The sequence below is a fragment of the Acidovorax radicis N35 genome (assembly GCF_000204195.1).
Classification (GTDB): Bacteria; Pseudomonadota; Gammaproteobacteria; order Burkholderiales; family Burkholderiaceae_C; genus Acidovorax; species Acidovorax radicis.
Map to the genome: position 1 here is coordinate 56,291 of NZ_AFBG01000006.1, position 209,088 is coordinate 265,378.

Genomic DNA, 209,088 nt, shown 5'->3' on the forward strand with positions numbered 1-209,088 from the left:
CGGCCGCCTCGGGCTCTGCCGACCAGTGGGTGCGGCGCGACACGGTGAGCCCGGCGCGCAGGAGCAACTGCTGCACCTCGTCAAACCGCTGGGGGTGGCGCGGCACGATGAGCCACTGCACGCCGATTGCTTCACTATTGATAGCAATTGGCGCTTTTCCATCAAGCGCTAGAGCCTGTTTTTGCTTGAAATTCTCGATCCACATCGCCTCCTCGCCCTCGCGGCTGCTCGCCAGCAGGACCACGGGGCGCCCGGTGTGGGCGCGCCAGGCCCGGCCCTGGGCAATTTGGGTGGCATCGGGCACCACGTCGAACTTGAGGTTGCCAAACACGCCGCGCACCGGGGCACCGATGGCCCGCAGGCGGGTGGCGTCGTCCTCGGTCTGCGCCCAGACAGCGGCCAGGCCCCCATAGGCGGGCCGGGCCAGCGCGGCCAGCCGCTGGGCCTTGTGCAGCGACTTGGCGTTGAAACGCGCATTGGCCAGTACCAGCGGCACGCCACGCTGCTGGCAGCCTGCCACCAGGTTGGGCCAGACCTCGGTTTCCATGAGGATGCCGATGGCCGGGCGAAAGGTGCGTAGAAACCGCGCCACGGCGCCGGGCGTATCCCAGGGTTGCCACACCTGCACATCGCCGGGCATCAGCAGCTTTTCGCCCTCGGCCCGTCCGGTGGCCGTGCCATGGGTGAGCAGCAGGCGCATGCCCGGAAGCTGCTCCCGCAGCTGGGTCAGCAAGATCGCGGCGGCACGGGTTTCGCCCAGCGACACGGCATGGACCCAGACAAATTGCCCCAACGGGTCGACGCTGTGGTGCGAGACCATGCTGTCCATGGGCACCGGATACCGGCCAAACCTCTCGCCCACCGCATGGGCATAACCGGGCTCGGCCATGGCGCGGCGGCGCAGCTTGCGGCGCAGCAAGGGCTGCGCGCACCAGGTCACCAGCGAATACAGGGCGCGGGCAGCGTTCATTCGGAAAGGATCAGCCGATCAGCTCCACCACGCCGCCCGTCCAGCCACTGTCGCCCCGCGCAGCCCACACCAGGCAGGCGCTGTCATCGGGCGCGGCTGCCACGCAGTGGCCACCGGGCGCCCAGAAGGCGCTGCGGCCCGCGCTGACATAGCCGCCGGATGGCCCGCTGTAGTTGGCTGCCAGCACCGCCATGTCGTGGTCACTGGCATAGCCCTGCAGCAGGGCCGATTCGGCCCCATAGGCTTTTTCGGAAATCAGCACACCCGCCGCGTACAGCCCAGCGCCCGCATTGCTGGCGGCCAGGGCGTGCTCGGGGTGCGTGATGTCGGCACACACGGCCAGACCCGTGGGTTCACCGGCCAGCAGCAGCACCTGGACGTCGTCGGTGCCGGCACTGGCGAACTGCTCCTCACTGGCGTGCAGGTGGCGCTTGCGGTACAGCGCCACACTGCCGTCGGCCCCCAGCACCCAGGCGCCAATGGCAGGCAAGGCGCCCTCCACGACCGGAGCGGCGGGGGCGCCGACCACCAGGGTGATGCCGTGGTGCTGGGCCGCCTGCCGCAAAGGGGCCAGCGCGGGGTGGTCGGCCGACAGCACATTGGCCGCCAGCAGCTTCGGCTCATACCCCGTAAGCGACAGCTCGGGAAACACCAGCACCAACACACGTTCGTGCACCGCCGCCCGCACAAAGGCCAGGTGGGTCTGCACGTTGCGCGCCACATCACCCGGCGCCGAGGGCGACTGGGCAGCAGCGACACGCAAAGGGGTGGACAAGGTCGGCTTCATGCGGGGTGTTTTGATGAGGAGACAGAGGGTTGCGCGGCGGCGGGTTCGGGGATGCGCCGCGTCAGTGGCTGGCAGCGCCCACGTGGGCGTCGGGCTTGACCCGGTGCAGCAGGGCGAGCATGGCGGCTTCGATGCGGGCCAGGGCCTCGGTGGTATGGCCCTCAAAACGCAGCACCAGTACCGGCGTGGTGTTGCTGGCGCGGATCAGGCCAAAGCCATCGGGCCAGTCCACGCGCAGGCCGTCGATGGTGCTGATGGTGGCGGGCGCGGCGAAGGTATCGGCCGCCAGGGCCTGCAGCTCGGCGGTGAGGCGGTGCGGCTCGCCCTCGGCGCAGGCCACGTTCAGCTCGGGGGTGGAGAAACTGGTGGGCAGCGCGTTGAGCACGGCGCTCGGGTCGCTGCTCTTGCTCAGGATTTCCAGCAGGCGGCAGCCTGCATAGGTGCCGTCGTCAAAGCCATACCAGCGCTCCTTGAAGAAGATGTGGCCGCTCATCTCGCCGCCCAGCGGGGAGTTGGTCTCCTTCATGCGGGCCTTGATGAGTGAGTGGCCGGTCTTGAACATCACCGGCACGCCGCCTGCCGCCGCAATGGCGGGCGCCAGGCGCTGGGTGCATTTCACGTCGAAGATGATCTCGCCGCCGGGCACGCGCGAGAGCACGTCCTGCGCAAACAGCATCATCTGGCGGTCCGGGAAGATGTTGGTGCCGTCCTTGGTCACGATGCCCAGGCGGTCCCCGTCGCCGTCGAAGGCCAGGCCCAGTTCGGCGTCGCTGGTCTTCAGGGCGTCGATCAGGTCGCGCAGGTTCTCCGGCTTGCTGGGGTCGGGATGGTGGTTGGGGAAGTTGCCGTCGACCTCGGAGAACAGCTCGATCACCTCGCAGCCCAGTGCGCGGAAGATGTCCGGCGCCGACGCACCGGCAATGCCGTTGCCGCAGTCCACCACGATCTTGATCGGGCGGGCCAGCTTCACGTCGCCCACGATGCGCTCGCGGTAGGCAGGCAGCACGTCCACATGGCGCACCGAGCCGCCGGGCAGCAGCCGCCAGGTTTCCTGCTCCATGGTGCTGCGCAGGGTCTGGATCTCTTCGCCATAGATGGCACGGCCATTGAGCACCATCTTGAAGCCGTTGTAGTCCTTGGGGTTGTGGCTGCCCGTGACCTGGATACCGCTGTTGCACAGCGTGCTGGCCGCAAAGTACAAGAGCGGCGTGGTCACCAGGCCCACGTCAATCACCTCGATGCCCGCCTCCACCAAGCCCTGGATCAGCGCACCCGAGATGGCCGGGCCCGACAGACGCCCATCGCGGCCCACCGCCACGGTGGTCTGCCCTTCGGCGCGGGCTGCCGTACCAAAGGCCCGGCCCAGGCCCAGGGCCACTTCTTCATTCAGGGTGGACGGCACGATGCCGCGGATGTCGTAGGCTTTGAAAATGGCGGGTGTGGGCTGCACGCAGGGGGCCTTTCGCGAAGGGGTTGGACGGGTTTTGGAAGTCCGCTGCATTGTAGGCGCCCCCCCTGGGCCGCTTCGGGCATGCGTGCAGGCACATGTCCGAAAACGGCCAGTGAAAACACCCCCGGCTCCTATGATCCAGCCCATGAATCCGCCGACCCCGCCCGCCACTTTGGCCACCGACACCCCCCTGGACGAGGGCCGCTATCTGGCCGTGCTGGCGCGCGATGCGCGTTTTGACGGGCACTTTTTCACCGCCGTGACCTCCACCGGCATCTACTGCCGCCCGGTGTGCGCCGTGCGCACGCCACGGCGCGAGAACTGCCGCTTTTTTGTGCTGGCCGCCCAGGCCGAGAGCGCAGGCTTTCGCCCCTGCCTGCGCTGCCGGCCCGAACTGGCCCCGCAGGCGCTGGTGTGGTCGGTGCAGGACGCCAGCGGCATCCTGGTGCAGCAGGCCGTGCGCCTGCTGGATGCGCCCGACCTGTGGCCCGCACCGTCCGCGCGTGGTGAAGGCAGCGCCACGGTGGCCCGGCTGGCCGAGCGCCTGGGCGTGAGCGACCGGCACCTGCGCCGTATTTTTGAGGCGGCCCTGGGCGTTTCGCCCCTGCAATACCTGCAGACGCGCCGGCTCCTGACCGCCAAGCAGCTGCTCACCGACACCCGCATGCCCGTCACCCAGGTGGCCTTGGCTAGCGGTTTTGCGAGCGTGCGGCGATTCAATGCGGCGTTTTCGGGGCACTACGGTCTGAACCCCACACAGCTGCGGCGCAGCGGCGCCACCGCCGGGGAGCAGCCCACCAGCACCTTGCGACTGGCCTGGCGCCCCCCCTTTGACGTGCCCGCGCTGCTGGCCTTTTTTGAACGGCGGCAGTTCCACGGGGTGGAATGGGTGCTCCCGGAGGAGGCCACGCTGCGCCGCACGGTGCGCCTGCCCGCACCCGGCACCGGCCTGCCCGGCGAGACCACGGGCTGGTTCAGCGCGCGCTTTGATGTGACCCGCCACCAGGTGCTGCTGCAGACCAGCGACAGCCTGTACCCGGTGCTGCCGCTCGTGATCCGCCGCGTGCGTGCCATGCTCGACCTGGACGCCGACCCTGCCGCCATCAACGCCGTGCTGCACCCGTATTTCCCGGACGGGGACGGGCTGCGTGTGCCCGGTGCATTCGACGGCTTCGAGCTGGCCGTGCGTGCCGTGCTGGGCCAGCAGATCACCGTGGCCGCTGCGCGCACCCTGGGCCAGCGGCTGGTGGAACGGCTCGGTGAGCCCATCGCCACGCCCTGGCCCGGACTGAGCCGCTTGTTCCCCACTGCTGCCACGCTGGCTGCGGCCGACGGCGACACCCTGGGCCAGCTGGGCATCGTGCGCCAGCGCCAGGCCGCCATCGTGGCGCTGGCCCGCGCGGTGGACGGCGGGGGCCTCGCGCTTCATGCGGGCGCCGACGTGGCAGCCACCACGGCCGCCCTGTGCGCCCTGCCCGGCATTGGTGACTGGACCGCGCAGTACATCGCCATGCGCGTGCTGCGCTGGCCCGATGCGTTCCCGGCCGGGGACGTGGCGCTGCACAAGGCTTTGGGTGTGCAAGGGCACAAGAACCCGGCCCGCGCCGCTGCCGAGGCCTCGCAGGCATGGCGGCCCTGGCGCAGCTACGCGGTACTGCGCGCCTGGGCGGCAGGCACTCTGGTGGGGACAGTGCCACCAGCTTCATTACTATCAAAATAATAGCTATTGGCGCTTTCCCATCAAGCGCTGGTTGCCAATTTCATACAAAACCACTTCCTTCAGCCATGCAATTCCATCCCCATACCGTGCAGATGCGCACCTCCACCGCACTGGGGCCCGTGCGCCTGGCGGCGTCGCCCACCGGCCTGGCCGGTGTCTGGTTTGAAGGACAGCGCCACGAGCCCAGCCTGCAGCTTCATGGCCCCGCCGCCTGGGCTGATGCGGTAGGCCACCCGCTGCTGCAGGAAGCAGCACGCCAGCTTCAGCAGTACCTTCGCGCCGAACGCGCCGGGTTTGACCTGCCGCTGGACCTCTCAGGTGGCACGCCGTTCCAGCAGGAGGTGTGGCGCGCCTTGCTGGCCATCGGCCGTGGCGCCACCACCAGCTACGGAGCCTTGAGCCGCCAGCTGGGCCGTCCCCTGGCTGTGCGCGCGGTGGGCGCCGCCGTGGGGCGCAACCCGGTCAGCGTCATCGTGCCCTGCCACCGGGTGGTGGGCACGGACGGCAGCCTTACCGGCTACGCCGGTGGCCTCGACCGCAAAAGGGCCTTGCTGACCCTGGAGAATGCGTACGCCACCGCCACTGGCGCAAGCCACTCCAAAGGAAATGCATGAACAGCCCGGGAACCCAGCCTGTATCGACCTGGATCGGAGAATTCATCCTGCTGGCGGCTTTGTGGGGCGCATCGTTTCTTTTCATGCGAATGGGCGCTGCCGAGTTCAGCCCCCTGCCCATGGTTGGTTTGCGCGTGGCACTGGCCACCGTGTTCCTGTGGCCCATCATGCTGCGCCAGGGCCACTGGCCCGCGCTGCGCCAGCACTGGCGGCCGATCCTGTTTGCCGGGGTCATCAACTCTGCCATTCCGTTTGCGCTGTTTGCCTGGGCCGTGATGCACATCCAGACCGGGCTGGCCTCCATCCTGAATGCCACGGTGCCACTGTTTGGCGCGCTGGTGGCCTGGGTGTGGCTGGGTGACCGCATCAATCGCCTGCGCTGGGTGGGCCTGGCGCTGGGTTTTGTGGGCGTGGCATTGCTGGCCTGGCGCGCGCCGGCGGGCACCGGCTTCAAGAGCGACAGCGCCGGCTGGGCCATTGCGGCCTGCCTGCTGGCATCGTGCTTCTACGGCCTGTCGGCCAGCTTTGCGCGGCGCTACCTCACGGGCATTCCGCCACTGGCCACGGCCACCGGCAGCCAACTGGGCGCGGCGCTGGGCCTGGCCGTGCCCACGCTGTGGTTCTGGCCGGCGCAAATGCCCGGCCTGCACGCCTGGGGCGCCATCGCCGCCATCGCCGTGCTGTGCACGGGCATTGGCTACATCCTGTATTTTCGGCTCATCGAGAGCGCCGGGCCCAGCCGGGCGCTGGCCGTGACCTTCATCGCGCCGGTGTTTGCCGTGCTGTATGGCGCACTGTTCCTGGGGGAGCGCATCACGCCGTGGATGGTTGGCTGCGCCCTGGTGATCGTGTGCGGCACCCTGTTGTCAACGGGACTTATCAGGACACTCAGGCTGGCCCGGCCCGCTTCAGAACGGCCCTAAACTTGGCCCATGGGGTTTTCATCGGGCTTTTGCCATCTGACCAAGTCCGTCAACGGCACGCGGCGCTGTATTGCCACACACATTCCCGGCCGCGCGCCCTGTACTCCCGGGCCTCAAGCCACCCCACCGCAGGTGGGTGCACAGGCGCATTGCCATGGGTAACAACACCCTTCTGGCTGCCACAGCGCTCATGTCGCTGCTGCTGTTGCTGGCCTGGCTGCCGCCGCACGAGTCCTTGCACCCATCGCGCCGCACCTTGCTGCTGCTGGGGTTGGCAGGCGGCCTCGTGTCCTGGATTTCTTTTGAGGCACTGCGCTGGAACGCCCCTGAACTGCGGGTGGTGGCTTACCCCACTGCTGCTGCGTTCCTGGCACTTTTTTTCCGCGTCCCTGCGGCCATCGTCACGGCGCTGATCGCCCTGGTGGCGGCGCTGTCGGCCGATGTGTCCGATGTGGTGCCCGCCAGCGCCGTGCTGGCGGCGGCCGTGGCCACCGGGGTGCTGTGGCGCAAGGTGGGGCACCGCCTGCATGTGCCCAAATGGGCCGCGCTCATCGGGCTGACGCTGACCCTGCCCCTGGCGGTGGCCGGCAGCCTCTGGGCCGCCGGCAGCGCGCCCGACCTGACCCGCAACCTGCCATGGCACCATGGCGCCGGGGTGTTCATGCTGGGCGTTGGCCGGTTGCTGCTGGCCAGCAAGGCGCGCTCCGAGCTTTCGCGCAGCGACATCCAGCAGACACTCGCGCAGCAGGAGCAGCGATTGCGGCTGGTGCTGGACTCCATGGGGGGGGGGCACTGGGAATGGGATGTCGTCCGGCGCGAATTTCGCTGCCACGGCAGCTTCTACGAGACCTTCGGCATCACCGCCGCCGATCTGGCCGCACCGGACCTGTGGCAGCGCTGGTACGCCCGGCGCCACCCGCAGGATGCCGAACGCAATGCCCCCAAGCTGGCGCGGGCCATGGACGGGCTGGAAGACAACTACGAAGCCGAGTTCCGGGTGATGGACACCGAGGGCCAGTGGCGCTGGCTCATGTCGCGTGGCACGGTGGCGCGGCGCGACGCGCAGGGCCGCCCGGCGGCCCTCATCGGTATGGACGTGGACATCACCGCCCACCGGGCGGCCGAGGACGCGTTGCGCTCGTCCGAGGCCAAGTACACGACCTTCTACCAGACGCTGCCTGATCCTGCAGGCATCTCCCGCATCTCGGACGGCCGCTACATCGACGTGAACCCCGCGTTCTGCGAGGTGCTGGGGCGCCCGCGCGAAGAGGTGATCGGCCGTACCTCCACCGAGCTGAACATCTGGGCCTCCGAGCAGGAGCGCAAGCGGCTGGTGGAAACCTTCCGCCGCGATGGCAAGGTGGACCGGCTACCCCTGGTGGCGCAGCGCGCAGGTGGCCGCATCCCGGGGTTGATGTCGGCACGCTCCGTGCTTGTGGATGGCGAGAACTGTTTTGTTTTCGTTTTCCACGACATGACCGAAGCCCACCGCGCCAGCGACGAGCTGCGTGCCCTCAACGGCCTGCTGCAGCAGGCTGGCCGGCTGGCCCGGCTGGGGGCCTGGGAGGATGAGCGCGGCAAGGGCCTGGTCTACTGGTCGGACGTGTGTTTTGACATCCACGGCCTGCCCCCCGGATCGCCGCTGCCCAGCGACTACATCGACCGCCACGTGGCCCCCGCCTACCGCGAGCCACTGCGCGAGCGCTTCCGCCAGAGCATTCTGGAACGCTCCGAGTGGAGCATGGAGATGGAGGTGCAGCACACCGACGGCCGCCTGGTCTGGGTGCGTGCGCGCGGCGAGCCCGTGGTCGAAAACGGCAGGGTCACCCGGGTGCGCGGCGTGATGCAGGACATCGACGAGGCCAAACGCGCCGAACAGCGCCTGCGCCAGTCCGAAGAGCGCTTCTCGCGCATCTTCCACCTCATGCCCTACCCCATGGGCCTGTCGCACCGCAGTGACGGGCGCTATGTGGACATCAACCCAGCCTGGGTGGAGATGCTGGGCATCCCGCGCGAAGAGGCGATCGGCAACACCGCCATCGAGCTGGGCATCTTCACCGAGGTCGACCGCGCGCGCCTGCTGGAGGCCGAGGGTGGCACGGGGCACCTGAGCAGCTACGAAATCACCTTGAACGTGCGCGGCGGCCCACCCCGCACGGTGCTGCAATCCATGCGCGCCACCGAATTCGATGGTGAGCCGTGCTGGCTGTTCTCGGTGCACGACATCACCGACCGCAAACGCAACGAAGAGCAGGTGCGCGAGCGCGAGGAACTGCTCTCGCTCACCATCTCGGCCGCATCGCTGGGCCTGTGGGACTGGAACCTGCAGACCGGCACCGTCACCGGCGACAGCCGCTGGCGGGCCATGCGGGGCCTGGACACGCCGCGCACCCCGCTGGCACCCATGCAATGGACGGCAGGCATTGCGCCCGACGACATCGACCGCATCACCAGCGAACTGGCCCGCCACACCGCCCACCCGGGCACCCCGTTTGACGCCACCTTGCGCGTGAACCAGGCGGGCGACCCCGCGCGGTGGCTGCGCAATCTGGGCAAGATCGTGGGCTTTGACGAGGCGGGCCGTCCAGCCCGCATGCTGGGGGTGGCCATTGACGTGACGCCCCAGCGCGAGCAAGAGGTGCTGCTGCAGCGGCTGGCCCTGTTCGATGCGCTCACCGGCCTGCCCAACCGCGTGCTGCTGGCCCGCAAGCTGCAGGAATGCATGGACCAGGCCCGCCAGAGTGGCCGGCAGCTGGGCGTGGCCTACCTGGACCTGGATGGCTTCAAGCCCGTGAACGACCGCCTGGGCCACGGAGCGGGCGATCGCCTGCTGGTGGTGGTGGCGGGCCGCTTGACGCGTGCGCTACGCCCCATGGACACGGTGGCGCGCCTGGGCGGAGACGAGTTCGTGATCCTCATGCCCGAGCTGGAATCCGTGGACGGCTGCGAGCGCATGCTGCACCGGGTGATGGAAAGCATCTCGGCCCCTTACACGCTGGACACCGAGCGTGTGGTGGTCACTGCCAGCATCGGTTTTACGGTGTTCCCGCAGGACGAAGCCGACGCCGACGCCCTGCTGCGCCACGCCGACCAGGCCATGTATGCCGCCAAGCAGGCCGGGCGCAACCGTTTTCACCAGTTCGACGCTGCGCAGGAACGCGCTTTGCAGCTGCTGCGCGAGCAAGGCCGCCACCTGCGCGATGCACTGGCGGCTGCGCAGTTCACCCTGTACCTGCAACCCAAGGTGGACATGCGCAGCGGCGCCGTGGTGGGCGCCGAAGCGCTGACCCGCTGGCAGCACCCCGAGCGCGGCCTGGTGTCACCGGGCGAGTTCCTGCCGCTGCTGGAAGGCACCGAGCTGGAGATCGACTTTGGCGAATGGGTGATCGAGGCCGCCCTCACCGTCCTGGAGCAGTTGCAGGCGCATGGGTTACCCCTGCCGCTGAGCGTCAACATCGCTGCTCAGCACCTGCAGAACCCCGACTTTGCCGACTGGATGGCCCAGTGCATCGCGCGCCACCCCAGCGTGCCCGGCCACCTGGTGGAGATCGAGATCACCGAAAGCGCTGCGCTCTACGACCTGACTGCCGTGGCGCAAACCCTGACGGCGATGCGTGCGCTGGGGGTGGTGGTGTCGCTGGACGACTTTGGCACCGGCTACTCGTCGCTGACCTACCTGCGCCGCCTGCCCATGGACACGCTCAAGATCGACCAGAGTTTTGTGCACGGCATGATGGGCGACCCCGGCGACCTGGCCATCGTGCAGGGCGTGATCGGCCTGGCCCGCTCCTTCGGCTACCGCGTGATCGCCGAGGGGGTGGAGACCGTGGAGCAAGGGCAGATGCTGCTGCAGCTTGGCTGCATGCAGGCCCAGGGCTATTGCATTGCCCGGCCCATGCCGCTGGAAGAGTTCATTGGCTGGATACCAAGGTGGCAGCCGCCGGTGGGGTGGCAGCGGCAGCGGCCGGTGTAAGTTTTTGATTTAAAACAGGCTCTACCGCTTATCCATAAAGCGTTAGCAGCTATCTTTTTAATACCGCTCCAGATTTTCATGCACCGCTGAGGGACCCCCATGAGCATTCGCGAACTGCATGCCCACGAACTGACGCAGCTGCTCACCCTGTACCAGCATCTGCACGAACACGATGACCCGCTACCTCCGGTGCATGAAGTCGAAGCCGTGTGGGCGGAGGCGCTTGCGAATCCGCGTATTCAATACTTTGGGGCCTACGTGGACGGTGCGCTGGTTTCCACCTGCACTCTCACCGTCATTCCAAATCTCACACGCGCCTGCCGACCCTACGGTGTCATCGAAAACGTGGTCACGCATGCGTCACACCGTGGCCAAGGTTGGGGGCACGCGATCCTGACACATGCGCTCGGGCAGGCCTGGCAGCGGTGTTGCTACAAGGTGATGCTGATGACCGGCCGAAAAGACGAAAGCACGCTGCGGTTTTACGAAAAAGCCGGGTTTGACCGGCACGGCAAACAGGCTTTTGTCGCCAAACCGGCAACTTAGCCCGTCGCTGTTCCCGCTTCGCCCCGCAATCCGCAGGGCACTGGCAGGTCCTGCCCATGGGCTCCGGTTACCCCACCAGATCCTTCACCTGCTGTAGGGCCGCCGGGTCTTCCATCGTCGTCAGATCGCCGGGATCGCGCCGCTCGGCCACGGCCTGCAGCGCGCGGCGCAGCAGCTTTCCGCTGCGGGTCTTGGGCAGCACAGAGACAAAATACACGCGCGACGGACGGGCCACGGCGCCGAGCTGGCTGTCCACCTGCTTCATCACCTCGCCTTCGAGCTTGAGGCGTGCAGCCTCATGGGTCAGGCCCGAGGCATCGCGCGCCACCGCAAACGCCATCGCCACCTGGCCCTTGAGGCTGTCGGCCACGCCCACCACGGCCACTTCGGCGATGTTGGGGTGGGAGGCAATGCTCTCCTCGATCTCCCGCGTACCCAGGCGGTGGCCAGCCACGTTGATCACGTCGTCGGTGCGGCCCAGGATGAAGTGGTAGCCGTCGGCATCGCGGATGCCCCAGTCAAAGGTGCTGTAGATCAGGCGGCCGGGAATGCTCTTCCAGTACGTGTTCACAAACCGCGCATCGTCGCGCCACACGGTCTGCATGCAGCCGGGGGGCAGCGGGCCTTCGATGGCTACCACGCCTTTCTGGTTGGGCGCTGTCAGTTCCTCGCCGTTGCTCTCGTCGATGAGCTTGACGTGGTAGCCGTACATGGCCTTGCCGGGGCTGCCGAAGCGCGTGGTTTGCTGCTGCACACCATTGGCCAGGGTCAGGATGGGCCAGCCGGTTTCGGTCTGCCAGTAGTTGTCGATGATGGGCACCGAGAGAGCGTCGCTGATCCACTGCGCCGTGGGTTCGTCCAGCGGCTCGCCCGCCAGCCACAGGGCCTTGAGGCTTTTCACGTTGTACTTGGCAAGGTAGGCCGGGTCCTGCTTCTTGAGCACCCGCACCGCCGTGGGCGCCGAGAACATGTGGGTGACCTGGTACTTCTCGACAATGCTCCACCACACGCCCGCGTCGGGCCGCGTAGGCAGGCCCTCGTACATGATGGTGGTCATGCCCGCAATCAGAGGGCCGTAGACGATGTAGCTGTGCCCCACCACCCAGCCGATGTCGCTGGTAGCGAAATACACGTCGCCCGCTTTCGCATCAAAGATGTGCTTCATGCTGGCGGCCAGCGCCACGGTGTAGCCGCCCGTGTCGCGCTGCACGCCCTTGGGCTTGCCGGTGGTGCCGCTGGTGTACAGCGTGTAGCTGGGGTGGGTGGATTCAACCCATTCGCAGGGCACCACGGTGTTCAGGTGCTGCTCGCGCAGCGCCGCCCAGTCGTGGTCGCGGCGCGGTTGCAGGTGCATGGGCGCCAGGCCCCGGTTGATCATGAGCACGGCGGCGGGCTTGTGTTTGGAGAGCGCAATAGCCTCGTCCAAAAGCGGCTTGTAGGGCACCACCTTGCCGCCACGTGACCCGGCATCGGCGCTGACCACGGCCACCGGCTCGGCATCTTCAATGCGCGAGGCCAGCGAGCCCGAGGCAAAACCTCCAAACACCACCGAATGCAGCGCACCGATGCGCACGCAGGCCAGCATGGCAAAGGCGGCCTCGGCAATCATGGGCATGTAGATGAGCACACGGTCGCCCTTCTTCACGCCCAGGCCCTGCAGCACGGCTGCCATGCGCTGCACCTCGGCATGCAGCTCGGCAAAGCTGTAGCTGCGCTCGGTGTCGGTTTCGGTGGAGATCGCCACCAGCGCACTTTGGCCGGCGCGCGTTGCCAGGTGCCGGTCGACCGCGTTGTGGCACAGGTTGGTGGTGCCGCCGACAAACCATTTGGCAAACGGTGGGTTGCTGTAGTCGCACACCTGCTGGGGCGGGGTCTTCCATTCAATCAACCCGGCCTGCTCGCGCCAGAAAATGTCAGGCTGGTCGATGGACTGGCGGTAGAAGTCGGCGTATGCGGTCATTGTGGGTGTCTCCTCGGCATCTCTCTCGCGCCCTGCCACGGCAGCAGGTTTTGAATTCATAATTATTCATAACGGGCTTGCGGCAAACTGACGCTGGCCTTCGCACTTGCCATGAATCCACTGCGCTTAGCGGCTGGTGCCCGTTGCAGTAAAGCGCATGCATGCGGCATCGCTGCCGCTTCTTGCACGCGACCCGTCCCCTCCCATCGCTCTTTTGTATGCCCTGAAGCACTCGGCAGGCAAGGATTCTTTGGTGACAACGATATTAAAAATAGAAATAACTATTTCATTAAACAACGCATATACTTCAAATCATGTGGTCCACCCTCATCATGACGCTGCCCACGCAGCCCAACGCCGTGCGGCTGCGCATCTGGCGCAATCTCAAGGCACTGGGCTGCGCCGCCCTGCGCGACGGCGCCTACCTGTTGCCTGAAGAACACGCGGGCCTGCTGGCCCCCATTGCCACCGAGGTGCGAGAACACGGCGGGACGGCCATGCTGCTGACTCTTACTGCGCCGGACAGCGCACAGCGCCAGGAGATCGAAGCGTTGTTCGACCGCACAGAAGCCTTCACTCAGTGGCGCGACACGGCCACGGCCTTGCAGGCGGAGCTGGCACAGCTCACGGAAACCGAAGCGCGCCGCCGCTTGCGTGGCATTGCCGACGCCCTGCAGGCCTTGCACCGCACCGACTACTACCCCGGCGCCGCCGCCGCGCAGGCCGATGCCGACCTGGCCACACTGCGGCAGGCCCTGGACGCCTGCTTTTCACGCGGGGAGCCCGCCGCCCTGCCCGCCCATGGCATCGCGCGCCTTCACACCGTCCAGTTCCAGAACCAGCGCTGGGCCACGCGGGCGCGGCCTTGGGTGGACCGCCTAGCCTGCGCCTGGCTGATCCGCCGCTTCATCGACCCGGGCGCGCGGTTCGTATGGCTGGCCGATCCGGCATCGCCGCCTGCTGATGTCCTGGGCTTTGACTTTGACGGCGCCCGATTCACCCATGTGGGAGCCCTGGTGACCTTTGAGGTGCTCGTTGCCAGCTTTGGGCTCGAAGCCGACTCCCGCCTGCAGCGCCTGGCCCGCGCCGTGCACTACCTGGACACGGGCGGCATGCCCGTGCCCGAGGCCGCGGGGCTGGAGGCCGTGCTGGCCGGCCTGCGCGAAGTGCATGCCGATGACGACGCCCTCACCCAGGCCGCCGCACAGGTGTTCGACGCCTTGTACGCCGTGCCGTCCGCCCTCCCTTCCTCGCAGGCCCCGCTGCCCAGCACCGCACCATGACCACCCCGACTTCTGCGTCCACCACATCCTCCCTGGACCGCCCCGCCCCCGTGGGCTTTGGCGAGGCGTTCCTGTTCTGGCTCAAGCTCGGTTTCATCAGCTTTGGCGGCCCGGCCGGCCAGATCGCGATCATGCATGCCGAGCTGGTGGAGCGCCGCCGCTGGATCAGCGAAAAGCGCTTTCTGCACGCCCTCAACTACTGCATGCTGCTGCCCGGCCCCGAGGCGCAGCAGCTGGCCACCTACATCGGCTGGCTCATGCACCGTACCTGGGGTGGCATCGTGGCCGGGGCGCTGTTTGTGCTGCCCTCGCTGTTCATCCTGATCGCACTGTCGTGGGTGTACCTGCGGTTTGGCGACGTGCCGGTGGTGGCGGGCATCTTCTACGGCATCAAGCCCGCCGTGACCGCGCTGGTGCTGCACGCAGCGCACCGCATTGGCACGCGCGCGCTCAAGAACGGCTGGATGTGGGGCATTGCCGCTGCGTCTTTTGTGGCCATCTTTGCGTTCGACACGCCCTTCCCTGCCATCGTGCTTGTGGCAGGCCTCATTGGCTACTTTGGCGCACAGCACTGGCCGGCCGTGTTTGCCCTGGGGGGCGGCCATGCCAACGGCCACAAGGGCTACGGCCCGGCGTTGATCGACGACGACACTCCCACGCCCGCCCACGCGCGCTTCTCACGCAGCCACCTGGCCAAGGTGCTCGCAGCCGGGCTGGCGCTGTGGCTCGCAGCCATGGCCGCGCTGGTGGCCACGCAGGGCTGGCAAGGCACGCTCACGCAGATGGGCTGGTTCTTCACCAAGGCCGCGCTGCTCACTTTTGGCGGCGCCTATGCCGTGCTGCCCTATGTGTACCAGGGCGCGGTGGAGCAACACCAGTGGCTCAGCGGCCCGCAGATGATCGACGGCCTGGCGCTGGGCGAGACCACCCCCGGCCCGCTGATCATGGTGGTGGCGTTTGTGGGTTTTGTGGGCGGCTGGCTGCAGCAGGTGTGGGGGCCAGATGCGCTGTTTGCGGGCGCCGCTGCCGCAGCCGCCGTGGTGACCTTTGTGACCTTCCTGCCCTCGTTCATCTTCATCCTCGCGGGTGGCCCGGTGGTGGAGGCCACCCACGGCAAGCTCGGTTTCACCGCGCCACTGTCGGCCATCACCGCCGCCGTGGTAGGCGTAATCCTGAACCTGGCGCTGTTTTTTGCCTACCACCTGCTGTGGCCCAAGGGTTTTGGCGGGGCGTTTGATGCGATCTCCGCCGTGGTTGCACTGGGGGCGGGCGTGGCGTTGTTCCGCTTCAAGGTCGGCGTGCTGCCTTTGCTGGGCACGTGCGCAGCCGTCGGACTGGCGGTGACTTTTCTCAAACCGTGGCTTGCCTGAGCCGCCATTCACCCACCTTCGCAGGAGTCTCACCATGCAAGCACACCCTCAAGCCCTTCCCTTTGACCCGGCCACACTGCCCGGCCTGTCTGAAAAGCTGCTGCGCAGCCACCACCAGAACAACTATGGCGGCGCGGTAGCGCGGCTCAACGCCATCCGGTCACAGCTGGCGGGTGTGGACTTTGCTTCGGCCCCCGGCTTTGCACTCAACGGGCTCAAGCGCGAAGAGCTGATCGCCAGCAACTCCATGCTGCTGCACGAGCTGTACTTCGCCAGCCTGGGCGGCCAGGGCGCGGCACCGGCGCCCGGCATGGCACTGGCCCTGGCGGCCAGCTTTGGCAGCCCGGAGCGCTGGCGCGAGGAATTCGTCGCCATGGGCAAGGCCCTGGGCGGCGGTTCGGGCTGGGTGCTGCTGGTGTTCCAGCCGCGCGATGGCACGCTCGTCAACCAGTGGGCCGCCGACCACACCCAGGTGGCAGCGGGAGGTGTGCCCATCCTCGCACTGGACATGTACGAGCATGCCTACCACCTCGACCACGGCGCAGCAGCGGGTGCCTATGTGGATGCCTTCATGGCAAACATCCACTGGGCCGCCGTCTATGAGCGCTACCAGCATGCGGTACACGCCGCGAGCGAAGGGCTGCAAGCGTCCATCCAGGACGCGCAAGCGGCCGCGCAACTGATTGATGTGCGCCGCGCCGGTGTGTACGAGGCGGCCACCACGGCCATCCCCAACGCCCGCTGGCGCGACCCTACCGCCATCGACACATGGGCCCCCGAGCTGTCTGCCAGCGAAGGCGTGGTGGTGTATTGCGTCTATGGCCATGAAGTCGGCCGCTCGACCGCGTTGCGCTTGCGCGCAGCGGGCTTCAACGCGCGTTTTCTGCAAGGTGGCATGGACGGCTGGGTCGCGTCGGGCCAGCCCGTGCAGCCCAAAACGGCGGTGGCGCCGGCCGTTTAGTGCCCTGTCTGGGGCGCCATGCGCCGCTGCACTTCGGCCGACAGGTGGGCGAGTGCGGGCAGCGGCCGCACAAACACTTCCAGGGTGGTGATGCGGCCCTGCCCATCCAATTGCAGACGGTCCACACCCCGTACGGTGTGGGGCCCCATTTGGCCTTCAAAGGCCAGGGCCAGCTGCCGCCCGTCCTCGCTCCACAGGCAATCACCATAGGCAAACCGGTCGTACAGGCTGAAGGCCAGACCCAAGACCCCGCCCACGGCGCCTGCGCCGTGCAGTGGTTGGTCGTCCAGCGGCGAATGCAGCAGCACCTCGGGGTGAAGCAAGCTCCCCACTGCACTGAAGTCACCCGAGGCAAACATATGGCGCCATGCAGCCAGGGTGCGCACGGTGGCTGGGGCTGGAGAAGGAGAAATCCCCGGGTTCAGGGATGGCAGAGAGGTTGTCATGGCAGTGTCCTTGGGCTGGGGTGGAAAGAGCCGTGAATCCTCGCGGTGCCGGGTCATGCGCGCAATCACCTCCGAGGTCATAAAACCCATGGCACCTTGTGCCACCATCGGTGTCCATGTCACCCGTCGCCCCTGCAGCCTCCGACACCACCCCTGCGCGCATCGGCAGTCTGCTGCGGGCACTGCGCGTGCGGCGGCGCCAGAGCCAGTTGGCGCTGGCCATGGACACGGGTGTGTCCCAGCGCCACCTGAGTTGCCTGGAGACCGGCAAGGCCCAGCCCAGCCAGCCCATGCTGCTGGCGTTGCTGGATGCGCTGGGTGTGCCTTTGGCGGAACGCAACCAGGCACTGATGGCGGCAGGGTTTGCGCCCCGCTACCCCCGCAGCGACTGGTCCGCCCAAGGCCTGGCCCCGGTGCGCGAGGCCTTGCACCGCCTGCTGGTGGCCCACGAGCCCGCGCCCGCAATGCTGCTGGACGCGCAATGGAACCTTCTGGAAATCAACGCCGCCGTGCCTGCGCTGATGCGCCTCATCGGTTTTTCGCCCCCAGCCGCCGAAGGCGCGGAGCCCTTGAACTTGCTGGATCTTCTGCTCGGGCCGCAGGGGCTGAAGCCCTGGCTGGTCGACGCCCCGCGCATTGCCCAGGCGGTGCGTCGGCGTGCGGGCGCCGAGGCGCCATTCAACCCTGCCCTGGCCCACCGCCTTCAGGCGCTGCCCGAAGAAACCCGGCACCGCAGCGGCCAGCCCAGTGCCGAGCTATCACCACCGGACTCGCCCGTGCTCCTGCTGCAATTGCGTTCCCAGGCAGGCGTATTGAGCTTTATCTCCGCCACCACCACCCTCGGATCACCGCTGGACGTGACGTTGGACTCATTGCGCATCGACCACCTGCTGCCAGCGGACAGCGCCACCCGCACAGCGCTGGAGCATGCGCTCCCATAGCAGGGGATTCCGCTCATTTTTGCCCGTTTGCTATAATTTTTATAGCTATTTGCGCTTTACTGGAAAGCGCCAGCGGCCAAAAAAACCCAAGATCAGCTACTTGATCAGCCCAAGCACGTCCTTGAACGCCGGGTGCTCGCTGCTGCCCAGCCATTCAAACGCGACCATCTCGGTCGTCACCAGCTCGGCGCCCGCGCGAAGCAGGCACCAAAGCTCTAATTTTCCGCAAGCTGGCCTGGACGGCTGGGTCACGTCGGGACAGCCGGTGCTGCCAAAAGATTGCGGCGCCGCCTGTTTGAATTGGGTGCCGCGCCTGCGCGCGTGCATCGGCACCAGCCGCTAACATCCATGTCAAAAGCGAGGGACACTGGGACGATCCAGCGTCATCGACCGCCCCATGGAGGAGCGCAAACAACACATGGCGAAGAACCATCCAGATGCAGTTGCAGATACGGACGATGGAGCAATACACCCCGACACGCGTACGTCGCTATTCCTGCCTTCACCCTTGCTGGCAGATTGCGTGTGTGCTTATGTGGGGCGCGACACCCTGGGCGCCCAACTGAGTCCCAAACAGAGCTTCAGTCATTTGCCGGTGTCTCCCCTGGTCAGTATTGTTTGGTTGATTCAGGGCGGTAGATCATCAATGCACATTGAGGGCGATGAACTCCCCCCATCGTCAAGGCGGGTGGTCTTGCGCGGCCCTCGCGCACGACCCAGTGTTTGGCAGGACCGCGGCCCTGCCGCAGTATTTTCACTGACCCTATTCCCCGACGCATTTCATGCACTGACCAAGCTGAATGTAGCCAGTTTGCTGGACCAGGCGAAGAGCTTGCAATCTGTACTTGACAAAGAGTGGCAGAAGATGGCCGTCGCAGTTTTGAAGGCCAGCGATGACTTGGCACGCATTCAAATTGTCGAAGCATTTTTAATGCCGCGCTGGACACCGTTGCGTGTTCAGCAGCCCGAGACAATGCTGTCGGATGGATTGACGTTGTTCAATGACTGGGTTGATGCTGCAGCATTGCGTGCGTCTGCATCAATGCCCACACACAGCACGCGCCAGCGGGAGCGGCTGACAAAAGGAAAACTGGGACTTCCCCTGCGAGCACTCCACGGACTGGTGCGCATGGAGTCAACGTTGACCCGAGGACACACGTCCAACGCGTTTGGTGGCCAGTCTTTGGTGGATGTGGCCCACACAATGGGATTCTCTGACCAAGCGCATTTTTCCCGAGAAGTGAAGCGTTTTTCAGGTTTGAGCCCCACCGAATTGCAACGGGCCATCGAGACCCAGGAATCCTACTGGCCCTACCGCTTGAGGCAGGCGCTGAAGCTGCGTTGATAGCCCAGGGCCCTGCCCGCTGGCGTGTACGTGCGCCGCCAATGTCGTTTCGATTCAAGACCGCATTCCCGCAGCTCCGTAGCATCCGTGGCTTTTGTTTGACCAGCGAACAAAAGGTGTTCGGTCATGCGCCCATATTCGGCCGCGTTGGTTTTGAGAAATTGAAAATTGCATTGCTGCTATTCACCAACCAGACCATGGTCGGCGCCAGATCCGTCGGGGCCGCATATCCATTGCGCGTGCACGCTCGCAATCCCCCACCCATTTTCAAAAAATTCACATCAAAAGGGTACTGATGCAGCGCGCTTTCGTTAAACCGGCATGGACCATGGCTTTGGGAATCAGTGTCCTTCTGATGACAGGCTGCGGCGGCGGCAGCGGTCCTTCTGATACGGGCACTCCACCCCCGCCTACCGTTGTGGTGTCTCCCGACCCTTCCGCAGTGCCCGGCAGCCCGGCAGCACCAGATACGGCGGACACCACTGCACCGAGCGCTCCGGGAGCATTCACTGCAAGCAGCACCAGCGAAAGCATATCCATAGGCTGGCTGGCCAGCACCGACAACGTCGGAGTCATCGGCTACGAGATTTGGCGCAACGGTAGGCGCCTTCAGGCCACCCCAGGGGATCAGACCACCTTTCAGGACAACGGGTTGACAGCCGGCACCACCTACACCTACGCGGTGCGCGCCGTGGATGCCGCAGGCAATTTTTCTGCGTTTGGCGGGAATCTGAATGTGAGCACACTGGCCCCCGCCAGCCCTGTTGATACCGCCCCGCCCAGCGCACCTACTGCGCCCGCGGCAAGCCAAGTCACCGCGACAAGCCTGACTCTCAGTTGGGGGGCGAGCAGCGACAACACAGGCGTCGTTCGCTACGAGGTGTACCGCAATGGCACCACCTTGCTCGGCAGCACAGCCCAAACATTCCTTGTATTGACCGGCTTGACGGCCAACACGACATATTCTTTGACCGTCAAGGCCTTTGATGCTGCAGGCAATGCCTCGGTCGCCAGCATCACAGTCGTGGTCAGTACGGCAGCAGCACCAGCAAAACCCGTAACGCCTGTAACCCCGGTGCCTGACACCACGGCCCCGAGCGTACCGGCTGGTTTGGCGGCAAGCAATGTCGCCAGCACCAGCCTGACGGTCAGCTGGACGGCCAGTACGGACAATGTTGGTGTAGTGGCTTACAAGGTATACCGCGACGGCGCGCTGGTCGGATCAACCAATACCACCAGCTTCACGTTGACCGGTCTGACCGCCTCCACCAGCTATGCGATTGCAGTTAGAGCGGTCGATGCGGCGGCCAATGCGTCTGCGGCAAGTGCTGCGCTCAACGTCAGCACAGGCTCGGCCACACCCCCAACCGGCCCAACCGGCGGCTATCCCGTGTCGGTGATTGGTCCGGTGGAGATCATCAGCTGGGCACCGGCTACCGCCTACCCTGGCGTGCCCTACCGCTACCGCGTTGGGGTCATAGGGGGGCAGGCACCGTACACCTATTCGGTCGTCACCGCACCGTCAGGTGTGACCATCGCAGCAAGCACGGGAGATCTGTCGTGGACAGCACCCGCCAGTGCGGCAAGTCCTGTTTCCATCAAGCTGCGGGCCACCGATTCGCTGGGCGCGGCTGTCGACCAAACGTTCAGTGTGCAAGTCACCAGCAGCGGCTTCTACTTTGTATCGCCCACCGGCAATGACAGCACCGGCACCGGAACACTGGCCTCTCCCTGGAAGACCATCGCCCATGCCCTTACAAAAGGAGCGACTGGCGACACCTTGTATGTGCGTGGTGGCAGCTATACCGGCGGCTTTGACTTTGTGGCCGGCAAGATCACGCGCATCGTGGGCTACCCCGTCGATGCCATGCCAGCCATCGACTTGAACTTCACCAATATCAACCCGCGTTCCTCGCGCACCTGGGTGGAGGGGCTGGAGATTTTCAACTTCAGCCACCACGGCTTTCATGTCGACGGCAGCCAGAGCGACCTTGTCTTTCGGCGCAACCACATGCACCACCTGTACGACCCCAGCCAGTCCGAGAACCCGTCATTCATTTTCTTTGCGGACAACCAGTACTACGACCGCATCATCATCCAGGACAACATCTTCCACGACCTGTTTGACCGCGGATCGGGCCTTCACGGCGATACAACGGCCAACTACCACGGCGGCGCGTCCGTCATGTACAACGTACGCAGTGCACTGGTTGAAAACAACGAGGTCTGGGCAATTGACGGTCCCTGCTTCAAGGACAAGGACAACGGCCAGCGCAACACCTTCCGGGGCAACTACTTCCACGACTGTGCGTCGGGCGCGATCCATTTGGCCAGCCAATACACGCAGGACCGCATAGAGGTGTCCTGGAATGTGCTGATCGGCGGCGTGTCGATTGGACAGCAGCCCGGCTACATACGCGACATCGACATACGCCACAACACCCTGTTGGGAAGCATTGAATTCGGATGCGTGGTGGGCGATCCGAATAGCAAGAATTTCATCGTTCGAGACAATATTCTCGTTCCCGACAATTTCTTTGCCTACGCATCCATCAACTGCAAGTTCCCTGACAACACCCTGGATCTGTCGTCACAAAACAAGACGCTGAGCGCGGAAGGCAGCTTTGACTACAACCTTGTTGACTCGTCATATGCCCATGTATTTGGCTATGGCTGGTATGCCACCAATCTGGACTGGTCTACGTGGCGCACCACCTACGGCAAAGACGCGCACTCCAAAAAAACTACCGCGCAACTTACCAGTGTGAGCCTTAAAGACTATCGCCCCAAGGCCACTTCGGCCGCTTGCGGCGCCGCATCTGACGGACGCGCAATGGGAGCGTTGGCGTGCGCGCCTTGACGGGCCATGGTTTTGGGCATCAGTCTTCTGTTAACAGCCAGACTGAACGGCCCGCCCACATACCGAAAGACCGAAAGCAACCCCATGACACCAACCCTCACCTATTTGGCCTGGATGGCCGTCATCACCTGGCTTCTGCTGGTGGCGGCAAGCCTGATCCGTGCACGCATCTGGTCGGCCGGTGGTTTGCAAGTGGCCACCGGCAACCGTGAAGGTCTGTCTGAGCCTACGGGCCTAGCTGGCCGTGCCGAGCGCACCGCGCGCAACACGCTGGAGAACTTCGTCTTGTTTGCAGCCATTGCACTCGGTGCACATGTGGCCGGCCTCGTCAGCCCGCGCATCGAGGCCGGGGCCGCGCTGTTCTTCTGGGCCCGCGTTGTCTATGTGCCCGTGTACTACGCTGGTCTTCCTTATCTGCGCACGGGCGTGTGGCTGGTGAGCATCGCCGGGCTGGGCTTGATGCTGAGCGCGATGCTCTGAACGGGCTGCCAACGTGCGGCGCCAATCCCGGCGCCCTTGAGTTCTAGGTTTTGCGTTGAGCCCAAAAGAGCAGTGGCGCAGAGGGCGGATGGCTCCGGTCACCCTCACTCAGTCGCTACTATTTTTGTAGCTAATGGCGCTTGATAGATAAGCGCCCGTGGCCAAAAACACCAGAACTCCGGTTTACTTGACCAATCCCAGCACATCCTTGAAGGCCGGATGCTCACAGCTGCCCAGCCATTCAAACGCCACCATCTCGGTCGTCACCAGCTCGGCGCCCGCGCCGGCCAGGCGGTCGAATGCGGCATCGCGGTTGCGCTCAGTGCGCGAGCCGCAGGCGTCGGTCACCACCCACACTTCGAACTCGTCTTCCAGCAGGTCGAGCGCGGTTTGCAGCAGGCAGACATGGGCTTCGCAACCGGCGATCACGATGGTGCCGCGCTCGTCGCCCTGGGCTGCGGCAGGTTTTTGCAGGTGTTTGGGCAGGCTGCGCGCGTTGCCTCCCTGCTGGGGCTTTGCCGGCGGGCGCAGCCATTCGCCCAGGCCTTCCTCGGCGGCGCTGAAGTGCATCTTGGCCAGGGTTTTCTGGCACAGGGCACGCAGCGCGGCGTCGTTGGCCCCAAGGCGCGAAGGGTTCTGCTCGGTGCCCCACACGGGCACGTCCAGCATGCGGGCAATCTCGGCCAGGCGGCGGGCGTTGGCCAGCACGGCGGGGCCTTCATGGATGGCGGGCATCAGGCGCTCCTGGTAATCGACCAGGACGAGTTGGGATTCGGTGGCGTCAAGCAGCATGGTGGGACCGTTTCTGTGTTCGTTGAATCGCTGTGCGGGCGCAGCGTGGGAGGCAATGGTGCATTGTCGCAGCCCGTGCCCGGGGTTTTCAGGTGCGAAGGATCGACTGCAGCGCCTTGGCCAGCGGCCCGGCCATGGCCACGGCATTGCTCGGGTGCGGAATGCAGTCCGTGCTCCACACCTCCCCCACCTCGGCTTCATGCAGCACCTGCAGCGCATCGCCCGCAAACAGTGCATGCGTCACAGCCACATCCACCGAGGCGGCGCCAGCCTGCAGCAGCAGCCGGGCGGCCAGCGCCAGCGTGCGGCCCGTGCTGGCCATGTCGTCCAGCAGCACCACCGCCCGGTCCTGGGCGTTGAGCGCGGGCAGTTCGATGGCCACATGGCGGTCGCCATGGCGCACCTTGGTGCACACGGCATGGTCAAAGCCGTGGCGCGCGGCGGCCTGGGCGATCCACTGGGCGGATTCACCGTCCGGCCCCACCAGCATCGCGTTCGAGCGGCGTTCAGCAATCAGATCGGCCAGCGGCTCGGCACCGCTGAGCACCACCGCCCGTGACACGGGGATGGCCTGCTCCAGCCGGTCGATGCGGTGCAGGTGCGGGTCCACGGTGACCACCGCGTCGAACAGCCCGGCCAGAAACCCGCCCACCACCTGCTGGCTCACGGCCTCGCCAGACTGAAACGCAATGTCCTGCCGCATGTAGGCCAGATAAGGCGCGACCAGCGTGAGGTGTTGCACCCCCAGGCTGCGGGCCGTGTGGGCGGCCAGCAGCAACTCCACCAACTTTTCGTTGGGCTGGTGCAGGCTGCGCAGCAGCACGGCGCGCGGCGGCAGGTGCCCTGAGGCATCGACGGGCAGGCGCAGCTTGAGTTCGCCGTCCGGGAAACGATGGCGTTCGATGGCCTGGGCCACGAGACCCGCGGCCTGCGCCAGGCGCTGTGCGGGGGCCTCCTCGTCGGCAAAATACAGCAGACAGGCGTGGTCGGGTGCGAAGGTCACTGTCAAAACTCCACGAACACCCGGGGCACCTCGTCGGCCGTGCCCAGGCGGTAGCCGGTGTCGCGCGCGCAGGCGTGGCGCGCAAACTCCAGGTCGGCCGGGTAACTGGCATGCACCCGGTACAGCACGTCACCCGCCGCGACCGTGTCGCCCAGCTTGCGCAGCAGATCCACCCCCGCGCCCTGCACCTTGGGTGCGCCCGCAAGACGGGCCACGCGGGCGATGAGGTAGTTGTCGATGCCCGCCACCACACCAGAGCTTGGAGCGCGCACTTCCAGAGTGAGCGCGCCCAGCGCCGGGTGGTTGTGGTCAAACCCTGTGCTGCCCTGGGCGGCGATGATGGCGTTCATGCGCGCCAGCGCCCGGCCGGAATCAAGAATGTCGCGCGCAATCGCGTAGCCGTCGCCGCCGCGCACATCAGGGTCGCACTCGATCAGGCGCCCAGCCAGGCGCAGCGCCTTCTGCCGCAGGTCGTCGGGTGCGCGCGGATCGTTCTGCAGCACGCGCATCACGTCGCGCGCCTCCAGCACCGGGCCCACGCCGTTGCCCACGGGCTGGCGGCCATCGGTGATGACCACGTCCAGAGACAGGCCCATGCGCCGCGCCACATATTCAAACAGGCGGCGCAGACGCTGGGCGTCTGGCATGGAGCGCACCTTGGCCGTGGGGCCGATGGGAATGTCGAGCACCAGGTGCGTGGCACCGGCCGCCACCTTTTTGGACAGGATGGACGCCACCATCTGCCCGGCAGAGTCGATGGACAGCGGCCGCTCCACCGAGATCAGCACATCGTCGGCGGGCGACAGGTTGGCCGTGCCGCCCCAGGCCAGGCAGCCCCGGTAGTCGCGCACGATATCGGCCAGCTGCTCCAGCGGCAGCTCTACCTTGGCCAGCACCTCCATGGTGTCGGCCGTGCCTGCGGGGGATGTGATGGCGCGGGACGAGGTCTTGGGGCACAACATGCCTTGCGCCGCCACGATGGGCACGACCAGCATGGTGGTGCGGTTGCCGGGGATGCCGCCAATGCAATGCTTGTCCACCACCAGCGGTTCGTGCCAGTCCAGCCGTCGGCCGCTGGCCACCATGGCATCGGTCAGGAAGAACACCTCCTCCCGGTCCAGCTCGTTGCGGTGGCAGGCCACCACGAAGGCCGTGAGTTCGATCTTGGAATAGCGGTGGTCGGCAATGTCGCGCACGATGGCACCGAAGTCCTCGCGCGTGAGGCGCTCGCTGGCGATCTTGCGGAACAGCGCGCCCATCGATTCGGGAGGCTCGGCCTGGGCCACCGACACGGTGTGGCCGTTGTCCACGCCGAGCTGGGCAAACGCGTCTTCCGACAGGCCCAGCTCGTGGCAGCCCACGATGGCAGGGTCGTCCACCACGTTCACCGTGGCCAGGATGCGGCGGCCGTTGGCGCGAACCTCGATCTTGGACAGGGCCTGGAAGCCCTCGGCCCGGTATACGGCGCAGTCGCGGTGCAGGTAGGCGACGTTTTCTCGCCAGGTGTCGATCTCCACACGGCGCAGGGCCAATTGAGACCGGGGCGGCGCATCGGCAGTGGCGACGAACACGGGTGGCGGGGATGCAGGTGAAGAGGAAGACGGCTCGGCATGCATCACGCCAGCCTAACCCCAAAGCGCGCGCCCACGCCTCAGGAAGACCCCGCGCCACCGCGTTGACCGGGCGGAAATTTCAGGCGGCATGACCTGGGTCAAGTTTCCCGCCGTCCGTTGTCCGTCACCCCGGCTGCAAGCGCAGCAGCTGCCCCTGCGGGCTGTCGGTCACCATATAGAGCAAACCATCGGGGCCCTGGCGCACGTCGCGCAGGCGCTCACCATGGCCTTGCAGCAGTTTTTCCTCACGCTGCACCCTGCCGCCCGCCACTTCCAGCCGGTGCAGGGTTCCAAATTTGAGCGAACCCACAAACAGACTGCCCTGCCACGCTGGGCCATAGCGCGTGCTGGTCAGAAAAGCCATGCCCGATGGCGCAATGGACGGCACCCAGTAGTGCAGCGGCTGCTCCATCCCCGCCTTGGCGGTGCCCTCGCCCATCTTGCCGCCGCCGTAGTTCTCGCCATAAGTAATCACCGGCCACCCGTAGTTGCGGCCCGGCTGAGGCAGGTTGATCTCGTCGCCGCCTTGTGGGCCGTGTTCGTGCATCCACAACTTGCCGTCCGGCCCCAGCGTGGCGCCCTGGGGGTTGCGGTGGCCGTAGCTCCAGATCTCGGGCAAGGCGCCGGGCTGTTTGGCGAACGGGTTGTCGGGCGGCACGGCGCCGTCGGGGGTGATGCGGACGATCTTGCCGTGGTGGTTGTCGAGTTTTTGCGCGTCGTCCTTGCGCTGGTAGCGCTCGCCCAGCGCCAGGAACAGGTTGCCATCCGCCGCCTGCACAATGCGGCAGCCGAAATGTTGGGCGCTTTCCACCTTGGGCTGCTGGCTGAAGATCACCTTGACGTCCTGGAGGCTGCGCGTGTCTTCCGACAGCGTGGCCCGGGCCAGCGCCGTGCTGTTGCCGCGCGCGCCACCCGCCGCGGGTTCGGAAAAACAAAAGAAGATGCGGCGGTTGCGGGCAAAGCCCGTGTCCGTCACCAGGTCCAGCAGGCCCCCCTGGCCGCCGGCAGCCACTGCGGGCACGCCTGACAGCGCGGGGCCGACCTGCCCGCTGGCACTGACGACCCGCATCCTCCCCGGCCGCTCGGTGACAAGAAACTGCCCCTGCGGCAAAAAGGCCACCGCCCAAGGGTGGTCCAGCCCCTTGGCCACCGGCACCAGCGACACGGCCGGTGAAGTGTTTTGGGCACCACTGTTGCCGTGGACACCCAGCACTATCAAAAAGATAGCTATTTGCGCTTTACGAGCAAGCGACAGCGGCATTTTTCTCTTGAAATCCATCAACCTGTGCTCCTGAAAAGCAATAAAAATCGAACGTAACAGATGCCACCTGATGGACCCCATTTCAGGGGGCATGCGCGCCGCATCCAGGGCCTTCCAATGATCGGGTGGAGCCGGGGCATTTGATTTACTTCAACGAAATCAACAGCTTGCAAAAGTGATTATTTTCGATAAGTAAGCATTGCGTGTTACCCTTCGCCCCCATGTCCCGATGGCTTTGCATACTCCTCCTGGCCTGCGCCACCTCCGCCCAGGCTGCGCCGCAAGCGGCAAACCCTGACGATATGGACCGTTTCATCACGGACAAAGGCCTGCTGACGCGGCTGGAAGACGTGAGCCACAAGGTCGCTGACAAGGCCCACACGGTGGCTGACCGGGCATCCGGCTTGGTGGTCAACGCCATGGGGTTCCTGGGCGTGCCCTACAAGCGCGGTGGCAACAGCGCTGAAACCGGCTTTGACTGCAGCGGCTTCGTGCGCGCCATGTATGAGCAGACCGTGGGCCTCTTGCTGCCCCGCCGGGCTGACCAGCAGGCCGCCGCCACCCAGGTCATCGACAAAAAAGAACTCCAGCCCGGCGATCTGGTATTTTTCAACACCATGCGCCGCAACTTCAGCCATGTGGGTATTTACGTGGGGGACAACAAGTTCATCCACGCCCCCCGCAGTGGTGCCGAGATTCGCGTGGAAGACATGGGCGTGTCCTACTGGGCCCGCCGCTTCAACGGCGCACGCCGCGTGGCAGGATCTGCCAGCGACGATACGGCGCCATCCAAGTAGTACCGACCGACGGCCGCCCCACCGTCCAGCCCGCGGCAAGCTGCTCGATGCGCAGGTTGCTGCCCGGCCTATTTCTTGATTTCGTACACCGTTTCAGTGCTGCGGATGGGGCCACCCACCACATTCACCGGCCGGACAGACGGGTCGCGCAGCATGGCCTTGGCGGTGGCCATGTCCGCCTGATAGCGTGCCTGGGCCTGGGATTCGCAGCTCCTGCGCTCGGCCGAGCCCATGGCGCGGCATTCTTCCAGGCTGACCTTGAGGCCACCTCCGGCCTCACGAATGGCCGTCTGGTAGCGCTGCTGGGGCGTGGTGTCCGGCGCTGCCCCGCGCGCCAGCGACGCCTCGTCTCCATTTTGCGCAGCGGCTGTGGTGGGCACCACGGCGGCACCGCCCAGCGCCAGAGCGGCCACAAACACCAGGGAGAAAGAGCGGGTCTTGAGGGTTTTTGTCATCGGTCTTCCTTTCAGTGCAGACGCTCCAATGTAAGACCCCACCACGCGCTGGCGTGGCAAGCACCCGCCGCGCTACGATGTCGGACACCGCCCACATGCTGCTGCCATGACCGCCGTCCCACACACACCGCACGACAAGGCCAGCCTGCGCCGCCTGCTGTCGCAGCGCAACCAGGAGCCCGGCAACACAGCGGCCATTGATGCCGCCATCGAGCAGGCCTTTGTGCGCAATGTCGCGATTCTGGTGCTGGATATGTGTGGCTTCTCGCGCATCACGGCGCGCCATGGCGTCATCCATTTTTTGGCCATGGTGCACCAGATGGAACAAGCCGCGCGCCCCGCCATCAGTGGCAACGGCGGCGAGGTCATCAAGCAGGAGGCGGACAACCTCTTTGCAGTGTTCGCCACGGCCGAGCAGGCGCTGGAAGCAGCCCTGGACACGCTGCGCGCCCTGGAGGCCATGAATGCCGTACTACCGTCCGAGCGCGCGCTTTTGGTCAGCGCAGGTATTGGCTACGGCCCCACGCTCGTCATTGCCAGCGAAGACCTGTTTGGTCCAGAAATGAATTGCGCCTGCAAGCTGGGCGAGGACATCGCCGGCGCAGGCGACATCCTGCTCACCCATGCTGCCCATGCCAGCCTTCCAGCCAACCGCTACGCCTGCTCTGAGGAAGCCCACGAAATCTCGGGCCTGGTGCTGCAGTCCTACCGTTTTGGGCAGTGCCTGTTCGACCGCCCCTGGCGCAGCGCATGACCAAGGGGCTGACGGAGGGGACGCTTACAGGGCGCTTTGTCCGACAAGTCCACCGCTGCCCCGTCTTTAGAGTCAGCGCATCGCCGTCGTAGCAACAACACAGGGGAAAAAATCATGATGTCATTGATAGGAACGCTGGTGGTCGGTTTGGTGGTGGGTCTTCTGGCCCGCGCATTCAAGCCGGGGGATGACAAGCTGGGGTGGATCATGACCGCGCTGCTGGGGGTGGCGGGTTCATTTCTTGCCACCTACCTGGGGATGGCCATGGGCTGGTACCAGCAGGGCGAGGCAGCGGGATGGATTGCCTCGGTGGTGGGCGCCATGCTGCTGCTGGCGGTTTACAGCTTGGTAAAAGGCAAAAGCTGATGAAATGATGGCCCACAGCCACCGTGGGTTGCCGGCCCTGTTTCACCCCAATCTCATCCGATACACCTGATCCATGCCCACTTCCTTGCAGATGGCGGCCGGCAATCCGGCCTTGGCCGCAGCCGTGCAACGCAGCCGCAAACTGCTGCACCGGCGTGCCCTGGTGGCCGCTGCCGCCAGCGCCTTGCCCGTACCTGGCCTTGACTGGGCGGTGGATGCCGCCCTGCTCTCCCGCCTGCTGCCGCAGATCAATTCCGAGTTCGGCCTGTCGGCCGCACAAATTGACCAGCTCGACCCCAACAAGCGCGAACAGGTGCAAAAAGCCGTGGGGTTGGTGGGCTCGGTGCTCATTGGCAAGCTGATCACGCGCGAGCTGGTCATCCGGGCCACGCAGACCGTGGGCCTTCGCCTGACCACCAAGCAGGCAGCCAAATATGTCCCCATCGCGGGCCAGGCCGTGGCGGCCACCATTGGCTATGCCACGCTGCGCTACCTGGGCGAACAGCACCTGAAGGACTGCGTTCGCGTCGTGCAGGAGGCGCACCTGCAACTGCCCGCACCGAAGCGCTCCCGTTAAGAAGCGGCGAGGGGGCCACACCGGCAGCCATTTTCTGCCGCGGTGTGGCCCCTGGGTCGCGCCCGGCTACTCCGCTGCGCAAACGAAGCTGCTCGCCTCCTCCACACTGCCTGATCCCTTGTAGCGCGCAAACTTGGGATATGCACACAGCGGACGGGTGCGGTGGGGAAAATCGGCGCTCGTGGGGAGCGCCTTTGCGGTGATCGAATCGGGCGCAATGCCCTTCTCCACCCAATCCACCATGGCCTGCACCGAATCGAAATTGTCGGTCGCCGGCCCGCCTGAGCAATGGTTCATCCCCGGAACCATGAAGGCCCGCGCAAAACCCTGCGTGGCGGCCACGCCCCCATTGTTGGCAGCCAGGCGTTCGTAGTAGTCGATGGTGTCGAACGCCGAGAAGATCGGGTCGGACATGCCATGGATGAAGAGGAGCTTGCCACCTCGCTGTTGGTAGGCCGCCAGCTTGTCGTCGGCGTAGGTGTCGTAGATGGCTGAATACGCTGCCATGCGCGATGGGTCCGTGTCGAAATTGAACGTCAGCGGGTTGAACGTGAGGTCGGGCGGTGTGAAGAACTCATTGATCAGCGCATCGACCATCAGCGTGACGTAACGCGCATCGGGCGTCGCCGTGGACGAGTTGCCCAAGGTCCAGGAACGCCAGCCGGGCGCGCCCAGTCCGGCATCCCAGGGTTGGCCGGTGTACAGCACCGTGCCTGCCGAGTTGCGGGGGCCCGCAAACACCTTCTTGAGCGCCCCCACCTGTGCGGACGACAGACAACTGTCCGTCTTGTCGCCACTGCATTGCAACGCCGCCGGGTCGAACGCCTTGCAGGCACTGATGTTCTGGGCCAGGCCGTCCACCACCCCATCGGCCGCATCGCAGGTGGCGTTGACGGCGTTGGCCACCAGCTTGAGGTCGCTGTTGCTCAACGCCTTCGACAGGATGCGGTTGCCGCCCGCATCCTGTGGCGCAATGGCCGTGAACTGGATGGTGTTCCACATGGCCGCCACGGTGGCGCCGCTTGATACGCGCATCGCAGGCGCACCGGCCGTGATTCCGTCGAAATGGTCGGGGAACCGCTGCGAGAACATCATTGCCTGGCGCCCTCCGCCTGAGCAGCCCGAAAAGTACGAACGGTCCGGCTTGCGGCCATACAGCGCACTGATGAGCGACTTGGAGGCCACGGCCGTCTTGTCATAGGAGTTGTAGGCATGGTCGATGCGGGCCTGCGGGTCGGCCCCGAAGCTGGCCGAGGTGCCGGTGTGCCCCGCATCGGTGGAAACCACCGCGAAGCCCTGGCCCAGCGGCGACGGCGTGCCGCCCGAGATGCTGGAGCTGAGCGAGGTGTCGCGCAGGATGCCGTCATTGCCCCCACCCCCGATGAACAGGAACCGCCCGTTCCACTGGTCGGGCAGGCTCAGTTGAAAGCCGATGGCGTAGTTCTTGCCGTCCACCCCCAGGCGGGGATTGATGCTGCCGGTGACCACGCAGTGCCCGGGCAGGAAGGCCCCTGTGGCGGCACCGCCCGGGCGCTTGGTGCCCGGCTCTACGTAGCTCGTCACGAGCGTGGTGGCCGCCAGCCCCGCTTTGGAGGGCAGCGCGGCGCAGGCGGCTGCCGACGAGACCGGTTGGGCCTGTGCATCACCGTGGCCACCACCGCAGGCGGCCATCAGCAGGGGCATGGCGAGTGCGGCAGGGCCAATGTTGCGGCGCAGTCGGGCGATGGGGGCTGTTGCAGATGCAGGCGGCAGAGCCCGCCGGGCATGGTCAAAGGGCATGGTGGATGTCTCCTGAAGCTGTTGTGATTGCGAGGGGCGTTGCGAGCATTCGCCGGGCATGGCTGCGCCCGGGCACCTGCCGCCGGTGCGGGTGCTGTGGGAACGGCAGGTCGTGCTTGGGGCGGCGTCAGCCGCTCCATCGGCGGTCAGCCCATCAATCCGCCTTGAAACCCGTGGCCGCCACCGCTTTGCCCCAGGTCACGGTGTCGGCGGCGATGGTGCGGGCAAAGTCCTGCTGGCTGGTGCCCGTCACGCGAAAGCCGGCCTCTTCCATCTTGGCCTTGCCTTCGGGCGACTGCACCGCCTTGACGATGTCGGCATTGAGCTTGGCAATGATCTCCGGCGGCGTCTTGGCCGGCGCCACGATGCCGAACCACGACGAGAACTCCAGGTTGGCGTAGCCCTGCTCCTTGATGGTGGGCACGTCCGGCAGCGTGTTGGTGCGGGTGGCGCCCGTGGTGCCGAGCGCGGCCAGCTTGCCGGCCTTCACATTGGGTGCGGCCAGGCCCACGCTGGCGAATACCCCTTGCACATCGCCGCTGAACAGGCCGCCCAGCGCATCCGCCGTGTTCTTGTAGTGCACCGGCTCGGGCTTGAGCTTGACCGCATCGCCAAACATGAAGGCGCCGAAATGCCCGGGCGTGCCCGCTCCGAAGGTGGCCAGGAACAGGCCCTTTTGCTGCTTGGTCCAGTCCACGAACTCTTTTACGTTGCGCGCCGGCACCTTTTGCGGGTTGACCAGCAGCACAAAGTCGGAGGTAACCACCTGGCTCACGGCCGTGAAGTCCTTGGCCGGGTCGTAGGGCAGCTTGTTGTAGCTGCTGGGGGCAATGCTGAGCTGGCCCGTTTCGCCCAGCATCAGCGTGTAGCCGTCGGGCGCGGCACGCGCGGCTTCGCTGGCGGCAATCAGGCCACCGGCACCTGGCTTGTTGTCCACGATCACGCCCGCGTTGCCCCAGCCCTCGGAGAGCTTTTGCGCCAGCAGGCGCGCCACGATGTCCGGGCCTGTGCCCGCAGGAAAGCCGACGATGATGCGCACGGGCTTGTTGGGGTACGTCGCCGCCCCCTGCGCCTGGGCACCGGCCCAGGGCATCAGCCCGGCGAGCAGGGCGGCGGCCAGAAGGGCGCGGCGTGGCGTGGCGATGAAAGAGGTGGGCTTGGCAGTGGTCTTCATGGATGTCTCCAGGGTTCTTGTACGTTGGGAAGATTCAAAAATTCAGAAATTGCCCGGGGTGCCGGGCGCTAGCGCAGCTCGAAAAAGTGCATGGCCACCGCATCCGGGTAGCGCGCGCCGGTGCCGACAAACATGCGCTCGGCGATCCAGCCAAGCGCTCTAGACGCCGTCTCAAAGCTCGGGCTGCAGCGGAAATAGATCTGCGCCGGGTCCACCGGCTCGCCGCGCACCAGGCGGGCGATCAGTTCGGCCGGGCCGGAGCGCACCGCCCGGTTCTGCACATAGATGAGATCGCCGCCATCGGTTTCGAGCACGTAGCGGGCGTCCAGCTCCGACAGCCGGTCGTTCACGATGAGCTGGAAGTCCGCGCCACCGGGCAGCACCCGGGCACTCCAGCCATCGCCGGTGGCGGTGCCGCCCAGGATGGGGATCAATCGCCGCAACCCGTGCACGGTGTGGCCCACCTCCTGGGGGGGGGCCGACCTCCACGCGCAGGTCGGCAAAAAATCGGAATTGCGGTTCGGGCAGGGGGATGAGGTCAGACATGGGACTTAGCGTAAGTCCCGTTGCCACCCAAGCCTGTCATCCCAGAGGATGACGGGATAACCCGGGCTTTCGGCAACAGAATCGGGGGCGTTTTCAGCGCACACTCCACGCTTTCGGCAACGAACACTCCAATTTCCGACTTTTCCCATGCGGCAGTGGCTCCCCCCCTCCCTGCAGAAAGCACCCGGCCGACAGGTGCTGCAAAACCCCGCCAGCGAAACCCTGGCGAGCATGGTCCACCGCCTGGGCGGCAATGGCTTTGCAACCGGGCTGCTGCAGGACCTGGAGCCCGTGTTGCCTGCGGCATCGTGGTCGGTGTACCGCACAGGCCATCGCTGCAAGCCCACGCTGTTCATGTCGGCCAGCCGGGGCGTGCCCGACACCACGCAGGACTGTTGGTGGGCCTATCTGTCGGGCCCCTACCGCAGCGATAGCACCTGGGGCCGGGCTTTTGACGAAGCGCCGTTTGCCCAGCCCGAGACGCGGCTGTGCCACGTCACGGCCACCGAGGTGGAGGGCGAACACCGTGCCCGGGTGTATGAGGCCCACGGCGTGGCCGAGCGTGTGTCGGTGGTCGAATACGAAAGCGATGGCTCGGTGTTCGCCGTCAACTTCTACCGCCACCAGCACCAGCGGGCGTTCAGCGACCGGCAGATCGGCGCGTTCGAGTCCGTGGCGCCCGTGCTGCTGGCCCTCACGCGCAAACACATTGTTCTGTCGCACCCGTTTCCACCTGCTGCCACGGCTGCCTGGCGAACAGAGGACAGCCGCCCAGGCCCGGCAACGTTGACCGTGAATACATCGGGCGCCCCCGCACTCCTGCCAGCCGACGCCGCACTCGCCCCGCTGGCCGCCGATGGGCTGCCGGTGCTCCGCATGCGCCTGATGCGCCTGCAGTCCGAGCTGACCGACCGCGAACTGGACGTGTGCGCCCGGCTGCTGCAGGGCATGACGCACGAGGGCATTGCCAGCGACCTGGGCCTGAGCGTGCCCACCGTCAAGACCTACCGCAACCGCGCCTTTGCGCGCCTGGGCATCCACTTTCGCAACGAGCTGTTTGCGCGGGTGCTGGGCGGATAGAAAGGGCCTCCCCCGCTCTCACAATCTCAGACGCCCGGCGACCATGGCGGTGGTCGTCGCCGGATGGTCTGCGCCTTCACGATGGCCGTGCTCGTCTGCGCCTTGTCGGCAATGCGGTCCAGCACGCCGTCGAGCTGCTCGATGGAACGCACATACACCCGGGCGACAAAGCAGTCGTCGCCGGTGACCTTGTCGCACTCGCAGAACTCGGGCGTCTCCTGGATCAACTTCTCCACCGCCGCCAGCTGGCCCGGCAGCGGCTTGATACGCACGATGGCCTGCAGCTGATAGCCCAGAGCGCGCGGTTCGATGTCCACCGTGAACGCGCGGACCACCCCGCGCTCCTCGAGCCGCCGCAGTCGCTCGGACACGCTGGGCGACGACAGGCCCACACGTTCGCCCAGCACCTTGAGTGAAGTGCGGGAGTCCTGGTGCAGCACGGTCAGGATGGCCTGGTCGATGGAATCCATGGAAAGCAGCTCCTCAAAGTCAATGGTTGCCTCAGATTATGAGGTCGTATTGAATAAATGCCTTTCATCATCCATTCCACGCACAGGCCCGTTTTCCTATAGTCATTCCATCAACTCACGGATGGAGTGACCCCATGGACAAGAAAACGCAAGGCACGCTGGAGATGGGCACCGCCATGGCCATATCGGGCACCATCGGCTGGTTTGTCGTGGAATCCGGCCTGCCGGCGCTGAACGTGGTGTTCTGGCGCTGCGTGTTCGGCGCGGCCACGCTGGCGGCCGTGTGCGCCGCCATGGGCCTGCTGCGCGGCGTGTTGACCTGGCGCACGGCAGCGTGGGCGGCCCTGGGGGGCGTGGCCATCGTCACCAACTGGCTCCTGCTGTTTGGGGCGTATTCGCACGCTTCCATTTCGATTGCCACGGCGGTCTACAACACCCAGCCCTTCATGCTGGTGCTGTTTGGCGCCCTGCTCTTTGGCGAGCGCATCACTCCGACCAAGCTCAGCTGGCTGGCCCTGGCATTCGGCGGCATGCTGCTCATCGTGCAGGCCCGGCCCGGCGCGAGCCAGGGCGGCACACACTATGCGCTGGGCATCGCCATGGCGCTCGGTGCTGCCTTCTTCTGGGCCATAGCCTCGGTGATCGCCAAACGCCTCACCGGCACGCCGCCCCACCTCATTGCCCTGGTACAGGTCTGCGTGGGCGTGCTCCTGCTGGCGCCGTTTGCCAACCTGGGTGCCCCCCCGCAGGGTGCCCGCACCTGGCTGCTGCTGATCACGGTGGGCGTGGTGCACACGGGCCTCATGTACATCCTGCTGTACGGCGCCGTGCAGAAGCTGCCCACCTACCTGCAGGGCGCGCTGTCCTTCATCTATCCAGTGGTGGCGATTGGCGTGGACTTTGTCGCGTTTGGTCACCGGCTGCAGCCTGCCCAGTGGCTGGGAGCCGCCGCCATCCTGCTCGCTGCGGCCGCCATGCACCTGCAAGGTAGCCGGCCCCGGGCGACGACCGCCGCACAACCGGCGGCACAAGGGGCCAAATAGCGCCGCATCCCGCCAGGCCCAGCCCACGGGCACGGCACAATCACCGGCCAGTGACACACCCCGGTGACCTCCCTTCCCCCGCCGAGCCGCCCGCGCCGCCGCGATCCGACCGCCAGGCGGTGATCGCCGCCTGGGTGACCGCCCTGCGCCGCCAGGCCAATGCAGCAGCGCTGAAGGCCCTGCCCCCGCTGACGGACGCCGAGGCTGCACGCGTGATGGGGTTGATGCGGGGCGACGAGACCGACACAGAGACTGTCACGCCACGCACCCAGCGGACCGCGCCACCGCCCGGCATCGCCACCGGGCACTTCCGCCCGCGCATCACACTGATGACGCTGGGCCGTGGCGACGGCCTGCTGGGCCTCAAGCCCCAGGGCAAGATGGGGCCGCGTGGCGACAGCGTGACGCTGGCCCAGATCGACTGGACCTACCGCACCCAAGAAACGCCGCCGGGTGCCATCGCCTGGCAAACACCCGCCCCTACCTCCATCCTCAACTCGCGCCCCGCCCCGCTGCAGGACCTGTACGACACCGGCGGTCCCGTGGTGCGCATGCAGCGCGACGTGGCGGCCGAGTCGGACGCCATGGACCTGGTGTGGGACCTGGGCCTGCTGCCCGTGGACGCCCGCTCGCTGCAATGGCGCAACCGCGATGCTGCAGCCAGCCTGGGCCCGCTGTGGACGCTGGCACAGGAGGCCTTCTTTGGCGACTTCTGGGCCGAGCAGATCCCCAAACTCCGCGCCAGAGGCTGGAGCGTGGTGGTGCAACCGGGCTTCGCGCACGAAAGCGTGCCCGTGTTGCGCTGGAAGCTGCACATTGCCCCCGACACCGGCGAACTGCTGGGCAAGGAAGTGGATGGCCCACTCGGCCCACGCGAGCGCCCCGTGCAAAAACTGCAGCTGCCCGAGCGCGAAGGCCCCTGGTTGCTCAGCCTGGGTATCGAGATCGACGGCGAAACACTTGACCTGGCCCCCATGCTGGCCGACCTGCTGCGCCGCGACGCACGCTGGCTCAATGCCCGGCAGATGGCCGCCATTGACGACATCGCCATCATTTCGCTGCGCGCCCCGGGCGGCAAACGCATCGACGCGCCCGCCGGCCCGCTCAAGGCCATCGTGGGGGCCATGGTGGATCTGCTGACCGACCCGACCCGCAACCAGCGCAAGGACGGCGACCCGCTGCACCTGGGTGCGTGGGAGGCCCGCCGTATCGAGGCACTGCGTGCCGGGCTGGTGTTGGCCCACCGCGTGGGCACGGTCAATGGCTGGAACAACGATTGGCAGTTGCAGGGTGATCTGGGCCTGGCGCAGCTGGCCCGGCGCCTGCGCACCATCGGCACGCCCCAGCCCGTGGCCGCACCGCAGGGCTTGCAGGTGCAACTGCGCCCCTATCAACGGGAAGGCCTGGCCTGGCTGCAGTACCTGCGCGCCCAGGGGCTGGGCGGCATCCTGGCCGACGACATGGGCCTGGGCAAAACCGCGCAGGCGCTGGCCCACGTACTGCTCGAAAAGGAGGCCGGGCGCCTCACCCGCCCGGCCCTCGTGGTGCTGCCCACCTCGCTGCTCTTCAACTGGCAGGCCGAGGCCGCGCGCATGGCTCCTAGCCTGCGCGTGTTGGCGCTGCATGGCGCCGGCCGAGGCCAGCACTATCTGCAGATGGCCGACCACGATCTGGTGCTGACCACCTACCCGCTGCTCTGGCGCGACGTGGAGGCACTCGCCGCGCAGCCGTTCCACCTGCTGATCCTGGACGAAGCGCAGATGGTGAAAAACGCCGGCAGCCGCAGCGCCCGCGCCTTGCGCAGGCTGCAGGCTCCGCACCTGCTGTGCCTGACGGGCACGCCGCTCGAAAACCACCTGGGCGAGCTGTGGGCCCAGTTCGACTTTTTGATGCCCGGCTTTCTGGGCGATGTGCGCAGCTTCAACGCCCGCTGGCGCAAGCCCATCGAGGAAAACGGTGAAACCCTGCGCGCCCAGCTCCTGTCGCAGCGCGTGCGCCCCTTCATCCTGCGCCGCCGCAAGCAGGACGTGGCCACCGAACTGCCGCCGCGCACCGAGGTCATCCAGCGCGTGCAACTGCAGGGCAAGCAGCGCGAGCTGTACGAGGCCGTGCGCACCACCGCCGACAAGCAGGTGCGCCGCGCGCTGGAGCGCCAGAGTTTCGACGGCGCGCAGATCACCATCCTTGATGCCCTGCTCAAGCTGCGCCAGGTCTGCTGCGACCCACGCTTGGTGAAAGGCACCACGAAGACCGCGCAAACGATGGAACGCGCCAAGCTCGAACTGCTGGCCGACATGCTGCCCGCCCTGGTCGAGGAAGGGCGCCGCGTGCTGGTGTTCTCGCAGTTCACTGAAATGCTCGCGCTGGCGGCCGAGTTGCTCGACACCCTGGCCCTGCCCTACCTCACCCTCACGGGCCAGACACCGCCCCGCCAGCGCGGCGCTGTCGTCAAGAGTTTTCAGGCGCAGGACGACACCAGCGCGCCCATCCTGCTCGCCAGCCTCAAGGCCGGTGGTCTGGGCCTGAACCTCACCGCCGCAGACACAGTGATCCACCTCGACCCCTGGTGGAACCCCGCCGTGGAAGAACAAGCCACGGCCCGCGCCCACCGCATCGGGCAGGACCAGCCCGTGTTTGTCTACAAGCTGGTGGTGGAAGGCAGCATCGAAGAACGCATGCTGGAGCTGCAAGCCCGCAAGGCCGCGCTGGCCCAGGGCGTGCTGGGCCATGACGCCGAAGGCGCGGTCAAATTCAGCGAGGCCGACCTGCACGCCCTGCTGGCGCCACTCACCGAACCGGCCAACAACCCGCTGGGCATTCCGGGTGAAGACGCGCTGCGCTGGGGCGGCACGGGCAAACGGCGGCCCCGGCCATTGCAGCCGCCTGAAATTTGATTGTTTTTGGCCGCTAGCGCTTATTGATAAAGCGCAAATAGCTATCAAAATAGGAGCAAATCAGATCTGAGGCCCTTGGCCTCCGAAAAGCGCAGAATTCAAAAGCAAGCTTCGGAGTGCGCCCCGCCCACCCCGTCCCTAGAGTGCATGGCATCGCAATCTACCTTGTGAGCCATCCACCATGAACCTGAACACCCTCCACCGCAGCGCCAACGCCCTGGCCCAATCTTTCGTCGCCATGCCCAGCCGCGCTACCCCCTCCGCCAAGGCTGCACAGGCCGCCGCCACCCAGGCCGACCCGCGCTGGGCGGCGGTGGTGGCGCGCAGCGCGGCGGCGGACGGCCGCTTCTGGTATTCGGTGCAGACCACGGGCGTGTACTGCCGCCCCAGTTGCGCGGCGCGCGCCCCCCGGCCTGAGAACGTGCGGTTCCATGCCAGCTGCGCAGAGGCTGAAGCCGCCGGCTTTCGCCCCTGCCAGCGCTGCAGGCCCCAGCAGCCCACGGCGCTGTCGCACCATGCCGCGCTGGTCACCGAAGCCTGCCGCCTCATCGAAAGCGCTGCGGCGAACGGCGCGCCCACCCTCGGTGCGCTGGCCGCGCAAGTGGGCCTGAGCGCATCGCACCTGCACCGCATCTTCAAGCAGGCCACGGGACTCACGCCCAAGGCCTATGCAGCCGCCCAGCGCGCGCAGCGCCTGCGCAGCGCACTCGGCGAGCAGCCCACGGCCTCGGTGACGGACGCGATCTACGGCGCGGGTTACCAGTCCAGCAGCCGCTTTTATGAACAATCGGCCCAGGTACTGGGCATGACGCCCAGCCACTACCGTGCAGGCGGTGCGGCGCAGGACATCCGGTTTGCCATTGGCCAGTGCTCGCTGGGTGCCATCTTGGTGGCGCAAAGCGCCCGGGGCATCTGCGCGATCTTGCTGGGGGACGATGCCGACACCCTGGCGCGCGACCTGCAGGACCGGTTTGCGCACGCCAACCTGATCGGTGGCGATGCCGCGTTTGAAACGCTGGTGGCGCAGGTGGTGGCGTTTGTCGAGGCCCCGGGCCTGGGGCTGCACCTGCCGCTGGATGTGCGCGGCACGGCGTTTCAGCAGCGGGTGTGGCAGGCGCTGCAAACCATTCCTGCGGGGCAGACCGCCAGCTATGCCGAGGTGGCCCAGCGCATCGGCGCGCCCACTGCCGTGCGGGCCGTGGCGCAGGCCTGTGCGGCCAATGCGCTGGCGGTGGCCATTCCCTGCCACCGGGTGGTGAAAAGCGATGGCGCGCTGTCAGGCTACCGCTGGGGCGTAGAGCGCAAACGTGCATTGCTCACGCGCGAATCCGCCACGGAGCCCGCACAGCAGCGGGCGGAGAAGGTGGCATGAGCGCTATCCCACTGCCCACCTCACCTGCCTTGCAAAACAGCGAATGGGTACAACGCGCGGCCGCCATAGACTGGCATGCGGCCGCCGAGGCCCTGCACCAACAGGGCAACGCCGTGCTGCCCCAACTGCTGGGCGCCGCCGAATGTGCGGCCGTGGCCCGGCTGTACGGCAGCGCCGACGCCACCACCTTCCGCAGCCGCGTGGTGATGCAGCGCCACGGCTTCGGCCAGGGCGAATACCGGTATTTCAGCTACCCCCTGCCCCGCCTTGTCGCCGGGTTGCGCGAGGCGCTGTACCCACACCTGGCGCCCATCGCCAACCAGTGGAACACCGCCATGGGCATCGACGTACGCTACCCCGCCCGGCATGCCGACTTCATTGCCCGCTGCCACGCCGCAGGCCAGGTGCGCCCCACCCCGCTGCTGCTGCAGTACGGCCCTGGCGACTACAACTGCCTGCACCAGGACCTGTATGGCGAGCATGTGTTCCCGCTGCAGGTGGCGATTCTGCTGTCGGAGCCCGGGCGCGACTTCACCGGCGGCGAATTCGTGCTGACCGAGCAGCGCCCGCGCATGCAGTCGCGGGCCGAGGTGGTGCCTCTGCGCCAAGGCGACGCCGTGGTGTTTGCCGTGCACCACCGTCCCGTGCAAGGCACACGTGGGCCGTACCGCGTGCAGATGCGCCATGGCGTGAGCCGGTTGCGCAGCGGGCAGCGGCACACGCTGGGCGTGATCTTTCACGATGCTGAATGATGTTCCCCCTGTGCCGCTTCGCATTTTCCCCTCCGGGGGCGCCACCGGTGGCCCGGCGAAGCCGGTTCCACGGTGGCACTGGCATGGCGCGTGCCAGTGGCGACGGCTGCGGGCCACACTGCCGCCATGGATTGCCACCTCTATGAGCCTCAGTCTTTTCGACGATCCACCCCAACCCATTCAGCCGCCCGAGGTGCTGGAGCCCGGTGCCGTGGTGCTGCGCGGTTTTGCGCTGGCGCAGGCGGCCGACCTGCTTGCAGCGGTGCAGCAGGTCACGGCACAGGCGCCCTTCAGGCACCTCATCACGCCGGGCGGCCTGCGCATGTCGGTGGCGATGACCAACTGCGGGAAATTGGGCTGGGTCAGCGACCGCCGCGGCTACCGCTACGACCCCACCGACCCCGACAGCGGCCAGCCCTGGCCGGCCATGCCACCGCTGTTTCGCCAGTTGGCGCTCGATGCTGCTGCGGCAGCAGGCTTCCCTGGCTTTGCGCCCGATGCCTGCCTGGTCAACCGCTATGCACCCGGCACCCGGCTGTCGCTGCACCAGGACCGGGACGAGGGCAACTATGCGCACCCCATCGTGTCCGTGTCGCTGGGCATTCCGGCCGTGTTCCTGTGGGGCGGTGCCCAGCGGGCCGATAAGGCACGGCGCATTGCGCTGGTGCACGGCGATGTGGTGGTGTGGGGCGGCCCGGCACGGCTGCGGTTTCACGGCGTGCTGCCCTTGCCCGAAGGCGTGCACCCGCTGACAGGCGCGCACCGCATCAACCTCACGTTTCGCAAGGCGGGCTAAGAACCTGTTCAAAATCTTTTCGGGGATCGCATTGGAGTGCCATCGTGATGGACGTGGATGCTTCGGATGCGCCGCATGGGCTCGTGCCCATACAAGCAGCCGAGGCATCCAATCGCCCGATTTCACTCCAACCCTTCGGGCAAGTGCCTTGTCGGGCGGTCTGCTGTGTTGCGACGCTTGCCAATAGCACGGGCTATTGGCTGCACCCCGCGCCTTGCATCCCATCCCGGCAAGGCACTTGTGCGACCCTGAAAAGATCTGGAACAGGTTCTAAGGGCGGTGAACTTCAGCGGATGGGGTAGCCCGTCCAGCCGCCGATGGACGCCAGCATGCGGTCGGCCTCCGCGCGCCCTTGCAGGTCCTGGGCGATGGTGATCTTTTTGCCGCTTCGCAATGCAGCCTCGATGCGGAAATACACCTGGCGCCGGCCATTGGTCTCCACCGCATAGCTCTCCACCACGTTCAGCCGGGCAATGTCGTGTGCGGGCACCTGGTGCCACTGCAGCATCAGGCCCAGCAGGCGCCGCTCGGTGCGCAGGCCGTCGTGGTCCAGCCGCACCCGCAGGCTGTTGGCCAGCGCATAAAAGCTGCTGATCAGCACCGCCCCACCCATGCCACCAAAAAGCAGGCGGAACAGCCAGGGCGCCACATCCACCTGGGCCTCCTGTTCCCAGGGCACGAGCAGGCCCACGGCCAGAAACACACACCCGACCAACCCCAGGGCCAGCTTGAGCCCCCACCACCGCCCCGCCGGAAAATACATCTGAACGCCACCCGGAATGCGTTCCACCTTGCCGGGTGTGCCCCCAGCCACGGCGCGCTGCGCCGACGTTTTGCGTCCTGCCCGCGACGGTGCACGCAGCAGGTGCACCAGCATGCCCACGCCAAAACCACCAAACACCACCACAAACACCATCTGGAATGCCAGCAGGCCGGGCCGCAGGCTGCGGTCGATCACGGCCTCTGCGGGGTTGGAGGCACTCACCCAGATAGGCACCGGCTGCCCGTTCTGCAGCGCATGCTCCAGCCGCTCACCCAGCGCCTCCTGAAAATCCCCCAGGTTGTCCCCACCACTGCCGATGGCCACGCGGTCGCCCTCGTACTCGCGGCCCGCCACTTGGTACCGGTAGCGCGCCGTGACGTGGTACGTGGTGGACTTGCTGCTGCGGCTGGTGTTGAGCTGCGCAGAGACCAGAGTGGCCTCTGCCGGTTGCCAGAACTGCATGCGCGACCAGTCGTACAAGGTGGGCAACACGCCCAGCAGCAGCATGCCCACGCCCACGGCGGCAAAAGGCAGTGCAAACAGGCCGAACCACCACGAGCCCGCCCGCTTGCGGTCCGAGCCAGAGGCAACAGGGGTTTCGTTGCGGGTGCTTTTGGAGGTGTTTCTTGCCATCGTTTTAATGGGTGGGTGCCATTGCGCTGAACCCGGCTGAACGGCCAACTCGGGCCACCTTATCTTGGCGGACTGGCAGACAGACGAGGTTGCAGCCAGATTCTGCTGCGCACATTTCGCCTGTGCAATCCCTGGCACGATCCATGTTTTGAAGATAAATTTGGCCTCCAGCGCTTGCTGAATAAGCGCCATTAGCTACCAAAAATGTAGCATAACTCCACCATGTTGCACGCACCAGGTGGATGCCGGGCATTGCGGTGTTTGCCAAAATGTCGCCATGGCACAACCCCATCCCGCTGCAACACCGCCCTCGGCGCCCTCACCCCTGTCGGCCCGTCCCCCACGCTTTTGGCTCATGAAGTCGGAACCCGAGGAGTGCTCCATCGACGACGCCTTGTCTGCCCCGGGCGCCACCGTGCCCTGGACCGGTGTGCGCAACTACCAGGCCCGCAACTTCATGCGCGACGGCATGCAGGTGGGTGATGGCGTGCTGTTCTACCACTCCAGCTGCCCCGAACCAGGCATTGCCGGCATTGCGCGTGTGGCCAGCGGCACGCGGGCCGACCCCACGCAGTTTGACCCTGCGTCGCCTTACTACGACCCCAAATCCCCCGCCGACACACCCCGCTGGCTGCTGCTGGATGTGCAGGCGCAGCGCAAGACGCGGGTGGTCGGCCTGGCGGAGCTGCGGGAACACGCGGATCTGGCGCAGATGCGGGTGCTGCAGCGCGGAAACCGCCTGTCGATCACCCCGGTGGAGCCCATCGAATGGGCCGTGATCATGAAGATGCTGGGCTGAGGTCACCAGCTGGCTTGCCGTGCCTCGGGCCAGCCCTGGGCCACCCCGCTTCACTGCGGCCGTTGAACGGCCACCGCAGCGCGTGCCTGGGCGTGGAGCTTGGCCAGAAACTCTCGGTCCAGCAGCAGCCAGAGCATCACCGGGGCCAGCGCGGTAAAGATGAACAGGTTGAAGTGGTACAAGAACGCCACCACGTCGGCCACCCAGCCAGGCAACCCCGTCTGCACAAACACCTCGGGCCCCGCCCGGTTGAAGACATCGTTGCACCACTGCAGGGCCACGTTGAGTGCCTGGATCGGCAGCATGGCCAAGGAGCCTATGAGCAGCTTGCGCCCCCAGTGACGGGGAAACGATGCCAGCACCAGAGCCCAGAAGATCACGATGCCGTAGCCCAGCAAGCGGTAGTCCACCAAAGGAGCCAGCTTGCCCGACTTGAACTGGCCGTTTTGCACGGAGACCACCTTGAGCGTGGTGTTCAACAACGCCGTGGTCTCTTTCTGGGTGTAGCTCAATGCCCAGTGAAACAGGGTGGAAGCCGCCTCACCCGCCATGAAAAACACGGGCTTGGACAGCTGTGGCGACAGGTAGTACCAGAGCGGCATCAGGCACAGCAGGCTGACGATGGCAACCAGCAGGAAACGTCCGACCGAACTAAGCTGCATTTGGAATGGCGGGTTGGGGAGGTTGTTGTCGGGCGATCCAGCGAATCCAGAGCATCCAGACCACCAGCACATCCAGCATGATGAGTGCCTGCCAGAGGTACAGGTGGGCAAACTCGAACACGGTCATGTTCCACTTGCCCAGGTAATACAGGCTGATGATGCGCAGCAGGTTGACGACCTGCACCGCCGCAATGCCCATGGCGATGCCGGCGAGCTTGTGTTTCCAATTCGAGGGAAACGCGATCATGCCGGCGATGAGGATGATCGCCGCCTCCACCCCGTTGCAGCCCGCCTCGATGGACACCGCAAAGCCCGTGGCCTTGCTCATCAGGATGCGGCCATGGTGCGCCACATCCGAGTCGAGTGGGGTCATGAGCGCCGCACTGGCGGTTGCGAGCAGGCTGGTCCAGGGCTCGATGGCGACCCGTTGCACGTCATCGAGCATGTCGATGCGAAAGAGGACCGCCAATACGGCGATGAAAATCAGAAAAAATCGGACCATACGTCGATGAGAAGAACCTGGTGAAGCGCGCACCAAAGCGCCAGGAATGCGGCAGGCGGCAAGGCCGTGGGAATGCGGACCTGTTCGCACAGGCGCCGCAAAGAATATCAGAAGCCACCGGCAATCCACAAAGCCTAAATGGCACTGGCAAGCGGCCCTGAGAACCTGTTCAAAGATTCGGGGCGGCGTACACCAGCACCTTGAGGGCGCGTTCCGGGTCCACGTCCGCAAACGCGGCCGGGTTGGCCACCCGTTCCACAAATTGCAGCTCAGGCGCCAGCTCCTGCATCTGCTCTTGCAGGAAGCCCACGCCCAGCTCGGGCGCGTTCAGGCACAGCAGTGCGTGGCCACCGGGTGCCAGCAGGTCGGGCAGGCGGCGCATCAGCCGTGCGTAGTCCTTGGTGGCCACGAAGCTGCCCTTCTGGTAGCTGGGCGGGTCCACGATGACCAGGCCATACGGCCCGCTGCGGGTGATCTTGCCCCAGCTGCTGAAAATGTCATGCGCCAGAAAGCTGGCGCCGGTGGTGAGGCCGTTGAGCTGGTGGTTCTGCTGGCCCACGGCAATGGCGCCATGGCTCATGTCCACATTGACGACCTGCCTGGCCCCTGCCTGCAGCGCCACCACCGAGAACGCGCAGGTGTAGGCAAACAGGTTCAGCACCTTGAGGCCATAGCGGTCCGTGCTGCGTGCAGCGGCAAAGGCGTCCACCCAGCGGCGGCCTTCGGCCATGTCAAGGAACAGGCCATGGTTCTGGCCGCGCAGCACATGCACCTTGAATGTCAGGCCGTGCTCCGTCACCGCATGCGGCTCGGGCACGGCGCCCGCCATCAACCGTGTCTCGGTGCGGCCCTGGGTGCGCAGTTGTTCGTTGCGGCACTGGAACACCCAGTTCAGCGGCTGGCCGGGGGCAAGCTGCTCGCAGCGCGCGGCCAGCGCAGCGCCTACCGTTGCAAGCTGGGCTTCGGTGTCCTCGCCCGCAGGCAGGAAGCTGGTGAGCACGTAGACCGGCGGATAGGCGTCCAGCGTCCATTGCTCACAACCGGGGTGGCGCCCGCCCCGGCCGTGGAAGATGCGCTGTGCATCCGTGGGCAAAGGCATGTGGGCGATGGCGTCGAGCAGGGCTTGCATGGGGATCAAAGGCGTGTGTTGGGGCTGCGGCAGAGTGGCTTCGGCACATCGGCCGCCACGGGGCCGGCCAACGTGCGTTGCGAGGGTGCCGAGGTTACCCGCTTGTGGCGCCCCCTTGCAGCATCAGCGCCACATGCAACAGCAGCATCACCGTCTTGCCGTCCTGGATGGTGCCCGCATGGATTCCGGCGATGGCGTCGGCGAGGGGCATTTCAATGACCTCGATGTCCTCCCCTTCCTGGGCCAGGCCGCCGCCCTCGCGGATGCGGTCCTGCGGTTCGTACTCGGCCACAAAAAAATGCACTTTCTCGGTGACCGAGCCTGGGCTCATGTAGGCCTCGAACACCTTGCGCGGCTGGCGGATGCGGTAGCCCGTTTCTTCTTCCGCTTCACGGCGGATGCAGGTCTCGGGGTCGTCGCCATCCAGCAAGCCCGCGCAGGCCTCAATCAGATAGCCGTCGGCGCCTCCGTTGATGAACGCAGGCAGGCGGAACTGGCGCGTCAGCACCACGGTGTGGCGCTGCGGGTCGTACAGCAGCAGCGTGGCGCCGTTGCCCCGGTCGTAGGCCTCGCGGCTCTGGCGCTGCCACTGGCCGTCGCGGCGGCGCAGTTCAAACGTGATCTTGCGCAGCACATACCAGTCGTTGGAGAGCAGTTGCACATCCAGCAGCCGCACATGGTCTGCCTGCGCGGCGATGGGAGGTGGTGGTGGACGGCTCATGCGGCAGCCCCTTCGCCAGCGGCCAGCCGCATCGGAAGTTCATCCACGTGGTGGACCACGGGCAGGCCCCGCGCCCGGGCCCGCTCCACGTCCATGTCTGCGCCGCGCGATGCGCCGGGCAGCCGCAACACGGCGTCGCAGCGGGCCAGCAGCCGCTCGGCCACGGGGTATTGGTAGGCGTGGAACACCGCGTCGCCAGGCTCTTGCCCACCCGCCGCATGGATGATGGGCAGGGCCAGCCACTCTCCCAGCAGCGGCAAATGGCCACGTTCGTAGATGGGCAGCGCTGCGGCTTCAAGCCGTTCGCGGTTGGCGGCGATCCGGGCGGGGTCGCCGTCGGTGCCCGAGAGATAAGGACCGGCGATCAAAACGAGCCAAGGGGAGTCGGCCGGGGGCGCAATGGACATGGTTTCTCCGAAAAATTACAATCGTGCAGTATCATGCACTTTCAGGTAGTTTCGCGCAACCATTGACACCCATCCGCACCACAATACGGGCCCCTATGCTCACCACCCAACGCAAGCAACTCATCCTCCACCGGCTTCAGCAGGACGGCCAGATCGTGGCCCGTGCGCTCAGCGAAGAGCTGGGCATCTCCGAAGACACGGTGCGGCGCGACCTGCGTGAACTGGCGGCCGAAGGGCGGTTGCAACGGGTGCATGGCGGCGCCCTGCCCGCTTCTGCCGCCGTGGGCAGCCTGCAAGTGCGCGCGCAACTTGCCACCGACGAAAAGCGTGAGCTGGGCCGCGCCGGGGCCGCGCTGGTGCAGCCTGGGCAGGTGGTGATCATCGATGGCGGCACCACATCGCTGCAGGTAGTGCAGCACCTTCCGCTGGACCTGCGCGCCACCGTGGTCACCCACAGCCCCAGCGTGGCCGTGGCGTTGGCGGACCACCTGCAGGTGGAGGTGTTGATGCTGGGCGGCCGCCTGTTCCGCCACTCGATGGTGAACGTGGGCGCCAGCGTGACCGAAGCCGCCATGAGGCTGCGCGCAGACCTGTACCTGATGGGCGTGACGGGTGTGCATGCCGACGCTGGCTTGACCACCGGCGATTTCGAGGAGGCCGCCGTCAAGCGCACGCTGCATGCGCGCGCCGCAGAAACCGTGGTGCTGGCCTCCATCGACAAGCTCGGAGCCGCCTCCCCCTTCGGCATTGCGGCGCTCAAGGAGCTGGCGACGCTGGTCGTGCCAGCGGCCACACCGGGCAAGGTTGTCGCCAGCCTGCGGGCGGCGGGGGCCAAGGTCGTCAGCGCCCGGCCGTGATGGCCGCCTGCCGGTGCTTGCTGCCGCTTGCGCGCAAATAGTCGACCAACGTCTGGGCAAAGCCTGAGCGCTCGGCCCCCTTGCGCACGCAGACCTGCAAGTCGCGCTGTGCCCAGGGTTCGTCCATCTCCACCACCACCACGGGCGGCTCGCTCAGGCCGGCCACCTGCAAGGCCGCACCGCGTGGCACCATGCCAATCCCCACGCCCGCCCCCACCATGCGGCATACCGCTTCGAAGCTGCGTACCTGGATGCGCACGTCCAGGTGCCGGCCCAGTGCGGCGGCGGCATTCATCGTGAAGGTATGGATGGCCGAGCCCGCGTGCAGCATGACAAAGGCGTGGTCGAGTACCTCCGCAAATCCCACTTTCGCCCGCCCGGCCAGCGCATGGCCCGCCGGGACGATGAGCACCAGGCGGTCCTGCCGGTAGGGTGACAACTCCACACCCGCACCCGTGCCACTGTCGGCCAGTACACCCACCTCGATCTCGCCGCTGGCCACCGCGACCACGATCTCTGCGCTGGTGCGCTCCTCCAGGCTCACGCTGACCTGCGGATGCTGCTTCAGGAAACCCGCCAGGTCGTCGGGCAGAAAAGTGTGCGTGGCGTGGGTATTGGCCCACAGGCTCACATGGCCCCGGATGCCACTGGCAAAGGGCGAGAGGTTGGCATGCATCTGCTCGACGCTCGCCAGCACCTGGCGCGCATTGCGCAGCAGGGCCTCGCCCGCCCGGGTCAGCGCCACGCCCCGGGTCTGGCGCTCAAACAGGGAGGTGTTCAGCGCCTCTTCCAGCCGGCGCAAGGTAGGCGCGCGCGGCGCCGCGCGTGAGGTTGCGCTCTTCGGCAATGGCGACAAAAAGGCGCAGATCGATCAGGTCATAGGTCAATGGAGGCCCCTCTCACGTTCGTTTTTGACGAACGTATGGTTGCGGCAATGCCAATTGTGCCTGCCGTGCCTACAAGGCACTATCGCCGCATCCTTTCATATTGCCACTGCCCCATGTGCACTGCGTTCGTTGTCTTCGCATGGTCTGGCAGTTTCTACCCCACCCCACCCACCATACCCCCATGCCCTGGAAACACTGGTCCGCCGAACGCCTTGGCCTCCTCCTTGCCATCCTGGCCGCGCTGGGCTTCTCGTTCAAAGCCATCTTCGTGAAACTGGCCTATGCGGTGCCCCAGGCCACGCCCGTGGACTCCGTCACCCTGCTGTGCCTGCGCATGGCGTTTTCCGTGCCGGTGTTTGCCTGGGTCGGCTGGCGCGCCAGCCGCCACCTGGCACCACTTGCCCGGCGCGACTGGCTGCTCGTGATTGCGGTGGGCCTGCTGGGCTACTACGGCGCGAGCATCCTCGACTTCGTCGGCCTGCAGTACATCACCGCCAGCCTGGAGCGGCTGATCCTGTTCACCTACCCCACACTCACCATCCTGATCGGCGTGTTGTTCATGGGCAAACGTGCATCTCGGCGTGAGATGGGGGCGCTGCTGCTGTCCTACGCGGGCATCGGCCTGGCCTTCGCGCACGACCTGCACATTGCGGGCGACACGCGCGCCGTGCTCATCGGTGCGGGCTTTGTGTTGGGCTCGGCGGTGTCGTACGCTTTCTACCAGGCGGGCAGCGAGCCCGCCATCCGCAGGCTGGGCGCTGCACGCTTCACCGCCCTGGCCATGCTGGTCTCCACGGGCGCCACACTGCTGCATTTCATGGTGTCGCAACCCGTAGCCTCCTTGGTGCAACCCGCCCCGGTCTACCTGCACGCCTTGGGCATGGCCATCTTCTCCACGGTGCTGCCCGTGTTCATGACGTCAGCCGCCATCCGACGCATCGGTGCATCCAAAACTGCGCTCGTGGGCACGCTGGGCCCGGTGCTCACGATCTTTTTTGGCTGCTGGTTGCTGGACGAGCCCTTGTCCTGGCCGCAGATGGCGGGTGCCGCGCTGGTGCTGGCGGGGGTGTTGTTGATCAGCAAACGGGGCGCCCCGGCAGTGCGCCGCCCACCAGAGGGAGCGCCTTCGCCGTCATCCGTTGAACCCGGCGCTAGGTCGGCCTGACCCTGCGCGGCGGTGGGCCCCAAGGGGTTGGCGCAAACGTCTCTCCAGCCAATGCCTATGCCGCAAACATGGCGCCCACCTGCTGCAACCACGCTTGTCGTTTGGCATCGGTGGCGTGGCTGACGGGCGACAAGGCTACCCATTGCACCTTGCGCACGCCACATTTGCGCAGCGTGCCACGCACCAGGGCGCGCTGCACGGCGTCGCCATACAGCCAGCGATAGGCCCACTTGGGTGTGTTCATCGTGGTCACGATCACCGCGCGCTCGATATGGGTCAAGCGGCCCTCGACGCCGTGTTTTGAGGGCTTGTAGGCCCAGCCGTTGGTAAACACCTTGTCGATAAAGCCCTTGAGCAGCGCGGGCATCACCTCCCACCAGATCGGAAAGATAAAGACCAGTTGCTGGGCGGCATCGATGCGCGCCTGGTAGTGCGCGACGGCCGGGTCCGCGCTCTGCCCCCGTGCGTACCCGGCCAGGTCTGCGCCCCGCATCACCGGGTCAAAACCGTCTGCATCCAGGTGCAGGCGGTCCACGGTGTGGCCGGCGCCTTCCAGCTGCTGCACCACCCGCTGGTACAGCGCGTGGCAATAGCTTTTCGAATACGGGTGGGCCAGGATGACCATGGTCTGCATACGTGTGCTCCATCAAAGAATGTGATGGGGCGATGGTGCAAAAGGCCCGGCCCGCCGTCATTAACAAAGGTTCAGGTGTTCAGCCGCGCGGGTCGGCTTCCGGTGGGTTCTCTTTCAACTTGCGGCGGATTCGGCTCAGGTGCACCGCACTCACGCCCAGGTAGGCCGCCAGGATGTGCAGCGGAATGCGCTCCAGCTGGTGCTGGTGCGTGGCCTGCAGCGCCTGGTAGCGCTGGGTGGGCGAGTCGGCAATCGCGCTGGTGTAGAGGTTGGCGTAGTGAATGAGCCGCTGTTGCGTCAGCGCCTGGATGTCCGCTTGCAGGGACGGGTCGGTCTTGGCGCGGGCCTTAAGGGCTGCGCCCTCCACCACGCGCACGCGGCACGGCTCCATCGTGACGAGGTGCAGCGCACTGGGGCGGCCGGTCAAAAAGCTCTCCATTGAGCTGACCACGTCGCCCTCGAAGAAAAACTGGGTGCTGGTCTCGCGCCCCTGCGTGTCCACCAGGTACAGCCGTGCACAACCCTGCTCGATGAGGTACAGCCGCCGTGCGACTTCGCCCGCGCGCAGCAGCAGTTGCCGCGCGTCGACTTGGCGGACCGTGCCCAGTTCAAGGAGTGTGGTGTGAAGGGCGTTCATGGCGGGTGCTGTGGGCACGGTGATTCAGACAGGGCGGAAAACGCATGGCGGATGCGGCGGTCAGGGGCGCAACGGTAAAGCGCAGCGTGTATTCACGGTGAAATTTGAATCAAATGACTGCCTAGCGCTTGATGTATAAGGATTTTTCGCTATGCATTGCATAGCAATTCATCATTTGCTGCTTTGCGGCCCCGCCTCGCATCGGGCAGTGCCAACGGTGCAGATGGGGAATTCTTGCATCCGTCGTGGCCCTGGCCTTGGTCATGCTCGCGGGCTCACTTCAACCCCAGCCGCGTCAGCTTCTTGATCAACCCCACCCGCGAGATCCCCAGCCGCCGGGCCGCTTCTGATTGGTTCCCAGCCACTGCGGCCATGGTGTCGCGCACCATGCGCACTTCCAGCTCCATCAGCGCGGCGTCCAGGGGGCCGGTGCTGCCGGGCGGGGCCACTGCAGGAGTTTTTTGATCCGCTGCACTCTCGCTCATATCCCCGCTGGCCAGTTGCAGCAGCTCGGCATCCACCTCGCGCTGGTCGGGCATCAGCAGTGCCCCGGCGGACTCCACCACGGCTTTGAGCTCGCGCACATTGCCCGGCCACTCGCGCGCCATCAGCCACGCCAGGGCGCTGGCCGACAGGCTGGCGCGGTGTGCCACGCGGTGCAGAAAGCGCGTGGCCAGCAGCGGGATGTCGGCGGGCCGCTCGGCCAGCGACGGGGTGCGCAGCACCACGCCCTTGAGGCGGTAGAACAGATCCTCGCGGAACGTACCGTCGCGCACCATCGCTTCCAGGTCGCGGTGGGTGGCGGCCACCACACGGGTGTCGGCGCGCTTCGGCACACGCCCGCCCACGGGCACAAAAGTGCCCTCTTGTAAAAAGCGCAGCAGCTTGACCTGCATGGGTGGCGGCATTTCGCCCACCTCGTCCAGAAACAGCGTGCCGCCGTGTGCGGCCTCCACCAAACCGGGCTGGTCGCGGTAGGCGCCGGTGAAGCTGCCCTTCAGGTGCCCGAAGAGCTCGCTCTCCAGCAGCTCGGCCGACAAGGCGCCGCAGTGGATGGCGACAAAGGGCTCGCTGCGGCGGGCGCTGCAGGCGTGCAGGGCGCGGGCCACCAGTTCTTTGCCCGTGCCCGTGGGACCGAGCACCAGCACGCTGACGTGGGTGGGCGCTACGCGGCGCACCAGGGCGCGGAGTTGCACCGTGGCCGCCGCCTGCCCCAGCAGCCCCAAGTCGTCCAGCGACTGCCCTGCGCGCAGGGTTGCCAGTTCGGCATCCAGCCGCGCCTTGCGCAGCCCGCGTGCCACCACAAACCGCAGCATGTCGGGGTCGATGGGTTTGGTCAGAAAGTCCCAGGCTCCCAGCTCGGTGGCGCGCAGGGCCAGTGCGTGGTCGCCGTGGCCGGTCAACACCACCACCGGCACGCGCGCAAAACGCGGGATCAGCTCCAGGCCGATCTCCGGGTCCATGTGCGGCGGCATGGCCAGGTCCAGCAGCACCAGCTCGGGCTGCTGTTTGGCAAACGCCGCCAGGGCCTGCTCGCCATCGCCCGCCAGCGTGACGGTGTGGCCCAGGTTGCGCAAAAAGGCACCGCCCAGCCGCTGAAAAGCCGCCTCGTCATCGACCAGCAGCACATGGCCGTTGACATGGTCGCTTATCGGCTCTCCCGCTGGCGCGGCGTCTTGCCCTGCATCCGGCGGGGCTTCGGCTGCGTTGTCTGTGGTGTTGGCTGTCATGGCAGGCGTTGCGTCGTCGTCAAAGGAAAGCGCAGCGTGAAGCAGGTGCTCCAAGGTGGCCGCTCAGTCAGCGCCACCGAGCCACCGTGCGCGGCCATGATGCGGGCCACGATGGCCAGGCCCAGCCCGGTGCCACCGGGGCTGCGCGATGCAAAGGGCTCGAACAGGCGGCTGCGGATTTCGTCGGGCACGCCGGGGCCCGCGTCGCAGATATGCAGCAGCACGGCGTTGTCGGTGGTTTCTGCGTCGATGTGCACGGGGCTGTGTGTTGCTGCGGGTGTGGCGCCACCATCGGCATCACTGCCAGCGGCATCTGACGCCATGGCAATGCGCGCGTTCTCGAGCAAGTTGGTCAGCGCCTGGTCCAAGCGGCGCGGGTCGGCCTGCAGCACCAGCGGCCGGGCCAGGCCCGCGCCCAGGGTCACGTCGGGCAACCGCAAGGCCGCGTTGCGCACGTGGGTGGCCAGGTCCAGCTCGCGGGGCACCAGCTTCCAGGGCTTGGCAAAGTCCAGCAGGTCGTGCGTCAGGTTCGCAATGCGCGCCACTTGGTTGGCCACCTCGCGCCGCGTGTCACTGGGCGCAGCAGCCACGGCCATCGAGATGATGTTGAGCGGGTTGCGGATGTCGTGCGCCACGGTGGCGGCCAGCGCGCCCAGCTCCGCCAGCCGCGCCTGCAACTGGCGCTCGCGCTCGCGGGCGGCAAACTGTTGCGCCTGCTCAACCCGCGCCGCAGCCTCGGCCACCACAGTGCCAAACAGTTCGGCCACATGGCGCGGCCCGGGCGGTGCGGCGTCCCAGCCCTGCAGCGTGGTCTGCCAGCCTTGCTCGCCCGGGGTGCACACCAGCTGCGGGGTGCTGCCGGGGGGCGTTGATGGCGCTGATGACGTTGAGGGTGTTGTTGATGCGGACGGAGTGCCAATCTGCACCTCCACCTGCGTGCCAATGCGTGCACTTAGCAACGTTGCGGCCTGCTGCTCCAGCGCCTGGGGTGTTTCGGCCGACAGCAACGCGCTGCGCCAGGCGCCCAGGTCGGCAATCGACACCTCACCCCCCGGGTACACCAGCCGCTCGGCCACGCGGCGCACCGGGCCGTTGAGCGCCAGCACACTGGCCGCCACCGCCAGCCCACCCAGCCAGCGCGACTCAAACGGCAGCAACGGCGTGAGCGCCAGCACCACCGCCCCCAGCGCCAGCAGCAGCGCCCATACCAGCGCGCGTCGTGCCCAGGCGTTGGCCACAAACACGCCATAACGCAAGATGCCGTAGACCAGAATCAGCGAATACAGCGGCAGGCCCAGCAGCGGAAACGGGTAAATCGGAAAATCCAGCACCGCAATGCCGTAGCCCGCCAGGCACAGCAGGCCCCACAGGCACGACGCGGTGACGGCGGCAATCTGCCGAAACTTCTGCCCGTCGCCCGACCGGCGCGCACGCAGCAGGGCCAGCAGCAGCACCGCCACACCGCCAATGCCCAAAATGACCCAGGCCATGCTGGCGATGGTGCCCACCGGGTCGGCCACCGCAATGAAGCCGATGTCGCGGTGCTCGATCAGGTGCCCCGGCACCAGGATGATGGAAACCACCGACGCAGTTGCGCCCAGCGCATAGGCCACTGCAACGCCCCAGCGCCCCAGGTCGACACGGCAAAACACCGTGCAGAAATGAAAGAACAGCGCAGAGGTGAACGGCGCGGTAGCCAGCAAGCGCATCGCCACCGGTTCGGTCTCAGGCCCCAGCCAGTTGGGCAGCTCGTTGCCCACCATCCACAGCGAGATACCGATCAAGAACGCCGCCAACAGGCGGGCCCCCGCCACGCGATCAGCCCAGGCCAGCAGCAGGCCTGCCAGCACCAGCGTTTCAAGCACCGAAAACCCGAGGACGGCGTGGATCAGCATGGGCAGACGGTGGTGGTAATCATGGCGTGACCTGTTCCTGGCGTTAACGGTAGGGGCTGCGCGCACTGTAAACCAAGTATGCAGCCCACGACGCAATTTCCAATGAAATCAACCACTTGCAGCGGCCGCTGAGCCTGGCCCGGGTTTCGCAATAGAGAGTGCAACCGCCACTCTTGCAAAGCCCGCCATGTTTGCCCTTTTCACCCCTGCGCCCCGCCACTGCACCGCCAACCCAGCGCACCCCAGCCTCCTCGACCTGCCCGCCCTGGCCGGCGCCGCAGCCTGGGCACGCTTACCCGCCGCCGTGCAACGCCGCTTTGGCACCGCGCACGCCGACGTCAGCTACCACGGCCACATGGACCTGCGCTGCTCGCTGATCGGCCACGTCTACGCCGCACTGACCCGGGCCTGGGGCGGCCCGCTGACCCACATCAACACCACCGCCCTGCCCGCCACCGTCAACGTCAGCCACAACGGGCGCGGCGGTGTGGTGTGGGAGCGGCGCTTTCATACCGGCGCCGACACCGAAAACGGCACCAACAGCGGCACCCACCACGGCGCAGACCGCACCGTTCGATCCACCAAGGAGCTGGGCACCGACGGCACCCTGCTGGAGCGCACCGACGGCGGCCTGGCCATGTCGCTCGACGTGCTGGAAGAAGACGGCGCGCTGGTGTTCCGCAGCCGCCGCTTCTGGTGGGTGCTGGCAGGCCTGCGCATCCCTGTGCCGACCTTGCTGACCCCTGGCACCTGCCGCGTTGCCCACACCGACCTGGGTGCAGGCCAGTTCCGCTTCACGCTGAGCATGGTGCACCCGCTGTGGGGCGAAACCTTCCACCAGTCCGGCGTGTTCACCGATCCCGTCGTCGATCGCGTGACCGATGACTGCACCGACTCCGCTGACACCGACTCTTCTTCTCACTGAGGGCTTCACACCATGACCGCCATGAACACCATCTTTCTGCTGCTCTCCATCCAGGCCGCCCTGGGCGCGTTTGACAACCTGTGGCACCACGAGCTCGAAGCCCGGCTGCCGCACCGCACTTCCGCGCGGTACGAACTCTCGCTGCACGCCGCGCGCGAGGCCATCTACGGTGTCGTCTTTTTGGGCCTGGCCTGGTTTGAATGGCGCGGCGCCTTTGCCGCCGTGCTCGCGGCCCTGCTGCTGATCGAGCTGGGCATCACCCTGGCCGACTTTCTGGAAGAAGACCGCACCCGCCGCCTGCCGCCGTTCGAGCGCGTGCTGCACAGCGTGCTGACCATCAGCTACGGCCTCTTCCTGGGCCTCGTCGCCCCTGTGCTGTGGGCCTGGCTGCAGCAACCCACCGCCATGGTGCTGGCCCCGCACGGCTGGGTGTCGTGGCTGTTCACCGCCTACGCCATCGGCGTGTGGGCCTGGAGCGTGCGCAACACGCTGGCCGCCATCAAGCTCTACCGCACGGCTCCGCCTGCCCAGCCCAGCACCACCCTGCATGCCCGCAACCTCCAACCCCAGCCAGCCACCCTGGTCACCGGCGCCACCGGATTTGTGGGCAGCGCCCTGGTGGCCGACCTGGTGCGCGACGGCCAGCGGGTGATCGTGTTGACCCGCGACGCCCTGCAGGCCCGCGCCAGCTTTGGCCCCGGCGTGTGGGTAGTGGACACGCTGGACGCCATCCCGTCTGAAACGACCATCGACGCAGTCGTCAACCTGGCAGGCGCCCGCGTGCTGGGCATGCCGTGGACCCAGGCGCGCAGACGCCAACTGCTGGCCAGCCGGGTGGACACCACCGTGGCCGTCGTCAGCCTGATGCGCCGCCTGCACAAGGCCCCGCGCGTGCTGGTCAGCGCATCGGCCGTGGGCTTCTACGGCGCATCGCCCAATGCGTCGATGGAGCCATTGGACGAAACCGCCCCACCCCGCCCGGGCGAGTTCCAGTCTGACCTGTGCGCTGCCATTGAGCACGAGGCGCGGCGCGCCGAAGCCCTGGGCGTACGGGTGGTGCGCATGCGGTTTGGCGTGGTGCTGGGGCATGGGGGTGGCGCCTACCCGATGCAAGCGCTGGCCGCTCGCCTGGGCTTGGGCGCTGTGCTGGGGCATGGCCGCCAGCCTGCGCCCTGGATTCATCTGGCCGACGCGGTGGGACTGGTGCGGTTTGCGATGGCGCACCAAGATCTGCAAGGCCCCGTCAATGCAGTGGCGCCTGATGCAGTGACGCAGGCCACGTTTGCGCGGGCCCTGGCTGCATCGTTTGGTCGGCGCGCCTTCCTGCGCATGCCGGGGTTGCCGTTGCGAGCCATGTTGGGGGAAATGTCCTCCCTGTTGCTGGAGGGGCAAAACCCGGTGCCGAGTACCGCGCTGGATCGGGGCTACCGGTTTGCGCACCCGCGACTGGGCGGCGCGCTTGCTGATCTTGCAGGGACGTAAACCTACGCAGCAAGGTTCGGCGAAAAATACTGAAAAAGGTTCTAGCGCTTATAAGTAAAGCGCTAATAGCTATAAATACAGTAGCGGCTACGAGTCGCTATGCCCGCTGCGCAGCGATTGCGGTCGAAAGCCGATGGAAGCCTAATTCGCGGTTGGGCTCAATTGCGGTCACTGCGCCAAATGGACCTATAGAAGTGCGAGTGATGGCAATGGATCGGGAGCCGGCTTACAGCGTGAGCTTGGGAAGCCGAAGTGGAGCGGGGGACGTGAGTCGAATCAACGTATCGAGTTTGGGAAGCCAACGTTCTACCATCGAAACAACACCCGCCTAGCTGCTGGCTCCGCCAACGCTTCCCGTAGAGCCTAGAGCAAGTCATACTTGAGACAAACCAACAGTCATTTGCGATTTGCAGCGATGGCGTTCTATTGAGGGACAGGTAATGACCAAATCGACTTTTATTGCATATGCGAGCGGAATACCTATGGTTCGCGAAGCAGTAAATAATGCGATTGCACGACTTCGCGAGACCGCATCGGAAATTATCTCGCCCATGAGCTGGGAAGAGTTGGACATCCCAGGAAGATTCATAGCGACCGAAGTGCTCACCGGCATCGATTCTTCAGAATTCACGGTCGCAGATATCTCGCGATACAATTTTAATGTGGTGTATGAGATTGGCTATAGCATTGGGAGAGGGAAGCGCGTTCTTTTAGTCCGACATGCTTCCGTAGCCGAAGACGAGCTGCTGGCTCATGATCTTGGCCTTTTTGACACGCTCGGCTGGAAGTCCTATTCCAATGGTACGCAACTCGCGGACTACATTAGAAATTTTGACCACACTCGGAAGCTTCCACTGCACGAGAAAATCAACATTCAGTCGCCGATCTATATAGTTCAACCCAAGCGAAAATCCGACTATGACGGTTACATCGTCTCCGCCATTAAAAAAGCTCCACTGAAGTTCCGTAGTTTTGATCCTACGGAATCGCCGCGACTCTCCGCTCGCGATGCCATATCAAATGTGGCTCAGTCGATGGGGGTAATTTTACACCTCTTGTCGACGGATCATGCCGACGCGAGAATTCATAACCTGCGTTGCGCCTTCGTTGCAGGTTTGGCGGATGGTATGTCCAAAGCAAAGGTTTTTATTCAGAGCGGCGATACACCAGTTCCGCTTGACTACCGTGATTTTGTGCGGCATTGCGTAATACAAAAGGATTTTCAATCGGCGGTTACATCAGTATCAGAAAAGGTCTTTGAGCTTTTCCAAGAAGCTGCCCCCGCACCTGCAAATGGTGCGTCGAAATCTAGACTTGAGCAGGTCGATTTAGGCGCCTCAGCGGCGGAAAACGAGATGACTGCTCTTGGAGAATACTACGTCGAAATCCCAGCATTTCGACGAGCCCAACGGAGAGAGGTGCGCCTAGTGACTGGGCGTAAGGGGTCCGGAAAGACTGCAATATTTTTTCGCCTGCGAGACACGATGCGCACGAAGCGAAGCAACGTTGTCCTTGACCTCAAACCTGACGGATATCAACTCCTTAAGCTAAAGGACAGTGTTGTCCGCATGATGTCTGCCGGAACGGTGGAGCACACCATTACAGCATTGTGGGAATACATTCTGTGGATTGAAATCTGCTACAAGTTATTGGAAAAAGATCAGGATGCACATATCCGAGATGCACGCCTCTTTGATCCGTATCAGCGACTGAGGGCTGCCTATATCACAGATGAATACTCTAATGAGGGCGACTTTGCGGAAAGACTAAAGAGTCTTCTGCGTGATTTGACGCAAGAACTGGAATCCAAATACCCAGATGGCACAGAACTCGAACTCAGCGGGCCAGAGATTACGGAGCTGATCTACAAGCATGACTTCAATAAACTCAAAGCCGGCGTAAAGGAGTATCTCCAATTCAAGGAGGAGCTCTGGTTGCTATTTGACAACTTAGACAAAGGATGGACATCCAAAGGTGTCAATGCGAGCGACTTGGTAATCGTTCGTGCTTTGCTGGAGGCGACACGTAAGATCGAGCGCGAGTTAAATCGAAAGGAGACGATTGCCCACACAGTAGTTTTCTTGCGCAATGATATCTTTGAGAATTTAGTAGATACGACATCGGATCGCGGCAAAGAGACTCGGGCCAACGTTGATTGGGATGACTCAGAGTTATTGCGGGAAATGGTGTTTCGTAGAATTGCACGAAGTGACGCATTTGGGGATGATGAGGACTTTCGACAGGTCTGGAATTCGATTTGCGTGCCAATGATTGACGGAGAGGATACATCTCAGTATCTAATTGATAGATCTTTGATGAGGCCTCGCAGCTTGCTAGATCTAATCGGGCATTGCCGCGGATACGCCGTGAGTCTTGGACATGATCGCATTCAACAAGAAGACATCCAAAAAGGCATGGCCGCCTTTTCCGATGATCTCTTGTCGGAGATCAATTTAGAGATTCGGGATGTGTATCCAGATTCCGGAGACTTGCTATATGCATTCTTGGGAAGCCCTGCAAAATTCAATCGTGAAGCACTTGAAGGTCGATTTTCAAATTATGGTGTTCCAGCAGATGCGATAACCGGTCTTATAGAGATGCTGTTCTGGTTCGGATTTTTAGGCTTTGTCTGGACCAATGGTGAGCCCCGTTTCATATACTCGTTCCACTACAACATGAAAGTAATGAATGGCGCTCACGATCAGTTGGTTCGAAATGGGATAACCTATGTAATTAACCCGGCGTTCATCCCGGCGCTTGGTCTCACTTGAACGAACTCTGCGGTGGACTGCGCAGCTAGCCGGGTGTAGTTCAATGGCAGAACGTTAACTTCCCAAGCTCGATACGTGGGTTCGGTTCCCATCACCCGCTCCACACCGTCGATCGTCATTAGGGACCACGAAGGAAGTCGGCCCAACGACGTTGAGACGCTCGATGCTGCGCTGCATCACGAGCGCATATCGCGTCATATGTCAGCAGGACAAGACCACAGTTCGTAGCGTGACTTCCCAAGCTCGCGCTGTCCGGTATCGGCGACCGCCGTCATTCCCGCTGCAGAACGTGACCGGCTGCACTCAGCCTCGTGCGGTCAAAGAGCCAACTCAGCATAGGTTTCCCCATACAGAGCACGCCTTCGCGCGCCTGTTGGCCTGCCTCCAACGCGGCGCAGCACCACCCCTACGGCAAATTCTCCCGAAAAATCACCTGGCTCCGCGTCGTCTCCACCCCGCTCGTCGGCTCCCTTCCATCCCGCAGATTCGCAAATATCCGCACGCAGTTCATCACCGCGCCCTGCGGGTTCTGGGTGATCACCGCGTCCATCGTCCCGTCGATCAGCAGCGCACGCGTATCCGGCGTGAGGCCGTGGCCGATGAACACGATCTTGCGGTCTGCGCCCGCCTCTTTCAGCGCCCGGCCAATGCCTTCGGCCCCGCCGCCGATGTTGTAGATGCCTGCCAAATCGTCGTGCTGCTCCAGCAGCGCGCGGGCCTGGCGGTAGTTGCGTTCGGCGTCGTCCTGACCTTCGCGTACGCCCACCACCTGCACCAGGGGGAACTGCTCTTCAAACAGGTGCAAAAAGCCCGCTTCGCGCTCCTCGTGGGCGCGGTAGCGCAGTGACCCAACAATCATCGCCACATGCGCCTTGCGGCTGTGGGCCAGCGGCCCCATGAAGCGGGCGATCAGGTAGGCGGCGGTGCGGCCGGCGGCGCGGTTGTCCAGGCCCACGTAGGCCACGCGGCGCGAGTTGGATAAATCCGAGATCAGCGTGACGGTGGGCACGCCCTGCTCTGCCAGCTGGGCCACGGCCTCGCGCACCACGGGGTGCTCCAGCGCCATGAAGGCGATGCCGTCGCAGCGCTTGCCGTAGTGCAGCAGCGCTTTGGCCAGCGCGTCGGGGTTGAAGCTTTCGATGTACGCCGCCTGGCAGCGCACGTTGAACGGTGCCCAGTGGTCCTGCGCGTAGCCGATCACGTCGCCCAGCATTTGCAGAAAGCGGTTGCTGCCCTCGGGGATCAGCACCATCAGGCGCAGCGGCTGGGGTTGCAGCGCTGCGTGCAGCTCGGCCTGCGGCAGGTAGCCCAGGGTGGCTGCGGCCTGCAGCACCCGCTGCGCGGTGGCGTTGCGCACGCCCGAGCGCTGGTTCAGCACCCTATCGACCGTGGCGGTGGAGACGCCGGACAGCTGGGCGATGTCGGGGATGCGCGGGCTGCGGGGACTGCTGGGACTACTGGGGTTGGGCGGGGTTTGGGCCATATGCGATTCAATCAAAAACCATCATTTAGCTTGCTGGTATTTGATGGATTCTGCGGATACTATCACTCGGCGTTCGATGCTGAAAGGCATCAGAACCCATCAGTAAAAACCCTAGGTTGTGACGGCTGGCACGCTTGCCAGGCCGATCACGCAGGAGACAAAGACATGCCTGGTATTTCCGCTCACGCTCGCCTGCGCCCACAGGGCAAGCCGCCAGTTTTTGGCCGCCGCGCCAGCACTCGCTGATTGACGCGCACGGCTGCCCCACCCATGACGTACGAGTTCGACTTTGCCAGCGTGCTGGCCAACTGGCCCCAGTTTCTGGAAGGGGCTTGGATGACCATCCTGCTGTCCTTCCCGGCCACCGTGATCGGTTTTGTGGGCGGCACGCTGCTGGCCATTGGCCGGCGCAACGACCAGCGCTGGCTGGTGCGGGCCTGCGGTGCGTATGTGGAGGTGCTGCGCAACACGCCGCTGCTGGTGCAGGTGTTTCTGGTGTTCTTTGGCCTGGCCAGCCTGGGCTTCAAGGTGTCGGCGTTTGCTGCGGCGCTGTTGACGCTGGTGATCAACGTGGCGGCCTACACCTGCGAAATCATGCGGGCGGGCATGGATTCGATCCACAAGGGCCAGATCGAAGCGGCCGAGTGCCTGGGACTGACGCGCCGGCAGGTGTACTGGCACGTGGTGCTGCGCCCGGCGATGGAGAAGGTGTACCCCGCGCTCACCAGCCAGTTCGTGCTGTTGATGCTGGCGTCGTCCATCACCTCGCAGATCTCGGTGGAGGAACTCACTGCCGTGGCGGCGCGGGTGCAGTCCGAGACCTTCCGCCCGTTTGAGGCTTACATCCTGGTGGCGGTGGCGTACCTGGCGCTGTCGCTGCTGATGCGGCTGGGGCTGTGGGTGTTCGGGCAGATCGTGTTCACGCGCCAACGCAAACTGGGGAGCGCTAAATGATTGACGGTGGATTGAACTCATACCACCTGCAGTACCTGCTGTTCGGCGCGCTGTGGACCATCGGCCTGTCGCTGATTGCGTTTGTGGGCGGTGGCCTGGCCGGGGGCGTGATTGCGCTGTGCCGCGTCAGCCCGATCAAGGCGGTGCGCTGGGCGACGATTGCGTGGATTCAGATCATTCAGGGCACGCCGCTGCTGGTGGTGCTGTTCCTGTGCTACTTCGGCCTGTCCATCGCGGGGCTGGAGCTGCCCGCCATCGTGGCGGCCAGCATCGCGATGATTGTTTATGTCAGCGCGTATCTGGGTGAGATATGGCGCGGATGCATCGAGTCGGTGCCGCGCACGCAGTGGGAGGCGGCCGAGTGCCTGGCCCTGTCGCGCACCCAGCGCATGCGGCTGGTGGTGCTGCCGCAGGCAGTGCGCATTGCCACGCCGCCCACGGTGGGCTTCATGGTGCAGATCGTGAAGAACACCTCGCTGGCGTCCATCGTGGGGTTCATCGAGCTGGTGCGTGCCGGGCAGCTCATCAACAACTCGATCTTTCAGCCCTTCACTGTGTACCTGCTGATCGCCATCGCCTACTTTGCGATGTGCTACCCGCTGTCGGTGTGGAGCCGCAAGCTGGAGCAGCGCCAGCAGTTTGGAAACAACCGTGGCACAGCCACCCCCTCTGTGACCACCGCATGAAACGAGAAGACACCATGAACCTCGCCCGAGACGCTGCCGCGCAACCCTCCCAGCCAGCGGCCTCGCCTGCGCAGCCCGTCGTTGAACTAAAAGACGTGCACAAGAGCTTTGGCAGCAACCAGGTGCTCAAGGGCGTGTCGTTTGCTATTCCCCGGGGCCAGGTGGTGGCCATCATCGGCAAGAGCGGCTCGGGCAAGAGCACGGCGCTGCGCTGCATTGACCGGCTGGAGATCATCGACAGCGGCACCATCAATGTCTGCGGTCACGCGGTGCACGACCCGGCCATCGACCTGCGCCAGCTGCGCCAGGACGTGGGCATCGTGTTCCAGAGCTACAACCTCTTCCCGCACCTCACGGTGGAGCAGAACGTCACGCTGGCCCCCAAGGCCGTGAAGAACCTGCCCACAGCCAAGGCGCGCGAGATTGCCGCCCGCACGCTGCAGCAGGTGGGCCTGGCGGACAAGGCGCAGGCGTACCCCGAGCAGCTTTCGGGCGGGCAGCAGCAGCGCGTGGCGATTGCCCGGTCGCTGGCGATGGAGCCGCAGGTGATGCTGTTCGACGAAGTGACCTCTGCCCTCGACCCGCAACTGACCGGCGAGGTGCTGCGCGTGATCGAAGCCCTGGCCCAGGGCGGCATGACCATGGTGCTGGTCACGCACGAGATGGAGTTTGCCGCCCGGGTGGCCGACACCATCATCTATATGCACGAGGGCAAGGTGTGGGAGACGGGCCCGGGCGACATGCTCAAGAACCCACAGACCGCCGAACTGCGCAACTTCCTTTCTCACGGGCTTTGAGTTTCAGCTTCAGCCCTGCCCCTTTCGATTCCGTACTCAAAAACCACCAGGAGACAACCACCATGACCGTATCCCTTATCTTCCGCCGCACCTTACTGGCCGTGGGCGCCGCCGCCCTGTGTATGCCCGCCATGGCCGAGCTGACCGACATCAAGTCCGCCGGCAAGCTGCGCGTGGGCATTGACTTTGGCGCGCCGTTCTATGGGTTTGTGGACGACAAGATGAAGCCAGTGGGCTCGGACGTGGAAGCAGCTGAGCTGCTGGCCAAGGACCTGGGCCTGACGCTGGAGATCGTGAACACGACCAACTCCGCACGCATCCCCAACCTGCTGTCCAACAAGGTGGACCTGATCATCTCGTCGCTGTCGATCACGCCCGAGCGCCAGAAGGCGGTGGACTTCTCCATCCCCTACGGCGCCATCCAGGCCGCAGTGGGCGCGCCCAAGAGCTTGAAGCTGACCAGCATCGAAGACCTGGCCGGCAAGACCGTGGCCGTGACGCGCGGTGGCCCGCAGGACAAGATCGTGACCGAGCGCGCGCCGCAGGCCAAGGTGGTGCGCTTTGATGACGAATCTGCCTCCATCACCGCGGCGGCCACCGGCCAGGCCGACATCGTCGCCATCACGCCGCCCATCATCGCGGCCATCGCCAAGAAGAACCCGGCGCGCGACTTCGAGACCAAGTTCATCCTGCAGTCGTACCAGCTGGGCGTGGCCATGCGCAAAGGCCAGCCCGAGCTGATGGCCGCCGTCAATGGCTGGATCAAGACCAATCTGGCCAACGGCAAGTTGAACGACATCCATGTGAAGTACGCCGGCGTGCCGATCCCCAAAGAAATCATCGACGGCGCGAAGTAAGCGCTGCCACGTAGGCAGCGGCGGGTGGCGAGCGGTGGGTAATGCCCTCCGTTCAGCGCTGCCCTGCACTGCACTGGCCCCTCACCAACAAAGGAAATTCTTATGAGCCGTCATTTCGGCGCCATCCGCCAACTCGGCTATGTGGTCCACGACATCGAAGCCGCCATGGACTACTGGAGCAAGACCCTGGGCGTGGGACCGTGGTTCTACAACCCCAAGGTTCCGATCAAGAACTACGTCTACAAGGGCGAGCACTACGAGCCGCACAACTCGGTGGCGCTGGCCAACTCGGGCTATGTGCAGGTCGAGCTGATCCAGACGCGCAATGACGTGCCGTCGATGTACCGCGACTTTCTGCAGGCCGGACGCACCGGGCTGCAGCACGTGGCGTACTGGACGAGCGACTACGACGCCGACCTGGCGCGGCTGACGGCCCAGGGATTCAAGACGGTGATGAGTGGCGAGGTGGGCGAAAAGGGCCGGTTCGTTTACTTCGACACCGAGTACCACCCCGGCACGGTGATCGAGCTGTCGGAAGTGGCGGGCCCCAAGGGCCGCATGTTCGACCTGATCCGTTCGGAGTCGGAAACCTGGGATGGCACGACCGACCCGGTGCGGCCGTTTCCGGATCTGTCGAAGATCTGAAGACGCCCAGAATTTCAAGACAAATTGGCCTCTAGCGCTTATTCCATAAGCGCTAGCAGCTATCAAAAAAGTAGTTCACCCACCATGTCCCCAGACCGCTTTGAAGCCACCTACCTGATCGAAACCCCGCTGGACCCGGCCCACGTGGCCGAAGTGCTGGCGGGCGAACAATCGTGTGGCACCTTCACCCGGGTCGACGGCGAGACCGACGCGCTGCGCGAACGCGCCCGCGCCACGGTGGAGTCGGTCGAGCTGCTGGATGTGGCGCCTGTGCCATCGCTGCCCAACGGCTGGATGCAGCGGCGCGGCATGTTTGACACACCGCAGACCTGGCAGCGCGCCCGGCTGCGCGTGAGCTTTCCGTGCGACAACATCGGCCCCAACCTGCCCACGCTGGCTGCCACCGTGTCGGGCAACCTGTACGACCTGGGCGAAGTCACCGGCCTGCGGCTGGAGTCCATGAAGCTGCCCAGCGCCTACCGCGCGCAGTTCGATATGCCCCGCCACGGCATAACCGGCACCCGCGCGTTGACCGGCGTGCAGGGCCGCCCGCTGATCGGCACCATCATCAAGCCCAACGTGGGCCTGTCGGCCGAAGAAACCGGCGACCTGGCGGGCCGCCTGTGCGCTGCCGGGGTGGACTTCATCAAGGACGACGAGGTCTGCGCCAACCCGGTTCACGCGCCGCTGGCCGACCGCGTCAAAGCCGTGATGCGCCGGGTGCGCGCCCACCAGGACAAGACCGGCAAGCTGGTGATGGTGGCCTTCAACATCACCGACGAGACCGACGCCATGCGCCGCCACGCCGACCTGATTGCTGCCGAGGGTGGCAGCTGTGTGATGGTCAGCCTGAACTGGTGCGGCTACTCGGCCGTGCAAACCCTGCGCCGCCACAGCCCGCTGGCGCTGCACGGCCACCGTAATGGCTACGGCGCGCTGTCGCGCCACCCGCTGCTGGGCTTCTCGTTCAACGCCTGGCAGACGCTGTGGCGCCTGGCGGGCGTGGACCACATGCATGTGCACGGCCTGCAGGGCAAGTTCTCGCAGACCGACGAGGAAGTGATCGAGTCGGCCCAGGACACCCTGGCCCCGCTGTGCGAAGGCCTGGACGACCGCGTGCTGCCCGCCTTCTCCAACGGCCAGTGGGCCGGCACCGTGCCCGCCACCTGGGACAGCATCCGGTCCAACGACCTGCTGTTCATGTCTGGCGGCGGCATCCTGGCCCACCCCGATGGCCCCGCTGCGGGCGTGGCCAGCCTGCAGCAGGCCTGGGACGCGGTACAAAAGGGCGAGACCCTGGCCCAGCGCGCCACCCACGCATCCGAGCTGCGCCGTGCGATCGAATTCTTCGGCAAGAAATAAGCGATGACGACGAGTGCCCCCCTGTACGGCTGGTACGGCGACGATTTCACCGGCGCCACCGACACCCTGGCCGTGCTGGCCCAGGCCGGCCTGCGCTCGATGCTGTTCATGGGCGTGCCCAGCGCAGAGGCCCTGGCCGCCGCCGGGCCGCTCGATGCGGTGGGCATCGCGGGCGCTGCGCGCGCCATGCCGCCAGAGGCCATGCGGGCCGAGATGTCGGCTGTAGGCCGCTTCTTTGAAAAGCTTGCGCCGCCAGTGCTGCACTACAAGGTGTGCTCCACCTTCGACAGCGCCCCACATGTCGGCAACATTGCTTGCGGCATTCAGACCCTGCACCCGTTTGTGGACAACCGCTGGGTGCCCATCGTGGGAGGGCAACCCAGCCTGGGGCGCTACTGCGCGTTCAGCAACCTGTTTGCGGCTGCAGGCACCGGCGGGCTCGTGCACCGCATCGACCGCCACCCCACTATGCGGCAGCACCCCGTCACGCCCATGGGCGAGGCTGACCTGCGGCTCCATCTGGCGCTGCAAGGGCTGGACGGCATCACCGCCCTGCACTACCCGCTGTACGACATCAGCGCCGCCGCCAGCACCAGCGCCGGCACCAGCGCACTGGACGCTGCACTGCAGGCTCTGCTCGACCATGAGGCCACCCCGCATGCCATGGCACCCAGTTTGCTGGACTTGACCACGCCGGATCAGCTGGCCACCGTGGGCCGCTTGCTGTGGCAGCAGTCTCAACAGGCCCGGTTGCTGGCCGTGGGTTCCAGCGCCGTGGCCCAGGCGCTGGTCGCCCACTGGGGCAAGCCGGCGTTAACGGCCGCTGCACCGCTGGCGCCCGCCGACGGGCCGGTGTTGGCCTGGGCGGGCAGCTTGTCCCCCCTGACCGCCGCGCAGGTGCAGGCCGCCACCGCATACCACCGCATCGCAGTGGACGCCCAGCGGCTGTGCAGCGACATGGCCTACGCGCAGGGTCTGCAGGACGCCCTCTGCGAGGGTCTGCACAGCGGACAGAACGTACTGGCCTTCACCGGCCCCACGGACGGCGCGCCGCTGGCCGCTGCGGTTTCGTCCACCGACATCGCCCAGGCCAGTGCCGATCTGATCGCCCGCGTGGTGCAAGCCCGCGCAGAACGCGGCGCGCCACTGCGCCGCATCGGCATCGCCGGCGGTGACACGTCAAGCCACGCAGTCCAGGCGCTGCAGTTGTGGGGGCTGTCGTACAAGACCACGGTCTGCCCGGGCGTCACGCTGAGCAGCGCGCACAGTGCGGACCCGTCGCGCCAAGGGCTCGAGTTGATGCTCAAGGGCGGGCAGATGGGTGGAACGGATCTGTTCGAAAGGCTGCTCGGCACCGTCTGACGGAGACATCCAGGCGATAAAAAGCCCGCGCATGGCGGGCTCCTTATAGAAGGGCTTAGCGGCAGGCAAGCCTGCCGCTATTTCTTCAAACGCGTGGAACGGGAGTTCCTGAGTTCACGCACAGCGCCAGGTTCAGCGCCTTGATCGCGGTCTTGTAGTCCTCGCGCTCGATCACGAACTGCATGTTCACCTGCCGCAGGGTCTGGGACACGCAGTTGACGTTGACCCGCGCATCGGCCAGTGCCTGTGCGGCCTTGGCCAGCACGCCTGGGATGCCGATGTTGGAGCCGATGGTGCACACAATCGCGCTGGGCTTGATCGTCACGATCTGGTAGCCCTCCTGCAGCTCGGCCACCAGCTCGGGCGTGACCTGGTTGTCCCACACCAGATGGGCGATGGAGTTGGCGTTGGTTGCCTTCAGGATGTAGCTCACATCGTGCTTGCAGAACACGTTCATCAGGCCCGCATCAAAGCCCACCGTGCCCACCATGCTGGGGTCGTGGATCTCGATCAGCGTGACCTTGTCGGTGCCGGTCACGATCTCCACGCGCGCGCGCTCACCCACAAAATCCTTGGTAATGAGCGTGCCGGGATGGTCGGGCTCAAACGTGTTTTTCAGGCGGATGGGGATGCCCGCCAACTCCATGGGCTTGGCAGCCTTGGGGTGGATGGCTTCCATGCCCACGTCGGCCAGCTGGTCGGCCACGTCGTAGTTGGTGGCGCCCACAACGATGGCGTTTTCCAGGCCCACCAGGTTGGGGTCGGCAGACGACAGGTGGAATTCCTTGTGGATCACGGCCTCGGCGGGGCGCACTTCCACGGCGATCTTGCTGAAGGTGACCTCGGAATAACCGCGGTCAAACTCGCGCATGATGCCTTCGGTGCCCTTGGTGTAGCCGGTGGCCACCACCACCTTGTCGCTCAGGTCCAGGCCCTTGAAGCTCTGCGCAATGCGCTCGTCGATGGTCCACGCTTCGTTGTCATCAAAGCCGGCCAGGTCCATCAGGGTGGCGTTCACACCGTTGGCCTTGAGGATCTCGACCGAGTTGAACGCGCTGTGCGACTCGCCAATCGAGGCCAGCACTTCACGCGCAGCCAGCAGCACATCCTTGCGGCTCAAATAGCCGCTGGCCAGCACATGCTGCATGGCCCCCAGATACTCGCGCGCCTGGCCAATGCGCTGGTCGATAAAGGCATCGGCCACATCCAGCGGCAGGCCCAGCTCTGCATAGCCCGCATTGAGTTTTTTCAGGCTGACCGCCAAACCCGTCAAGGCATCCTGATAACCCTTGCCTTCCGCAAACAAGGCATAAATGCCGCGCTCACCCGTCTTTTTGTGCTCCAGCAGCTGGTTCGTCACGCCTGAATAGGCCGACACCACGTAGATGCGGCCGTAAATGCGTTTGGGGTCGTGCAGCACGATGTGGCGCAGCACATCGCCAAAAGCGGTCATGGAAGTGCCGCCGATTTTCTCGACAGAGATCTTGGAGGAGTTGACGTCTGACATGGGCAAGCTCAGAGGAGCAAAAAAGATTGGGAGGCCGGGCGGATGTTCTGCCCCATGGATAGCGGCAGAAAACCCTCTATTTTCCACGACTTTTGTCGGGGCACTTTGGCGCGGGCCTGAAGGACCGCGCCTCAACATGAACGGGTTCTAAGGCCCATGTGGTTTACCGGGCCATCGCGTCCGCCTCGGCCTCAGGCCATAGCCTGGGAAACAAAAAGCGCAGCGCATGTTGCGGCAGCCCAAACCGCACCTTCCCTTGCGGCGAATCGGACACAAGCAGCCCGCGCCGCACCAGCGCACCCAACGCATCGGTGGCGCCCCGGTCGCTCATGCCCAGCATGGACTTGAAGTCGCCGCGCGCCATCTCTTCGCCGCTTAAGAACAGGTAGTGCAACCCGCGCAGCGACTCTTGCCGCACGCCCGATTTTTCTACCGTGGCTTCGAACACCAGGCAGGCTTCGATGCGGGCCTTCAAGGTTTTGAAGTCCAGCATGTCGGACATGAAGCCCACCTGGTCCTGACACACATCCAGCACATAGTCGGCCCAGGCGACCAGAGCCTGTTCGCTCAAGTTGCCGCGCCCGTCCAGATCGCCACGGCGCGCGCTGTCGGCGTCGGCAAGCAGCGCGTAATACTGCTCGGTGCTGCGTGCAAAGCCTCGCAGGGGCGACCACAGCCCCCCGGTGTAGCCCAGCGCACTCAGCAAGGTATGCGTGTGCAGCCGCATGACACGCCCATTGCCATCCACAAATGGGTGCACCCAGCCCAGACGCTGGTGCGCGCACGCCATGGCCACCAGCGCGGCTTCGCCCCGGCGCACACCGCTGTAGCAGGCCGCCCATCGCTCAAGAAACTGCGGCACGCTAGCCCAGGCCGGAGCCACATGCTGACCCACCCACACTTCGCGCTGGCGCAAGGCACCGGGTGCGATGGGTTCGTTTTCCGCCGTTACCAGGTCGGAGGATGGCAGCCGACCAAACAGCTCGCGGTGGAGCACCTGCACCGCATCCACCGAATACAAGGCGCGCCCTCCCTCCACCCCGGCGTAACGTTGCTCCAAGGCGCTCTCCGCCTCTATGTGGGCCACGGCCAGGCGCTGCTTGGCGGCGAGCACTGCGTCTTGCGAAAAATCCTTGCGCAGCGCCTGCTCGATCTCGTGCGGACGCGTGTGCTGGCCCTCGATGCGGTTGGTGTAGTAGGAATTCATGCTGCGCAGCAGAGTGCGCAACTCGGGCGGCACCCGGGTGCCCGCCAACAATGTGGCGGCGCGGGACAGGTCGTGCGCCTTGGTCAGCAAAGGCTCCATCCGCGCATCGGATGGAAGCAAGGGCTCGAACTGATGGGGCGATGTGCACATGGCTGTATTTTGCCAACTTTATGACAATTGCAAATTATTGATTTAATTAAATATTTATCAATTTATGCCAAGAATTTTGCCAACTCTATTGCTAACCCAATGTACCGCTATGCACCCCGTCAACACAACACGATATAGCCAAAGAAAAGCCGCGCAGCCCTTTCGGAATCTGCGCGGCCAGCTACTGAATCAGTAGCAACCTCGAAGGAGGGTCAGCTCACTTCTTTTGCGGCGGCACGTCCGTGCAAGAGCCGTGCGCAATCTCCGCCGCCATGCCGATGCTTTCGCCCAGCGTGGGGTGCGGGTGGATGGTCTTGCCAATGTCCACCGCGTCTGCGCCCATCTCGATGGCCAGGGCGATCTCGCCAATCATGTCGCCCGCATGCGTGCCGACCATGCCGCCGCCCAGGATCTTGCCGTGGCCATGGGCTTCGGGCGAGTCGTCGAACAGCAGCTTGGTCACGCCTTCGTCGCGGCCGTTGGCAATGGCGCGGCCAGAAGCCGTCCAGGGGAACAGGCCCTTCTTGACCTTGATGCCTTGCGCCTTGGCCTGGTCTTCGGTGAGGCCCACCCAGGCCACTTCAGGGTCGGTGTAGGCCACTGATGGGATCACGCGGGCGTTGAAGGCGGCGGCGGCCAGCTCCTTGTTGCCCTGCAGTTCACCGGCGATGACTTCTGCCGCCACGTGCGCTTCATGCACCGCCTTGTGCGCCAGCATGGGCTGGCCCACAATGTCACCGATGGCGAAGATGTGCGGCACATTGGTGCGCATCTGGATGTCGACGTTGATGAAGCCACGGTCCGTCACGGCCACGCCAGCTTTTTCAGCAGCGATCTTCTTGCCGTTGGGCGTGCGGCCCACGGCCTGCAGGACCAGGTCGTAGACCTGGGGCGCGGGGGCGGTGCCGCCCTCTTCCGCTGCGGCAAACGTCACTTCAATGCCTTCGGGCGTGGCCTTGGCGCCCACCGTCTTGGTCTTGAGCATGATGTTGTCAAAACGCTTGGCGTTCATCTTCTGCCAGATCTTGACGAGGTCGCGGTCGGCGCCCTGCATCAGGCCGTCCATCATTTCCACCACATCCAGGCGCGCGCCCAGCGTGCTGTACACGGTGCCCATTTCGAGGCCGATGATGCCGCCGCCCAGAATGAGCATGCGCTTGGGCACTTCCTTCAGTGCCAGGGCGCCGGTGGAGTCGACCACGCGGGGATCGTTGGGCATGAAGGGCAGGCGCACGGCCTGGCTGCCGGCGGCGATGATGGCCTTCTTGAAGGCGATGACCTTCTTGGTGCCCGTCTTCTCCTGCGCGGTGCCGGTGGTTTCTTCCACTTCCAGGTGGTTGGCGCCGACAAAGGCACCGTAGCCGCGCACGGTGGTCACCTTGCGCATCTTGGCCATGGCGGCGAGGCCGCCGGTGAGCTTGCCGATGACCTTCTCCTTGTGGCCGCGCAGCTTGTCGATGTCGAGCGAGGGTGCGCCGAAGCTCACGCCCAGGTCCGCCATGTGGCTGACCTCGTCCATGACGGCCGCCACGTGCAGCAGCGCTTTGGAGGGAATGCAGCCCACGTTCAGGCACACGCCACCCAGGGTGGCGTAGCGCTCGACGATGACGACCTTGAGGCCCAGGTCGGCCGCGCGGAAGGCCGCCGAATAACCGCCAGGGCCGCCGCCCAGCACGAGCACGTCGCAGTCCAGGTCGGCCGTGCCAGCAAAGCTGGATGCTACTGGATTGATAGCTGCTTGGGATTGACTAGCGGGCGCTGGGGCCGATTTTGGCGCAGATGGTGCAGCCACGGGTGTCGCAGGGGCCGGTGCGGCTGCCGGGGCCGCCGCGCCAGCACCCTCCACTTCCAGCGTCAGCACCACCGAGCCTTCGGCGATCTTGTCGCCGAGCTTCACTTTGAGCTCCTTGACCACGCCAGCGTGGCTGGACGGGATCTCCATGGAGGCCTTGTCGGACTCCACGGTGATCAGGCTTTGTTCGGCCTTGATGGTGTCGCCGGGTTTGACCAGCACTTCGATGATGGCCACTTCGGCGAAGTCGCCGATGTCGGGCACCTTGATGTCGATGATTGCCATGGTGTGTCTTGCCCTTTCGTTACATCACGATGCGGCGGAAGTCCGCCAGCAGCGAGGCAAAGTACACGTTGAAGCGCGCGGCGGCAGCGCCGTCGATCACGCGGTGGTCCCAGCTGAGCGACAGGGGCAGCACCAGGCGCGGGGCGAACTGCTTGCCGTCCCACTTGGGTTCGATGCTGCTCTTGCACACGCCCATGATGGCGACTTCAGGCGCGTTGATGATGGGCGTGAAGTAGCGCCCGCCAATGCCGCCCAGCGAGCTGATGGAGAAGCAGCCGCCGGTCATGTCGGCCGGGCCGAGCTTGCCGTCGCGCGCCTTCTTGGCCAGGTCGCCCATCTCTTGCGAGATCTGGACGATGCCCTTCTTGTCGGCGTCGCGGATGACGGGCACAACGAGGCCGTTGGGCGTGTCGGCCGCAAAACCGATGTGAAAGTAGTTCTTGAGAACCAGTTGGTCGCCATCGAGCGAGCTGTTGAACTCGGGGAACTTCTTGAGCGCGGCCACGGCGGCCTTGATCATGAAGGCGAGCATGGTGACCTTGACGCCACTCTTCTCGTTCTCTTTGTTGAACTGCACGCGGAAGGCTTCGAGGTCGGTGATGTCCGCGTCGTCGTGGTTGGTGACGTGCGGGATAACGACCCAGTTGCGGTGCAGGTTGGCGCCGCTGATCTTCTTGATGCGCGAGAGGTCCTTGCGCTCCACGGGGCCGAACTTGGTGAAGTCCACCTTGGGCCAGGGCAGCAGATCGAGGCCGACGCCGGAGCCGCCAGCGCTGGCCACCGGAGCCTTGGCAGCCTGCGCCTTGGTCTGGGCGGCGCCGCTCATCACCTGCTTGGTGAAGGCCTGCACATCGTCTTGCGTGATGCGGCCCTTGTGGCCAGTGCCTTTGAGTTCTTCGAGCGGCACACCGAGTTCGCGGGCAAACTTGCGCACGGACGGGCTGGCGTGGGGCAAGCCGGCCGTGGGCGTACCGGGCTGGTGCGCGGGCACGGCGGCTGTGGCGGCCGCCGGGGCTGCGGCAGCAGCTACCGCAGGGGCCGGCGCAGAGGCGGCAACCGCAGGGCTTGCAGGAGCCACCGCTGCCGGGGCCGGAGCAGCTGCGGGGGCGCTGCCAGCCACGCCTTCCAGCATGGCCACCAGATCACCGATGTTGACGGTGTCGCCGATCTTGACCTTGAGCTCCTTGACCACGCCAGCGGCGGGCGAAGGGATCTCCATCGATGCCTTGTCGGACTCGACGGTGAAGAGCGATTGTTCGAGCTTGATGGTGTCACCCACCTTGACCAGCAGCTCGATGACGGCCACGTCCTTGAAGTCGCCGATGTCGGGCACACGCACTTCCACCGGGCCTGCTGCTGCAGCCGGGGCTGCCGCAGGTGCAGCAGCCACCGGGGCTGGGGCAGCCGCCGATACTGGGGCTGCGGCAGGTGCCGGCGCAGCCGATGCGGGGGCTGGCGCTGGCGCAGCGCCCTGCACTTCCAGCGTCAGCACGACCGAGCCTTGCTTGACCTTGTCACCAATCTGCACGCGCAGTTCCTTGACCACGCCTGCGTGGCTGGAGGGAATCTCCATCGACGCCTTGTCGGACTCCACCGTGATCAGAGATTGCTCAGCCTTGACGGTATCGCCGGGCTTCACGAGCAACTCGATCACGCCGACTTCGTCGAAGTCTCCGATGTCCGGGACCTGAATGTCTACCAATGCCATTGTTGTCTCCGGTTCGATTTATGCGTAAAGGGGGTTGATCTTGTCAGCCTGGATGCCGTATTTCTTGATGGCCTCGGCCACCTTGGTCGCAGGCACCACACCATCTTCGCTCAGCGCCTTGAGGGCCGCCACCACAATGTAGTGGCGGTTGATTTCAAAATGCTCGCGCAGCTTGCTGCGGAAGTCGCTGCGGCCAAAGCCGTCGGTGCCCAGCACCTTGTAGGTACGGCCCTTGGGGACGAATGGGCGAATCTGCTCGGCGTAAGCCTTCATGTAGTCGGTGGATGCCACCACGGGGCCGCTGCTGGCGCCCAGCTGCTGCGCCACAAATGGCACGCGCGGTGTCTCCAGCGGGTGCAGCAGGTTCCAGCGGTCGGCGTCCTGTCCGTCGCGGGTGAGCTCGTTGAAGCTCGGGCAGCTCCACACGTCGGCCTGCACCCCCCAGTCGGAGGCCAGCAGTTCTTGCGCAAAGAACGATTCGCGCAGGATGGTGCCCGAGCCCAGCAGTTGCACGCGGGGTGCGCTGGCGCTGTCCACACCGGGCTTGCACAGGTACATGCCCTTGATGATCTGCTCTTCGGTGCCGGGCGTGAGGCCAGGCATCGCGTAGTTTTCGTTCAGCAGCGTGAGGTAGTAGTACACGTTCTCCTGCAGCTCCACCATGCGCTTGAGGCCATGCTGCATGATCACCGCCACTTCGTGCGCGAAGGTGGGGTCGTAGCTCACGCAGTTCGGGATGGTGTTGGCCAGGATGTGGCTGTGGCCATCTTCGTGCTGCAGGCCTTCGCCGTTGAGCGTGGTGCGGCCCGAGGTGCCGCCCAGCAGGAAACCACGGGCCTGCATGTCGCCGGCCGCCCAGGCCAGGTCGCCGATGCGCTGGAAGCCGAACATCGAGTAGTACACGTAGAACGGGATCATGATCCGGTTGTTCGTGCTGTACGACGTGGCTGCGGCGATCCAGCTGCTCATGCCACCGGCTTCGTTGATACCTTCCTGCAGGATCTGGCCGGCCTTGTCTTCCTTGTAGTACATGACCTGGTCTTTATCGACCGGGGTGTACTGCTGGCCTGCGGGGTTGTAGATGCCAATCTGGCGGAACAGGCCTTCCATGCCGAAAGTGCGGGCTTCGTCCACGAGGATAGGCACCACACGGGGGCCCAGGGCCTGATCACGCAGCAGCTGCGTGAGGAAGCGCACGTAGGCTTGCGTGGTGGAGATTTCGCGGCCTTCGGGCGTGGGCTCCAGGATGGCCTTGAAGGTGTCCAGTGCGGGCACGGTGAAGCTCTCGTCGGCCTTAACGCGGCGGTGTGGCAGGTAGCCGCCCAAGGCCTTGCGGCGCTCGTGCAGGTACTTCATTTCCGGGGTGTCGTCGGCCGGCTTGTAGAACGGCAGCTCGGCGAGCTGGCTGTCCGGGACCGGGATGTTGAAGCGGTCGCGGAAGGCCTTGATGTCTTCGTCGCTGAGCTTCTTGGTCTGGTGGACGGTGTTCTTGGCCTCGCCAATCTTGCCCATGCCAAAACCCTTGACAGTCTTGATCAGCAGGACGGAAGGCTGGCCGCCATGGTTCTGCGCGGCATGGAAGGCCGCGTACACCTTTTGCGAATCATGGCCGCCACGCTGCAGGTTCCAGATCTCGTCGTCGGTCATGTGCTCGACCATCTTGAGCGTGCGTGGATCGCGGCCGAAGAAGTTCTTGCGGACGTAGGCACCGTCGTTGGCCTTCATGGCTTGGTAGTCGCCGTCGTTCGTGTCCATCATGAGCTTGCGCAGTGCGCCGTCGTGGTCCTTGGCCAGGAGCGCGTCCCAGCCCTTGCCCCAGATCAGCTTGATGACGTTCCAGCCAGAACCGCGGAACTCGCCTTCAAGCTCCTGGATGATCTTGCCGTTGCCACGCACGGGGCCGTCCAGCCGCTGCAGGTTGCAGTTGATGACGAACACCAGGTTGTCGAGCTTCTCGCGCGCGGCGAGGCCAATGGCGCCCAGGGATTCGACTTCGTCCATCTCACCGTCGCCGCAGAACACCCAGACCTTGCGGTTTTCGGTATTGGCGATGCCACGAGCGTGCAGGTACTTGAGGAAACGCGCCTGGTAGATGGCCATCAGCGGGCCCAGGCCCATGGACACGGTGGGGAACTGCCAGAACTCGGGCATGAGCTTGGGGTGCGGGTAGCTCGACAGGCCCTTGCCATCCACTTCCTGGCGGAAGTTGAGCAATTGGTCTTCGCTCAGACGGCCCTCGAGGTAGGCGCGGGCATAGATGCCGGGCGACACGTGGCCCTGGATGTAGAGCAGGTCACCGCCGTGGTTCTCGCTCTCGGCATGCCAGAAGTGGTTGAAGCCGGCGCCGAACATGCTGGCCAGCGAAGCAAAGGAGCCGATGTGGCCGCCCAGGTCACCGCCCTCGGGTGGATGGTGGCGGTTGGCCTTGACCACCATGGCCATGGCGTTCCAGCGCATGTAGGCGCGCAAACGCTGTTCGATTTCGAGGTTGCCGGGGCTGCGTGCCTCCATGCCGGGCTCGATGGTGTTGACGTAGCCGGTGTTGGCCGAGAACGGCAGGTCGACGCTGTTCTGGCGGGCATGTTCCAGCAACTGCTCCAGCAGGTAGTGGGCGCGCTCGGCCCCCTCTTTGTCGATGACGGCGGACAGCGCATCCATCCACTCACGGGTTTCCTGCTGGTCGGTGTCGGTGGCGGGCGCGTTACCGTTTCCGGCCTGGGGGTCGGGCTGAGCTGACATGCTTTGTCTCCTGTAGGTGTGGCAGCAATTTAGTACGTTGGCTCTAGTTTCGCATATTTTTCTGTAATTTCAAATGGTGCCCATGCATTTCATATTACAAGAAAATGCTGCAAACGCACATTACCAATGGCCGCGATGGCGGGCCACGGCTCCCCTACACTCGGAGGATGGATTCCCTGCCCCCCCACCCCTCCTCCACGGCCATGGTCGTGGCAGCGCCCGCCCGCTGGTGGCGCAAGTGGTGGCGCGGGTTGTCGCCCACCCGGCAGGACCGGTTCGCGGCGCTGGCGCCCCTGGCGGCCGTGCTGATGTTTCTGGCCGCCATCGTGGCGGCGTTCTGGTATTTGCGCGCCGAAGAGGCCGAGCGCGAACAAGAAGCCCTACGGCGTGACGTGGAATACGCGCAACAGCGCGTGCGCCTGCGGCTGCTGGAGCGGCAGGAACAGCTCATGCGCATTGCACGCGACCTGTCGAACCAGGAGCTGGAACGCGCGGAGTTTGTAAGCCGTGCCGAAAGCCTGATCAGCCAATACCCCGAACTGCAGGCGATCACCTGGATCGACGAGCGCCGCCGCATCCGTGCCAGCCATGCAGCGCCCACGCTGGCCAGCAGCGAGTTGCGCATTGCCGGCGAAGTGCTCAAACCCGGCGACACGGCCGACACCTTTGGCCTGGCCCGCGACCTGCAACAGCCGGTGTACGCCCAGCCGGCCGCAACCTCGGGCGATTCAACCCCGCTGCTCCAGCTGCAGGTGCCTTTGAACAACCAGGGCAAATTCAGCGGGGTGGTGCTGGGCGAATACTCCATCGACAGCCTGCTGCGCTATGGCACGCCCACCGAGGTGCTGGCGCGCTACGCCGTCACGCTGCTCGATGGCAAGAACCAGGTGCTGGCCGGAACCCCTCTGGGCCCACGCAACACGGCCACCCAGCTTCTGCCGTGGACGACCCGCGCCAACGAATACGAGGTGCCCGTCTCTCCGGTGGGCAACGGGCTGGTGCTCAAGGCACAGGCCTACCGCACCTCGCTGGGCGTGGTGGGCAGCGGGCTGTTCTGGCTGGTGGGCACGCTTTCGGCCATGACGGCCTGGATGCTGATCGCCACCTGGCGCCACACCCGCCGCCGCATGCAGGCCCAGCAGGCCCTGGTGGCCGAGACGAACTTCCGCCGCGCGATGGAGAACTCCATCCTGACAGGCATGCGCGCGCTGGACATGGAAGGCCGCATCACCTACGTGAACGCCGCTTTCTGTCAGATGACCGGCTGGAGCGAGGCCGAATTGGTGGGCCTGAAAGCGCCCTTCCCTTACTGGCCCGACTCCGACCACGAGGCCTTGCACGCCAAGCTGCGCGACGAACTGTCGGGCAAAACCATCGTCGGCGGTTTTCAGGTGCGGGTGCGGCGCAAAAGCGGCACCCTGTTCGATGCGAGGCTTTATGTGTCGCCCTTGATCGATGCGCACGGCCAGCAGACGGGCTGGATGACCTCGATGACCGACATCACCGAGCCCAACCGCATCCGCGAACAGCTTTCCGCATCGCACGAGCGCTTCACCATCGTGCTGGAGTCGCTGGACGCCTCGGTCTCCGTGGCACCGCTGGGCAGCGAAGAACTGCTGTTTGCCAATAAGCTCTACCGCCAATGGTTCGGCTCGCAAACGGGTGGGCACCTGCAGCTGGTGGCGCAGGCCGGCGTGGTGCCCGTGGCGGGCACGGAGCACACGGGCATGGACGACGAAGACGGGCTCATGGGCCTGCCGACCGACCCGCTCACCAGTGCCCGCACCGAGAACGCCGAGATCTACCTGCCCGACCTGGGAAAATGGCTCGAAGTGCGCTCGCGCTACCTCAACTGGGTGGATGGCCGCCTGGCCCAGATGGTGATTGCCACCGACATCACCCCCCGTCGCCAGGCCGAGGAACAGGCGGCGCGGCAGGCCGAGCGCGCCCAATCCGTCAGCCGCCTCATCACCATGGGCGAGATGGCCTCCAGCGTGGCGCACGAACTCAACCAGCCGCTCACGGCCATCAACAATTACTGCAGCGGCATGGTCTCGCGCATCCAGAGCGGCCAGCTGACCGAGGAAGCCCTGCTCACGGCGTTGCAGAAGACCGCCCACCAGGCCCAGCGCGCGGGTCAGATCATCCAGCGCATCCGGGCCTTTGTGAAAAAGAGCGAGCCCAACCGCACCCTGGCCGACGTGCATTCGATGGTCAACGAAGCCGTGGAGCTGGCCGACATCGAGCTTCGCCGACACAACGTGCGCCTGACGCACTATGTGGCAGCCCGCTTGCCGCCTGTGATGGTGGACACCATCCTGATCGAGCAGGTGCTGGTCAACCTCATGAAGAACGGCGCCGAAGCCATCCAGCACGCCAACCGCCCACCTTCGGGTCGCAGCGTGGAGCTGCGCGTGGTGCCCAAGCACATCGAAGACCGCGAAGTGGTGGAGTTCTCGGTGCAGGACACCGGCAAGGGCCTCGCCCCCGAGGTGCTGGAGCGCCTGTTCGAAGCCTTCTTCTCTACCAAGGAAGAAGGCATGGGCATGGGCCTCAATCTGTGCCGCAGCATCGTCGAGTCGCACCAGGGCAGGATGCTGGCGGAGAACCTCTACAATGGATCAGAGGTCACGGGCTGCAGGTTCTCCTTCTGGCTGCCGCTTGCCAAGCCTGCTGATGCCACTACAAATTCTGTAGCAAACAATCAAAAACCAAGGACAATTGCATGAGCTTGATTCCGAAAAAAGGCACTGTCTACGTTGTTGACGACGACGAGGCAGTTCGCGATTCCCTGCAGTGGCTGCTGGAAGGCAAGGACTATCGGGTGCGTTGCTTTGATTCGGCCGAGACGTTTCTCTCACGCTACGACCCGCGCGAAGTCGCCTGCCTGATTGTGGACATCCGCATGGGCGGCATGACGGGCCTGGAGCTGCAGGACCGCCTGATCGAGCGCAAGTCCCCCTTGCCCATCGTGTTCATCACCGGCCACGGCGACGTGCCCATGGCCGTGAACACCATGAAAAAAGGAGCTCTGGATTTCATCCAAAAGCCTTTTGACGAGGAAGAACTGGTGGGCCTCGTCGAGCGCATGCTCGACCACGCCCGCGAAGCCTTCGCCGGCTATCAGCAGGCCGCGAGCCGCGATGCCCTGCTGTCCAAGCTCACCAGCCGCGAAGCCCAGGTGCTCGAACGCATCGTGGCCGGTCGCCTGAACAAGCAGATCGCCGACGACCTGGGCATCAGCATCAAGACGGTGGAGGCGCACCGCGCCAACATCATGGAAAAGCTCAACGCCAACACCGTGGCCGATCTGCTCAAGATCGCTCTCGGCCAGAATGCCCCCAAGGGTTGAAACTCACATTTTGATAGCTGCTCGCGTTTGCTGATAAAGCGCTAGAGACCAATTTGACTCATATTCTCTGACATGACAGCCCAACTCATCGACGGCAACGCCCTTTCCCGCCAACTGCGCAGCGAGGTGGCGCAACGCGCTGCAGCGCTCACCGCCCGCGGCCACCAGCCCGGTTTGGCCGTGATCCTGGTGGGTGAAGACCCTGCTTCGGCCGTATACGTGCGCAACAAAGTCAAGGCTTGCGAAGACAGCGGCGTGCGCTCCATTTTTGAAAAATACGACGCCGATCTGAGCGAAGCCGCGCTGCTGGCCCGTATCGAGGCGCTCAATGCCGATCCCACGGTACACGGCATCCTGGTGCAAATGCCGTTGCCCAAGCACATCGACCCGCACAAGGTCATCGAGGCCATTGCGACATCCAAGGACGTCGATGGCTACTCGGTCCTCTCCGCGGGCGAGCTCATGGCCGGGCTGGAAGGTTTCCGGCCTTGCACGCCCTACGGCAGCATGAAGCTCATCGAATCCACCGGCCAGACCATCAAGGGCAAGCACGCCGTGGTCATTGGCCGCAGCAATACGGTGGGCAAGCCCATGGCCCTGCTGCTGCTGCAGGCCAACGCCACGGTTACCGTCACCCACAGCGGCACCCCCGACCTGGGCTACCACACCCGCCAGGCCGACATCGTGGTGGCAGCGGTCGGCCGCGCCAACACGCTCACAGCCGACATGGTCAAGCCTGGTGCCATCGTCATCGACGTAGGCATCAACCGCAAGGCGGACGGCAAGCTCTGCGGCGACGTGGACTTTGACGGCGTCAAGGAAGTGGCCGGCTGGATCACCCCCGTGCCTGGCGGGGTTGGCCCCATGACCATTACCATGCTGCTGGTGAACACCATCGAAGCCGCCGAGCGCACCGCAGCGCACTGACCTGGGTCAGTGCCGTCGATGCCGGCTGCTTTGCAACTTGAACCTGCGCCATCTGGCGCCATCTGATTTCGCATGAGCAACGCCCTTCTCGACTTCTCGGACCTCCCCCATTTCGACCGCATCACACCGCAGGACGTGGTGCCTGCGGTGGATGTACTGCTCGAGCGCGCCAACGCGGCGCTGGAGGCCGTTACCGCCCCCGACTTTCCGGCCCGCTGGGACGCGATTGCGAAAGTGCTGGATGTGGCCACCGAACGGCTGGGCACTGCCTGGGGCAGCATCAGCCACCTCAACAGCGTGGCCGACACCCCCGAACTGCGCGCCGCCTACAACGCCGCCTTGCCCCGGGTCACCGAGTTCTGGACGCGCCTGGGTGCCGATGAACGCCTGTACGCCAAATACAAGGCCATCGACCCCGCCACCTTGACGGCGGAACAGCGTCAGGCCCACCTGAACGCGGTGCGCAACTTTGTGTTGAGCGGCGCAGAACTGACCGGTGCCGCCAAGGAACGCTTTGCGCAGATCCAGGAGCGCCAGGCCGAGCTGAGCCAGAAATTCAGCGAAAACGCCCTCGATGCCACCGACGCCTACGCCTACTACGCCACGGCCGAAGAACTGGAAGGCATTCCAGACGATGTGCAACAGGCCGCGCTGGCCGCAGCACAGGCAGACGGCAAGGAAGGCTACAAGCTCACCCTGAAGATGCCTTGCTATCTGCCGGTCATGCAGTTTGCCACGCGCAGCGAACTGCGCGAGAAGCTCTACCGCGCCTATGTGACCCGTGCCTCCGATCAGGCTGAGGGCGACGCGCGCAAATTCGACAACACGGCACTGATCAGCGAAATCCTGGCACTGCGCCGCGAAGAGGCTCAACTGCTGGGCTACGCCAATTTTGGTGAAGTGTCCGTGGTGCCCAAGATGGCCCAGTCACCGGCGCAGGTGATCACCTTCCTGCGTGACCTGGCCCGCCGCGCCCGCCCCTACGCCGAGAAGGACATCGCCGACCTGCGCGCGTTTGCCGCCGAACACCTGGGTCTTGCCGATCCGCAGGCCTGGGACTGGCCCTACATTTCCGAAAAACTCAAGGAAGCGCGTTACGCCTTCAGCGAGCAGGAGGTCAAGAAGTACTTCACGGCGCCCAAGGTGCTGGCGGGCCTGTTCAAGATCATCGAAACCCTGTTCGAGGTGTCCATCCGACGCGACACAGCCGCCGTCTGGCACCCGGCCGTCGAGTTTTACCGCATCGAGCGCGCGCATCCGGAAGGTACCCACAAGGGCACCCAGCTGGTGGGCCAGTTCTACCTCGACCAGCCCGCACGCACCGGCAAACGCGGCGGCGCATGGATGGACGATGTGCGCACACGCTGGTTGCGCCCCGACACGGGCGTACTGCAGACCCCGGTGGCGCACCTGGTGTGCAACTTCGCCAGTGGTGTGGACGGCAAACCGCCACTGCTCACGCACGACGACGTGATCACCCTCTTCCACGAGTTTGGCCACGGCCTGCACCACATGCTGACCCAGGTGAACGAGCGTGACGTCTCGGGCATTGGCGGCGTGGAATGGGATGCGGTGGAGCTGCCCAGCCAGTTCATGGAGAACTTCTGCTGGGAATGGGATGTGCTCAAGCACATGACGGCCCATGTGGACACGGGAGAGCCCCTGCCCCGCGCGCTGTTCGACAAGATGATCGCCGCCAAGAACTACCAGAGCGGCATGCAGACGCTGCGCCAGATCGAGTTCTCGCTGTTCGACATGCTGCTGCACACCGAACACGACCCGGCCCAGGACATCATGCCTCTGCTGGACCAGGTGCGCCGCGAAGTGGCCGTGCTACAACCCCCAGCATTCAGCCGCACGGCACACACCTTCAGCCATATTTTTGCGGGCGGGTATGCCGCTGGCTACTACAGCTACAAGTGGGCCGAGGTACTGAGTGCAGACGCCTATGCTGCTTTCGAGGAAACCTCTGGGAGCGATGGCCTGCCCAGCATCGAAACGGGCCGCCGCTATCGCCAGGCCATCCTGGAAGCCGGCGGCAGCCGCCCTGCGATGGAATCGTTCAAGGCCTTCCGGGGCCGCGAGCCAAGCCTGGACGCCCTTCTGCGCCACCAGGGCATGGCCGAAGAGTCAACCGCCTGAACCGAACCATGGCCCTGGCGTGCACACCCTGCGCCCGGGGCCTGATGACCACGAAGGAGTGAGGAGAATGAACATGCACAAGCCGTTGACCGCCCCCCTGCTGGCGTCCTTGTTGATGACGCTGGCGTGTGCCAGTGTGCAGGCGCAAGGCGTTTACCGCATCGTCGGCCCGGATGGCAAGGTGACGTTTTCGGACCGAGCACCCGCCGACGCCAACGCGCAACCTGCCCGCGCGGCCACCGAGGTACCCGCTGCCGCGAACGGCGCGCTGCCCTACGAACTGCGCCAGATCGCCAACCGCTTTCCTGTCACGATCTACACCGGCAACGACTGCCCGCCTTGCACCTCCGCGCGCAACCTGCTCACTTCTCGGGGTGTTCCCTTCACCGAGCGCACCGTGTCCAGCAACGAGGACATCGCGGCGCTTCAACGGCTGAGCGGCGGTACCGGCCTGCCCTTTGGCACCATCGGCGGCCAGCAGCTCGCAGGCTTTTCCGAAGGGGAATGGGTCCAGTATCTGGACGCGGCAGGCTACCCCAAGCAATCGGCTCTGCCCAGAAACTACCGCCAACCTGCGCCCACGCCGCTGGTTGCCGTGAAAGCGACAGCAGAACCTGCAACGACTCCCGCATCGTCAGACCCAGCCACTCCCACCGCGCCTTCCAGAGCGCGTCCGCGTCCCCCCGCACCCGTCAACGATGGACCGACACCCAGCAATCCGGCGGGTATCCGGTTCTAAGCCACGCAATTCGCGGGAAACCTGCCAGCTCCAAACCGGGAACAAGCTGGCGTGGGCTGTCAAAACAAAGGGGCCTTTTCAGGCCCCTTTTCCTTTGCGCGCAAAATGTTTACTGAAGCCAGGAATCAGTATGTGAGCGTCTTGACGCCTTGCGCCGTGCCCAGCAGGCAGACCGACGCCTTCTGGTGGGCAAAAACTCCCACCGTCACCACCCCGGGCCATTGGTTGATATCGGACTCGAACGCCAGCGGATCTGTGATCGAGAGCCCGCGGACATCCAGGATGTATTGACCGTTGTCGGTCACCAGGGGCTGCCCGTCCCGCAGCCGCAACTGTGCCTGGCCGCCCATCGCCGCAAAACGCCGCGCAATGTGGTTGGCCGCCATTGGGATCACCTCAACCGGCAAAGGAAACTGCCCCAGCGCCTGAACCAGCTTGGATTCGTCGGCAATGCACACAAAGCGGCTCGCCAGTGCAGCGACGATTTTCTCGCGCGTCAGCGCAGCGCCACCGCCCTTGACCATATGGCCTTTGCCATCGATCTCGTCGGCACCGTCGATGTAGACCGCGAGCGAATCCACTTCGTTGGCATCGAACACCGGAATACCGAGCGCCTTGAGCCGCTCCGTGCTGGCCACCGAGCTGGATACAGCTCCCTTGATCTGGTCCTTGATGGTGGCGAGCGCATCGATGAACTTGTTGACGGTGGAGCCGGTGCCTACGCCCACAATCTCGCCAGGCACTACATATTGCAGCGCCGCTTGGCCTACCAGGGTCTTGAGTTCGTCTTGGGTCAGGGAAGGAGTGGTCGTCATGGGAGAAAATCAGGGGTAATCCTTGAATTATCCCTCCATGTCCCTGATCCCCTACGCCCTCACCCGCCCCTTTCTCTTTGGCCTGGATGCCGAGACCGCCCACGAACTCACCATGGACATGCTGGCGCGCGGGCAGCGCACACCGTTGCAGTGGGCCTGGTGCAATGAAACCGTGGACGATCCCGTGGAACTGGCGGGCTTGACCTTTCCCAACCGCGTCGGGATGGCAGCAGGCCTGGACAAGAACGCCCGCTGCATCGACGCCCTGGGCGCCATGGGCTTCGGCTTTGTGGAGGTGGGCACGGTGACACCCAAGGCGCAGCCGGGAAACCCCAAGCCGCGCATGTTCCGCCTGCCCGAAGCCCGGGCGCTGATCAACCGTCTGGGTTTCAACAACGAAGGCCTGGACGCCTTCTTGCACAACGTGCAGCAGGCGCGCTTTCGATCACAAAGTCGCAAACATCCCCTCCTGTTGGGCCTCAACATCGGAAAGAACGCCACCACCCCCATCGAGAATGCCACCAGCGACTACCTGGCCTGCCTGGAAGGCGTCTACCCCCACGCAGACTACGTGACGGTCAACATCAGCTCACCCAACACCCAGAACCTGCGCGCGCTGCAAAGCGACGCGGCCCTGGATGCCTTGCTGGGTGCCATCGCCGAGCGGCGTGAGGCCCTGGCCACGCAGCATGGCCGCCGCGTGCCGGTGTTTGTGAAGATTGCCCCCGACCTTGATGAAGCCCAGGTGTCCGTGATCGCCGCCACGCTGCAGCGCCATGGAATGGACGGCGTGATCGCCACCAACACCACCATCAGCCGCACTGCGGTGCAGGGCCTGCGCCATGCCGGGGAAACCGGCGGCCTCAGCGGAGCCCCGGTGCTGGAGGCAAGCAACCAGGTCATTCGTCAACTGCGCGCCGCGCTGGGCAGCCGCTTTCCCATCATCGGCGTGGGCGGCATCATGAGTGCCGAGGATGCGGTCAGCAAGGTCCGCGCGGGCGCCGACGTGGTGCAGATCTATACCGGACTGATCTATGAAGGCCCCGCATTGGTGGTGAAGGCAGCAAAGGCCATCAAGGCCCTGGGTTGAGTCCAGGCTGCCCCATTGACCCGGAAACAAAAAAGAGCCGCTGTGGCCAGCGGCTCTTTTCAATTTACGAGAAGCAGGCGCCTCTGAGCAGAGGCATGCAGCACCCGCCTAGCGTCGGAGCCGCATCAGCATGGGCAGCACCACGCCCGCCCATCGGATCAGGCGGCGCGGCCCTGCCACCAAGGCAACCCCTGCCATGGCCGCAACTGCCAGGGGATGCTCCCGCGCGAACCCTGCGGCGCGAAGCACCAAGGATTCGTCAATGCCGCCCGCCCCCGGTTCACGCTGCACCAAGGCCAGCGACTGTGCCCGCGCAGCCCTGCGGGCGCGCAGGCGGTCTCGCTGCATGGCAATGCGGTCAAGAAGCCTCTGCTGCTCGGCAGTAGGCGGGGGAACGACGGGCTGAGGCGCTACGGAGGGGGACGGATGGGATGTCGCCATTACAAACGCTCCTTGATGTCACGCCAGTCCTGCGCGAGCTCGCGGCGCGTGAGAGCAAAGCCGTTGCCCGCCTTCTGCGCGACGGAAATGAGCGACATCAGTGTGGCAGCCCAACCCACGGTCCAGACAGCCGCAACCAGCCAGGCCACCAGGGTGCGATGGGGCGTATCCCAAAAATGCACGAGCACCGCCAACGAGAGCATGATCAATGCCACCACCGTGAGCCCTGCCACCACAATGGTCAGCACCAGCATCTGCTGCAGCCGCTGTTTTTGATCCTGCCACTCCAGCCGGGCGAGGTCCATGCGGTCTTCGGCAGCGATGGCACCTTCGATCACATTGGCACGCCAACGGGCCACCAGTGACTCCAGCCCCAGAAGGGAAAGCCAGTTCATGCGCAGCCCCTGCGTTGTGCGACCGAGCCCTGCCAGCCAAGATCAGCGGCGCGCAAGCAGGAAGCCCACCAACGCACCCACGGCCAGCGCGGCACCTGCCACGCGCCATGGTTCATCGTGTGCATAGCGGTCGGCCGCAAGGGCAGCGTCCTTGGCCTGGCGGGCGGCATCTTGCGCCGCACGCACTGCCGACTCGCGCACGTTGTGCATGCCATCGTCAAGGCGCTGGCGCAGCAGCTTGATTTCCGGGACCGCATCAAGATCTTTGTTGGCCAGGAGCCCACGCAGATCAGAAACCAGCTTTTCCAGTTCGCCCTGGGTCGTGGTGGTGTCGGAAGCAGTCATACAAGCCTTTCTTTAAGCAAAAAAAAATCAGTCAGCGCTGTCGGCATGGCCTGGCAGAGCACCGGTTCATCTTAGCCATCCGCCCTGTTCCCCTTCGTAGGACGGGGTCTCAAGAGGTTACCGATTGCAAATGGCTTGCCACAGATCAAACGAGTGCGGCCACATGTTCGGCAATCGCCAGAGAGCTTGTCAACCCCGGGGACTCAATGCCAAACAGGTTGACCAAGCCAGGGATGCCGTGGATTGAAGGCCCCTGGATCACAAAGTCCGCTGCCGGCTCATCTGGGCCGTGAATCTTGGGACGTATGCCCGCATAGCCAGGTGCGAGCGCTCCATCGCGCAACGCGGGCCAGTACTTGCGGACTTCGGCGTAGAACGCATCCCCACGTGCGGGGTCTACCAGCAGGTCATCTGGCGAATCCACCCACTGTACGTCGGGGCCAAACTTGGCCTGTCCCCCCAGATCGAGTGTCAGATGCACGCCCAGGCCTGCGGCCTCGGGCACAGGGTAGATCAAACGGCTGAAAGGGGCGTTGCCAGACAGCGTGAAATAGCTGCCTTTGGCGTAGCGGGCAGGGGGCACCTGCTCGGCAGCCAACCCCACAAATCGGCGAGCCAGCCCAGGGGCATGCAGACCTGCTGCATTAACCACAGTGCGCGCTCGCAAGCGGGTGCCGTCCAATGCTTCCAAATTTATAGCATCTTGCGCGCATTCTGCTTGCGCCAGGGGCGAATTCAGCACCACAAGTCCCCCTGCGTGCTCCAGATCGCCCTGCAACGCGAGCATCAGGGCGTGGCTGTCCACAATGCCAGTACTGGGCGAAAACAACGCAGCAACACATTCCAGCGCGGGCTCCATGGCCTGGGCGTCATGGCGGCCCAGCCAACGCAGATCCGGCACGCCGTTGGCTTGGGCCCGCGCCTGGATGGACTCAAGGCTTGGTAACTGGCCCGACGAAGTTGCCACCAGGAGCTTGCCGCAGCGGCGATGGGGCACGCTGCGCTCCGCACAGTAGGCATACAACATGTCTCTTCCACGCACGCACAGCGTGGCCTTCAACGAGCCGGTGGGGTAGTACAGCCCGGCATGGATCACCTCACTGTTGCGCGAACTGATACCCGTCCCGATCGCGTCCGCAGACTCCAGCACTATCACTTCACGCCCCTGCAAAGCCAGCGCCCGCGCTACGGCCAGGCCCACCACGCCGGCGCCGACCACCACACAATCCACCTGATTTGTCATGGCCTTTCCTTTCAATGTGCTGTGCCCTCAGACCTGCTCGAACCCGTCAAGCACATTGACGGCGTTGGTGCCCAGTTCTGCGGCCGCATAGCCACCTTCCAGCACAAAGACGGTGGGCAGACCCAGCCGCGCGAGGCGCTCACCCAACCGGGTGAAATCGGCGGACGCCAGCGCAAACTTGGAGATGGGGTCGCCCTCAAAGGCGTCGAGCCCGAGGGAGATCACCAGGGCGTCAGCCCCCTGGCGGGCAATCCGCGCGCAGGCAATTTCCAGCGCATCGAACCAGGTGGTCGCACTGGTGCCCGCAGGCAGCGGCAGGTTCAGATTGAAGCCTGCGCCCTCGCCCACCCCGGTTTCGTCCGCATGGCCCAGATAAAACGGGTACTCGGTGCGTGGATCGCCATGAATGCTGATGAACAGCACATCGGCCCGGTCGTAGAAGATGCTTTGTGTTCCATTGCCATGGTGGTAATCCACATCGAGCAACGCCACACGCTGTGCCCCCTGGTTGCGCAGCACCTGTGCGGCCACGGCGGCATTGTTCAAAAAGCAATAGCCGCCCATGAAGTCCGGTCCGGCATGGTGGCCCGGCGGCCGTGTGCAGCAAAACGCCGCGCGGGCTCCTTGGGCCACCCGTGTCGCAGCGCTGGCGGCAGCATCGGCCCCCGCCTTGGCTGCAGCCCAGGTGCCAGACGCCATGGGGGTGCCGTTGTCCATGGAGTACAGACCCAGACGGGCCACAAAGTTCTCAGGCTCCAGATCGCTGCGCAGGGTACGAACGGGCCAGACCGACGGGAACGGCTGCACACCCGCATTGGCAGCGTCAAGTGCCAGCCATTGCTGCCAGGCCGTCTTCAGGAAGGCCAGATAACGCGGTGCATGCACCTGCGACAACACGGGACCGCTGTCCACGTCCGGGGTCATCAGGCCATGGCCCCGCGCCCGCAGCGCCTCTTCGACATAGTCCACGCGTGCCGGTTTCTCAAAACAGGGCACGCGTTCACCGCGAAAGAACTCATGGACGGGGGCATGCCCCTGGTGAAACGGGTTGTGGAAGGTGATCATGGGTCGGGGCGTATCGACAGCGGCAAAAAGGCCAGAGGACAAACAGCGCGGCGCCAGAAAACGCAGCCGCCGTGGCATATCAAGTCTGACACTGTAGCCGCCCTGCAAGGTGCAGCCGCGGAAACAGCTGCCTATGCCCGCGCCCATGAAAAAACCCCTGCAGACAAAAATCTGCAGGGGTTTTCAAATTGGTGGGTGATACATGGATCGAACATGTGACCCCTGCCGTGTGAAGGCAGTGCTCTACCGCTGAGCTAATCACCCGACGTTGGCACCCTGAAGCAGGGTGCTTTCGCAAGAAGTCAAAAGCGTGGTGGGTGATACATGGATCGAACATGTGACCCCTGCCGTGTGAAGGCAGTGCTCTACCGCTGAGCTAATCACCCGTGTCGCTGTGACAGCCTTCGATTATGGCACAGCTTTTCAGGCTGCCTGAACAGTTCGCCAAATTGTTTTGCCGCCACTGGCCTTGTCAATTTGCGCAAGGAGCTCCGCATGTGCCGTCTGTTCCTGCTCGCTGGCGCGCAGGACAGGGAGGTTCAGCGCTCGCAGGTCGATGGCTGCGACCTTCAGGCCATCGCCGCTATCCTGCGCGTCGTCGGCGATCAACAGGGCGTCCTGGCCGCGCGTGAGATTGATGTACACATCGGCCAGCAGCTCCGCATCCAGCAAGGCGCCGTGCAAGGTCCGGCCGGAGTTGTCCACGCCCAGGCGGTCGCACAGGGCATCGAGCGAATTGCGCTTGCCGGGGTACATCTCCTTGGCCATGGCCAGCGTGTCGGTGACGCTCTCCACATAGGTGCGGAACGCGGGGCGGCCCACCAGTTCCAGCTCCTTGTTCAGAAAGCCCACGTCGAACGCGGCGTTGTGGATGATGATCTCGGCGCCCTGCAGGTACTGCAGGATGTCGTCCACCACCTCGGCAAACTTGGGCTTGTCCTTCAGGAACTCGTTGCTGATGCCGTGCACCTTGAGCGCGTCTTCGTGGCTGTCGCGGCCCGGGTTGAAGTACAGGTGCAGGTTGTTGCCCGTGAGCTTGCGGTTGAGCAGCTCCACACAGCCCAGCTCGATGATGCGGTCCCCGCCCTCGGCCGACAGGCCGGTGGTTTCGGTGTCGAGAACGATCTGCCGTGTCATTTCAATGGTTTTCCTTGGCGTGGTTGATCGTGTACTTGGGAATTTCCACGGTCACATCGGTTTGCGCTAGGATGGCCTGGCACGAAAGTCGCGATTGTGGCTCCAGGCCCCAGGCGCGGTCCAGCAGGTCTTCTTCCTCTTCTTCCGCCTCGTTGAGCGAATTCAGCCCCTGGCGCACGATGACGTGGCAGGTGGTACAGGCGCAGCTCATGTCGCAGGCATGCTCGATGTTGATGTGGTTGTCGAGCAAGGCTTCGCAAATTGACGTGCCTGCGGGGGCCGTGATTTCGGTGCCTGCGGGGCAGTATTCGGGATGGGGAAGGATTTTGATGACGGGCATGGGGTGGCTTTTTGTTCGAAGAGATGCGTTCGGCGGGCTCAGAGGGCCTGCACGTTCTTGCCAGCCAGGGCCTGGTGAATGCCCCGGTTCATGCGCAAGGCGGCAAACGCTTCGGTACCCTTGGCCAGGGCATCGGTAGCGGCTTCGATGACGGCGGCATCGTCGGAATCGCGCTGGTGGCGCAGGGCCACCATCAGGGCATCGATGGCGGCGCGCTCCTGCGGGCTCAGCACATCGCCATCCGCATCGAGCGCGCTCTGGGTGGCGATGAGCATGCGGTCGGCGTCCACACGGGCTTCGACCACGGCGCGGGCTTTCATGTCCTGCGCGGCCGTTGCAAACCCGTCCTGCAGCATGCGCGCGATCTGGTCATCGGAGAGGCCATACGACGGCTTCACGTCAATGCGCGCCTCCACACCGCTGCCCTGCTCCTTCGCATTCACGCTCAGCAGGCCATCGGCATCGACGGTGAAGGTCACGCGGATGCGCGCTGCCCCTGCGGCCATGGGCGGAATGCCACGCAGCTCAAAACGCGCGAGGCTGCGGCAGTCTTGCACCAGATCGCGTTCGCCCTGCACCACATGGATCGCCAAGGCAGTCTGACCATCCTTGTAGGTGGTGAAGTCTTGCGCCTTGGCGGTGGGAATGGTCTCGTTGCGCGCCACGATGCGCTCCACCAGCCCGCCCATGGTTTCGATGCCCAGCGACAGTGGAATCACATCGAGCAGCAGCAGATCCCCCGCCGTGTTGTTGCCCGCCAGCTGGTTGGCCTGGATGGCAGCACCCAGGGCCACTACCTCATCGGGGTTGAGGTTGGTGAGCGGCGGTTTGGCGAAAAATTCCTCCACGGCGCGCTGCACCTGCGGCATGCGGGTGGAGCCTCCCACCATCACCACACCCTGGACCTCGTCGCGGGCCAGATGGGCGTCGCGCAAGGCACGGCGCACTGCGGCCATGGAGCGTGCCGTCAAGTCGGCCGTGATCGCCTCAAAATCCGAACGTTTGACATCAAATCGGGCTTCAGCGCTTGATAGTAAAACGCTGAATGCTACCGAATCAGTAGCAGTCAAGGCTTCCTTGCAGGCGCGGGCAGCCAAGCGCACGGCGGATTTGTCCGCTGCAGTGATCGCCTGAAGTCCCAGCTGTTGCAGCACCCAGTCGGCCAGCACGGCGTCGTAGTCATCCCCCCCCAAGGCCGAATCACCCCCCGTGGAAATGACTTCAAAAACGCCCTGCGTCAGACGCAGGATCGAGATGTCGAAAGTGCCCCCGCCCAGGTCATACACGGCGTAGACCCCCTCGCTGGCGTTGTCCAGTCCATAGGCAATCGCAGCCGCCGTAGGCTCGTTGATCAGGCGCAGCAGATGGATGCCCGCCAGCTTGGCCGCATCCTTGGTGGCCTGGCGCTGGGCGTCGTCGAAGTAGGCGGGCACGGTGATCACCGCGCCATACAGATCGTCATTGAAGGTGTCTTCTGCCCGGTAGCGCAGGGTGGCCAGAATCTCGGCGCTGACCTCGACGGGCGACTTGTTGCCATCCACCGTCGCAAGGCTGACCATACCCCCTGCGCCCTCGTCACTGGCGGGAACAAAGTCGTAGGGCAGCTTGCCCGCTTCCGCCACGTCTTTCAGGCCACGCCCCATAAAACGCTTGGCAGAGGCAATGGTGTTGCGAGCATCCTGGGCCTGCGCAGCCACGGCGTCGTATCCGATCTGGCGCCCGCCCTTTTCGAGGTAACGGACCACCGAGGGCAGCAATACCCTGCCCTGCGCGTCGGGCAGGCATTCGGACACACCATTGCGCACGGCGGCAACCAAAGAATGGGTGGTGCCCAGGTCGATGCCTACGGCGATGCGCCGCTGGTGCGGGTCGGGGGATTGGCCGGGTTCGGAAATCTGCAGAAGCGCCATGAAATTTCGGGTCTCAACGTGGTGGGGCACACCATCACATCAGCAAGCGACATGGGGGCCCCAAGGGGAAAGCAAATCCGCTCTATTGTCCCAGTTGCTCTCGGCGGCGTTCAATATCGTCCGCAAATCGCGCAATGAACATGAGGGCTCTGACCTGGCGGGCCGCGCCTGCGTAGTCCTGCTGCTGGTCGATGAGTTGCTCGCACTGTGCCAGCGCGGCGCGGCGGGCCTGGGCGACACCATCGTCCAGCGCATCGAGTTCGCTCTCGGTGCGGGCATCTTCCAGCGCCTCGCGCCACTCCATCTGCTGCATCAAAAACGCAGCGGGCATGGCCGTGTTGTCCTCGGCGCGGATGGGCGCACCATGCAGTTCACACAGGTAGGCGGCGCGGCGCATCGGGTCTTTCAGGCGCCGGTAGGCCTCGTTGATGCGCACGGACCACTGCATGGCCACGCGCTGCGCGGCCGCGCCCTGCGCCGCAAACTTGTCGGGGTGGGCTTCGCGCTGCAGCTCTTTCCAGCGCGCGTCGATGGCATTGCGTTCCTGTGCAAAGCGGCGCGAGATGCCAAACAGTTCAAAGTCGTCAGATTGCAGGTTCATGCGCGGAGCAACGGGGGGAGAAACATCCAAGAAAAAACCGCCAGCACGCAGCGCGATGGCGGTTTGACGGCACGAAGGCGGCAGGCGCTCAAACGCGGAAACTCTCCCCACAACCGCAGCGGTCACGCTCGTTGGGGTTGTTGAACTTGAAGCCCTCATTGAGGCCCTCGCGCACGAAGTCCAGCTCGGTGCCGTCGATGTAGGCCAGGCTCTTGGGATCGATCAGCACCTTGACGCCGTGGTTTTCAAACACGATGTCCTCGGGCTCGCTGTCGTCCACATATTCGAGCTTGTAGGCAAGCCCCGAGCACCCGGTCGTCTTGACCCCCAGGCGCACGCCCAGGCCCTTGCCTCGGCGGGACAAGTAGCGGTTGACGTGCCGGGCAGCGGCTTCTGTCAGCGTGATGGCCATATCTCTCTCGGTTGCTCAGGCAGCGGCTGTTGCAGTAGCTGCGTGCTTGGTCTTGTAGTCGAGCACGGCAGCCTTGATGGCGTCTTCGGCCAGGATGGAGCAGTGGATCTTGACGGGCGGCAGAGCCAGCTCTTCGGCGATCTCGCTGTTCTTGAGGGCCGCCGCCTGATCCAACGTCTTGCCCTTGACCCACTCGGTCACGAGCGACGACGAGGCGATGGCCGAGCCGCAGCCATAGGTCTTGAAACGCGCATCTTCGATCACGCCGGTTTCAGGGTTCACCTTGATCTGCAGCTTCATCACGTCGCCGCAGGCAGGCGCGCCGACCATACCGGTGCCCACCGAATCGTCACCCTTGTCGAACGAACCCACGTTGCGGGGGTTTTCGTAATGGTCAACCACTTTTTCTGAGTAAGCCATGATGTGTACCTCTTCAATTCTTTCAAAAATCTTCAGGGATTCAGTGCGCTGACCACTGGATGGTGCTGATGTCGATGCCGTCCTGGTACATCTCCCACAGCGGGCTGAGTTCACGCAGGCGGGCCACGTTCTCACGGATGGTGGAGATGGCGTAGTCGATCTCTTCCTCGGTTGTGAAACGGCCGATGGTCATGCGCAGGCTGCTATGGGCCAACTCGTCGCTGCGACCCAGGGCGCGCAGCACATAGCTGGGCTCCAGGCTGGCCGAGGTGCAGGCTGAACCCGACGACACCGCCAAACCCTTGATCCCCATGATGAGCGATTCGCCTTCGACGAAATTGAAGCTCATGTTCAGGTTCTGCGGCACGCGGCGCTCCATGCTGCCATTGATGTAGACCTGCTCGATGTCTTTCAGGCCGTCCAGCAGGCGTTGCTGCAGGGCCTGGGCTTTGGCATTGCTCTCGGCCATTTCTTCCTTGGCGATGCGAAAGGCTTCGCCCATGCCCACGATCTGGTGCGTGGGCAAGGTGCCCGAACGCATGCCACGCTCGTGGCCACCACCGTGCATCTGTGCTTCCAGCCGAACGCGCGGCTTGCGGCGCACATACAGGGCACCGATGCCCTTGGGGCCATAGGTCTTGTGGGCCGTCATGCTCATCAGATCGACGGGCAAGGTGGCCATGTCGATGGCAACCCGGCCCGTGGCCTGTGCGGCATCCACATGCAGCAGGATGCCCTTTTCACGGCACAGCGCGCCGATGGCAGGAATGTCCTGGATGACGCCGATTTCGTTGTTCACGAACAGGATGCTGATCAGCACGGTGTCCGGGCGAATGGCGGCCTTGAGCGCATCCATGTTGACCAGCCCGTCTTCCTGCACATCCAGGTAAGTGGCCTCAAAACCCTGGCGCTCCAGCTCGCGCATGGTGTCCAGCACCGCCTTGTGCTCGGTCTTGAGCGTGATGAGATGCTTGCCCTTGCCCTTGTAGAACTGCGCAGCCCCCTTGAGCGCCAGATTGATGGACTCGGTCGCACCGCTAGTCCAAACAATCTCGCGGGGGTCGGCTCCGATCAGGTCGGCCACCTGCACGCGCGCTTTCTCGACCGCTTCTTCAGCCTCCCAGCCCCAGGCGTGGCTGCGCGATGCCGGGTTGCCGAAATGTTCGCGCAACCAGGGAATCATGGCATCCACCACACGGGGATCCACGGGGGTGGTAGCACCATAGTCGAGATAGATGGGAAAGTGCGGGGTCATGTCCATGGCTGGCTCAGTGATGGTTGCTGGCTGGCAAACTCAGTAAGAAACAAAAACGAGGCTTGAAAACTGTTCAGGGCGGTGCCGACCCCAGGGCCGACACAAGCCCTTGGGCTATCAGGATTTGGCGAAAACGTTGCCCAATGCGAACACGGAGTTCGGAGCATTCACGCGGATGGGCTTGACCACCGGCGTCGTCGAGATGGCGCGGCGCACGACGGGCTTGTCTTCGATCTGCACGCCTTTGGCGATCTGCTCGTCCACGAGCTTTTGCAGGGTGACGGAATCCAGGAACTCCACCATGCGCTGGTTGAGCGATGCCCACAGCTCATGCGTCATGCAACGGCCGGCTTCGCCCAGGCAGTTTTCCTTGCCGCCGCACTGCGTGGCGTCAATGGGCTCGTCCACCGAGACAATGATGTCAGCCACCGTGATGTCACCGGCCTTGCGAGCAAGTGTGTAACCACCACCAGGACCACGGGTAGATTCCACCAGCTCATGGCGGCGAAGCTTGCCGAAAAGCTGCTCCAGGTACGACAGCGAAATCTGCTGACGCTGGCTGATGGCCGCAAGAGTAACGGGCCCATTGTTCTGGCGCAGGGCCAGGTCAATCATGGCGGTGACCGCAAAACGGCCTTTGGTTGTGAGACGCATCGCAAGCTCCTTGTGCTAAGGCTTGTTCGTTGTAGAAACCGCCTTCGCTGGCTGATGGCCAGCAAGGCACCGTCTCCGCCCCTTACTCCGAACAGTCGCCTGTACGGAGCCCTTCATCGCTGGGCTGTTTTCTTGAGTATTTTGTAGGAGTATAACACAAATCCCTATCGATTCTGTCGGGTTAAAAAACCAACTAGTTTTAAATCGACTTGATAGTTATTTCCAATTGTTCAATCGCCCATTACAAGGCCACCGAATCATTGCCGTGCGCACCAAATGCCTGGTCCTTGAGCCGCGTGAGCTGGTCCCGTACCCTTGCCGCCTGCTCGAATTCCAAGTTGCGCGCGTGTTCCAGCATGAGTTTTTCGAGCCGCTTGATCTCGCGCGCCACATCTTTTTCTGACATGTCCTCCACCTTGGCGCGCTGCAGGGCTTCCTGCTCCAGCCGCTGCGCATCCTTTCCGGCCTTCTCGCTGTAAACCCCGTCAATCAGGTCTCTTACCCGCTTGACAATGCTGCGCGGCGTGATTCCGTGTGCCTCGTTGTGTGCGATCTGCTTGATGCGCCGACGTTCCGTCTCGCCCATGGCTTTTTTCATGGACTCCGTGATGCGGTCCGCATAAAGGATGGCCCGGCCATTGAGATTGCGCGCCGCGCGGCCAATGGTCTGGATCAGGCTACGCTCGGCCCGCAGAAAGCCTTCCTTGTCGGCATCCAGGATCGCCACCAGGGACACCTCAGGGATGTCCAGTCCCTCCCGCAGCAGGTTGATACCCACCAGCACATCAAAAGCACCCAGGCGCAGGTCGCGAATGATCTCCACACGCTCCACCGTGTCCACATCGCTGTGCAGGTAGCGCACCTTCACGCCGTTATCCGTCAGGTAGTCGGTCAGCTGCTCCGCCATGCGCTTCGTCAGGGTAGTAATGAGTACACGTTCATGCTTTTCGACACGAATGCGTATTTCTTGCAGCACATCATCCACTTGATGCGTTGCGGGCCGCACTTCCACCTCAGGGTCCACCAGTCCGGTGGGGCGCACCACCTGGTCCACGATCTGGCCGGAGTGAGTGCGCTCGTAGTCCGCGGGCGTGGCGGTGACAAAGATCACCTGCCGCATGCGCTGTTCGAACTCCTCGAACTTGAGCGGCCGGTTGTCCAGCGCCGATGGCAGGCGAAAGCCATACTCCACCAGCGTGGTCTTGCGCGAACGGTCGCCGCTGTACATGGCATTGAGCTGGCCGATCATCTGGTGGCTTTCATCCAGGAACATCAGCGCGTTCTTGGGCATGTAGTCAGTCAGCGTGCTCGGCGGATCGCCCGGCGCGGCACCCGACAGGTGGCGCGTGTAGTTCTCGATGCCCTTGCAGTGCCCTACTTCGCTGAGCATCTCCAGGTCAAACCGAGTGCGCTGCTCCAGCCGCTGCGCTTCCACCAGCTTGCCGTCGGCAAGCAACTGCTTGAGGCGGTCGGCCAGTTCGATCTTGATGGTCTCCACGGCGGCCAGCACCTTGTCGCGCGGCGTCACGTAGTGGCTGCTGGGATACACGGTGAAACGCGGGATCTTCTGCTTGACGCGGCCCGTGAGCGGGTCGAACAGCTGCAGGCTCTCGATCTCGTCGTCGAACAGCTCGATGCGGATGGCCAGCTCCGAGTGCTCGGCCGGGAACACATCAATGGTGTCGCCCCGCACACGGAACTTGCCGCGCGAGAAGTCGGCCTCGTTGCGCTGGTACTGCATGCGGATCAGCTGGGCGATCACATCGCGCTGGCCCAGCTTATCGCCCGAGCGCAAGGTCATCACCATGCGGTGGTAGCTCTCGGGTTCGCCAATGCCGTAGATGGCCGACACCGTGGCCACGATGACCACATCCGTGCGTTCCATCAGGCTCTTGGTGCACGACAGCCGCATCTGCTCGATGTGCTCGTTGATCGCGCTGTCCTTCTCGATGAACAGGTCGCGCTGGGGCACATACGCCTCGGGCTGGTAGTAGTCGTAGTAGCTCACGAAATACTCCACGGCATTCTTGGGGAAGAACTCGCGGAACTCGCTGTACAGCTGCGCAGCCAGGGTCTTGTTGGGTGCGAAGATGATGGCCGGACGCCCCATGCGGGCGATCACGTTGGCCATGGTGAAGGTCTTGCCAGAGCCCGTCACACCCAGCAATGTCTGGAAGGTTTCTCCGTCGTTCAGGCCCTCCACCAGCTTGTTGATGGCCTCGGGCTGGTCGCCCGCCGGTGGATACGGCTGGAACAATTCAAAGGGGGAATTGGGGAAATGGACGAATTCGCCGTCTTGCTTTTCCGTTATGACTTCTGTGATATCCGGCATGGGTGCAGTCAACGATTGGGGGGTAGCGGCCGTTAAAATCGGCGGAACCCGGCACAGTACACCACGCCCGGATTCTTCGCTACTGACAACCTTTCAAGGATTTTCATGTCTCTTTTCACCGCCGTCGAAATGGCCCCCCGCGACCCCATCCTGGGCCTCAACGAGCAATTCAACGCAGACACCAACCCCAACAAGGTCAACCTGGGCGTCGGCGTTTATTTCGACGACAACGGCAAGCTGCCCTTGCTGCAATGTGTGCAGGCCGCAGAAAAGACCATGATGTCCACCCCCACTGCCCGTGGCTACCTGCCCATCGACGGCATCGTGGCCTATGACAACGCCGTCAAGGCTTTGGTATTCGGTGCGGACAGCGAACCCGTCACTTCTGGCCGCGTGGCCACCGTGCAAGCCGTGGGTGGTACGGGCGGCCTCAAGATCGGCGCTGACTTTCTCAAGAAACTCAGCCCCAACGCCAAGGTGCTGATCTCCGATCCCAGCTGGGAAAACCACCGCGCGCTGTTCACCAATGCCGGCTTCGAAGTCGATACCTACGCCTACTACGACGCCGAAAAGCGCGGCGTGAACTTTGAAGGCTTTCTCGCCAGCCTGAACGCTGCCGCCCCCGGCACCATCGTCGTGCTGCACGCCTGCTGCCACAACCCCACCGGCTACGACATCACGCCCGCCCAGTGGGACCAGGTGATTGCCGCCGTCAAGGCCAAGGGCCTGACGCCTTTCCTCGACATGGCTTACCAGGGCTTCGGCCACGGCATCGCCGAAGACGGCGCCGTGATCGGCAAGTTTGTGGCTGCAGGCCTGAACTTCTTTGTCTCCACATCTTTCAGCAAGAGCTTCAGTCTGTACGGCGAGCGCGTGGGTGGCTTGTCGGTGCTGTGCGCCGACAAGGAAGAAGCCGGCCGCGTGCTGAGCCAGCTCAAAATCGTCATCCGCACCAACTACTCCAACCCACCCATCCACGGTGGCGCGGTGGTGGCCGCCGTGCTGAACAATCCCGAGCTGCGCGCGATGTGGGAACAAGAACTGGCCGAAATGCGCGTGCGCATCAAGGCCATGCGCCAGAAGCTGGTCGATGGCCTCAAGGCCGCCGGTGTGAAGCAGGACATGAGCTTCATCACCACGCAGATCGGCATGTTCAGCTACTCGGGCCTGACCAAGGACCAGATGGTGCGTCTGCGCAATGAGTTCGGCGTGTACGGCACTGACACCGGCCGCATGTGCGTGGCCGCGCTCAACAGCAAGAACATCGACTACGTCTGCCAGTCCATTGCAAAGGTTGTCTGAGCACGATGAGGAAGTGGCGCTCGCGCGCCGCTTTGTGAGCGAAACGCTCCAGAACCCGCACAACGCGGCCCTTCTGGAGCGTTTGCCGTTTCTGGGCCTGCCGGATGTCTGGCTGGTGGCAGGTTGTCTGTTCCAGACGGTGTGGAACCTGCGTTCCGGACTGAATCCCACGGCGCACATCAAGGACTACGACCTGTTCTATTTCGATGCGTCGGACCTGTCCGAAGCCGCCGAACAGGCCGTGCAAGCCCGCGTCACCGCCCTCTTTTCCGACCTGCCGATCACCGTGGAAGCCAAGAACCAGGCCCGGGTACACCTCTGGTACGAACGCTGGTTTGGTTACCCCTATGCGCCGCTGCAGTCGGCCCGCAACGGCATCGAGCGTTTTCTGGTGCCCTGCACCTGCGTGGGCCTGCAGCCTGCCGCCGACCCGGGTGTTGAGGAGCCCCTGCTCTACGCGCCCTACGGGCTTGAAGAGCTGTATGCAGGACTGCTGCGCCCCAACCCTGCCTGTCCACATCTGCCGCTGTTCCAGGCCAAGGCGGAAAGCTATTGCGGACGCTGGCCGTGGCTGACGATCCGGGCGGGTGACATGCCTGCCTGATCGGTGACGCCGCTAGTTTTCAAGCATTTTTGGCCTCTAGCGCTTTATCCATAAGCGCTAAAAGCTATCAAAAAAGAAGCAATTCAAACAACCTGGCGCCGTACCCCATCACCCCCAAAGCACCGACCGCATCGAGATCGATGCCGACTGGTAGCCCGTGTTGAAGAAGCGCGGCATCTCGCTGGGCAACACGGCCCCCGCCGCGTACAACAACGGCAGATAGTGCTCGTGCGTGGGGTGCGCCTGTTTGGCCACGGCACCCAGTTTCTGGAAGTCCTGCAGGGCGCCGAGCTGGCCTTGCTTGATCTGCTCCTGTACCACGGTGTCGAACTCGGTGGCCCAGTCGTACGCCTCGTTGGCGGCCGTGCCACGGCGCGTGAGACGCAGGTTGTGCACCACATTGCCGCTGCCCACGATCAACACGCCCCGCTCACGCAGCGCCTTCAATTGCTGGCCCAGCGCGTAATGCTCGGCCGGGGCGCGGCTGTAGTCCATGCTCAGCTGCATCACCGGGATCTGTGCCTTTGGAAACATGGGCTTGAGCACCGACCAGGTGCCGTGGTCCAGGCCCCATTCGCCCTCATCCACGCCCAGGGCGCCTCCGGTGGCGGGCGATTTGAGCTCCCCCGCCAGGCTGCGCGCCACCTGCGGCGCACCAGGCGCGGGGTATTGCTGGTCGAACAGCGCCTGAGGAAAACCACCAAAGTCGTGGATCGTCTTGGGGTTGGCCATGCCGGTCAGCTGCCAGCCGCCGCGCGTGAGCCAGTGGGCCGACACACACAGGATGAGCTGCGGCTGAACGGCGCGGGCCGCCAACTCCGCCCCCAAGGCCTGCCAGCTGCGTCGCCAGGCGTTGTCTTCGATGGCGTTCATGGGGCTGCCATGGCCCACAAACAGCACGGGCATGCGGGGCGAGGGCTTGAGCGCCTGCAACGCGGGTACCGTGGCGGCACTGCTCAGGGACGTGGTCATGAAAGCTCCCGGAAAGGCGGCCAGGCCTGTGAGGGCGGCCAAAGAGGTTCTGCGTTGCATGGGTCAGGGAGCGTAACAAATTATGTATAACGCAGGGAGTGAGCCCGCGCGCCCTGCGAAGTTCCAGCGCCGCGCCTTCCATTCAAAACCACAACACCGAGACAACCCTGAGCCCATGACCACCGCCCTGCCCCAGCCCCTGCGCAACGTCCGCGTCCTGAGCCTTGCGCTCAACCTGCCCGGCCCCGCCGCCCTGATGCGCTGCGCGCGCATGGGTGCTGAATGCACCAAGCTCGAACCCCCGCCCGCCCCAGGCCATCCCAGCGCCGACCCCATGGGCATCTACAGCCCGGCGGCCTATGCCACGCTGCACCAGGGCGTGCGCGTGGTGCATGCCCACCTCAAGACCACAGAAGGCCAGGCGGCGCTGCATGAGGAGCTGGCCCGCACCGATGTGCTGATCACCTCGTTCCGCCCCTCGGCGCTCACCAAGCTGGGCCTCTCCTGGGAGGCGCTGCAGGCGAAGTACCCACGCCTGTCGCTGGTACGCATCGTCGGCGCGGCGGCCGAGCGCGCGGAAGAGCCTGGCCACGACCTCACTTACCTGGCCGATGCGGGCCTGGTGACCGGCACCGAGATGCCCCCTACCCTTTACGCCGACATGGGCGGCGCCCTGATGGCCAGCGAGGCCGTGCTGCAGGCCCTGCTGGAACGCGCGCACACCGGCAGCGGCGCGTGCATTGAAGTGGCGCTGGCCGATGCCGCCGCCTGGCTGGCCCAGCCGCGCGACTGGGGCCTGACCACACCCGAGGGCGACGTGGGCGGCAACCACGCTGGCTACCGCATCTACCCGTGCGCCGACGGCCGTGTGGCAGTGGCCGCGCTGGAACCCCACTTTGCCGCCAGCCTGTGCGCCGCCGCAGGCCTGCCCGCCACGGGCGACCCGCAGGTGCTGCGCGCCCCTGCCACCCACACGGCTGTGGCGGCGTTCCTGCGCACACAGACACGCGCACAGCTGGATGCGCTGGCGGTGGGCCAGGACATTCCCTTGCACACCCTGGCCTGAGAACCCCTTTCGCCGATGCAGAAACAGGGCACCGTCATCCGCTGGGACGCCACCCGCGCCTTCGGCTTTATCCGCAGCCCGGACACCTCGGCCGATGTGTTCTTTCACGTGCGGGACTACCGTGGCAGCGCTGCGCCCCGCGAAGGGCTGGCCGTGGTGTACGAAGAAATCCATGTGGGCGGCAAAGGGCCTCGGGCCATGGCGGTGCAGCCCATAGCCCAGCAAGGGGCCGCACCCCAGCCCCGCCCATCGGCTAAATCAGCCCCACAGCGGGCTCGACACGAACCGGCGCAGCGGGCTCCCAAACCGCGAACCCAACGCCATCGGCGCCCCGCAGACGCCAGCGGCCCGCCAACTCCCGCAGGCCCGGCGCTGGTGCTGATGCTGGGCTGGGTGGCGCTGCTGGCCTGGGGCTTCTGGGCCGGTCAGCTGCCATGGTGGGTGCTGGGAGCGGCCCTGGCCCTCAACCTCCTCACCTTTCTGGTCTACGCCATCGACAAAAGCGCCGCGCAAAACGGCCAGTGGCGCACCAAGGAAAGCCACCTGCACCTGCTGGGCCTGGCAGGCGGATGGCCTGGCGCATGGTTTGCCCAGCAATGGCTGCGGCACAAGTCCCGCAAGGTGGAGTTCCGCACGGTCTACTGGGCCACCGTGGTGCTGCACTGCGCGGCGCTCGGGGCCTGGGTGGGCGGGTGGCTTCGATAGATGCGCCGCAACTGGAAAATCGCATATCAATTTTGATAGCTGCTTGCGCTTGATGGATAAGCGCCAGAGGCTGTTTTAATCATATTTCTGGCACCTCCCCCTGCGCGGCAAGGGGCGCTGACGCGCAGATTGCCCGCTGGCCTACACCACGCGCCGGGGCCACGGGTTTCAATCGAAAAGGTCTGAAACACCTCGGGAGAAGCCCATGAAACCCCTCGTTCTTGATTCCACCATGACCAACATGGGCGGCGTTTTCTACCCCACAGGCCACGTGTTTGCGCTCTTCCCCGACGAAGACTGCGTGCGCCAGGCGGCCACGGCGCTGCAAGCCGCTGGCCACCAAGGCGAAACCGCCTACGCCAGCCCTGAAGTCATCCTGCAGGAGATCGTGCACACACTGGGCACGGCAGATGCGCCGCTTCCGTCGGTCGGTGCCGAAGGTGACATGGTGCGCCGCATTGCCGACCTGGCCGGCAAGGGCCACCACGGGCTGCTGATCGCCATGGCCGACAAGGACGACGCTGAGACCTTGGTCGCCGCCATCGCTCCCGAGGGCGCGGTCACCGCGTTTTACTACCGCACCTTCATCATCGAAGACCTGATCTCGCAGCCCCAAGACGACGGCCCGCAGTCCGTGCTGGTGGGCACCCACGCTGCGGCGCCGTAAACATCGGCGTCAGCCAGGCCCGGCAACACAAAGGCAGCGCCAGCGGTGGCCCGCCGTGCGCGGGTGTGCATCGGCATGGCGCCCATTCCCCGCAGACACAAGGGGTTGCCAAACTTTGCATACGCTGGCAAATTGATCGCTATATAGTGGGCCGGAAGCGCCGCACCGCAGAATCAGCCACTGATTCCAGGACAACACTGGACCGCAGGCATTGACACAGTGTGCGGACACACCGATGAGGGCGCGCCGGATGGGGCCACCAGGCATCACTGGCGCACGCAGCTTGGCACGAGGCGAGGGACCCATCCATGGATGTATTGCAGCCGGTCGAGCGAAGGCCTGTGCCGTTGACGTTGCGGGTGACTTGGCCTTTCATCACGATGGTGTTGCTGCTGGCGGTGTGCGCCACGGCCAGCCTGCATGTCTTGTCCACGGTGCGAGCCTTCGTCGCCGGCGAAAGCCTGTGGACCAAAGGCCAGAAAGACGCCATCTATTTCCTGAACCAGTACGCCATCAACGGCTCCCCCCAGGCCTTTGAAGGGTTCACCCGCGCCATGGAGATCCCGCTGGGCGACCGGGCAGCCCGGCTGGCCCTGGAGTCAAGCCAGGTGCAGATCGATGTGGCGCGCGACGGCTTTCTGCGCGGTGGCAACCACCCCGATGACATTGACGGCCTGATCTGGCTGTTGCGCTACTTCGACGACTTTGATCTGGTGAAGAAGCCGGTAGACCAATGGCTGGTGGGCGACGAGTACATCCGTGCACTGCGCGAGCTGTCGCACGAGATCCACCAGCGCAACACCGCCGGCACGGCGGATGCCCCGACGCGCGAACGGTGGCAGAACACCATCCGCGAGATCAACGCAGGCGTGACCCCGGCGGCCCGGAACTTCAGCGAGGCCCTGGGCGAAAGCTCGCGCCACATCGTGCTCCTGCTGATGTGGACCAACATGGGCATGGCCCTGGTGCTGATCCTGCTGACCCTGTGGCACACGCGCACGTTGCTGGCCCAGCGCCAGAATGCAGAGCGCGCCCTGGAGGCCGAACGGGAACAGGCGCGCACCACACTGGCCGCCATTGGCGATGCCGTGGTGACGACCAACATCCACGGCGAGGTCACCTACATGAACCCTGCCGCAGAAACCTTGCTGGCCCGCCCGGCCGCCCAGGCGACCGGGCAACCACTGGCGCAGTTGCTGGTCTTTGAGGATGACGCGCCGCCCCTGTCCGCCGACACCCTGGTGCAGACGCTGCTGCTCAGCGATGGTGCCGCCAAGGGCAATATCCACCGCACGCTGGTGCGCCCGGACCAGAGCATCGTTCCGGTGAGGCTGGTGGGCTCTCCCATCCGGCACCGGGGCGTGTTGACCGGGGCGGTGCTGGCGCTGCACGACGTCACACGCGAGCAGCATTATGTGGAGCAACTCTCGTGGCAGGCCAGCCATGATGCGCTGACGGGGCTGGTGAACCGGCGCGAATTCGAGCACCGGCTCGAAGCCCTGCTCAGCCACCCGCGCCAGCCGGGCCGCGAAGGCTCTCTGCTCTACGTGGACATGGACCAGTTCAAGCTCATCAACGACACCTGTGGCCACCAGGCCGGTGACGAAATGCTGCGCGAGGTCTGTCGCATGCTGCAAAGCCATCTGCGCGAAGGCGACACGCTGGCGCGGCTGGGCGGGGACGAATTCGGCATCCTGCTCAAGGACTGCCCCGCGGGCCCCTCTGCGCGCATTGCAGAACAATTGCGCCAGGCTGGCCAGGACCTGCGCCTGGCCTGGGAGGGCCAGCAGCTCACCACAGGCCTCAGCATCGGCATGGTGCAGCTCATCCCTGCGCTCACCTCCATCCAGGAAGCCATGCGCGTGGCCGACATGGCCTGCTACCGCGCCAAGGAAGGCGGGCGCAACCGGGTGTTCATCTACCAGCCCGAAGACATCGAGATGACCCGGCGCGAAGGCGACATGGACTGGGTGCGGCGGCTGCGGCTGGCCCTCGAGCACAACCGCTTCCAGCTGCATGCGCAAGCCATCCGTGCGCTGCAAGGCACCGGCGAAGAGGGCCTGCACATGGAGGTGCTGCTGCGGCTGCGTGAGGAGGAAGGGGGCCAGCTGGTGGCGCCCGGCACCTTCATTCCGGCCGCCGAGCACTACGGGATGATGCCGTCCATCGACCGCTGGGTGATCCGGCACACGCTGCTGGCGCTGGCGCAGCACCAGCGCACCCCCGGAGCCCTGCCGCTGCACACCTGCGCCATCAACCTGTCGGGCACCAGCCTGGGGGATGACAGCCTGCTCAAGTTCATCCGCACCGCACTCACGGAATCCGGGCTGGACCCCGCACTGCTGTGCTTCGAGATCACCGAAACCAGCGCCATCTCGCACCTGCCCAATGCGGTGCGCCTGATGAAAGAGCTGCAGCAACTGGGCTGCCGCTTCGCGCTCGACGACTTCGGCGCGGGCATGTCGTCCTTCACCTACCTCAAGCACCTGCCAGTGAACTACCTCAAGATCGATGGCGCCTTCGTCAAGGACATCTTGCTAGACCCCACCAACCATGCCATGGTGGAAATGATCCACCGCATTGGCCACGTGATGGGCAAGCAGACAATTGCCGAGTTTGCCGAGTCCGAAGCCATCGTGGACGCGTTGCGGATCATCGGTGTGAATTACGCCCAAGGCTATGCGGTGGCAAAGCCCGTGCCACTCTCGGAATGCCTGGCCGGGGGCTACACGACCGCCTGACCACCGCCCGGGCCTGGCGCGCGCCTGAGTCCGGCCACCCCGCCGATGCCGTTGGCGCGGCATCCCAGCCCGCCGTTTCAGCCTGCAGATGCAATGGGCAAATGGGCGCTTTGCCCGCCGCCACGCAGGCAGCGGACTATCGCGCTTTCTTGAACGGTTTGCCGCCAGCCGCCGGCTTGGCCGCGCCCCCGGTCACGCGCGGTGGCAGGCCCGTGTGTTGTGTCAGGATGCGGCCCTTGGTGGGCTGCTGCACCGTGCGCGACGCAGGCGCCACGGCGGGCTTGGCCCCGGTCGGGGTCGAGTTCTTGCGCCGCGCGCTCTGGTAGCCGCCGTCGGTCAGCGGCTGGAAGGTTGGAATCAGGTGGTGCTTGCCATTGCCGATGAGATCGGCACGGCCCATGGTCTTGAGAGCCTCGCGCAGCAGCGGCCAGTTGTTCGGGTCGTGGTAGCGCAGGAAGGCCTTGTGCAGGCGGCGGCGCTTTTCGCCACGCACAATGTCCACCGTCTCGCTCTCGCGCGTGATCTTGCGCAGCGGGTTCTTGTTGCTGTGGTACATGGCCGTGGCGGTGGCCATGGGGCTCGGATAGAAGGTCTGCACCTGGTCGGCGCGAAAGCCGTTCTTTTTCAACCAGACGGCGAGGTTCATCATGTCCTCGTCGCTCGTGCCCGGGTGGGCTGCGATGAAGTACGGAATCAGGAACTGCTTCTTGCCCGCCTCTTCGCTGAACTTCTCGAACATCTGCTTGAACTTGTCATAGCTGCCGATGCCCGGCTTCATCATCTTGGTCAGCGGCCCTTGCTCGGTGTGCTCGGGCGCGATCTTGAGATAGCCGCCCACGTGGTGCTGCACCAGCTCTTTCACGTATTCGGGCGACTTCACCGCCAGGTCGTAGCGCAGGCCGGAGCCGATCAGGATCTTCTTGATGCCCTTGAGCGCACGGCCACGGCGGTAGATCTTGATCAGCGGGCCGTGGTCGGTGGTGAGGTTCTGGCAGATGCCGGGGTACACGCAGCTCGGCTTGCGGCAGGCCGCCTCGATCTCGGGGCTGCGGCAACCCAAGCGGTACATGTTGGCCGTGGGGCCGCCCAGGTCGCTGATGGTGCCGGTGAAGCCCTTGACCTTGTCGCGGATGTCCTCGATCTCCTGGATGATCGAATCCTCGGACCGGCTCTGGATGATGCGGCCCTCGTGCTCGGTGATGGAGCAGAAGGTGCAGCCACCAAAGCAGCCGCGCATGATGTTGATCGAAAACCGGATCATCTCCCACGCGGGGATCTTGGTCACGCCGTCATGGCCGCCGTTCTCGTCGGCGTAGCTCGGGTGGGGGCCGCGGGCATAGTGCAGGTCGAACACGTAGTCCATCTCGGCCGTGGTCAGCGGAATGGGGGGCGGGTTGATCCACACGTCGCGCGCCGTCACGCCCTCCCCGTGCGCCTGCACCAGCGCACGAGCGTTGCCTGGGTTGGTCTCCAGGTGCAGCACGCGGTTGGCGTGGGCGTACAGCACCGGGTCGCTCTTGACCTGCTCGTAGCTGGGCAGGCGGATCACGCTCTTGTCGCGTGGGGGCACCTTGAGCTTGGCCTTGAGCGCCGGGTTGGCGACAAACAACATGGGCTGGATGGCGGGGTTGGGCTCGGCCGTTTTTGGGTCTTTTTGGTCCCCAGCGCTTGATCCACCTGCGCTACCAGCTACTGAATCAGGAGCATCATCCTTGCTGCAGGTGCTGCCCTGGGCGGCGGCCTGTTCGCTGGTAGTCATGTAGGGGTTGATGTGCGATTCCACGCGGCCCGGCTCGTCCACGCTGGTGGAGTCGATCTCGAACCAGCCCTTGCCGCTTTCGTCATGAGGCCGGCGCACAAAGGCCGTGCCGCGCACGTCGGTGATCTGCTCGACCGGCTCACGCGCTGCAATGCGATGCGCCACCTCGACCAGCGCGCGTTCGGCATTGCCATACAGCAGCAGGTCGCACTTGGCATCCACCACGATGGAGCGGCGCACCTTGTCGCTCCAGTAGTCGTAGTGGGCGATGCGGCGCAGGCTGCCTTCGATGCCGCCCAAGATGATGGGCACGTCCTTGAACGCCTCGCGACAGCGCTGGCTGTAGACGATAGCGGCGCGGTCGGGCCGCTTGCCGCCTACGTCGCCGGGCGTGTAGGCGTCGTCGCTGCGGATCTTCCGGTCGGCCGTGTACCGGTTGATCATCGAGTCCATGTTGCCCGCTGTCACGCCCCAGAACAGATTGGGCTTGCCCAGCACTTTGAAGGGCTCAGCGCTTTGCCAATCGGGCTGGGCGATGATGCCCACGCGAAAGCCCTGGGCTTCGAGCGTGCGGCCGATCACGGCCATGCCGAAGCTGGGGTGGTCCACATACGCGTCGCCCGTCACCAGGATGATGTCGCAGCTGTCCCAGCCCAGTTTTTCCATCTCCGCGCGGCTCATCGGTAAAAACGGGGCCGTGCCAAAGCGCTTGGCCCAGTACGGCCGGTAGCTGGTCAATGGCTTTGCGGCGCGCGCAAAAAAGGAGACGTCAACGGGGGCGTTCATGCAAAGGAGGGTCGCGGCCGGCCCAATGCGATGGGGCCTCGTGGGGCGCGGCTGTGGTGGTTAACCCGAGATTTTACGGCGGCATGCCCTTTTTGTCGCTGCTTGCGTGTTGCCCTTGCACGGTGGAGGTCTTGATAGGCATCAGGCATATACTTGCCAAAGTCAATTAATTGCATGACAGAGGCATTCATGACCACGATCCTCAATACCCCCCAGCCCACCCCCGCAACCGCGCTGCCCCCTGCCAGCGCCGTGAAGGCGGTGCGGCGCTTCAACCGCTTCTTGACCCGCCGCGTGGGTGTGCTGGACCCGTACCTGGGCAGCAACCTGTCGCTCACCGATGTGCGCGTGCTGTACGAGCTGGCCCACCGCGAGGCGCCCGTGGCCAGCGAACTGGCGCGCGACCTGGGCCTGGACGGCGGCTACCTGAGCCGCATCCTGCGCCGGTTTGAAACAGCCGGCTGGATCACCCGCAGTGCCAGCGCCAGGGATGCGCGCCAGAGCGTACTCGCCCTCACGTCGCTTGGGCGCGACGTGTTCGAGCCGCTGCAGCAGCGCTCACGCGACGAGGCCGCTGCTCTGCTGGCCCCCCTGCCCCCTGCACGCCAGCAGGAGCTGGTGGATGCCATGGAACGCATCGAAACCTTGCTCGACCCGACCTTGGCCAACCTATCGGGACCTCGCGTGGCCGTGCTGCGCGACCCGGTTCCCGGCGATATCGGCTGGGTGGTGCAGCAGCACGGCGAAATCTACTGGCGCGAGTACGGCTGGGACAGCCGATTTGAAGCCCTGGTGGCCGACATCGCCGCGCAGTTTGTGCGCAAGTTCCAGCCAGCGTGGGAGCGTTGCTGGGTGGCGGAGCTGGACGGCGAACGCGTGGGCGCCGTGTTCGTGGTGCGCAAATCAGCCACCACGGCCCAGCTGCGCATGCTGATCCTGTCGCCCAAAGCACGTGGACTGGGCCTGGGCGCACGCCTGACCGATGAGTGCATCGCGTTCGCCCGGGCCAAGGGCTACAAGAAGATGGTGCTGTGGACCAACAGTTGCCTGACTGCCGCACGTGGCATCTATGCCAAGCGAGGGTTCAAGCTGGCCAAGTCTGAACCGTATGAGGGATTTGGCCAGCAGCTGGTGGGGGAGACATGGGAGCTCAAGCTGTAAATCACTCCCAGCGGGCTGCATCACGCCACCCGGATGCCCAGCTCACTGATCAGCATTGCGGCCTGCTCGGCCGAGAGAATGGCCCCTTTGAACGACTGTGCCAATTGGGCAATCCGCAGCCCGCCGAGATCCACCGAGCGCAGGTCGGCCCCGTCAAAGCGCGCATTCTTGAGATGTGCATCTCGCAGGCTTCCGCCCTCGAAAACGGCATCGCGAAAATCGCACCCCGCCAGATCGGCGTCCGACAAGTCCAGCTGCTCCACCGCCTGCTTGCGAAACGAAATGCCGCGCAGGTCGGCCCCCACCAGCAACGAATCATGAAAACTCAGCCCCAGTGTTTCGGCCTCCCGAAAATGCGCGCCCGTGAGCTTGACCTCTGCAAAACATGCCGAAGCGAGGCTGGAACGGACCCACGACGTGTTGTTGAGATCGCAGCGATGAAAGCGCGCATCGGTCAGGTCCGCCAGGTGGAACTGGGTCTGCCCCGCACGGCAGTCGAGCCAGCGCGTGCCTGCGAGGCCCGCCCTCTCCAGCGACACCTCCCGCAGCGAACAGCCGATGAACTGCGCACCCTGGAGCGCTAACCCTGATAAATCCGCGCCATCGAAGACACAGTGTTCAAAGTGCAAAACAGGATGCCCGGCGGCGCAAAGCGCCTGCAACTCTGTCCTGGACAAAGTCTGGCCAGTGATGCATTGGGGCTCGGTGGATGAAGTAAGTCTGAGGTTCATGGCAGTTGCTGGCAACGAATTGGGCGGTCGGCGGGATGGATCGGAACTCGGAAGCAGGGAAAGCGACGCCGTTTTGGCGCGTGCACCGTCAATGGCTGACGCTTTTGGAACACAGGTTCACGACCAGTACGCCCGCCACGATCAACCCCAGCCCCAAGAGGGCGGGCAGATCCAGCCGCTGTCCGTAGTGCAGCCAGCCCACGGTGGATACCAGCACGATGCCCACCCCCGACCAGATCGCGTAGGCAATGCCCACCGGCAGGGTCTTGAGCGTGAGCGAGAGCAGGTAGAAGGACACGGCATATGCCACCACGGTGATCACGCCAGGCACCAGCCGCGTGAATCCATCGGAAGCTTTCAGCGCCGTGGTGCCCAGTACCTCCAGCACGATCGCAGTGCCCAGCAGCAGATAGGCGCTGGCGGATGCGCCCCCGCTCATGGCCGCCCCCCACCGCAAAGCTTCAGAAGAATGTCCAGGATGGCCGCCTTGCGCGGCCCATCCAGCGCATAGACATCGAGCATCTGTGCAAACCAGAACCCATCCCCCGCCAAGCGGCAGGCCATCAACACATTGGCTGCGTGCGGATCTTCCCCATCAGCCTTCAACGCCACCGCCATGGCCGCATGCCAACGCTCCCGGCACGGCGCTGATGTGAGAGCCAGCAAACCGATGGCCCGCTGGGTTTCCACCTGGTGGCTGTCCGAGCCACTGTCAAAACAGGTTCTGATGTAGGCCCGCGCGTGGCGCCCCGGCGTGTCGTCTTCCTGCTTCAGCGCTTTTTCGAAACTCTGCTCGAACTCCTCGAAAAGTTGGTCCGACAGGGCGTCGAGCAATGCCTGTTTGCTGCGGTAGTGATGCTGCAGCCCGCCTTTGGTCACGCCCGCCCGCTGGGCGACAGCATCGAGGGTGACGGCGTGGAGGCCTTCCCTTACCAACAGCTCACGGACCACGCCCAGCAATTGGCTGCGGATGAGTTCAGGTTGCTTCTGTCTACGATGTGCTTCAGTCATTTACAAACCATCTGGATGGATTGTTTATTGTAGCGATGAGCCCATCACAAGATGCACAGGAAGCCCTTGTGCCAACGTGTGGACTTTCCTCGCTTGCATGACCCGCGTGCACCTTAAAGCCGTGGCGTCTGAACAGGGGGGGTGGCATGGCCACCTGGCGCTGAATACATGGCCCACCCGTTCACGTGGGCCGCGGCTGGTAAGGGAGATGTGAGCTGAGGCTGTACGATCGCCAGTTGGCACCTTACGTCGGCAACTACACACAGAAGAACGCATGCACCGCGCAGCCTGGCCTCCATTGATGAACTGAACGCCCGCAGCGTGAGCTGCCGCTGCGCTTTGGGCGCACGCGGTCGCAACGTTGCCCTTGCTGGCCCCCTGCCCGGGCCAGTGCTTTGCTTTTCCCGTTGATTCGCAATGCCCAGGTTCAATGCCGGGGCGCGGAGGGCGGGAAGCAGCACGTTTTTCATTCTGGATACCGACATGCAACTTCTCGACACACTGGTGGCGCGCGCCATCCCTTGGGTGCCTCGCGCCCTGATCCACAAAATCTCTCGCCGCTACATCGCAGGCGACACCCTCGCCGAAGCCCTGGTGCGCGTGCAACAGCTCAACGCGCAAGGTTTCGCCGTGACGCTCGACGTACTGGGCGAAACCATCTCAACCCTGCCGGAGGCACAGGCCACGGCCGATGCCTACATCGAGGTGCTCCATGCCGTCCAGGCCCAGGGACTACAGGCCAACATTTCGATCAAGCCTTCTGCACTTGGGCTGCTGCTCGGTGCGCAGCAGTGCGAACAACTGATTCTGCGCATTCTTGAGATCGCGGAGCGCCATCAGAACTCCGTCTGCCTGGACATGGAGGACGCCAGTTGCACCCAAAAGGAAATCGAATTGTTCGGGCGCTTGAGGGCACGGTTTGGCAACGTCGGGCTGGCATTGCAGGCATATTTACTGCGCACCTACCAGGACCTTGAACCGCTGATGCAAAGGGCCCACACCTTGCGCATCTGCAAGGGCATCTATGTGGAGGATCGCTCGCACCTCGTGCACGATGCATGGAACGACCGCAGCGCCATCAATGAGCACTTCCTGAAGCATGTCGTGCGCTGTTTCGAAGCAGGCAGCTTCGTCGGCATCGCCACACACGACGCTGCATTGATCGCGCGCATCGTCGAGCGGGTGCGCCGCGATGGCATCGACCGGAGCCAGTTTGAATTTCAGATGCTGCTGGGCGTGTGTGAACCCTTGCGCGACAAGCTGCGGGGCATGGGCTTCAATGTGCGCATCTATGTACCCTTTGGCAAGGACTGGTACGGGTACAGCACACGAAGGCTGAACGAGAACCCCCGCATCGCAGGGCATATTGCCAAAGCGCTGATCGGACTCTGACGGTACCCCATAAAAAATGGTCCCTCTGGACCATTTTTTGTGAAACGGTGGTGCGGCCACCGCCGGCTGGCAGACGGGGCGGCTACCACTCCCCCACTTCGCGCACCCGCTGGGCCAGGTCCGGGATGGCATCGTCATCCGTGGCCGCCGTTGCCAGCACGGGCGCAACCACCACATCCGTCACACCTGGCTGCACGCGCTGCGGCATGAAGCGGCCAAATACATGGCTGACAAGGGTGGCGGGCAACGGGGCGGAGAAAGGCGTGGCAAACATGGTGTTCCTCTTTTAATGGCCTGGGTGCTTTCAAATTGGTAGCACGAGCGTAGGCCACATCAACAAGCCGCCAGTGTAGGAACACAAGCCAATGCCATGTGTGACAGAACGCACAAACAACAGCCTGCGCTGGATCAACATTGTTACAAGACGCAGCGGGCGTGAATTCCGTCACGTTTTGGCCCCGCGGGCCGCGCCTTAAACTCGGCGCCCCATGCCCTACACCCTGGCTGTGCCTGCGCACAGTGAACTCATCATCAAGAAGAGCCGCTTCATCGGCTGCGTGCAGCCCATGGCCGACCGCGCCAGTGCTCAGGCTGCCGTGGATGCACTGTGGAAGCAACACCCTGGCGCCGCACACATCTGCTGGGCCTTGCTGGCGGGCGGCCAGTCCGCCGCGGTGGACGACGGCGAACCCGGCGGCACAGCCGGTCGCCCCATGCTCGACGTGCTGCGCCACCAGGACCTGGAAGGCGTGCAAGCGACTGTGGTGCGCTACTTTGGCGGCGTCAAGCTGGGCGCGGGTGGACTGGTGCGCGCCTACACCGACACTATTGCCCAGGCACTGCTCACCGCCCCCAAGGTCACGCTGCAGCGCATGAAAACGCTGCAATGCCATGTGCCCTATGCGCTGGAGGGCCTGCTGCGCCGAGAGATCGAAACGGCTGCTGCCGAGCTGGTAGGCGTACAGCACGGCACGCTTGTCACGCTGCAGCTACGGCTGCCCGAGGCCCGGGCCACTGCCTTTGTGCTGCGCATCAACAACCAGGGCCAGGGCCGTGTGGGCTGGACCGAGCCCGAGGCCTGAACCCGCCAGCAAAGCCCGGGCAGACCCGGGGCAGCGTCCAGAACAAATGCCTTTGCGCCTACAAGCACTCCGCCGGCAGGCCGCCACACTCAGAGTTTTACCGGGCTTCCAAGGAGAACCCCCATGAGCCAACCGCTCGACACCATCATCATTGGCGCAGGCACTGCAGGCTTGGCCGCCCTGCGCGAAGTGCGCAAACGCACGGACCGCTACCTCATCGTCAACGAAGGCCCCTGGGGCACCACCTGCGCGCGCGTGGGCTGCATGCCCTCCAAGGCGCTGATCGAGGCGGCCAACGCCTTTCACCTGCGCCACGCCTTTGAAGAATTCGGACTGCGGGGCGCCAACGCCTTGACGGCCGACCTGCCCGCAGTGCTGCAGCGTGTGCGTGCCCTGCGCGATAACTTTGTGGCCGGCGCCATCAAGGCCACCGACGACCTGGGGAGCGCCCGCATTGCAGGCCGCGCAAGCCTCCTGGGGCCCAATTCCGTGGACATCGACGGCACCGCCTACCCCACCCGCAGCATCATCATCGCCACCGGGTCACGCCCCAGCGTGCCAGAAGAATGGCTGGCATTCGGCGACCGCATGCTCACCACCGACACCCTGTTCGAGCAACCCACCCTCGGCCCCCGCATTGCCGTGATCGGCATGGGCCCCATCGGCGTAGAGATCTCCCAGGCGCTGGCCCGGCTTGGATTGCAGGTGGCCGCCTTCACCACCAGCCACACCCTGGCGGGCCTGGGCAACCCCGTCCTCAACGCCGAATTGACGGCGCTGCTCAAGCAAGAAATGGTGCTGCACATGGGCGCCAAAGCACAACTGCGCGAAGTGCCCGGCGGCATCGAAGTGAGCAGCGGCCCCCACCGCGTGGTGGTGGACCAGGTCATCGCCGTCATGGGCCGGGTGCCCAATATCGAGCACCTGGGCCTGGACACTCTGGGCGTGCCACTGGACAAACGCGGCATGCCCTCCGTAGACCCACAAACCCAGCAGATCGGCAACCTGCCCGTGTTTCTGGCGGGAGACGCCACCACCCGCGCGCCCCTGCTGCACGAGGCTGCCGACGAGGGCCACATTGCAGGCATGAACGCCCTGGCCGCCTCCCCCACTCGCTTTCGGCGCCGCACCCCGCTGGGCATTGTGTTCTGCGACCCCAACATCGCCACCGTGGGCCAGCGCTTTGCCGACCTGGACCCCGCCCACACAGTCACTGGCACCACCAGCTTTGACAACCAGGGCCGCGCCCGCACATCGCAGCAGAACCACGGGCGCATCTGCATCCACGCAGACCAGGCCACCGGCCGCCTGCTCGGCGCCGAAATGTGCGCCCCGCAAGGTGAACACATGGCCCACCTGCTCGCGCTGGCCATCCAGCAAAAACTTACCGTGCACGACCTCCTGGGGATGCCGTTCTACCACCCCACGCTGGAAGAAGGCTTACGCACTGCGCTGCGGGATACAGCGCGGCAATTGCCCGAGGGGCACGAGTCTGATTTGGCTGCGTGTACAGCCATTGGTGTGGCGGCACTGGAGTAAGTGCTACTGCGACGGCCCCAAGATGTAACACCCCTCAAGCCCGCTACCCAAACTGCCGATACCAATCCACTACCCCAAGGAATCACCATGGACGTCGCCCTTGCCAACAGCATCGTCAACACCGCCACCGCGCTGGCCAGTGCCAAGACGTCGGATGCTCTGAACATGGTGGTGCTCAAAAAGGCGCTCGACATGCAGGCCGTATCTGCCGCCACCATGATCGACGCCATGCAGCAATCCATGCCCCAGCCCGGCCTGGCCACCAGCGGGACCCTGGGCACCAACGTCAACACTTTCGCCTGAGCGCCTTTTCCCCAAGGCCCCAAGCATCCTCCGTTTGCGCAGGTAGATCAACGCAAACGCGCAGGCGAGAGCCCTTCCAGCACCACACCCTCGCGCACCAGCTCCTCGGCCAACGGCTCGCGGCGCAATAGCTGGCGGGCCAGCAGCGAGGCACCCGCCGCGCTTTGAATCCCATACCCGCCCTGCCCGGCCAGCCAGAAGAAACCGTGCACGTGATTGTCCCAGCCGATCACCATGTCCCCGTCGGGCACAAACGAACGCAGGCCTGCCCAGGTATGGGAGGGGCGGCGGATCGGGAAGATCGTTTTTTCCTCAATGTGATAAATGCCCGTGGCCACGTCCAGCTCTTCCGGCACCACGTCGTGCGGATGTGTCGGGTCGGCGTTGGCGGGAGAGCCCAGCAGCTGGCCCGCATCGGGCTTGAAGTAAAAACTCTCGTCGATGCCGATCACGGCGGGCCAGTGGGTGGCGTCCATGCCCTCGGGCACGGCAAAGGTGAAGGCGGTGCGGCGGCGCGGCTCCAGGCCAATGGGCGGCACGCCTGCCAGACCCGCCACCACGTCGGCCCAGGCGCCTGCGGCGTTCACGATGGTTGTGGCTTGCAGCACCCGGCCATCGGCCAGCGTCACCAACCAGCCGTCGCCCTCACGCTGCAGGGCCGTGACCTCGGCATTCGTCAGCACCTGGCCGCCGCGCTGGCGCAGGCCACGCAGGTAGCCCTGGTGCAGCGCGTGCACGTCGATGTCGGAGGCTTCGGGCTCGCTCATGCCTGCGACCACGGCCTCGGGTTTCAGGCACGGTAGCTGGGCCAGCAATGCGCCCTGTTCCACCCATTCCACGTTGGGGGAGATGGCATGGGCTTCTGCATAGGCCTGTTTCAGCAGGTCGAGCTGGTCAGGCCCGGCCACATAGACCACGCCACGGGGCGAGAGGATGGGGTCGGCGCCAAATTCGGGCGGCGGTGCGTCGTAAAACGCACGGCTCGCCCGCGTCAGCGCCTGGATGTTCGGAGTACCGTAGGTGGCCATGTACAACGCTGCCGAACGGCCGGTGGTGTGGTAGCCGGGTTGCGATTCGCGCTCCAGCAACAGCACGCTGGAGGCCTCACCCCCAACGCTCTCTTGCACAAGCTGCCACGCCACCGAGGCCCCCGCAATGCCCGCGCCAATGACGATGGTGTCCACTGATTGCATGGTTTGTCTCCTGGCTCGATTTACACCGCTGACACTTGCACCGCCGACGCCGCCCGGTCATCGCGCGGCAGGCTGCGGGCATCACGTGGATCCGGAGCACCGGTGACGATGGAGGTCAGCGCGGGCTCGGCGTGTGTTTGCATCAATTTGGCCAGGTCGGGCCGTGGGCGGGCCAGCCCGGCAATGCCTTTGAAAGCTTGCTCCATCGCATGGCCCACGCCCAGCGTGTGGCGGTCGGCGCGAAAGCGCCCCACGATCTGGAGGCCAAACGGCACGCCCGCATCGTCCAGCCCACACGGCAGGCTCAGCGCCGGGTGGGTAGTGAGCGTGGTCACATAGGTCAGCGCCAGCCAGCGGTAGTAGTTGGCCTGCGGCTCGCCGTTGATGTGGCTGGCAAACAGCTGGGTCCACGCAAACGGCGACACGGGCGTGGTGGGTGCCAGGATCACGTCGTAGTCCTCATACAGCTTCTGGAACCGCGCCAGGATGCGCGTCTGCTCGGCCTGCGCCCAGGCGCTGTCCAGCAGGGTCATCGCAGCGCCCATTTCGTAGTTGGCGCGGGTGTTGGGGCCCAGACTGGCAGGGTCGCGCTCATAGGCTTCGCGCGTGCTGGCCACAAAGGCTTCGGCGCGCAGCACGTCAAAGCAGCGATGCACGTCGCCCAGGTCGATGTCGATGGCGTCGCAGCGGGCAAACAGGTGCTTCATGGCCTGCACCTTCTGGCGGAACACGGCGCGGATACCGTTGTCCACCGCGCAGGCGCCGAAGTCCTCGGTGTATGCCACGCGCAGGCGGCTCAGGTCTACCGTGTCGGGCAGCAAGAAGCTCATCGGATCCAGCGGGTAGCTCAGCGGGTCGCCCGCCGACATGCCCGCAGTGGCGGCCAGTTGCAGGCAGGCTTCTTCCACCGTGCGGCCCATGGGGCCCACCACCGAAATCGGGGTCCAGCCCAGCAGCTTGCGTGAGCTGGGCACCACGCCGGGCGATGGCCGGAAGCCCACCACCCCGCAAATGGATGCCGGGATGCGCAACGATCCGCCCGTGTCCGACCCCGTGCACACCGGCAGCATGTCGCACGCCAGCGCAGCGGCCGAGCCGCCCGACGAGCCTCCGGCATTCAGATTGGGGTTGAACGGGTTGCCCGTGGCGCCCCACACCGTGTTGCGCGAATTGGCGCCCGCCCCCATCTCGGGGATGTTGGTCTTGCCCGCCACGATGGCACCCGCCGCGCGCAGGCGTGCCACCAGCACGTTGTCCTCCGCCGGTATGTTGCTGCGGTAGATCTCCGAGCCATAGCTGGTCAGCAGCCCGGCCGTGGCTTCGAGGTCCTTCACGCCCAGCGGCAGGCCATGCAGCAAGCCCAGGGGCTCGCCGCGTTGCACCGCCTGCTCGGCCGCCTTGGCCTCGGTGCGGGCGCGGTCGTAGCAAGTGGCGGTGATGGCGTTCACATATGGGTTGACGGCCTCGATGCGTTCAATGCACGCATCCAGCAGTTCCACCGGAGAAATTTCGCGCGTAGCGATGCGGTGGCGCAGTTCGTTGGTAGTCAGCTCGACCAGGGTGCTAGGTGCAGTCGTCATGTCGAATTTGTCTCCTTTTTCTTGCTGGCCTTGTGGGAATCGATCAGTCTGCCGCGATGACCGCACGCTGCGCGACGGCGCGCATCAACGGCAGTTCCTTGTCGATCAGCTCGCTCACGGCTTTGGCGGAAGCATAGGTGGGTTCAAACCCCACGGCGATCAGTTTGTCGCGGGTTTCGGGGTCTGCCACCACCTGCGCCAGCGTCAGCTCCAGCCGCGCCTTCACCGCTGGCGGCAATCCGCGTGGCGCCATCATGGCCAGCCAGGTGTCCATCTCCACGCCGGGGTAGCCACTTTCGGCCAGGGTGGGCACCTTGGGCAGCAGGGCCGAACGCTTGCCCGCTGTCACGGCAATGGCCTTGATCTTGCCGTCCTTGAGCTGTGGCAGCGCGGCCGACACGGTGTCGACCGTGAACGGAATCTGCCCACCCATCAGGTCCACCATGGCGGGCGAGCTGCCCTTGTAGGGCACATGCTGGATCTTGAGACCCGCCGCGTGGAAGAACATCTCGCCCGCAAACTGCGACGTGGTGCCCGCGCCATACGAGCCGTACGAATACTTGTCGGGCGCGGCCTTCACCATGGCCACAAACTGCTTCACGTCGCTGACCGGCACATCCTTGTTGGCCAACAGGATCAGGCTGGTTCGCCCTGCAATGCCGATGGGCTCAAAACTCTTGACCGGGTCGTACGGCAGCTTGGCACGCACGGCGGGGTTCACGGTGAAGGTGGTGCCCGAACTCATCAGCAGCGTGTAGCCGTCCGGCGCCGCCTTGGCCACATAGGCTGCGCCGATGGTGGTGCCCGCCCCGGCGCGGTTGTCGATCACCACGCTCTGGCCCAGCTTGTCGCCGAGCTTCTTGCCAATGAGGCGGCCCAGCACATCCGTGGCGCCACCGGGCGGGAACGGAATCACCAGCGTGATGGGCTTGCTGGGGAAAACAGCCTCTTGCGCCACAGCTGGGCCCCACGCAGCGGCCCCCAAGGCACAGAGGATGGCGGACGACAAAAGCAGTTGCTTGCGGTTCATGGGGTTATCTCCAAAGGTGACAAAGGTTGGGGGATAGACAAATCGGGGAATGACAACAATCAGCCTTGCGCCGCGAGCACGGCCCGCCCGCGCTGCACAAAGCCCTGGTACTGCGCATCGGGCACCAGCAGGCCGCCCGTGGTCCACACCAGATGGGTGGCCTGATGCAACACGGCATCAATGCCCGTGCTGCGCAGCCAGGCCTGCCCGGCCGGGGTGCCCGTCAGCATGGCCGGGCCGCTGAAGCCTGCCGCAGCCGAGGGCTCGATGCGCTCGCCCAGGGCATCCAGCACCAGCACCAGCTGCGCAAACAAGGTGTCATCGCTCACGGTGAACACACCCGACAGCAGCGGCTGCATCAGCTCGGCCGCGAGCAGCGACGCACGCGGCACGGCCAGGCCATCCGCCTCGGTGCGGTTGGTCAGGCCCCAGTCGTACACCGACGGATGATCGCCCACCCCCTGCGTTGAATCGGCCAGCATCTGCACCAGAAAACACGGCGACTGCACTGGCTCTGCAAAAAAGCAATGCACATGCGGCCCCAGCAACTGCCGTAGGCCAAAAGTGATGCCCGCTGGCGCGCCGCCCACCCCGCAAGGCAGGTACACGATGAGCGGGTGCTCGGCATCCACCGCCACACCCTGCGCCGCCAGCTGCTTTTGCAGGTGCAGCGCGGCTGCGCTGTAGCCCAGCAGCAGCGAGAACGATTGCTCGTCGTCCACAAAGTGGCACAGCGGGTTGCTGGCCGCCTCGGCACGGCCTGCGGCCACGGCGCGTTCGTAGTCGCCCGTGTGTTCCACCACCTGCACACCACGCTGGCGCAGACGGTCTTTCTTCCACTCCTTGGCATCGGCCGACATGTGCACCGTGGCCTGAAAGCCCAGGGCCGATGCCACGACGCCGATGCTCATCCCCAGGTTGCCCGTGGAACCCACGGCCACCTGGTAGCGGCCCAGCACCTCGCGCGCCGCCGGGGTGGCCAGCGCGCGGTAGTCGCCACCGGGCAACACCAGCCCGTGCTGCAGTGCCAGTCCCTCGGCAAACTCCAGCACCTCGTGCATGCCACCCCGGGCCTTGATGGAGCCCGCCACGGGCAGGCTGTGGTCAGCCTTGATGAACAGGCAGCCTTGCGCTTCGGCCATGCCCAGTGCAGGCGCCAGCGCCGCAGCAGGCAGCAGGGGCGACTCCACCACGCCCCCGGTGGCCGCCAGCTCGGGAAACACGTCCGCCAGCAACCCGGCAAACCGGGCCAGCCGGGCGGCAGCGGCCTGCGTATCATCCAGACTAATGCTGCGCCCCAGTGCCTGCAACGCCGCCGGGGGATGCGCCTGCCGGGCCGGGTTGGTCCACAGCGCGGGCTGGGCATTGCGCAGATGGTTGGCCAGCATCGCATCCATAGCAGGCGTTCGTTCAGCAGGCGTCATACAGATTCATTCAGTTCGTTGAAGTCTTGCCTGCATTCTTCGCCGGTCATGCCACTGTCACAAGCCATTTATAGTGAGCGCAGCATTAGTATTAATAATGGACATACGCCTCTCCCCCTCCCTGCTGGCCTGGCTGCGCAGTTTTGATGCAGCGGCCCGCCACGGCAGCTTTACCAAGGCGGCAGCCGAGCTGTGCATCACCCAGGGCGCCGTCAGCCAGCAGGTCAAGCAGCTCGAAGACTGGCTGCGCCGCCCGCTGTTCTTGCGCACCCCACGCGCCCTGGTGCCCACGCCCGAGGGCAAATGGCTGGCCGTGGTGCTGCGCGAGAGCTTTGACGCCATCGAAGGCACCCTGGCCCAGATGCGCCAGCCGCCCGAGTCCGCCACCGCCACCTTGAGCTGCTCACCCTCCTTCGCCATGAGCTGGCTCACGCCCCGCCTGGGCGACTTCTTTCGCCAGCACCCGCACACCGGCCTGCGCGTGTTTGGCGAATTCCACACGCTGGACCGCACCCGCATGGTGCGCGATGGCATCGAGGCCGCCGTGCGCTTTGACCTGGGCGGCTACCGCGACCTGAACGCCACCGTGTTCCTGGACGAATGGCTCATCCCCGTGGCCAGCCCCGAATTCCTGGCCCGCCACCCGCCCATCACCCAGCCGCAAGACCTGCACGGCGACTGGCTGCTGCACGATGGCAGCGCCTGGGACGGCGCCGACACGTATGAAGAATGGCAACACTGGTTTGCCCAGGTGGGCGCCACACCGCCGCCCTGGGCAGGCGGGCAGCAGTTCAACCTGTCGCAACTGGCCCTGGGCGCCGCCCTGGCCGGCCAAGGCATTGCCATGGGCCGCGCGGCGCTGGTGCTGCAGGACGTGAAAGCGGGGCGCCTGGTGCCGCTGCTGGGGCGCAGCGTGTTGTCGCGTGCGGCGTATTCGTTTGTGACCACCGCACACCCCAGCCCGGCGATGCAGCTGGTGCGGGACTGGCTGGCGGATGAAGCGCACCGATTTTGCCAGCAACGAAGCCAGACGCTGCCCGCACCCACCGAATGATTGCTTTCTTCCCGTGGCCTTTTTTCAACGCAGGCTGTCGTCAGGGAGTGACCTGCGAGGAAGTGCCTGCACCATCGTCGTCACCAGTTCCTCCACCGAAGCGTCTGAGCGCAGCTCGATAACAGGACAGCTTCGCGCCCCCAGCCAGGCCCGTTGCCTTGCCAGGCTTCTGCCCGGCAACAAGCCCTCATCGTACTGAGCCGCCCACTCCAGAAATGCGGGGTTCACATGGCCGAAGCGCTCCGTCTCCCGGCGCTGAAGGCGCGCAACGCGCGTCGGGGTATCCAGACAAAGGAAGACGATGAGATCGAAGCAATCCTCCAGATCGCGCCCCCACTCGGCCACAGATCCGGCCAGCACAGCCACATTGCTGGCGCGAAGATCGTTCAGAAGCAGAGACAGGCGTTCGGAGCGATCGCGCTTGGTGGTGAACGGCGGTGACGTGGGCAGCCAGTAATAGTCATCGGATTCAAGATGCACCCCGCCCAGCACGGCAGCAAGGGCCGCAGCCAATGTGGAGGTGCCGGAGCCTGACGCGCCGGTGATATGGATGCGCAACATGTGAATGGTTCTCCGGAGCCAAGTAGGTCGGGTTAGCGAAGCGTAACCCGACGCTTTGGGCCTATGTGAGCTGTCGGGTTACGCCCTGCGGGCTAACCCAACCTACGGACCGCCAAGTGCGGTGCGGTGACGTGCGACAGAGCAAGCCATGCCCAGCGCACAGAATTTTGAGTTTTTTGGCCTCTATCGCTCGATTCCAAAGCGCTATCAGCTACATTTTTGATAGCATTTTCTTTTCAAAAAAACAGGTACGCCGCCACTGCACAGGTTCAAAACCTCGGGGTCTTTCCGCTGAAGGACGGGTCGTACTTGCGCATTTGCGTCAAGTCGTCACGGTTGCGCACGCCGCAGGTCTTGTACTGCTCGTGCAACACGGCCATGGCACCACGGTCCAGTTCCACGCCCAGGCCGGGGGTCGTCGGCACCACCACCGAGCCTTTGTCGAAACGGATGCGCCCGCCCTTGACGACTTCTTCCTCTTGCCAGGGATAGTGGGTGTCACAGGCGTAGGTCAGGTTGGGGACGCTCGCTGCCACATGGGTCATGGCCATCAGGCTGATGCCCAGGTGGGAGTTGGAGTGCATCGACATGCCCAGCCCCCACAGCCGGCACATGCGCGCCAGCGTCTGGGTGGCGCGCAGGCCGCCCCAGTAGTGGTGGTCGGACAGCAGCACTTTCACCGAACCCATTTCGCAGCCCTTGCGAAAATCCTCCATGGTGGTGATGACCATGTTGGTCGCCAGCGGCAGCTTGGTGTGTTTCGCCAGTTCGGCCATGCCTGCAAGGCCCGGCGTGGGGTCTTCGTAGTACTCCAGGATGTCGTCCAGTGCCGGGGCCGCGGCGATGCTGGCCGCCAGCGACCAGTTGGCGTTCGGGTCCAGCCGCAGCGGCACGCCGGGGAAGGCCTTGGCCAGGGCCTGCATGCAGGCCACCTCGTGCGCGGGCTCGAACACGCCGCCCTTGAGTTTGATGCTCTGAAAGCCATAGAAGTCGATCATGCGCTGCGCCTGCGCCACGATCTGCGCGGGGCTGATGCCTTCGCCCCAGGCGTCGGGGGCATACGGCATGTCGATGTGTTCGGCGTATTTGAAGAACAGGTAGGCGCTGTACGGAACGGCATCGCGCACCTTGCCGCCCAGCAGGTCCACCACCGGCGCGCCAACAATCTGCCCCTGCAGATCGAGCATGCCGACCTCGAAGGTGCTGATCACTTTGGGTACGTTCTTGATGGCGTGGGAGCCCGGCGCCAGCTCAAACTCGATGGCGCCGGGCACCGCCTTGACGGTGGCGCGCACGCGCTCTTCCATGGTGTTGAGGGCGAAGGGCGACAGGCCGATCAGCAGCGGCGTGGCCTGCGCCAGGATCTGGAGCATCGGTTCATCGCCATAGGTCTCGGAGATGCCAACCCGGCCGTCGCTGGTTTCGATCTCGACGATGGCGCGCAACGCCCAGGGTTCGTGGATACCGGCTGCGTTGAGCAACGGACCGTCGCGAAAAGCGATGGGAGTGACCAAAACGCGGGTGATAGTGGTGTCGCGTGCCATGAAAACGTGTTCTTTCAACAGGGCTGGGTGGTTCGATCAAAAAAGCCGTGGAGCGGCAGCTTTGAAGCGCCCGCACAATCGGTTGTGCTGTGCTGTGCGGCCGGGTTACTGGGCAACCGGCGCAGTCCGCGCAGCCTGGGGCGAGCCATCAATCGACGGTGGCGCCGACTTTCTGGACGAGTTCGCCCAGGCGGGTGACATCTTTTTGGGTGACGGCGGCCAGCTCGGCGGGGGTGCTGCCCACGACCTGCATACCGAACTGGGTCTCCAGCTTGTTCTTAAGTTCGGGGGCGTTCAGCGCCTTGATGATCGCGGTGTTCAGCCGGCTGATCACGTCCTTGGGGGTGCCCTTGGGCGCGTACACGGCCTGCCAGGACACCAGGTCCAGGCCAGGGAAACCCGCCTCTGCAGTGGTGGGCACATCCGGTGCCAGCGGCGAGCGCGCCTTGGTGGTAACGGCCAAAAACTTCAGCTTGCCGGCTTTTACCAACGGCATGCCGGCGGTGAGTTGGTCAAACAGAAATGGCACGTTGCCAGCGGCCACGTCCTGCAACGCCTGCGGACTGCCCTTGTAGGCGATGTGCTGCATGGGCACCTTGATCAGCTCGGCCATCTGCGCACCGGTCAAGTGGGTGGAGGTGCCTGCACCGGACGACGCATAGGAGGCCTTGTCAGGGTTCTTCTTGATCCAAGCCACCAGCTCTTGCACCGAGTTCACGCCCAGGTCGCTGTTGACCATCAGCACATTGGGCACATAGGCAATCAAGGTGATCGGCTCAAAGTCCTTCACCGGGTCATACGGCAGCTTTTTGTACAGCCCGGCATTGATGGCATGGGTGCTGATCGTTCCGCCAATGAGGGTGTAGCCGTCGGCGGGCGACTTGGCGACGGACTGAACGCCGATCACGCCTCCCGCGCCGGGGCGATTGTCGACCACCACCGACTGCTTCAAGGCCAGCGACAGCTCTTGCCCCACCACACGGGCCACTACATCGGTAGAGCCCCCCGCAGCGAAAGGAACCACCCAGGTGATGGGCTTGGCGGTAGGCCAGTCGGCAGCCTGCGCGCCGATGGCGGCCAGGCTAAGGGCGCTGCAGGCAGCAAGCAGGGTCAGGCGACGGGTGGCACGGTGCATGGTTTGTCTCCATAGGGATGTAGTTTTATCGGCGCATTAAAGCACTAATGTATTAGTGCGTCAATTTTGCCTCCCTCTAAAATCTCGCATCGGCTCTTATCCCCATGAAAACATTCCACAAGTTCGACCGGACCCGCCAAGCAGCCCCTCAGGTCTTTGAATGGCTGCGCGAGGTCATCCTCTCTCTGGAACTGGCACCGGGAACGCCGCTGTCGCGGGCCGAATTGGCCGAACGTTTTGCGCTGAGCCAAACCCCCGTGCGTGACGCCCTGATCAAACTGAGCGAGGAAGGCCTGGTGGACATCTATCCCCAGCACGCTACCTTGGTCAGCCGCATCGACATCGCATCGGCCACTCAGGCGTACTTCCTGCGCTGCGCCATCGAACTGGAAGTGGTTCGCACCCTGGCCTTGACCGACGATGCCGTGCTGCACGCCAAACTCTCCGCCCAGGTGGATCTGCAGGCGGCCTTGGCAACGGCCGATACCGAAGACTTCATCGCGTCGGACCAAGCGTTCCACCGCCTGATGTACGACGCCGCCGGGGTGCCGGATCTGTACGAACTGGTGCGCCAGCGCAGTGGCCATCTGGACCGGCTGCGCCGGCTCGATCTACCGTCACCGGGCAAAGCGGCGCGGGTGGTGCGCGACCACCGCGCGATCGTGGAGGCCCTGGCCGCACACGATCCCGACGCCGCGCAGGCAGCGCTGCGTGTGCACCTCTCGGGCACCCTGGGCCATGTGGCCGACATCCGGGCACGGTATCCCCACTACGTGGCTGCGTAACTCCGTCGTCACCGCCTGGCTGATGCAGCACGCTCGCAGGCTTTGCCAAAGCAGCAGGCACTGGCAGCCCAATGCACGGTTCAACGCTCCCTGCGGGATGGGTCGGCTCGCATGACACAGGGCCATCGAGCACTGACCGTGACGCAACGAGGGGAGCCTCCCCGCTCTGTCGACTCCCAAGGCGAAAGGACCACAGCCTTCCCCTTCGCTCACGGTGGTTTCTCAAAAGCCAAGAGCGCATTCAGCATGGAATTTTGATTATTAAAATACTCTTATTTAATAAAAAGAGTATAAATAGCATCATGTCTACCGACCTCATCCCCACCCTCGCCGCCGCCCGCAAGGCCCACCAGATGACACAGGCCCAGCTTGCCGAAAGCGCAGGCCTCAGCCGCATGACGGTGCAGCGCACCGAAGGCGGCGACCTGGACCCGCGCTACTCCACCCTGGCCGAGATGGCGCGCGTGCTGGGCATGGACATCATTGCAGTGCCCAGCAGCCTGCGGCCCAGCCTGGAGGCATTCATCCAGTCGGGGGGCAAGTTTCTGGGCCAGCCGGAGGGTGTGGATGCCCCGCCTTCGGTCGTGGATGGTCTGCGCCGCTGACCGTAGCGGCACCCCGCACACCCATCCGGTCCACACCCCATGAGCACCTCCATCCGCTACCTGCGCCTGTACCTGCACCGGCCTGCGCAGGCAGACGGCGCGCCGGGCGATTCAAGTACGACAGCAAGCCGTCGTGAGGCCATCGGCTACCTCTCGCAATACGGCGACATCCTGCGCGTGTCGTTTGACGAGAGCTATATCCGCAACCCGCAGCGCCCCACCCTGTCGCTCAGCTACCAGGGCGCGGACGAGGCAGCCACGCAGCAGATCCTGGCATCAGCACGCGATGCGCGGCTGGTGCGCACCGATGGGCGCTGGCCCGTGTACTTCCAGAACCTGCTGCCCGAAGGCCACAACCGCGACCGCCTGGCGCGCGAGCGCGGCTGCAGCCCCGACGACGAGTTCGAGCTGCTGGCCGCCGCGGGCCACGACCTGATGGGCGCGCTGGAGGTGGAACCCGTGCCCGCGCAAGACGGCATCCCGGACGTGGTGCGGCACTGGCACACCACCCAGGGGCTGGACGTGCTGGAGCCGGGGTTTGTCGAATTCCCCGTCGAAGACGCGGCGTCCCTGCCCGGCGTGGTCACCAAGTTCAGCGCGGTGCAGGACGGCCGCCGCTACACGGTGCACCGCCAGGGCGCAGCGGGCAGCGTGATTTTGAAGCTGCCCACCACAGCCCACCCCGACCTGGTAGCCAACGAGTACACGGGCTACCAGCTGTGCCAGGCGCTCGGCCTGCACTGTGCTGACGTGCGCGTCATTACCCGCGCCGAGGCGGACCTGCCCGACACCCTGCCTTTCAACGAAATTTTGGCCGTGCAGCGTTTTGACCACCTGCCCGGCGGCGCCCGCGTGCACATGGAAGAGTTCAACCAGGTGCTGGGCTACACCCCTCGGCAGAAATACGGCAAGGGCGCTCTGCAAGACTGGGCCACCATGCTGCGCGTGCTCAACCGCCTGAGCCGCCAGCCGGTGCTGGACACGCGCGAGTTCCTGGCGCGCATGGTGGCCTTCATCCTGATGGGCAACACTGACGCCCACCTGAAGAACTGGGCCCTGGTGTACCCCGACGGGCGCGTGCCCCAGCTGGCGCCGGTGTACGACCCGGTGTGTGTGGCCGCGTTTTTTGATGGTGTGCCCGACCACCAGTACGCGGTGAACCGCGCCATCGACAAAACGCTGCGGGCGCTGACCTGGAATGACATGGAGGGCCTGATGAAATCCGCCGGGCTGCTGCGCGTACCCCGGCACCTGGCCTTGTTGCGCGATACGGTGGCGCGTGCCAAAGAAGACTGGCCGAGCCTGCTGGAGAACGCCCCGGAGTCTGTGCGCAACGTGGTGGCACAGCGGCTTGCAGGCGGAGTTGCCTTGGCCCGGTGATGGCGGGCCACGCTGCAAAATCGGCAGGCCTGCGGGCAGGGTTCGGCCCGGGCCGCACCTTTTGACCCCGACCAGTTTTTGGATTCGTTGCACCCATGCTCCCCCACATCCCGCCAGCCACCACGCCACCTGCTTCTGGCTCCTTGCCGCCCGATGCGGAGAGGGGCGCCCTGCAGGTGCCACACCTCAAACGCTGCTGGTCACGCTGGATGGCCGCACGCCAGGGCGTGGTGTTCGAGGGCGCCCAGGGAGAAGCCCACCGCACGCAGATCGTGCTGGCTGCGCTGGGCGTGGGACTGGAGCAGACCATGCACCACGTGCTGCGCGAGGCCCCGGAGTTCGCCGCCTTCGAGGACTGGATCGTGCGCACGGCGGGCGCGCCCAATGCCGCCACCGTGGCGAGGATTCAAGCGCTTGTGGATGGCGGGCCGCCCCCTGAAGCGGCGCTGCAGTTGCAGGCCCGGATCGATGCGATGGAACCCGTGCTGGATGCGGACGACCTGGCATATTGGGACGAGCATGGCTATGTGGTGGTGCGCAACGCCGCCACGCCAGAACACAGCGCCGCCGCCGCGCAGGCGGTGTGGCAGGCCGTGCGCGCTGACCCTGCAGATGTGGAGTCGTGGTATGCCCACTCCCCGCGCAACACCATGGTGCAGCTGTTCCAGCACCCGGCGTTCGAGGCCAACCGGCGCTCCCTGCGCATCCACAAGGCATTTGCGCAGCTGTGGGGCACGGCAGACCTGTGGCGCAGCACCGACCGCTGCGGCTTCAACCCGCCGGAGCGCCCCGGCCACCCCTACGGGGGCCAGGGTATGCACTGGGATGTGAGCCTGCACCGGCCCATCCCCTTTGCCACCCAGGGCATCCTGTACCTGACGGACACGCCGCCCGAACAAGGCGCCCTCACCCTGGTGCCGGGCTTTCACCGCCGGGCGGGCGACTGGCTGGCCCACCTGCCCTCTGCTGCCGACCCACGCCAGCAAGACCTGCATGCGCTGGGCGCCACACCCGTCGGCGCAGGCGCGGGTGACCTGGTGATCTGGCACCAGGCCCTGCCCCATGGACCCAGCCCCAACCGGGGCACACGGCCCCGGCTGGTGCAGTACATCAACCTGTCACCGGCCCACGTGCCCTGCCACGACATCTGGGTCTGAGAGGCTGAGAGTCTTTTATCCATGCCCGCCTTGCACGCGAAAACGCCCCGGCTCGGCTAAAAAACTCTCAGCCTCTGAGGTGCGGCGAGAGGGGGTGCACCGCCCCCAACAACCACAAAACTCATAGCAATAAAACCATACAGATAAAGCGCTAGCGGTCATTTTCGATTGAACCGGGCTTGCTAACTCACCGTGGCCGCTGTGCCTTGGCCTTTCGGCGCGTCTCGTAGCGCCGCATCAGCGGCGTCACCGACACCCCGTGCAGCAGCACCGACGCCACCACCACCGCCAGCGTGATCGCCAGCAGGCGCTGTGCAATCACCGGGTGCAGGTCGTGCGTGATGGCGTACATGAGGTAGTAGATGGAGCCAATGCCCCGGATGCCAAACCAGGCGATGAGGCGGCGCTGCGAGCGCTCTACCTTGGCGCCCACCAGCCCCATATACACGGCGAACGGGCGGATGACGAGCAGCAGCACGGGCACAAACCACAGCACCTCGGTACCAAAGTCCACCACCGAGAGCAGCGCGCCCACCACCAGCACCACGGTCACTTCGGCCAGGCGTTCCAACTGTGCGTTGAAGCGCTCGACCGACTCCATCATGTGGCCCGGCGCCTGTGCAGCCAGGGGGGCTGCGCCATCGGTGTTGTCGCCTTGAGCAGGCGATGCCACGGATACCACTGGCTCCGCCGCCGCGCGCCGCAGCGCCAGCCCGGCAGCAAACACGGCCAGGAAGCCGTAGGTGTGGCACAACAAGGCCACACCATAGGCCAGCGCGATGAGCCCCAGCACCATGAACTCGTCCGGGCCCAATGCCTCGCGGTGGCGGATGCGCAGGTACAGAATGGCCCGTCCCACCGCCACACCCAGCGCGTAGCCGATCCCCAGGCCGCCCACCACGGCCCAGAGCACGTCCACCGCCCACCAGCGCCAGCCACTCTCCCCCAGGTCGTGCAGCGACATCAACCCCAGGCCCAGCATCACCAGCGGAAACGCCGCCCCGTCGTTCAGGCCGCCTTCGCCCGTCAGGCCAAAACGCAGGCGGTCGCGGTCTTGCGGGTCTGACACCTGCACATCGGACGCGAGCACCGGATCGGTGGGTGCCAGGATGGCCCCCAGCAGCACGGCAGCGCCCAGCGGCAGGTGCAGCAGCCACACGCCCACGGCGGTGATGGCGCCCACGGTGATCAGCATCGAGACGGTAGCCAGCTGCAGCGGAATGCGCCAGCGCCGGTCCCGCAGCGGCAGCTCCAGCTTCAGGCCCACGGTAAACAGCGAGATGAGCACGGCGATCTCGGTCAGCCGCTCCAGCAGCGGGGCATCGCCCACCGGGTCCAGCACCAGCAGGCCCAGCCCCCAGGGGCCAATGCCCACGCCTACCGCCAGGTACAGGATGGCAGAGCTGAGCGGCACGCGCGCGATGAAGGAGCTGGTCAGCGTCATCACGACCAGCAGCAGGCCGACCAGCACAAAGCCCAGGGCGGGAAGCAGTTCAGCGGTCATGGGACACAGACTGAAGGTGGGAAGGGTGGCATTCGCATCCGGCCACTGTGCGCGCCACCCGCGCCCACCACTGCCGGGGTGCCGCCCCCCGGGCTGTCAGCGGATGTCGCCAATCGGGGCAACGTTTTTGTCGTGTCCCTTGGCATCCCATGAACTTCCGAACCCTCTTCAAGGCGTGGCTCCGTCGCCACCCAATTTACTTCAAAATTAATAGCTGCCAGCGCTTTACCATCCAGCGCCAGGCCCTGTTTTTATGAAAAATCTTACATCTCTACAGGGCAACCCGGGGCTGGCGCGCCCAAAGTCTGGGTACCCTTGGCCGGTAGGACCGCAGGTTTCGGGGTGAATACCTCGCCCCGAAAACCCCCTTCCCCGAACGACCGCCAAAAAGGACGCCCATGGCCAAGATCCTGGAAGTGAAATACGAGAACCAGGCCGACGCCCGCGTGTGCGAGGTCGCGCACGAGAGCCAGGCCGACCTGTGCTGGCACGAGGTGGCCTACGCCACGCAGGCCAGTGGTGATGCCATCTGGTTCTTTGTGGCCTATGCCAACCAGGCCAGCTTCAAGGTCTACCGCGTCAAGCACTCCAGCCAGGCAGACCTGAAGCTCTTCAAGGTGAGCACCCCGGAGCAGGCCGGCTGGCGCACCAAGGACCACCTGCTGATCGGCAAGCTGGGCAAATAAGCGCGGCCCATCCAGAGCCTGTTCAGGCGCTGCTGGCGCCGTTGCCGGGCGTTGCCGGATGGTGGCGCCTCATCCCCCCACGCACTTTTGCACCTGCTCACCCAGGCCCGTGGCGCCCAGGCGCATCACGTCGCCGGGCTTGAGGAACCAGGGTGTGGGCTTTTGCCCCAGCCCGACGCCAGCGGGCGTGCCGGTCAGGACCACGTCGCCCGGCTCCAGCGTCATGAACTGGCTGATGTAGGACACCACGGTGGGCACGCCAAAGATGAAGTTGCGGGTGCTGCCGTTCTGCACACGCTGGCCGTTCACTTCCAGCCACAGGTCGATGGCGTGCGGGTCGGGCACCTCATCGGCCGTCACCAGCCAGGGGCCAAGGGGCGCAAAGGTGTCGTAGCCCTTGCCCTTGTCCCACTGGCCGCCGCGCTCCATCTGCCAGGCACGTTCAGACACATCGTTGGCCAGCACATAGCCCGCCACATGCTGCAGCGCATCGGCCTCGGCCACCTGGCGCGCACGGGAGCCGATGACGATGCCCAGCTCGACCTCCCAGTCGGTCTTGACGGCGCCGGGCGGAATGCGCACGTCGTCATTGGGGCCGCTGAGCGCCGTCACGGCCTTCATGAACAACACGGGCTCGGCGGGCGGCTGCATACCCGCCTCTTTGGCGTGGTCGGCGTAGTTGAGCCCCACACACACGATCTTGCCCACCCCCCCACCGGGCTGCCCAGTCGCGGCGTGCCGTAGACGGCCGGCAGGCGGCTCGCATCCAGCGCGGCCAGCGCAGACAGGGTGCGCGGGTTGAGCTGGGCCGGGCCCAGGTCGGGCAGGAGCATCGACAGGTCGCGCAGCGTGCCGGTGGCATCGATCAGCCCGGGGCGCTCTGCGCCGGGCTGGCCATAGCGGATGAGTTTCATGGCGGGAAATCCTTTGGGAGGTCGATAAAAGGTGGCAGCGGCCGCAAGCGCCGAGCTGCGCCGACACGCAGCATAACGACACGCGCCCCTCGGCGCTGACGCCAATCACCGGCCCCGCCTTGCCGCAATGCGAGGCCCGCAACCCTGCGCAGGCCGCGTGGCCCGCGTAACATGGCGCGGATGCGCCGCACCACCGGCCGCGCATCTCAAAAACTCCTGATTTAATAGCTGCTAGCGCTTGCCAGATAAGCGCTAGCGGCCATTTTTACCTAATTTCGCCATGGCCACTGCCACCGATCTGCCCTCCCCGCCCCCCGAATCCCCACACCGGCCTCAGCCCCGCAACCCGGCCGACCTGTTCTGGTCCTTCACCTGGCTGGCCCTGCAAGGTTTTGGCGGCGTGCTGGCCGTGGTGCAGCGTGAGCTGGTGGAGAAAAAGCGCTGGATGACGAACGAGGAGTTTGTCGAGGACTGGGCCGTGGCGCAGATCATGCCCGGGCCCAACGTGGTCAACCTCAGTATCATGATCGGCGACCGCTACTTTGGCCTGCGCGGCGCTTTCGCGGCGCTGGCGGGCATGCTGACGTTTCCGTTGGTCCTGGTGCTGGCCCTGGCCGTGGTCTACGCCGAGTTCTCCAGCCACCCGGCCGTGGCCGGTGCGCTGCGCGGCATGGGCGCCGTGGCAGCGGGGCTGATCGCGGGGGTGGGCATCAAGCTGTTTGTCTCGATCAGGAACCACCCCCTGGGCCGCCCGCTGTGTGTGGCGTTTGCGGCCCTGACCATCGTGGCCATGGCGTGGCTGAGGCTGCCGCTGCTATGGATCCTGCCGGTGATCGGTGGTGCGGCCTGCCTGCTGACCTGGAGAAAGCTCGCGCCATGAACGCTGCCACCACCCTCACCACGCCGTTGCTGGCCCTGAGCGCGGGCGACTGGCTCAACCTGTTCCTGTACTACATGTCGCTGTCGCTGCTGGCCGTGGGCGGCGCCATCGCCACCGCGCCCGACATGCACCGCTTCCTGGTCGAGCGCCAGGCCTGGCTGACCGACCCGCAGTTCAACGCGTCGATCGCCATCGCCCAGGCCGCACCCGGCCCCAACGTGCTGTTCATTGCCTTGCTGGGCTGGAACGTGGGCATCAACGCAGGCGGCCCCGGCCTGGCCGGCTGGTTGCTGGGTGCTTTGGGCATGGCGGTGTGCATGCTGGGCGTGATGCTGCCCAGCAGCCTGCTCACCTGGACCGCCACCCGCTGGGGCCACCGCAACCGAGAGCGGCGCGGCGTGCGCGCCTTCAAGCAGGGCATGGCGCCGGTGGTCATCGGCCTGCTGCTGGCGACGTCGTGGGTGCTGGCCCGCGCCCACGGCGAGTGGACGGCCGACTGGCCCCTGTGGCTGCTGACCGCAGTGACCGTGGTGCTGGTATGGCGCACCAAACTGCACCTGCTGTGGATGCTGGGGGCGGGGGCTGTGCTGGGGGCGGTGGGATGGGTATGAAACGCTCAGCACGGCCGGGGGCATTGACATTGAGCGCAGCCCCATATTGAGCGCAGCCCCCATTTTCGGACATGGCCCATGGTTTTTGCCCGCGGTGGCGCCCACCCGCCGTGTCGTGGAATGATCAGCAGCGGGGCCGCGAGGTGGTGAGCCCTGGCACGGCCTCGATTTCGCTTTCCAGGTAGTCCATGAAGGCTCTTGCACGCATGGGCTGGTATCGCCGCGAGGGATACACAAGACGCAGCGTCTGGGCCGCCGCCTGCCAGCGCGGCAGTATGCGTACCAGCTTGCCGTCATCCAGCAGGTCTTGCACCAGCCAGGCTGGAGTCATCGCTATGCCCCAACCGTCGCACACGGACTGGCGAATCGACAAGGCACTGTTGATCGAATACCGCCCTCTCAATGCGACGTGGCGCGACCCGTCAGGACCGGCTACTTCCACGGTCGCGCCAGACTCCAACCAGGCAAAGCGGATGAACTCGTGCCTTTGCAGGTCGTCGATATGCTCAATCGCGCCGTGCTGCGCCAGGTAGTCGGGTGATGCAACGAAGAAGCGCTCCGATGTCGCCAGATCCCGCGCAACGGCACTGGCCGGCAGTGCACCACCGAGGCGGACGGCCAGATCGACCCCCTCTTCCACCAGGTCGACGAAGCGGTCATTGAGGACCAACTCAACTTCGACTTTGGGGTGCAGGCGAACGAAGCATTGCGTTATCCGGTGGAGGTGCATTTCTCCCAGCCCAAGCGGCGCGTTGACCCGCAACAGGCCTGCCACCTGAGCGCTCAACCCGCAGGCGTCGGCGCGGGCATCGGCGTACTCTTCGAGGATCTGTTTGGCGCGCTCGTAGAAACGCAGGCCCGCCTCGGTGGGCGTGAACTTCGTGGTGGTTCTCTCGATCAGCCGCACCGCGAGGTCGCGTTCCAATGCCGCAATGATCTTGCTGACTGTGGGCTGGGTAACGCCCAACTCACGCGCAGCTGCTGACAGATTTCCCAACTCGATGGCGCGCACCATGATCTGCATGCTGCGAAAAACGTCCATGGTCATTCCATTTTCGAATGAGACTAGGTCGATTTTATCTTCTACCAACCACAGACGAATGAGCAAATACTTTGTGGACGGTGCGCTTGAGACGCATGTTTTGAATCCACAAGGTGTATTGAATGAAATTCCACCCTCGCTACGCTCCGGTCATCTTTGGAGGCCTGTTGTCCACCATCATGGTGTCCGTCGTGTCGGGCCTGCTGTTGTTTCTGAACGAAGGCTTTCATCCAGGATTCGCGGCGGTATGGCTAAAAAACTTTCTGTCCACCTGGCCAGTGGCTTTTCCCACCGCCCTCGTCGTAGCACCCTGGGTGCGTCGCATCGTTGCGAACCTGACCCTGCCCATTCCTTAATCTTGACGCCGTGCCATGACACACAACCCTGAAATTTCCGCTGTTCCCGTGATCAGGAAACTCGCCCGCATCACTGGAAAACCGCAGCACGCCGTCGCTTTGCGCGAGGCGCTGCAGACACTGGAAACCCACACCCGCACGGAGGTCGGTTGTCTTGAGTTCACATTCTTTCAGGCGCTGTCGAATCCCGATGCATTTGTGCTGATCGAGACGTTCTCCAGCCAGGATGCGCTGGATCTGCACATGAGACTGCCCCATACGCAGGCGTTCTTCAAAGCGCAGCTGGTGATCGGCGTTGATGTGGAGAGCCTGGGCTGATACCGCCCGTCGGAAACCGATACTTACCAGCTTTGCGACAAGCAGCTAGCTCCGGACAACCGGGATGACGGGGAAGGCGTTGGCAGCGCCGAAGGCTGGCCAGGCGCTTGCGCTCCTGCCCAGCAGCACGCTCAGACAACCCGCTCAGCTGATCCGGCGCCCGTTTTCCGCGTACACGGCCAGGTAGATCGCGTCCGATCCGATGTAGGGTGCCTTGTTGCCAAAGCCCACGTTGAAGTCGCCAAACGACAGCGACCGGATGCTGGCCAGGCCTGCGCGCAGGCGGTCGCGCGTGAGGTCCTTGCCTGCGTTCTTGAGGCCCTCGATCATGATCTGGCCGTTGAGCCAGCCTTCGAGCGCGCTGCCGCTGTTCATGAACGCCACGTTCGCGCCCGTGGCTTTCAGGGTGCTCTGGAACCTGCGCACCACCACCGATTTCTGGGAGTTGGCATCCGGGAACACCTGCACCAGTGCCAGGCCACGCGTGGACGCGGCCAGCTTGGGCAGCTCGGAAGAGATCACCGTGACCGACAGGCCCGCCAACGGCACGCCCTGCGCCTTGGCGCGAAAAGCCTGCACGAAGGTGGTGTTGGCCGTGCCCGTGGTGGCCAGCAGCACGGCGCCCGGGCGCTCGGCGGCCACCTTGTCGGCCAGTTCAGCGCCGTTCTTGCCGTCCACGGCCAGTGCAAACTCGCCGCCGCGCTCGACCTTGATCTCGTCCAGTGCGCGGGACATGTCCTTGAGCACTTCCTTGCCAAAGGGGTTGTCCAGGTACACCACGGCAATGCGCTTGAGGCCCATGTCCACGATCTGCTTGACCAGGCGCTGCGTCTCTTCGCGGTAGGTCGGCCGCAGGAAGAACACATGCCGGTTCTCGGGCGCACGCAGCGAGGTGGCGCCAGTCACCGGCCCCACGGTAGGAATGCCCTTGGATTCAATCAGAGGCAGGATGGCCGCGGTGTTGGCCGTGCCCAACGGCGAGATCAGCGCGAACACAGATTGGGCCTCCACCATGTCGGTCACGTTCTTGAGAGTGCGACTGGCCACGTAGCCGTCGTCCTTGGGGTCCATGCGGATCTCGCGGCCGTGCACACCACCAGCGGCATTGACCTCGGCGAACGCGGCCTTCATGCCCGCCACCTGCTCGATACCTGCCTGGCCCAGGGGCCCGGTCAGTGCGATGGAGCAACCCAGGTTGATGGTCCGGGCGGTCAACGCCTCTTCGGCCGCCACGGCAGTGTGGGCCCAGGCAGGCAGACCGGTGGCAGCAACGGCCTGGGTGGCACGCAAGAGAAAGTGACGACGGCTCATGGTATGGGATGCCCCGAGAAAAGAACGATGGGGGAGCCTAGCGGCACACTGGACATTTTGCTGTCAGTTCTGCGACAGAAAATGCACCAAAAAAGTGCAACAAAATCCGAAAGCTACCTAGCAACAAACATCCAACGGCGCCCAGGGCCATCGCGCGGCACGGCTCCATCGCGACGGACAGCCCACACACGCTGCACGCTCTTGGACTCACAGTGAGTCAGCAGATCACCCCCCATAACACCGGTTGAGCTTTGCGTCGCTGCGCCCACCACAAAAAAAGGGGCGCTTACGCGCCCCCACCATCTGTGCTTGGCCCATTACGATTGCGCGACCTACATGCCCTTGCGACGCATACCCAGGCCGACGATGGCCATCAGCCCAGCCAGCAAGATCATCGCCCATTCGGAAAGCGTCGGGATCGAAGTCGTGGGCGGCACGAATCCATCCATGTTGTTGGTGAAGGTACACGCGATAGCCGCCCCTGCTGCGGTGGCCGCTGCATCCAGCGTGACCGTGCGCGTCCCCAGGTTGTTCGCCTGTGTTCCACCTGCACCGAGGCCGGTGCAACTGATGGAGGCCAGGGTATAGCCTACCGGAGGCGCTGCTTCCGTGATCGTGGTGCTGGTACCTGCTGCAGCCAGTGTCTGCGCACTTCCAGATACGGCCACACCGGACATCACGGTCGTGATGGATTGGTTGGCAAACCCGTTGCTGCCGCTGAAATCGAAGGTACTTGCGCCACCGTTGGAGATTTTCGTGACCCGGATCACCGGCAAAGCAGCAGTTGGAGTGCATGCACCGGGGATGGCAATTGCATTCGCATTCGTGGTGACGGTACCGCCCGCAGCCAAGGCTCGGCCTGCCAAGGTAGCACCCGCGCCCATGGTGATGCCCGCAACATCAACGATTGTTCCGAAGAAAGTGGAGTTCGCACCCAGTGTCGTCGCGGCGGTGGGCGCCCAAAAGACATCGCCCGCGCAAGCGCCATTCAGGGTGACAATGGATCCAGCAGCGGTGTTCAGCGCCGCAGTTGCCGCACCCGCTCCGGGTCTGAAGACATAGACACCGCCGCCATTGAGGGTCAGTGTTGACCCAATGCTCATGGCGCCCGTACTGGAATAGCAACCAGGTGGGATGACGCCAGGCGTACCTCCGCCGACAACGGCCGCACTCAGATCCACTGACGAGCCAAGAGAGATGCACGTACCCAACTGCGCATCCAAATCCGCCAATGCGGTGTTTTGGTCGCTGATCTCTGTAGTGCACGGGGTCTTTGTAATGCCGCTGAAGGCAGGCAATGTCCCAGAGGCGGTCGAATAACACACCGAGCCTGTGACAACCGTCGGAGCGCCAGTGCCGGAGAGCGTACTGGAGACAATTCCGAAATTTGCGGCAGTTCCAAGCGGCGGCGCTGTCGCAGCCCATGCGACATTGCCGTACGCCATTGTCAGCAGCGAAACAAGCCCCAGGCACAACAGCAAGGCGGGATTTTTTCGACCGGATTTGGACTGAAGGGGGGCAGCATCGCATGTGGCGTACCCTGAATTGGTGAGGGTGGCAGTGCTGTCGGATGGCATGGTGTTAAACCTTCTGTGGTGACTTCAAAGTCCTTGATCAACCAAGTAGTTACTTAGTCGGACCACAGTACTGCGCTTCGCTGCCCAGCGGTGCGATTTCCCAGACTTATGCCCGCTGCGCCCGTTATTCGGGCCATTGGCCTACACCCTTTACCCGGTAGCGTTACAAATGGGCGCGACCTTGGGGAAGCCTTTCACGAATCGGTTCTGGTTGTGCCACAGCGATGCCTGAACCAAAACAGCGCGCTTGTTCAAAAAGCAATACGGTTCAACGCCGAGCGACTACCGCTATCAAACGCACTTGTGGCTTGCCGCCCAACATCAGCAAAATATGCATGCAAAGCCAGAGACTGGCAGCATGCCCCTTTGAGGTATCAAGCGTTGATCATGCGTGCGAAGGAACAGACTGCTTGACTGGCCGCAGACTCATGCGGTGTATCTAAAGCGCCCACTCATACTGCATACACCTCGGCACGATGCTGGGAAAAATTTTGAGCAGCGGCTTAGGGACTGTGCGGCACAGCCACCCAGCCCCGCGAATCGCACAGAGGTTGGCACTTCGGACCATCCAGACAATGAACCAGGGAGACCCACGCATGTCCGACGGACTACCCGCGTATCGCCGCCACAGTACCCTTGGCGTCGTCATGGCATTGAGCGCATTTGTGGGGCTGGGCGCGGCTCCACAGGCCTGGGCGGAGGGCAGCCGTACGCTGTATCCGTCCACCTACCCTACCAGCGGCGGCACCTGCGCCAACACGCTCAACCGGGGATGCCGCGCCAATCTGGACCTGCAGCCAGGCAACCGCTACGTGGGCAAGGTCCAGCGCCGCACCTTTCTGTATGTCTACGCCGAGGCGGGCGAATATGTGCTGCTGGGCTCCAGCAACCGCACCACCGGGGGCGACATCCTGGTGTACAACCCGCAGGATTTCGGCACGCCGGGTGATGAGACATTGCCAGCCGTGGCGGCTTTCTCGTGTGCGTCCAGCAGCCCGCCCTCGGGTAGTTTTGGTGGTGGCAGCCTGGGTCAGCTGAACACGCGCACTCAGGAGCTGGCCGGGCCCCACAGCGCCGACGGTAGCGCCACTGTCACTAATGGGTTCGCACCCTGCGCCTACCGCGTTCCATCGTCCGGGGTCTACGGCGTGCAGTTCATGCCCGCCAGCAGTGGCCCCACCAACCTCAATGGCGACGTTTTCAACCCCCGCGTCAGCAGCAGCACTGCCGCTGCATGGGACGTCACGGTACGTGCGTCCGCCAGCAGCCTCGGCAACCTCGATGGCCGCCTGTTCACCTACGCCTGGGTGGGCTTCACGGGGGTGAACAACCGCCCGGTCTATTCGCGCCACGACTACGTGACGCTCGACGGTTACCGCTACTCGCAGGCACTGGAGGGGCTCGATCCCAATGGCTTTGCGCTGTACGCCAACCGGCTGGGGTTTCTGGACAACGGGCAACCGCTGTACAAGGGCGTGCGCGGCAGCGATTCGTTTGTGACGAACCTGGCGGCGGGCCTGTCGGCCCAGCGGCCGGAGTTTCCGATTTTCTTTAGCAGCATTGCTCCTGCGGCCCCCCATGCGGCCGAGGTGGACAAGGTGCTCACGGCGCTGCGCATTCCGCTCACGCCCCAGCCTCCCTCGCTGTCGGCCGTCACATTCAGCGGACGCCCGCCCAGCGTCGGTTCACGCACCGTGCCGGGTTCAGGGGGCACGTTCCGGCTTTCGATCACCGGAGCCTCCACCTTCCAGATCGTCGTGAGCCGCGATGGCGTGGACTTCAGCCCCTCCAACACGGCCAATGCGGTCATCACGGGCATCGCCGCCACGGGCACGCAGGATGTGCCATGGGATGGCAACGATGCCTCCGGCACCGCCTTCCCGTCCGGTGCCGCGCCCTATGCCTACCGCGCGTCCGCGCGTGCCGGCGAGATCCATCTGCCCATGATCGATACCGAGAACAATGGCAATGGGACCAGCACCGCCACGGCGACCTTTGGCGGTGGCCCCACCATCACCAAGCTGAACGGACCGCAGGCAGGCAATACCACCGTGTATTTTGATGACCGGGGTTATGTCACCCAAAGCGGCACCCTGGTGGGCCAGCTGAACGGAACCCTCTGCCCCAGCTCACCGCCACCCGCCTCCACCCCTGCGCAGGCGCTGGGCGGCGCGGATTCGACGCTGGTCTATGGCGCCTCGCCGCAGCTGTACCGCTGGTGGCCCCCTGGTGCCAATGCCAACGCCGACTGTGCCGCCACCGGCGGGTGGGGGGATGCCAAGGGGCTGGACCTCTGGACCTACATCACGTCCCCGGCCGGCAATGGCGTGCTCTGGATTGACCCGCTCCTGCGGGACACCGCCGCATCCATCTTTGTGCCTGCTGCGGCAAGGCCGGGCAGCGTGGTGCAGGGGCGCCTGGCGTTTGCGAACCGTGGCGCGGACACGGCCACGGGGCTGCAATACACCCTGACCCTGGACCGCAGCTGTACCGACACCGTGGTGAGCTTTGCCAATCTGCCCACCGGCGCGTCCGCATCGTGCGTGGACACGCTGGGCCAAGGCCGCTACGTGTTCTCGGGCTTCCCGGCCACGCTCGCGGGTGGCGCGTCGGTGCTCGGTGCCGACCCTGCGGCGCCCCTGGTGTTCTCGTACGCCGCTCCGGCGGGAGGAACCGTGACCGCCGTCGCCACGGTGGCCGGCCCCGCGCCCGACGACGTGCCCGCCAACAATTCAGCCACAGGCACCACGGTGATCAGCCCGGTGGATCTGCAAACCACCGCCAGCGCGCCCCTGACGGCGCTGGCTGGAGAATCGGTAACGGTCCTGGCAACGTTTGCCAACCTGAGCGGTACCGCAGCGACCCCCTGGACCCCCGCGATCGCCATCGGGGCTGCGCTGAACTGCCCCGCTGCCGTGCAACTGGTGAGCGCTCCGCCCGGGGTGACCATGGCCGGCTTCGACACTGCAACCTGTGCCGTGGCCCTTTTGGGCGTGCCCCCCACCTTGGCCGACGGGCAGATCCTGTCGCTGAGCTTCCGCTACCAGGCACCCGCCCTGGGGCAAGTGCCCATCACCACCACGGTGGTCACCCCGGGAGATGCACACACCGGCAACAACAGTGCCACGGCCACCACCACCATCGCGGTGGTGAACATGGTCATCAGCCTGTCGGGCATGCCTTTGCAAGCAATCTCCGGGCAGCCCTATTCCGGGACGTTTTCTTGCACCAATGCCGGACTTCTGGATGCCGTGGGCGGCACGCGCTGCGCAATTGACTCCGGGTTGCCCCCTGGCTTGAGCCAGACAGGCTGTGTGCTGGACCGCACGAATGCGGCCTGGTTGGCGGGGGACACGGTGCCGGCGGGCGCCACCGTGATCTGCCGCGTGGCGGGTACGCCCGTGACCATCGGGCAGATGGTGATTGTGGCCAGCACCGCCGCCGTGGGCGAGGCCATCCTGTCTGACAACACCGCCACCCAGGGCCTGGCCGTGGTGCCCTTGCAATCCATCCCCACACTCACGCAGCCTGCAACCGTGGCGCTGGCGGCGCTGCTTTTCCTGATGGCGGTGCGCCTGCGCCCCCGGCGCAAAGAACAATGACCGGGCACCCCAGAAAGATGGGAGCGCCCCAGCAATTGAGGATGTGTCAGGTGCGCTGGCGCAGCGCCTCGTACAGGCACACGCCGCTGGCCACCGACACGTTCAGGCTCTCCACAGCGCCCTTCATGGGAATGCTGACCAGCTCATCACAGGTCTTGCGCGTGAGCTGGCGCATGCCGTCGCCTTCGGCGCCCAGCACCAGGGCGACGGGGCCTTTCAAGTCCACCTGGTAGACGGTTTTGGGCGCGTCGTCGCTGGTGCCGATGCACCAGATGTTGCGTTCCTTCAATTCGCCCAGCGTGCGCGCCAGGTTGGTGACCATGAAATACGGCATGGTCTCGGCCGCACCGCTGGCCACCTTGGCCACCGTGGCATTGATGCCCACGGCATGGTCCTTGGGGGCAATCACGGCATGCGCGCCCGCGCCATCGGCCACGCGCAGGCAGGCGCCCAGGTTGTGCGGGTCGGTCACGCCGTCGAGCACCAGCAGCAAAGGCTGTTCGATACCGGCGGCTTCGAGGTTCTCCAGCAGTTCGTCGAGGGAGGTGACCTGGGCCACGGGCTCCACGCGCGCGGCCACCCCCTGGTGGCCATGGCTGCCAGCCAGCTTGGCGATGCGCACGCTGTCGGCTTCGATCAGGCGGGCACCGGCTTCGCGGGCGCGGTCGAGGAACTGGCGCATGCGGGCATCGCGCCGCGTGACCTCGTAGTAAATCTCGATGATGGATTTCGGCGCGGTCTTCAAACGCACGCCCACGGCGTGAAAGCCGAAGAGAACTTTGGGGCTGGACATGGACGGATTATCCGCTGGCGCAGGGCACTGGCTTCAGGAAACTATCAATTTGATAGCTATTAGCGCTTGATGGATAAGCGCCAGAGGCCAAAAACACTCAAAAACCTGGCTTTCCCCATCCCTCTCAGCGCTGCAAATGGCGCTTACACCACCCGCCCGGCCTCGATGGTAATGCGCCGCTCGCACTGCTCGGCGATGGCGCGATCATGGGTGACCAGCACCAGCGTTGTGCCCTGTTCCCGGTTCAGGTCGAACATGAGCTTCATGATGGTCTCGCCGGTGGCAAAGTCGAGACTGCCGGTCGGCTCGTCGGCCAGCAGCACGGCCGGCTGGACCACAAAGGCCCGCGCCAGCGCCACGCGCTGTTGCTCGCCACCCGAGAGCACCTTGGGGTAGTGCGAAAGGCGCTGGCCCAGCCCCACGCGGGCCAGCATGTCGGCGGCGGCCTTGCGGGCATCGCGGCGATTGGCCAGCTCCAGCGGCAACATCACGTTCTCCAGCGCCGTGAGGTTGCCCATGAGCTGAAAGCTCTGGAACACAAAGCCCACCTTCTGGGCGCGCAGCGCCGCGCGGGCATCCTCGTCAATGGCAAAGAGGTCATGGCCATCAAGCCGCACTGTGCCACGGCTGGGGGTGTCGAGCCCCGCGATGATGGACAGCAAGGTGCTCTTGCCCGAGCCCGAGGCGCCCACGATGGCGGCAGTTTCCCTGGCAGCCAGGCGGAAATCGATATCCCGCAGAATGTCGAGGGTTCCGGTGGAATCCGTCACCGACTTGAAGACATGCTCCACGGCAATGATGGGTGCGGCGGGCGGTGTCTTGGGCAATGGGGAGGATTCGGACATGAAAGGCTCTTTACTTTGATTCGATATCTGCAGCAACGGCGCCACTTTATCCTGAGCGCATCGGTCGGCCTGGTGGTGGGGCTTTCGGCGCCGCACGCCTTCGCCCAGGCGGCCCCGAAGACGGCAGCTGCGCAGGCACGGCAGCCGGTGGTTCTGGTGCTGGGGGATTCTCTGAGCGCCGAATATGGCCTTGCGCGCGGCACGGGCTGGGTGGCCTTGCTCGAAAAACAGCTGGCCCAGGAAAAACTGACGGCCACCGTGGTCAACGCCAGCGTGAGCGGCGAAACCACCTCGGGTGGCCGCGCGCGCCTGGCGGCGCTGCTGGCGCAGCACAAGCCGAGCCATGTGGTGATTGAACTGGGGGGCAACGATGCCCTGCGCGGGCTGCCGCTCAAGAATACCGAGGAGAACCTGGTCTGGATGACCCAGGCAGCCCAGAACGCGGGGGCCAAGGTGCTGTTGGTGGGAATGCAGGTGCCGCCCAACTATGGCACTGACTATGCGAACCGGTTCGCGGGCCTGTTTACCACGGTGGCCAAGGCCCAGAAGGTGGCCGTGGTGCCTTTCTTCCTGAAAGGTGTGGCCGACGGGCCCGATCCGGCCCGCCTGTTCCAGCCTGACCGCATCCATCCGCGCGCCGAGGCGCATCCGCAGATGCTGGCCAATGTGTGGCCGGAACTCAAAAAACTGCTGCGCTGAAGCGCAGCGGGCGCGTCAGCCGCCAGGGGCGCTTGCAGGCTGATCGGGTGCCCCCGCTTCGCCCGCTGGCTGGTCGTCTGCGGGCTGGTTACCCTGCGGATCGTCCGACCTTTGTTGTGTTTTGGATCTCAGCTTCTCTTCCTTTTTTTTCTTTTTGGCGAGTTCGCGCTGGCGTTTTTCGTATCCGTAGTTGGGTGTTGCCAAGGTAATTGCTTCCTGAAGTAGAGACTCACTGTAACAGGATGGGCCTTTTTCAGGCTCCCGCCGAGATGGTATTGGGTGGGGTTACTGATGCGCGGTACGCATGCCAGCTGGCAAAGCCCAGCACCGGGCCGGCCAGAAGCAGCCCGACACCCCAGAACCAGAGCGAAAGCGCCACGATGGTGGTGATGAGGGCTCCCCAGAGCAACATGACCAAGGGGTTCTCCAGCACCACACGCATGCTGGTAATGCCGGCGGTCAGGGCGTCGGTATCGCGGTCCAGAATCATCGGGATGGACACCACGGAGGTGGAAAACACCAGCGCGGCAAACATACCGCCCACCAAGGCGTACACCGCCACAAAGCTCCAGTTCTGCGGGTTGAAAATCGCTTGCAGCACACCCGTGGTGGAGGGCATGCCGGTGTTGAAAAACACGGCAAACACCACCAGCGACGCGCGCCCCCACAGCAGCTCCAGCACCACCAGCACGAGCACCAGCATGCCCATGCTGCCTATGTGGCTGTCCCAGCACGTGAGCGACTCGCTCAGCGCGGGCTGGAGCCCCGCCTCGCGCCTGCGACTGGTGTCGTAAAGCCCCATGGCCAGAAAAGGACCGAGCAGCAGGCAACCACTGGCCAGGGACATGGTGTATTCGGGCCGTGTGCGGAACACCCAGCCCAACACTAGCGCCATGCCCCAGAAGCACACGCCATAGAACACGGCAATGCCGGGGGCGGCGCGCACATCCTGCAAGCCCTTGGCCAGCCAGCGGAACGGATCGGCCAACCCCAGCCGCTGCAGGGTGACGGGCTGGGCCGCCTGGGCATCCGGTGCAGGTGGCCTGGCCGGGTCGGCAGACTCAGGGACGGGGTTGGAGGGTGTGGCGTTCATGCAGGCTGGACGTTGAAATGGCTGCGGCAAAACCGCTATCCCTCACACTAAGCCACCCCTGGGCCCTGCGCCACTGCGGAAACTACCACCCCGCCCCCAAAGACAGGACTCACACCACCGGAAAGGCGTGCTCCATGGCTTGCTGGAGATCCCGCCGCAGGTCTTCCACCGCTTCCAGTCCAATCGAAAACCGCACCAGCGTGCCTGGTTTGAGATGGGTGGGCGGGCGGCTGCGCATGCCAGCGATGTTGTAGGGCACCACCAGGCTCATGGGGCCGCCCCAGCTGTAGCCCAGCTTGAACAGGCGCAGGCCGTCACAGAAAGCATCCACCTGCTGCTGCGTATAGCGCGCATCGATCATCACGCTGAAAAGCCCCGCCGCAGCGCCCTGCCCCGCACGCGCTGCACCGCACAGCGCTTTCCAGTGCGCGTGGCCAGGCGCTCCCTCCAGCGCGGGGTGCAACACCTGCGCGATGGCAGGCTGGTGCTGCAGCCACAGCGCCAGGCTGCGGGCCGCCTCGTCATGGGCACGGTAGCGCAGGCCGATGCTGGGCAGCGAGCGCAACACGGCTTCCACATCGTTCACGCCCACGCCCAGGCCCAGCCGCATGTGGGTGAGCTTGATCTTCATGTGCAGGCCCGGGTCCCGCGTCACGACACTTCCCATGAGCACATCGCCCCCGCCGCTCGGGTATTTGGTGAGCGCGTGGGCCGAGATATCCACCCCAAGGCTGCCGTCACCAGTCAGGTCAAACGGCGCAAACGCCAGCCCTGCGCCCCAGGTGTTGTCCAGCGCCGTGGTCACGCCGCGCGCGCGGCAGATGCGCACCTGCTCGCACAGGTCCGGAAACTCCATGCTGACGGAACCTGGTGCCTCCAGCCACACCAGCCGGGTGGCGGGCGTGATGCGGACCGCCAGGTCGGTCGGGTCCAGCGGGTCATAGAACACATGGGTAATGCCAAAACGCGCCAATTCGCCGTTGGCGAGGTCCTTGCCCGGACCGTAGGCGTTGTCGGGAATCAGCACTTCATCCCCGGGCTTGAGCAACGCCAGGGCCACGTTGGCAATGGCCGCCAGGCCGCTGGGCACGAGCAGGCACTGAAGGCCCCCCTCCAGTGCACACAGGCGCTCTTCCAGGATGAAGGTGGTGGGCGTGCCATGCAGCCCGTAGGTGTAGCCGCTTTTGTCCTTCCATTCGCGTGAGCGCATGGCTGCGACGTTGGGGAAGATGACCGTGGAGGCCTTGTAGACCCCCGGCTGAGGTGCTACGAACCCTGCAGGCGGAACGTAGTCGTGGTGGACGATGCGGGTGGCGAGGTCGGTGTCATGCTCTTTCATGCCAGCCATGGTAGCGCGCCGCCAGGGCGTGAACCCGGGCGGCGCGTGGCGTCTACAGTGTGGACTGCAGCGCTGGGGCAGAGGTCAGCCCGCGTTTCAGCTGGCGCTCACCACCAGCTGGTTGTTCACAGAACTCACGCCATTCACGGCCTTGGCGATGCCTTCGGCGCGCTCACGGGCCACGGTGGAGGGTGCGGGGCCCTTCAAGGTGACACGGCCATTGGCCGTATCGACATTGATCTTCACCGCGCTCAGGTCGGGGTCCTTGGCAAGGCTGGCGCTGATCTGCGCGGTGATTTCTGCGTCGCTCAGAAAAACCATGCCCTTGTTGGCGGCTTCCTTCACCGAAGATTCGGCGTTCGCAGCACCCTGCTCCACCTTGGTTTCGGCGTTCTGCATGGCGCTTTCTGCCTTGGCACGGGCTTCGGCGGCGGCCTGCTCGGTTTTTGCGACGGCAGAGTCCAGGCGCTGGCCCGCAGTGGGCTCTTCCTTCTTGCCGCAGGCAGACAGGCCCAGGGCCAGGGCGCTCACGGCCAGGATGGTTGCAATACGGTGTGCAGGACGCTGGGAAATCATCAGGTTGTTCATGCGGAAACTCCTTGCGGTAAAAACATGGCGAGACTGTAAACGCTGGCCGGTAGGCGCTAGGTCGGATGCGACCTAGGCGCCTGTAGGACGATGCCGACAATTTCGAGAATCTGGCAGCAGCGGCCCAGGCGCGACAATGTACCCATGTTTTTTCACGCTGTGTCGTTGACCCGTTGGCTTCCGTTTCTTTCCTGGCCGCGGCCCGACCGCACCTTGATCAAAGGCGAATTCTGGGCTGGCATGACGGTGGGGCTGATGCTCGTCCCGCAGGGGGTTGCCTATGCGGCGCTGGCCGGCATGCCTTTGGTGACGGGCATCTATGCCTCGCTGATCCCCGCGCTGGTGGCGGTGCTGTTCAGCGCCTCCACACGCCTGGGCGTGGGCCCCACCGCGCTCACCAGCCTGCTGATTGGGGCCTCGCTCACCGGGCTGGCCGAGCCTGGCAGCGTGCAATGGGTGGCCATGGCGGCATGGATCGCCCTCTTGTCGGGGTTGCTGCAGCTGGTGATGGGGCTGGCGCGCTTTGGCTGGCTGCTCAATCTGGTGACGTCTCCGGTGCTCAGCGGGTTCACCCAGGCCGCGGCGCTGTTGATCCTGGGCTCACAACTGGCTGCACTCACCGGGTTGCGCTCAGACTGGGGGGCACTGCTGTCCACGCCCTCGCCTGGGCTGTTTGACCTGACTGCGGCCGCCTTTGGCCTGGGCAGCCTGGCGCTGCTGATGCTGGCGCGCCGCTGGCGGCCGAACTTTCCTGCGGCCATCGTGGTGGTGGGAGCGGCTGGCGCGTTGAGCTGGGCGCTGGACTACGCCAGCGCTGGCGGGGCCGTGGTGGGCACATTGCCCTCGGGCCTGCCTGCCCCTTATTGGCCCGGTGCTCTGCCGTGGTCCAGCTTCTCCGCACTGGTGATGCCGGTGCTGGTCGTCACGCTGGTGAGTTTTCTGGAGACCGCATCGAGCGCCAAGGTAGAAAGCCAGCGGTCCGGCGAGCGCTGGAACGAAAACCAGGATCTGATCGGGCAGGGCTTGGCCAAGATCAGCAGCGGGCTGTGCGGCAGCTTTGCGACCAGTGCCTCGTTCTCACGCTCGGCCATCAACTTGTATGCGGGTGCCAAGAGTGGCTGGGCCACGCTGTTTGCGATTGCCCTGGTGCTGGTGGTGCTGTTGTGGCTGACCCCGGCGCTGTACCACGTGCCGCAGTCGGTGCTGGCCGCCGTGGTGGTGACCGCCGTGACCAGCCTCATCAAACCAGGCACGCTGCTGCGCCTGTGGCGGGTTTCGCGGGTGGAGGCCGTGATCGGCGGCGTGACCTTCGCGCTGACGCTGGCCACGGCCCCGCGCATGTACTGGGGCGTGCTGGTGGGCCTGCTGATGAACCTGAGCCACTTCCTGTACCAGCGGCTGCACCCCCGCATCATCGAGGTGGGCCTGCACCCGGATGGCAGCCTGCGCGACCGCCACCTGTGGCATCTGCCCGCCCTTGCCCCCCGGCTGCTGGCCCTGCGCATGGATGCCGAGCTGGATTTTGCGTCCGCCAGCGCCCTCGAGCGGCGTGTCACCGAACACCTGGCCAGCCATCCCGACGTGGTGCACCTGTGCCTGATGGCCCAGCCCATAAACCGCATCGACGTGACGGGCGTAGAGACTTTTGCGCAGTTGCTGGCACTGCTGCAATCGCGGGGTGGCACGCTGCACCTCAGTGGCCTCAAACTGCCTGCGGAGCAGGTGCTGCGCCAGGCAGGTTTACTGGAGCCCAATATCGGCCTGGCGATGTACCGCACGGACGGCGAAGCGCTGGTGGCGTTGCAGCAGTTGCCGCAGCCCGTGAAACGGGTTTGAAGCCGGGGCCTTTCACCCCCATTTTCCCAGCGCTGCTGCGGGTTTCACCTAGACCTGGGGCCAGGGGCTTTCTTACCGGCGCACTGGTACACTTCATCAACTTTCTTTGCTCCATTTGTGTCTGACTCTGCGGCCTCTCATCTGGTAGATCTGCGCGACCTTCGCCTGGATACTGCCCACGCGCTGGTGGCTCAGGCCGGCGGCAGCGAAGCAGCATTGCACCGCGAGATGCCCTCGCGCTACCTGCAAGGCCTGATCGACGGCCTGTGCGAACTCTCCCTCAAAGACCCTCTCACCGGCCTGGCCAACCGCCGGCACTTCCGTGCCGTGCTGGAACGCGAAATCGACCGTGTCACCCGCTCGGGCGAGGCAGCGTTGCTGCTGATGCTGGACATCGACCACTTCAAGAAAGTGAACGATACGCACGGCCATCTGGCCGGCGACATCGTGCTGCAGTCGGTGGCGCGCACGCTCAGTGCCTGCGTGCGCCCCATGGACACGCTGGCGCGGTACGGTGGCGAAGAATTTGCCGTGGTGCTCCCTGCATGCCAGGCTGGCTTTGGCCGCGTGGTGGCCGAGCGCATCCGGCGCGCAGTGGCCAACACCCCCATCAAGGTCTCCGGCTCTGTGGAGCTCAATGTTTCAGTCAGCATTGGCGGTGCCTTTGCCATGCAGTGGATCCGCTCCACCACCTTGCTGTGGACCGACCGTGCCGACCACCAGCTCTACCAAGCCAAGGCAGAAGGCCGCAACCGCGTCAGCATCGAGGAGCAACCCGACAGCACGGTCAGTGCCGAAGAGAAAAGCCTGTTGTTTGGCCCGCTCTACACCCCCTCGGGTTGGGGCGACCTGCCCCCGCTGGACCCCAACCCAACAGGCAGCGCCTACTGAAAGTTAGATGATGAGCGACGCGCTGTCCCCTCCCCCACCCACATCGCCAGCAGCCCCTGCAGGCTCGGCCACGCCACACGCCCCCAGTCCTGGGGGGGCCCGCATCATTGCCGTCACCAGCGGCAAGGGCGGGGTTGGCAAGACCTTCGTTTCGGCCAACCTGGCAGCAGCCCTCACCCGGCGTGGCCAGCGCGTGCTGGTGCTCGACGCCGACTTGGGCCTGGCCAACCTGGATGTGGTGCTGAACCTGCACCCCAAGATCACCCTGCACGACGTCTTCACCGGCAAAGCCACCCTCGAAGATGCCGTGATCCAGGCCCCGGGCGGCTTCGACGTGCTGCTGGCGGGCTCGGGCATGGTCGAGTATTCGCGCCTGACGCCTGAGGTGCGCAACCAGTTCCTGAGCGTGATCCAGGCGCTCACACCCCAGTACGACGTGGTGCTGCTGGACACCGGCGCCGGTATCTCCGACGTGGTGCTGTTCTCCATTTCGCTGGCCTCCGAGGTGCTCATCGTGGCCACGCCCGAACCCACCTCGCTGACCGACGCCTACGCCGCCATCAAGGTGCTGGCCATGCAGCAAAAACGCCAGCATGTGCGCATGGTCATCAACCAGGCCGCACGCCCGGGCGACGGCCGTGCCATCACCAGCCAGCTGCAGCAGGTGCTGGACCGCTTTGTGACCACTGAATCCGGCCGCCCCATGCGCCTGATTCACATGGGCGACATTCCGGCCGACCCTTCGGTACGCGATGCCGTGATGCGCCGGCAGTTGCTGTTGCTGCAAACCCCGGGCTGCCCTGCGGCCCTGGCCATCGCCCAGCTGGCCAACAAAATCGAAACCACGCTGCTGACACCGGCTGCCTGAGAAACCCGCAGGCACCGGCGCTCCACAGCGGCGCGGTGCGCTGCGCGGAACCCCAAGAAGTTGCCTTGATCCGAGTGGAAACGCGACCCCATTGCGCTGATTTGCCGTGAACCCCATCGACACCGTCCTGAATATCTCCTGCTACAAGTTCGTGCCTTTGCCCGATGCGGCAGCACTGCGCGAGGTGCTGCATGGGCGCGCCACTGCGGCAGGCCTCAAGGGCACCATCCTGTTGGCCGAGGAAGGTATCAATTTCTTTCTGGCAGGACCGGCCGAGACCGTGCACGGTTTTGTCGATGCGCTGCGCACCGATGCCCGTTTTGCCGATCTGGAGCCCAAGGAGAGCTGGTCGGCCACGGTGCCGTTTCGCAAGATGCTGGTCAAGGTCAAGCGCGAGATCATTCGCATGGACCACCCCACCATCCAGCCCGCCCAGGGCCGGGCGCCGTCGGTGGACCCCATCACCCTGCACCGCTGGCTGGCACAAGGGCATGACGACGAAGGGCGCGAGGTGGTGACGCTCGACACGCGCAACGCCTTCGAGGTGGACCGCGGCACTTTCGACAACGCCATCGACTGGCGCATCGACAAGTTCACCGAGTTCCCGCCAGCCCTGCGGGCACACAAGAGCGAGCTGCAGGACAAAACCGTGGTGAGCTTCTGCACCGGCGGCATCCGCTGCGAGAAGGCGGCGATCCTGATGCGCGAAGAAGGCCTCTCGCATGTCTACCAGCTCGAAGGCGGGATTCTCAAGTACTTTGAGCTCACCGATGGCGCGCACTACCACGGCGGCTGTTTTGTGTTCGATGAACGCAGGGTGCTGGGGGCAGACCTTTCGACCGACCCCGAGCCTGCCAGCAGCGAAAACGCTATTAATAAGTGAGCTATCAGCGCTTATCCATCAAGCGCCAGATGCCAATTTTGCTTGAAATTTCAAAAATTCAAGCCAACAACCTTGCCCAGGTCAGGCCTTGAAGCGGCGCTCCGGCAACGGAATCCACTCCACCTCGCCCGGCACCTGCCCCATGGCCTGCGCATCCCAGTCACTGGCCGCCTGCACGATGCGGTCCTTGCGGCTGGAGACAAAGTTCCACCACATGTGGCGCGGCACATCCAGTGCATCGCCACCAATCACCATCAGGCGCACGGCGCTGTCACCCGCAGCAAGGTGTGTGGACCGCCCTGGTTCCACCACTGCCAGAAGCTGTGGGTCCACTGTGTCCCCGTTGAGCTGGACCGGTGCATCCACGGTGTAGACCGCCATCTCCGGGACGAGCGCGGGGATCTCCAGTGTGGCGCCCGCAGGCAACTGCACATCGAGGTACAGCGTGCGGGAATAGGTGGCAACAGGAGAGGTCTGCCCGAAGGCTTCCCCAATCAGCACCCGCACGGTGGCATCTCCCACCTGCACCTGCGGAATGGCAGCGGCAGGCGTGTGCACAAACGAAGGATCGGCCTCTTCATGGGCCACCGGCAAAGCAGCCCACAGCTGGATGCCATGGTTCACATAGGCCTGGTTTGCGAGATTCTGCGGACGGCGCTCGGAATGCACGATGCCGCGCCCCGCCGTCATCCAGTTGATGGCCCCAGGCTCGATCTGCTGCACGTAGCCCAGGCTGTCGCGGTGCATGATGGCGCCCGAGAACAGGTAGGTCACCGTGGCCAGGCCGATGTGGGGGTGGGGCCGCACATCGTGGCCCGCATCGGGCTCCACCGTCACCGGCCCAAAGTGGTCAAAGAACAGGAAAGGCCCCACGGCCTGGCGCTGCACCGCCGGCAAAAGGCGCCGCACCGTGAAACCACCGCCCAGGTCCTTGGCGTGGCCCGAAAGACGCAGGGGCGCGTTCATGACAACACTCCCATCGCATCCATGGCGGGGACAAGGCAAAAACAGTGATTCATCGGGGGCTCCTTGAGGGCTGGACAACAACGTCGCCAGCCTACCAGCTTCAGCTGCCCAGCTTGGCGGCCATGTCCGCAACACGCTGGCCAAACTGCTTGCCGGTCTCCAGATCGCCAGGGAACATCTCGGCGGCCGAGGCATCCGACGGCGACTGCGACATGGCACCACTGAAGGAACCAATCCAGTTCACGTCGTTGCGCGTGGCGGCCTTGGAATTGGCGGGCATCATGCCGTTGCCCACCCAAACGCCGCCGTGCTGCATGGCCAGGTGGAACAGGTAGTCCAACGTGATCTGCTTGTCGCCATTGGTGCTGGCGCTGTTGGTGAAGCCCGCAAAAAGCTTGTTCTTCCAGGCCTGGCTGAACCAGGGCTTGGACGACGCATCGGCAAACTTCTTGAACTGCCAGCTGGGGCCGGCCATGTAGGTGGGGGTGCCAAAGATGATGGCGCTGGCATCGGCCAGCGTTTCCCAGCCGCCTTCGGGCAGGTTGCCCTCGGCATCAATGGCGATCAACTGGGCGCCAGCGCCCTCTGCCACGGCCTGCGCCAGGCGCTGTGTGTGACCGTAACCCGAGTGATAAACAACTGCGATGTGTGCCATGAGAGAACTCCTGTGGAAACAAGTGGTAACGAGGGAAAAACAGACCTACGGAAAAACGGATGGGACGCCTGCAGTGGCCGTCCCGCAGTCAACAACAGGCTCTTCGCCTCAGATCAGCGGCCAGACTGGCGCGCATCCAGGCTCCAGCCGCCCGCGCCAAACGCTGCGAGCGCCAGCAGGCCGCCGGTCACGCCCACGTTCTTGAAGAACAGGAGCTGCTGCATCATTTGTTTGTCGGCGGGCAAATTCCAGAACGCATGGAAGAAGAAGCTCGCCACCAGCGTGAAGAACGCCAGTGCCAGGGCCGCAAAACGTGTACCAAAGCCAAAGATCAGCGCCAGGCTGCCCAGCACTTCCACCGCTGCGGCCACGGCGGCGGCCACGGTGGGCATAGGCAGGCCTACGGATGTGATGTAGCCGACGGTGCCAGCAAAGCCGGTGAGCTTGCTGATGCCCGCAGGCAGAAACAGGGCGGCCAGCAGCAAGCGCGATGCCAGGGCCAGGGGGTTTTGCAAAGATGTGAACATGGTGAAGAACTCCGGTGAAGGGGGTTGAAAAATGAATGTCGAATGTCAGGCGGCCAGATCAAACACCAGCACCTCGGCGTCGTGGCCATCGGTCAACGACAAGGCGGTTTCTTGCTCCATCAGCACGGCATCGCCGCCCGACAGCACATTGCCATTGGCCCGCAGCGCCCCGCGCACCAGGTGCACATAGGTCTTGCGTGCCGGGTCCAGTGTCAGCGCGACAGCCTCTTCGCCATCGAGCAGGCCAGCATACAAGGCTGCATCGGCATGGATCGTCACCGAGTCTTGCGCCCCATCGGGCGAGGCCACCAGGCGCAGCGCGCCGCGTTTTTGCGCTTCGGCGAACGTCTTTTGCTCATAGCTGGGTGGAATGCCACGCACATTCGGCTCGATCCAGATCTGCAGGAAGTGTGTGGTCTGCCCAGCCGCGTGGTTGAACTCGCTGTGCTGCACCCCGGTGCCCGCGCTCATGCGCTGCACATCGCCAGGCGGGATGCCCTTGATATTGCCCATGCTGTCCTTATGGGCCAGTTCGCCCGACAGCACGTAGCTGATGATTTCCATGTCGCGGTGGCCATGGGTGCCAAAGCCGGTGCCAGGGGCAATGCGGTCTTCGTTGATGACGCGCAGATTGCCAAAGCCCATGTGGGCCGGGTCGTAGTAGCCGGCGAACGAGAAGCTGTGGAAAGAGTTGAGCCAGCCATGGTCGGCGTGGCCCCGGTCTTGGGATTTGCGAACAGTCAGCATGTGAGTGCTCCTTTCAAGCCCCGACTGTAGAACTGCAGGGTGCTGCGCGGGGGCTGATGAATTGATGGCAATGTTCAAATAATCTGAACTAACATGGCGCCACCATGCAAAACGCACGCGATGTCCTTACCCCCGATGCGCTGACCATGCTGCAGGTGATTGCGGAGGCGGGCAGCTTTGCCGCCGCCGCCCGGCAACTGGGTCTGGTGCCCAGCGCCCTCACCTACCGCGTGCGCCAGATCGAAGATGCGCTGGATGTGCTGCTGTTCGACCGCAGTGCGCGCCAGGCCAAGCCCACCGAAGCCGGTGCGGAGCTGCTGCGCGAGGGCGTGCGGCTGCTGCAGGAGATTGATGCCGTGGCCCATCGTGTGCGCCGCGTGGCCACGGGCTGGGAGCCCCAGCTCACCATTTCGGTCGATGGCGCGGTCTCGCCCCACACCATGCTGGAACTGGTGGACGCGTTCTATGCCATGGCGCCCCCCACGCGGCTGAAGCTGCGCGATGGCATCATGACCGGCACGCTGGAGGCGCTGACCTCGGGCCGGGCCGACCTGGCCATCGGCGTATCGGTGATTGGCGCCAGTGTGGCCGGCCTGCAGCAGGCGCCCCTGGGCGACCTGCTGTTCATCTATGTGGTGGCACCCCACCATCCCCTGGCCTCGGCGCCCGAGCCCATCACCGATGCCATGCTGCTGCAGCACCGTGCCGTGGCCGTGGCCGATTCGGCCACGCGCGGTGGCGCCACGATGGGCCTGCTCGGCGGGCAGGACGTGCTGACCGTGGACACCATGCAGGCCAAGGTGCGTGTGCAGCTGCGCGGCCTGGGCGGCGGCTTTCTGCCCGAGCCCATGGTGCGCCCCTATGTCGAAGCAGGCCGGCTGGTGGCCCGCCGCGTGGCCCGCCCTGACCGCAATGTGCGCGTGAACTACGCCTGGGGCGGTCCCGGCTTCACCGCACCGGGGCGGGCACTGCAGTGGTGGCTCAACCAGCTGCAAAGCCCGGCCACTCGCCGCGCTCTGCTGGAAAACCACCATCATTTCTGACCCAGCGCACGCGCCCGCACGCTGTGGCGCGTGTAGAGTGGTTCCTGTTGGTTTTGCATTGCATTTCACTTGCCGACCGTCACCGAAAGGCCTTCCATGAGCAAACCTGATCCTCTTCCCGCCAAACGGCTCCGACGCAACAGCGCCCCCATGCCTGCAGCCCCTGCGGCACCCACCGCGCGCTCCGGCAAGCCCCAGCGCCATTTCGCCATCATCGGCGCCGGCGTGGCTGGCATAGCCTGCGCACGCACCCTGGTGCAGGCCGGGCACCGCGTGACGGTGTTCGAGAAATCCTCCCAGGCCGGCGGCCGCACCGCCACCATCGACTCCCCTTTTGGCAACTTTGACGCTGGCGCCCAGTACTTCACCGTGCGCGACCCGCGCTTTGCCCGCGCCATCGACACCGTGCCCGGCATCTGCAAGCGCTGGAGCGCCAATTCCGTGCAGGTGCTCGACGCCGCAGGGCGTGTGGCTGCCGCGGGCCTGCCCCACCGCGAAGCGCACTGGGTGGCCAGCCCGGGCATGCAGTCCCTCGTGGGCGCCTGGGCCGAGCCGCTGCTGCAGGCCGGCCAGCTCATCACCCACACCCGTGTCACGGCCATCGAGCCTGATTCCCTGAATGCCCCCGGCTGGCAACTGCGCACCGAGGGACCTGCGGGTGCCCAGCGTGTCTATGCCGGGTTCGACGCGGTGTTGCTGGCCCAGCCTTCGGTGCCCGCACAGGCCCTGCTGGCCAGCTCCGCAGTGGACACCCCGTTGACCGATGCCCTCTCCAAGGTGGCCATTGCCCCGTGCTGGACGCTCATGCTGGCCTACCCGCACGCAGTGCGCCCCGGCCTGACCACGCTGGGTCCGCAGTGGAACGCCGCGCGCAGCACGCACCACCGCATTGCCTGGCTGGCGCGCGAGTCGTCCAAGCCCGGCCGCAACGTCGTGGAGCGCTGGACGGTGCAGGCCAGCCCTGCCTGGTCGGCCGAACACCTGGAAGACGACGAAGCCCGCGTGCAGGCCAAGCTCATCAAGGCCTTTGCCGAAGTCACGGGCATCCGTGCCACCCCCGCGCATGCCGACACGCGCCGCTGGCGCTATGCGCAGACGACCCACCCACTGGGCAAGAGCCACCTGTGGGACGCCACCATGGGCCTGGGCGCCTGTGGCGACTGGTGCCTGGGCCACCGGGTGGAAGATGCCTTCGTGTCGGGACTCGAACTGGCACTCGCCGTGGCATGACGGAGGACGGCGCGGCCACCGGGGCCCGCTACATCGGACGGTTTGCGCCCTCGCCCACGGGTCCGCTGCACGCGGGCTCGCTGGTGGCGGCGCTGGCCAGCTGGCTGGACGCACGGGCCCAGCAAGGGCAATGGCTCGTGCGCATGGAAGATGTGGACGCGCCGCGCTGCGTGCCGGGTGCAGACGAATTCATCCTGCAGCAGCTGGCCACCTGCGGCCTGGTGCCCGACGCCCCTCCCCAATGGCAATCCGCCCGCAGCCCGCTCTACCAGCGGGCCCTGGACCAATTGGTGGCCCAGGGCCACGCCTACCCCTGCGCCTGCTCGCGCAAGGACATCGAAGACGCCCATGCCGCGCAGGGCCACACCCGCGAGCGACATGCCGCACTGCCCTACCCGGGCACCTGCCGCCAGGGGCTGCAGGGCCGCGCCGGACGTTCGTGGCGGTTCAACGCCACAGATTTCAAGCAAAAACAGGCCCTTGCGCTTTATGGCCATGCGCTGACAGCTACAAATACTGCAGCAAATCACCTGCTGCAATGGCACGACCGCCGACTGGGCGAACAACACCAGGATGTCACGCAGGCCGTGGGGGATTTCATCCTGCGCCGGGCCGACGGGCTCTGGGCCTATCAGTTGGCGGTGGTGGTGGACGACGCCGACCAGGGCATCACCGACGTGGTGCGCGGCGAAGACCTGGCAGACAACACCCCGCGCCAGATCCTGCTGCAGCAGGCCCTGGGCGTGCCCACGCCCCGCTACCTGCACACGCCGCTGGTATGTGGCGACAACGGCGAAAAACTCTCCAAGCAGAACGGCGCACGCGCGCTGGACCTGGCCGACCCGCTGCAGGCCCTGGCCAGCGCCGCGCAGGTGCTGGGCCTGCCACCACTGCCAAATCCACACATTCGTTGCATCTCGGACGCGCTAACCCTGTGGGTCGCAGCGTGGCGACGAAACTACAATGGCGCACCGTGACCGAACTGACCACCGCTTCTGCCCCCACCGCTGCGCCCGCTGCAGCCCCCGCGACCACACCTGGCGGGGCTCCCGCTGGCGTGACCCATCCCAAAACCATCAAGAGCTTCGTGCGCCGTGCTGGCCGCACCACCACCGGCCAGGCCAAGGCCTTTGAAGACCTGGGCCCCCGCTTTGTGCTGCCCTATGTGCCCGCGCCGCTCGATGCCACCGCTGCCTTTGGTCGCACGGCCCCGCTGATTCTTGAAATCGGCTTTGGCATGGGCGAGGCCACGGCCCACATCGCCCGTGTGCGCCCTGGTGACAACTTCCTGTGCTGCGAGGTGCATGAGCCCGGCGTGGGCGCGCTGCTCAAACGCATTGGCGAGCAGGAGCTGACCAACATCCGCATCCTGCAGCACGATGCCGTGGAGGTGATCGACCACATGTTGCCCGAGGGCAGCTTCGATGGTGTGCACATCTTCTTCCCCGACCCCTGGCACAAGACCAAACACAACAAGCGCCGCCTGATCCAGTCCCCCCTTGTGGCCAAGCTGGCCGCCCGCCTCAAGCCCGGCGGCTACCTGCACTGCGCCACCGACTGGCAGCCGTATGCCGAGCAGATGCTGCAGGTGCTGGGCGCCGAACCCCTGCTGCAGAACACCGCCACAGGCTTTGCCCCACAGCCCGACTACCGGCCCCTGACCAAGTTCGAGAACCGTGGCCTGCGGCTGGGGCACGGCGTGTGGGATGTTGTGTTCCTACGACGACATTGACAACCAGCCCCCACTGCTCCACCGTACACCCCAATGAAGCCCATTCTCCAGAACCTGGTCGAAATGACTGGCCACCGCGACCACTTGCGGTTGGAGGTGTCGGTGCTGTCCACGCTGCAAACGCTCAGCAGCATTGTTGAAGTGCGTGCGCTGGAGCTGTTCACAGACGGTGGCGTGCCCCATGTGCGCCCCCGCAGCTGGGTTGAGGACGGGCAACTGGTGTCCACCGATTCCGAAGCCGCCGCAGACCCCCGCCGCGAGACACTGGACAAATACCCCGCCCTGCGCGATTGCATTGCCAACCACGGCGACAGTGCCCTGGCATCGCCCCGCCGGGGCCGCCATGTGCTCTGGCTGCCGGTGTGGATGCATGACAAGGTCAACACCTGCCTGGAGATCACGCAGTCCCGCTCTTTCTCGGCGCACAAGCTGGAAGTGCTCAAGGGCGTGTTTCAGGTTTACCAGAACTACCAGAGCCTGCTCGACTACAGTGAACGCGACGCCCTCACGGGCCTGTTCAACCGCAAGACCTTCGACGAACAGTTCTCGCGCCACGCGCTGAACGGTCTGGCCAGTGGCCGCTCGGGCACCGTGACCGAATCGATCGCCCCCGAAGAAGGCTCGCTGCCCGGGGAGCCGGTGCAGCAATGGCTGGCCGTGGTGGACATCGACCACTTCAAGCTGGTCAACGACCGCTTCGGCCATTTGTATGGCGACGAAGTGCTGATCCTGATTGCCAACATCCTGCGCAGCTCGTTCCGCAGCCACGACCGCATCTTCCGCTTTGGCGGCGAAGAATTTGTGGTGCTGCTGCGCTCCACCACACTGAGCACGGCGCACCGGGTGTTCAACCGCTTTCGGCTTGCGGTGCAGGAATACCACTTTCCGCAGGTCGGCCAGGTCACCGTCAGCCTGGGCTTTGTCAGCACCAACCGGGGCTCGCCCGTGGAGATTCTGGGCCAGGCCGACCAGGCGCTTTACTACGCCAAGGAACACGGCCGCAATCAGGTCTGTTTTTATGACGACCTGGTGGCCAGCGGGCAACTGGCCGCCAAAGTGGCCAACGACGACGTCGAGCTGTTCTGAACGCCCCCTCCGGGCGAGGGCGCCCGCCTCGGAACGAGGCAGCGGTCGTCCACGCTCAGCGCATCAGCCCAGCGATTCCAGAATCGCATCCACGTCCACCGCATCCCGCTGCGCAGCCGGCAGAAACTGCTCCGCATACTCCCGCCAGACCCCGCTGCACAGGAAGAAGCGAAACACCTCGGCATCGATGTGGCGCTCTCGCACCATGTGGCCCATGATCTTGAGCGATTCGGACAGTGTCTTGGGCGGCTTGTAGGGCCGGTCTGACGCCGTCAGCGCCTCGAAGATATCGGCCAGCGTCATCACGCGGTCTGCCAGCGTCAGCTCCGAAGCCTTCAGGCGCCGGGGATAGCCTGTGCCGTCCAGCTTTTCGTGGTGCGAGCCCGCAATCGACGGCACCCGCGCCAGGTGCGGCGGGAACGGCAGGCCGCTGAGCATGACGATGGTCTGAACAATGTGGTCGTTGATCTTGAAACGGTCTTCTGCGGTGAGGGTCCCGCGCTGGATCGACAGGTTGTGCAACTCGCCCAGGTGGGCTTCCTGCGGGGGCAGCACCATGTCAAAACCCCAGAGATTGGCCGGGTTGCCGACCTCCACGGGCGGCTTGCGGGCACCCCAGCGCACGATGTGCTCTGGCCGGTCCGCCAGCAGGGGTTCGTTGGCGGGCAAGGGGCGCACCGGCACGGGGGCCAGCCGCATCTTCTCGGCCGCCGACAGGCCCAGCCGGTCGTCAAAATGCCGCTGCCACACCTGCCGCCCGATGGTGGTCAGCCGCTGGATGTCGGCATCTGCCATGAATTCGCCACCCACATTGCTGCGGGCCACGAAGGCAAACTCTTCCTGCAGCCGGTCGCGCCGCTGCAAAAGCTCACGCTGCAGCCGCACCGGGTCCACGCCGGACACGTACTGCTTCCAGTAATCCAGCTCCGCATCGCGCCACAGCACTTCAAAGCGCATGCGCACCTCGTGGATGCGGTTGTAGAGCGCCTCCAGCTTGGTGGCCTTGTCGATGATGTGCTCGGGGCTGGTGACCTTGCCGCAGTCGTGCAGCCAGGCGCCCAGGCGGAATTCATAGCGCTCGGCATCGGTCATGGCCACCGGGGCAAACGGCCCCTCCTCGGCCTCGCACATGCGCTGCATCAGGGACTCCGCCAGCTGGGGCACCCGCTCGCAGTGCCCGCCGGTGTAGGGACTCTTGGCGTCGATCGCGTCGGCCAGCAGACGGATGACGGCGTCGAACAGCTTCTTTTGCCCTTCGATCAGGCTGCGCGTCTCGATGGCCACCGACAGCGTGCCCGAGAGCTTCTCGACAAACGCCCGAAAGTGAACATCGTCCTGCTGCTGGTCCGCACGGTAACGGAGCACCAGCAGGCCCAGTGGCTGGCCGTCACGCGTGCGCAACTGCACGCGCAGCACGCGCTGGGGGGTGGTCTGGTCGTCGTCTTCATGCCGGTCGCCGTCCTGCGGCTCGGCAGGGTTGATGAAAAACACCATGGGTAGGTGCTCCGGGTAGCGCGACTGCTGCTCAGGGTCTTCGCAGTACCGCGCCGTGCGCAGCAGGCCCGCGCGCTGCGCCTCCACCAGGTACACCGCACCGCCAGTGCAGCTGGTGGCGCGCACCAGTTCGTAGAGCACGCTCGACAGCATGAGATCCATGCGCGACTCGGCGCTGATGTGGTGCGTGATGTGCAGGAACTCCTGGATGGTGTCGGACATACGGTCCATCACCTGGCCCAGCGCACGCACCTCGCGGACCGGCGACATGCGGCGTTGTGCCGGCCGCCGGAAATCAAACCGCGCCAACGCCTGCGCCTGCGTGGCCAACCCCGACAGGCTGCGCCCCACACGCCTCCCGGCCAGCCATCCAAAGGGCAGCATCAGCGCAATGAGCCCCAGGGACAGCCACACCTGGCGCTGCAGGTTTTCGTTCACATCCGCCAGCAGCTCCCGGGTGGGGATGGCCATCAGGATGTGCAGCCCCTCCCAGCGCTGCGACTTGAGTGGCATGACCTTGGCCAGCCACTCCTCGCCACCCGCCACAAAGCGGCGCGAAGGCCCCTCCTTCACCCCGAAACTACGCAGGGCCTGCAGGCTGGGCACCCCCAGACCGTCGAGCGTGCGCAGCTTGAGGCTGGGCTGGTCGCCGTCACGCACCAGCACGCGGGACATGTCCGGGTAGGCCAGCACGCGTTGGTCCTGGTCCACCACGGCGATCTCGGTGCGCGGCATCAGTCGCAACTCGCCAATCTCCCGGCCCAGGTCGGTGAGCGCCACATCCAGGCCGATCACGGCGCGGCCGTCCTCGCTGGGCTGGCTCAGCGTGATGCCCACCTCCTGCGTGGTGAAGAACACATAGGGTGCGGTGAGGACCTGCGCGTTCTTTTCGGCTGCCTCGGCATACCAGGGGCGGGACCGGGGGTCATATCGGTAGCCGGGGCGCACGGCGGAATCGAGCAGGTGCAGTTGTGCGTCGTAGTAGTTCCACCGTCCGACCAGGCCTGCTGGCCCCGCCGCGCTGCGCTCGCGCGCCATCGATTGCACCAGGAACGCAGCCTCCGCAGGCGCCTCCAGCCGCGCACGGAGCGCGGCGTTGCGCAGCGGGCGCATGAGCAAAAATTGCCCATCGGAATAGCCGATGAAGACCGCCGACAGCAACGGGTTCTGCTCCAGCAGACGCACAAACACCGGCAGGCGACGCAGCCGCGCCGGGAGGGTGGTGGCCGAAGCAATGGGATCAAACGCCAGCAACCGGATCGTGGCATCCGCCGGGTCCACGATGTGGTGCACCCGTTCGCTGATCAACAGGCTGATGTGCTGCGCACTGTCGTCCGACGCGGCGATGATGGCCTGCCGGGCGCCGGTGCCCACCTGGTACACCAGCAGCACCGTAAGCAGCAGCATGGCAGACACCACCACCGACGCAATCACCACTTCGAACGGAACGGTGATGCGCCGCCACCAGGGCAACTCGGCAGCCCCCGGATCAGACGAGCTCGGCCGGGTGCCATGGGCAGGCACCGGCTCTTGCGGGCTTTCGCGCAGGGGGTCCATGCGCTTGAATGTAGGGGGAAAGCCGGTTTTCCGTCATCCCCTTTTTGGCAGACAAGGCCACCAGCACGTCAGTCACACCACAGCGGCCTGCGCCACTGTGACCCTGTGACGACCCGAACGTGTTTACGTTCTCAGGGGATCAGCCCAGTTGTTGCGTGACCCAGCCCGTCACCGAGGCCAGCGCCGCTGGCAGCTTGGAGGCATCGGTGCCGCCGGCCATGGCCATGTCGGGCTTGCCGCCGCCCTTGCCGCCCACTTGCTGGGCCACAAAGTTGACCAGTTCGCCGGCCTTGACCTTGCCCACGCTGTCGGCGGTGACGCCTGCAGCGATCTGCACCTTATCGCCGTCCACGGCGGCCAGCACGATGGCAGCGGTTTTGAGCTTGTCTTTGAGCTTGTCCATGGTGTCGCGCAGTGTCTTGGCGTCGGCGCCAGGCAGCGCGGCGGCCAGGACCTTCAGGCCCTTCACATCCACGGCCTGGTTCACCAGCTCATCGCCCTGGTTGGAGGCCAGCTTGCCCTTCAGGGCCGCCACTTCCTTTTCGAGCGCGCGGGCATTGTCCAGCGCCTGGCTGATGCGGCCGTTGAGTTCGGCCACCGGCGCCTTGAGGGTGCTGGCGGCCTGGTTCACGGTGTCTTCCAGGTTCTGCAGATAGGCCAGCGCGTTCGCGCCCGTCACGGCCTCGATGCGGCGGATGCCCGCGGCCACGCCGCCCTCACCCACCACCTTGAACAGGCCGATGTCACCGGTGCGCTGCACGTGGGTGCCGCCACACAGCTCGCGGCTGGTGCCGATGTCGAGCACGCGCACGGTTTCGCCGTACTTCTCGCCAAACAGCATCATGGCGCCGGTCTTCTGGGCCGATTCGATGTCCATCACACGGGCCTGCGTGGGCTGGTTGGACAGGATTTCTTCGTTCACGCGGCGTTCGATCTCGCGGATTTCAGCCGCGGTGACGGCACCGTTGTGTGTGAAGTCAAACCGCGTGCGGTCGGCATTCACCAGGCTGCCCTTTTGCTGCACATGGCTGCCCAGCACTTCGCGCAACGCCTTGTGCATGATGTGCGTGACCGAGTGGTTGCGCACGGTGGCTGCGCGCACGGCGGTGTTCACCTGGGCCTGCACCGTGTCGCCCACGTTCAGCGTGCCCTCTTCCAGCGTGCCGTGGTGGCCAAACACATCGGCCTTGATCTTGAGCGTGTCGCCCACTGCAAAGCGGGCGGAGCCACTGGTGATGGTGCCTTCGTCACCTACCTGGCCGCCGCTTTCGGCGTAGAACGGGGTGGTGTCCAGCACCACCACACCGTTTTGACCAGCCTTTAGGGCTGCAGCGTTTGTCCCATCCACGTAGATAGCTATGATTTTTGCAGTCTCAGCCAGATTTTCATAGCCGGTGAACTGGTTGGCTGCACCGGTGTACTCCAGCGCCTTGTCCATCTTGAACTTGCCGGCTGCGCGGGCCTGGGCCTTCTGCTTTTCCATGGCGGTCTTGAAGCCTGCCTCGTCCACTTCCACGTCGCGCTCGCGGCACACGTCGTTGGTCAGGTCGAGCGGGAAACCATAGGTATCGTGCAGCTTGAACGCCACGTCGCCGGGCAGCACCTTGGCGCCGCCATCCAGTGCCGTGTCCAGAATTTCCATGCCGTTGGCCAGCGTTTCGAAGAAGCGCTCTTCTTCCACCTTGAGCACCTCGGTGATGCGCTGCTCCTGCTCGCGCAGGGATGGGTAGGCATCGCCCATCACACGCACCAGATCGGCCACCAGCTTGTGGAAGAACGGGGTCTTCTTGCCCAGCTTGTACCCGTGGCGGATGGCACGGCGCACGATGCGGCGCTGCACGTAGCCGCGGCCTTCGTTGCTCGGAATCACGCCGTCGCTCACCAAAAACGCGGTGGCGCGGATGTGGTCGGCGATCACGCGCAGGCTCTTGTTGTTCAGGTCGGCCACACCGGTCTCGCGGCCAGCGGCCTTGATCAGCGCATCGAACAGGTCGATCTCATAGTTGCTGTGCACGTGCTGCAGGATGGCGGCCAGGCGCTCCAGGCCCATGCCGGTGTCCACGCAGGGTGCGGGCAGCGGGGTCACGGCGCCGGTCTCGTCCATGTTGAACTGCATGAACACGTTGTTCCAGATCTCGATGAAGCGGTCGCCGTCTTCATCGGGGCTGCCGGGGGGGCCACCGGCAATGTGCGGGCCGTGGTCGTAGAAGATTTCGCTGCACGGGCCGCAGGGGCCGGTGTCGGCCATCATCCAGAAGTTGTCGGACTTGTAGCGGCCACCCTTGTTGTCGCCAATGCGGATCACGCGCTCGGGTGGCAAGCCGATTTCCTTGGTCCAGATGTCGTAGGCCTCGTCGTCTTCCTGGTAGACCGTGGCCAGCAGACGCTCTGGCGGCAGCTTGTAGACCTCGGTCAGCAGCTCCCAGGCCCACTTGAGCGATTCGCGCTTGAAGTAGTCGCCAAACGACCAGTTGCCCAGCATTTCAAAGAAGGTGTGGTGGCGCGCTGTGTAGCCCACGTTTTCCAGGTCGTTGTGCTTACCGCCCGCACGCAGGCAGGCCTGAACCGACACCGCGCGGTTGTACGAGCGCTTGTCGGTGCCCAGGAACACGTCCTTGAACTGCACCATGCCCGAGTTGGTGAACATCAGCGTGGGGTCGTTGCCGGGCACCAGGGGGCTTGATGCCACCACGGTGTGGCCCTTGGAGACGAAGAAGTCCAGGAAGGACTTGCGGATGTCAGCGACAGAAAAAGTGGGAGTGCTCATGGTGTTGTGGAGTGGTTGCACGCAGCAGGCAGGCCGCAGGACCCGCGCCTGCGCGCTGCCTGTCGCTGCCCCTATGGGGACCAACCTTTCATTATAGGTTTGCAGTCTGGCGGTCCGTGGCGGGAGGGCGACAGGGCGGGGATAGACGCCTCCACTCCATGCGCCAACGGGTGCGGAAAAATCCGCTTGCGCGCTTTAAATATCTTGTTAATATATTAATAACTTCAACCCGACCACCGATCCAAGGAGTCCCTCGTGAACCCACAACCCCGCTGGCAAGGCATCTTCCCCGCCATCACCACCAAGTTCCACGCCGACGAGTCCATCGACGCCGAGGGCACAGCCCGCCACATCGACTTTCAGATCCGCAACGGCATCCACGGGCTGGTCACCTGCGGTTCTCTCGGCGAGGCCAGCACCCTCACGCTGGAAGAAAAGCTCCAGGTTGCCAAGATCGCCCTCGAAGCCGCTGACGGCCGCGTGCCCGTACTCGCCAACGTGTCCGAAACAAGCACCCGCGAGGCCCTGCGCTACATCGACGGTGGCAACAAGCTGGGCGTGGCCGGCTACATGGTCATGCCCTCGGTGATCTACGTGGCCGACGCCCGCGAGGCCATGGCCAATGTGCGCGCCATGGCGGGTGCCGCCCAGCGCCCCCTGATGGTCTACAACAACCCTGTGGCCTACCGCGTGGACCTGAAACCCGAGCACATGGTGGAGCTGGCCGACTGCGAGTGGATCGCCGCCATCAAGGAAAGCACCGGCGACATCCGCCGCATCACCGACCTGCGCAACACCGTGGGTGACCGCTACCAGCTCTTCCTGGGCGTGGACGACCTGGCTTACGAAGGCCTGGCCCTGGGCTGCGACGGCCTGCTGGCCGGCGTGGGCTGCGCCTTCCCGCGCGAAACCGTGGCGCTGTACGACCTGATGAAAGCGGGCAAATTTGCCGAGGCGCTGCCGCTCTACCAGTGGATGACGCCCATGCTGCACCTGGATGTGTCCAACAAGCTCGTGCAGAACCTCAAGCTCATCGACGCACTGGTGGGTGTGGGCACCGAACACATGCGCCGCCCCCGCCTGCCCCTGGTGGGCGAAGAACGTGCGTTTGTGGAGAGTGTGGTGCGCAAGGCCCTGGCCACGCGCCCTACAAAATACCAGTCTGTCGCCTGAGACACTGAGCGCCCTACTTCACCACCAGAGCACCATGCAACGCATCCACGTGATCGACTCCCACACCGGTGGCGAGCCCACCCGGCTTGTCATCGACGGTTTTCCAGACCTGGGCACCGGCACCATAGCCGAGCGGCGTGCGCTGCTGGCCGAGCGCCACGATGCCTGGCGGGCCGCCACCGTGCTGGAGCCGCGTGGCAGCGACGTGGTGGTGGGGGCCCTTCTGTGTGCGCCACAAGACCCGGCCAACGCGGCGGGTGTGATCTTCTTCAACAACAGCGGCTACCTGGGCATGTGTGGCCACGGCACCATCGGGCTGATTGCATCGCTCGCCTACCTGGGCCGCATCACGCCCGGTGAGCACCGCATCGAGACACCCGTGGGCACCGTCACCACCACCCTGCACGCCGATGGATCGGTCAGCGTGCGCAACGTGCCCGCCTACCGGCTGCACCACGCATTGGCCATCGAGGTGCCCGGCTACGGCCGCGTGGTGGGTGATGTGGCCTGGGGCGGCAACTGGTTCTTCCTGATCTCAGACCACGGCCAGCGTGTAGCCAGTGACAACCTGGAGGCGTTGATGGCCTACAGCTGCGCCGTGCAGCAAGCCCTCAAAGACCAGGGCATTCGAGGCGACAACGGCGGCGAGATTGACCACATCGAGCTGTTTACTGACGACGACCAGGCCGACAGCCGTAACTATGTGCTGTGTCCCGGCAAGGCCTATGACCGCTCGCCCTGTGGCACGGGCACCAGCGCCAAGGTAGCCTGCCTGGCGGCCGATGGCAAGCTGGCACCGGGCGCACTCTGGCGCCAAGCCAGCATCATCGGCAGCCAGTTCGAGGCCAGCTACACGCTGCAGGACGATGGCAAGGTCATTCCCACCTTGCGGGGCCGCGCGCACATGAGCGCCGATGCCACACTGCTCATCGAAGACAGCGACCCCTTTGGCTGGGGAATCCGGCTGTAATCCGCAGCTCGCTCCGAAACACACGCTCGCCATGCAACACACCGACGTTCTCGTCATTGGCGCTGGCATCGTGGGTGCCGCCTGCGCCCATGAGCTGGTGTTGGCAGGGCTGTCGGTGCGTGTCATCGATGCGCGCCTCGGCGGTGCCACGGCGGCGGGCATGGGCCATCTGGTGGTGATGGATGACAACCCTGCCGAACTGGCGCTGAGCCAGACATCGCTGGACCTCTGGCACGCCTGGGCGCCCCACATGGACGCGGGCTGCGCGTTCACCCCTTGCGGCACGCTCTGGCTCGCTGCCAACGATGCCGAACTGCAGGCTGCGCATGACAAACGCACCACCTTGCAAGCGCATGGCATCGCCTGCGAGATGCTCGACGCCGCCGCCCTGGCCCGCGCAGAACCCGCACTGCGCCCCGGTTTGGCGGCCGCGCTCAAGGTGCAGGGCGACAGCGCGGTCTATGCCCCGCGCGCAGCCCAGTGGCTGCTGGACCAGGCCGCAGCCCACGGGCGCCTTGTGTTGGAGCAAGCTGAAGCCCTGCAGATCGACGGCCACACGGTCACTCTGCGCGATGGCAGCCAACGCAGCGCAGGCGCCATCGTGGTGGCCAGTGGCATCCACGCCCCACGGCTGTGCCCCGGCCTGCCGCTGCGCCCCAAGAAGGGCCACCTTGTCATCACCGACCGCTACCCGGGCACCGTCCACCACCAACTGGTGGAGCTGGGCTACATCACCAGCGCCCACCACAGCGATGGCACCTCGGTGGCCTTCAACGTGCAGCCCCGGCCCACGGGGCAGCTGCTGATCGGCTCGTCGCGCGAGTTCGACACCACCGACCCCGCTGTCAACAACGCTGTGATGGCGCGCATGCTGCAGCGTGCGCTCGACTACCTGCCCGGCCTGGCCGACCTCAACGCCATTCGCACCTGGACCGGCTTTCGCGCCGCCACGCCCGACAGCCTGCCCCTGATTGGCGCGCACCCCGAACACCCGCACCTGTGGCTGGCCGTGGGACATGAAGGACTGGGGGTGACCACCGCCCCGGCCACCGCGCAGTTGCTGGCGGCCCAGATCGCAGGGGGCACCCCGGCGATCGACCCCACGCCCTATGCACCTGCACGCTTTGCAGGCCTGGGCACACCATGACCCCATCCAGAACACCCGCCCTGGTGCACATCGTGGTGAATGGCACCCCCCTGCAGGTGCCCCCAGGGACCAGCGTCGCCGCCGCGCTGGCGCAGCAAACACCGGGCACCACCCGCACCTCGGTCACCGGCGAGGCGCGGGCGCCGCTGTGTGGCATGGGCGTGTGCCACGAATGCCGGGTCCGCATCCATGGCCGCACCCGTCTGGCGTGCCAGACGGTCTGCGTCGAGGGCATGCAAATTCACACCGATGTCGGTACAGCCCCTGGGAGCGCAACGCCATGACCGAGCAACACTCGGCGCACGAGCGCTGCGACATCCTCATCATCGGCGCAGGCCCTGCCGGTTTGGCCGCAGCCGTGGCTGCTGCGCCCAGCGGTGCATCGATCACCATCGTGGATGACAACCCGCAACCCGGTGGGCAGATCTGGCGCGCTGGCCCCCAGGTGGCCTTGCCCGCCCTGGCGCAGCAGCACCGCGCGGCCCTGGCCCGGCACACCAACATCCGCCTGCTGCCCGGCACCCGCGTGGTGGGCCTAGGTGATTCCCAACCCGGCGACAAGGCCCCTGCCCTGTTGCTGGAAGACGCTGACCGGGGCTGGACGCAGCACAGCCACCACATCGTGCTGTGCACCGGTGCCCGCGAGCTGCTGCTGCCCTTCCCGGGCTGGACGTTGCCCGGTGTGACGGGTGCAGGCGCCTTGCAGGCCCTCATCAAGGCAGGGCTCGACGTGCGCGGCCAGCGCATCGTCATCGCTGGCACGGGCCCGCTGCTGCTGGCCGCTGCCGCCACCGCCACCCAAGCGGGCGCCACCGTAGTGCGCGTGGCGGAACAAGCGCCATGGAGCGCGCTCGCAGGCTTTGCAGCGCAACTGCCGCGCTGGCCGGCCAAGGCGTTGCAAGCCCTCACGCTGCTTCACTCGCAGTTGCGCGCCAGCAGCCATGTGCTGGAAGTCCAAGGCACCAAGCAGGTGCAAACAGTGAGGTTGCGCAAAGGCCAACACGCCGAAGAAACCATGGCCTGCGACCGCGTGGCCTGCGGGTTCGGGCTCGTTCCCAACACCCACCTGGGGCAGATGCTGGGCTGCGCCCTGGGCGGGCCGCTGAGCGGTGGCCAGGGCCTGGCCGTGGATGCACAAATGCGCACCAGCGTGCCCGGAGTGTTCGCCGCGGGTGAAGCCACTGGCTTTGGCGGCAGCGAACGTGCACTGGTTCAGGGCGCTATCGCAGGGCATGTGGCGGCGGGACAGGTGCAACAGGCCCAGGCGCTGCGCCCCCAGCTGGCGCGCTGGGAGGACTTTGCGCAGGCGCTGCAGGCCTCGTTCGCACTGAACGGGGCACTCAAGACACTGGCACGGCCCGACACCCTGGTGTGCCGCTGCGAAGACGTGCCCTACGCCGCGCTGACCGGGCGCCAGGGCTGGATCGATGCCAAGCTCCACACCCGCTGCGGCATGGGCGCCTGCCAGGGCCGCATCTGCGGCGCGGCCACGCAGCACCTGTTTGGCTGGACGCCCGCGCCCCCACGGCATCTGCTGGCACCCGCACGCATTGGCACGCTGGCCGCGTGCACACCCGCGCCCACCAGCGAGCCCTTGACTCCCTCGGGCTGACGGGCACACCGCCAGTTTTCCCACGCCATCCTTTTCAGGGCTTACCCGCACCCCGCAGGCATCTATTTTGCTTTTAAATATATTTGTTAGATATTAAACAACACGCGGTTGCTTCTTTCATCGGCAAGCCCTCCCCCCGGAACCACACCATGCCCACGCTCACCAGTCCACCAGCCCCGCAAGCTCCATCGCCGCCCGCCCCCATCCGCTGGGTGCTGGCGTTGTCCACGCAGGTGTTGCGCGTCGAGCGGCACCTGCTTACCGCACTGATGACCTTGCTGGTGCTGCTGATCCTGCTCAACGTGGTCACACGCTACTCCGGCATGCCAATCTATTGGATTGACGAGGCGGCGGTGTACACCGTGGTCTGGCTGACATTTGTGGGCGCCTCGGTCATGACGCGGCTGCGCATGGACTTTGCCGTGGGCATGCTCACCGACCAGATGGGCCCCCGGGGTGCCAAGGTGGCCAAGGTGGTCGCTACATCTGGGGTGCTGCTGTTTGGCCTGGCCATGCTGGTGATGTGCTGGGTGTGGATGGACCCCATCGGCATTGCGCGCTACGGATTTGACGCCAAGGAGTTTGCGGCCGACAGCTTCAACTTCATCTACACCGAGCGCACCCAGACGCTGAACTGGCCCACCTGGGTGCTGCAGCTGATCCTGCCAGTCTTCTCGGCCACCTTCAGCGTGCATGCGCTGGCCAACATGCTCGAAGACCTGGGCGCTGCGGAGCGCGTGAAGCACGCAGGCTTTGACGTGGTCAACGCCGACGCCGTGAACTGACCCTCCGCCACACCCGCACCACCCGCCCGGAGCCCCACCATGATCACCACCCTGTTCTTCCTCGCCGCCTTGTTGGTGGGTGTGCCCATTGGGGTGTGCCTGTGCCTGTCGGGTGCGGTGTACATCCTCAGCATCGGCAGCCCGGTGCTGTTTCAGTCGTTCCCCATGCAGATGTTTGGCGGGGTGGACAGCTACGGCCTCATCGCCATTCCGCTGTTTATCCTGATCGGCGAGATCATGAACAGCGGCGGCATCACGCGCCGGCTGGTGGACCTGTCGATGGCCTTCATCGGCTCGGTCAAGGGGGGCCTCGCCTACGTCAACATCCTGGCCAACATGCTGGTGTCGTCCATCATTGGCTCGGCCACCGCGCAGGTAGCCATCATGTCGCAGGTCATGGTGCCCGAGATGGTCAAGCAGGGCTATGACAAGACCTTTGCGGCCGGCCTCACGGTGTATGGCGGCATGCTGGGGCCGATCATCCCGCCCTCGGTGATGTTTGTGGTGTTCAGCGTACTCGCCCAGGTGGCTGTGGGCGACATGCTGATTGCGGGCATCCTGCCCGGTGTGCTGCTCACGCTGATGTTCTTCATCGTGATCGCCCTCATGGGCTTCATCTACGACTACCCCCGCAGCGAAAAGCGCACGCTGGCCCAGCGCGCACGCACCATCGTGCAGGCCAGCCCCACGCTGCTGATTCCCATCGTCATCGTGGGCTCCATCCTGAGCGGCCTGGCCAACCCCACCGAAGCCGCTGCCGTGGGCGCACTGGCCTCGGCCCTGGTGGGCCGCTATGTGACCAAGGAGTTCCGCTTCAGCGCCATGCCCGCCATTCTGTTGCGATCGGCCATCTACTCGGCCATCGTGCTGTTTTTGGTGGCGGCTGCTGCGGTGTTCTCGTGGCTGCTGATCTACGGCAAGGTGCCGCAATTGGTGGCTGCCTGGGTGCAGACCGTGGCGCACGACCCGGTCACCTTTTTGCTGCTGGTCAACGTGATCCTGCTGGTCATCGGCACCGTCATTGACGGCATCCCCGGTCTCATCATGACCGTGCCCATCCTGCTGCCCATTGCCACCGACGTGTACCACATCGACCCGCGCCACTTTGGCGTGGTGGTGGTGGTCAACCTGGTGCTGGGGCTGATGACGCCCCCGGTGGGCCTGAGCTTCTTTGTCGCGTCCGCCGTGACCGGGGCCAAGCCCGGAAAGATGTTCATCGTCACGCTGCCATTTTTCATCATCAGCTGCGTGGCGCTGGTGGTGCTGTCGTTGTTCCCCAGCCTGTCGCTCGGCTTGCTCAAGTAACCCGCCTTTGCGGAGCCGCATACCCCGTTCCCCTCCCGCTGCCCCAACCCTCCCACCGTCCTTCTACCTGGAGATCACCATGACGACCACGCCCGCCCACACTGTCACCCGCCGCCATTTCATCCAGCGCCACGCCGTGGCCGCCGCCACCGTCACGGGGCTGGGCTTTCCGGCACTGGTGCGCGCAGCCGATGCCAAGGAGTTCCGCCTGGGCCTGATCACACCCGCCGGCCACTCGTGGAACCGCGCCGCGCTGCAGTTTGGCGAAGCCTTGAAGAAGGAAACCGATGGCCGCCTGAGTGTCACGGTCTTCCACTCAGGCCAGCTGGGCAACGAGGCCGCCATGATGCAGCAGCTGCAGTCGGGCGCGCTCGACATGGGCTGGATCCAGGCGGCAGAGCTGGGCTCGCGCGTGGCCAGCATCGCGGCCATCAATGCGCCGTATCTGGTGCGCTCCACCCCCGCCGTGGCCAAACTGGTCAAGCACCCTTCTGCCACCAAGCTGCTGGAGGCGTTGCCGCGCGAGACTGGCACCATTGGCCTGGGCTGGGGCATCACCGGCATGCGCGCCGTGTTCTCCACCAAGGACATCGCCGTGCCCACCGACATCAAGGGCATGAAGCTGCGCATCAACCCCACGCCCGTGTACCGCGATTTCTATCAAATGCTGGGCGCTGCCCCCACACCCATCCCCACGCCCCAGGTGTTTGACGCGATGAGCAACGGCCAGGTCGATGGGCTGGAGGCGGACATCGAGTTCTCCTGGAACCAGCGTTTCGACAAGGTCGCCAAGACGCTGCTGCAGATGAACGCCCTCTTCATGCCGTTTGCGCCACTGGTGTCGGGCCGCATCTGGCAAGGGCTGGATGCCAAGGACAAAGAGATCATCCGCAAGCTGGTGGCCCAGTCGCTCGACGCGCAGATCAACGACATCGTGACCACCGAGGCGGGCCTCATCGAGAAGTTCAAGGGCACGTCCATCGCCTTCAAGACGGCGTCGTCCTTCAACCCCGACGGCATCATCCAGGAGTTCGACAAGCTGTGGCTGCCCAAGGCGCCGCAGATTGCCGAGCTGCGCAAGGCGGGCGCCGGATTGGCGTGACTCCCCCTGAGTCGCCTTTGGCGCCTGCCCCCTCTCTCGCTGCGCGGGAGGGGGACGCACCCGGTGGCCCTGCCAAGCCGGTTCCACGGGTGCACTGGCTTATGCCGCGCCAGTTTCGCCGGGTGCGGGGCATAGAAGAACGAGGGGCCGGGGGCCTTAAGATGCCGTGCGCAAGCCCCTGCCCTGACCATCAAACAACCCCGCCATGACACTCCGCCGCCCTTCCCCCCTGCAAGACCCCGCGCCCAAGCGGCGCGCGGCGGACGTGGCCTACGACGCCATCGAGACCATGATCTCCACGCTGCAGCTGCAGCCCGGCAGCCCCGTGGTAGAGGCCGAAATCGCCGAGAGCACGGGCCTGGGGCGCACACCGGTGCGCGAGGCGCTGCTGCGCATGGTGTCGATCGGGCTCATCGTGCAGCAGCCCCGGCGCGGGCTGCTGGTGTCCCACATCGACCTGGCCGACCATCTGGACGTGATCCAGACCCGCCGCGTGCTGGAGCGCCTGCTGGCCTCCAACGCCGCACGCCGCGCCACCGCGCCGCAGCGCCAGGCCATCGTGCGCTGTGCTGAAAACATGGTGCAAGCCGCGGCGCGCGGCCACCTCGACGGCTACATGCTGGCCGACCATGAGCTGGACCTCGTCACCCACCAGGCCAGCCAGAACCATTCCGCCGTCAAATGCGTGCAACCGCTCATCGTGCAGTGCCGCCGCTTCTGGTACGCCTACCAGCACGAAGGCGAGGTGTCGGAAGGCGCCCGCGCGCACATGCAACTGGCCCAGGGCATCGCCAGTGGTGACGAAGCCCAGGCCATGGCGGGCGCGGAGCAGCTGATGGAATACCTGGAGCGGTTTGCGCGGCGCATCATTGACCGGTAGTAACAGGCGCCGCCACAACGGCAGCTGCAGGGGCAATTCGGGCTTCAGCGGGTTAAGCTATCATTTTTATAGCTTTCAGCGCTTTACCAATAAGCGCTAGCGGCCAAAATAACTTGCAAACTGCTGCTCCAACGGAGGCAGCCAGCCTATTCGGCCACCTGCTGGCCCAGCACGATGCGCTGCTCCAGAAAGCGCCATATGCGCTCGTCTTGGCTGAACGCCACGTTAAACCGCAGCCAGCCTGTGGGGCGCGGCTCCACCAGGAACAGCTGACCGGGGCCGAGCATGATCCCCGCTCCGGTAGCCTCTTTCGACAGCTCGGCACTGTCGGGCAGGTCGGGGTGCCGGGCCCACAGGTACATACCCGCCTCGGGCTCGTGGAACAACTCGAACCCCAGGTTCAGCAAGCGCCGCCCCACCGTGCGGTGCGCCTCGGCCAGGCGTTCGCGCAGCGACTTGAGGTGCTTGCGCCAGCGCCCATCGGTCACCACGCCAAAGGTGATGCGCTCGGTGATCTCTGACGAGGTCAGACCCGAGATCATCTTGAGCTGCACCAGCTCATCGAGCAGATCGCGCCGCGCCGCCAGAAAGCCGGTGCGCAGGTTGGGCGATATCGTCTTGGAGAAACTGCCCAGGTAAATCACGCGGTTGAGCTGGTCCAGGCTGGCCAGCGATGGGCGCACGCCGGTGTCCATGTCGGCGTAGATGTCGTTCTCCACCAGCATGAAGTTGTGCTGCTCGGCCAGCTGAAGCAGCCGGTGCAGGTGCGCCACCGACGCCACCGAGCAGGTGGGGCTTTGCAGGCGTGGCTGGGTGAAGAACACCGTGGGCTTGTGCTCGGCCAGCAGGGCCTCCAGCGCCACCAGGTCGTAGCCTGTGGCCGTGCGTGGCACGCCCACAGGATGGCCCCCCGCAAAGCGCAGCATGAACAACAGGTTGGGGTAACCCGGGTCATCCACCAGCACGACATCGCCGGGCTTGACGAGGCGGCGCGCCACCAGGTCCAGCGCCTGGCTGGAGCCCTGGGTCAGCAGCACCTGGTCGGCGTCCACGGCCAGGTGGTGTTCGGCCAATGACTCGGCCACCACCATGCGCAACGCCATGTGGCCGTGCGGCAGACCATAGCCGTCCAGCTCCGGGCCATCGGACGACAGCTGGCGCATGCTGCGTTTGACGGCATCGCCAAACAGCCAGTCGTGCGGCAGCCAGCCGCACCCTGGTTTCATCGGCAGGTTGCGGTTCTCGAAAATCTGCTTGAGGTACCAGCGCGCATCAAAACGGGGCACCGGCCGCTCGGGCGCACCAGCGCCGGGCGCGGCCCCTTCATCGCCCCGCCGCTTCACGAAAAAGCCTGCGTTGGCGCGCGACACCAGCCAGCCCTGTGCCACCAGGCGGTCGTAGGCCTCAACCACCGTGAACACGCTCACGCCGTGGGCGGCCGCAAAAGCTCGGATGGAGGGAAGCTTGGCGCCAGGTTTTAGCACCTGCCCAGCGATGAGGCCGCGCAGGCCATCAACGATCTGGCTGACCAGCGGTGTCTGAAGATCCGGGCTGAGAGTGAGCATCAAAAGAGCAAGAAAAGGGGCCAAATTGTGCACCGGCCCCGCAGATCCCAGCTCAGGGATTGCGTGTACAGGACCGGGCACCTGCACAGCGCGCATCCTTCCGTGGTGCCGAGTGCCTGGAGGGACCGCGGGCAGAGCCCCCATCAGATCCCCTCCAACCTGCCTCTATTGTCCGCCAGCCTCGCATGCCCATCCCGGAGGCCGCCACGCGATTTTTCGGGCCGGTGGCAAGCGGCACATTGCGCAGTTTCAGCGCGATGTTTTCAACCCTTGGGACCAGTCTGCAGGCGCCTTCAGCCCGGGTAGTCCTGCCGGCGAAAAGGCCTGTCCGATGTGAACGGTAGCGCAAGACCGACGGGCGGTATTCAGCCTTTTGTCACCAATAACGGCCATCGGATTGCGCCCACCGTCTGTCCTTTTTCGGCCTTCTGGATATGCACGCACACGTTCCCCAGCGATAGGCTTGCCCCCCAACCCGCCTGGCACCGATCACGCTGAACCGGGTTTGAAAACCAACACCCAACACACTGAGGGACACCCATGCTGACACGGACACCTGACCGAACTTCTTCACGGATTTTTCAGCCCAAGCCCTGGGCCTTGGCCTTGGGAATTTGCCTGGGCGGAGCCACGGGCCATGCACTGGCAGAAACCGCCCACACCCCACCGGCAGGCTACAAGCCCTGCTCCATCGAGGGGCAGAAATGCAGCTTCAGCGGCACGGCCAATGTGGTTTATGGAGCGGGCACCACCTGGACCAGCCCCCGCAGCTTCACCAACGGTGCGAACTGCAGCAACGCCACATTTGGCGACCCTTTGTGGGGCGTGCAAAAGGCTTGTTATGCCAGTGCCCCAGCGTCACCGCCAGCTCCTGCGCCGGTGCTGGGCGCGCCTCCATCGGGCTACACCTTGTGCGCCGTCGAGGGGCAGCAATGCAGCTTCAGCGGCACCGCCAAGGTGGTCTATGGGGCTGGAACAACCTGGACTGCCGCGCGCCCATTCACCAACAACGTGATGTGCAACAACGCCACTTTTGGCGACCCACTGAATGGTGTGAAAAAGGCGTGCTACGCCAGCAGCCCCGTCCCAACACCAGCACCACCGGCTCCTCCGCCAACGCCCCCGGCACCGCCGGCTCCACCAGCGCCTCCGCCCGCACCAGCTCCCGGTGGCTCCGTAACGTATTACTTCTCGGACTGCCAGGCAGGCGCGGCCACCGGTTGCGTGCCGGGAAGCAATTCCAACCCCGGCACCCAGGCCGCCCCCAAGCAGAACCTCACAGGAATTAACGTCAACACCCTGCCTGCTGGCACGGCATTGCGCTTCGCACGCGGTGGTGCGTGGGTGGTGGGCATCACCACGTTCGAGAACATGAACGTCCGCGCAGATGCCCCCCTCACGTTCGATGCATATGGCGCAGGGCCTGCGCCGTTGCTGACCACCAGCAACAACGGGATTGCCCCTTTCGAGCTGGGAGGGCGATACAGCAACACATCGAACGATGGCGGGTATGCATTCCGCAATCTCCGAATCCACGGATCCAACAACTCGGCCTGGGGCTTCTGGTTGAACGGCAATGTCCGCGACGTCGTGATCGAGAACGTGGAGATATCCGGCTTCCAGATCGCCATCCACTCGCAGGCACGCGCGCCCCATGGCGTGAACAACGTATTGATCCGCAACAACCACATCCATCACAACGCCAGCATGGGCATCCTGGGCCAGTTCCGGAACAGCGTGATCGAGGGCAACCTGATCGAGGCCAACAACTTCAGCGGCAGCGGCTTCAACCACGGCACCTATCTCTCAGGCAGCAGCGGACTGAGTGGCACCAACGTCACCCTGCGCAACAACCGCTACATTCGCAATTCCGTGGTCAACGGCGTCTGCCAGGGGGGCAACATGACTTTCCACGGCCAGATGGACGGTGTGCTGATTGAAGGCAACCGGATCGAGCAGGATGCTGCGACGGACGGCTGCTGGGAGATGTCGATCACGCAGGGATACGACTCGGCCGAGTGGTTCCGCAACTTCGTGGTGCGCAACAACAAGCTCATCAATGCCGGCAACACCGGCATGGCCGTGCAGTCGGCACCCGGCATCGTGATCGAGGGCAACGTCGTCATCAACACGCAGACGACGTTTCAAGTAGCCATCAACGTGGGCCACACCGAATTCCAGAACGGTGATGTCCCCGATGGAAACGCCGTGGTGCGCAACAACGTAGCGTGTTTTCCAACACCCCACGCAAGCAGCACCGCGGTGCGCGTGATTGCACCGAACAGCGTGGTCACGAACAACACTGTGGTGACAGGAGTGGCTGCAACGACCGGGGTGTGCGCCCGGTAGAGGATAGCTTCGCGCCTCGGTGAGCATGGGCCTCGCAGCACGCTGCGAGGCCTTTTTTGTCTTCATGCACCATTTTGGAAGATGGCAAGCGGCCTGCCGCTGCATCCTGGCTCCAGACCCTCTGTCCTCTGAACGCCTTGGTTTGCTAACTGATCCGCGCGGGGAATTGCACTACGGCCGCGCAAACGGGGGCGCATTGTGCACCGACTTGGCGCGCGCCAGATCAGGGATTGCCTGTACAGGACCCAGGCCCTGCACAGTGCACGCAAAACAGCATGCCGGTGTACATGGACGACAGGTTGCGTGACTTTCAGAATTCACCCATTCCTTCATTTCGTGTCCATCACACATGTCCACCGCCATGCAGCAAGACCGCCACTTCACCAACGCCGCCCTCCTCACCCGCCGCCACGCCGCCGTGGCCCGTGGCGTCGGTCAGGCCCATGAAATCTTCGTGCAGAAAGCACGCAACGCCGAGCTGTGGGATGTGGAAGGCCGCCGCTTCATCGACTTTGCCGGGGGCATCGCCGTGCTCAACACCGGCCACCTGCACGCTGGCGTGATCGCCGCCGTGAAGGCCCAGCTGGACCTGTACACCCACACCTGCTTTCAGGTGGTGGCGTACGAGCCCTACGTGGAAGTGTGCGAGCGCCTGAACACCCTGGCGCCTGGTGCATTTGCCAAGAAGAGCCTGTTGCTGACCACTGGTGCCGAGGCCGTGGAGAACGCCATCAAGATCGCCCGCGCCTACACCAAGCGTGCTGGCGTGATCGCTTTCACGGGTGGCTACCACGGCCGCACCAACCTCACACTGGGCCTGACGGGCAAGGTAGTGCCGTACAAGACGGGTTTTGGACCGTTTCCAGGCGAGGTGTACCACGCGCTGTTCCCCAATGCGCTGCATGGCGTCAGCGTGGAGCAGGCGCTGCACTCGGTGGAGCTGATCTTCAAGAACGACATCGAGCCCGAGCGTGTGGCAGCCTTCATCCTGGAACCCGTGCAGGGCGAAGGTGGCTTTTACGTGGCGCCACCCGAATTCATCACCGGCCTCAAGACCCTGGCAGACCGCCATGGCATCCTGCTGATCGCCGACGAAGTGCAGACCGGTGCAGGCCGCACCGGCACCTGGTTTGCCTGCGAACAATGGCCGGTGGCACCCGACCTCATCACCACCGCCAAGTCGCTGGCGGGCGGTTTTCCACTGTCGGGTGTGGTGGGCCGCGCCGACGTCATCGACGCCCCTGCGGCCGGTGGCCTGGGCGGCACCTATGCAGGCAGCCCCGTCGCCTGTGCGGCAGCGCTGGCCGTGATCGAAGCCTTTGAAAAAGAAAACCTGCTGGCCCGCAGCCAGGACATGGGCGCTCTGCTGGTCAGGGCACTGAAAGAAATGGCCGCCAAAGTACCCGCCATCGGCGATGTGCGCGGCCTGGGGGCGATGGTGGCGATCGAGCTGTTCGAAGACGGCGATGTCCACCGCCCCGACGCCGCGTTAACCAAGAAGGTCGTTGCCGAAGCGGCCAAGCGTGGCCTCATCTTGCTGTCCTGCGGAACCTATGGCAATGTGATCCGCATCCTGGTGCCGCTGACCGCCTCCAACGAGCTGCTCGACGAGGGCCTGGCCATCCTGGCCGACAGCTTTGCCGCACTGAGCTGATATGCGGCCCGACCTTCATTCTGCTTACAAGGTGCCCCCGACCATGACCCCCTCAGCAGAACCCCTGGTCCGCTTCAGCGGCGTGCAAAAGACGTACGACGGTGAACAACTGGTGGTGCGCGCGCTGGACCTGGACATCCAGCGCGGCGAGTTTCTGAGCCTGCTCGGGCCCTCGGGCTCTGGCAAGACCACCACGCTGATGATGCTGGCGGGTTTTGAGTCTCCCACTGCGGGCGACATCCTGCTCGATGGCAAGCAGATCACGCGCACGCCACCCCACAAGCGCAACTTTGGCATGGTGTTCCAGAACTACGCGCTGTTCCCGCACCTCACCGTGGGGCAGAACGTGGCCTACCCGCTCACCGTGCGCAAGGTACCCAAGGCCGAGCAGGCCGACCGAGTGAAGAAGGCCCTGGACATGGTGCGCCTGACGGGCATGGCAGACCGCCTGCCTGCGCGCCTGTCGGGCGGCCAGCAGCAGCGCGTGGCGCTGGCGCGCGCCCTGGTGTTCAACCCCCAGCTCGTGCTGATGGACGAACCCCTGGGTGCCCTGGACAAGCAGCTGCGCGAACACATGCAGATTGAGTTGAAAGAGCTGCACCGCCAGCTCGGCGTGACCTTTGTGTACGTGACCCACGACCAAGGCGAGGCCCTGACCATGAGCGACCGCGTGGCTGTGTTCAACGAAGGCATCATCCAGCAGCTGGCCGATGTGGAGACGTTGTATGAAGCTCCGTCCAACCGCTTTGTGGCCGGTTTTGTGGGCGACAGCACGGTGCTCACGGGCACCCTGCAAGGCGCAGGCACCGAGGCGGCTATCCAGTTGCCCGGCGGCCACCTGCTGCCTGGCGTCAACGTGAACCAGGCCGCCCGGGGCGCCCCCGTACAAGCCTGCGTGCGGCCCGAGCGCGTGGTGCTGCACCCGCACTCGCAGTACCCCAAGGTCTCAGCCGTTCCGGCGACTGTGGCGCGCACCATTTACTACGGCGACCACCAACGCCTGATGTGCGACCTGGGCCATGGCCAGGAGCAAGCCGTTGTGAAACTGGCCCTCACCCCCACCGGCACGGGCATCCAGCCGCAGCCGGGCGATGCCGTGCTGCTGGAGTTCCCACCGGCCTCCACGCGCATCTATGCCGTGTGAACACCGCCCCATTCCTCTTTTCCGCTCCCCTGTACCCAAGTTCCCTTTCCCTGTTCCTCCACAACCCCAAGGAAAAACTGCACCATGAAAAAGAGCCTTATCGCCTGCGCATCCCTGGCCGCCTGCCTGGCACTGCCCAGCTTTGCGCAGCAGCAACTTACCGTCGTGAACTTTGGTGGCGCCAACGCCAACGCGCAGAAGAAAGCGTTCTATGAGCCCTACGAAAAGCTGGGCAACAAGATCGTGGCCGTGGAATACAACGGCGAGCAGGCCAAGGTCAAAGCCATGGTCGAGGCCAAGAAGGTGACCTGGGACGTGGTGGAGCTGGAGTCGCCAGACGCCGCACGCGGCTGCGACGAAGGCCTGTATGAAAAGCTCGACTACAGCAAGATCGTGAGCAAGTCCGACCTGCTGCCCGCTGCGGTGTCCGACTGCGCCGTGGGCATCTTCGTGTGGTCCACCGTCATGGCCTACAACGGCGACAAGCTCAAGACTGCCCCCACCAGCTGGGCCGACTTCTGGGACACCAAGAAGATCCCCGGCAAGCGTGGCATGCGCAAGGGCGCGCGCTACAACCTCGAATTCGCACTGATGGCCGATGGCGTGAAGCCCGCCGACGTGTACAAGGTGCTGGCCACCAAAGACGGCGCCGACCGTGCCTTCAAGAAGCTGACCGAACTCAAGCCCAACATTCAATGGTGGGAAGCCGGTGCCCAGGCACCGCAGTTTCTCGTGGCGGGCGACGTGGTGCTGACCACCGTGTTCAACGGCCGCATCGACGCGGCCAACCGCGAAGGCCGCAACCTCAAGATCTACTGGCCCGGCGGCATCTATGACCTGGACTACTGGGCCATCCCCAAGGGCACGCCGAACAAGGACGCGGCGGTGAAGTTCATCGCCTACACCATGCAGACCGCCAACCAGGCCGCCTACGCGCAGAACATCGCCTACGGCCCGGCCAACACCACCGCCCTCGCCAAGCTGGACAAGAAGGTGCTGGACGACCTGCCCACCTCTGCCAGCAATGCCAAGGAAGCTATCCAGTTCGGCGTGAGCTTCTGGGCCGACCAGGGCGAGGCGCTGGAAAAACGCTTCGCCGCCTGGGCCACCCAGTAAGTCAACTGCACCCGGAGCGCAAGACACCATGCAAGCATCTTCTGCCATCGCCCCTGCCGCCCTCGCCCTGGACGCACAGGCACCCGGTGCACTGCGCAAGGCGCTGTCGCGTGCCGAGGCGCGGCGCAAATGGCGGGCCTTTGCCCTGACCCTGCCCTTGCTGGTGTTCTTGCTGCTCACGCTGCTGGTGCCCATTGCCGCACTGCTGCAGCGCGGGGTGGAGAACCCCGAGGTGGCCAACACGCTGCCCGCCACCATCGAGGCGCTGCATGGCTGGGACCGCCACGAGGCACCGGGCCCAACCGCCTATGCCGCGCTCATGAAAGACCTGTCCCGCCTGCCTGACAGCTCTGACGCTGGCGCGCTGGCGCGCAGGCTGAACTCGGAAGTGCCCGGCGCACGCTCGATGGTGATGGGCGCCTTCCGCGCCCTGCCCATGCAAGGCGCACCCGAATCCATCCGCGACCAGCTGATCGACAAAGATGCGCGCTGGGGCGAAGCACCTTTCTGGCGTGCCATTGCCAAAAACGGCGCGCGCTGGACACCCGACTACCTGCTCGCCTCGGTGGACCTGCAGCGCGATGCGCTGGGCCAGGTCGAACGCATGCCCGAGGAGCAGCGCGCGTTTGGCGGCATTTTGCTGCGCACCTTTCACATCAGCTTTGTGGTGACGCTGTTCTGCCTTCTGCTGGGCTACCCGCTGGCCTGGTGGCTGGCCTCGCTGCCCGCACGCCAGGCCAACGTGCTGATGATCCTGGTGCTGGTGCCATTCTGGACCTCGATCCTGGTGCGGGTGGCCGCATGGATCGTGCTGCTGCAGTCCGAAGGCCTCGTCAATCGCGGGTTGATGGGCCTGGGCCTGATCGAGCAGCCACTTGCGCTGCTGTTCAACCGAACGGGCGTGGTGATTGCGATGGTGCACATCCTGCTGCCCTTCATGGTCCTGCCGCTGTACAGCGTGATGAAAAGCGTGCCCCCCACCTACCTGCGCGCAGCGGTTTCGCTGGGCAGCTCGCCCATCGCCGCATTCTTTCGGGTGTATGTGCCACAAACCTACCCGGGCGTGGGCGCGGGTGCGCTGCTGGTGTTCATCCTGGCCATCGGCTACTACGTCACCCCCGCGCTGCTGGGCGGCGCCGACGACCAGATGCTGAGCTACTACATCGCCCGCTATACCAATGTGGAAGTGAACTGGGGCATGGCCTGTGCACTGGGCGCCCTGCTGCTGGCCGCCACGCTGGTGCTGTACGGCGTGTACCGCCGCATTGGCAAAGCCGAATTGAGTCTGGGCTGATCAATCTCTCCAAAGCCGAAAGTCGCTGACCATGTTTCGCCTGCCCCAATTCCCCCTGTACGCCACGTTGGCCGACAAGCTCGGCTGGTGGGCCGTGCGCACCCTGTGCGTGGCCGTGCTGGTGTTCCTGCTGGCCCCCATCCTGGTGATGGTGCCACTGTCGTTCTCCGAGAGTTCGTTCCTGGCCTACCCCATCCCGGGCTGGTCGCTCAAGTGGTACCGCAACCTGTTCGAGTCGGCCGAGTGGGCGCGCGCCACGCGCAACAGCTTCATCGTGGCGCCTGCGGCCACGTTGATCGCCACGGCCCTGGGCACGCTGGCGGCGGTGGGGCTGTCGCGGGCAGACTTCCGCTTCAAGGGCCTGCTCATGAGCATCCTGATTGCCCCCATGGTGGTGCCGATCATCGTGGTGGGCGTGGCGACCTACCTGTACTTCGCGCCGCTGGGCCTGGCCGACAGCTACTTCGGCCTCATCATCGTGCACGCAGCCCTGGGTGCCCCCTTTGTGCTGACCACCGTGCTGGCCACGCTGGCGGGTTTCAACCACAACCTGGTGCGCGCCTCGCTGAGCCTGGGTGAGACACCGCTCAACACCTTCTTTCGCGTCACGCTGCCGGTGATTGCGCCGGGCGTGATATCCGGCGCACTGTTTGCGTTTGCCACGTCCTTTGATGAAGTGGTGGTCACCCTCTTCCTGGCCGGGGCCGACCAGTCCACGCTGCCGCGCCAGATGTTCAACGGCATCCGCGAGAACATTTCGCCCACCATTGCCGCCGTGGCCACACTGCTCATCCTCTTCACCACCAGCCTGCTGCTGGCGCTGGAATGGCTGCGCACGCGCAGGGGCTGAGCATGCGCAAAGCTTTTATGAAACACGCCCTTGGGGTGCCGTGTTGCCTGGCCTTGGCCGTAAGCCCCGCGCTCGGCCAGACGCTGACGGTGGCCAATTTTGGCGGCGCCAATGCCAAAGCCCAGCAATTGGCCTTCTATGCCCCTTTTGAAGCCACCCCCAACGCCAAGGGTGCCAAGGTGCAGGGCGTTGAATACACGGGCGACCTGGCCCAGGTGGGCGCCATGGTCCAGCGCGGCAAGCCTGAATGGGATGTGGTGGAGGTGGAATCCGCCGACCTGGCAAATGGCTGCGCCGCAGGACACTTCGAGCGCATTGACCGCACGAGCGTGCCCCACGCCAGCATGCTGCTACCCGGCACGGTGCAAGACTGCGGACTTGGGGCCTTCGTGTGGTCTACCGTGCTGGCCTTCGACAGCCAGCGTTTTGGCAAGGAAGTGCCCAAGAGCTGGGCCGACTTCTGGGACACCAAACGCTTCCCCGGCAAACGCGGCATGCGCAAAGGCCTGCGCTACAACCTGGAGATCGCACTGCTGGCCGACGGCGTGCACCGCCGCGATGTCTACGCCCAACTGAACAGTGAAGCCGGCGTGGCACGCGCGCTCAAGAAGCTGGAGCAACTGAGGCCCCACATCGTGTGGTGGGAGTCGGGTGCACAAGGGCCGCAGAACCTGCTCGACGGCACGGTCAGCATGACAACGGCCTTCAACGGGCGCGTGGCTGCAGCCAATGCAGCCACCCAGTCGTCGCGCCTTTCCATCGTCTGGATGGATGCGATCTATGAGATGGACTACTGGGCCATTGTGCGGGGCACTCCACGGCAGGCGATGGCACTGGACTTCATTCGCTTTGCCACGTCGGAAGCCGCACAGCTCGCTTTTTCGCAGGCGATTCCCTACGGCCCCACCCACATGGGTGCCATCCTGCGCTATGAAGAAAATCGCCCCCGGTCTGCAGAACCGACAGGAGGTGGCTCATCGCACACACCGTTGGTCGACCTGTCGATGGCCCCCAGCGACCTGCCCTCCGCCCCCGCGAACCTGCGCAGGTCCCTGGCCTTTGACGCCGGTTTCTGGCGCACGCAGGGCGCTTCGGTAGAGCGCCGCTGGGCAGCAGGCACGCCATGATTCGCAAAACACTACAGGCGGTCAGCGCCATGAAGGTCTGGGTGCGCCTGATGTGCACGCTGGGCTTGCTGCTGGCCCTGCTGGCGGGCGTGGGCCTTGTGGCGGCGCAGCGCATCCTGGTGCTCCATGAAACGCTGGACCACTACACACGCAACACCACGCCATCGTTGCAGGCCGTCAAGTCCTGGCAGGAAAAGCTGGCCGCCATCCGGATCCTGCAGGCACAGCACCTCATGACCGTCTCCGCCGCCGAGATGGACCTTCTGGAAAAGGGCATTGACGAAGCCCATGCCCAGCTGCGCAGCAGCCTCGCCGAACATGAACAGCGACTGACGGGCGAAGAAGACCGGGCCTTGTGGATGGCGGTGGCCGACGTGACGCAAACGGCCATGGCCTACTGGGACAAGCTGCGCGCCGTATCGCGGGAGTCGCTCTCCGACCCCACCCGGGCAGAAGAAGCGCGGCGCCTTTTCACCGGCCGGTCACAGCGCTTGTTTGCGGCCAGTGCAGCGGCGGTGGAACAGCAATGGCAGTTCACCACCGACGCGGCGAATGCGCTGGCCGCCAAAGGTCGGGCTACCTATGTGTTCTCCATGGCCCTGCTCGCGGGCAGCTGCACCTTGGCGCTGCTGCTGGGCACAGGCCTGGCCGCGATGGTCATCCGCTCCATCACGCGGCAATTGGGGGGCGAGCCGGTCGATGTGGCGCACATGGCGCTGACCATCGCCCAGGGCGACCTGAGCGCAGCACCCCCCGCCGGGTCGGCGCGCGCCCTGCCGGGCAGTGTCATGGCGGCCATGGCCACCATGCGCGGCCGCCTGGCGGCCCTGGTCGGCGATGTGCGCAACAGCAGCGAGAGCATTGCCACCGGCTCGGCAGAGCTGGCCACCGGCAACCTCCACCTGAGCCAACGCACCGAAGAGCAGGCCAGCCACCTGCAGCAAACCGCCGCTGCCGTGTCCGTCTTGACCGATTCGGTGCGGGACAGCACGGTCAAGGCCGAGCAGGCCCATCGCCTCGCAGACGGGGCCTCTGGCGCAGCGGCAGACAGCGGACATGCCGTGCAGCAGATGGTGGCCACCATGGAAGACATCACCACCTCGTCCAAGACCATCAGCGACATCACGGCAGTGATTGACGGTATTGCGTTCCAGACCAACATCCTCGCGCTCAACGCTGCCGTGGAAGCCGCGCGCGCTGGCGAGCAAGGCCGGGGCTTTGCCGTGGTAGCCACCGAAGTGCGCTCGCTGGCCCAGCGCAGTGCCGAGGCAGCCCGAGAGATCAAGCGGCTCATTCACCACAACGTGGACAAGGTGGCGCAGGGCCACCAGCATGTGCAGCAGGCAGGGGCTTCGGTGCGCGCCATCGTCTCGCAGGTGCAGGAGATCAGCGCCATGATCGGCGACATGCACCACGCCATGGCGCGCCAGTACGAAGGCATCCGCGAGATCAGCGGCACCATGGCACGGCTGGACGAAACCACCTTGCAAAACGCGGCCCTGGCGGAACAAGGCACAGCCGCCACCCAGAGCCTGCAAGGCCAGGCGGCACGTCTGGCCGAGCTGGTCAGCATCTTTCAGCTGCCTCAGGGCCCTGCAACGCAGGCGACACCCGCCCGCACCGCCCGTGATAGCCTGCCCGTCGCCCCGCATCCACGCACCGCACTGCCCGCACTTTGGCACTGACAGCGCCCTCTTTTTGCCGTTATTTCACCTGCATCCGGAGACCCCATGGACATGAAGACTTCCCCCCTCGCACTGCTCAACGACCCCACGCTGCTCAAGACCGACGGCCTCATCCATGGCCAGTGGGTGGCGGGCAGCAGCCGCTTTGACGTGAACGACCCGGCCACAGGCCTCAAGCTGGCCGATGTGGCCAACCTGGGCCCCGCCGACGCCGAGGCAGCGATTGCCGCGGCCAATGCGGCCTGGGGCCCCTGGAAGACCAAGACCGCCAAGGAGCGCAGCATCATCCTGCGCAAATGGTTCGACCTGCTGATGGCGAACCAGGACGACCTGGGCCGCATCATGACGGCCGAACAAGGCAAGCCCCTGGCTGAAGCCAAGGGCGAGGTGGCCTACGGTGCGAGTTTTGTGGAATGGTTTGCCGAAGAGGCCAAGCGCGTGAACGGCGAGGTGTTGCCCCAATTCGACAACAGCCGCCGCCTGATGGTGCTCAAACAACCCATTGGCGTATGTGCCGCCATCACACCGTGGAACTTCCCGCTGGCCATGATCACCCGCAAGGTGGCCCCTGCCCTGGCTGCGGGCTGCACCGTGGTCATCAAGCCCGCCGAGTTGACACCGCTCACCGCCCTGGCCGCCGCAGAGCTGGCCCTGCGTGCGGGCATCCCTGCCGGCGTGTTCAACATCCTGCCCGCCGACAGCGACAACTCCATCGCCATCGGCAAGGTGCTGTGTGCGAGCGACGTGGTGCGCCACATCAGCTTCACCGGCAGCACCGAAGTGGGCCGCATCCTGATGGCGCAGTCCGCCCCCACGGTCAAGAAGATGTCGCTGGAGCTGGGCGGCAACGCGCCCTTCCTGGTGTTCGACGATGCGGACATCGACAGCGCCGTGGAAGGCGCCTTTGCCAGCAAGTACCGCAACGCGGGCCAGACCTGCGTGTGCACCAACCGTTTTTATGTGCAGGAAGGCGTGTACGACGAGTTCGTGGCCAAGTTCGCCGCCAAGGTGAAAACCGCCAAGGTGGGCAACGGTTTTGAAGCCGGCGTGAACCAGGGCCCGCTGATCGAAGAAGCCGCGCTGGCGAAAGTTCAGCGCCATGTGGACGATGCGCTGGCCAAGGGTGGCCAGGTGGTGGCTGGCGGCCAGCGCCTTACCAGCCTGGGGTCAGGCCAGTTCTTCGAGCCCACGGTGGTGGCCAACGCCACGGCCGACATGCTGTGCGCGCGCGAAGAGACCTTTGGCCCCTTTGCTCCGGTCTTCAAGTTCAAGACCGAGCAGGAAGCCATCGACGCCGCCAACAACACCGAGTTCGGCCTGGCCAGCTACTTCTACAGCCGCGACGTGGGTCGCATCTTCCGCGTGACCGAGGCGCTGGAATACGGCATGGTCGGCGCCAACGTGGGCATCCTGGCCACCGAGCATGTGCCCTTTGGTGGCGTCAAGCAGTCGGGCCTGGGCCGCGAGGGCTCGCACTACGGCATGGACGACTACGTGGAGATCAAGTACCTGTGCCTGGGCGACATTCAGAAGTGACCGGCGCCAGGGCGACTTCCCGTTGATATGCTTTTGATAGCTGCTAGCGCTTTATGGATAAGCGCTAGCGGTTAAAAACGCTTCAAAATATTCAGCCTCGTCAGCGACGCAGCACCGCCTTCACACGCAGGCCTGCCCACACTGCGAAGAACACTGCCGCCCCAAACACCCAGCCCGACAGCGCCCCAGCCATGCCGCCGGACAACAGCGTGCCAATGGTGCAGCCCAGCCCTGTCATCGCACCCCAGCCGAGCAACACGCCGCCCGACAGGCCGCGCACGGCGTCGCGCCAGGTGGGCCAGCGCGGCGCACACTGGCGGCTGGCCAGGGCGGCTACAAACGCCCCCGTCACCAGCCCCGCCAGCAGCAAGGCATTGGGGGTGAACCAGGTGGACTGCGGCGCGGTGGCGCAGCCCGCAAAACCGTCGAGCCCATCGAGCCGATCAGGAATCCAACCCTGCCCCTGCGCCCACTGGCGGGCCGCACTGCCCAGCGTGGCCGTCACGCCCAATGGCCGCATCCGCACAATCGCGAAGGCACCAATCAGCCCCACGGCCAGCCCTCCAACCCAGTAGTGCCAGCGCCCGGTCCACAGGTTGCGCCACACGGTGCCTAACCCGGGCACGGCAGGTCCGATACCCGGTGCCGACGTGATGGCGGCCTCCCGTGCAAAGCCACGCCACAGCCAGGCAGCCACCAGGGCCAACCCGCCGAGTTGCACCAGCAAGGCACCGCCATACCCCAGGTGGGCGGGCAACCAGACCACGGGCGCATCGGCAACGCTCAGGCTGTACAAGGGGTTCCAGGTCTTGAAACCCAGGATAAAGCCCAGCGCCGACCCGACAAGCGCAAACGGCGACACCGTTGACCCTTCGGCCAGTCGGTACCAGTGCGCGCTGATGCACGAGCCCGACACCACCATGCCCGCGCCAAACGACAGCCCAGCCGCTACCAGCACCCAGCTCACGGGGCCGATGTGCATGTCAGGCGGCAGCTTGCCCGGCTGGGGCACCGGCAACCAGCTGCCCAGCACCACGGTATAGCCCACCACCCCCACCGCCAGCGCCAGCACAATCGCCAGCAGCCCGCGCGGATTACGGTCTTCCAACCAGTCGCGCGCATGGCAGTAAAAGCAAAAGCGCGAGCGCTGCAGCACCAGCCCCAACACCGCACCCGTGACCAGCGCAAAAACGAGCGTGCGCCCGCCGGGCAGGCCCTGCAGAGCCTGGGCCGCCCAAACCAATACCGCCAGCAGTGCCAAGCTTCCTGCGTGAGAGAAATTGATCTTGTATGTCATTGCACCTCACCCATAAAAAAGCCCGCACAAGGCGGGCTGTAAAGGAGACCCCCTACCAAAAATCAAAAACTCTCTTTGTTCTGCATTGCACCTTCTTCCCAAAAGGTTCTGTCGGTCAACCCATTCACTTCGCAGCCCAGATGGTGCCCGCCGGGTTGCTGATGGGCACGCCCACCGAGTTGCCGTATTCCGTCCACGAGCCGTCGTAGTTCTTCACGCTGTAGCCCAGGATCTTGGACAGCGCAAACCAGGTGTGGCTGGAGCGCTCGCCGATGCGGCAGTAGGTGATGATGGGCTTGCTGCCATCCAGGCCTGCGCTGGCGTAGAGCTTTTTGAGATCTTCAGCCGACTTGAAGGTGCCGTCTTCCTTCACTGCCTGGCCCCAGGGCACGTTGGCCGCGCCGGGGATGTGGCCGGCGCGGATACTCAGCTCGGGCACACCCGCCGGGGCAAAAATCTTGCCGGAGTATTCGTCGGCCGAGCGGATGTCCACCAGCTTCGCGTTGCTCTTGCCTTCGGCGGCTGCCAGTGCGTCCGACAGGCGGGCGCGCAGGTCGGTATTCACCTTGGTCACCTTGTAGCTGGTGGCTGCCACATCCGGTACGCGGTTGTTCAGCGGCTGGTTCTCCGCCTCCCACTTCTTGCGGCCGCCGTCGAGCAGCTTCACGTTCTTGACACCATAGATGTCAAACACCCACGCTCCCCACGCGGCAAACCAGTTGTTGGTGTCGCCGTACAGCACCACGGTGGTGTCTTGCGATACGCCCGCCTTGGACAACAGCGCCTCAAAGGCCTCCTTGCCCACGATGTCGCGGCGCACGCGGTCGTTCAGATCCTGGTGCCACGAGAAGTTGACCGCACCCGGCACATGGCCGCGCTCATAAAGGCCAGGGTTCACGCTCACTTCGACGATGCGCACCTGCTGGTTATCGAGGTTCTGTGCCAGCCACTCCGTGGAGACCAGGGGTCCTGCGGGAATGGGGGTGGCGGCAAATACCGCACTGCAGACCAGCATGGCGCTGCCCAGCGCGGAGGCGCGGAGCCACGTGCACGCCGTTTGCGCAAAAGTGGTTGTGGATGGTGCGGTAAACATCGTCTTCCTTTCCGTGTCGTTGAAATGCCGGGGCTTGCGGCACCCGGTACACGGAATTTAGAAGGGCCCAGTCCTTGGCCCAACCAAACAAAACGACTATGAATATGCGGAATCAACGCTTGCTGGCGGAGCGCCACACGAGGGCAGGCAACCCGCGCAATACACGCAGCGCGAAGAGATAAAGCCGGAGGGGAGTTGGGAAAAGCTGGTCAGCCTGAGAGGGCTGGAGCGGGTGAAGGGAATCGAACCCTCGTATGAAGCTTGGGAAGCTGCCGTTCTACCATTGAACTACACCCGCCTTCTGTAACCCGTTGATTGACAACGGTATTTCAGTCTGGCCATTGAAGACATCCGGTGGGCCTGCGCCGCTTCAGAGTTTCAACTGCAGCCGTATTGTAGCCACGCGGCAGCATGTCCGGACCGGGCTTGGCCGAAGGTCTGCGGCCCCGGGTTTCCACGGGCATCGGCAGGCATCAGACCGGAGGCAGCACAATGGAGCCCTTCACAACTCTCAGCGAAAGAAGGAAAGACCCCATGCAACTGAGCGACGACCGCACGCAGGCCACCCTGGCAATCAACAAAACGCTCACAGCGCCGGAGATCGAAAATCTGATTCGTGAGCTGGCCATGTTGCGCTCGCAGATGACGCCCGAAGTCACCCCGGCTCCCCAAGACAGCAGTGGGAGCGGAGTCCCGGTGATGTCGCAGGACAACCCGGCTCTCGCCATCCAGTACCCGCTGGAGGATGCCCATGTCACCGTGTACCTGCGCAGCATTGGCTTGGGCTGGACCGCCTGGCGGCTGCACCCCGATACCCAGCGGGCGCTGGCCGAATTCTTCAATTCGCGGCTTCCGAAAAGCGCTCCTGCAAAGGGCAAGCCCATTCCGTTTCGCTGATCCTGCCGTGGCAAAGCCGCCCGCAGCCCGCGGGCGTTTTGCCTTCTAGGCCATTCAGCCGGAAATTGCCCGGTTGCGGGAGGCCCCACCCGCCAGGGCTGGCAAACCGGTGCTGGCACCAGCCCCCCCCAGGTTGAACTGCGCAATCGCAGACACCATCTGGTGCGCCTGCGTCTGCAGGCTGCTGGCCGCAGCGGCCATTTCTTCCACCAACGCGGCATTCTGCTGCGTGGTCTGGTCCAGTTGCGTCACCGCTTCTCCCACCTGGCCCACACCAGCGGTCTGCTCGCTGCTGGCGGCGCTGATTTCGGAAACCATGTCGGCCACGCGCTGGATAGAGCTGACAACCTCCTGCATCGTGGTGCCCGCCTGATCGGCCAGCACCGAGCCCTGTTGCACCATGGCGTTGCTGGCACCGATCAGTTCCTTGATGGCCTTGGCTTCTGCAGCCGTACGCTGGGCCAGGTTGCGCACTTCGGCAGCCACCACGGCAAAACCCCGCCCCTGCTCGCCCGCACGCGCGGCTTCGACTGCCGCATTGAGTGCCAGGATGTTGGTCTGAAAGGCAATGCCATCAATCACACCGATGATGTCGGCAATCTTCTGGCTGCTGGTGTTGATGTTCTGCATGGTGCTGACCACTTTGGACACCACGTCACCGCCCTGGGCGGCCACTCGGCTGGCACCCACGGCGAGCTGGTTGGCCTGGCTGGCGCTGTCGGCGTTGTGGCGGATGGTGGCACCCAGCTGTTCCATGCTGGCCGCCGTTTCCTCCAGCGAGCTAGCCTGGCTTTCGGTGCGGCCCGACAGGTCCTGGTTGCCCTGCGCGATTTCAGTGCTGGCGGCAGACACACTTTCGGCGCTGGTGCGCACGGTGCCCAGGCTATCGACCAAGCGAACGCGAAAGCCCTCCATGGCCTGGGCCAGGCTGCCGATTTCGTCACGGGATTTCAGGGACACGGCGTGCGTGAGGTCGCCCTGCGCCAGGTAACCCAGCGCCGTGCTCAGTTGTTGCACGGGTGCCCCCACCAGACGGCGTGTGGCCACCACGAGCACCACGGCGAGCAATACCAAGGCCACCAACACCCCCAGCCACAACCAGGTCAGCACACTGCGCGCTTCGCCCATCATTTCAGACTGCGGCGCCTCGGCCACGATGGCCCAACTCCAAGGCTTGTAGCGCTGCACCGCCACAAAACGCGTGGCATTGTCGCCATCGCCGCTGCGACGTGGCGACCAGGCCGATTCAAAATCCCCGCTTTGCTCCACGCCCGTCAGCGACGCCAGCCAGGCTTTGGCATCGTCCACTTTCTCATCGATCTTGAGTGCCGCATTGGCTCCCGGCAGCCCGAAAACACTGCCCCGTGCTGGGCCGGAGGAAATGTTGACCGCGTAGACAGCGCCTGTGGCAAATAGTTTTTGCCCCGCCATCACGGTGTTGAGTTTGCCCAGGATGGGGGCGATGTCCGAACCAATGAACAGGATGCCGATGGTCCGATTGCCCTCGCGAATGGGCTCGTACACCGTCATGTACTCACGGCCGAACAGGTTGGCGCGGCCGATGAAGGTTTTGCCTTGGTTCATCAACTCATAGGCAGGGTGCTTGCGGTCGAGCAGGGTCTTGTAGGCACGGTCGCCGTCCTGCTTCTTGAGCGAGGTGGTCACGCGGATGAAGTCGTCGCCCGAACGCGCGAAGATGGTGGCTACCGCGCCCATGCTGTCCTTGGAAAACCGGTCTACCACCTCGAAGTTGCCGTTGACCGAAGCACCCTGAAACGCCAGCGTCGCCTCAGGCTTGCCGTCGGCCCCGGGTACCTCGCTCAGCGAGAAATTGCCCGGAAAGTTGGCCTTGAACAGCGTGAAATCCCGCTTGGCCTGCTCTTGTGCGGTTTCATCGAACATCTGCACCAGCGTGCGCAGCTGGGCCGCGTATTGCTGCGCATCACCACGCGCAAGGTGCCCAAAGTTCTGCCAGAGCAAGGCGCTGACGATGCCCATCGTGATGATGAGCACCAGAAGAAGGCTGAGCAGTGCCGTCAGCGAAAGCTTGAACGCGACCGAGCGATGGGGTGTGGTGGGGTTCACTGTTGTTTTCATTTTTCAGCTCCCAGGCCCTCTGCCCAGAATGGGTAACCAAGTTACCTTATCTGTGTTCAAAACCAAAATTCCACCCAATGCCCTGCCCGCGCAAGGGACTCCCGGAATGGGCGGGCATGCGCCAACAGCGGTGATGTGGCCTAAGCCGGCAAATCGAGCCGCTGCGCGCTCTCAAACGCGCGGGGCTCGCGCGTGACAGGGTCCACGAACTCCAGCGACCGCGCCAAAAGCTGCAGCGGCCGCGAATAATCTCCTTCAGGCGGATCGTTCACGACCGGATAGAACGGGTCGTTGCGCAGCGGCAGCCCCAGGGCCGCCATATGCACGCGCAACTGGTGGCGCTTGCCCGTGACGGGCGACAGGCGATAACGCGCCCAATCGCCTGCGCTGGCCACCTGCAGCACGTGCATCTGCGTGTGGCTGTTGGGTTCGCCAGGTACTTCCTGCATGCGGAAGAACTGCGGGCTTTCCTCCAAACGGCTGAGGTGCTCGCGCGGAAACACAAGGTCTTCGCGCCAGGGCGCAATCGCGTCGTAATGTTTGGTGATCTGGCGGTCGCGGAATAGGGCCTGGTAGGCCCCGCGTGTGCGCTGCTGCACCGACAGCAGCACCAGCCCTGCCGTGTCCCGGTCAATGCGATGCAAGGGCGACAGTTCTGGCAGCCCCAGCTGACGCTTGAGGCGCACCAGCAGTGTGTTGTGCAGATAGCGGCCGGACGGTGTTACCGGCATGAAATGGGGCTTGTCGGCCACCACGAGATGCTCGTCCTGGTACAGCACCGCTTCTGCGAACGGCAATGCGGGTTCAGCAGGCAGGCTGCGGTAGTAATACACCCGCAGGCTGCCTTCAAACGGGCGCCCAGGCGCCACGGGTTCGCCACGTTCGTCCACCACGTCGCCCGCCTCCATGCGTTGCAACCATTCGTCGCGGGTGACCACCGGCAGACGCTGCGCCAGAAAATCCAGCATGCTGCCGTGCCCGTGGGTGGGCAGCACCACGCAGCTGGGCCCCACGCCATCGCGCATGGGCGGGGCGTGGGCATGGCGGGGGTTGTGCATATTGCGCGGATTTTAGGGCGCGCTGGCGCGGGTATCGCCCTGTAGGACAAGGGCGGCAGTTGCGGCTGCACCGCCACATCGCACGCCGATGCGGGCTAGCATGAACCCAAGAGGCCCTGTGCCGCGTGAGCCAACGCTGCACCCACGCATTCCCCGTACAACGAATCGTTCTGCGGAACGCGGCCACAACCCATTCGCCTTTCATGCCATCACCACCTGCCCCGCCTTCTGCCGATCTGCCCAGCGCTGCCGCGACCATCGGCCACACCTTGCCTGCCCCGGGCGTTGGGCAACGTTGTGCACGGTGGGTGCTGATGGCTCTGGGGCTGGTGGCGGTGTTGCTGCTGGTGCTCGGCGCCTTGCTGGCCGTGATCGACTGGAACCGCGCAAAACCCTGGGTCAACGACAAAGTCAGCGAAGCCACGGGCCGGCACTTTGCCATTGAGGGCGACTTGTCGGCAGCGTGGCGCTGGCCCCAACCCCTGGAAGACGGGTGGCACCGATGGATACCCGGCGTGACGGTCAAGGCCGAGCGCCTGGTGATGGATCACCCCGTGGGGTTTGCGCCGCCATTTCAGCGCGCCGATGGTAAAGCGCCTTCCAAGGGCACAGCGGATCTGCCTGATGCTTCCACCATGGCCCGCATTGGCAGCGCCACTGCCACGGTGCGCCTGCTGCCCCTTCTGGGGCGGCACCTGTCGATCGATACCGTAGCACTCATCGACCCCCAGGTGGCGCTGGCCCGCACGGCCGAAGGCACCAACAACTGGACCTTTGAGCGCAAGGACGGCCCCAGGAGCGGGTGGAGCGTTGATGTAGACCAGCTGGTGGTGCACCAGGGCGTGCTGGCCTATGCCGACGCCGTCAAAGACCTGGACCTGAAGGCGCGTATTGACACGACGGGGCCCGTTGCCCCTGCAAGTGCGGTCGCAAGGGCCCCGGCCAGTGCGGCCGATCAGGCTGCAACACCACCTGCAGTCGCCACCACAGAGGCCACACCCTATGGCCTGCGCTTTGAACTGCAAGGCCGCTATGCCCAGGCCCGGATCGAGGGACGGGGACGGGCGGGCCAGGTGATCAGCCTGCGCAACAAGGTGGTGAATTACCCGCTGCAGATCGATGCCAGCGCAGGCAGCGTGGCACTCTCGGCTGAGGGGGTGCTGGCCAACCCCGGGGCGCTCTCGGGGCTGGATTTTCAGGTGTTCCTCAAAGGCGGCAGCATGGCCGACCTGTACGACCTGACCGGGCTGGTGCTGCCCAATACCCCGGCGTTCGAAACACGCGGACGGCTGACCGGCAGCCTGGCGCCCGAACGCGCGGTGTGGGAGTACAGCGATTTTCGCGGCAAGGTGGGCCAGAGTGATCTGCAGGGGTCGCTGAAATACACCTCGGGCAAACCACGCCCCCGGCTCACCGGCACCATGACATCCAACCAGCTGCGCCTGGCAGACCTGGGGCCGACGCTGGGCACCCGCCAGTCCGGCAACACACCACGCAGCCGCAGCCAGGGCGGCAAGGTGCTGCCAGACTCGCAATTTGCGGCTGAGCGTTGGAATGCCATGGACATGGACATCGTGTTCAAGGGCCGCCACATCATCCGCCCCGAGAGCCTGCCGCTGCAGGACTTGAGCACGCGCGCTGTGATGGAGAACGCGCAGCTCAGGCTGGCGCCCCTCACGTTTGGCGTGGCAGACGGCAAGATCGAATCGCAGGTCACCATCGATGGACGCACCGCCCCCCTCAAGGCGCAGATACGCGGCACCGTGCAGGGCTTGCAACTGTCTGCCCTGTTCCCCAAGGTGCAGCTCATGAAGAAAAGCTTGGGCCGGATGGACGGAGCCATCGCCCTGGAGAGCACCGGCAACAGCATGGCCGGGCTGCTGGGCCACGGTACGGGCGAGATGCGCCTGTATGTGCGCGAGGGCACGCTGAGCAAGCAGATGCTGGACCTGGCCGCCCTCAACGTGGGCAGCATCATCGTGGGCAAGCTCTTTGGCGAAAACAAGGAGGTGCACCTGCGCTGCGCGGTGGCGGACTTCACCGTGGTGGACGGCCTGGCCACCACACGCATCGTGAAGATGAGCACCGACGATGCCGTGGTGGAGGCCACGGGCACCATCGACCTGGGGACCGAGGCCCTGGACCTGCGCATCAAGCCCGAGTCATTGCAATGGAAGTTCTTTTCGCTGCGTTCACCCCTGTATGTGAGGGGCACGTTTGGCAACCCGGATGTGGGCGTCGAAGCCGGCCCGCTGCTGCTGCGTGCAGGCGCTGCGGTGGTAGCCGCCGTGGTGGCTCCCGCCGCGCTGGCCCTGGTACCCATCACCGTGCCTGCAGCGGACGACGACACCCATTGCAAGCCGCTGCTGAACCTGGCCCAGCAGCCTGTCAAGCCCGGCGTACAGGGGGCAGCCGGCACGGCCTCGCAGCCCGCGCGGCAGGCCGCCAGCAAGACAGACCCTTCGCGCTGATCGGTATCGGCTGCAACGTTGGGGGCGCGGAATAATCGCGTTCATGAAAATTGCGAAGATTCTGGGCCTCACCCTGCTGGCGGCGCTCGTGGCGGGCCTGCTGCTTCCGGAGCGTATCCAGATCCCTGTGGCCGGGGCATCGGCGAAGGACTGGCACCCCCAGTCCTTCTGGTTCGAGCCCTGGGGCAGCTCGGGTGTGCACAAGGGCATCGACATCTTTGGCCAGGCGGGCACGCCGGTGCTGAGCACCACGGACGGCGTCGTGCTGTTTACAGGGGAGATCGCCAAAGGCGGCAAGGTGGTGCTGGTGCTCGGGCCGCGCTGGCGGCTGCATTACTTTGCACACCTGGACTCGATCCGAACCGGGGCCCTGTCCTTCGTGGCGTCTGGTGAGGCGATTGGCACGCTGGGCGCCAGCGGCAACGCGCAGGGCAAACCGCCACACCTGCACTATTCGATCGTGCGCATGCTGCCCGCACCGTGGAAGGTGGATGGCGCAACGCAGGGCTACAAAAAAGCGTTTTTCATCGACCCCCACGCTTATCTGCGCGAGCGGTAGCCGCTGGAGTCAGGCCTCTGATCTCAACACCTTGTTTCGCAGCGCTTCGCACTCATCACAGACAACCAGCGTAGCCGCTCAGGGGGTTGCCACTTGCCTTCAATGAAAGTCCCGGCTGCCCTGCAGTGCCTGGGCCATGCGCCCAAGCAGCGGGGTGAGGTCCTTGAAACGCTGGGCCACCAGGTGGCGGACCACCGTCGACGCCGGGTTCTCTGAGGGAGGCGATGGGGTGCGACCCGGGGTGGCCTCCCCCCCCTCCGGCACGCTGCACTGCCACATGCCTTCCACCGCCAGCAGCTGTGAGCGCAGCAGCGCATTGCGCCAAGTGTCCACCAGCGCAGGCCACACGATCACGTTGACGGGGCCCGTCTCGTCTTCCAGCGTGACGAACATCGTGCCTTTGGCGGTGCCGGGGCGCTGGCGCACGGTGACGATGCCGCAGGCGCGCACCTTGCGACCGTGGGGCACGGTGTTCAACTGCAGGGCAGTCTGCAGGCGCCAGCGGTCCAGGCGCGGGCGCAGCAGGGCCAGCGGGTGGCGGCGCAGGGTGAGACCGGTGGCGGCGTAGTCGAACAGGATTTCCTCCCCCTCGGGCGCGGCTGGCAAGGCCAGCGGCGCTTCGTGCACGGGCACATCGCGCAGCAGCGCGGGTGCGGTGTGCTGCGCGGCAGCGTCCCACATCTGTTGGCGCCGGTGGCCCGAAAGGCTGACCAAGGCATCGGCAGCGGCCAGGGCCTGCAGGTCTTGCTGGCTCAGGTGGGCACGCAGGGCCAGGTCTTCGGTATTGGCAAAGGCAGGGCCTGCGACGCGGACTTGCACTAGGCGTTTGGCAGCCTCTTCCTGAAGGCTGCCCACCAGCCGCAGGCCGAGGCGCACAGCCGGTTGCGGTAGCAGCGGCGTGGGCAGCCCCTTGGCAGGCCGCAAGTATTCGGCCGGACCTTCCAGCGTGCAATCGTGGTGGCTGAGGGTCACGTCGATGGGCAGCACGCGCACGCCGTGGCGGCGCGCATCCTGCACCAGTTGCGAGGCGGTGTAAAAGCCCATGGGCAGCGAGTTGAGCAACGCGACCAGAAAACACGCGGGCTCGTGGCATTTGAGCCAGCTGCTGGCATAGGCCAGCAAGGCAAAGCTGTGGGCGTGGCTTTCAGGAAAGCCGTATTCGCCGAAGCCCAACATCTGCTGGAAGATGCGGTCGGCGAATTCGGCGGCATAACCATGGGCGACCATGCCGTCTTTCAACGGCTTTTCAAACCGGTGCACGCCCCCTTTGCGCTTCCAGGCCGCCATTGAGCGGCGCAGGTCATCGGCTTGGCCCGGCGTGAAACCGGCGGCATCGATGGAGATCTGCATCACCTGTTCCTGGAAGATAGGCACACCCAGCGTGCGTTCGAGTGCGTTGCGCAGCTCCGGGTACTCCAACGGAAAAGGCTCCGTGCTGCCCGCACTGCGCATCTGCCGCTCGACCTCTCGCGCCTTCAGATAAGGATGCACCATGCCACCCTGGATAGGCCCGGGCCGCACGATGGCCACCTCCACCACCAGATCGTAGAACTTGCGGGGCCGCAGGCGCGGCAGCATGCTCATCTGCGCGCGGCTCTCGATCTGGAACACGCCCACAGTGTCGGCGGCGCAGATCATGTCGTAGGTGGCAGGGTCTTCGGGCGGAATGCCCTTGAGGTCCCAGCGCTCACCGCGCAAGGCATCGCGCAGATCCAGGCAGCGGCGCAAGGCACTGAGCATGCCCAGGGCCAGCACATCGACCTTGAGCAAGCCCATGGTATCCAGGTCGTCCTTGTCCCACTGGATGACGGAACGATCCTCCATGCTCGCCGGCTCCACCGGCACCAGGCGCGTGAGCTTGCCCTGCGTGAGCACAAAACCGCCCACATGCTGGCTCAGGTGGCGCGGAAAGCCCTTGAGGTCTGCTGCCAGCTCCAGCCACAGCGTGGCCGTGTGCCGGTGCAGCGGTGCGCCCAGGCTTTCAGCCAGTTCCTGCAGCCGGTCGGTGGCGAACTGTTCGTCAAACCAGTGGTGGTCCTTGGCAAAGGCATCGACCAAGGCCGGCGCCACACCTAGTGCCTTGCCCACATCGCGCAGGGCACTGCGCGTGCGGTAGGTGGTGACCACCGCAGCGATGGCGGCGCGCTCGCGGCCGTATTTTTCGTAGATGTACTGGATGACCTCCTCGCGCCGGTCGTGCTCGAAGTCCACGTCAATGTCGGGCGGCTCCTTGCGCTCCTTGCTGATGAAGCGCTCGAACAGCAGGTTGGTGTTCTCGGGCGGGACGGCCGTGATGCCCAGCATGTAGCAGACCACCGAATTCGCAGCCGAGCCACGGCCCTGGCACAGGATGTTCTGGCTGCGTGCGTAGCGCACGATGTCATGCACCGTGAGGAAGTACATCTCGTACTGGCAGTGTGCGATCAGATCCAGCTCTTTGCGGATCTGCACCCACACCTTCTCTGGCGCGCCTTGCGGGTATTCGCCCTGCACGCCCACATCCACCAGCCAGGCCAGGGCCTGTGCGGGTGTCATGCCGGCGGGCACCGTCTCCAGCGGGTACTGGTACTTGATTTCATCCAGGCGGAAAGTGCAGCGCCCCGCCACCGTGAGCGTGGCGTCCAGCAACTCGGGCGGGTAGATGCCCGCCAGCCGCACGCGCCGGCGCAGGTGGCGCTCGGCATTGGGCTGCAGCGCAAAACCACATTCGCCCACGCTGCAGCCCAGGCGCACGGCGGTGATCACGTCCTGCAGCGGCTTGCGCGAACGGGCGTGCATGTGCACATCACCCGCTGCCACCAGTGGCAAGCCCAGCGCCGCGCCCGCACGCTGCAGCGTGGCCAGCCACAGGCTGTCGTCCGGGGCCAGGTGCAGCTCGACCACCAGCCAGAGGTGGCCGTCAAAGTATGAGTCAAATTGGCCCCTAGCGCTTGATAGACAAGCGCTAATAGCTATCAAATCAGAAGCATCAAAGCCCTGCCGACATGGGGACAGCAACAATTCGCACCCCTTCAAGGTCCCCCATGGGCTGGCCGTGCCCACGTGGTACTGCCCCTTGGGTGCGGCCGCGCGGGCGGCGGTGATGAACTCGCACAGGTTGCCCCAACCCTCGGCATCCCGCGCCAGCACCACCACCCGCAGATCGCCCCACACAAACTCGCTGCCCACGATGAGGTGCAAGCCGCATTCCAGGGCCGCTTCCCAGGCGCGTACCACGCCTGCCACCGAGCATTCGTCCGTCAGCGCCAGGGCCTGGTAGCCCAGCGCCAGTGCGCGCTCCACGAGTTCTTGGGGGTGCGATGCCCCCCGCTGGAAGCTGAAGTTGGACAGGCAGTGCAGCTCGGCATAGCCCGGCAGTACGGCTGGGGTCGGCCGCGCAGGCGGGGCCGCCGTGGAACGCCCCGCCAAGGCAGTTGCAGAAGATGCGGAAGATGCAGAGGACGGTATCAGCCCCATAAAAGCTCCGCTGGCATCACCCAAACACCCCATGCAGGAACCAGCGATGGGGCCGCACGGCGGCTGGGGGGCCATCAGACCCGGCTGGCTCCGGCGCCAGCCGCTCGCGGAACACCCACACCAGCCCCGCGACGTCGTTGTGCGCCACAAAGTAGTCGCGCAAGGCCAGCGCCCCCCCACCGGGGGCTGGGCCTGCGCCCTCCTCGGCCGCAGACCACCAGCCTGCCTCGAAGCGGTGGGGCCCGGCGAGCAGGCGCAGCAGGCCATGGTGGCAGGGGCGGTTGCCCTGCACGGCCAGCCGCCGGGGCGGGTTCAGCAGCCAGGTGGGCAGCAGCAGGGCATCGGGGGCCGCATCGAGGAGCCTGGCGGAAACGCTGGTGAGGGCATTCCGGGCTGCAGCGTGCTTTGTCACCGCTGCCGTGAGACGCAGCACCTCGGCCGCAGGGCGCCATTGCTGCATGCATTCGGGGCGGTGGTCGGCCTGCAGCACCGGGGCCTGCACATGGTCAGTCCCCAGGCGGGCTGACAAGCGCTCCAGCAGCTGGTGCAAGGCCTCACCCTGAACGCCGGTGGGATCACCACCGCCAAGATCATCGGGCGGCAGCAGGCTCGCGCTGCGGTGTGGAAGTGGTGCCGCCTCCAGCAGGCGCAGCGTGATCTGGTTGGCTGGCGCGGCCAGCGTGGTGCGTGCCAGGTTCTCAGACAGCAGGCGCCTCAGGTGCCTCATGTCCTGCGTGGCCTGGGCCGTGCGAACCTGCAGCGCTTGCGTGGGGGCGATGGCCACGCCATCGATGCGCCGCAGGTCGTGGCGCCAGGCCAGTTCCAGGCCCAGCACGCCCTGCTGCCGCGCTTGCAGCCAGCCTTGCAGGGCGCAAAGGCAGCGGCTGGTACTCCAGAGCAAGGCATCGGCCGACTCTGCCAGCGCAGGCAGCTCGCCCGTCAGCACAAACTGCTCAGGCAGCTCCACCCAGGCGTGGGCCTCGGGGGCATCCCCCAGGGCCTGGTCCAGCACCCCAAGCACCGCCGCACCAAAACGCCGCGACACCCCGGCGCGCGGCAGCGCCCGCAGTGCCCCCCAGGTGCGGCAGCCCATGCGCTCCAGGCTGGCCACATGCGGGCGCACGGCCGTCAGCGTGTGCAGGGGCAGGCCCAGCGGCCCCTGCGCAGGAAGCGCATGCCCCGCCAAGGCCATCCGCAGCCGGGCGTGCGCCACCAGGGCTGTGGGGCCACTGCCCCAAGCCACCGGCGCGCCAGGCGATTGGGCGCCCGCCACCAACCCTGCTCCTGCAGGCCCACGTTCGACTGCGCCCTGGGTAGCTGTGGGGTCCATGCCCCTGGCAGATGCCTCGACCCAGGCCTGCAGCACCTGGGCCAGCAGCACCTCGCGCCCACCCCACAGCCGCTCGGTGGAGGACACCTCCAGCAGCACGGCCTCTGCATCCACCAGTGCCACACGCGGGGTAAAGCGCAAAGCCCACCAGCCTGCCGCGGCAGCTTGCACCGACGCCCCGGGCGGCAGTGAAGACTCATCGCACCAGGGCCATGGCAGCGCGATCCAGTGCATGCCCCCTCCCCTCTGGCCTTATACCCAGCTCCCCCAGCGCCCCCAGCGGTGGGCGCATGGCTAACACCTCGGGGGCCTTGGCTGCGGCGAAAGTGCTGGCCACCACCTGCGCTGAGCGTCGGCGCTCGGCCTGGGCTACCAGCACCTGGGCCAACCGGGAATGGCAACCCGGTAGATCCAGCCCCTGCGCCAGGGGCGGCCCCCGGCGCTTGAGGATGTGCACCTGCATACCGGGGAATGTGGATACACCGCCCGGCATGGCCATCCCCAGCACCTGCAGCCGCAGCAAGGCTGGTGAGGCCTGGTGCGCAGCACTGGCAGGGCGAAACACCCACAGCAGTTGCCGTTGCTGTGCTGCTGCCAGTTGCAGCCTGCGCAGGGCTGCGGGCTGCACCTGCGGCAGCCAGGCCATCACGGCCAGCACCTCCCGGCAGCGCAGCGCTTGTTCTGCCGCCCACAGCGCAGCCGCAGCATCAGCCCGCACCACACACAGCCGGTCGGCCGCCAGCCCCTGGGCCTGCAGCGCGGGTCCAAAAGGCTCACAAGGCGGCGCGACCACCACCACCGCACCCGAGCGCCGGGCCGTGGCCTGCACCAGGGCGGGCAGCACCAGCTGCCATTCGTGCAGGCCCGCCACGGGCTGCAGCACCTCGTTCAGCGCCCCGACCGGCCAGCCCCCGCCAGGCAACTGCGCATCCAGAGGACCATAGCCCGTGGACTGCGCCGACTGCTGGCCCGCACCCAATGCGTCCGCATGCCAGACACCGGGCACGGCGAATGGCAGATCGGACGCGACAACCCGCAGGGAGTGGCGTGGCGCAGACATGGTGAAGACAAAGAGGAGAACGATTTGAATACTGTAAATATAACCAGTATTTTGAAGCCACGGGGTGCCTGGCGAGGAAGACTTTGGGGTGAGAGGCTTTGCACACCGGGGCATCCCTGGCCATATAAATCTGGGCCAATGCACGCCACGCTCCCTACAATGGGCCGGACAAAAAAGAGAGGGTCCGTTGAATGAAAAAAATCCAATCGGCAGCAGTCGCCCTGTTGCTGCTCCTGTCCGGCAACACGTTCGCAGCCTATACGCTCTACTTTTTTGAAAGCGGTGGCAATGTGGTCGCCAGTGGCAACGGGAGCATGAATCTGGGGGCCCTCTCGCCTGCGGGCAGCGGACCTCTGTTCCCCGGAGTCATTGCCTCGGCTGGGTTGATCTTCACCGGCACGGCAGGTACCGTGGACGCCTACCTGGGGATATCCGGCCCGCCAGCGTTCGGAGGCGGAGGCCCTGTCGGGGCGGATGCAGGATCTGGCAACATGGTGGGCCTGGACAGCACAGGACCCGGGTTTGTCTTCGCCCCGACAGGCTACGTCTCGGGCTCTGCGCTGACGTCCTCGGCCACCTGGACTGCGACCTCACTCGCCAGTCTGGGACTCACACCTGGCACCTATCTCTGGACCTGGGGCACGGGCCCGACAGCGGATTCATTCACGGTCCACATCGGCATCGCGCCGCCCGCATCCATTCCCACGCTCTCTGAATGGGGGCTACTGATTCTGGTGGTGCTCATGGCAGGCTGGGCAACGCGCCATCGGTTCTCGCTGCGAAGCCGGGTGGGCTGACCACCCTTTTCAAAGCTTCCGAACGGCCCAATCACACCAATCCGCCACAGCCGCATCCGCAGGCGTGGCGCGGTCTGCCAGCTGTGGCCAGCGGCGATGGCTGGCATTCAGAATACTTTGCAGTTGCCACAGCGCCTCGCGCCCCACCAGCGCCACTTCGGCCATGCCGATGGCATCACCCTGCAACTGGGCCATGAGCTCGCCCTGCTGCCGGGGATGTGAGCCGGCCTCCAGCAAGGCCTTTTGCAGAGCCAACAGCCGCGCGTCGAGGAATACAAAGGCGCTTCCCGGCAGTGCCTTGGCGCTGGTTTCGGGGGGCAGTGCGACCTTGAGCTGGTCCCAGCATTCAAAAGCTTCGGCCAGCAGGTCGATCTGGCGCGAGGCGTCGTTGCCCAGCGGCATGAGGGCGGACTCCCGGGCGACCTCTTCCTGCAGCAGGGGCAGGATGTGCGCCACCAGGGCCGCAGGGAACTTGCGGTGGTTCAGCCGCAGCACCAGCGACAGGCGCTGCGCGGGCATGTCTTCGTATTTTTCGTAGAACGCAGCCACCACCTCGGCCAGCAGCAAGATACGTCCCAGGGCGGAGATGTCGGCACCTGCCAGGCCACGCGGGTAGCCGCTTCCATCCATGCGCTCGTGATGCTCCAGCACAGCGACCTCAACGGCCTTCGGGTAGACCTGGGTATCGCGAATCATGAGCATGGCGGTGATGGGGTGTGCCACCAGATGCTTGCGCTGTGCACCAACCACCTTGTGGTCGGGATCGATCCAGGCCGGGTCCATGTGCAGCACACCCAGGTCGTGCAGCAAGGCCGCAGCGGCGAGGTTGGCGCAATCACGCTCCACCAGCCCGCTCTTGATGCCCAGAAACACGGCCACGGCCATCATCTGGAGGCTGTGCTGAAAAAGCTCGGGCCGCTGGTCGCGCATCACGGTGAGCTTGCAGGCCATGGATGAAGGCAAGGGCAGCGAACGCAGCGGTGCCAGCAGCCGGGCTGCAGAACCCAACGCTTCTGCCAGCAGATTGAACAGCACTTCCTGCTCGCTCATGGCCTGCCCTGCCGCCAGCAAAGCGGGTACGTCTACGGGATTCTCGATGGACAGATGGCGGTCAATGGGCTCGCGCAGCTTGTGCTGCACCAGGCGGTCGTACAGGCGGCTGTCAATGCGTGCGCCTTTTTCGACCAGCTTGATGCCGTTGTCGGTGTAAATGGCTGCGTCAGCGACCACGGTGCGCTGGTCGGCCATATCGGTCAACGCACGCAAGTAGTGAGGGCTGTCCGCAACGTCGATGCCCGCGGGCACAAGAGGATCTGTCATGCAGGAAACACAAAAGCTTACCTTGGACTATATGACGTTCCCCTTCGAAGCACCCACGAAAAATGCCGGGCACGCATGCAGCCTTGAGCCATATCAAGACCTCGGCAACAGCCCGCTGATCACCCAGGCCAAGGACTCAAAGATCAGGCATCTACCTGTGCTGGTCATTTCCAAAACGATTGAGCACTATTTCTGATAAACGCCCCATTCATCGGATGCAAAAGATGCCCCAGGCCCCGTTTTGCCATTTTTATTTGGGTAAACCCTCAAGATCTCCGAGAAGATTGTTTCCAATACTGGAACAGTTAGTTTGCGACCCGGTGGTTTTTCTTCCGCTTCCACCCGCGTACAGTTCAACCCATCGATGAGCCGAACCCGCAAGGCGACTCACCGAACCCGGTTTGAAGCAGCTTTCCTCTCTCGCTCTTTGTTCCGGTTTTTTTGAGACGCTTTTTTAACTTCAAGGATTTTCATCATGAACAACACCGCACGTTTCCTCTCCATCGCCGCTGTGGCCGCTTTCGCTTCTTTCGGTGCCCAGGCCGACGAAGCCGATGCTTCGCAGTTCGCCACCAAGTTCGACACGAACCGCACCCGCGCTGAAGTGGCTGCTGAAGCCGCTACCGTGGCACAGACCCGCTCCATCGAGCCTGCTGGTTCGCGTGTGGTGACCTACAAGTCCACCGCTGACCGCGCTGCTGTGCGCAGCCAGGCTGCGGATGCTGTGCGCACCGGCCAGATCCCTTCGG

At 65.1% G+C, this 209,088-nt stretch carries 182 protein-coding genes, 4 tRNA genes and 3 pseudogenes (1 of these 189 running past the window's edge); 99 read left to right on the forward strand and 90 right to left on the reverse strand.

The features are described from left to right. The 3 genes from ARADN35_RS0101535 to ARADN35_RS0101545 all read right to left on the reverse strand — a co-directional run. A protein-coding gene (locus ARADN35_RS0101535; RefSeq protein ID WP_010458300.1) for a 3-deoxy-D-manno-octulosonic acid transferase crosses the window boundary here: on the reverse strand, positions 1 to 970 show its 5' portion. It extends 386 nt beyond the left edge of the window; the window shows 970 of its 1,356 coding nt (coding positions 1-970); its start codon is at positions 968 to 970; the stop codon falls past the left edge of the window. Positions 971 to 980: 10 nt separating this feature from the next. Beyond that, complete coding sequence (locus ARADN35_RS0101540) at positions 981 to 1,757, reverse strand: carbon-nitrogen hydrolase family protein (RefSeq protein ID WP_010458301.1); 777 nt, start codon at positions 1,755 to 1,757, stop codon at positions 981 to 983. 61 nt (positions 1,758 to 1,818) lie between these two features. Further along, positions 1,819 to 3,207, reverse strand: coding sequence for a phosphomannomutase/phosphoglucomutase (locus tag ARADN35_RS0101545; protein WP_010458302.1), 1,389 nt, complete (start codon positions 3,205 to 3,207; stop codon positions 1,819 to 1,821). A 145-nt stretch (positions 3,208 to 3,352) separates the two neighbouring features. On the opposite strand from ARADN35_RS0101545, the gene ARADN35_RS0101550 reads away from it, so the two are divergent. The 5 genes from ARADN35_RS0101550 to ARADN35_RS0101570 all read left to right on the forward strand — a co-directional run bounded on the left by ARADN35_RS0101550 (position 3,353) and on the right by ARADN35_RS0101570 (position 10,983). Beyond that, entirely contained in the window at positions 3,353 to 4,927 is a 1,575-nt protein-coding gene (locus tag ARADN35_RS0101550; protein ID WP_244265830.1) for a DNA-3-methyladenine glycosylase 2 family protein, read from the forward strand. Between the two features lie 65 nt (positions 4,928 to 4,992). Then, complete coding sequence (locus ARADN35_RS0101555) at positions 4,993 to 5,541, forward strand: methylated-DNA--[protein]-cysteine S-methyltransferase (protein WP_029412893.1); 549 nt, start codon at positions 4,993 to 4,995, stop codon at positions 5,539 to 5,541. Continuing rightward, positions 5,538 to 6,464 carry a DMT family transporter gene (locus ARADN35_RS0101560; RefSeq protein ID WP_010458305.1) on the forward strand — a complete coding sequence of 309 codons (927 nt, stop codon included), beginning with the start codon at positions 5,538 to 5,540 and terminating at the stop codon, positions 6,462 to 6,464. The genes ARADN35_RS0101555 and ARADN35_RS0101560 overlap by 4 nt, the downstream gene beginning before the upstream one ends. 154 nt (positions 6,465 to 6,618) lie before the next feature. After that, entirely contained in the window at positions 6,619 to 10,437 is a 3,819-nt protein-coding gene (locus ARADN35_RS0101565; RefSeq protein WP_010458306.1) for a sensor domain-containing protein, read from the forward strand. A 99-nt stretch (positions 10,438 to 10,536) separates the two neighbouring features. Then, positions 10,537 to 10,983, forward strand: coding sequence for a GNAT family N-acetyltransferase (locus ARADN35_RS0101570; protein WP_010458307.1), 447 nt, complete (start codon positions 10,537 to 10,539; stop codon positions 10,981 to 10,983). Between the two features lie 67 nt (positions 10,984 to 11,050). Here ARADN35_RS0101570 and ARADN35_RS0101575 read toward each other — a convergent pair whose 3' ends face one another. After that, on the reverse strand, positions 11,051 to 13,003 hold the full coding sequence (locus ARADN35_RS0101575) for a propionate--CoA ligase (RefSeq protein WP_258070072.1): 1,953 nt from the start codon (positions 13,001 to 13,003) through the stop codon (positions 11,051 to 11,053). A 254-nt stretch (positions 13,004 to 13,257) separates the two neighbouring features. Here ARADN35_RS0101575 and ARADN35_RS0101580 point away from each other — a divergent pair, with 254 nt between their 5' ends. From ARADN35_RS0101580 to ARADN35_RS0101590, 3 genes are read left to right on the forward strand one after another with little or no spacing between them, the layout of a single operon-like run. Next, the gene (locus ARADN35_RS0101580; RefSeq protein ID WP_010458313.1) at positions 13,258 to 14,226 is read left to right on the forward strand and encodes a chromate resistance protein ChrB domain-containing protein; all 969 of its coding nucleotides are present in this window, start codon (positions 13,258 to 13,260) and stop codon (positions 14,224 to 14,226) included. Beyond that, positions 14,223 to 15,596, forward strand: coding sequence for a chromate efflux transporter (chrA, locus tag ARADN35_RS0101585; RefSeq protein WP_010458314.1), 1,374 nt, complete (start codon positions 14,223 to 14,225; stop codon positions 15,594 to 15,596). Before ARADN35_RS0101580 ends, chrA begins: the two co-directional genes overlap by 4 nt. Before the next feature lie 34 nt (positions 15,597 to 15,630). Beyond that, positions 15,631 to 16,557: a Fe-Mn family superoxide dismutase gene (locus ARADN35_RS0101590; protein ID WP_010458315.1), complete on the forward strand. Its 927-nt coding sequence runs from the start codon at positions 15,631 to 15,633 to the stop codon at positions 16,555 to 16,557. Here ARADN35_RS0101590 and ARADN35_RS25630 read toward each other — a convergent pair. Beyond that, positions 16,554 to 17,003, reverse strand: coding sequence for a nuclear transport factor 2-like protein (locus ARADN35_RS25630; RefSeq protein ID WP_100199485.1), 450 nt, complete (start codon positions 17,001 to 17,003; stop codon positions 16,554 to 16,556). The two genes, ARADN35_RS0101590 and ARADN35_RS25630, sit on opposite strands and share 4 nt — an antisense overlap. A gap of 116 nt (positions 17,004 to 17,119) precedes the next feature. Between ARADN35_RS25630 and ARADN35_RS0101600 the strand changes: the two genes are divergently transcribed. After that, on the forward strand, positions 17,120 to 17,944 hold the full coding sequence (locus ARADN35_RS0101600) for an MmyB family transcriptional regulator (protein ID WP_010458317.1): 825 nt from the start codon (positions 17,120 to 17,122) through the stop codon (positions 17,942 to 17,944). A gap of 96 nt (positions 17,945 to 18,040) precedes the next feature. Here ARADN35_RS0101600 and ARADN35_RS27745 read toward each other — a convergent pair. Then, a pseudogene (locus ARADN35_RS27745) lies at positions 18,041 to 18,148 on the reverse strand (isochorismatase family protein); the annotation flags it as partial. Positions 18,149 to 18,341: 193 nt separating this feature from the next. Here ARADN35_RS27745 and ARADN35_RS27750 point away from each other — a divergent pair. The 4 genes from ARADN35_RS27750 (at position 18,342) to ARADN35_RS0101620 (ending at position 22,629) form a co-directional block, all read left to right on the forward strand. Next, positions 18,342 to 19,289, forward strand: coding sequence for a helix-turn-helix domain-containing protein (locus tag ARADN35_RS27750; protein ID WP_139019152.1), 948 nt, complete (start codon positions 18,342 to 18,344; stop codon positions 19,287 to 19,289). A gap of 41 nt (positions 19,290 to 19,330) precedes the next feature. Next, positions 19,331 to 19,585: a hypothetical protein gene (locus ARADN35_RS27755; protein WP_139019153.1), complete on the forward strand. Its 255-nt coding sequence runs from the start codon at positions 19,331 to 19,333 to the stop codon at positions 19,583 to 19,585. After that, positions 19,585 to 22,149 (forward strand): fibronectin type III domain-containing protein, encoded by a 2,565-nt coding sequence (locus ARADN35_RS26850; protein ID WP_081474539.1) that lies wholly within the window; start codon positions 19,585 to 19,587, stop codon positions 22,147 to 22,149. The genes ARADN35_RS27755 and ARADN35_RS26850 overlap by 1 nt, the downstream gene beginning before the upstream one ends. A gap of 84 nt (positions 22,150 to 22,233) precedes the next feature. After that, entirely contained in the window at positions 22,234 to 22,629 is a 396-nt protein-coding gene (locus tag ARADN35_RS0101620; RefSeq protein ID WP_010458323.1) for an MAPEG family protein, read from the forward strand. A gap of 183 nt (positions 22,630 to 22,812) precedes the next feature. Here ARADN35_RS0101620 and ARADN35_RS0101625 read toward each other — a convergent pair whose 3' ends face one another. The 4 genes from ARADN35_RS0101625 to ARADN35_RS0101640 form a co-directional block, all read right to left on the reverse strand. Continuing rightward, on the reverse strand, positions 22,813 to 23,421 hold the full coding sequence (locus ARADN35_RS0101625) for an isochorismatase family protein (protein WP_010458324.1): 609 nt from the start codon (positions 23,419 to 23,421) through the stop codon (positions 22,813 to 22,815). A gap of 88 nt (positions 23,422 to 23,509) precedes the next feature. Continuing rightward, entirely contained in the window at positions 23,510 to 24,424 is a 915-nt protein-coding gene (locus tag ARADN35_RS0101630) for a ribose-phosphate diphosphokinase (RefSeq protein WP_010458325.1), read from the reverse strand. 2 nt (positions 24,425 to 24,426) lie between these two features. Further along, positions 24,427 to 25,956, reverse strand: a complete 1,530-nt coding sequence (locus tag ARADN35_RS0101635) for a thymidine phosphorylase family protein (RefSeq protein WP_010458326.1) — start codon at positions 25,954 to 25,956, stop codon at positions 24,427 to 24,429. A 205-nt stretch (positions 25,957 to 26,161) separates the two neighbouring features. Beyond that, complete coding sequence (locus ARADN35_RS0101640; RefSeq protein WP_029412901.1) at positions 26,162 to 27,316, reverse strand: PQQ-dependent sugar dehydrogenase; 1,155 nt, start codon at positions 27,314 to 27,316, stop codon at positions 26,162 to 26,164. A 203-nt stretch (positions 27,317 to 27,519) separates the two neighbouring features. Between ARADN35_RS0101640 and ARADN35_RS0101645 the strand changes: the two genes are divergently transcribed. Beyond that, positions 27,520 to 28,095 (forward strand): C40 family peptidase, encoded by a 576-nt coding sequence (locus ARADN35_RS0101645; protein ID WP_029412902.1) that lies wholly within the window; start codon positions 27,520 to 27,522, stop codon positions 28,093 to 28,095. Between the two features lie 68 nt (positions 28,096 to 28,163). Here the strand turns inward: ARADN35_RS0101645 and ARADN35_RS0101650 are convergent, their stop codons facing one another. Further along, on the reverse strand, positions 28,164 to 28,550 hold the full coding sequence (locus tag ARADN35_RS0101650) for a hypothetical protein (protein ID WP_010458334.1): 387 nt from the start codon (positions 28,548 to 28,550) through the stop codon (positions 28,164 to 28,166). Between the two features lie 106 nt (positions 28,551 to 28,656). Between ARADN35_RS0101650 and ARADN35_RS0101655 the strand changes: the two genes are divergently transcribed. From ARADN35_RS0101655 to ARADN35_RS0101665, 3 genes are all read left to right on the forward strand, one after another. Continuing rightward, a complete protein-coding gene (locus ARADN35_RS0101655) occupies positions 28,657 to 29,304 on the forward strand; it encodes an adenylate/guanylate cyclase domain-containing protein (RefSeq protein ID WP_010458335.1) in 648 nt (215 codons plus the stop codon). A gap of 114 nt (positions 29,305 to 29,418) precedes the next feature. Beyond that, on the forward strand, positions 29,419 to 29,670 hold the full coding sequence (locus ARADN35_RS0101660) for a GlsB/YeaQ/YmgE family stress response membrane protein (RefSeq protein ID WP_010458336.1): 252 nt from the start codon (positions 29,419 to 29,421) through the stop codon (positions 29,668 to 29,670). Positions 29,671 to 29,743: 73 nt separating this feature from the next. Then, positions 29,744 to 30,247, forward strand: coding sequence for a hypothetical protein (locus ARADN35_RS0101665; protein WP_010458338.1), 504 nt, complete (start codon positions 29,744 to 29,746; stop codon positions 30,245 to 30,247). A 66-nt stretch (positions 30,248 to 30,313) separates the two neighbouring features. Here ARADN35_RS0101665 and ARADN35_RS0101670 read toward each other — a convergent pair whose 3' ends face one another. From ARADN35_RS0101670 to ARADN35_RS25640, 3 genes and pseudogenes are all read right to left on the reverse strand, one after another. Further along, positions 30,314 to 32,026: a tannase/feruloyl esterase family alpha/beta hydrolase gene (locus ARADN35_RS0101670; RefSeq protein WP_010458341.1), complete on the reverse strand. Its 1,713-nt coding sequence runs from the start codon at positions 32,024 to 32,026 to the stop codon at positions 30,314 to 30,316. A gap of 154 nt (positions 32,027 to 32,180) precedes the next feature. Further along, positions 32,181 to 33,200: a Bug family tripartite tricarboxylate transporter substrate binding protein gene (locus ARADN35_RS0101675; RefSeq protein WP_010458343.1), complete on the reverse strand. Its 1,020-nt coding sequence runs from the start codon at positions 33,198 to 33,200 to the stop codon at positions 32,181 to 32,183. A gap of 68 nt (positions 33,201 to 33,268) precedes the next feature. Continuing rightward, a pseudogene (locus tag ARADN35_RS25640) lies at positions 33,269 to 33,746 on the reverse strand (DUF3237 domain-containing protein). A gap of 147 nt (positions 33,747 to 33,893) precedes the next feature. On the opposite strand from ARADN35_RS25640, the gene ARADN35_RS0101685 reads away from it, so the two are divergent. After that, entirely contained in the window at positions 33,894 to 34,826 is a 933-nt protein-coding gene (locus ARADN35_RS0101685) for a helix-turn-helix transcriptional regulator (protein WP_181147560.1), read from the forward strand. Positions 34,827 to 34,852: 26 nt separating this feature from the next. Here the strand turns inward: ARADN35_RS0101685 and ARADN35_RS0101690 are convergent, their stop codons facing one another. Further along, positions 34,853 to 35,296, reverse strand: a complete 444-nt coding sequence (locus ARADN35_RS0101690; protein ID WP_010458347.1) for an Lrp/AsnC family transcriptional regulator — start codon at positions 35,294 to 35,296, stop codon at positions 34,853 to 34,855. A gap of 134 nt (positions 35,297 to 35,430) precedes the next feature. Between ARADN35_RS0101690 and ARADN35_RS0101695 the strand changes: the two genes are divergently transcribed. The 5 genes from ARADN35_RS0101695 to alkB all read left to right on the forward strand — a co-directional run bounded on the left by ARADN35_RS0101695 (position 35,431) and on the right by alkB (position 42,153). Next, positions 35,431 to 36,339, forward strand: a complete 909-nt coding sequence (locus tag ARADN35_RS0101695; protein ID WP_010458348.1) for a DMT family transporter — start codon at positions 35,431 to 35,433, stop codon at positions 36,337 to 36,339. Positions 36,340 to 36,389: 50 nt separating this feature from the next. After that, positions 36,390 to 39,233, forward strand: a complete 2,844-nt coding sequence (locus tag ARADN35_RS0101700) for a DEAD/DEAH box helicase (protein ID WP_010458349.1) — start codon at positions 36,390 to 36,392, stop codon at positions 39,231 to 39,233. A 238-nt stretch (positions 39,234 to 39,471) separates the two neighbouring features. After that, positions 39,472 to 40,605 carry a bifunctional DNA-binding transcriptional regulator/O6-methylguanine-DNA methyltransferase Ada gene (gene ada, locus ARADN35_RS0101705; protein ID WP_035198086.1) on the forward strand — a complete coding sequence of 378 codons (1,134 nt, stop codon included), beginning with the start codon at positions 39,472 to 39,474 and terminating at the stop codon, positions 40,603 to 40,605. Beyond that, positions 40,602 to 41,357: a 2OG-Fe(II) oxygenase gene (locus ARADN35_RS0101710; RefSeq protein ID WP_010458358.1), complete on the forward strand. Its 756-nt coding sequence runs from the start codon at positions 40,602 to 40,604 to the stop codon at positions 41,355 to 41,357. Before ada ends, ARADN35_RS0101710 begins: the two co-directional genes overlap by 4 nt. Positions 41,358 to 41,499: 142 nt before the next feature. Continuing rightward, a complete protein-coding gene (gene alkB, locus ARADN35_RS0101715) occupies positions 41,500 to 42,153 on the forward strand; it encodes a DNA oxidative demethylase AlkB (RefSeq protein WP_010458359.1) in 654 nt (217 codons plus the stop codon). Between the two features lie 286 nt (positions 42,154 to 42,439). Here alkB and ARADN35_RS0101720 read toward each other — a convergent pair whose 3' ends face one another. Further along, complete coding sequence (locus tag ARADN35_RS0101720) at positions 42,440 to 43,549, reverse strand: DUF3592 domain-containing protein (RefSeq protein WP_010458360.1); 1,110 nt, start codon at positions 43,547 to 43,549, stop codon at positions 42,440 to 42,442. A 355-nt stretch (positions 43,550 to 43,904) separates the two neighbouring features. Between ARADN35_RS0101720 and ARADN35_RS0101725 the strand changes: the two genes are divergently transcribed. Beyond that, the gene (locus tag ARADN35_RS0101725; protein WP_010458361.1) at positions 43,905 to 44,348 is read left to right on the forward strand and encodes an EVE domain-containing protein; all 444 of its coding nucleotides are present in this window, start codon (positions 43,905 to 43,907) and stop codon (positions 44,346 to 44,348) included. Positions 44,349 to 44,398: 50 nt separating this feature from the next. Here the strand turns inward: ARADN35_RS0101725 and ARADN35_RS0101730 are convergent, their stop codons facing one another. The 5 genes from ARADN35_RS0101730 to ARADN35_RS0101750 form a co-directional block, all read right to left on the reverse strand. Continuing rightward, positions 44,399 to 45,010 carry an exosortase H-associated membrane protein gene (locus tag ARADN35_RS0101730; RefSeq protein WP_010458362.1) on the reverse strand — a complete coding sequence of 204 codons (612 nt, stop codon included), beginning with the start codon at positions 45,008 to 45,010 and terminating at the stop codon, positions 44,399 to 44,401. Then, complete coding sequence (xrtH, locus tag ARADN35_RS0101735; protein WP_010458363.1) at positions 45,000 to 45,512, reverse strand: exosortase H; 513 nt, start codon at positions 45,510 to 45,512, stop codon at positions 45,000 to 45,002. The genes ARADN35_RS0101730 and xrtH overlap by 11 nt, the downstream gene beginning before the upstream one ends. A gap of 169 nt (positions 45,513 to 45,681) precedes the next feature. Further along, the gene (locus ARADN35_RS0101740; protein ID WP_029412918.1) at positions 45,682 to 46,641 is read right to left on the reverse strand and encodes a class I SAM-dependent methyltransferase; all 960 of its coding nucleotides are present in this window, start codon (positions 46,639 to 46,641) and stop codon (positions 45,682 to 45,684) included. 94 nt (positions 46,642 to 46,735) lie between these two features. Continuing rightward, on the reverse strand, positions 46,736 to 47,362 hold the full coding sequence (locus ARADN35_RS0101745; RefSeq protein ID WP_010458365.1) for an NUDIX domain-containing protein: 627 nt from the start codon (positions 47,360 to 47,362) through the stop codon (positions 46,736 to 46,738). Continuing rightward, positions 47,359 to 47,769, reverse strand: coding sequence for a hypothetical protein (locus ARADN35_RS0101750; RefSeq protein WP_010458366.1), 411 nt, complete (start codon positions 47,767 to 47,769; stop codon positions 47,359 to 47,361). Before ARADN35_RS0101750 ends, ARADN35_RS0101745 begins: the two co-directional genes overlap by 4 nt. 95 nt (positions 47,770 to 47,864) lie before the next feature. Between ARADN35_RS0101750 and ARADN35_RS0101755 the strand changes: the two genes are divergently transcribed. Then, positions 47,865 to 48,626, forward strand: a complete 762-nt coding sequence (locus ARADN35_RS0101755) for a DeoR/GlpR family DNA-binding transcription regulator (RefSeq protein WP_010458367.1) — start codon at positions 47,865 to 47,867, stop codon at positions 48,624 to 48,626. On the opposite strand, the gene ARADN35_RS25645 is transcribed toward ARADN35_RS0101755, so the two are convergent. After that, the gene (locus ARADN35_RS25645) at positions 48,610 to 49,428 is read right to left on the reverse strand and encodes a LysR substrate-binding domain-containing protein (protein WP_010458368.1); all 819 of its coding nucleotides are present in this window, start codon (positions 49,426 to 49,428) and stop codon (positions 48,610 to 48,612) included. The two genes, ARADN35_RS0101755 and ARADN35_RS25645, sit on opposite strands and share 17 nt — an antisense overlap. Beyond that, positions 49,388 to 49,513, reverse strand: coding sequence for a helix-turn-helix domain-containing protein (locus tag ARADN35_RS28645; protein WP_258070071.1), 126 nt, complete (start codon positions 49,511 to 49,513; stop codon positions 49,388 to 49,390). Before ARADN35_RS28645 ends, ARADN35_RS25645 begins: the two co-directional genes overlap by 41 nt. A gap of 181 nt (positions 49,514 to 49,694) precedes the next feature. Between ARADN35_RS28645 and ARADN35_RS0101765 the strand changes: the two genes are divergently transcribed. Then, positions 49,695 to 50,678 (forward strand): DMT family transporter, encoded by a 984-nt coding sequence (locus ARADN35_RS0101765; protein ID WP_010458369.1) that lies wholly within the window; start codon positions 49,695 to 49,697, stop codon positions 50,676 to 50,678. A 55-nt stretch (positions 50,679 to 50,733) separates the two neighbouring features. Here ARADN35_RS0101765 and ARADN35_RS0101770 read toward each other — a convergent pair whose 3' ends face one another. The 4 genes from ARADN35_RS0101770 to ARADN35_RS0101785 all read right to left on the reverse strand — a co-directional run bounded on the left by ARADN35_RS0101770 (position 50,734) and on the right by ARADN35_RS0101785 (position 55,574). Continuing rightward, positions 50,734 to 51,312, reverse strand: coding sequence for an NAD(P)H-dependent oxidoreductase (locus ARADN35_RS0101770; RefSeq protein WP_010458370.1), 579 nt, complete (start codon positions 51,310 to 51,312; stop codon positions 50,734 to 50,736). Between the two features lie 79 nt (positions 51,313 to 51,391). Continuing rightward, entirely contained in the window at positions 51,392 to 51,949 is a 558-nt protein-coding gene (locus ARADN35_RS0101775) for a Crp/Fnr family transcriptional regulator (RefSeq protein ID WP_010458371.1), read from the reverse strand. Between the two features lie 275 nt (positions 51,950 to 52,224). Beyond that, the gene (locus ARADN35_RS0101780; RefSeq protein WP_010458372.1) at positions 52,225 to 53,679 is read right to left on the reverse strand and encodes a sigma-54-dependent transcriptional regulator; all 1,455 of its coding nucleotides are present in this window, start codon (positions 53,677 to 53,679) and stop codon (positions 52,225 to 52,227) included. Next, complete coding sequence (locus tag ARADN35_RS0101785) at positions 53,676 to 55,574, reverse strand: sensor histidine kinase (protein ID WP_010458373.1); 1,899 nt, start codon at positions 55,572 to 55,574, stop codon at positions 53,676 to 53,678. Before ARADN35_RS0101785 ends, ARADN35_RS0101780 begins: the two co-directional genes overlap by 4 nt. Before the next feature lie 187 nt (positions 55,575 to 55,761). On the opposite strand from ARADN35_RS0101785, the gene ARADN35_RS0101790 reads away from it, so the two are divergent. The 4 genes from ARADN35_RS0101790 to ARADN35_RS0101805 all read left to right on the forward strand — a co-directional run bounded on the left by ARADN35_RS0101790 (position 55,762) and on the right by ARADN35_RS0101805 (position 60,855). Continuing rightward, positions 55,762 to 56,499 (forward strand): DUF4166 domain-containing protein, encoded by a 738-nt coding sequence (locus tag ARADN35_RS0101790; RefSeq protein WP_010458374.1) that lies wholly within the window; start codon positions 55,762 to 55,764, stop codon positions 56,497 to 56,499. 12 nt (positions 56,500 to 56,511) lie between these two features. Then, a complete protein-coding gene (locus ARADN35_RS0101795; RefSeq protein ID WP_010458375.1) occupies positions 56,512 to 57,981 on the forward strand; it encodes a TIGR01777 family oxidoreductase in 1,470 nt (489 codons plus the stop codon). 440 nt (positions 57,982 to 58,421) lie between these two features. Next, a complete protein-coding gene (locus ARADN35_RS27760) occupies positions 58,422 to 60,752 on the forward strand; it encodes a P-loop ATPase, Sll1717 family (RefSeq protein ID WP_029412923.1) in 2,331 nt (776 codons plus the stop codon). Positions 60,753 to 60,780: 28 nt separating this feature from the next. Next, positions 60,781 to 60,855: transfer RNA gene (locus tag ARADN35_RS0101805), tRNA-OTHER, on the forward strand. A gap of 303 nt (positions 60,856 to 61,158) precedes the next feature. Here ARADN35_RS0101805 and ARADN35_RS0101810 read toward each other — a convergent pair. Then, positions 61,159 to 62,235, reverse strand: a complete 1,077-nt coding sequence (locus tag ARADN35_RS0101810) for a LacI family DNA-binding transcriptional regulator (protein WP_010458377.1) — start codon at positions 62,233 to 62,235, stop codon at positions 61,159 to 61,161. 270 nt (positions 62,236 to 62,505) lie between these two features. Between ARADN35_RS0101810 and ARADN35_RS0101815 the strand changes: the two genes are divergently transcribed. From ARADN35_RS0101815 to ARADN35_RS0101845, 7 genes are all read left to right on the forward strand, one after another. After that, positions 62,506 to 63,189 carry an amino acid ABC transporter permease gene (locus ARADN35_RS0101815; protein WP_010458378.1) on the forward strand — a complete coding sequence of 228 codons (684 nt, stop codon included), beginning with the start codon at positions 62,506 to 62,508 and terminating at the stop codon, positions 63,187 to 63,189. Beyond that, complete coding sequence (locus ARADN35_RS0101820; protein WP_029412924.1) at positions 63,186 to 63,875, forward strand: amino acid ABC transporter permease; 690 nt, start codon at positions 63,186 to 63,188, stop codon at positions 63,873 to 63,875. The genes ARADN35_RS0101815 and ARADN35_RS0101820 overlap by 4 nt, the downstream gene beginning before the upstream one ends. A 14-nt stretch (positions 63,876 to 63,889) precedes the next feature. Continuing rightward, entirely contained in the window at positions 63,890 to 64,672 is a 783-nt protein-coding gene (locus ARADN35_RS0101825) for an amino acid ABC transporter ATP-binding protein (RefSeq protein ID WP_010458380.1), read from the forward strand. Between the two features lie 62 nt (positions 64,673 to 64,734). After that, on the forward strand, positions 64,735 to 65,529 hold the full coding sequence (locus ARADN35_RS0101830; RefSeq protein ID WP_010458381.1) for a transporter substrate-binding domain-containing protein: 795 nt from the start codon (positions 64,735 to 64,737) through the stop codon (positions 65,527 to 65,529). Between the two features lie 102 nt (positions 65,530 to 65,631). After that, positions 65,632 to 66,174: a VOC family protein gene (locus ARADN35_RS0101835; RefSeq protein WP_010458382.1), complete on the forward strand. Its 543-nt coding sequence runs from the start codon at positions 65,632 to 65,634 to the stop codon at positions 66,172 to 66,174. Between the two features lie 84 nt (positions 66,175 to 66,258). Further along, positions 66,259 to 67,536 carry a ribulose-bisphosphate carboxylase large subunit family protein gene (locus ARADN35_RS0101840; RefSeq protein WP_010458383.1) on the forward strand — a complete coding sequence of 426 codons (1,278 nt, stop codon included), beginning with the start codon at positions 66,259 to 66,261 and terminating at the stop codon, positions 67,534 to 67,536. A 3-nt stretch (positions 67,537 to 67,539) separates the two neighbouring features. Beyond that, positions 67,540 to 68,898: a four-carbon acid sugar kinase family protein gene (locus ARADN35_RS0101845; protein WP_010458384.1), complete on the forward strand. Its 1,359-nt coding sequence runs from the start codon at positions 67,540 to 67,542 to the stop codon at positions 68,896 to 68,898. A gap of 85 nt (positions 68,899 to 68,983) precedes the next feature. Here ARADN35_RS0101845 and ARADN35_RS0101850 read toward each other — a convergent pair whose 3' ends face one another. The 5 genes from ARADN35_RS0101850 to aceE form a co-directional block, all read right to left on the reverse strand. After that, complete coding sequence (locus ARADN35_RS0101850; protein ID WP_010458385.1) at positions 68,984 to 70,405, reverse strand: aspartate kinase; 1,422 nt, start codon at positions 70,403 to 70,405, stop codon at positions 68,984 to 68,986. A gap of 163 nt (positions 70,406 to 70,568) precedes the next feature. Next, positions 70,569 to 71,762: a Fic family protein gene (locus ARADN35_RS0101855; RefSeq protein ID WP_029412932.1), complete on the reverse strand. Its 1,194-nt coding sequence runs from the start codon at positions 71,760 to 71,762 to the stop codon at positions 70,569 to 70,571. Positions 71,763 to 71,979: 217 nt separating this feature from the next. Then, positions 71,980 to 73,839, reverse strand: a complete 1,860-nt coding sequence (lpdA, locus tag ARADN35_RS0101860) for a dihydrolipoyl dehydrogenase (RefSeq protein ID WP_010458387.1) — start codon at positions 73,837 to 73,839, stop codon at positions 71,980 to 71,982. Positions 73,840 to 73,858: 19 nt separating this feature from the next. After that, positions 73,859 to 75,547, reverse strand: a complete 1,689-nt coding sequence (gene aceF, locus ARADN35_RS0101865) for a dihydrolipoyllysine-residue acetyltransferase (protein ID WP_010458388.1) — start codon at positions 75,545 to 75,547, stop codon at positions 73,859 to 73,861. 18 nt (positions 75,548 to 75,565) lie between these two features. After that, on the reverse strand, positions 75,566 to 78,286 hold the full coding sequence (aceE, locus tag ARADN35_RS0101870; RefSeq protein WP_010458389.1) for a pyruvate dehydrogenase (acetyl-transferring), homodimeric type: 2,721 nt from the start codon (positions 78,284 to 78,286) through the stop codon (positions 75,566 to 75,568). Positions 78,287 to 78,453: 167 nt separating this feature from the next. Here aceE and ARADN35_RS0101875 point away from each other — a divergent pair, with 167 nt between their 5' ends. The 5 genes from ARADN35_RS0101875 (at position 78,454) to ARADN35_RS0101895 (ending at position 85,446) form a co-directional block, all read left to right on the forward strand. Continuing rightward, positions 78,454 to 81,015: a PAS domain S-box protein gene (locus ARADN35_RS0101875; RefSeq protein WP_010458399.1), complete on the forward strand. Its 2,562-nt coding sequence runs from the start codon at positions 78,454 to 78,456 to the stop codon at positions 81,013 to 81,015. After that, positions 81,012 to 81,638: a response regulator transcription factor gene (locus ARADN35_RS0101880; protein ID WP_007848524.1), complete on the forward strand. Its 627-nt coding sequence runs from the start codon at positions 81,012 to 81,014 to the stop codon at positions 81,636 to 81,638. Before ARADN35_RS0101875 ends, ARADN35_RS0101880 begins: the two co-directional genes overlap by 4 nt. 72 nt (positions 81,639 to 81,710) lie before the next feature. Then, positions 81,711 to 82,565: a bifunctional methylenetetrahydrofolate dehydrogenase/methenyltetrahydrofolate cyclohydrolase FolD gene (gene folD, locus ARADN35_RS0101885; protein ID WP_010458402.1), complete on the forward strand. Its 855-nt coding sequence runs from the start codon at positions 81,711 to 81,713 to the stop codon at positions 82,563 to 82,565. 72 nt (positions 82,566 to 82,637) lie between these two features. Next, on the forward strand, positions 82,638 to 84,707 hold the full coding sequence (locus ARADN35_RS0101890) for a M3 family metallopeptidase (RefSeq protein WP_010458404.1): 2,070 nt from the start codon (positions 82,638 to 82,640) through the stop codon (positions 84,705 to 84,707). 67 nt (positions 84,708 to 84,774) lie between these two features. Beyond that, positions 84,775 to 85,446, forward strand: coding sequence for a glutaredoxin domain-containing protein (locus tag ARADN35_RS0101895; RefSeq protein ID WP_010458405.1), 672 nt, complete (start codon positions 84,775 to 84,777; stop codon positions 85,444 to 85,446). 125 nt (positions 85,447 to 85,571) lie between these two features. Here ARADN35_RS0101895 and rpiA read toward each other — a convergent pair whose 3' ends face one another. Beyond that, the gene (gene rpiA, locus ARADN35_RS0101900) at positions 85,572 to 86,261 is read right to left on the reverse strand and encodes a ribose-5-phosphate isomerase RpiA (protein WP_010458406.1); all 690 of its coding nucleotides are present in this window, start codon (positions 86,259 to 86,261) and stop codon (positions 85,572 to 85,574) included. Positions 86,262 to 86,298: 37 nt separating this feature from the next. On the opposite strand from rpiA, the gene ARADN35_RS0101905 reads away from it, so the two are divergent. Next, the gene (locus ARADN35_RS0101905; protein ID WP_010458407.1) at positions 86,299 to 87,351 is read left to right on the forward strand and encodes a quinone-dependent dihydroorotate dehydrogenase; all 1,053 of its coding nucleotides are present in this window, start codon (positions 86,299 to 86,301) and stop codon (positions 87,349 to 87,351) included. A gap of 108 nt (positions 87,352 to 87,459) precedes the next feature. Here the strand turns inward: ARADN35_RS0101905 and ARADN35_RS0101910 are convergent, their stop codons facing one another. From ARADN35_RS0101910 to uvrB, 16 genes are all read right to left on the reverse strand, one after another. Next, positions 87,460 to 87,792, reverse strand: coding sequence for a hypothetical protein (locus ARADN35_RS0101910; protein WP_010458408.1), 333 nt, complete (start codon positions 87,790 to 87,792; stop codon positions 87,460 to 87,462). Further along, complete coding sequence (locus ARADN35_RS0101915; protein WP_010458409.1) at positions 87,792 to 88,187, reverse strand: phage holin family protein; 396 nt, start codon at positions 88,185 to 88,187, stop codon at positions 87,792 to 87,794. The genes ARADN35_RS0101910 and ARADN35_RS0101915 overlap by 1 nt, the downstream gene beginning before the upstream one ends. Positions 88,188 to 88,229: 42 nt before the next feature. Next, positions 88,230 to 88,532, reverse strand: coding sequence for a DUF883 family protein (locus ARADN35_RS0101920; protein ID WP_010458410.1), 303 nt, complete (start codon positions 88,530 to 88,532; stop codon positions 88,230 to 88,232). A gap of 145 nt (positions 88,533 to 88,677) precedes the next feature. Beyond that, a complete protein-coding gene (locus ARADN35_RS0101925) occupies positions 88,678 to 89,775 on the reverse strand; it encodes an NAD(P)/FAD-dependent oxidoreductase (protein ID WP_010458412.1) in 1,098 nt (365 codons plus the stop codon). A gap of 27 nt (positions 89,776 to 89,802) precedes the next feature. Next, positions 89,803 to 90,840 (reverse strand): histone deacetylase family protein, encoded by a 1,038-nt coding sequence (locus ARADN35_RS0101930; protein ID WP_010458414.1) that lies wholly within the window; start codon positions 90,838 to 90,840, stop codon positions 89,803 to 89,805. 189 nt (positions 90,841 to 91,029) lie between these two features. Then, positions 91,030 to 91,104, reverse strand: a tRNA-Val gene (locus tag ARADN35_RS0101935). A 47-nt stretch (positions 91,105 to 91,151) separates the two neighbouring features. Further along, positions 91,152 to 91,226, reverse strand: a tRNA-Val gene (locus tag ARADN35_RS0101940). 37 nt (positions 91,227 to 91,263) lie between these two features. Next, the gene (gene dnaQ, locus ARADN35_RS0101945; protein ID WP_010458416.1) at positions 91,264 to 91,977 is read right to left on the reverse strand and encodes a DNA polymerase III subunit epsilon; all 714 of its coding nucleotides are present in this window, start codon (positions 91,975 to 91,977) and stop codon (positions 91,264 to 91,266) included. A gap of 1 nt (position 91,978) precedes the next feature. Continuing rightward, positions 91,979 to 92,317: an ISC system 2Fe-2S type ferredoxin gene (fdx, locus tag ARADN35_RS0101950; RefSeq protein ID WP_010458418.1), complete on the reverse strand. Its 339-nt coding sequence runs from the start codon at positions 92,315 to 92,317 to the stop codon at positions 91,979 to 91,981. A gap of 38 nt (positions 92,318 to 92,355) precedes the next feature. Next, positions 92,356 to 94,227: a Fe-S protein assembly chaperone HscA gene (gene hscA / locus ARADN35_RS0101955; protein WP_010458420.1), complete on the reverse strand. Its 1,872-nt coding sequence runs from the start codon at positions 94,225 to 94,227 to the stop codon at positions 92,356 to 92,358. Between the two features lie 82 nt (positions 94,228 to 94,309). Then, positions 94,310 to 94,828 carry a Fe-S protein assembly co-chaperone HscB gene (gene hscB / locus ARADN35_RS0101960; RefSeq protein ID WP_010458422.1) on the reverse strand — a complete coding sequence of 173 codons (519 nt, stop codon included), beginning with the start codon at positions 94,826 to 94,828 and terminating at the stop codon, positions 94,310 to 94,312. 88 nt (positions 94,829 to 94,916) lie between these two features. Next, complete coding sequence (iscA, locus tag ARADN35_RS0101965; protein ID WP_008904781.1) at positions 94,917 to 95,240, reverse strand: iron-sulfur cluster assembly protein IscA; 324 nt, start codon at positions 95,238 to 95,240, stop codon at positions 94,917 to 94,919. 15 nt (positions 95,241 to 95,255) lie between these two features. Then, positions 95,256 to 95,660: a Fe-S cluster assembly scaffold IscU gene (gene iscU, locus ARADN35_RS0101970; protein ID WP_010458426.1), complete on the reverse strand. Its 405-nt coding sequence runs from the start codon at positions 95,658 to 95,660 to the stop codon at positions 95,256 to 95,258. A 40-nt stretch (positions 95,661 to 95,700) separates the two neighbouring features. Beyond that, positions 95,701 to 96,921, reverse strand: coding sequence for an IscS subfamily cysteine desulfurase (locus ARADN35_RS0101975; protein WP_029412938.1), 1,221 nt, complete (start codon positions 96,919 to 96,921; stop codon positions 95,701 to 95,703). 111 nt (positions 96,922 to 97,032) lie between these two features. Beyond that, entirely contained in the window at positions 97,033 to 97,569 is a 537-nt protein-coding gene (gene iscR / locus ARADN35_RS0101980; RefSeq protein ID WP_008904778.1) for a Fe-S cluster assembly transcriptional regulator IscR, read from the reverse strand. Positions 97,570 to 97,810: 241 nt separating this feature from the next. Then, on the reverse strand, positions 97,811 to 99,901 hold the full coding sequence (gene uvrB, locus ARADN35_RS0101985) for an excinuclease ABC subunit UvrB (RefSeq protein WP_010458434.1): 2,091 nt from the start codon (positions 99,899 to 99,901) through the stop codon (positions 97,811 to 97,813). Positions 99,902 to 100,006: 105 nt separating this feature from the next. On the opposite strand from uvrB, the gene ARADN35_RS0101990 reads away from it, so the two are divergent. Then, entirely contained in the window at positions 100,007 to 101,203 is a 1,197-nt protein-coding gene (locus tag ARADN35_RS0101990) for an amino acid aminotransferase (RefSeq protein WP_010458436.1), read from the forward strand. Next, entirely contained in the window at positions 101,196 to 101,807 is a 612-nt protein-coding gene (locus ARADN35_RS0101995; RefSeq protein ID WP_010458437.1) for a nucleotidyltransferase family protein, read from the forward strand. Before ARADN35_RS0101990 ends, ARADN35_RS0101995 begins: the two co-directional genes overlap by 8 nt. 108 nt (positions 101,808 to 101,915) lie before the next feature. Here ARADN35_RS0101995 and ygiD read toward each other — a convergent pair whose 3' ends face one another. Next, positions 101,916 to 102,779 carry a 4,5-DOPA-extradiol-dioxygenase gene (ygiD, locus tag ARADN35_RS0102000; protein ID WP_482746705.1) on the reverse strand — a complete coding sequence of 288 codons (864 nt, stop codon included), beginning with the start codon at positions 102,777 to 102,779 and terminating at the stop codon, positions 101,916 to 101,918. A 175-nt stretch (positions 102,780 to 102,954) separates the two neighbouring features. Between ygiD and ARADN35_RS0102005 the strand changes: the two genes are divergently transcribed. From ARADN35_RS0102005 to ARADN35_RS25650, 4 genes are all read left to right on the forward strand, one after another. Then, positions 102,955 to 103,845 carry a CoA transferase gene (locus ARADN35_RS0102005; RefSeq protein ID WP_010458441.1) on the forward strand — a complete coding sequence of 297 codons (891 nt, stop codon included), beginning with the start codon at positions 102,955 to 102,957 and terminating at the stop codon, positions 103,843 to 103,845. A 15-nt stretch (positions 103,846 to 103,860) separates the two neighbouring features. Next, entirely contained in the window at positions 103,861 to 104,550 is a 690-nt protein-coding gene (locus ARADN35_RS0102010; RefSeq protein ID WP_010458443.1) for a DUF1294 domain-containing protein, read from the forward strand. Between the two features lie 205 nt (positions 104,551 to 104,755). Continuing rightward, positions 104,756 to 105,217 carry a hypothetical protein gene (locus ARADN35_RS0102015; protein WP_029412944.1) on the forward strand — a complete coding sequence of 154 codons (462 nt, stop codon included), beginning with the start codon at positions 104,756 to 104,758 and terminating at the stop codon, positions 105,215 to 105,217. Positions 105,218 to 105,525: 308 nt separating this feature from the next. Beyond that, positions 105,526 to 107,958 carry an EAL domain-containing protein gene (locus ARADN35_RS25650; protein ID WP_081474545.1) on the forward strand — a complete coding sequence of 811 codons (2,433 nt, stop codon included), beginning with the start codon at positions 105,526 to 105,528 and terminating at the stop codon, positions 107,956 to 107,958. A gap of 136 nt (positions 107,959 to 108,094) precedes the next feature. On the opposite strand, the gene ARADN35_RS0102025 is transcribed toward ARADN35_RS25650, so the two are convergent. Next, on the reverse strand, positions 108,095 to 110,503 hold the full coding sequence (locus tag ARADN35_RS0102025; RefSeq protein WP_010458446.1) for a YgiQ family radical SAM protein: 2,409 nt from the start codon (positions 110,501 to 110,503) through the stop codon (positions 108,095 to 108,097). A gap of 189 nt (positions 110,504 to 110,692) precedes the next feature. On the opposite strand from ARADN35_RS0102025, the gene ARADN35_RS0102030 reads away from it, so the two are divergent. Continuing rightward, positions 110,693 to 111,664, forward strand: coding sequence for a bifunctional helix-turn-helix transcriptional regulator/GNAT family N-acetyltransferase (locus ARADN35_RS0102030; protein ID WP_010458447.1), 972 nt, complete (start codon positions 110,693 to 110,695; stop codon positions 111,662 to 111,664). 20 nt (positions 111,665 to 111,684) lie between these two features. Here ARADN35_RS0102030 and ARADN35_RS0102035 read toward each other — a convergent pair whose 3' ends face one another. The 3 genes from ARADN35_RS0102035 to ARADN35_RS0102045 all read right to left on the reverse strand — a co-directional run bounded on the left by ARADN35_RS0102035 (position 111,685) and on the right by ARADN35_RS0102045 (position 113,406). Continuing rightward, the gene (locus tag ARADN35_RS0102035) at positions 111,685 to 112,395 is read right to left on the reverse strand and encodes a pentapeptide repeat-containing protein (RefSeq protein ID WP_050812416.1); all 711 of its coding nucleotides are present in this window, start codon (positions 112,393 to 112,395) and stop codon (positions 111,685 to 111,687) included. Between the two features lie 88 nt (positions 112,396 to 112,483). After that, positions 112,484 to 112,834 carry an SMR family transporter gene (locus tag ARADN35_RS0102040; RefSeq protein ID WP_010458450.1) on the reverse strand — a complete coding sequence of 117 codons (351 nt, stop codon included), beginning with the start codon at positions 112,832 to 112,834 and terminating at the stop codon, positions 112,484 to 112,486. Continuing rightward, positions 112,831 to 113,406, reverse strand: a complete 576-nt coding sequence (locus tag ARADN35_RS0102045; protein WP_029412950.1) for a TetR/AcrR family transcriptional regulator — start codon at positions 113,404 to 113,406, stop codon at positions 112,831 to 112,833. The genes ARADN35_RS0102040 and ARADN35_RS0102045 overlap by 4 nt, the downstream gene beginning before the upstream one ends. A 504-nt stretch (positions 113,407 to 113,910) precedes the next feature. Here ARADN35_RS0102045 and ARADN35_RS0102050 point away from each other — a divergent pair. Continuing rightward, positions 113,911 to 114,798, forward strand: a complete 888-nt coding sequence (locus ARADN35_RS0102050) for a proline dehydrogenase family protein (protein ID WP_308470929.1) — start codon at positions 113,911 to 113,913, stop codon at positions 114,796 to 114,798. Positions 114,799 to 114,880: 82 nt separating this feature from the next. Here the strand turns inward: ARADN35_RS0102050 and ARADN35_RS0102055 are convergent, their stop codons facing one another. Then, on the reverse strand, positions 114,881 to 115,072 hold the full coding sequence (locus ARADN35_RS0102055) for a hypothetical protein (protein ID WP_010458458.1): 192 nt from the start codon (positions 115,070 to 115,072) through the stop codon (positions 114,881 to 114,883). A 214-nt stretch (positions 115,073 to 115,286) separates the two neighbouring features. On the opposite strand from ARADN35_RS0102055, the gene ARADN35_RS0102060 reads away from it, so the two are divergent. The 3 genes from ARADN35_RS0102060 to ARADN35_RS0102070 all read left to right on the forward strand — a co-directional run bounded on the left by ARADN35_RS0102060 (position 115,287) and on the right by ARADN35_RS0102070 (position 117,722). Further along, positions 115,287 to 115,880 carry an IMPACT family protein gene (locus ARADN35_RS0102060; RefSeq protein WP_010458459.1) on the forward strand — a complete coding sequence of 198 codons (594 nt, stop codon included), beginning with the start codon at positions 115,287 to 115,289 and terminating at the stop codon, positions 115,878 to 115,880. A 123-nt stretch (positions 115,881 to 116,003) separates the two neighbouring features. Continuing rightward, on the forward strand, positions 116,004 to 117,419 hold the full coding sequence (locus ARADN35_RS0102065) for a dihydrolipoyl dehydrogenase (RefSeq protein ID WP_010458460.1): 1,416 nt from the start codon (positions 116,004 to 116,006) through the stop codon (positions 117,417 to 117,419). Positions 117,420 to 117,506: 87 nt separating this feature from the next. Then, positions 117,507 to 117,722, forward strand: a complete 216-nt coding sequence (locus ARADN35_RS0102070; protein WP_010458461.1) for a YjfB family protein — start codon at positions 117,507 to 117,509, stop codon at positions 117,720 to 117,722. Between the two features lie 47 nt (positions 117,723 to 117,769). Here the strand turns inward: ARADN35_RS0102070 and ARADN35_RS0102075 are convergent, their stop codons facing one another. From ARADN35_RS0102075 to ARADN35_RS0102090, 4 genes are read right to left on the reverse strand one after another with little or no spacing between them, the layout of a single operon-like run. Beyond that, the gene (locus ARADN35_RS0102075; RefSeq protein ID WP_010458462.1) at positions 117,770 to 118,915 is read right to left on the reverse strand and encodes an NAD(P)/FAD-dependent oxidoreductase; all 1,146 of its coding nucleotides are present in this window, start codon (positions 118,913 to 118,915) and stop codon (positions 117,770 to 117,772) included. 20 nt (positions 118,916 to 118,935) lie between these two features. Beyond that, positions 118,936 to 120,495 carry an amidase gene (locus ARADN35_RS0102080; RefSeq protein ID WP_010458463.1) on the reverse strand — a complete coding sequence of 520 codons (1,560 nt, stop codon included), beginning with the start codon at positions 120,493 to 120,495 and terminating at the stop codon, positions 118,936 to 118,938. Between the two features lie 43 nt (positions 120,496 to 120,538). Continuing rightward, entirely contained in the window at positions 120,539 to 121,525 is a 987-nt protein-coding gene (locus tag ARADN35_RS0102085) for a Bug family tripartite tricarboxylate transporter substrate binding protein (RefSeq protein ID WP_010458473.1), read from the reverse strand. Between the two features lie 59 nt (positions 121,526 to 121,584). Further along, positions 121,585 to 122,949 (reverse strand): D-serine ammonia-lyase, encoded by a 1,365-nt coding sequence (locus tag ARADN35_RS0102090; protein ID WP_050812417.1) that lies wholly within the window; start codon positions 122,947 to 122,949, stop codon positions 121,585 to 121,587. A 97-nt stretch (positions 122,950 to 123,046) separates the two neighbouring features. Here ARADN35_RS0102090 and ARADN35_RS0102095 point away from each other — a divergent pair, with 97 nt between their 5' ends. Beyond that, positions 123,047 to 124,003, forward strand: coding sequence for a LysR substrate-binding domain-containing protein (locus ARADN35_RS0102095; RefSeq protein ID WP_010458475.1), 957 nt, complete (start codon positions 123,047 to 123,049; stop codon positions 124,001 to 124,003). A 24-nt stretch (positions 124,004 to 124,027) separates the two neighbouring features. Here the strand turns inward: ARADN35_RS0102095 and ARADN35_RS0102100 are convergent, their stop codons facing one another. The 3 genes from ARADN35_RS0102100 to ARADN35_RS0102110 form a co-directional block, all read right to left on the reverse strand. Further along, positions 124,028 to 124,564, reverse strand: coding sequence for a P-loop NTPase family protein (locus tag ARADN35_RS0102100; RefSeq protein ID WP_010458476.1), 537 nt, complete (start codon positions 124,562 to 124,564; stop codon positions 124,028 to 124,030). Positions 124,565 to 124,833: 269 nt separating this feature from the next. After that, complete coding sequence (locus tag ARADN35_RS0102105) at positions 124,834 to 126,108, reverse strand: glucarate dehydratase family protein (protein WP_010458477.1); 1,275 nt, start codon at positions 126,106 to 126,108, stop codon at positions 124,834 to 124,836. A 148-nt stretch (positions 126,109 to 126,256) separates the two neighbouring features. Further along, positions 126,257 to 127,243 (reverse strand): Bug family tripartite tricarboxylate transporter substrate binding protein, encoded by a 987-nt coding sequence (locus ARADN35_RS0102110; protein WP_010458489.1) that lies wholly within the window; start codon positions 127,241 to 127,243, stop codon positions 126,257 to 126,259. 104 nt (positions 127,244 to 127,347) lie between these two features. Between ARADN35_RS0102110 and ARADN35_RS0102115 the strand changes: the two genes are divergently transcribed. The 4 genes from ARADN35_RS0102115 (at position 127,348) to ARADN35_RS0102130 (ending at position 131,170) form a co-directional block, all read left to right on the forward strand. Then, positions 127,348 to 128,028: a GntR family transcriptional regulator gene (locus ARADN35_RS0102115; RefSeq protein WP_010458492.1), complete on the forward strand. Its 681-nt coding sequence runs from the start codon at positions 127,348 to 127,350 to the stop codon at positions 128,026 to 128,028. Between the two features lie 302 nt (positions 128,029 to 128,330). Next, complete coding sequence (locus ARADN35_RS0102120) at positions 128,331 to 128,633, forward strand: helix-turn-helix transcriptional regulator (RefSeq protein ID WP_010458494.1); 303 nt, start codon at positions 128,331 to 128,333, stop codon at positions 128,631 to 128,633. 39 nt (positions 128,634 to 128,672) lie between these two features. Continuing rightward, on the forward strand, positions 128,673 to 130,013 hold the full coding sequence (locus ARADN35_RS0102125; protein WP_010458496.1) for a type II toxin-antitoxin system HipA family toxin: 1,341 nt from the start codon (positions 128,673 to 128,675) through the stop codon (positions 130,011 to 130,013). A gap of 95 nt (positions 130,014 to 130,108) precedes the next feature. Continuing rightward, the gene (locus ARADN35_RS0102130; RefSeq protein ID WP_100199479.1) at positions 130,109 to 131,170 is read left to right on the forward strand and encodes a phytanoyl-CoA dioxygenase family protein; all 1,062 of its coding nucleotides are present in this window, start codon (positions 130,109 to 130,111) and stop codon (positions 131,168 to 131,170) included. 187 nt (positions 131,171 to 131,357) lie between these two features. On the opposite strand, the gene ARADN35_RS0102135 is transcribed toward ARADN35_RS0102130, so the two are convergent. Next, positions 131,358 to 132,674 (reverse strand): cation:proton antiporter, encoded by a 1,317-nt coding sequence (locus tag ARADN35_RS0102135; RefSeq protein WP_010458501.1) that lies wholly within the window; start codon positions 132,672 to 132,674, stop codon positions 131,358 to 131,360. A gap of 398 nt (positions 132,675 to 133,072) precedes the next feature. Here ARADN35_RS0102135 and ARADN35_RS0102145 point away from each other — a divergent pair, with 398 nt between their 5' ends. Continuing rightward, positions 133,073 to 133,360 (forward strand): 7(1) septoil knot domain-containing protein, encoded by a 288-nt coding sequence (locus tag ARADN35_RS0102145; RefSeq protein WP_010458504.1) that lies wholly within the window; start codon positions 133,073 to 133,075, stop codon positions 133,358 to 133,360. A gap of 69 nt (positions 133,361 to 133,429) precedes the next feature. Here the strand turns inward: ARADN35_RS0102145 and ARADN35_RS25655 are convergent. After that, a pseudogene (locus tag ARADN35_RS25655) lies at positions 133,430 to 134,274 on the reverse strand (fumarylacetoacetate hydrolase family protein). A gap of 280 nt (positions 134,275 to 134,554) precedes the next feature. Between ARADN35_RS25655 and ARADN35_RS0102155 the strand changes: the two are divergent. Together ARADN35_RS0102155 and ARADN35_RS0102160 are read left to right on the forward strand one after the other, a co-directional pair. Beyond that, the gene (locus ARADN35_RS0102155) at positions 134,555 to 135,154 is read left to right on the forward strand and encodes a chromate transporter (protein WP_010458506.1); all 600 of its coding nucleotides are present in this window, start codon (positions 134,555 to 134,557) and stop codon (positions 135,152 to 135,154) included. Beyond that, positions 135,151 to 135,765: a chromate transporter gene (locus tag ARADN35_RS0102160; protein WP_010458508.1), complete on the forward strand. Its 615-nt coding sequence runs from the start codon at positions 135,151 to 135,153 to the stop codon at positions 135,763 to 135,765. The genes ARADN35_RS0102155 and ARADN35_RS0102160 overlap by 4 nt, the downstream gene beginning before the upstream one ends. 124 nt (positions 135,766 to 135,889) lie before the next feature. Here the strand turns inward: ARADN35_RS0102160 and ARADN35_RS0102165 are convergent, their stop codons facing one another. Next, positions 135,890 to 136,807, reverse strand: coding sequence for a LysR family transcriptional regulator (locus ARADN35_RS0102165; RefSeq protein ID WP_010458510.1), 918 nt, complete (start codon positions 136,805 to 136,807; stop codon positions 135,890 to 135,892). A gap of 122 nt (positions 136,808 to 136,929) precedes the next feature. Between ARADN35_RS0102165 and ARADN35_RS0102170 the strand changes: the two genes are divergently transcribed. Together ARADN35_RS0102170 and ARADN35_RS0102175 are read left to right on the forward strand one after the other, a co-directional pair. Then, complete coding sequence (locus ARADN35_RS0102170; RefSeq protein WP_010458512.1) at positions 136,930 to 137,163, forward strand: DUF2798 domain-containing protein; 234 nt, start codon at positions 136,930 to 136,932, stop codon at positions 137,161 to 137,163. 15 nt (positions 137,164 to 137,178) lie between these two features. After that, positions 137,179 to 137,481: a putative quinol monooxygenase gene (locus tag ARADN35_RS0102175; RefSeq protein ID WP_081474546.1), complete on the forward strand. Its 303-nt coding sequence runs from the start codon at positions 137,179 to 137,181 to the stop codon at positions 137,479 to 137,481. Between the two features lie 144 nt (positions 137,482 to 137,625). Here the strand turns inward: ARADN35_RS0102175 and ARADN35_RS0102180 are convergent, their stop codons facing one another. Both ARADN35_RS0102180 and ARADN35_RS27125 read right to left on the reverse strand, forming a co-directional pair. Beyond that, positions 137,626 to 138,792 (reverse strand): ABC transporter substrate-binding protein, encoded by a 1,167-nt coding sequence (locus ARADN35_RS0102180; RefSeq protein ID WP_029412962.1) that lies wholly within the window; start codon positions 138,790 to 138,792, stop codon positions 137,626 to 137,628. 332 nt (positions 138,793 to 139,124) lie between these two features. Next, positions 139,125 to 140,369, reverse strand: a complete 1,245-nt coding sequence (locus tag ARADN35_RS27125) for an IPTL-CTERM sorting domain-containing protein (protein WP_081474551.1) — start codon at positions 140,367 to 140,369, stop codon at positions 139,125 to 139,127. A 596-nt stretch (positions 140,370 to 140,965) separates the two neighbouring features. Here ARADN35_RS27125 and ARADN35_RS0102195 point away from each other — a divergent pair. Continuing rightward, a complete protein-coding gene (locus tag ARADN35_RS0102195) occupies positions 140,966 to 143,971 on the forward strand; it encodes a hypothetical protein (RefSeq protein WP_139019154.1) in 3,006 nt (1,001 codons plus the stop codon). 46 nt (positions 143,972 to 144,017) lie between these two features. Here ARADN35_RS0102195 and rlmB read toward each other — a convergent pair whose 3' ends face one another. Together rlmB and ARADN35_RS0102205 are read right to left on the reverse strand one after the other, a co-directional pair. Next, positions 144,018 to 144,764: a 23S rRNA (guanosine(2251)-2'-O)-methyltransferase RlmB gene (rlmB, locus tag ARADN35_RS0102200; protein ID WP_010458522.1), complete on the reverse strand. Its 747-nt coding sequence runs from the start codon at positions 144,762 to 144,764 to the stop codon at positions 144,018 to 144,020. 143 nt (positions 144,765 to 144,907) lie between these two features. Then, a complete protein-coding gene (locus ARADN35_RS0102205) occupies positions 144,908 to 145,609 on the reverse strand; it encodes an ABC transporter ATP-binding protein (RefSeq protein WP_010458524.1) in 702 nt (233 codons plus the stop codon). A gap of 15 nt (positions 145,610 to 145,624) precedes the next feature. Here ARADN35_RS0102205 and ARADN35_RS0102210 point away from each other — a divergent pair, with 15 nt between their 5' ends. Next, entirely contained in the window at positions 145,625 to 146,308 is a 684-nt protein-coding gene (locus ARADN35_RS0102210) for an arylesterase (protein WP_010458525.1), read from the forward strand. Between the two features lie 15 nt (positions 146,309 to 146,323). Here ARADN35_RS0102210 and ARADN35_RS27130 read toward each other — a convergent pair whose 3' ends face one another. The 4 genes from ARADN35_RS27130 to ARADN35_RS0102225 all read right to left on the reverse strand — a co-directional run bounded on the left by ARADN35_RS27130 (position 146,324) and on the right by ARADN35_RS0102225 (position 149,328). Continuing rightward, complete coding sequence (locus tag ARADN35_RS27130; protein ID WP_081474547.1) at positions 146,324 to 146,512, reverse strand: hypothetical protein; 189 nt, start codon at positions 146,510 to 146,512, stop codon at positions 146,324 to 146,326. Positions 146,513 to 146,561: 49 nt separating this feature from the next. Further along, entirely contained in the window at positions 146,562 to 147,401 is an 840-nt protein-coding gene (locus ARADN35_RS0102215) for a DUF2189 domain-containing protein (protein WP_010458526.1), read from the reverse strand. A gap of 109 nt (positions 147,402 to 147,510) precedes the next feature. Further along, entirely contained in the window at positions 147,511 to 148,749 is a 1,239-nt protein-coding gene (locus ARADN35_RS0102220; RefSeq protein ID WP_010458528.1) for a PLP-dependent transferase, read from the reverse strand. An 87-nt stretch (positions 148,750 to 148,836) separates the two neighbouring features. Further along, complete coding sequence (locus ARADN35_RS0102225; RefSeq protein WP_010458530.1) at positions 148,837 to 149,328, reverse strand: BON domain-containing protein; 492 nt, start codon at positions 149,326 to 149,328, stop codon at positions 148,837 to 148,839. Between the two features lie 144 nt (positions 149,329 to 149,472). On the opposite strand from ARADN35_RS0102225, the gene ARADN35_RS0102230 reads away from it, so the two are divergent. From ARADN35_RS0102230 to ARADN35_RS0102245, 4 genes are all read left to right on the forward strand, one after another. Continuing rightward, entirely contained in the window at positions 149,473 to 151,164 is a 1,692-nt protein-coding gene (locus tag ARADN35_RS0102230) for a SulP family inorganic anion transporter (RefSeq protein ID WP_010458532.1), read from the forward strand. Between the two features lie 117 nt (positions 151,165 to 151,281). Next, positions 151,282 to 152,055, forward strand: a complete 774-nt coding sequence (locus tag ARADN35_RS0102235) for a GGDEF domain-containing protein (RefSeq protein WP_029412971.1) — start codon at positions 151,282 to 151,284, stop codon at positions 152,053 to 152,055. Between the two features lie 10 nt (positions 152,056 to 152,065). Next, positions 152,066 to 152,923, forward strand: coding sequence for a MinD/ParA family protein (locus ARADN35_RS0102240; RefSeq protein WP_010458536.1), 858 nt, complete (start codon positions 152,066 to 152,068; stop codon positions 152,921 to 152,923). Positions 152,924 to 153,038: 115 nt separating this feature from the next. Continuing rightward, entirely contained in the window at positions 153,039 to 153,806 is a 768-nt protein-coding gene (locus ARADN35_RS0102245; RefSeq protein ID WP_035198073.1) for a sulfurtransferase, read from the forward strand. An 81-nt stretch (positions 153,807 to 153,887) separates the two neighbouring features. Here the strand turns inward: ARADN35_RS0102245 and ARADN35_RS0102250 are convergent, their stop codons facing one another. The 4 genes from ARADN35_RS0102250 to ARADN35_RS0102265 all read right to left on the reverse strand — a co-directional run bounded on the left by ARADN35_RS0102250 (position 153,888) and on the right by ARADN35_RS0102265 (position 156,701). Further along, on the reverse strand, positions 153,888 to 154,772 hold the full coding sequence (locus ARADN35_RS0102250; RefSeq protein WP_010458539.1) for a pirin family protein: 885 nt from the start codon (positions 154,770 to 154,772) through the stop codon (positions 153,888 to 153,890). A gap of 100 nt (positions 154,773 to 154,872) precedes the next feature. Then, entirely contained in the window at positions 154,873 to 155,427 is a 555-nt protein-coding gene (locus ARADN35_RS0102255; protein ID WP_010458541.1) for a flavodoxin family protein, read from the reverse strand. Positions 155,428 to 155,540: 113 nt separating this feature from the next. After that, entirely contained in the window at positions 155,541 to 155,954 is a 414-nt protein-coding gene (locus ARADN35_RS0102260; protein WP_010458542.1) for a DoxX family protein, read from the reverse strand. Between the two features lie 45 nt (positions 155,955 to 155,999). Further along, positions 156,000 to 156,701 (reverse strand): pirin family protein, encoded by a 702-nt coding sequence (locus ARADN35_RS0102265; RefSeq protein ID WP_010458545.1) that lies wholly within the window; start codon positions 156,699 to 156,701, stop codon positions 156,000 to 156,002. A gap of 104 nt (positions 156,702 to 156,805) precedes the next feature. Between ARADN35_RS0102265 and ARADN35_RS0102270 the strand changes: the two genes are divergently transcribed. The 5 genes from ARADN35_RS0102270 to ARADN35_RS0102290 all read left to right on the forward strand — a co-directional run bounded on the left by ARADN35_RS0102270 (position 156,806) and on the right by ARADN35_RS0102290 (position 161,792). After that, positions 156,806 to 157,744: a LysR family transcriptional regulator gene (locus tag ARADN35_RS0102270; RefSeq protein ID WP_010458546.1), complete on the forward strand. Its 939-nt coding sequence runs from the start codon at positions 156,806 to 156,808 to the stop codon at positions 157,742 to 157,744. Between the two features lie 150 nt (positions 157,745 to 157,894). After that, a complete protein-coding gene (locus ARADN35_RS0102275; RefSeq protein ID WP_010458547.1) occupies positions 157,895 to 158,974 on the forward strand; it encodes an NAD(P)/FAD-dependent oxidoreductase in 1,080 nt (359 codons plus the stop codon). Continuing rightward, on the forward strand, positions 158,971 to 159,951 hold the full coding sequence (gene gluQRS, locus ARADN35_RS0102280; protein ID WP_010458548.1) for a tRNA glutamyl-Q(34) synthetase GluQRS: 981 nt from the start codon (positions 158,971 to 158,973) through the stop codon (positions 159,949 to 159,951). Before ARADN35_RS0102275 ends, gluQRS begins: the two co-directional genes overlap by 4 nt. Continuing rightward, entirely contained in the window at positions 159,948 to 160,706 is a 759-nt protein-coding gene (gene trmB / locus ARADN35_RS0102285; RefSeq protein WP_010458549.1) for a tRNA (guanosine(46)-N7)-methyltransferase TrmB, read from the forward strand. The genes gluQRS and trmB overlap by 4 nt, the downstream gene beginning before the upstream one ends. A gap of 33 nt (positions 160,707 to 160,739) precedes the next feature. Further along, positions 160,740 to 161,792 carry a GGDEF domain-containing protein gene (locus tag ARADN35_RS0102290; RefSeq protein WP_010458550.1) on the forward strand — a complete coding sequence of 351 codons (1,053 nt, stop codon included), beginning with the start codon at positions 160,740 to 160,742 and terminating at the stop codon, positions 161,790 to 161,792. Between the two features lie 63 nt (positions 161,793 to 161,855). Here the strand turns inward: ARADN35_RS0102290 and ARADN35_RS0102295 are convergent, their stop codons facing one another. Both ARADN35_RS0102295 and alaS read right to left on the reverse strand, forming a co-directional pair. After that, positions 161,856 to 164,843, reverse strand: coding sequence for an HD domain-containing phosphohydrolase (locus ARADN35_RS0102295; RefSeq protein WP_010458551.1), 2,988 nt, complete (start codon positions 164,841 to 164,843; stop codon positions 161,856 to 161,858). A gap of 139 nt (positions 164,844 to 164,982) precedes the next feature. Then, the gene (gene alaS, locus ARADN35_RS0102300; RefSeq protein ID WP_010458553.1) at positions 164,983 to 167,610 is read right to left on the reverse strand and encodes an alanine--tRNA ligase; all 2,628 of its coding nucleotides are present in this window, start codon (positions 167,608 to 167,610) and stop codon (positions 164,983 to 164,985) included. Positions 167,611 to 167,865: 255 nt separating this feature from the next. On the opposite strand from alaS, the gene ARADN35_RS0102305 reads away from it, so the two are divergent. The 9 genes from ARADN35_RS0102305 (at position 167,866) to ARADN35_RS0102345 (ending at position 176,584) form a co-directional block, all read left to right on the forward strand. Then, positions 167,866 to 168,783, forward strand: coding sequence for a dihydrodipicolinate synthase family protein (locus tag ARADN35_RS0102305; protein ID WP_010458555.1), 918 nt, complete (start codon positions 167,866 to 167,868; stop codon positions 168,781 to 168,783). A 34-nt stretch (positions 168,784 to 168,817) separates the two neighbouring features. Continuing rightward, on the forward strand, positions 168,818 to 169,753 hold the full coding sequence (locus ARADN35_RS0102310; protein ID WP_010458556.1) for a 4-hydroxyproline epimerase: 936 nt from the start codon (positions 168,818 to 168,820) through the stop codon (positions 169,751 to 169,753). A gap of 31 nt (positions 169,754 to 169,784) precedes the next feature. Then, positions 169,785 to 170,900 carry an NAD(P)/FAD-dependent oxidoreductase gene (locus ARADN35_RS0102315; RefSeq protein WP_010458559.1) on the forward strand — a complete coding sequence of 372 codons (1,116 nt, stop codon included), beginning with the start codon at positions 169,785 to 169,787 and terminating at the stop codon, positions 170,898 to 170,900. 23 nt (positions 170,901 to 170,923) lie between these two features. Further along, a complete protein-coding gene (locus ARADN35_RS0102320) occupies positions 170,924 to 171,184 on the forward strand; it encodes a (2Fe-2S)-binding protein (protein ID WP_199864292.1) in 261 nt (86 codons plus the stop codon). Continuing rightward, complete coding sequence (locus ARADN35_RS0102325) at positions 171,181 to 172,512, forward strand: NAD(P)/FAD-dependent oxidoreductase (RefSeq protein ID WP_010458563.1); 1,332 nt, start codon at positions 171,181 to 171,183, stop codon at positions 172,510 to 172,512. The genes ARADN35_RS0102320 and ARADN35_RS0102325 overlap by 4 nt, the downstream gene beginning before the upstream one ends. 149 nt (positions 172,513 to 172,661) lie before the next feature. Continuing rightward, positions 172,662 to 173,297: a TRAP transporter small permease gene (locus tag ARADN35_RS0102330; protein ID WP_010458565.1), complete on the forward strand. Its 636-nt coding sequence runs from the start codon at positions 172,662 to 172,664 to the stop codon at positions 173,295 to 173,297. 39 nt (positions 173,298 to 173,336) lie between these two features. After that, positions 173,337 to 174,602 (forward strand): TRAP transporter large permease, encoded by a 1,266-nt coding sequence (locus ARADN35_RS0102335; protein ID WP_010458567.1) that lies wholly within the window; start codon positions 173,337 to 173,339, stop codon positions 174,600 to 174,602. A gap of 79 nt (positions 174,603 to 174,681) precedes the next feature. Then, positions 174,682 to 175,704 carry a TRAP transporter substrate-binding protein gene (locus tag ARADN35_RS0102340; RefSeq protein ID WP_010458568.1) on the forward strand — a complete coding sequence of 341 codons (1,023 nt, stop codon included), beginning with the start codon at positions 174,682 to 174,684 and terminating at the stop codon, positions 175,702 to 175,704. A 205-nt stretch (positions 175,705 to 175,909) separates the two neighbouring features. Then, positions 175,910 to 176,584, forward strand: a complete 675-nt coding sequence (locus tag ARADN35_RS0102345) for a GntR family transcriptional regulator (protein WP_010458570.1) — start codon at positions 175,910 to 175,912, stop codon at positions 176,582 to 176,584. A 146-nt stretch (positions 176,585 to 176,730) separates the two neighbouring features. On the opposite strand, the gene ARADN35_RS0102350 is transcribed toward ARADN35_RS0102345, so the two are convergent. Next, entirely contained in the window at positions 176,731 to 178,149 is a 1,419-nt protein-coding gene (locus ARADN35_RS0102350) for an aminotransferase-like domain-containing protein (protein ID WP_010458571.1), read from the reverse strand. A gap of 540 nt (positions 178,150 to 178,689) precedes the next feature. Here ARADN35_RS0102350 and ARADN35_RS0102355 point away from each other — a divergent pair. The 9 genes from ARADN35_RS0102355 to ARADN35_RS0102395 all read left to right on the forward strand — a co-directional run bounded on the left by ARADN35_RS0102355 (position 178,690) and on the right by ARADN35_RS0102395 (position 190,904). Then, positions 178,690 to 180,498 carry a right-handed parallel beta-helix repeat-containing protein gene (locus ARADN35_RS0102355; protein ID WP_085940307.1) on the forward strand — a complete coding sequence of 603 codons (1,809 nt, stop codon included), beginning with the start codon at positions 178,690 to 178,692 and terminating at the stop codon, positions 180,496 to 180,498. A 361-nt stretch (positions 180,499 to 180,859) separates the two neighbouring features. After that, on the forward strand, positions 180,860 to 182,152 hold the full coding sequence (gene gabT, locus ARADN35_RS0102360; RefSeq protein ID WP_010458575.1) for a 4-aminobutyrate--2-oxoglutarate transaminase: 1,293 nt from the start codon (positions 180,860 to 180,862) through the stop codon (positions 182,150 to 182,152). Positions 182,153 to 182,195: 43 nt separating this feature from the next. Further along, complete coding sequence (locus ARADN35_RS0102365; protein WP_010458577.1) at positions 182,196 to 183,296, forward strand: ABC transporter ATP-binding protein; 1,101 nt, start codon at positions 182,196 to 182,198, stop codon at positions 183,294 to 183,296. Between the two features lie 84 nt (positions 183,297 to 183,380). Further along, positions 183,381 to 184,412, forward strand: coding sequence for an ABC transporter substrate-binding protein (locus ARADN35_RS0102370; RefSeq protein ID WP_010458579.1), 1,032 nt, complete (start codon positions 183,381 to 183,383; stop codon positions 184,410 to 184,412). Positions 184,413 to 184,440: 28 nt separating this feature from the next. Next, on the forward strand, positions 184,441 to 185,706 hold the full coding sequence (locus tag ARADN35_RS0102375; protein WP_010458580.1) for an ABC transporter permease: 1,266 nt from the start codon (positions 184,441 to 184,443) through the stop codon (positions 185,704 to 185,706). A gap of 31 nt (positions 185,707 to 185,737) precedes the next feature. After that, positions 185,738 to 186,556, forward strand: a complete 819-nt coding sequence (locus tag ARADN35_RS0102380) for an ABC transporter permease (protein WP_010458582.1) — start codon at positions 185,738 to 185,740, stop codon at positions 186,554 to 186,556. A 17-nt stretch (positions 186,557 to 186,573) separates the two neighbouring features. Next, positions 186,574 to 187,683, forward strand: coding sequence for an ABC transporter substrate-binding protein (locus ARADN35_RS0102385; RefSeq protein ID WP_100199482.1), 1,110 nt, complete (start codon positions 186,574 to 186,576; stop codon positions 187,681 to 187,683). Beyond that, positions 187,680 to 189,368 carry a methyl-accepting chemotaxis protein gene (locus ARADN35_RS25665; RefSeq protein WP_010458586.1) on the forward strand — a complete coding sequence of 563 codons (1,689 nt, stop codon included), beginning with the start codon at positions 187,680 to 187,682 and terminating at the stop codon, positions 189,366 to 189,368. Before ARADN35_RS0102385 ends, ARADN35_RS25665 begins: the two co-directional genes overlap by 4 nt. Positions 189,369 to 189,413: 45 nt before the next feature. Beyond that, positions 189,414 to 190,904 (forward strand): NAD-dependent succinate-semialdehyde dehydrogenase, encoded by a 1,491-nt coding sequence (locus ARADN35_RS0102395; RefSeq protein WP_010458588.1) that lies wholly within the window; start codon positions 189,414 to 189,416, stop codon positions 190,902 to 190,904. Between the two features lie 100 nt (positions 190,905 to 191,004). On the opposite strand, the gene ARADN35_RS0102400 is transcribed toward ARADN35_RS0102395, so the two are convergent. The 3 genes from ARADN35_RS0102400 to ARADN35_RS0102410 all read right to left on the reverse strand — a co-directional run bounded on the left by ARADN35_RS0102400 (position 191,005) and on the right by ARADN35_RS0102410 (position 193,592). After that, the gene (locus ARADN35_RS0102400; RefSeq protein ID WP_050812418.1) at positions 191,005 to 192,201 is read right to left on the reverse strand and encodes a YeeE/YedE family protein; all 1,197 of its coding nucleotides are present in this window, start codon (positions 192,199 to 192,201) and stop codon (positions 191,005 to 191,007) included. Positions 192,202 to 192,325: 124 nt separating this feature from the next. Further along, positions 192,326 to 193,294, reverse strand: a complete 969-nt coding sequence (locus ARADN35_RS0102405) for a sulfurtransferase (RefSeq protein ID WP_010458593.1) — start codon at positions 193,292 to 193,294, stop codon at positions 192,326 to 192,328. A gap of 224 nt (positions 193,295 to 193,518) precedes the next feature. Beyond that, a tRNA-Gly gene (locus tag ARADN35_RS0102410) sits at positions 193,519 to 193,592 on the reverse strand. Positions 193,593 to 193,828: 236 nt separating this feature from the next. Between ARADN35_RS0102410 and ARADN35_RS0102415 the strand changes: the two genes are divergently transcribed. Continuing rightward, positions 193,829 to 194,191 (forward strand): hypothetical protein, encoded by a 363-nt coding sequence (locus tag ARADN35_RS0102415; RefSeq protein ID WP_010458595.1) that lies wholly within the window; start codon positions 193,829 to 193,831, stop codon positions 194,189 to 194,191. Positions 194,192 to 194,245: 54 nt separating this feature from the next. Here the strand turns inward: ARADN35_RS0102415 and ARADN35_RS0102420 are convergent, their stop codons facing one another. Further along, positions 194,246 to 196,288, reverse strand: a complete 2,043-nt coding sequence (locus ARADN35_RS0102420; protein ID WP_035197965.1) for a methyl-accepting chemotaxis protein — start codon at positions 196,286 to 196,288, stop codon at positions 194,246 to 194,248. A gap of 140 nt (positions 196,289 to 196,428) precedes the next feature. Beyond that, positions 196,429 to 197,346 carry a pseudouridine synthase gene (locus ARADN35_RS0102425; RefSeq protein WP_010458598.1) on the reverse strand — a complete coding sequence of 306 codons (918 nt, stop codon included), beginning with the start codon at positions 197,344 to 197,346 and terminating at the stop codon, positions 196,429 to 196,431. Positions 197,347 to 197,549: 203 nt separating this feature from the next. Between ARADN35_RS0102425 and ARADN35_RS0102430 the strand changes: the two genes are divergently transcribed. After that, positions 197,550 to 199,817: an AsmA family protein gene (locus tag ARADN35_RS0102430; RefSeq protein WP_167539783.1), complete on the forward strand. Its 2,268-nt coding sequence runs from the start codon at positions 197,550 to 197,552 to the stop codon at positions 199,815 to 199,817. Positions 199,818 to 199,860: 43 nt separating this feature from the next. Next, positions 199,861 to 200,376 (forward strand): M23 family metallopeptidase, encoded by a 516-nt coding sequence (locus ARADN35_RS0102435; RefSeq protein ID WP_010458603.1) that lies wholly within the window; start codon positions 199,861 to 199,863, stop codon positions 200,374 to 200,376. 99 nt (positions 200,377 to 200,475) lie between these two features. On the opposite strand, the gene ARADN35_RS0102440 is transcribed toward ARADN35_RS0102435, so the two are convergent. Genes ARADN35_RS0102440 through imuA form a run of 3 tightly spaced genes read right to left on the reverse strand, consistent with a single transcriptional unit; the run spans position 200,476 to position 206,222 of the window. Further along, positions 200,476 to 203,832, reverse strand: coding sequence for an error-prone DNA polymerase (locus tag ARADN35_RS0102440; RefSeq protein WP_081474549.1), 3,357 nt, complete (start codon positions 203,830 to 203,832; stop codon positions 200,476 to 200,478). Positions 203,833 to 203,848: 16 nt separating this feature from the next. Then, entirely contained in the window at positions 203,849 to 205,396 is a 1,548-nt protein-coding gene (locus tag ARADN35_RS0102445) for a DNA polymerase Y subunit UmuC family protein (protein ID WP_010458607.1), read from the reverse strand. Then, positions 205,359 to 206,222, reverse strand: coding sequence for a translesion DNA synthesis-associated protein ImuA (gene imuA, locus ARADN35_RS0102450; protein WP_029412988.1), 864 nt, complete (start codon positions 206,220 to 206,222; stop codon positions 205,359 to 205,361). The genes ARADN35_RS0102445 and imuA overlap by 38 nt, the downstream gene beginning before the upstream one ends. Before the next feature lie 191 nt (positions 206,223 to 206,413). Between imuA and ARADN35_RS0102455 the strand changes: the two genes are divergently transcribed. Further along, the gene (locus ARADN35_RS0102455; protein ID WP_010458610.1) at positions 206,414 to 207,019 is read left to right on the forward strand and encodes an IPTL-CTERM sorting domain-containing protein; all 606 of its coding nucleotides are present in this window, start codon (positions 206,414 to 206,416) and stop codon (positions 207,017 to 207,019) included. A gap of 9 nt (positions 207,020 to 207,028) precedes the next feature. On the opposite strand, the gene ARADN35_RS0102460 is transcribed toward ARADN35_RS0102455, so the two are convergent. Continuing rightward, positions 207,029 to 208,339: an HD-GYP domain-containing protein gene (locus ARADN35_RS0102460; protein ID WP_029412990.1), complete on the reverse strand. Its 1,311-nt coding sequence runs from the start codon at positions 208,337 to 208,339 to the stop codon at positions 207,029 to 207,031. On the opposite strand from ARADN35_RS0102460, the gene ARADN35_RS0102465 reads away from it, so the two are divergent. Both ARADN35_RS0102465 and ARADN35_RS0102470 read left to right on the forward strand, forming a co-directional pair. Continuing rightward, positions 208,338 to 208,535: a hypothetical protein gene (locus tag ARADN35_RS0102465; RefSeq protein WP_010458615.1), complete on the forward strand. Its 198-nt coding sequence runs from the start codon at positions 208,338 to 208,340 to the stop codon at positions 208,533 to 208,535. The genes ARADN35_RS0102460 and ARADN35_RS0102465 overlap by 2 nt on opposite strands. A gap of 279 nt (positions 208,536 to 208,814) precedes the next feature. Then, the coding region (locus ARADN35_RS0102470) for a hypothetical protein (RefSeq protein ID WP_010458617.1) at positions 208,815 to 209,088 on the forward strand (274 nt) is incomplete at its 3' end.

Bases quoted from the DNA above. Each gene is read 5' to 3' on its own strand.
- ARADN35_RS0101665 (WP_010458338.1), top strand. From the start codon at position 29,744: ATGCCCACTTCCTTGCAGATGGCGGCCGGCAATCCGGCCTTGGCCGCA.
- ARADN35_RS0101925 (WP_010458412.1), bottom strand. From the start codon at position 89,775: ATGACAAATCAGGTGGATTGTGTGGTGGTCGGCGCCGGCGTGGTGGGC.
- ARADN35_RS0102175 (WP_081474546.1), top strand. From the start codon at position 137,179: ATGACACACAACCCTGAAATTTCCGCTGTTCCCGTGATCAGGAAACTC.
- ARADN35_RS0102240 (WP_010458536.1), top strand. From the start codon at position 152,066: ATGAGCGACGCGCTGTCCCCTCCCCCACCCACATCGCCAGCAGCCCCT.
- iscR (WP_008904778.1), bottom strand. From the start codon at position 97,569: ATGCGTCTCACAACCAAAGGCCGTTTTGCGGTCACCGCCATGATTGAC.
- ARADN35_RS25665 (WP_010458586.1), top strand. From the start codon at position 187,680: ATGATTCGCAAAACACTACAGGCGGTCAGCGCCATGAAGGTCTGGGTG.
- lpdA (WP_010458387.1), bottom strand. From the start codon at position 73,839: ATGGCAATCATCGACATCAAGGTGCCCGACATCGGCGACTTCGCCGAA.
- alkB (WP_010458359.1), top strand. From the start codon at position 41,500: ATGAGCCTCAGTCTTTTCGACGATCCACCCCAACCCATTCAGCCGCCC.
- ARADN35_RS26850 (WP_081474539.1), top strand. From the start codon at position 19,585: ATGCAGCGCGCTTTCGTTAAACCGGCATGGACCATGGCTTTGGGAATC.
- ARADN35_RS0102230 (WP_010458532.1), top strand. From the start codon at position 149,473: ATGTTTTTTCACGCTGTGTCGTTGACCCGTTGGCTTCCGTTTCTTTCC.
- folD (WP_010458402.1), top strand. From the start codon at position 81,711: ATGACAGCCCAACTCATCGACGGCAACGCCCTTTCCCGCCAACTGCGC.
- ARADN35_RS0101655 (WP_010458335.1), top strand. From the start codon at position 28,657: ATGACCGCCGTCCCACACACACCGCACGACAAGGCCAGCCTGCGCCGC.
- ARADN35_RS0101550 (WP_244265830.1), top strand. From the start codon at position 3,353: ATGAATCCGCCGACCCCGCCCGCCACTTTGGCCACCGACACCCCCCTG.
- ARADN35_RS0102045 (WP_029412950.1), bottom strand. From the start codon at position 113,406: ATGACTGAAGCACATCGTAGACAGAAGCAACCTGAACTCATCCGCAGC.
- ARADN35_RS0101850 (WP_010458385.1), bottom strand. From the start codon at position 70,405: ATGTCAGACGTCAACTCCTCCAAGATCTCTGTCGAGAAAATCGGCGGC.
- ARADN35_RS0101840 (WP_010458383.1), top strand. From the start codon at position 66,259: ATGTCCCCAGACCGCTTTGAAGCCACCTACCTGATCGAAACCCCGCTG.
- iscA (WP_008904781.1), bottom strand. From the start codon at position 95,240: ATGGCCATCACGCTGACAGAAGCCGCTGCCCGGCACGTCAACCGCTAC.
- ARADN35_RS0102355 (WP_085940307.1), top strand. From the start codon at position 178,690: ATGCTGACACGGACACCTGACCGAACTTCTTCACGGATTTTTCAGCCC.
- rlmB (WP_010458522.1), bottom strand. From the start codon at position 144,764: ATGTCCAGCCCCAAAGTTCTCTTCGGCTTTCACGCCGTGGGCGTGCGT.
- ARADN35_RS0102155 (WP_010458506.1), top strand. From the start codon at position 134,555: ATGGCCACTGCCACCGATCTGCCCTCCCCGCCCCCCGAATCCCCACAC.
- ARADN35_RS25630 (WP_100199485.1), bottom strand. From the start codon at position 17,003: ATGACAACCTCTCTGCCATCCCTGAACCCGGGGATTTCTCCTTCTCCA.
- ARADN35_RS0101880 (WP_007848524.1), top strand. From the start codon at position 81,012: ATGAGCTTGATTCCGAAAAAAGGCACTGTCTACGTTGTTGACGACGAC.
- ARADN35_RS0101720 (WP_010458360.1), bottom strand. From the start codon at position 43,549: ATGGCAAGAAACACCTCCAAAAGCACCCGCAACGAAACCCCTGTTGCC.
- ARADN35_RS0102120 (WP_010458494.1), top strand. From the start codon at position 128,331: ATGTCTACCGACCTCATCCCCACCCTCGCCGCCGCCCGCAAGGCCCAC.
- ARADN35_RS0101625 (WP_010458324.1), bottom strand. From the start codon at position 23,421: ATGCTGCTTGACGCCACCGAATCCCAACTCGTCCTGGTCGATTACCAG.
- ARADN35_RS0101570 (WP_010458307.1), top strand. From the start codon at position 10,537: ATGAGCATTCGCGAACTGCATGCCCACGAACTGACGCAGCTGCTCACC.
- ARADN35_RS0102295 (WP_010458551.1), bottom strand. From the start codon at position 164,843: ATGGACCCCCTGCGCGAAAGCCCGCAAGAGCCGGTGCCTGCCCATGGC.
- ARADN35_RS0101990 (WP_010458436.1), top strand. From the start codon at position 100,007: ATGTCTCTTTTCACCGCCGTCGAAATGGCCCCCCGCGACCCCATCCTG.
- ARADN35_RS0102350 (WP_010458571.1), bottom strand. From the start codon at position 178,149: ATGCTCACTCTCAGCCCGGATCTTCAGACACCGCTGGTCAGCCAGATC.
- ARADN35_RS0101695 (WP_010458348.1), top strand. From the start codon at position 35,431: ATGGACAAGAAAACGCAAGGCACGCTGGAGATGGGCACCGCCATGGCC.
- ARADN35_RS0101775 (WP_010458371.1), bottom strand. From the start codon at position 51,949: ATGAACGCCCTTCACACCACACTCCTTGAACTGGGCACGGTCCGCCAA.
- ARADN35_RS0102400 (WP_050812418.1), bottom strand. From the start codon at position 192,201: ATGACATACAAGATCAATTTCTCTCACGCAGGAAGCTTGGCACTGCTG.
- ARADN35_RS0101745 (WP_010458365.1), bottom strand. From the start codon at position 47,362: ATGAGCCGTCCACCACCACCTCCCATCGCCGCGCAGGCAGACCATGTG.
- ARADN35_RS0102385 (WP_100199482.1), top strand. From the start codon at position 186,574: ATGAAACACGCCCTTGGGGTGCCGTGTTGCCTGGCCTTGGCCGTAAGC.
- ARADN35_RS0101600 (WP_010458317.1), top strand. From the start codon at position 17,120: ATGTCACCCGTCGCCCCTGCAGCCTCCGACACCACCCCTGCGCGCATC.
- ARADN35_RS0102005 (WP_010458441.1), top strand. From the start codon at position 102,955: ATGACCACCGCCCTGCCCCAGCCCCTGCGCAACGTCCGCGTCCTGAGC.
- ARADN35_RS0102035 (WP_050812416.1), bottom strand. From the start codon at position 112,395: ATGAACCTCAGACTTACTTCATCCACCGAGCCCCAATGCATCACTGGC.
- ARADN35_RS0102125 (WP_010458496.1), top strand. From the start codon at position 128,673: ATGAGCACCTCCATCCGCTACCTGCGCCTGTACCTGCACCGGCCTGCG.
- ARADN35_RS0101845 (WP_010458384.1), top strand. From the start codon at position 67,540: ATGACGACGAGTGCCCCCCTGTACGGCTGGTACGGCGACGATTTCACC.
- ARADN35_RS0102220 (WP_010458528.1), bottom strand. From the start codon at position 148,749: ATGGCTGGCATGAAAGAGCATGACACCGACCTCGCCACCCGCATCGTC.
- ARADN35_RS0101810 (WP_010458377.1), bottom strand. From the start codon at position 62,235: ATGGCCCAAACCCCGCCCAACCCCAGTAGTCCCAGCAGTCCCCGCAGC.
- ARADN35_RS0101875 (WP_010458399.1), top strand. From the start codon at position 78,454: ATGGATTCCCTGCCCCCCCACCCCTCCTCCACGGCCATGGTCGTGGCA.
- ARADN35_RS0101660 (WP_010458336.1), top strand. From the start codon at position 29,419: ATGATGTCATTGATAGGAACGCTGGTGGTCGGTTTGGTGGTGGGTCTT.
- ARADN35_RS0102225 (WP_010458530.1), bottom strand. From the start codon at position 149,328: ATGAACAACCTGATGATTTCCCAGCGTCCTGCACACCGTATTGCAACC.
- ARADN35_RS0102325 (WP_010458563.1), top strand. From the start codon at position 171,181: ATGACCGAGCAACACTCGGCGCACGAGCGCTGCGACATCCTCATCATC.
- uvrB (WP_010458434.1), bottom strand. From the start codon at position 99,901: ATGCCGGATATCACAGAAGTCATAACGGAAAAGCAAGACGGCGAATTC.
- ARADN35_RS25650 (WP_081474545.1), top strand. From the start codon at position 105,526: ATGGATGTATTGCAGCCGGTCGAGCGAAGGCCTGTGCCGTTGACGTTG.
- ARADN35_RS0101930 (WP_010458414.1), bottom strand. From the start codon at position 90,840: ATGATCACCTTCCACAACCCGTTTCACCAGGGGCATGCCCCCGTCCAT.
- ARADN35_RS0101575 (WP_258070072.1), bottom strand. From the start codon at position 13,003: ATGAATTCAAAACCTGCTGCCGTGGCAGGGCGCGAGAGAGATGCCGAG.
- ARADN35_RS0102085 (WP_010458473.1), bottom strand. From the start codon at position 121,525: ATGAACCGCAAGCAACTGCTTTTGTCGTCCGCCATCCTCTGTGCCTTG.
- ARADN35_RS0102180 (WP_029412962.1), bottom strand. From the start codon at position 138,792: ATGAGCCGTCGTCACTTTCTCTTGCGTGCCACCCAGGCCGTTGCTGCC.
- ARADN35_RS0102080 (WP_010458463.1), bottom strand. From the start codon at position 120,495: ATGACGACTGCACCTAGCACCCTGGTCGAGCTGACTACCAACGAACTG.
- ARADN35_RS0102065 (WP_010458460.1), top strand. From the start codon at position 116,004: ATGAGCCAACCGCTCGACACCATCATCATTGGCGCAGGCACTGCAGGC.
- ARADN35_RS0101835 (WP_010458382.1), top strand. From the start codon at position 65,632: ATGAGCCGTCATTTCGGCGCCATCCGCCAACTCGGCTATGTGGTCCAC.
- ARADN35_RS0102090 (WP_050812417.1), bottom strand. From the start codon at position 122,949: ATGACGCCTGCTGAACGAACGCCTGCTATGGATGCGATGCTGGCCAAC.
- ARADN35_RS0102165 (WP_010458510.1), bottom strand. From the start codon at position 136,807: ATGGACGTTTTTCGCAGCATGCAGATCATGGTGCGCGCCATCGAGTTG.
- ARADN35_RS0101650 (WP_010458334.1), bottom strand. From the start codon at position 28,550: ATGACAAAAACCCTCAAGACCCGCTCTTTCTCCCTGGTGTTTGTGGCC.
- ARADN35_RS0101540 (WP_010458301.1), bottom strand. From the start codon at position 1,757: ATGAAGCCGACCTTGTCCACCCCTTTGCGTGTCGCTGCTGCCCAGTCG.
- ARADN35_RS0102205 (WP_010458524.1), bottom strand. From the start codon at position 145,609: ATGTCCGAATCCTCCCCATTGCCCAAGACACCGCCCGCCGCACCCATC.
- ARADN35_RS0101815 (WP_010458378.1), top strand. From the start codon at position 62,506: ATGACGTACGAGTTCGACTTTGCCAGCGTGCTGGCCAACTGGCCCCAG.
- ARADN35_RS0101580 (WP_010458313.1), top strand. From the start codon at position 13,258: ATGTGGTCCACCCTCATCATGACGCTGCCCACGCAGCCCAACGCCGTG.
- ARADN35_RS0101795 (WP_010458375.1), top strand. From the start codon at position 56,512: ATGACCGCCATGAACACCATCTTTCTGCTGCTCTCCATCCAGGCCGCC.
- ARADN35_RS0101975 (WP_029412938.1), bottom strand. From the start codon at position 96,921: ATGGACATGACCCCGCACTTTCCCATCTATCTCGACTATGGTGCTACC.
- ARADN35_RS0102105 (WP_010458477.1), bottom strand. From the start codon at position 126,108: ATGGCACGCGACACCACTATCACCCGCGTTTTGGTCACTCCCATCGCT.
- ARADN35_RS0101565 (WP_010458306.1), top strand. From the start codon at position 6,619: ATGGGTAACAACACCCTTCTGGCTGCCACAGCGCTCATGTCGCTGCTG.
- ARADN35_RS0101590 (WP_010458315.1), top strand. From the start codon at position 15,631: ATGCAAGCACACCCTCAAGCCCTTCCCTTTGACCCGGCCACACTGCCC.
- ARADN35_RS0101740 (WP_029412918.1), bottom strand. From the start codon at position 46,641: ATGCAAGCCCTGCTCGACGCCATCGCCCACATGCCTTTGCCCACGGAT.
- ARADN35_RS0102095 (WP_010458475.1), top strand. From the start codon at position 123,047: ATGGACATACGCCTCTCCCCCTCCCTGCTGGCCTGGCTGCGCAGTTTT.
- ARADN35_RS0101890 (WP_010458404.1), top strand. From the start codon at position 82,638: ATGAGCAACGCCCTTCTCGACTTCTCGGACCTCCCCCATTTCGACCGC.
- ARADN35_RS0102215 (WP_010458526.1), bottom strand. From the start codon at position 147,401: ATGAACGCCACACCCTCCAACCCCGTCCCTGAGTCTGCCGACCCGGCC.
- ARADN35_RS0102375 (WP_010458580.1), top strand. From the start codon at position 184,441: ATGCAAGCATCTTCTGCCATCGCCCCTGCCGCCCTCGCCCTGGACGCA.
- ARADN35_RS0101785 (WP_010458373.1), bottom strand. From the start codon at position 55,574: ATGCTGATCCACGCCGTCCTCGGGTTTTCGGTGCTTGAAACGCTGGTG.
- ARADN35_RS0102395 (WP_010458588.1), top strand. From the start codon at position 189,414: ATGGACATGAAGACTTCCCCCCTCGCACTGCTCAACGACCCCACGCTG.
- ygiD (WP_482746705.1), bottom strand. From the start codon at position 102,779: ATGACCACGTCCCTGAGCAGTGCCGCCACGGTACCCGCGTTGCAGGCG.
- ARADN35_RS0102170 (WP_010458512.1), top strand. From the start codon at position 136,930: ATGAAATTCCACCCTCGCTACGCTCCGGTCATCTTTGGAGGCCTGTTG.
- iscU (WP_010458426.1), bottom strand. From the start codon at position 95,660: ATGGCTTACTCAGAAAAAGTGGTTGACCATTACGAAAACCCCCGCAAC.
- ARADN35_RS0102265 (WP_010458545.1), bottom strand. From the start codon at position 156,701: ATGCTGACTGTTCGCAAATCCCAAGACCGGGGCCACGCCGACCATGGC.
- chrA (WP_010458314.1), top strand. From the start codon at position 14,223: ATGACCACCCCGACTTCTGCGTCCACCACATCCTCCCTGGACCGCCCC.
- ARADN35_RS27750 (WP_139019152.1), top strand. From the start codon at position 18,342: ATGGAGGAGCGCAAACAACACATGGCGAAGAACCATCCAGATGCAGTT.
- hscB (WP_010458422.1), bottom strand. From the start codon at position 94,828: ATGAACCTGCAATCTGACGACTTTGAACTGTTTGGCATCTCGCGCCGC.
- ARADN35_RS0101685 (WP_181147560.1), top strand. From the start codon at position 33,894: ATGCGGCAGTGGCTCCCCCCCTCCCTGCAGAAAGCACCCGGCCGACAG.
- ARADN35_RS0102335 (WP_010458567.1), top strand. From the start codon at position 173,337: ATGATCACCACCCTGTTCTTCCTCGCCGCCTTGTTGGTGGGTGTGCCC.
- ARADN35_RS0102135 (WP_010458501.1), bottom strand. From the start codon at position 132,674: ATGACCGCTGAACTGCTTCCCGCCCTGGGCTTTGTGCTGGTCGGCCTG.
- hscA (WP_010458420.1), bottom strand. From the start codon at position 94,227: ATGGCGCTTCTGCAGATTTCCGAACCCGGCCAATCCCCCGACCCGCAC.
- ARADN35_RS0101620 (WP_010458323.1), top strand. From the start codon at position 22,234: ATGACACCAACCCTCACCTATTTGGCCTGGATGGCCGTCATCACCTGG.
- ARADN35_RS0101905 (WP_010458407.1), top strand. From the start codon at position 86,299: ATGTCCCTGATCCCCTACGCCCTCACCCGCCCCTTTCTCTTTGGCCTG.
- ARADN35_RS0101560 (WP_010458305.1), top strand. From the start codon at position 5,538: ATGAACAGCCCGGGAACCCAGCCTGTATCGACCTGGATCGGAGAATTC.
- ARADN35_RS0102130 (WP_100199479.1), top strand. From the start codon at position 130,109: ATGCTCCCCCACATCCCGCCAGCCACCACGCCACCTGCTTCTGGCTCC.
- gabT (WP_010458575.1), top strand. From the start codon at position 180,860: ATGCAGCAAGACCGCCACTTCACCAACGCCGCCCTCCTCACCCGCCGC.
- ARADN35_RS0101670 (WP_010458341.1), bottom strand. From the start codon at position 32,026: ATGCCCTTTGACCATGCCCGGCGGGCTCTGCCGCCTGCATCTGCAACA.
- ARADN35_RS0102275 (WP_010458547.1), top strand. From the start codon at position 157,895: ATGCCTGCAGCCCCTGCGGCACCCACCGCGCGCTCCGGCAAGCCCCAG.
- ARADN35_RS0101780 (WP_010458372.1), bottom strand. From the start codon at position 53,679: ATGACAGCCAACACCACAGACAACGCAGCCGAAGCCCCGCCGGATGCA.
- ARADN35_RS0102460 (WP_029412990.1), bottom strand. From the start codon at position 208,339: ATGACAGATCCTCTTGTGCCCGCGGGCATCGACGTTGCGGACAGCCCT.
- ARADN35_RS0102110 (WP_010458489.1), bottom strand. From the start codon at position 127,243: ATGCACCGTGCCACCCGTCGCCTGACCCTGCTTGCTGCCTGCAGCGCC.
- ARADN35_RS0102255 (WP_010458541.1), bottom strand. From the start codon at position 155,427: ATGGCACACATCGCAGTTGTTTATCACTCGGGTTACGGTCACACACAG.
- ARADN35_RS0101820 (WP_029412924.1), top strand. From the start codon at position 63,186: ATGATTGACGGTGGATTGAACTCATACCACCTGCAGTACCTGCTGTTC.
- ARADN35_RS0102405 (WP_010458593.1), bottom strand. From the start codon at position 193,294: ATGTTTACCGCACCATCCACAACCACTTTTGCGCAAACGGCGTGCACG.
- ARADN35_RS0102315 (WP_010458559.1), top strand. From the start codon at position 169,785: ATGCAACACACCGACGTTCTCGTCATTGGCGCTGGCATCGTGGGTGCC.
- ARADN35_RS0102060 (WP_010458459.1), top strand. From the start codon at position 115,287: ATGCCCTACACCCTGGCTGTGCCTGCGCACAGTGAACTCATCATCAAG.
- ARADN35_RS0102330 (WP_010458565.1), top strand. From the start codon at position 172,662: ATGCCCACGCTCACCAGTCCACCAGCCCCGCAAGCTCCATCGCCGCCC.
- imuA (WP_029412988.1), bottom strand. From the start codon at position 206,222: ATGTCTGCGCCACGCCACTCCCTGCGGGTTGTCGCGTCCGATCTGCCA.
- fdx (WP_010458418.1), bottom strand. From the start codon at position 92,317: ATGCCCGTCATCAAAATCCTTCCCCATCCCGAATACTGCCCCGCAGGC.
- aceF (WP_010458388.1), bottom strand. From the start codon at position 75,547: ATGGCATTGGTAGACATTCAGGTCCCGGACATCGGAGACTTCGACGAA.
- ARADN35_RS0101710 (WP_010458358.1), top strand. From the start codon at position 40,602: ATGAGCGCTATCCCACTGCCCACCTCACCTGCCTTGCAAAACAGCGAA.
- ARADN35_RS0102145 (WP_010458504.1), top strand. From the start codon at position 133,073: ATGGCCAAGATCCTGGAAGTGAAATACGAGAACCAGGCCGACGCCCGC.
- ARADN35_RS0102195 (WP_139019154.1), top strand. From the start codon at position 140,966: ATGTCCGACGGACTACCCGCGTATCGCCGCCACAGTACCCTTGGCGTC.
- alaS (WP_010458553.1), bottom strand. From the start codon at position 167,610: ATGAGCACTCCCACTTTTTCTGTCGCTGACATCCGCAAGTCCTTCCTG.
- ARADN35_RS0102465 (WP_010458615.1), top strand. From the start codon at position 208,338: ATGCAGGAAACACAAAAGCTTACCTTGGACTATATGACGTTCCCCTTC.
- ARADN35_RS0102115 (WP_010458492.1), top strand. From the start codon at position 127,348: ATGAAAACATTCCACAAGTTCGACCGGACCCGCCAAGCAGCCCCTCAG.
- xrtH (WP_010458363.1), bottom strand. From the start codon at position 45,512: ATGGTCCGATTTTTTCTGATTTTCATCGCCGTATTGGCGGTCCTCTTT.
- ARADN35_RS27125 (WP_081474551.1), bottom strand. From the start codon at position 140,369: ATGCCATCCGACAGCACTGCCACCCTCACCAATTCAGGGTACGCCACA.
- ARADN35_RS0102340 (WP_010458568.1), top strand. From the start codon at position 174,682: ATGACGACCACGCCCGCCCACACTGTCACCCGCCGCCATTTCATCCAG.
- aceE (WP_010458389.1), bottom strand. From the start codon at position 78,286: ATGTCAGCTCAGCCCGACCCCCAGGCCGGAAACGGTAACGCGCCCGCC.
- ARADN35_RS0102040 (WP_010458450.1), bottom strand. From the start codon at position 112,834: ATGAGCGGGGGCGCATCCGCCAGCGCCTATCTGCTGCTGGGCACTGCG.
- ARADN35_RS0102055 (WP_010458458.1), bottom strand. From the start codon at position 115,072: ATGTTTGCCACGCCTTTCTCCGCCCCGTTGCCCGCCACCCTTGTCAGC.
- ARADN35_RS0101915 (WP_010458409.1), bottom strand. From the start codon at position 88,187: ATGAACTGGCTTTCCCTTCTGGGGCTGGAGTCACTGGTGGCCCGTTGG.
- ARADN35_RS0101640 (WP_029412901.1), bottom strand. From the start codon at position 27,316: ATGGATTTCAAGAGAAAAATGCCGCTGTCGCTTGCTCGTAAAGCGCAA.
- ARADN35_RS27760 (WP_029412923.1), top strand. From the start codon at position 58,422: ATGACCAAATCGACTTTTATTGCATATGCGAGCGGAATACCTATGGTT.
- ARADN35_RS0101770 (WP_010458370.1), bottom strand. From the start codon at position 51,312: ATGCAGACCATGGTCATCCTGGCCCACCCGTATTCGAAAAGCTATTGC.
- ARADN35_RS0102430 (WP_167539783.1), top strand. From the start codon at position 197,550: ATGCCATCACCACCTGCCCCGCCTTCTGCCGATCTGCCCAGCGCTGCC.
- ARADN35_RS0102345 (WP_010458570.1), top strand. From the start codon at position 175,910: ATGACACTCCGCCGCCCTTCCCCCCTGCAAGACCCCGCGCCCAAGCGG.
- ARADN35_RS0102380 (WP_010458582.1), top strand. From the start codon at position 185,738: ATGTTTCGCCTGCCCCAATTCCCCCTGTACGCCACGTTGGCCGACAAG.
- ada (WP_035198086.1), top strand. From the start codon at position 39,472: ATGCCCAGCCGCGCTACCCCCTCCGCCAAGGCTGCACAGGCCGCCGCC.
- ARADN35_RS0102070 (WP_010458461.1), top strand. From the start codon at position 117,507: ATGGACGTCGCCCTTGCCAACAGCATCGTCAACACCGCCACCGCGCTG.
- ARADN35_RS0102420 (WP_035197965.1), bottom strand. From the start codon at position 196,288: ATGAAAACAACAGTGAACCCCACCACACCCCATCGCTCGGTCGCGTTC.
- ARADN35_RS0102270 (WP_010458546.1), top strand. From the start codon at position 156,806: ATGCAAAACGCACGCGATGTCCTTACCCCCGATGCGCTGACCATGCTG.
- ARADN35_RS0102290 (WP_010458550.1), top strand. From the start codon at position 160,740: ATGAAGCCCATTCTCCAGAACCTGGTCGAAATGACTGGCCACCGCGAC.
- ARADN35_RS0101910 (WP_010458408.1), bottom strand. From the start codon at position 87,792: ATGGCGACATCCCATCCGTCCCCCTCCGTAGCGCCTCAGCCCGTCGTT.
- ARADN35_RS0102310 (WP_010458556.1), top strand. From the start codon at position 168,818: ATGCAACGCATCCACGTGATCGACTCCCACACCGGTGGCGAGCCCACC.
- ARADN35_RS0101725 (WP_010458361.1), top strand. From the start codon at position 43,905: ATGAAGTCGGAACCCGAGGAGTGCTCCATCGACGACGCCTTGTCTGCC.
- ARADN35_RS27755 (WP_139019153.1), top strand. From the start codon at position 19,331: ATGTCGTTTCGATTCAAGACCGCATTCCCGCAGCTCCGTAGCATCCGT.
- ARADN35_RS0101645 (WP_029412902.1), top strand. From the start codon at position 27,520: ATGTCCCGATGGCTTTGCATACTCCTCCTGGCCTGCGCCACCTCCGCC.
- ARADN35_RS0101790 (WP_010458374.1), top strand. From the start codon at position 55,762: ATGTTTGCCCTTTTCACCCCTGCGCCCCGCCACTGCACCGCCAACCCA.
- ARADN35_RS0102075 (WP_010458462.1), bottom strand. From the start codon at position 118,915: ATGCAATCAGTGGACACCATCGTCATTGGCGCGGGCATTGCGGGGGCC.
- ARADN35_RS0102025 (WP_010458446.1), bottom strand. From the start codon at position 110,503: ATGAACGCCCCCGTTGACGTCTCCTTTTTTGCGCGCGCCGCAAAGCCA.
- ARADN35_RS0102445 (WP_010458607.1), bottom strand. From the start codon at position 205,396: ATGCACTGGATCGCGCTGCCATGGCCCTGGTGCGATGAGTCTTCACTG.
- ARADN35_RS0102415 (WP_010458595.1), top strand. From the start codon at position 193,829: ATGCAACTGAGCGACGACCGCACGCAGGCCACCCTGGCAATCAACAAA.
- ARADN35_RS0102425 (WP_010458598.1), bottom strand. From the start codon at position 197,346: ATGCACAACCCCCGCCATGCCCACGCCCCGCCCATGCGCGATGGCGTG.
- ARADN35_RS0102250 (WP_010458539.1), bottom strand. From the start codon at position 154,772: ATGAACGCGCCCCTGCGTCTTTCGGGCCACGCCAAGGACCTGGGCGGT.
- ARADN35_RS0101895 (WP_010458405.1), top strand. From the start codon at position 84,775: ATGAACATGCACAAGCCGTTGACCGCCCCCCTGCTGGCGTCCTTGTTG.
- ARADN35_RS0102160 (WP_010458508.1), top strand. From the start codon at position 135,151: ATGAACGCTGCCACCACCCTCACCACGCCGTTGCTGGCCCTGAGCGCG.
- ARADN35_RS0102015 (WP_029412944.1), top strand. From the start codon at position 104,756: ATGAAACCCCTCGTTCTTGATTCCACCATGACCAACATGGGCGGCGTT.
- ARADN35_RS0101755 (WP_010458367.1), top strand. From the start codon at position 47,865: ATGCTCACCACCCAACGCAAGCAACTCATCCTCCACCGGCTTCAGCAG.
- ARADN35_RS0101855 (WP_029412932.1), bottom strand. From the start codon at position 71,762: ATGTGCACATCGCCCCATCAGTTCGAGCCCTTGCTTCCATCCGATGCG.
- gluQRS (WP_010458548.1), top strand. From the start codon at position 158,971: ATGACGGAGGACGGCGCGGCCACCGGGGCCCGCTACATCGGACGGTTT.
- ARADN35_RS0101765 (WP_010458369.1), top strand. From the start codon at position 49,695: ATGCCCTGGAAACACTGGTCCGCCGAACGCCTTGGCCTCCTCCTTGCC.
- ARADN35_RS0101830 (WP_010458381.1), top strand. From the start codon at position 64,735: ATGACCGTATCCCTTATCTTCCGCCGCACCTTACTGGCCGTGGGCGCC.
- ARADN35_RS0102370 (WP_010458579.1), top strand. From the start codon at position 183,381: ATGAAAAAGAGCCTTATCGCCTGCGCATCCCTGGCCGCCTGCCTGGCA.
- rpiA (WP_010458406.1), bottom strand. From the start codon at position 86,261: ATGACGACCACTCCTTCCCTGACCCAAGACGAACTCAAGACCCTGGTA.
- ARADN35_RS0101825 (WP_010458380.1), top strand. From the start codon at position 63,890: ATGAACCTCGCCCGAGACGCTGCCGCGCAACCCTCCCAGCCAGCGGCC.
- ARADN35_RS0101750 (WP_010458366.1), bottom strand. From the start codon at position 47,769: ATGTCCATTGCGCCCCCGGCCGACTCCCCTTGGCTCGTTTTGATCGCC.
- dnaQ (WP_010458416.1), bottom strand. From the start codon at position 91,977: ATGACACGGCAGATCGTTCTCGACACCGAAACCACCGGCCTGTCGGCC.
- ARADN35_RS0102455 (WP_010458610.1), top strand. From the start codon at position 206,414: ATGAAAAAAATCCAATCGGCAGCAGTCGCCCTGTTGCTGCTCCTGTCC.
- ARADN35_RS0102440 (WP_081474549.1), bottom strand. From the start codon at position 203,832: ATGGGGCTGATACCGTCCTCTGCATCTTCCGCATCTTCTGCAACTGCC.
- ARADN35_RS0101555 (WP_029412893.1), top strand. From the start codon at position 4,993: ATGCAATTCCATCCCCATACCGTGCAGATGCGCACCTCCACCGCACTG.
- ARADN35_RS0102010 (WP_010458443.1), top strand. From the start codon at position 103,861: ATGCAGAAACAGGGCACCGTCATCCGCTGGGACGCCACCCGCGCCTTC.
- ARADN35_RS0102435 (WP_010458603.1), top strand. From the start codon at position 199,861: ATGAAAATTGCGAAGATTCTGGGCCTCACCCTGCTGGCGGCGCTCGTG.
- ARADN35_RS0101920 (WP_010458410.1), bottom strand. From the start codon at position 88,532: ATGACTGCTTCCGACACCACCACGACCCAGGGCGAACTGGAAAAGCTG.
- ARADN35_RS0101690 (WP_010458347.1), bottom strand. From the start codon at position 35,296: ATGGATTCCATCGACCAGGCCATCCTGACCGTGCTGCACCAGGACTCC.
- ARADN35_RS0101730 (WP_010458362.1), bottom strand. From the start codon at position 45,010: ATGCAGCTTAGTTCGGTCGGACGTTTCCTGCTGGTTGCCATCGTCAGC.
- ARADN35_RS0102100 (WP_010458476.1), bottom strand. From the start codon at position 124,564: ATGTTGCGCATCCATATCACCGGCGCGTCAGGCTCCGGCACCTCCACA.
- ARADN35_RS0102365 (WP_010458577.1), top strand. From the start codon at position 182,196: ATGACCCCCTCAGCAGAACCCCTGGTCCGCTTCAGCGGCGTGCAAAAG.
- ARADN35_RS0102260 (WP_010458542.1), bottom strand. From the start codon at position 155,954: ATGTTCACATCTTTGCAAAACCCCCTGGCCCTGGCATCGCGCTTGCTG.
- ARADN35_RS0101675 (WP_010458343.1), bottom strand. From the start codon at position 33,200: ATGAAGACCACTGCCAAGCCCACCTCTTTCATCGCCACGCCACGCCGC.
- ARADN35_RS0102030 (WP_010458447.1), top strand. From the start codon at position 110,693: ATGACCACGATCCTCAATACCCCCCAGCCCACCCCCGCAACCGCGCTG.